General features: G+C 34.3%; 218 protein-coding genes, 3 tRNA genes, 3 rRNA genes and 1 pseudogene (1 of these 225 cut by a window edge). 149 read left to right on the forward strand and 76 right to left on the reverse strand.

Annotated features, from left to right (window positions below):
• Positions 1–360: 360 nt before the first annotated feature.
• The 11 genes from dnaA (at position 361) to STERM_RS00055 (ending at position 11,862) form a co-directional block, all read left to right on the forward strand.
• Positions 361–1,719: a chromosomal replication initiator protein DnaA gene (gene dnaA / locus STERM_RS00005; protein WP_012859489.1), complete on the forward strand. Its 1,359-nt coding sequence runs from the start codon at positions 361–363 to the stop codon at positions 1,717–1,719.
• Positions 1,720–1,804: 85 nt separating this feature from the next.
• Entirely contained in the window at positions 1,805–2,017 is a 213-nt protein-coding gene (gene yaaA, locus STERM_RS00010; protein WP_012859490.1) for a S4 domain-containing protein YaaA, read from the forward strand.
• Between the two features lies 1 nt (position 2,018).
• Positions 2,019–3,107 carry a DNA replication/repair protein RecF gene (gene recF, locus STERM_RS00015; protein ID WP_012859491.1) on the forward strand — a complete coding sequence of 363 codons (1,089 nt, stop codon included), beginning with the start codon at positions 2,019–2,021 and terminating at the stop codon, positions 3,105–3,107.
• On the forward strand, positions 3,100–3,960 hold the full coding sequence (locus STERM_RS00020; protein ID WP_012859492.1) for a DciA family protein: 861 nt from the start codon (positions 3,100–3,102) through the stop codon (positions 3,958–3,960). Before recF ends, STERM_RS00020 begins: the two co-directional genes overlap by 8 nt.
• 1 nt (position 3,961) lies before the next feature.
• Entirely contained in the window at positions 3,962–4,213 is a 252-nt protein-coding gene (remB, locus tag STERM_RS00025; RefSeq protein WP_012859493.1) for an extracellular matrix regulator RemB, read from the forward strand.
• 23 nt (positions 4,214–4,236) lie between these two features.
• Positions 4,237–4,917 (forward strand): ATP-binding protein, encoded by a 681-nt coding sequence (locus STERM_RS00030; RefSeq protein WP_012859494.1) that lies wholly within the window; start codon positions 4,237–4,239, stop codon positions 4,915–4,917.
• A 139-nt stretch (positions 4,918–5,056) separates the two neighbouring features.
• Positions 5,057–6,985: a DNA topoisomerase (ATP-hydrolyzing) subunit B gene (gyrB, locus tag STERM_RS00035; protein WP_012859495.1), complete on the forward strand. Its 1,929-nt coding sequence runs from the start codon at positions 5,057–5,059 to the stop codon at positions 6,983–6,985.
• Between the two features lie 14 nt (positions 6,986–6,999).
• Positions 7,000–9,459: a DNA gyrase subunit A gene (gene gyrA, locus STERM_RS00040; protein WP_012859496.1), complete on the forward strand. Its 2,460-nt coding sequence runs from the start codon at positions 7,000–7,002 to the stop codon at positions 9,457–9,459.
• A gap of 17 nt (positions 9,460–9,476) precedes the next feature.
• Complete coding sequence (locus tag STERM_RS00045) at positions 9,477–10,232, forward strand: hypothetical protein (protein ID WP_012859497.1); 756 nt, start codon at positions 9,477–9,479, stop codon at positions 10,230–10,232.
• A gap of 270 nt (positions 10,233–10,502) precedes the next feature.
• Positions 10,503–11,189, forward strand: a complete 687-nt coding sequence (locus tag STERM_RS00050) for a hypothetical protein (protein ID WP_012859498.1) — start codon at positions 10,503–10,505, stop codon at positions 11,187–11,189.
• Between the two features lie 208 nt (positions 11,190–11,397).
• Positions 11,398–11,862: a YfcE family phosphodiesterase gene (locus STERM_RS00055; protein WP_012859499.1), complete on the forward strand. Its 465-nt coding sequence runs from the start codon at positions 11,398–11,400 to the stop codon at positions 11,860–11,862.
• 337 nt (positions 11,863–12,199) lie between these two features.
• Here STERM_RS00055 and STERM_RS00060 read toward each other — a convergent pair whose 3' ends face one another.
• A complete protein-coding gene (locus tag STERM_RS00060; RefSeq protein WP_012859500.1) occupies positions 12,200–12,949 on the reverse strand; it encodes a DeoR/GlpR family DNA-binding transcription regulator in 750 nt (249 codons plus the stop codon).
• Positions 12,950–13,278: 329 nt separating this feature from the next.
• Here STERM_RS00060 and STERM_RS00065 point away from each other — a divergent pair, with 329 nt between their 5' ends.
• The 3 genes from STERM_RS00065 (at position 13,279) to STERM_RS00075 (ending at position 21,382) form a co-directional block, all read left to right on the forward strand.
• Positions 13,279–20,109: an autotransporter domain-containing protein gene (locus STERM_RS00065; RefSeq protein WP_012859501.1), complete on the forward strand. Its 6,831-nt coding sequence runs from the start codon at positions 13,279–13,281 to the stop codon at positions 20,107–20,109.
• A gap of 218 nt (positions 20,110–20,327) precedes the next feature.
• On the forward strand, positions 20,328–20,906 hold the full coding sequence (locus STERM_RS00070; RefSeq protein ID WP_012859502.1) for a hypothetical protein: 579 nt from the start codon (positions 20,328–20,330) through the stop codon (positions 20,904–20,906).
• Positions 20,907–20,983: 77 nt separating this feature from the next.
• The gene (locus tag STERM_RS00075) at positions 20,984–21,382 is read left to right on the forward strand and encodes a hypothetical protein (RefSeq protein ID WP_012859503.1); all 399 of its coding nucleotides are present in this window, start codon (positions 20,984–20,986) and stop codon (positions 21,380–21,382) included.
• 45 nt (positions 21,383–21,427) lie between these two features.
• Here STERM_RS00075 and STERM_RS00080 read toward each other — a convergent pair whose 3' ends face one another.
• From STERM_RS00080 to STERM_RS00190, 23 genes are all read right to left on the reverse strand, one after another.
• Positions 21,428–21,961, reverse strand: a complete 534-nt coding sequence (locus tag STERM_RS00080; RefSeq protein WP_012859504.1) for a metallophosphoesterase — start codon at positions 21,959–21,961, stop codon at positions 21,428–21,430.
• Positions 21,962–22,106: 145 nt separating this feature from the next.
• Positions 22,107–23,291: a M20 metallopeptidase family protein gene (locus STERM_RS00085; RefSeq protein ID WP_012859505.1), complete on the reverse strand. Its 1,185-nt coding sequence runs from the start codon at positions 23,289–23,291 to the stop codon at positions 22,107–22,109.
• A gap of 91 nt (positions 23,292–23,382) precedes the next feature.
• Positions 23,383–24,918 (reverse strand): AbgT family transporter, encoded by a 1,536-nt coding sequence (locus STERM_RS00090; protein WP_012859506.1) that lies wholly within the window; start codon positions 24,916–24,918, stop codon positions 23,383–23,385.
• A gap of 183 nt (positions 24,919–25,101) precedes the next feature.
• Entirely contained in the window at positions 25,102–26,586 is a 1,485-nt protein-coding gene (lysS, locus tag STERM_RS00095; RefSeq protein WP_012859507.1) for a lysine--tRNA ligase, read from the reverse strand.
• Positions 26,587–26,656: 70 nt separating this feature from the next.
• On the reverse strand, positions 26,657–27,025 hold the full coding sequence (locus tag STERM_RS00100) for a DUF1934 family protein (protein ID WP_012859508.1): 369 nt from the start codon (positions 27,023–27,025) through the stop codon (positions 26,657–26,659).
• A gap of 5 nt (positions 27,026–27,030) precedes the next feature.
• Positions 27,031–27,423, reverse strand: a complete 393-nt coding sequence (locus STERM_RS00105; RefSeq protein WP_012859509.1) for a hypothetical protein — start codon at positions 27,421–27,423, stop codon at positions 27,031–27,033.
• Positions 27,424–27,445: 22 nt separating this feature from the next.
• Positions 27,446–27,913, reverse strand: coding sequence for a 23S rRNA (pseudouridine(1915)-N(3))-methyltransferase RlmH (locus STERM_RS00110; RefSeq protein ID WP_012859510.1), 468 nt, complete (start codon positions 27,911–27,913; stop codon positions 27,446–27,448).
• A 66-nt stretch (positions 27,914–27,979) separates the two neighbouring features.
• A complete protein-coding gene (gene mutL, locus STERM_RS00115; RefSeq protein WP_012859511.1) occupies positions 27,980–29,845 on the reverse strand; it encodes a DNA mismatch repair endonuclease MutL in 1,866 nt (621 codons plus the stop codon).
• Entirely contained in the window at positions 29,838–30,521 is a 684-nt protein-coding gene (locus tag STERM_RS00120) for a dTMP kinase (protein WP_012859512.1), read from the reverse strand. The genes mutL and STERM_RS00120 overlap by 8 nt, the downstream gene beginning before the upstream one ends.
• A 111-nt stretch (positions 30,522–30,632) precedes the next feature.
• On the reverse strand, positions 30,633–33,161 hold the full coding sequence (locus STERM_RS00125; RefSeq protein WP_012859513.1) for a tetratricopeptide repeat protein: 2,529 nt from the start codon (positions 33,159–33,161) through the stop codon (positions 30,633–30,635).
• Between the two features lie 145 nt (positions 33,162–33,306).
• Positions 33,307–34,998: a dihydrolipoyl dehydrogenase gene (lpdA, locus tag STERM_RS00130; protein ID WP_012859514.1), complete on the reverse strand. Its 1,692-nt coding sequence runs from the start codon at positions 34,996–34,998 to the stop codon at positions 33,307–33,309.
• Between the two features lie 19 nt (positions 34,999–35,017).
• Entirely contained in the window at positions 35,018–36,346 is a 1,329-nt protein-coding gene (locus tag STERM_RS00135; RefSeq protein WP_012859515.1) for a dihydrolipoamide acetyltransferase family protein, read from the reverse strand.
• 39 nt (positions 36,347–36,385) lie between these two features.
• Positions 36,386–37,369, reverse strand: coding sequence for an alpha-ketoacid dehydrogenase subunit beta (locus STERM_RS00140; protein ID WP_012859516.1), 984 nt, complete (start codon positions 37,367–37,369; stop codon positions 36,386–36,388).
• 142 nt (positions 37,370–37,511) lie between these two features.
• A complete protein-coding gene (locus tag STERM_RS00145; RefSeq protein WP_012859517.1) occupies positions 37,512–38,474 on the reverse strand; it encodes a thiamine pyrophosphate-dependent dehydrogenase E1 component subunit alpha in 963 nt (320 codons plus the stop codon).
• Between the two features lie 16 nt (positions 38,475–38,490).
• Complete coding sequence (locus tag STERM_RS00150) at positions 38,491–38,964, reverse strand: hypothetical protein (RefSeq protein ID WP_012859518.1); 474 nt, start codon at positions 38,962–38,964, stop codon at positions 38,491–38,493.
• Positions 38,965–38,982: 18 nt separating this feature from the next.
• Positions 38,983–39,255 (reverse strand): PTS sugar transporter subunit IIB, encoded by a 273-nt coding sequence (locus tag STERM_RS00155; protein ID WP_012859519.1) that lies wholly within the window; start codon positions 39,253–39,255, stop codon positions 38,983–38,985.
• Positions 39,256–39,364: 109 nt separating this feature from the next.
• Positions 39,365–40,123: an SDR family NAD(P)-dependent oxidoreductase gene (locus STERM_RS00160; protein WP_012859520.1), complete on the reverse strand. Its 759-nt coding sequence runs from the start codon at positions 40,121–40,123 to the stop codon at positions 39,365–39,367.
• A gap of 363 nt (positions 40,124–40,486) precedes the next feature.
• Entirely contained in the window at positions 40,487–40,771 is a 285-nt protein-coding gene (locus STERM_RS00165) for a PTS sugar transporter subunit IIB (protein ID WP_012859521.1), read from the reverse strand.
• A gap of 21 nt (positions 40,772–40,792) precedes the next feature.
• Positions 40,793–42,157 carry a PTS galactitol transporter subunit IIC gene (locus tag STERM_RS00170; RefSeq protein ID WP_012859522.1) on the reverse strand — a complete coding sequence of 455 codons (1,365 nt, stop codon included), beginning with the start codon at positions 42,155–42,157 and terminating at the stop codon, positions 40,793–40,795.
• 19 nt (positions 42,158–42,176) lie between these two features.
• Positions 42,177–42,821, reverse strand: a complete 645-nt coding sequence (locus tag STERM_RS00175; protein ID WP_012859523.1) for an L-ribulose-5-phosphate 4-epimerase — start codon at positions 42,819–42,821, stop codon at positions 42,177–42,179.
• A 16-nt stretch (positions 42,822–42,837) separates the two neighbouring features.
• Positions 42,838–44,199, reverse strand: coding sequence for a PTS galactitol transporter subunit IIC (locus STERM_RS00180; RefSeq protein ID WP_012859524.1), 1,362 nt, complete (start codon positions 44,197–44,199; stop codon positions 42,838–42,840).
• Between the two features lie 238 nt (positions 44,200–44,437).
• Positions 44,438–44,890: a PTS sugar transporter subunit IIA gene (locus tag STERM_RS00185; protein ID WP_012859525.1), complete on the reverse strand. Its 453-nt coding sequence runs from the start codon at positions 44,888–44,890 to the stop codon at positions 44,438–44,440.
• A 4-nt stretch (positions 44,891–44,894) separates the two neighbouring features.
• The gene (locus STERM_RS00190) at positions 44,895–47,006 is read right to left on the reverse strand and encodes a BglG family transcription antiterminator (protein WP_012859526.1); all 2,112 of its coding nucleotides are present in this window, start codon (positions 47,004–47,006) and stop codon (positions 44,895–44,897) included.
• Between the two features lie 506 nt (positions 47,007–47,512).
• Here STERM_RS00190 and STERM_RS00195 point away from each other — a divergent pair.
• The 7 genes from STERM_RS00195 (at position 47,513) to STERM_RS00225 (ending at position 52,607) form a co-directional block, all read left to right on the forward strand.
• Positions 47,513–48,256 (forward strand): DeoR/GlpR family DNA-binding transcription regulator, encoded by a 744-nt coding sequence (locus STERM_RS00195; protein ID WP_012859527.1) that lies wholly within the window; start codon positions 47,513–47,515, stop codon positions 48,254–48,256.
• A gap of 18 nt (positions 48,257–48,274) precedes the next feature.
• On the forward strand, positions 48,275–48,913 hold the full coding sequence (locus tag STERM_RS00200; RefSeq protein ID WP_012859528.1) for an L-fuculose-phosphate aldolase: 639 nt from the start codon (positions 48,275–48,277) through the stop codon (positions 48,911–48,913).
• 12 nt (positions 48,914–48,925) lie between these two features.
• Positions 48,926–49,951, forward strand: coding sequence for a zinc-dependent alcohol dehydrogenase (locus STERM_RS00205; RefSeq protein ID WP_012859529.1), 1,026 nt, complete (start codon positions 48,926–48,928; stop codon positions 49,949–49,951).
• Positions 49,952–50,331: 380 nt separating this feature from the next.
• Positions 50,332–50,982, forward strand: coding sequence for a hypothetical protein (locus STERM_RS00210; protein ID WP_012859530.1), 651 nt, complete (start codon positions 50,332–50,334; stop codon positions 50,980–50,982).
• A gap of 140 nt (positions 50,983–51,122) precedes the next feature.
• Complete coding sequence (locus STERM_RS00215; RefSeq protein WP_012859531.1) at positions 51,123–51,767, forward strand: hypothetical protein; 645 nt, start codon at positions 51,123–51,125, stop codon at positions 51,765–51,767.
• A gap of 41 nt (positions 51,768–51,808) precedes the next feature.
• On the forward strand, positions 51,809–52,177 hold the full coding sequence (locus STERM_RS00220; RefSeq protein ID WP_012859532.1) for a RidA family protein: 369 nt from the start codon (positions 51,809–51,811) through the stop codon (positions 52,175–52,177).
• Between the two features lie 37 nt (positions 52,178–52,214).
• Entirely contained in the window at positions 52,215–52,607 is a 393-nt protein-coding gene (locus STERM_RS00225) for a hypothetical protein (protein WP_012859533.1), read from the forward strand.
• A gap of 67 nt (positions 52,608–52,674) precedes the next feature.
• Here the strand turns inward: STERM_RS00225 and STERM_RS00230 are convergent, their stop codons facing one another.
• From STERM_RS00230 to STERM_RS00270, 9 genes are all read right to left on the reverse strand, one after another.
• Complete coding sequence (locus tag STERM_RS00230; protein WP_012859534.1) at positions 52,675–53,064, reverse strand: VOC family protein; 390 nt, start codon at positions 53,062–53,064, stop codon at positions 52,675–52,677.
• Positions 53,065–53,140: 76 nt separating this feature from the next.
• Entirely contained in the window at positions 53,141–53,905 is a 765-nt protein-coding gene (locus STERM_RS00235) for a helix-turn-helix transcriptional regulator (protein ID WP_012859535.1), read from the reverse strand.
• 49 nt (positions 53,906–53,954) lie between these two features.
• Entirely contained in the window at positions 53,955–54,710 is a 756-nt protein-coding gene (locus tag STERM_RS00240) for a hypothetical protein (protein ID WP_012859536.1), read from the reverse strand.
• Positions 54,711–54,835: 125 nt separating this feature from the next.
• Complete coding sequence (locus STERM_RS20935) at positions 54,836–56,347, reverse strand: tetratricopeptide repeat protein (RefSeq protein ID WP_012859537.1); 1,512 nt, start codon at positions 56,345–56,347, stop codon at positions 54,836–54,838.
• Positions 56,348–56,362: 15 nt separating this feature from the next.
• A complete protein-coding gene (gene dxr / locus STERM_RS00250) occupies positions 56,363–57,511 on the reverse strand; it encodes a 1-deoxy-D-xylulose-5-phosphate reductoisomerase (RefSeq protein WP_012859538.1) in 1,149 nt (382 codons plus the stop codon).
• Positions 57,512–57,519: 8 nt separating this feature from the next.
• Complete coding sequence (locus tag STERM_RS00255; protein ID WP_012859539.1) at positions 57,520–58,440, reverse strand: phosphatidate cytidylyltransferase; 921 nt, start codon at positions 58,438–58,440, stop codon at positions 57,520–57,522.
• Positions 58,430–59,125, reverse strand: coding sequence for a polyprenyl diphosphate synthase (uppS, locus tag STERM_RS00260; protein ID WP_012859540.1), 696 nt, complete (start codon positions 59,123–59,125; stop codon positions 58,430–58,432). Before uppS ends, STERM_RS00255 begins: the two co-directional genes overlap by 11 nt.
• A 164-nt stretch (positions 59,126–59,289) precedes the next feature.
• The gene (locus STERM_RS00265) at positions 59,290–59,616 is read right to left on the reverse strand and encodes a DUF1904 family protein (RefSeq protein WP_012859541.1); all 327 of its coding nucleotides are present in this window, start codon (positions 59,614–59,616) and stop codon (positions 59,290–59,292) included.
• 170 nt (positions 59,617–59,786) lie between these two features.
• Positions 59,787–60,812: a YeiH family protein gene (locus STERM_RS00270; RefSeq protein WP_012859542.1), complete on the reverse strand. Its 1,026-nt coding sequence runs from the start codon at positions 60,810–60,812 to the stop codon at positions 59,787–59,789.
• A 272-nt stretch (positions 60,813–61,084) separates the two neighbouring features.
• On the opposite strand from STERM_RS00270, the gene STERM_RS00275 reads away from it, so the two are divergent.
• From STERM_RS00275 to STERM_RS00305, 9 genes are all read left to right on the forward strand, one after another.
• Positions 61,085–61,978, forward strand: a complete 894-nt coding sequence (locus tag STERM_RS00275; RefSeq protein WP_012859543.1) for a LysR family transcriptional regulator — start codon at positions 61,085–61,087, stop codon at positions 61,976–61,978.
• A 166-nt stretch (positions 61,979–62,144) separates the two neighbouring features.
• Positions 62,145–62,285, forward strand: coding sequence for a hypothetical protein (locus tag STERM_RS21965; protein ID WP_012859544.1), 141 nt, complete (start codon positions 62,145–62,147; stop codon positions 62,283–62,285).
• Between the two features lie 112 nt (positions 62,286–62,397).
• Entirely contained in the window at positions 62,398–62,814 is a 417-nt protein-coding gene (locus STERM_RS00280) for a sigma factor-like helix-turn-helix DNA-binding protein (RefSeq protein ID WP_012859545.1), read from the forward strand.
• Positions 62,815–62,918: 104 nt separating this feature from the next.
• Positions 62,919–64,232 (forward strand): hypothetical protein, encoded by a 1,314-nt coding sequence (locus tag STERM_RS00285; RefSeq protein ID WP_012859546.1) that lies wholly within the window; start codon positions 62,919–62,921, stop codon positions 64,230–64,232.
• A gap of 303 nt (positions 64,233–64,535) precedes the next feature.
• A complete protein-coding gene (locus STERM_RS00290) occupies positions 64,536–64,949 on the forward strand; it encodes a hypothetical protein (RefSeq protein WP_012859547.1) in 414 nt (137 codons plus the stop codon).
• A gap of 3 nt (positions 64,950–64,952) precedes the next feature.
• Entirely contained in the window at positions 64,953–65,882 is a 930-nt protein-coding gene (locus tag STERM_RS00295) for a phage tail tube protein (protein ID WP_012859548.1), read from the forward strand.
• Between the two features lie 137 nt (positions 65,883–66,019).
• Positions 66,020–66,505 carry a hypothetical protein gene (locus STERM_RS00300; protein ID WP_012859549.1) on the forward strand — a complete coding sequence of 162 codons (486 nt, stop codon included), beginning with the start codon at positions 66,020–66,022 and terminating at the stop codon, positions 66,503–66,505.
• 89 nt (positions 66,506–66,594) lie between these two features.
• Positions 66,595–66,762 carry a hypothetical protein gene (locus STERM_RS21970; protein ID WP_169305376.1) on the forward strand — a complete coding sequence of 56 codons (168 nt, stop codon included), beginning with the start codon at positions 66,595–66,597 and terminating at the stop codon, positions 66,760–66,762.
• Positions 66,763–66,874: 112 nt separating this feature from the next.
• Complete coding sequence (locus STERM_RS00305) at positions 66,875–72,079, forward strand: hypothetical protein (protein ID WP_012859550.1); 5,205 nt, start codon at positions 66,875–66,877, stop codon at positions 72,077–72,079.
• Between the two features lie 73 nt (positions 72,080–72,152).
• Here the strand turns inward: STERM_RS00305 and STERM_RS00310 are convergent, their stop codons facing one another.
• Positions 72,153–72,617 (reverse strand): hypothetical protein, encoded by a 465-nt coding sequence (locus STERM_RS00310; protein WP_012859551.1) that lies wholly within the window; start codon positions 72,615–72,617, stop codon positions 72,153–72,155.
• Between the two features lie 227 nt (positions 72,618–72,844).
• Between STERM_RS00310 and STERM_RS00315 the strand changes: the two genes are divergently transcribed.
• From STERM_RS00315 to STERM_RS22775, 12 genes and pseudogenes are all read left to right on the forward strand, one after another.
• Positions 72,845–75,136 (forward strand): hypothetical protein, encoded by a 2,292-nt coding sequence (locus tag STERM_RS00315; RefSeq protein ID WP_012859552.1) that lies wholly within the window; start codon positions 72,845–72,847, stop codon positions 75,134–75,136.
• Positions 75,120–75,443 (forward strand): hypothetical protein, encoded by a 324-nt coding sequence (locus STERM_RS00320; protein ID WP_012859553.1) that lies wholly within the window; start codon positions 75,120–75,122, stop codon positions 75,441–75,443. The genes STERM_RS00315 and STERM_RS00320 overlap by 17 nt, the downstream gene beginning before the upstream one ends.
• Positions 75,444–75,498: 55 nt before the next feature.
• Positions 75,499–76,134: a hypothetical protein gene (locus STERM_RS00325; RefSeq protein ID WP_012859554.1), complete on the forward strand. Its 636-nt coding sequence runs from the start codon at positions 75,499–75,501 to the stop codon at positions 76,132–76,134.
• A 4-nt stretch (positions 76,135–76,138) separates the two neighbouring features.
• A complete protein-coding gene (locus STERM_RS00330; protein ID WP_012859555.1) occupies positions 76,139–76,759 on the forward strand; it encodes a hypothetical protein in 621 nt (206 codons plus the stop codon).
• Position 76,760: 1 nt separating this feature from the next.
• Positions 76,761–77,159: a hypothetical protein gene (locus tag STERM_RS00335; protein WP_012859556.1), complete on the forward strand. Its 399-nt coding sequence runs from the start codon at positions 76,761–76,763 to the stop codon at positions 77,157–77,159.
• 21 nt (positions 77,160–77,180) lie between these two features.
• Positions 77,181–77,555: a hypothetical protein gene (locus STERM_RS00340; RefSeq protein ID WP_012859557.1), complete on the forward strand. Its 375-nt coding sequence runs from the start codon at positions 77,181–77,183 to the stop codon at positions 77,553–77,555.
• 371 nt (positions 77,556–77,926) lie between these two features.
• Positions 77,927–78,076, forward strand: a complete 150-nt coding sequence (locus STERM_RS21975; protein WP_012859558.1) for a hypothetical protein — start codon at positions 77,927–77,929, stop codon at positions 78,074–78,076.
• A 112-nt stretch (positions 78,077–78,188) separates the two neighbouring features.
• Positions 78,189–78,626 (forward strand): hypothetical protein, encoded by a 438-nt coding sequence (locus STERM_RS20940; protein WP_012859559.1) that lies wholly within the window; start codon positions 78,189–78,191, stop codon positions 78,624–78,626.
• Positions 78,627–78,636: 10 nt separating this feature from the next.
• The gene (locus STERM_RS00350) at positions 78,637–79,086 is read left to right on the forward strand and encodes a hypothetical protein (RefSeq protein ID WP_012859560.1); all 450 of its coding nucleotides are present in this window, start codon (positions 78,637–78,639) and stop codon (positions 79,084–79,086) included.
• Positions 79,087–79,704: 618 nt separating this feature from the next.
• A complete protein-coding gene (locus STERM_RS21980) occupies positions 79,705–79,875 on the forward strand; it encodes a hypothetical protein (protein ID WP_169305377.1) in 171 nt (56 codons plus the stop codon).
• On the forward strand, positions 79,835–80,101 hold the full coding sequence (locus tag STERM_RS21495) for a hypothetical protein (protein ID WP_081439575.1): 267 nt from the start codon (positions 79,835–79,837) through the stop codon (positions 80,099–80,101). The genes STERM_RS21980 and STERM_RS21495 overlap by 41 nt, the downstream gene beginning before the upstream one ends.
• A gap of 85 nt (positions 80,102–80,186) precedes the next feature.
• Positions 80,187–80,336: pseudogene (locus STERM_RS22775) on the forward strand (integrase core domain-containing protein); the annotation flags it as partial.
• A gap of 813 nt (positions 80,337–81,149) precedes the next feature.
• On the opposite strand, the gene STERM_RS00360 reads toward STERM_RS22775, so the two are convergent.
• The 9 genes from STERM_RS00360 to STERM_RS00400 all read right to left on the reverse strand — a co-directional run bounded on the left by STERM_RS00360 (position 81,150) and on the right by STERM_RS00400 (position 90,877).
• Complete coding sequence (locus tag STERM_RS00360; RefSeq protein WP_012859561.1) at positions 81,150–81,632, reverse strand: flavin reductase; 483 nt, start codon at positions 81,630–81,632, stop codon at positions 81,150–81,152.
• A 106-nt stretch (positions 81,633–81,738) separates the two neighbouring features.
• Complete coding sequence (frr, locus tag STERM_RS00365) at positions 81,739–82,296, reverse strand: ribosome recycling factor (RefSeq protein ID WP_012859562.1); 558 nt, start codon at positions 82,294–82,296, stop codon at positions 81,739–81,741.
• Between the two features lie 33 nt (positions 82,297–82,329).
• Positions 82,330–83,040: a UMP kinase gene (pyrH, locus tag STERM_RS00370; RefSeq protein WP_012859563.1), complete on the reverse strand. Its 711-nt coding sequence runs from the start codon at positions 83,038–83,040 to the stop codon at positions 82,330–82,332.
• Positions 83,041–83,091: 51 nt separating this feature from the next.
• On the reverse strand, positions 83,092–83,976 hold the full coding sequence (tsf, locus tag STERM_RS00375) for a translation elongation factor Ts (protein ID WP_012859564.1): 885 nt from the start codon (positions 83,974–83,976) through the stop codon (positions 83,092–83,094).
• A 47-nt stretch (positions 83,977–84,023) separates the two neighbouring features.
• Complete coding sequence (gene rpsB, locus STERM_RS00380) at positions 84,024–84,815, reverse strand: 30S ribosomal protein S2 (protein ID WP_012859565.1); 792 nt, start codon at positions 84,813–84,815, stop codon at positions 84,024–84,026.
• Between the two features lie 1,285 nt (positions 84,816–86,100).
• Positions 86,101–87,204, reverse strand: a complete 1,104-nt coding sequence (locus STERM_RS00385; RefSeq protein WP_012859566.1) for a YkvI family membrane protein — start codon at positions 87,202–87,204, stop codon at positions 86,101–86,103.
• Between the two features lie 247 nt (positions 87,205–87,451).
• Positions 87,452–88,537 (reverse strand): NAD/NADP-dependent octopine/nopaline dehydrogenase family protein, encoded by a 1,086-nt coding sequence (locus STERM_RS00390; RefSeq protein ID WP_012859567.1) that lies wholly within the window; start codon positions 88,535–88,537, stop codon positions 87,452–87,454.
• 198 nt (positions 88,538–88,735) lie between these two features.
• Positions 88,736–90,148 (reverse strand): sensor histidine kinase, encoded by a 1,413-nt coding sequence (locus tag STERM_RS00395; RefSeq protein ID WP_012859568.1) that lies wholly within the window; start codon positions 90,146–90,148, stop codon positions 88,736–88,738.
• A complete protein-coding gene (locus STERM_RS00400) occupies positions 90,149–90,877 on the reverse strand; it encodes a GAF and ANTAR domain-containing protein (protein WP_012859569.1) in 729 nt (242 codons plus the stop codon).
• 435 nt (positions 90,878–91,312) lie between these two features.
• Here STERM_RS00400 and STERM_RS20945 point away from each other — a divergent pair, with 435 nt between their 5' ends.
• Together STERM_RS20945 and STERM_RS20950 are read left to right on the forward strand one after the other, a co-directional pair.
• Positions 91,313–91,960, forward strand: coding sequence for a hypothetical protein (locus tag STERM_RS20945; RefSeq protein ID WP_012859570.1), 648 nt, complete (start codon positions 91,313–91,315; stop codon positions 91,958–91,960).
• Positions 91,961–92,056: 96 nt separating this feature from the next.
• Positions 92,057–92,998, forward strand: a complete 942-nt coding sequence (locus STERM_RS20950) for an AraC family transcriptional regulator (protein ID WP_012859571.1) — start codon at positions 92,057–92,059, stop codon at positions 92,996–92,998.
• Between the two features lie 598 nt (positions 92,999–93,596).
• On the opposite strand, the gene STERM_RS00420 is transcribed toward STERM_RS20950, so the two are convergent.
• On the reverse strand, positions 93,597–94,865 hold the full coding sequence (locus STERM_RS00420; protein ID WP_012859572.1) for a RidA family protein: 1,269 nt from the start codon (positions 94,863–94,865) through the stop codon (positions 93,597–93,599).
• A gap of 330 nt (positions 94,866–95,195) precedes the next feature.
• Between STERM_RS00420 and STERM_RS00425 the strand changes: the two genes are divergently transcribed.
• The gene (locus STERM_RS00425) at positions 95,196–95,909 is read left to right on the forward strand and encodes a hypothetical protein (RefSeq protein ID WP_012859573.1); all 714 of its coding nucleotides are present in this window, start codon (positions 95,196–95,198) and stop codon (positions 95,907–95,909) included.
• Between the two features lie 495 nt (positions 95,910–96,404).
• On the opposite strand, the gene STERM_RS00430 is transcribed toward STERM_RS00425, so the two are convergent.
• Entirely contained in the window at positions 96,405–97,082 is a 678-nt protein-coding gene (locus tag STERM_RS00430) for a YwaF family protein (RefSeq protein ID WP_012859574.1), read from the reverse strand.
• A 76-nt stretch (positions 97,083–97,158) separates the two neighbouring features.
• Between STERM_RS00430 and STERM_RS00435 the strand changes: the two genes are divergently transcribed.
• The 10 genes from STERM_RS00435 to STERM_RS00480 all read left to right on the forward strand — a co-directional run bounded on the left by STERM_RS00435 (position 97,159) and on the right by STERM_RS00480 (position 107,269).
• Positions 97,159–100,113: a DEAD/DEAH box helicase gene (locus STERM_RS00435; protein ID WP_012859575.1), complete on the forward strand. Its 2,955-nt coding sequence runs from the start codon at positions 97,159–97,161 to the stop codon at positions 100,111–100,113.
• 9 nt (positions 100,114–100,122) lie between these two features.
• Positions 100,123–101,043 carry a peptidylprolyl isomerase gene (locus STERM_RS00440; RefSeq protein ID WP_012859576.1) on the forward strand — a complete coding sequence of 307 codons (921 nt, stop codon included), beginning with the start codon at positions 100,123–100,125 and terminating at the stop codon, positions 101,041–101,043.
• A 322-nt stretch (positions 101,044–101,365) separates the two neighbouring features.
• Positions 101,366–102,703, forward strand: a complete 1,338-nt coding sequence (locus STERM_RS00445) for a hypothetical protein (protein WP_012859577.1) — start codon at positions 101,366–101,368, stop codon at positions 102,701–102,703.
• Between the two features lie 5 nt (positions 102,704–102,708).
• Positions 102,709–102,957 (forward strand): RNA-binding S4 domain-containing protein, encoded by a 249-nt coding sequence (locus tag STERM_RS00450; protein ID WP_012859578.1) that lies wholly within the window; start codon positions 102,709–102,711, stop codon positions 102,955–102,957.
• Complete coding sequence (ispE, locus tag STERM_RS00455; protein ID WP_012859579.1) at positions 102,954–103,811, forward strand: 4-(cytidine 5'-diphospho)-2-C-methyl-D-erythritol kinase; 858 nt, start codon at positions 102,954–102,956, stop codon at positions 103,809–103,811. Before STERM_RS00450 ends, ispE begins: the two co-directional genes overlap by 4 nt.
• A gap of 200 nt (positions 103,812–104,011) precedes the next feature.
• The gene (gene spoVG, locus STERM_RS00460; RefSeq protein WP_012859580.1) at positions 104,012–104,311 is read left to right on the forward strand and encodes a septation regulator SpoVG; all 300 of its coding nucleotides are present in this window, start codon (positions 104,012–104,014) and stop codon (positions 104,309–104,311) included.
• Between the two features lie 168 nt (positions 104,312–104,479).
• A complete protein-coding gene (locus STERM_RS00465; RefSeq protein ID WP_012859581.1) occupies positions 104,480–105,043 on the forward strand; it encodes a sugar O-acetyltransferase in 564 nt (187 codons plus the stop codon).
• An 83-nt stretch (positions 105,044–105,126) separates the two neighbouring features.
• Entirely contained in the window at positions 105,127–105,699 is a 573-nt protein-coding gene (pth, locus tag STERM_RS00470) for an aminoacyl-tRNA hydrolase (RefSeq protein WP_012859582.1), read from the forward strand.
• Positions 105,700–105,732: 33 nt separating this feature from the next.
• Complete coding sequence (locus tag STERM_RS00475; protein ID WP_012859583.1) at positions 105,733–106,422, forward strand: ABC transporter ATP-binding protein; 690 nt, start codon at positions 105,733–105,735, stop codon at positions 106,420–106,422.
• Complete coding sequence (locus STERM_RS00480; RefSeq protein ID WP_012859584.1) at positions 106,415–107,269, forward strand: hypothetical protein; 855 nt, start codon at positions 106,415–106,417, stop codon at positions 107,267–107,269. The genes STERM_RS00475 and STERM_RS00480 overlap by 8 nt, the downstream gene beginning before the upstream one ends.
• A gap of 139 nt (positions 107,270–107,408) precedes the next feature.
• Here STERM_RS00480 and STERM_RS21985 read toward each other — a convergent pair whose 3' ends face one another.
• Positions 107,409–107,585 carry a hypothetical protein gene (locus STERM_RS21985; protein ID WP_012859585.1) on the reverse strand — a complete coding sequence of 59 codons (177 nt, stop codon included), beginning with the start codon at positions 107,583–107,585 and terminating at the stop codon, positions 107,409–107,411.
• 873 nt (positions 107,586–108,458) lie between these two features.
• Here STERM_RS21985 and ilvD point away from each other — a divergent pair.
• From ilvD to ilvC, 15 genes are all read left to right on the forward strand, one after another.
• Positions 108,459–110,120: a dihydroxy-acid dehydratase gene (ilvD, locus tag STERM_RS00485; RefSeq protein WP_041310187.1), complete on the forward strand. Its 1,662-nt coding sequence runs from the start codon at positions 108,459–108,461 to the stop codon at positions 110,118–110,120.
• Between the two features lie 68 nt (positions 110,121–110,188).
• On the forward strand, positions 110,189–111,394 hold the full coding sequence (gene ilvA / locus STERM_RS00490; protein ID WP_012859588.1) for a threonine ammonia-lyase: 1,206 nt from the start codon (positions 110,189–110,191) through the stop codon (positions 111,392–111,394).
• 113 nt (positions 111,395–111,507) lie between these two features.
• Positions 111,508–111,993 carry an acetolactate synthase small subunit gene (gene ilvN / locus STERM_RS00495; RefSeq protein ID WP_012859589.1) on the forward strand — a complete coding sequence of 162 codons (486 nt, stop codon included), beginning with the start codon at positions 111,508–111,510 and terminating at the stop codon, positions 111,991–111,993.
• A gap of 60 nt (positions 111,994–112,053) precedes the next feature.
• Positions 112,054–113,760 carry a biosynthetic-type acetolactate synthase large subunit gene (gene ilvB / locus STERM_RS00500; RefSeq protein ID WP_012859590.1) on the forward strand — a complete coding sequence of 569 codons (1,707 nt, stop codon included), beginning with the start codon at positions 112,054–112,056 and terminating at the stop codon, positions 113,758–113,760.
• Positions 113,761–114,249 (forward strand): acetolactate synthase small subunit, encoded by a 489-nt coding sequence (gene ilvN, locus STERM_RS00505; protein WP_012859591.1) that lies wholly within the window; start codon positions 113,761–113,763, stop codon positions 114,247–114,249.
• Between the two features lie 23 nt (positions 114,250–114,272).
• Positions 114,273–115,790 (forward strand): 2-isopropylmalate synthase, encoded by a 1,518-nt coding sequence (locus STERM_RS00510; RefSeq protein WP_012859592.1) that lies wholly within the window; start codon positions 114,273–114,275, stop codon positions 115,788–115,790.
• Positions 115,783–117,372, forward strand: a complete 1,590-nt coding sequence (gene cimA, locus STERM_RS00515; RefSeq protein WP_012859593.1) for a citramalate synthase — start codon at positions 115,783–115,785, stop codon at positions 117,370–117,372. The genes STERM_RS00510 and cimA overlap by 8 nt, the downstream gene beginning before the upstream one ends.
• A 39-nt stretch (positions 117,373–117,411) precedes the next feature.
• Positions 117,412–118,254, forward strand: a complete 843-nt coding sequence (locus STERM_RS00520) for a metallophosphoesterase (protein WP_244407204.1) — start codon at positions 117,412–117,414, stop codon at positions 118,252–118,254.
• 103 nt (positions 118,255–118,357) lie between these two features.
• On the forward strand, positions 118,358–119,659 hold the full coding sequence (locus tag STERM_RS00525; RefSeq protein WP_211205127.1) for a 3-isopropylmalate dehydratase large subunit: 1,302 nt from the start codon (positions 118,358–118,360) through the stop codon (positions 119,657–119,659).
• A gap of 31 nt (positions 119,660–119,690) precedes the next feature.
• Positions 119,691–120,008: an SH3 domain-containing protein gene (locus STERM_RS00530; RefSeq protein WP_012859596.1), complete on the forward strand. Its 318-nt coding sequence runs from the start codon at positions 119,691–119,693 to the stop codon at positions 120,006–120,008.
• 239 nt (positions 120,009–120,247) lie between these two features.
• Positions 120,248–120,715 carry a DKNYY domain-containing protein gene (locus STERM_RS00535; RefSeq protein WP_012859597.1) on the forward strand — a complete coding sequence of 156 codons (468 nt, stop codon included), beginning with the start codon at positions 120,248–120,250 and terminating at the stop codon, positions 120,713–120,715.
• 120 nt (positions 120,716–120,835) lie between these two features.
• Positions 120,836–121,381, forward strand: coding sequence for a LeuD/DmdB family oxidoreductase small subunit (locus STERM_RS00540; protein WP_012859598.1), 546 nt, complete (start codon positions 120,836–120,838; stop codon positions 121,379–121,381).
• Between the two features lie 23 nt (positions 121,382–121,404).
• Complete coding sequence (leuB, locus tag STERM_RS00545; RefSeq protein WP_012859599.1) at positions 121,405–122,463, forward strand: 3-isopropylmalate dehydrogenase; 1,059 nt, start codon at positions 121,405–121,407, stop codon at positions 122,461–122,463.
• Between the two features lie 17 nt (positions 122,464–122,480).
• Complete coding sequence (locus STERM_RS00550; protein WP_012859600.1) at positions 122,481–123,671, forward strand: aminotransferase-like domain-containing protein; 1,191 nt, start codon at positions 122,481–122,483, stop codon at positions 123,669–123,671.
• 59 nt (positions 123,672–123,730) lie between these two features.
• Positions 123,731–124,810 carry a ketol-acid reductoisomerase gene (ilvC, locus tag STERM_RS00555; RefSeq protein WP_012859601.1) on the forward strand — a complete coding sequence of 360 codons (1,080 nt, stop codon included), beginning with the start codon at positions 123,731–123,733 and terminating at the stop codon, positions 124,808–124,810.
• Positions 124,811–125,225: 415 nt separating this feature from the next.
• On the opposite strand, the gene STERM_RS20955 is transcribed toward ilvC, so the two are convergent.
• Positions 125,226–125,885 (reverse strand): hypothetical protein, encoded by a 660-nt coding sequence (locus STERM_RS20955; protein ID WP_012859602.1) that lies wholly within the window; start codon positions 125,883–125,885, stop codon positions 125,226–125,228.
• Positions 125,886–126,064: 179 nt separating this feature from the next.
• On the opposite strand from STERM_RS20955, the gene STERM_RS00570 reads away from it, so the two are divergent.
• Positions 126,065–126,277, forward strand: coding sequence for an AbrB/MazE/SpoVT family DNA-binding domain-containing protein (locus tag STERM_RS00570; protein ID WP_012859603.1), 213 nt, complete (start codon positions 126,065–126,067; stop codon positions 126,275–126,277).
• 17 nt (positions 126,278–126,294) lie between these two features.
• The gene (locus STERM_RS00575; RefSeq protein ID WP_012859604.1) at positions 126,295–128,736 is read left to right on the forward strand and encodes an FAD-dependent oxidoreductase; all 2,442 of its coding nucleotides are present in this window, start codon (positions 126,295–126,297) and stop codon (positions 128,734–128,736) included.
• A gap of 78 nt (positions 128,737–128,814) precedes the next feature.
• Here STERM_RS00575 and STERM_RS00580 read toward each other — a convergent pair whose 3' ends face one another.
• The 15 genes from STERM_RS00580 to STERM_RS00650 form a co-directional block, all read right to left on the reverse strand.
• Entirely contained in the window at positions 128,815–129,285 is a 471-nt protein-coding gene (locus STERM_RS00580; protein ID WP_012859605.1) for a YbaK/EbsC family protein, read from the reverse strand.
• A 114-nt stretch (positions 129,286–129,399) separates the two neighbouring features.
• Positions 129,400–130,149 carry a sulfite exporter TauE/SafE family protein gene (locus tag STERM_RS00585; protein WP_012859606.1) on the reverse strand — a complete coding sequence of 250 codons (750 nt, stop codon included), beginning with the start codon at positions 130,147–130,149 and terminating at the stop codon, positions 129,400–129,402.
• Positions 130,150–130,188: 39 nt separating this feature from the next.
• Positions 130,189–131,565, reverse strand: a complete 1,377-nt coding sequence (locus STERM_RS00590; RefSeq protein ID WP_012859607.1) for an N-sulfoglucosamine sulfohydrolase — start codon at positions 131,563–131,565, stop codon at positions 130,189–130,191.
• Between the two features lie 46 nt (positions 131,566–131,611).
• A complete protein-coding gene (locus tag STERM_RS00595) occupies positions 131,612–131,896 on the reverse strand; it encodes a PTS sugar transporter subunit IIB (RefSeq protein WP_012859608.1) in 285 nt (94 codons plus the stop codon).
• A 19-nt stretch (positions 131,897–131,915) separates the two neighbouring features.
• Positions 131,916–133,331: a PTS ascorbate transporter subunit IIC gene (locus tag STERM_RS00600; RefSeq protein ID WP_012859609.1), complete on the reverse strand. Its 1,416-nt coding sequence runs from the start codon at positions 133,329–133,331 to the stop codon at positions 131,916–131,918.
• Between the two features lie 24 nt (positions 133,332–133,355).
• The gene (araD, locus tag STERM_RS00605) at positions 133,356–134,057 is read right to left on the reverse strand and encodes an L-ribulose-5-phosphate 4-epimerase (RefSeq protein WP_012859610.1); all 702 of its coding nucleotides are present in this window, start codon (positions 134,055–134,057) and stop codon (positions 133,356–133,358) included.
• Between the two features lies 1 nt (position 134,058).
• Positions 134,059–134,934, reverse strand: coding sequence for an L-ribulose-5-phosphate 3-epimerase (locus tag STERM_RS00610; RefSeq protein WP_012859611.1), 876 nt, complete (start codon positions 134,932–134,934; stop codon positions 134,059–134,061).
• A gap of 44 nt (positions 134,935–134,978) precedes the next feature.
• A complete protein-coding gene (locus STERM_RS00615) occupies positions 134,979–135,617 on the reverse strand; it encodes a 3-keto-L-gulonate-6-phosphate decarboxylase UlaD (RefSeq protein WP_012859612.1) in 639 nt (212 codons plus the stop codon).
• Positions 135,618–135,728: 111 nt separating this feature from the next.
• The gene (locus STERM_RS00620) at positions 135,729–136,169 is read right to left on the reverse strand and encodes a PTS sugar transporter subunit IIA (protein WP_012859613.1); all 441 of its coding nucleotides are present in this window, start codon (positions 136,167–136,169) and stop codon (positions 135,729–135,731) included.
• A 40-nt stretch (positions 136,170–136,209) separates the two neighbouring features.
• A complete protein-coding gene (locus STERM_RS00625; protein ID WP_012859614.1) occupies positions 136,210–136,668 on the reverse strand; it encodes a PTS sugar transporter subunit IIA in 459 nt (152 codons plus the stop codon).
• On the reverse strand, positions 136,661–138,166 hold the full coding sequence (locus STERM_RS00630; protein ID WP_012859615.1) for a sulfatase: 1,506 nt from the start codon (positions 138,164–138,166) through the stop codon (positions 136,661–136,663). Before STERM_RS00630 ends, STERM_RS00625 begins: the two co-directional genes overlap by 8 nt.
• Before the next feature lie 10 nt (positions 138,167–138,176).
• Complete coding sequence (locus tag STERM_RS00635; protein WP_012859616.1) at positions 138,177–138,497, reverse strand: PTS sugar transporter subunit IIB; 321 nt, start codon at positions 138,495–138,497, stop codon at positions 138,177–138,179.
• A gap of 92 nt (positions 138,498–138,589) precedes the next feature.
• On the reverse strand, positions 138,590–139,921 hold the full coding sequence (locus tag STERM_RS00640) for a PTS sugar transporter subunit IIC (protein WP_012859617.1): 1,332 nt from the start codon (positions 139,919–139,921) through the stop codon (positions 138,590–138,592).
• Between the two features lie 117 nt (positions 139,922–140,038).
• Entirely contained in the window at positions 140,039–141,103 is a 1,065-nt protein-coding gene (ulaG, locus tag STERM_RS00645; RefSeq protein ID WP_012859618.1) for an L-ascorbate 6-phosphate lactonase, read from the reverse strand.
• A 46-nt stretch (positions 141,104–141,149) separates the two neighbouring features.
• Positions 141,150–143,216 (reverse strand): BglG family transcription antiterminator, encoded by a 2,067-nt coding sequence (locus tag STERM_RS00650; RefSeq protein WP_012859619.1) that lies wholly within the window; start codon positions 143,214–143,216, stop codon positions 141,150–141,152.
• A 608-nt stretch (positions 143,217–143,824) separates the two neighbouring features.
• Here STERM_RS00650 and STERM_RS00655 point away from each other — a divergent pair.
• The gene (locus tag STERM_RS00655; RefSeq protein ID WP_012859620.1) at positions 143,825–146,557 is read left to right on the forward strand and encodes an autotransporter domain-containing protein; all 2,733 of its coding nucleotides are present in this window, start codon (positions 143,825–143,827) and stop codon (positions 146,555–146,557) included.
• A 158-nt stretch (positions 146,558–146,715) separates the two neighbouring features.
• Here STERM_RS00655 and STERM_RS00660 read toward each other — a convergent pair whose 3' ends face one another.
• Positions 146,716–147,222: a ClbS/DfsB family four-helix bundle protein gene (locus tag STERM_RS00660; protein WP_012859621.1), complete on the reverse strand. Its 507-nt coding sequence runs from the start codon at positions 147,220–147,222 to the stop codon at positions 146,716–146,718.
• An 804-nt stretch (positions 147,223–148,026) separates the two neighbouring features.
• On the opposite strand from STERM_RS00660, the gene STERM_RS00675 reads away from it, so the two are divergent.
• Positions 148,027–148,488, forward strand: a complete 462-nt coding sequence (locus STERM_RS00675) for a hypothetical protein (RefSeq protein ID WP_041309751.1) — start codon at positions 148,027–148,029, stop codon at positions 148,486–148,488.
• A gap of 168 nt (positions 148,489–148,656) precedes the next feature.
• On the opposite strand, the gene STERM_RS00680 is transcribed toward STERM_RS00675, so the two are convergent.
• Both STERM_RS00680 and STERM_RS00685 read right to left on the reverse strand, forming a co-directional pair.
• Positions 148,657–149,172, reverse strand: a complete 516-nt coding sequence (locus STERM_RS00680; RefSeq protein WP_012859624.1) for a hypothetical protein — start codon at positions 149,170–149,172, stop codon at positions 148,657–148,659.
• 12 nt (positions 149,173–149,184) lie between these two features.
• Positions 149,185–149,973: a Cof-type HAD-IIB family hydrolase gene (locus STERM_RS00685; protein WP_012859625.1), complete on the reverse strand. Its 789-nt coding sequence runs from the start codon at positions 149,971–149,973 to the stop codon at positions 149,185–149,187.
• Between the two features lie 296 nt (positions 149,974–150,269).
• Here STERM_RS00685 and ulaG (STERM_RS00690) point away from each other — a divergent pair, with 296 nt between their 5' ends.
• From ulaG (STERM_RS00690) to STERM_RS00855, 35 genes are all read left to right on the forward strand, one after another.
• Entirely contained in the window at positions 150,270–151,334 is a 1,065-nt protein-coding gene (ulaG, locus tag STERM_RS00690; protein ID WP_012859626.1) for an L-ascorbate 6-phosphate lactonase, read from the forward strand.
• Between the two features lie 79 nt (positions 151,335–151,413).
• Positions 151,414–152,838, forward strand: a complete 1,425-nt coding sequence (locus STERM_RS00695; protein WP_012859627.1) for a PTS ascorbate transporter subunit IIC — start codon at positions 151,414–151,416, stop codon at positions 152,836–152,838.
• 28 nt (positions 152,839–152,866) lie between these two features.
• A complete protein-coding gene (locus STERM_RS00700; RefSeq protein ID WP_012859628.1) occupies positions 152,867–153,145 on the forward strand; it encodes a PTS sugar transporter subunit IIB in 279 nt (92 codons plus the stop codon).
• A gap of 18 nt (positions 153,146–153,163) precedes the next feature.
• Positions 153,164–153,604, forward strand: a complete 441-nt coding sequence (locus STERM_RS00705; RefSeq protein ID WP_012859629.1) for a PTS sugar transporter subunit IIA — start codon at positions 153,164–153,166, stop codon at positions 153,602–153,604.
• Positions 153,605–153,715: 111 nt separating this feature from the next.
• Positions 153,716–154,354, forward strand: coding sequence for a 3-keto-L-gulonate-6-phosphate decarboxylase UlaD (locus STERM_RS00710; protein ID WP_012859612.1), 639 nt, complete (start codon positions 153,716–153,718; stop codon positions 154,352–154,354).
• A gap of 208 nt (positions 154,355–154,562) precedes the next feature.
• Entirely contained in the window at positions 154,563–155,438 is an 876-nt protein-coding gene (locus STERM_RS00715; protein ID WP_012859630.1) for an L-ribulose-5-phosphate 3-epimerase, read from the forward strand.
• 1 nt (position 155,439) lies between these two features.
• Positions 155,440–156,138, forward strand: a complete 699-nt coding sequence (gene araD / locus STERM_RS00720; RefSeq protein WP_012859631.1) for an L-ribulose-5-phosphate 4-epimerase — start codon at positions 155,440–155,442, stop codon at positions 156,136–156,138.
• A gap of 232 nt (positions 156,139–156,370) precedes the next feature.
• Positions 156,371–156,775 (forward strand): helix-turn-helix domain-containing protein, encoded by a 405-nt coding sequence (locus tag STERM_RS00725; RefSeq protein ID WP_012859632.1) that lies wholly within the window; start codon positions 156,371–156,373, stop codon positions 156,773–156,775.
• 146 nt (positions 156,776–156,921) lie between these two features.
• On the forward strand, positions 156,922–157,416 hold the full coding sequence (locus STERM_RS00730) for a KdsC family phosphatase (RefSeq protein WP_012859633.1): 495 nt from the start codon (positions 156,922–156,924) through the stop codon (positions 157,414–157,416).
• 9 nt (positions 157,417–157,425) lie between these two features.
• Positions 157,426–159,927: a DegV family protein gene (locus STERM_RS00735; protein ID WP_012859634.1), complete on the forward strand. Its 2,502-nt coding sequence runs from the start codon at positions 157,426–157,428 to the stop codon at positions 159,925–159,927.
• Between the two features lie 158 nt (positions 159,928–160,085).
• Positions 160,086–161,000, forward strand: a complete 915-nt coding sequence (locus STERM_RS00740) for a PTS sugar transporter subunit IIA (protein WP_012859635.1) — start codon at positions 160,086–160,088, stop codon at positions 160,998–161,000.
• A gap of 30 nt (positions 161,001–161,030) precedes the next feature.
• Positions 161,031–162,290 carry an ArsB/NhaD family transporter gene (locus STERM_RS00745; protein ID WP_012859636.1) on the forward strand — a complete coding sequence of 420 codons (1,260 nt, stop codon included), beginning with the start codon at positions 161,031–161,033 and terminating at the stop codon, positions 162,288–162,290.
• Between the two features lie 83 nt (positions 162,291–162,373).
• Positions 162,374–163,069, forward strand: coding sequence for a biotin--[acetyl-CoA-carboxylase] ligase (locus STERM_RS00750; protein ID WP_012859637.1), 696 nt, complete (start codon positions 162,374–162,376; stop codon positions 163,067–163,069).
• Positions 163,070–163,412: 343 nt separating this feature from the next.
• Positions 163,413–163,538, forward strand: a complete 126-nt coding sequence (locus STERM_RS22605) for a hypothetical protein (RefSeq protein ID WP_280109822.1) — start codon at positions 163,413–163,415, stop codon at positions 163,536–163,538.
• Positions 163,532–165,045 (forward strand): 16S ribosomal RNA (locus STERM_RS00755). Before STERM_RS22605 ends, STERM_RS00755 begins: the two co-directional genes overlap by 7 nt.
• A gap of 73 nt (positions 165,046–165,118) precedes the next feature.
• A tRNA-Ile gene (locus STERM_RS00760) sits at positions 165,119–165,195 on the forward strand.
• An 18-nt stretch (positions 165,196–165,213) separates the two neighbouring features.
• Positions 165,214–165,289: transfer RNA gene (locus tag STERM_RS00765), tRNA-Ala, on the forward strand.
• A gap of 79 nt (positions 165,290–165,368) precedes the next feature.
• A 23S ribosomal RNA gene (locus STERM_RS00770) occupies positions 165,369–168,294 on the forward strand.
• Between the two features lie 73 nt (positions 168,295–168,367).
• Positions 168,368–168,482, forward strand: a 5S ribosomal RNA gene (rrf, locus tag STERM_RS00775).
• The 16S, 23S and 5S rRNA genes sit together here with 3 tRNA genes alongside, the layout of an rRNA operon.
• Before the next feature lie 12 nt (positions 168,483–168,494).
• A tRNA-Asn gene (locus STERM_RS00780) sits at positions 168,495–168,571 on the forward strand.
• A 124-nt stretch (positions 168,572–168,695) separates the two neighbouring features.
• Positions 168,696–169,121: a hypothetical protein gene (locus tag STERM_RS00785; RefSeq protein ID WP_012859638.1), complete on the forward strand. Its 426-nt coding sequence runs from the start codon at positions 168,696–168,698 to the stop codon at positions 169,119–169,121.
• A gap of 9 nt (positions 169,122–169,130) precedes the next feature.
• Positions 169,131–169,673: a D-glycero-alpha-D-manno-heptose-1,7-bisphosphate 7-phosphatase gene (locus STERM_RS00790; RefSeq protein WP_012859639.1), complete on the forward strand. Its 543-nt coding sequence runs from the start codon at positions 169,131–169,133 to the stop codon at positions 169,671–169,673.
• A 250-nt stretch (positions 169,674–169,923) separates the two neighbouring features.
• Positions 169,924–171,231 (forward strand): UDP-N-acetylmuramoyl-tripeptide--D-alanyl-D-alanine ligase, encoded by a 1,308-nt coding sequence (locus STERM_RS00795; protein ID WP_012859640.1) that lies wholly within the window; start codon positions 169,924–169,926, stop codon positions 171,229–171,231.
• A gap of 4 nt (positions 171,232–171,235) precedes the next feature.
• On the forward strand, positions 171,236–172,324 hold the full coding sequence (mraY, locus tag STERM_RS00800) for a phospho-N-acetylmuramoyl-pentapeptide-transferase (RefSeq protein ID WP_012859641.1): 1,089 nt from the start codon (positions 171,236–171,238) through the stop codon (positions 172,322–172,324).
• A 16-nt stretch (positions 172,325–172,340) separates the two neighbouring features.
• Positions 172,341–173,678, forward strand: a complete 1,338-nt coding sequence (gene murD / locus STERM_RS00805; protein ID WP_012859642.1) for a UDP-N-acetylmuramoyl-L-alanine--D-glutamate ligase — start codon at positions 172,341–172,343, stop codon at positions 173,676–173,678.
• Positions 173,679–174,788 (forward strand): putative lipid II flippase FtsW, encoded by a 1,110-nt coding sequence (gene ftsW, locus STERM_RS00810; RefSeq protein WP_012859643.1) that lies wholly within the window; start codon positions 173,679–173,681, stop codon positions 174,786–174,788.
• Positions 174,781–175,848 carry an undecaprenyldiphospho-muramoylpentapeptide beta-N-acetylglucosaminyltransferase gene (gene murG / locus STERM_RS00815; RefSeq protein WP_012859644.1) on the forward strand — a complete coding sequence of 356 codons (1,068 nt, stop codon included), beginning with the start codon at positions 174,781–174,783 and terminating at the stop codon, positions 175,846–175,848. Before ftsW ends, murG begins: the two co-directional genes overlap by 8 nt.
• Positions 175,845–177,191, forward strand: coding sequence for a UDP-N-acetylmuramate--L-alanine ligase (murC, locus tag STERM_RS00820; protein WP_012859645.1), 1,347 nt, complete (start codon positions 175,845–175,847; stop codon positions 177,189–177,191). The genes murG and murC overlap by 4 nt, the downstream gene beginning before the upstream one ends.
• Before the next feature lie 84 nt (positions 177,192–177,275).
• Positions 177,276–178,127 carry a UDP-N-acetylmuramate dehydrogenase gene (gene murB, locus STERM_RS00825; RefSeq protein ID WP_012859646.1) on the forward strand — a complete coding sequence of 284 codons (852 nt, stop codon included), beginning with the start codon at positions 177,276–177,278 and terminating at the stop codon, positions 178,125–178,127.
• 135 nt (positions 178,128–178,262) lie between these two features.
• On the forward strand, positions 178,263–178,952 hold the full coding sequence (locus STERM_RS00830) for a cell division protein FtsQ/DivIB (protein WP_169305378.1): 690 nt from the start codon (positions 178,263–178,265) through the stop codon (positions 178,950–178,952).
• Entirely contained in the window at positions 178,933–180,042 is a 1,110-nt protein-coding gene (gene ftsZ / locus STERM_RS00835; RefSeq protein WP_012859648.1) for a cell division protein FtsZ, read from the forward strand. The genes STERM_RS00830 and ftsZ overlap by 20 nt, the downstream gene beginning before the upstream one ends.
• A 241-nt stretch (positions 180,043–180,283) precedes the next feature.
• Positions 180,284–180,568, forward strand: a complete 285-nt coding sequence (rpsF, locus tag STERM_RS00840; protein WP_012859649.1) for a 30S ribosomal protein S6 — start codon at positions 180,284–180,286, stop codon at positions 180,566–180,568.
• A 151-nt stretch (positions 180,569–180,719) separates the two neighbouring features.
• Positions 180,720–181,130 (forward strand): single-stranded DNA-binding protein, encoded by a 411-nt coding sequence (locus STERM_RS00845; RefSeq protein WP_012859650.1) that lies wholly within the window; start codon positions 180,720–180,722, stop codon positions 181,128–181,130.
• Between the two features lie 18 nt (positions 181,131–181,148).
• Positions 181,149–181,373 carry a 30S ribosomal protein S18 gene (gene rpsR / locus STERM_RS00850; RefSeq protein ID WP_012859651.1) on the forward strand — a complete coding sequence of 75 codons (225 nt, stop codon included), beginning with the start codon at positions 181,149–181,151 and terminating at the stop codon, positions 181,371–181,373.
• Positions 181,374–181,416: 43 nt separating this feature from the next.
• Positions 181,417–181,950, forward strand: a complete 534-nt coding sequence (locus tag STERM_RS00855) for a hypothetical protein (protein ID WP_012859652.1) — start codon at positions 181,417–181,419, stop codon at positions 181,948–181,950.
• A 97-nt stretch (positions 181,951–182,047) separates the two neighbouring features.
• Here the strand turns inward: STERM_RS00855 and epsC are convergent, their stop codons facing one another.
• Together epsC and cysK are read right to left on the reverse strand one after the other, a co-directional pair.
• Positions 182,048–182,575, reverse strand: coding sequence for a serine O-acetyltransferase EpsC (gene epsC, locus STERM_RS00860; protein ID WP_012859653.1), 528 nt, complete (start codon positions 182,573–182,575; stop codon positions 182,048–182,050).
• 13 nt (positions 182,576–182,588) lie between these two features.
• Positions 182,589–183,503, reverse strand: a complete 915-nt coding sequence (cysK, locus tag STERM_RS00865) for a cysteine synthase A (RefSeq protein ID WP_012859654.1) — start codon at positions 183,501–183,503, stop codon at positions 182,589–182,591.
• A gap of 235 nt (positions 183,504–183,738) precedes the next feature.
• Between cysK and STERM_RS00870 the strand changes: the two genes are divergently transcribed.
• The 16 genes from STERM_RS00870 to ylqF all read left to right on the forward strand — a co-directional run bounded on the left by STERM_RS00870 (position 183,739) and on the right by ylqF (position 199,786).
• Complete coding sequence (locus STERM_RS00870) at positions 183,739–184,353, forward strand: DUF445 domain-containing protein (RefSeq protein WP_012859655.1); 615 nt, start codon at positions 183,739–183,741, stop codon at positions 184,351–184,353.
• 10 nt (positions 184,354–184,363) lie between these two features.
• Entirely contained in the window at positions 184,364–185,383 is a 1,020-nt protein-coding gene (gene ruvB, locus STERM_RS00875) for a Holliday junction branch migration DNA helicase RuvB (RefSeq protein WP_012859656.1), read from the forward strand.
• Positions 185,384–185,835: 452 nt separating this feature from the next.
• Positions 185,836–186,546 carry an RsmE family RNA methyltransferase gene (locus STERM_RS00880; protein WP_012859657.1) on the forward strand — a complete coding sequence of 237 codons (711 nt, stop codon included), beginning with the start codon at positions 185,836–185,838 and terminating at the stop codon, positions 186,544–186,546.
• Positions 186,533–187,825 (forward strand): tRNA (N(6)-L-threonylcarbamoyladenosine(37)-C(2))-methylthiotransferase MtaB, encoded by a 1,293-nt coding sequence (mtaB, locus tag STERM_RS00885; protein ID WP_012859658.1) that lies wholly within the window; start codon positions 186,533–186,535, stop codon positions 187,823–187,825. The genes STERM_RS00880 and mtaB overlap by 14 nt, the downstream gene beginning before the upstream one ends.
• Positions 187,822–188,787: a LytR C-terminal domain-containing protein gene (locus STERM_RS00890; RefSeq protein WP_012859659.1), complete on the forward strand. Its 966-nt coding sequence runs from the start codon at positions 187,822–187,824 to the stop codon at positions 188,785–188,787. The genes mtaB and STERM_RS00890 overlap by 4 nt, the downstream gene beginning before the upstream one ends.
• A gap of 9 nt (positions 188,788–188,796) precedes the next feature.
• Positions 188,797–189,102, forward strand: a complete 306-nt coding sequence (gene rsfS, locus STERM_RS00895) for a ribosome silencing factor (protein ID WP_012859660.1) — start codon at positions 188,797–188,799, stop codon at positions 189,100–189,102.
• 9 nt (positions 189,103–189,111) lie between these two features.
• Positions 189,112–189,594: a hypothetical protein gene (locus tag STERM_RS00900; RefSeq protein WP_012859661.1), complete on the forward strand. Its 483-nt coding sequence runs from the start codon at positions 189,112–189,114 to the stop codon at positions 189,592–189,594.
• The gene (gene mrdA, locus STERM_RS00905; protein WP_041309754.1) at positions 189,569–191,347 is read left to right on the forward strand and encodes a penicillin-binding protein 2; all 1,779 of its coding nucleotides are present in this window, start codon (positions 189,569–189,571) and stop codon (positions 191,345–191,347) included. The genes STERM_RS00900 and mrdA overlap by 26 nt, the downstream gene beginning before the upstream one ends.
• Positions 191,348–191,368: 21 nt before the next feature.
• Positions 191,369–193,144, forward strand: a complete 1,776-nt coding sequence (locus STERM_RS00910) for a ribonuclease J (RefSeq protein WP_012859663.1) — start codon at positions 191,369–191,371, stop codon at positions 193,142–193,144.
• Complete coding sequence (locus tag STERM_RS00915) at positions 193,145–193,465, forward strand: YhbY family RNA-binding protein (RefSeq protein WP_012859664.1); 321 nt, start codon at positions 193,145–193,147, stop codon at positions 193,463–193,465.
• Complete coding sequence (locus STERM_RS00920) at positions 193,466–193,927, forward strand: divergent PAP2 family protein (protein WP_012859665.1); 462 nt, start codon at positions 193,466–193,468, stop codon at positions 193,925–193,927.
• Between the two features lie 14 nt (positions 193,928–193,941).
• Positions 193,942–195,747 (forward strand): 1-deoxy-D-xylulose-5-phosphate synthase, encoded by a 1,806-nt coding sequence (gene dxs, locus STERM_RS00925; RefSeq protein ID WP_012859666.1) that lies wholly within the window; start codon positions 193,942–193,944, stop codon positions 195,745–195,747.
• Positions 195,744–196,490: a TlyA family RNA methyltransferase gene (locus tag STERM_RS00930; RefSeq protein WP_012859667.1), complete on the forward strand. Its 747-nt coding sequence runs from the start codon at positions 195,744–195,746 to the stop codon at positions 196,488–196,490. The genes dxs and STERM_RS00930 overlap by 4 nt, the downstream gene beginning before the upstream one ends.
• A 430-nt stretch (positions 196,491–196,920) precedes the next feature.
• Positions 196,921–198,249 carry a S41 family peptidase gene (locus STERM_RS00935; protein ID WP_012859668.1) on the forward strand — a complete coding sequence of 443 codons (1,329 nt, stop codon included), beginning with the start codon at positions 196,921–196,923 and terminating at the stop codon, positions 198,247–198,249.
• 8 nt (positions 198,250–198,257) lie between these two features.
• Positions 198,258–198,932, forward strand: a complete 675-nt coding sequence (gene rsmI / locus STERM_RS00940) for a 16S rRNA (cytidine(1402)-2'-O)-methyltransferase (RefSeq protein WP_012859669.1) — start codon at positions 198,258–198,260, stop codon at positions 198,930–198,932.
• Positions 198,929–199,786, forward strand: coding sequence for a ribosome biogenesis GTPase YlqF (gene ylqF / locus STERM_RS00945; RefSeq protein ID WP_012859670.1), 858 nt, complete (start codon positions 198,929–198,931; stop codon positions 199,784–199,786). The genes rsmI and ylqF overlap by 4 nt, the downstream gene beginning before the upstream one ends.
• 208 nt (positions 199,787–199,994) lie before the next feature.
• Here ylqF and STERM_RS00950 read toward each other — a convergent pair whose 3' ends face one another.
• From STERM_RS00950 to ytvI, 3 genes are all read right to left on the reverse strand, one after another.
• Positions 199,995–200,864 carry a DUF368 domain-containing protein gene (locus STERM_RS00950; protein ID WP_012859671.1) on the reverse strand — a complete coding sequence of 290 codons (870 nt, stop codon included), beginning with the start codon at positions 200,862–200,864 and terminating at the stop codon, positions 199,995–199,997.
• Between the two features lie 74 nt (positions 200,865–200,938).
• Positions 200,939–203,635, reverse strand: a complete 2,697-nt coding sequence (locus tag STERM_RS00955) for a calcium-translocating P-type ATPase, SERCA-type (RefSeq protein ID WP_012859672.1) — start codon at positions 203,633–203,635, stop codon at positions 200,939–200,941.
• Positions 203,636–203,655: 20 nt separating this feature from the next.
• Positions 203,656–204,807 carry a sporulation integral membrane protein YtvI gene (ytvI, locus tag STERM_RS00960; RefSeq protein ID WP_012859673.1) on the reverse strand — a complete coding sequence of 384 codons (1,152 nt, stop codon included), beginning with the start codon at positions 204,805–204,807 and terminating at the stop codon, positions 203,656–203,658.
• 374 nt (positions 204,808–205,181) lie between these two features.
• On the opposite strand from ytvI, the gene STERM_RS00965 reads away from it, so the two are divergent.
• The 16 genes from STERM_RS00965 (at position 205,182) to STERM_RS01040 (ending at position 217,719) form a co-directional block, all read left to right on the forward strand.
• Positions 205,182–205,622, forward strand: a complete 441-nt coding sequence (locus tag STERM_RS00965) for a hypothetical protein (protein ID WP_012859674.1) — start codon at positions 205,182–205,184, stop codon at positions 205,620–205,622.
• Positions 205,623–205,776: 154 nt separating this feature from the next.
• Positions 205,777–207,138: a phosphoglucosamine mutase gene (gene glmM / locus STERM_RS00970; protein ID WP_012859675.1), complete on the forward strand. Its 1,362-nt coding sequence runs from the start codon at positions 205,777–205,779 to the stop codon at positions 207,136–207,138.
• A 33-nt stretch (positions 207,139–207,171) separates the two neighbouring features.
• On the forward strand, positions 207,172–208,029 hold the full coding sequence (locus tag STERM_RS00975; protein WP_012859676.1) for a hypothetical protein: 858 nt from the start codon (positions 207,172–207,174) through the stop codon (positions 208,027–208,029).
• A 249-nt stretch (positions 208,030–208,278) separates the two neighbouring features.
• On the forward strand, positions 208,279–208,464 hold the full coding sequence (locus STERM_RS00980; RefSeq protein WP_012859677.1) for a DUF4926 domain-containing protein: 186 nt from the start codon (positions 208,279–208,281) through the stop codon (positions 208,462–208,464).
• 32 nt (positions 208,465–208,496) lie between these two features.
• Positions 208,497–209,198, forward strand: a complete 702-nt coding sequence (locus tag STERM_RS00985) for a class I SAM-dependent DNA methyltransferase (protein WP_012859678.1) — start codon at positions 208,497–208,499, stop codon at positions 209,196–209,198.
• Positions 209,199–209,219: 21 nt separating this feature from the next.
• Positions 209,220–209,462 (forward strand): AtpZ/AtpI family protein, encoded by a 243-nt coding sequence (locus STERM_RS00990; protein WP_012859679.1) that lies wholly within the window; start codon positions 209,220–209,222, stop codon positions 209,460–209,462.
• 165 nt (positions 209,463–209,627) lie between these two features.
• Entirely contained in the window at positions 209,628–210,035 is a 408-nt protein-coding gene (locus STERM_RS00995) for an ATP synthase subunit I (RefSeq protein WP_012859680.1), read from the forward strand.
• On the forward strand, positions 210,032–210,937 hold the full coding sequence (atpB, locus tag STERM_RS01000; protein ID WP_012859681.1) for a F0F1 ATP synthase subunit A: 906 nt from the start codon (positions 210,032–210,034) through the stop codon (positions 210,935–210,937). Before STERM_RS00995 ends, atpB begins: the two co-directional genes overlap by 4 nt.
• A 154-nt stretch (positions 210,938–211,091) precedes the next feature.
• Positions 211,092–211,328 carry an ATP synthase F0 subunit C gene (gene atpE / locus STERM_RS01005; protein ID WP_012859682.1) on the forward strand — a complete coding sequence of 79 codons (237 nt, stop codon included), beginning with the start codon at positions 211,092–211,094 and terminating at the stop codon, positions 211,326–211,328.
• 30 nt (positions 211,329–211,358) lie between these two features.
• Complete coding sequence (gene atpF / locus STERM_RS01010; RefSeq protein ID WP_012859683.1) at positions 211,359–211,853, forward strand: F0F1 ATP synthase subunit B; 495 nt, start codon at positions 211,359–211,361, stop codon at positions 211,851–211,853.
• Positions 211,854–211,858: 5 nt separating this feature from the next.
• Positions 211,859–212,386 (forward strand): ATP synthase F1 subunit delta, encoded by a 528-nt coding sequence (gene atpH, locus STERM_RS01015; RefSeq protein ID WP_012859684.1) that lies wholly within the window; start codon positions 211,859–211,861, stop codon positions 212,384–212,386.
• Between the two features lie 16 nt (positions 212,387–212,402).
• Entirely contained in the window at positions 212,403–213,908 is a 1,506-nt protein-coding gene (gene atpA, locus STERM_RS01020) for a F0F1 ATP synthase subunit alpha (RefSeq protein ID WP_012859685.1), read from the forward strand.
• 13 nt (positions 213,909–213,921) lie between these two features.
• Positions 213,922–214,782, forward strand: a complete 861-nt coding sequence (atpG, locus tag STERM_RS01025) for an ATP synthase F1 subunit gamma (protein ID WP_012859686.1) — start codon at positions 213,922–213,924, stop codon at positions 214,780–214,782.
• A gap of 18 nt (positions 214,783–214,800) precedes the next feature.
• Complete coding sequence (gene atpD, locus STERM_RS01030) at positions 214,801–216,198, forward strand: F0F1 ATP synthase subunit beta (RefSeq protein ID WP_012859687.1); 1,398 nt, start codon at positions 214,801–214,803, stop codon at positions 216,196–216,198.
• 2 nt (positions 216,199–216,200) lie between these two features.
• Complete coding sequence (atpC, locus tag STERM_RS01035) at positions 216,201–216,605, forward strand: ATP synthase F1 subunit epsilon (RefSeq protein ID WP_012859688.1); 405 nt, start codon at positions 216,201–216,203, stop codon at positions 216,603–216,605.
• Between the two features lie 85 nt (positions 216,606–216,690).
• Positions 216,691–217,719, forward strand: coding sequence for a hypothetical protein (locus tag STERM_RS01040; protein WP_012859689.1), 1,029 nt, complete (start codon positions 216,691–216,693; stop codon positions 217,717–217,719).
• Between the two features lie 294 nt (positions 217,720–218,013).
• Here the strand turns inward: STERM_RS01040 and STERM_RS01045 are convergent, their stop codons facing one another.
• Entirely contained in the window at positions 218,014–218,553 is a 540-nt protein-coding gene (locus tag STERM_RS01045) for a hypothetical protein (protein ID WP_012859690.1), read from the reverse strand.
• 220 nt (positions 218,554–218,773) lie between these two features.
• Here STERM_RS01045 and STERM_RS20960 point away from each other — a divergent pair, with 220 nt between their 5' ends.
• Entirely contained in the window at positions 218,774–219,235 is a 462-nt protein-coding gene (locus tag STERM_RS20960; protein WP_012859691.1) for an META domain-containing protein, read from the forward strand.
• A 166-nt stretch (positions 219,236–219,401) separates the two neighbouring features.
• Here the strand turns inward: STERM_RS20960 and STERM_RS01055 are convergent, their stop codons facing one another.
• The 5 genes from STERM_RS01055 to coaE all read right to left on the reverse strand — a co-directional run bounded on the left by STERM_RS01055 (position 219,402) and on the right by coaE (position 223,831).
• On the reverse strand, positions 219,402–220,703 hold the full coding sequence (locus tag STERM_RS01055) for an MFS transporter (RefSeq protein WP_012859692.1): 1,302 nt from the start codon (positions 220,701–220,703) through the stop codon (positions 219,402–219,404).
• A 348-nt stretch (positions 220,704–221,051) separates the two neighbouring features.
• Complete coding sequence (locus tag STERM_RS01060; RefSeq protein WP_012859693.1) at positions 221,052–221,903, reverse strand: endonuclease/exonuclease/phosphatase family protein; 852 nt, start codon at positions 221,901–221,903, stop codon at positions 221,052–221,054.
• Positions 221,904–222,140: 237 nt separating this feature from the next.
• Positions 222,141–222,422, reverse strand: coding sequence for a GNAT family N-acetyltransferase (locus tag STERM_RS01065; protein WP_012859694.1), 282 nt, complete (start codon positions 222,420–222,422; stop codon positions 222,141–222,143).
• A 24-nt stretch (positions 222,423–222,446) separates the two neighbouring features.
• Complete coding sequence (locus STERM_RS01070; protein WP_012859695.1) at positions 222,447–223,235, reverse strand: LCP family protein; 789 nt, start codon at positions 223,233–223,235, stop codon at positions 222,447–222,449.
• Positions 223,232–223,831, reverse strand: coding sequence for a dephospho-CoA kinase (coaE, locus tag STERM_RS01075; RefSeq protein WP_012859696.1), 600 nt, complete (start codon positions 223,829–223,831; stop codon positions 223,232–223,234). Before coaE ends, STERM_RS01070 begins: the two co-directional genes overlap by 4 nt.
• Positions 223,832–224,276: 445 nt before the next feature.
• On the opposite strand from coaE, the gene STERM_RS01080 reads away from it, so the two are divergent.
• From STERM_RS01080 to STERM_RS01110, 7 genes are all read left to right on the forward strand, one after another.
• On the forward strand, positions 224,277–226,313 hold the full coding sequence (locus STERM_RS01080) for a BglG family transcription antiterminator (protein ID WP_012859697.1): 2,037 nt from the start codon (positions 224,277–224,279) through the stop codon (positions 226,311–226,313).
• A gap of 66 nt (positions 226,314–226,379) precedes the next feature.
• Positions 226,380–226,841 carry a PTS sugar transporter subunit IIA gene (locus STERM_RS01085; RefSeq protein WP_012859698.1) on the forward strand — a complete coding sequence of 154 codons (462 nt, stop codon included), beginning with the start codon at positions 226,380–226,382 and terminating at the stop codon, positions 226,839–226,841.
• Positions 226,842–226,843: 2 nt separating this feature from the next.
• Entirely contained in the window at positions 226,844–227,134 is a 291-nt protein-coding gene (locus STERM_RS01090) for a PTS sugar transporter subunit IIB (RefSeq protein WP_012859699.1), read from the forward strand.
• 12 nt (positions 227,135–227,146) lie between these two features.
• A complete protein-coding gene (locus tag STERM_RS01095) occupies positions 227,147–228,412 on the forward strand; it encodes a PTS galactitol transporter subunit IIC (RefSeq protein ID WP_012859700.1) in 1,266 nt (421 codons plus the stop codon).
• Positions 228,413–228,441: 29 nt separating this feature from the next.
• The gene (locus tag STERM_RS01100; protein ID WP_012859701.1) at positions 228,442–229,353 is read left to right on the forward strand and encodes a phosphotriesterase family protein; all 912 of its coding nucleotides are present in this window, start codon (positions 228,442–228,444) and stop codon (positions 229,351–229,353) included.
• A gap of 47 nt (positions 229,354–229,400) precedes the next feature.
• On the forward strand, positions 229,401–230,546 hold the full coding sequence (gene dgoD / locus STERM_RS01105; protein ID WP_012859702.1) for a galactonate dehydratase: 1,146 nt from the start codon (positions 229,401–229,403) through the stop codon (positions 230,544–230,546).
• A gap of 21 nt (positions 230,547–230,567) precedes the next feature.
• Positions 230,568–230,686, forward strand: the start of a protein-coding gene (locus STERM_RS01110) for a bifunctional 4-hydroxy-2-oxoglutarate aldolase/2-dehydro-3-deoxy-phosphogluconate aldolase (RefSeq protein WP_012859703.1). The gene runs 490 nt beyond the window's last position; 119 of the gene's 609 nt are visible here — the first part of the coding sequence; the start codon lies at positions 230,568–230,570; its stop codon lies off the right edge, out of view.

The following is a 230,686-nucleotide window of genomic DNA, read 5'->3' on the forward strand; positions in this document are numbered from 1 at the left end:
TATTATGTCGTGTGGATTTGTTGAAATGAAGATTTTTTAAGGGGTTCGAGGTATTTTTTTAGCGTGGTGGAAATGTGGAATTTTTTGGAAAGCGAAATTATCAAATTTTTTTCAACATCAAAATAAGAAAAAAATTTCGTATGTGGGAAAAGTTTTTTTTATCAGTAATTTGAACTATCTTATGTATTGTGGAAAACTACGTGAAAATGTGGAAAATTCATTTTTGATTATGAATATTATATGCTTTTTGTGGAAAACTCTGTTGAAAAGTGAATATCTACCGCCCTTGCGGAATTTTTTTATTTATGATATAGTTCAAATACTTAAAAATTATTTGTATTTAGAAGGAGTGCATTACAAATGGTTGATCCGATAGTTTTATGGGAGAAAATTATAAAAATTTTGAAATACCAGATTGATGAAGTGGAGTTTAATACATATATAAAACCTCTAAATGTACATGAGTATAAGGATAATACCCTTTATGTATGGGTGGAATCCACGTTTATGAAAGAGAAAGTAGAGCAAAGGTACAAGCTGAATATGATGGAGATAATCAATGATATACTTATGATGGAAGCATCGCAGAGAATCAATATTATATTTGAACTGAAGCAGGCAGCAGAGGAAAAATTTGAAAATTATATATCAGTAATGGATACTCAAAAAAAACTGATAAATAATCTGAATCAGAGATACAGATTTGAAAACTTCGTGGTAGGAAAAGGAAATGAACTGGCCAATGCAGCATGTATAGCAATATCGCAAAATCCGGGAATAGTGTATAATCCTTTATTAATATACGGAGGTTCAGGACTGGGAAAGACGCATCTGATGCATGCGGTGGGAAATGCCATTTTGGATAAGGATCCTAATAAAAAAGTACTTTACTGTACTTCTGAAAATTTTAATAATGAATTTATAAACTCGCTGAGAGCAGGTCAGTTTGCAAATGTACAGAATTTCAGGGATAAATTCAGAACACTGGATGTATTACTAATTGATGATATACAATTTTTTGAAAAAGTATTCGGACAGGGGACAGGGAGCGTAGAGGAAGAATTCTTCCACACATTTAATACTCTTCAGGAACTGGGAAAACAAATAATCATGTCAAGTGACAGACTTCCGAGGGAAATAAGAAATCTTTCCAAAAGAATAGAATCGAGATTTGACAGCGGACTGTCTGTAGATGTACAAAAGCCGGATTATGAAACAAGACTTGCAATACTGAAAAATATAGCAGATTCTAAAAGTGTAATAATATCAGATGAAGTTCTGGAATTCATATCAAGCTCTATAAGCTCCAATATAAGAGAGCTGGAAGGAGCACTTACAAGAGTAATTGCTAGATCTACGCTTTTACGAAAGGCTATAACGCTGCAGCTGGTACAGGAGGATCTTGCAGATCTTCTGAAAAAACAGCAGTCTAAAATAACTGCAAATAAGATAATTACCACAGTATCTGGATATTATTCAATTCCTCTTGATGAGATGAAAGGGAAGAAAAGACAGCAGGAAATAACGAATGCCAGACAAATAGCAATGTTTTTGCTCAAGGATCAGCTGGATCTGAATCTGACTACCATAGGGGGTCTGTTCGGAGGAAGAGATCACAGTACGGTAATAAGCAGTATAAGAAAGATAGAAACAAGAATGAAGGAAGAAATAGTATTTAAAAAAGAGATAGATAATATAAAGCAGAAAATAGTGGAGTAAAATAAGCAATTCTGACCTTTAAGTAAGAAAGTATAGGTTTAAAAAATATAAAACAATCTCATTAAGATGAAAAGTGGGGATAAAAATGAAAGAAGTGGAAATAAAAACAGAATTTATAAAACTGGATCAGCTTTTGAAATGGGCAGGAATGGTCGGTGACGGCGGAGAAGCCAGATACCACATTCTGGAAGGAAATGTTCGTGTAAACGGTGAAACAGAAAAAAGACGCGGGAAAAAAATCTATGAAAATGATATAATAGAACTTGACGGAGAAAAAATAAAAATAGTAAGAGGTTAGTATGAAACTTAAACAGTTAAGTTTGAATAACTTTAGGTGTCTGGAAAATAAAAAAATAGAATTTGATCCGGATTTTAATCTCATATACGGTAAAAATGGACAGGGGAAAACATCACTGATTGAAGCTGTCTATTTTTTGGCCACCGGAAAAAGTTTCAGAACCAAAAAGGTAAAAGAGCTGACTTCATATGATAAAATCAGAACTATTGTTTATGGAAGCTTTGAGTCAAAGCTGTCCGGAAAAACAATAGCAATTGATTTTAATAACGATAAAAAAGAATATTATGTAGATAAAAATAAGACAAAATACATAGATTACGTAGGAATACTAAACGTGATTTCCTTTATACCGGAAGATATAGAAATAATAATAGGAAATCCGTCAGTACGCCGGGGTTTTTTTAATTATGAAATTTCCCAGACTAAAAATATATATTTAAAAACACTGGTTGATTTTGAAAAAATACTGAAAACGAGAAATAAGCTTATAAAAGAAAGAAAAACGAACAAGGAACTCTATCATATATATAATGAAAAATTCATAGAGGAAGGGTCAAAAATAATTCTGATGAGAAAAGAGTACGTAAAAAATATATCCAGACTTTTGAATCTTAATTACAGAAAGCTTTTTGACGCTAATTCCGAACTAAGATTAAAATATGATTCTTTTATAGATAACATTGATAAAATGACACTGGAAGAAATAAAGGAAAAATTCAGGGAAGAGACAGTAAAAAAGCATGACAGGGAAAAAAGATACGGCTATACTCTTGTAGGGCCGCAGAAGGAAGATTTTGTCTTTGAACTGAACGGTAAAAATGCCAAGGCTTTTTCATCTCAGGGTGAGAAAAAATCGATTATCTTTTCACTGAAAATAGCGGAAATAGATATGCTGATAAAGGAAAAAAATGAAATTCCGGTATTTTTGATAGATGATATTTCTTCATATTTTGATGAAATCAGAAAAAACAGTATTTTAAACTATTTTAAAAATAAAAATATACAGTGTTTTATTACTTCAACAGAAAAACTGGATATAGAAGGAAAAAAAATATATATAGATAAAGGGAGAATACTGTCAGATGAATAAAAAGAAACTGAACAGAATAGGTGAGGTAAGCATAAGCAGAATTACCGAAAATGACAGATATATGATACACATTATAAGAAAAAATTGGAAAAAAATAGTCGGGGATGTTATAGCGGAATATTCTTTCCCATCTTTTTTTAGTAAGGGAAAGTTAACTGTAATTGTGGAAAATAACCTTATTATGAGTGAAATGAAGATGTACAGGGAAACTATACTGGAAAATGTAAACGAAGAGTTTCACGGTACTGCAGTAAGTGAAATTTATATAAAAGGCGGGAAGATACATAATAACAGGGATATTTATAATGAGCATAAAGAGACAGAGGAAACAGCAGAGATAACTGCCGAGGAAAAAGAGAAAATAGAGAGACTTTTTCCTGATGTTGAAAATAATGAACTTGCAGAAAGAATAAAAAATATTGCATTAAATTCCAAAATTAATGAAAAAATACTTTTGAAAAAAGGATACATAGAATGTGAAAGATGCGGCGATTTATTCTTAGGTGAAGAAGAAATGTGCATAAAGTGCAGAAATGAACTGGAAAATGAAAAAATGGGGAGAATAAAAAAGCTTATAGAAAAAAATCCTGTAATAAGCTACAGAGAGACAGAAAGAGAAATAGAAGAACTGACAGAGGGGGAATTCTATAAAGCCAGAGATCAGCTGGCGGAAGATCTTACTTTGTTTGTATCGGAGCTTATAGAGCAGAATAACCTGAAAGAAGCAGGAGAAACTGCCGAAAAATATGCCTTATACAGAACAGGATCAAGTGAAGTATATATAATAAATAAAGTAAAAGAAGAGCTTTTGAACAGGCTTACCAAATTTTTGAAGCTGAGGGGAAGGATATAATGTGTATATTTATATCGAAAATAATAATTTTATACCTCTGAAAGATATAATACTTATAATAGAACATTCTGATTTTGTGAAAGATAAAAAAAACAGAGACTATCTGAATAAATACAGAAAAAAAATAATCGATCTGAGCAGGAAAGAGCCTAGAACAATAATAATGACCAATGAATTCATATATATAAGCTCTTATACTAACAGAGCACTGAAGATGAGAGCAGAGGAAATGGAAAATCTGAAGAATCTGTAAGTGAATATACAGCCGGAGGAAAAATGAGTGAAATTTTTGATGCCAAGAGTATTGCTGTTCTTGGAATTATGGAAGGAATAAGAAAAAAGCCCGAGATGTTTATCGGCTCTGTGTCAGCTGAAGGGCTCTGCAATCTGGTATGGGAAATAATTGATAACTGTGTAAACGAAGCTTTAGAGGGATTTTGCAATACTATAAAGGTAAGACTGCTTAAAAATAATATAATAGAAGTATCTGATAACGGAAGAGGACTGCCTGTGGATTTTTACGAAAAAGCCGGTAAATCAAAGCTTGAGGTTATCTTAACGGGAAAATATATAAGAGGAGAATTAACAGGCGGTATTTACAAGCTTTCACGGAAAAAGTATAAGGGAGGTCTTGTTTCAGTTAACGGATTATCTGAAACTCTGGAGGCTGTAGTAATAAAAGACGGCAAAGTATGGTATCAGAAATATCATAAAGGAGTGCCGTCAGGAGATATAAAAAAGACAGGGGAGAAATCTGAATATATTCACGGGACTGTGATAAGATTCAGAGCTGACAGGGAAATTTTCGGGGAATTGGAATATGACTATGAAATTTTGCTTGCAAAATTAAAGGAAATCCGGGGAATAAAAGTAATTTTATGTGATGAAAGAAATGAAGCTGCCGGAAAAACAGAAAGTTTTTATTTTAACGGGGAAATTAGAGAGTTTCTTAAATGAAAATCTGAAAAAATAAAGAGTTTAAATATATTTAAGTTTTTACATATAAATATATCTAAAGACTTTAAAATCAATGGATTGATAAAAAGTCGTAAACATGATAAAATATAGAGTATGGAAATATAGAACGGAGGAAAAAATGAGCGATAATTATAACGCGGAGAGTATAACGGTCCTTGAGGGACTTGAGGCCGTTAGAAAAAGACCAGGAATGTACATTGGTTCCACATCGGCCAAGGGACTTCACCATTTAGTCTGGGAAGTAGTTGATAATAGTGTCGATGAGGCTTTGGCAGGATTTTGCGACACTATAAAAGTAAGAGTACTGGAAGATAATATAATAGAGGTAATCGATAACGGGAGAGGTATCCCGGTAGAAATGCACGAAAAAATGGGGAAGTCAACTCTTGAAGTAGTTTTAACAGTGCTGCATGCCGGAGGAAAATTTAATAATGATAACTATAAGGTTTCCGGAGGACTTCACGGGGTAGGGGTTTCAGTAGTTAATGCCCTTTCTGAAACCCTTGAGGCCATCATAACAAAAGACGGGAAAGTATGGTATCAAAAATATCACAGAGGAGTACCCGAAGAAGATATAAAGCAGATAGGCGAAGCGCCGGAAGATGCTCACGGAACTACAATAAGATTCAAAGCTGACGGTGAAATATTTGAAACGTTGGAATATGATTATGAAATTTTGCTTACAAGACTAAAGGAAATGGCTTATTTAAACAAAGGCTTAAGAATAATTCTAAGTGACGAGAGACAGAAAGATAAACCGAAAACAGACGATCTGCATTTCGAAGGGGGAATAAGAGACTTCCTTTCAGAGATAGCAGATGATGAAAGAGTGCTGGATGATATAATATACATGGATGATTCAGTGGAGCTGGACAACAAAAAAAGAGTAGAAGTGGAAATAGCCATGACATACACAATTTCACAAAGAGAAATGGTTTATTCATTCGTAAATAATATAAATACTCATGAGGGAGGAACACATGTAAGCGGCTACAGAACAGCACTTACAAGAGTTCTTAACGAGATTTCCAAGCAGATGGGACTGGTAAAGGATAAGGACGGTTCTTTTCAGGGATCTGATGTAAGAGAAGGTCTGGTGGCTATCTTAAGCATAAAAATTCCAGAACCGCAGTTCGAAGGACAGACAAAAACAAAGCTCGGAAACAGTGAAATAACAGGTGTAGTATCCGGAATAGTGGGAAGCTCGCTTAAGATGTATCTGGAGGATCATCCTAAAGAAGCTTCAAACATAATAGAAAAGATATTAATGTCGAAAAAGGCAAGAGAAGCTGCAAAAAAAGCAAGAGAGCTGGTACTAAGAAAGAGCTCGCTGGAAGTAGGCTCGCTTCCCGGAAAGCTGGCAGACTGTTCATCAAAAGATGCTTCAGAATGTGAAATATACATAGTCGAAGGAGATTCGGCAGGAGGTTCGGCAAAACAGGGAAGAGACAGAAGATTTCAGGCTATACTTCCTTTGAGAGGTAAAATATTAAACGTAGAAAAAGCAGGAATAGGAAGAGCTTTGGAAAATGCTGAAATAAGAGCAATGATTACTGCATTCGGAGCCGGATTCGGCGATGAAATGGATCTGGAAAAATTAAGATATCATAAGATAATAATCATGACTGATGCCGATGTGGACGGAGCACATATAAGAACACTGATGCTTACTTTCTTCTACAGACATCTGAGAGAGCTGATAAATGAGGGACACATATATATTGCACAGCCGCCGTTATATAAGGTACAGGCCGGAAAGCAGATACAGTATGTATATTCGGATGAGCAGCTGCAGAGTGTTACTAAAGTAATGGATCAGGAAAACAAAAGATACGGTATACAGAGATATAAGGGTCTTGGAGAGATGAATCCCGAACAGCTGTGGGAAACAACAATGGATCCTGAAGTAAGAACTCTGCTGAAAGTATCACTGGAGGATGCCACATACGCAGATAAAATGTTTAATGTACTGATGGGAGATAAAGTAGAGCCTAGAAGACAATTTATAGAAGAACATGCACAGTATGTAAGAAACTTAGATATCTAAAGAAGAGGTGGACAATGTCAATAAAAGAAACAGAAATTCTAGCGGAAAAGCCGATATATATAGAAGATGAGATAAAAGCGTCTTATCTGGATTATTCCATGAGTGTAATTGTAAGCCGGGCTCTTCCTGATGTAAGGGACGGTCTAAAGCCGGTCCACAGAAGGATTTTATTTGCAATGAACGAGCTTGGAATGACCTATGATAAGCCCTATAAAAAGTCAGCAAGAATCGTCGGGGAAGTTTTGGGTAAATATCACCCGCACGGAGATTCGGCAGTATACGGAGCAATGGTAAGACTGGCTCAGGAATTCAATACCAGATACCTTTTGATAAACGGTCACGGAAACTACGGTTCAATTGACGGTGACGGAGCCGCGGCAATGAGATATACAGAAGCAAGAATGGCAAAAATATCAAACGAGCTGCTGGAAGATATAGATAAAAATACTATTGATTTCAGAAAGAACTTTGATGAAAGTCTGGATGAACCGACAGTACTTCCTGCAAAACTTCCGAATTTGCTTCTTAACGGAGCTACGGGAATAGCAGTAGGTATGGCTACGAATATACCTCCTCATAATGCAGGAGAAGTATGTGACGGAATAGTGGCAATGATAGAAAATCCTGATATAACAATAGACGAACTGATAACATATATAACAGGACCTGATTTTCCTACAGGCGGAATTATAAACGGAAGAAGCGGAATAATAGAAGCTTATAAAACAGGAAGAGGAAAAGTAAGAGTAGCAGGAAAAATAAAAATAGAAGAAAGTAAAAACGGTAAGGAGTCAATTATAGTAAATGAGCTTCCTTATCAGGTAAATAAAGCAAGACTTATAGAAAGAATCGCAGAGTTAGTAAGAAATAAAAAGCTGACAGGAATATCCGATCTGAGAGATGAATCAGACAGAGACGGAATAAGAGTAGTAATAGAACTGAAAAGAGGCGAAGAAAGTGAATTAATACTAAACAGCCTCTACAAATATACTGATCTGCAGAATACTTTCGGTATAATATTTCTGGCTCTTGTTGATAATGCACCAAGAGTACTGAATCTGAAAGAAATACTTCAAAATTATCTGAAACACAGATATTCGGTAGTAACCAGAAGAACTAAGTTTGAGCTGGATAAGGCCGAAAAAAGAGCGCATATATTGGAAGGGTTTAAAATAGCTCTGGATAATATAGACGAAGTAATAAAAATAATCAGAGGATCACAGGACGGAAATGAAGCCAAGGATAAATTAATGGCAGGTTTTGCTTTTTCCGAAGTTCAGGCAAAAGCAATTCTTGATATGAGATTACAAAGGCTGACAGGTCTGGAACGTGGAAAAATAGAAGAAGAGTATAAAGAATTAATGTTATTAATAGAAGAATTAAAAGCTATTTTAAGTGATCCGGATAAAATTTATGCTATAATAAAAGAGGAAGTAAAGAAAATAAAAGAAGATTTTTCTGATCCTAGAAGAACTGAAATAAGAGACGCAAGGGTAGAAATAGGAATAGAGGATCTTATTAAGGATGAGGAAGTAGTAGTTACACTTACAGATAAAGGTTATGTAAAAAGAACTCCTATTGATGTGTACAGAGCACAAAAAAGAGGAGGAATCGGAGTAAGTGCTACAAATATCCTTGAGGACGATATAATAAAAGATATGTATATCGCTAAAAATCTGGATTCTTTACTGATTTTTACAACAAAAGGAAAAGTGCATGACATAAAAGTCTATGAAATACCTGAGGCAAGCAAGCAGGCAAGAGGAAGACTGATAAGCAATATTATAAAGCTTCAGGAAGACGAAATGGTCAGTACAATAATAAAAGTAAGAGAATTTGAAAAGGATAAGGATATATTCTTTGTGACAAGAAAAGGAGTTGTCAAGAAAACGAATCTTGAGCTTTTTGCCAGCATAAATAAAGCCGGTATAAAAGCTATAGGATTAAAAGATGACGACGAGCTGATTTTCGCAGGACTGACTTCCGGAACATTGAAAGATGAAATATTCCTTGCTACAAGAGAAGGTTTTGCTATAAGATTCTCTGAAAATGATGTAAGAAGTATGGGAAGAACAGCATCAGGAGTTAAGGGTATAACATTAAGACCTGAGGATGTAATAGTTGCCGGTGCGATAATTTATGCTTCAGAAGATCTGAGCGGAAAAACAATACTTACTATCAGTGAAGAAGGATACGGAAAAAGAACAAAGCTGGAAGAATACAGATTACAGTCACGTGGAGGAAAAGGAATAACAAACTTAAAGAAAAATACTAAAACAGGTAAAATATCCGATGTAAAAATAGTAGATGACAGTTCTGAAATTATGCTGATAACTTCTGAAGGAACATTAATAAGAACACAGGTAAATTCTATATCTATAATAGGAAGAGCAACATCAGGAGTCAGAATAATGAAAGTAAGAGAAAATGAAAAAGTAGCATCAACAGTAAAAATAACACCAGAAATCGAATAATAGAAGGAGTGATTCTTATGTTGAGAAAAGCATTGTTTATAGTAAGCAACGAGAATGAACTAAAGGCTATAAAAGAATTTTCGAGGGTATTTACTGAAAAATATAAAGATTTTGTTTTAGATGCCCTTTATGTAAAAGATATTTTGAAATATGAAATATTTCCGTCTACTATAGAAGGAATAGGAATTGACATAGGAAGCACTTATATAATCGAAGAATGGAAAGAGCTGGAAGAAAATAATTTCAAAACAATGAAAAGCCAGCTTAAAGATAGTTTCGCCAATATATTCGTGGAAGAAGGGGAAACTGTGGAGGTCTGTCTTGAAAAGCTGAAGGCCTACGATATATTAATACTGCTTAAAGGTGAAAATATAGGACCTTATTTGAAGGAAATTTTACGTGTACACTATAAGCCGATGATTATTCTGCCTGAGGCAGAAAGCTATAAGCTGGATAAGGTTTTATTGCTTGATGACGGCGGATATAAAGCAAATCGTACTTTGTTTAATTATTATAATAATTTCGGGGAATCAAAAGTGGATGTTTTAAGAGTAAATGTCGACGAAAAAGATGAACTGAAAGATAGATTCGGGGAAAACTATCATCTGATAGACAAAGAGGGAGATCCTTTGAAGATAATACTTGCAGAAGCAGAAAACTATGATATGATTCTCATGGGAACTTTGAAATTTGCTGTGATGGTAGAAAAAATAACCGGAAAATTCGGTGTAAGAATTATAGAAAAAATAAAAAAACCTATTTTTATAGGATAAATGAAGAAGAACCTGTCTAAAAAGACAGGTTCTTTCTATGTAATCAGATGAAAATAAATAAGAAGACAATTAGTTACTGTAATAGTATTTTTATTAAATTTTATGATATAATGTCTTTTAGATAATCTGAGTAAATAAAATTTTAGTTTGTTTTTCAGTGAAAATCGAAAAAAATTATTTAAAGCTGCTGTAAAATCATAATTGGAAATAATGATAACACAAAAATTAAATATCTCTAGCATAAAATTTAATCAATAAAAGGAGAAAAACATGATATTTTACACAAATAAAGGAAAAAACTTACTGGAAATATTTTCAATTGCTTTTTTCAGCTGGTGTATAGGGTTCTTGATATTTTTTGCAGGCGGTTTATTTTTATTGAATCGTATGGGGTATCTGGAAACTTTTGATGACTATAATAATAAAGTTTCAGTGTATGTAGATGAGAGAATCGAGAAGAAGGATCTGCCAGATTTCAGAGCTCCGGGGTATAAACAAGCCAGAGCTGAATATGATAAATATTTAAGAGAAATTCCGGGGAAAAAAATGGCATTAAGTAATGAATATAAAAGAGAAAACCCAAGAAAAACGATTGAAGTATGGCATCAAATTCTCTTAATAGGTATTCTGCCATTGGTATTTACTTTATTAGTCAGTAAAAAATATAACGGAAGTCTGATAAATAGCATAGAAATTTCTGGTGATACTGTTACTGTCGCTAAAAAGAACAAAAAAATAAAAAAATATGACATGAATAATTATTTTGTCCAATTGTTTACAACGACTGTGATTTCATGGAAGCATTTGTTTATTCCATATAAACTGTATCATGTAAATCTGCTGGATATAGCGGATAAAAAGAAATTAAAAGATACAATTTATTTATATAATTTCAACAGAAAAGATCTGGAAGAAATTTTGGAATTAATCGAAGGATATCAAAAAAGATATGTCTGATTATTTTACAAGATACCTGTATCAGATTTTTTAGAATAAAAAAAACAGCAGTCAGAGCAGCCTTCCATCTTTTATTGTTTCTTGTTAATTTAAAGCAAAAGAAAAAGATAATAATTTGTTTTTTTGACGTGTTATGGTAAAATTAGGGAAACAAGAAAGTATATTTAATAAAGTTATTTAATAATAAAACTCAGAAAGAAGAGGCGAAATGAAAGTACTAATTTGTTCTGACAGTCATAAGAGGCTGGATATATTTCAGAAGGTAATAGACAGAGAATTACCTGAAGTAGTGATATTTGCAGGAGATCACAGCACAGATGCATTAGATATGTCTTATGTATACTCCGGTATAAAATTTTTTATAGTAAGAGGAAATACAGATTATTTTGACAGGGATACATCAGATGAACTGGTAATAGAGCTGGAAAAAGAAAAGATACTTTTGGTACACGGTCATTTGTTCGGAGTAAAGTCATATATGAGTGAACTGGAAAAAGAAGCAGAGTCAGACGGTGTAAGCATGTGTATATTTGGTCATACCCATATTCCTTATTATAAGGAAAAGAATAAAATAAAATACATAAATCCAGGAGCAATGCAAAATGGAAATTATGCAATATGGGAAGGAAAAAAGATAGAATTAAGGAATGTTGTAAATAAATATAAAAACTAGCTGTTTCTTTTTGAGGCTGGCGGCTGAAGTATGGCTGTAATTATGTTTTTTATTATTAATGTGAATGTTTGTGATATGAAAGGAAGACAGTTATGAGAAGAAAATCCTGGAATATTCTGAGAGCAGCTTTAGTGAAAACTAAAAGAAACAGACGCAGAAATTTTAGATATAAACATTTTTCAAAAGATTAACAGAGAAACTAGTAATATAATGTAAATCAGAATTATCAGAAATGATATGAATATTTAAACAGAAACGAACCTGACAAAGTTTTTAAAGTAAATATCCGGTTTTTCGGAGTTACTTCAAATAACAGGTTCGTTTTTTGATATTTTTACTATTGAATAACTGCAACTTTTTGTTTGGTATATAGTTTTGCTATATTTGGATTTACGTTTTCTGTAATTAGATAAGTTAATGTATCAGCAGGACAAATTATCTGGTTGGAAACAGTCCCCAGCTTGTCAAGAGTAACTAATCCGATAATTTCAGTGGAAATAGATGCCATTTTTCTCTTTACAAGTGATTCTGATATCGTAGGTACACTTATTCCTATCTGATCATCAATATTATAAATTCCCATAATATAAGTATCTGCCCTTACATTACTCAGATATTCCACTGTATCAATTCCAAGATTAACCATTGATTGTTTATAAAGGGTTCCCCCTATCATAAGTACCTCTATCTGTTCATGATATGCGAGAGCCATGGCAATCGGAGGACTGTTGGTTATGACTGTTGCCTTGAAATTAATGGGAAGAGAATTAACCAAATGCAAATTTGTAGTTCCTCCGTCAATTAATATAACAGTATTTTCCTGAATATATGGAAGAGCTTTTCTTGCTAAATTTTCTTTAAGATTATTAGAAATTTTTAGTCTTTTTTCAAAATCTGTTACCGGAGGACCAATTCTAAGGGCACCGCTGTGTACTCTTCTGACAAGTTTTTTCTGATCCAGCTCTTTAAGATCTCTTCTTATAGTGTCTTCTGAAACTTGAAAAAGCTGGCTCAGGTCACTTGCAATTACTTTTTGTTTTTCATCCAGCAGTTCCAGTATTTTTTGCTGTCTCTCCTCTTTTAACATATAAAACTTCCTTTCTTAACCAATAATAGTTTAATTGTAGCATAAACATGCACGAAAAGAAATGATTTTCTATTAAAAAATGCGTAAAAATACTTTTTTATGCTGTTTTAAATTTGGTAATATAACAAAAATTGATATCTTATAAATAATAGTATACAATCTTTTCTAAAACACATGTTTTAAAAAGTTATAATTTTATAATAATTAATCATTCATTGTTGACAAATATAAACAGATATATTAAAATAAAAGCTACTTTAAAGATTCTAGAAAGGAGATATAAAAAGAACATTTGTTTATTAAAATAAAAAAAATTATTTAGGAGAATTATGAGAAAAAATAAAAAATTATTAGTAGGATTTTTAGCAGTAAATTCTATACTAAATGCGAGTACAGGCAGCAATGATAATGTGATTAAAAATGATAAGTTATTTAATAAAATGGTAAAAAATATAGAATCAGGAAAATCTAATGATGAAAATTATAAATTAATTGAGAAAATTTTGAATAAAAGGAATGCAGAACTGAAGGATTTATATCTGCAGAATGATTATGTGGTAAAACCTGAATATCTTGAATGGCAATGGTTTGCTACAGGATTTTATACAGAAAGAGGCCGTGGTGATAATACATCGGACAATGCACAGTATCGTTCGACAACAGAAGGATATTACAATGAAGACGGTGAATATATAGTAACAGAGGGAAAACCGTATATGCCTGTTCAGGGAGTAAAAACCATCAATCTGGGAATGAGCATTCCAGTTAAAGGGCTGAATTTAGGGGCAATTTCTATTAGTCCCGGAGAAGTAAAGCTTCCCAATATAGAAGAAGTAACTGTGAATATAACAGTACCAAGCACACCTACAGTGGGAAATGTAAATTTACCTGCATTTACACCAACAGCACCTGCTGTAAATACTCCTTCTATATTTACGCCGCCTGCACTGGATAAAGTATCTACAGGATTTGCACAGGGAGATCCTGTGGGATTCAGACCTCAGATAAATGTCATATTGGGAAATTCAAGTGCAGCACCTATAAGCGGTACAACGACAGTGACTTCACTGGGCACTTCACAGTTTTCCATAACAGGATCCGGTTTCACATGGAACGGATACAATGACAGTACAACAACATCCGGGACTGTCACTACAGGAACATATTCAATGAATACAAACAGTTATCCTTATACATTTTTAAATGTTCTGGCAGGATCATCTACACTCAGCGGAAACTGGATATATCGGAATCAGACTACAGGTGCTTCACCTAATACTGCCAGATTTGTCAGTGTAAACCATGCTTATGGTGCAAGACATCTGAATACGGAATTTCATCTTGCTGGAGACACTTCTATATATGGAAGAAATGACGGTCATATGACAGTAGGTATAGAATATCAGGCATATGATGCTTTAAGCGCGAAGGCAATTATAGATTCCGGAACGACTCTTACTCTTGAAAGCGGTAAAAATCTTTTTGGAATGACTTTAATGATAGAAAGCCCGTATTACAGGGATGATTTTACAAAAATACCTATAGATACAACTTGTGCTTCAGGGATATGCAGACCAATGGAAAATCTTCCTATATATTCTACAGCGGAAAATAGAGGAAAAATAGTAATAAACAGTCAAGAAAGTATAGGAATTGATTTTGCAAAATATACAGTTCCCTCATCAGACGGATCTAATCCAATGGCTATTTATGTGAAGCCGGGAAATATTGAGATAAACGGAAGTTCAAACTACGGGATAAGAGTCCCTAATATTTTTGACTACGGGAATCTGGGCGGAGCATATTCAAGAACAAGCCAGCTGGGTACAGTAGTATACAGCAGTAACGGGAAAGAACAAAATTACTTTAAAGAAACAATAATAGACGGCTCAGGCGGAATGGTAACTGTAGGCGGAAGCCAAAACGTGGGAATTTCTCTGTCAAAAAAGATAACAGGATCTACCCAGGTAGCAGGCGTTCAGGGATTAACAGCTTCAGATTCTGCTGATCTTATTGGAAATATAAGAAATTTAAATATAACAGTAAATGGAACTGAGGGAATAGGAATACTCAGAAATGCAAACTATGTGGAAAAAGATGATTCTACAGGTCTTCCGTTTGGAGATATAGTATTAAAAAATATAAATGTGGAAAGTCTGAGCTTTGGAACTGAAGCTGAAAAATCAGTACTTATCAGAAGTGACAGATCAAAGCTGATACTGGAAAAAGACCTTATTCTGACTTCGACACTTTCAGCGGGAAAATCGGATAATATAGTAATGCTTGCTAATAATTCAGCAACAGCAAACGCTTTAGATCCTTTGTATACTGCAAAAGCAGAAAATAGGGCAGAAATAAATATAGGAGCAGGACTGTATAAAACAACAGGACTTCTTTCTGCAAACGGAGGAGAAGCAACAAACAGCACTGCCGGTGAGATAATAGTAAATTCGGAAGAATCGCAGGGAATGGCAGTACTTGTTAATTCTAAGGGCTTTAACAGCGGAATTATAACTGTACTGGGGACAAAGTCCGTAGGTATAGCCAATATGGGAGAATTTACCATGACAGCTGGGGAAATAGATGCTTCAGGTGATCAGTCCGTAGGAGTTTACGGGGCTGACAATAATAATAAAACAAATATAAACGGCGGTACAGTAAAGGTATCAAACAACGGAATAGGTTTTTTTGCCGGAGATAATGCTACAATTAATATAAGCGGGGCTTCCCTTGAAGCAAATGACAAAGGACTTTTGTTTTATACATATAAAAATTCTTCTGCATTAACATCCTCAGGTCATATAAACATAACAGGAACGGTAAATGCCACGATAAATGCCGGAGGAACAGCTTTTTATCTGAAAGATGACCTTAGTCAGATAACTAACTTTATAAACAGTGTATTTACAGGAAGCGGTAAACTTAATCTGAATATGGCAAGCTCTGATTCAAGACTGTTTATTCTTGATTCACCGGCAAATGACATATATCTGAGCAGTTCTTCAAGCTCTGCAATAGAATCACTGATTCCGTCATCAAAGGTAAGCATCACGGGAACAGGATATAAGCCTTATGCAGTATTTAAGGGAACTCTTGTGGTAGACCAGAATGTAAATCTTGACGATACAAACGATGCATATAACAGACTGGATTTCATGTCATCAAAAACAATTATTAATCCGGGAATTATAATGTCAGGTACAGGAAATAATGTATCGGCAGTGGGACAGAGAAATTATACAGGAACAAGCGGAAGAAATGAAGTAATTGTTATAAATAACGGAACAATAAAACAAACTGGACAAAATGTAATAGGAATAGTAACAGACTATGGAAATATAACTAATGCAGGATTAATAAGCTCTACAGGTGATAATTCAATAGGAATATACGGAGCAAACGGAACAATAAGCAAAAATACCGGGAAAATAGAAATAGGAAATACCGGAATAGGAATATACGGAGGAAATCTGCTTACAGCTTCTGCTCCGGGGTATGGCGATCAGAAAATAGAAATAGAAAATGACAGTGAAATAAAATCGGCGGGAGCAACCGGGGGAATAGGAATATATGCAGATAATACAGCTCTGGCATTAGGAGATTCCACAGTAAAACTTGGTACAAATTCTGATATAAATATGGTATCGGCTGAAAACGGAGTGGGAGTATACGGTAAAACTACCACAGTCAGCGGCGGAGGTACAATATCTGTCGGGAAAAACGGAATAGGAATGCATCTTTTGGATAGTACAGCCGGATTAAGTAATATAACTATGAATTTATCAGGTGATAATGCTGTAGGATATAATATTGCCGGAACAAGTACTTTTACAGGAAGCGGGGTTTTCAACACAAACGGAAATAATACAGTATTATTTAATATGCAGAAAACAGCGCCAAGTACTGCATATATAGACTTCTCAGGCTTTAGTGTAAGCGGAACCGGGAATTATGTAGGCGGAAATATAGAAAATGCAGGTTTTTATTATAGTAATTCAGGAACAGTAAATGAAAAAAGTACAATAGCAGCCGGAAAAAATTCTGTAATATTATTTGATGCAGGAACTAACATAAATGCATCAGGAAGCAGTAATGTAATAGGAATAGCCGACGGAACATACAATGGCGGAATGCCTTTTTCATTCGCAGGTACGACAGCTGATAAAGAGCTTACAAACAGAGGAATAATATCAGCGGGTGATAAATCAGCAGTTCTTTATGCCAAAAATAATGCTGCAATGCTAAATGCCGGAACTGTTACTGTAGGAAAAGAGTCTGTAGGATTATATGGTGTAAGCGTTAATGATGTAGAAAACAAAGGAACAATTAATGTAGGAGAAAATTCAAAGGGAATCTACCTGAAAGACGGGGTACTTACAGGAGTATTGAATTCAGGAAAGATATTAAGCTCATCTGATACAGCAGTAGGGATAATTTCTGATTACAACGGCGGAAGTACGACTTTGATAAAAACAACTGATGAAATAAAACTAACAGGAGAAAATTCTGTAGGAATTTATACTACCGGAACCGGTATACAGAATGTAGAAAATATAGGACTTATAGAAATAGGAGCTTCTTCTGACAGAAATAATCCAGGAATGGCAATTTATAATACAGGTATAGGAAATACAGTTTTGAATACTGGGACAATTACAGCAGGAAATAATTCACTTGGAATTTACAGTAAAGGCGGAGCTGTAACTGAAAGCGGCAATCTTAATGTCGGAAACAGCGGTACGGGAATATATTCAGACGGAGGAAGTGTAATAATTAACAATCTCGGTTCTATGAATATAGGAGCAAATGCAGCAGTAGGAGTATATGGAGCAAATAATGCAAATATTCAGAATAACTTTGCCAATATAGGGATAGGAAACGGAAGCTACGGATTTATAGCTGAGAGCGGATCAAACGTTACCAATACAGCAGCTCAGATACTTGGGGAAAACTCCGTTCTTGTTTACGGAAACGGAGCAGGAAATATTATAAATACAGCAAGCGGAAATATTAGTGCAGCAGGTTCGGGAAATATAGTGTTTTATACAACAGGCGGCGGAACGGTAATAAATGACGGAAATATAACAGCTGATATAGGGAAAAGCAATATAGGAATTTATAATAACGGAGGAAGCATAACCAATACAGGAACTGTATCTGTCGGTGATACTGAACTTGCTTATGATTCATCAGGTAATGTGGATGTATTAAACAGCAGATATGCAGTGGGAATTTACGGAGAAGCATCAAAAGTAGAGAATCACGGAAACCTGAATATAGGAAATAATGCTGTAGGATTATATGTGAAGGATAACACTATAACAGCATTAAATTATGGGAATATATACGCAGGAACATCAGCAAGCCCTAAAAATGGAGCAATAGGAATCTTTTCAGAAGGCGGGGCAGGAGTAGAAAATCACGGAAATATTACTTTATATGGTAATGATGTAATAGGAATAGCCGGAAAAGGGTCTGCAAAAGTAACAAATCACGGAATAATAACAGTAGAGGGACAAGGGGCAACCGGAATTTACGGAACTCTTAATACAGTAGTTGATAATCAGGGAACTATAAATGTATCCGGAACGGACAGTGTAGGAATAATAGCACCTAAAGGAAAGATACTGAATAACGGAACGATAAACTTTATAAACGGTGCCAAGATGACAGCTATGGATAATGAATATGAAATACCTGAGCTAATCAATGCAGGGATAATAAAAGTAAACGGAAATTTTGAAAATGAAGGAATGAAAATATCGCTAAAGCCTGATTTGAACACACTACAGGAATCATCAGTAGCAGGAATAGATTTTGTAATGAACAGCGGAAGTATCTCAGCAGATACACTTACAATAACAGATACGGTAAAAATTCTTCCTGATTTTTCACAGGGAACAAATGCCAAGGTGTATAAACTGGAGAATGCTTTTATATCAAGCAATATAATATCTGTGACAGGAAAACTTCCTGTGGTAAGTAATTCACTGACTTGGGAAGCAACACCTTCGGTAAATTCAGACGGAAATATAGATATCTATATGTCAAAGATAGATTATCATGATTTTACCGACGGACTGTGGTATGATGATTTTGGAAAAGCTCTTGATGAAAATTATTATGGATCAGCAGGAGATGCCGGAAAAATCTATGACAAGCTGGATCTTATTGAAAACGAAAAAGATTTCAGGCATGTAATGGAAAGCCTTGCAGGGAATATTTATGCCAATATAAACCAGCGTGAGGAAGATATCGCAAGAAGCTTTGAAAATTCAATGACTTTAATGCAGAATTCCGATAATAACACAAAAGAAAATGTAAAGATAAATATAATTGCGGGGAAAGGAAGAACTAAAGAAGATACAGACGGGATTGTAAACTATGATTATACAACAACCGGAGTACTTGCCCTGCGTGAAGTAGAGAGAACTTACAAGCATACATTCGGATATTCCCTTGGATATCTGCACACAGGATTTGAATTTAAAGATGGAAACAGCAGTGAGGAATGGGTAGATACTGTGCAGATGGGAGTTCACAATAAGTATAAAGCAAACGGATGGAATCTGAGAAATGATCTTACAGGAAGAGTAAGTTTTCATAATATAGACAGAAATATAGACTGGCCTTCTCCTACAGGCAGATCAGAAATGAACGGAAGCTATGAGACATATAGTATAACAAGTGACAATATTTTCGGAAAAGAGCTTTCGGTAGGAAAAAATACAAGTATAGTACCATATGGAGCATTGCGTGCAATGTATGTAACAAGACCTGATTTTAGCGAGAGCGGGGAAGAATCACTAAAAGTAGAAGGTAACGATGCATGGAGTGTAAAACCAAGAGCCGGAGTAGAATTGAAGACAGCAGTACCTTTATCTGATTCGGGATGGCAGCTGAAAGGAGCTCTTGACATAGCATATGAATATGAGCTTGCGGATCTGAATGAAAGAGAATATGCAAAATTATCAGCGGTAGAAAATAATTATCATAAATTATCAAAACCGGAAGATGAAAAGGGAACATTAAGAACAAGAGCATCAGTGGGAGTAGAAGTAAAAGACAGATATGGAATATTCCTGACTGGAGAATACGGAGTAGGAAATAACAGCGAGGATGATTATAGAGCAGGGTTAACATTAAAAGCAGTATTTTAAAATAAAAAACTACACTTTATGAATAATAGTTTTTAGTTATTCAAGGTGTAGTTTTTATTATATTAATTAAGAGCTGCTGTAACTGTGTAAATAAATCAGCAGGCAGAAAAAAATTGACTGAAAGAAAAATAAAATATAATTCAAAGTATGAGAAAAGGGGAAACTAAGTATGAAGAACTAAAATTTATTATATATAAAATATCAGGAGGAATACCAGAATGAAAAAAGGATTAATTATATTAACATTGATATCATTGTTATCAGCAGGAGCTCTTGCACAGGGAGAAGAGTCATATTTTTACGGCGGGCGTCAAGAAAATGTCATGAAAAAGAATCTTGAAAAAAATCTAAATTTAACACAGGATCAAAAAGACAAGCTAAAAGTACTTAGAGAGGAAACAAAGGATAAGATAAAGGCTTTGAGCAGCGAGGATCAGACAAGAGAAGAATTTATCCAAAGTCTTCAGTCAATTAAAGATGATCAAAAATCAGAATTAAACGAAATTTTGACTCCGGCACAGCAAAAAATGGTAGAGTCAAAAGAAGCAGCAGTGCAGAAAAGAAGAGAAGATTTTGAGAAAAAGCTAAATCTTACAGATGAACAAAAATCAAAAATCAGCTCAATAAGAGAAGAATACTATCAAAAAATGAGAGCCCTGGATACAGAAGAATTAACAGAAGCACAGCATAAAAAAGAAATGGCAAAATTAGTAAAGGAAGAAATTCAGGCAAGAGATCAAGTGTTAACTGCACAGCAAAAAACTTTTTTAAAAAGTGAAAGAAATAAAATGAAATAATACGGATATTAAATTATTGATTTTTTATTTATAATAAGGTAAAATGTAAAAATCAATATAAAGGAGATTATATCTGTATGAGAAAAACAATTATATTACTTTTAGCATTAATGAGTTTCTTTAGTTTTTCAAAAAATTATGAAAAAGCCGAAGATAAAAAAGAGGGAGTATCGTCGATTTATCTGATATTAAAAGAAGGAAAAGGTAATTCTTATGATTTCTTTTTTGAATATGTGATAGATACCGGATCTTTACTGCCAAAATTACGTCAGGCTGCGGGAACGGCATATAAAAACGGGAATAAATATGTATGTAAGGACTTACGCGGAGAGCAGATAACTTTTGATATTCGCAAGGATCAGGTTGTTATATCAGGGTCTGATTATCTGGAAGGTGTTTATAATTATTTGTCTGAATCTGCAAAAGAAGATTATGAAACTGTAGAGTGGGCATTGGAAGAGGAAAAAGGCTATTAAAAATTTAATATAGAAAAAACAGCAAAAATAAGGGACTGAATTTATTTACTGCTGTTTTTTTATTATAGTTTCTATACTTACCGGAAAAAAGTTATTAACATCGACACCGACATTAAAAGCTTTATTTTCAAGAACAGAAAGACGTTTATTCTGTCCGGGATCTTTGCCGGAATTATGAACATGGCCGTAAAGATGTACAGAATCCTTGAAGAATCCGTCCCATTCAAGAATCGGATAATGAAAAAGAACAAATTTCATCTTTTTATAATTCAGTACAAAATAGTCCTTTACCCATTCAAAAGCACTCATATCAAAGTTTTCATCATTTAAAAATTTATCGTGATTGCCTCTTATCAAATACTTTTTTCCCTTCAGGGTATTTAGTATGGCATTAGCCTGACTGCCTGTCCCTTTGAAAAGAAAATCCCCGAGAATATAAATCTCATCCAGCTCTGTAATATAGGAATTCCAGTTTCTGATAAGGACTTTATTCATTTCATCAACATTTTTAAAAGGTCTGTCACACAGATTAATAATATTTGAATGAAAAAAATGGGTATCTGCTGTAAAATAGATCATATTTTTCCTCCTTTCAGTCTAAATTTAAAGATGTCACACATTATATCATAAGTTTTATTTTTTTCAAAAATTTAATTACAAAAGATAAAAAGAGATAATAACTATATGAGTTAATTATCTCTTTTATATATTTTATAAAATAAAATTATTTTGAATTTTCAAGAAAATCCAGCGCTGCCTGTGTAAGAATTTCCGAGGAAGTAACAGTATTTTTACTGTGGAATGCAAATTTCGGGTGATGATGTACAGGCGGATTTTCCATATCTTCAGCTACGCCGAGAAAGATAAACGCAGAAGGCACTTCCTGTGTAAAATAGGCAAAGTCTTCTCCACCCATTACAGGCTTTGCCATAATGTCCACATTTTCATTTCCAAGAATCTTTCCGGCAGCAGATATAAGAGTCTCTGTAGATTTCGCATCATTAACCAGACACGGGAAGCCGAAATGATAGTCAAATTCATATGCTCCGTTATAGATATCAGTTATTCCTTTTATTGTTTGTTCCATAAGTTCCGGCATTTTTCTTCTTACCTCTTCATTAAGGGTTCTTACAGTACCTGTTATTTCTACTTCATTCGGAATAACATTCTGTGCACTTCCTCCGTGAATAGAACAGCAAGAGATAACTGCAGGCTCAAGAGGGTCTACTTTTCTGCTGACTATAGTCTGCAGGGACAAAATGACCTCAGCAGCCATAACAACAGGGTCAATGAGCATATTTGGCATAGAAGCATGTCCGCCTTTACCTATAAGCTTGATTCTTATATTATCGGGTGCAGCCATCATGGGACCTTTCATTGTTAGTGCTTTTCCTTCGGGATAAGGTCCCCATACGTGAAGTCCGAATGCAGCATCTACTTTTGGATTTTCAAGTATTCCCGCATCAATCATGGGCTTTGCCCCGCCTTGATTTTCTTCGGCAGGCTGAAAAGCAAATTTGATATTCCCTGTTATTTCATCCTTTAATTCATTAAGAATAAGTGCAGCCCCGAGAAGTCCGGCAGCATGGCTGTCATGACCGCAGGCATGCATAACACCTTTTACTTTAGATTTATACGGGACATCAGATTCTTCCTCAATAGGAAGAGCGTCCATATCTCCTCTCAGAAGAACAGTTTTCCCTTCCTTTTTTCCTCTGACTATAGCTAAAATCCCGGTAACAGCAATGTCCTTCTGATATTCAATACCATGCTCCTCAAGGATTTCTATAATTTTTTTTGTTGTTTCGAATTCCTGAAATTCTATACCAGGATTGGCATGAAAATATTCCCTTGCTCCCATAATTACAGAAGAATATTTTTCTGCCAGTTTTTTTATACGATCTGTCATAATTTTTCACCTTTCTCTAAAAATAAAAGTTTTGATATTTCGGCTGGACTGTTCTAATATTGCCGATTTATTGAATAAATAAGCTAAAATATTAAAAACTGTAATGTATTCCTGCATCAGGTCCAAGCGGTATATTAAATATTATAAATAAAATCAGCAATAATGTCCAGACAATACCAAAAAATAAAGAATATGGAATCATGTTGGATATTAATGTTCCCAGTCCTGCCTTCTTGTCATATTTCCTTGCAACGGCAAGTAATATAGGAAAATAAGGAAATAAAGGACTTAACGGGTTAGTAACCGAATCACCTATTCTGTAGGCCATTTGTATTAATGCCGGATTATATCCCAAAAGCATGAACATAGGTACAAAAATAGGTGCCATTATTGCCCATTTAGCTGAAGCACTTCCTATAAATAAATTAATTACAGAAGATAATATAATAAATAAAATCATAAGCGGAATACCTGAAATACCAAGATTTTTTAATCCTTCAGCACCTTTTATGGAAAAAATAGATGCAAGATTGCTTTCATTGAAAAAAGCTAAAAACTGGGCTGAAGCAAAAGCCAGTACAATATAAAGCCCCATATCCGACATAGATTGCCCCATAAGGTGGACCAGATCCTTATCTGTTCTGATTTTTTTGACTATAATACCATAGACAACCCCTGGTATAAAAAATGCAAGTGTAACCAATAAAACAATACTTTTCATTAAAATCGAACTGGAAGAAGTAAGGCTTCCCGTTTCCGGATCTCTGAAAAATGCATTATCACCTATACATAACAGAATAACAATCACGGAAAAGATTCCAAGACTTATAAGGGAATACTTCAACGCCTTTTTTCTTGTATCTTCATCAAGAGCATCTTTTATCTTTTCATCATGATAATCATATTCTACACCCTCAAATCTCGGGGCAATAATTTTTTCAGTAACAAAAACTCCTGTAATAACAAGAACAAAGGTAGAAACGAATAAAAAATAAAAATTCATTGCAACAGTTCCTGTGTAGTTTTTATCAAGAATTTGTGCTGCAGGTATTGTAAAAGTAGCTGCAAGTACATCAGAAATACTGATAAATATATTTGCTGCAAAGCCTGCCGCTACACCGGCATAAGCTGCAAGCATACCTACAAGGGGATGTCTTTTCAGACTGATAAAAATAATTGCTGCAAGAGGAGGTAAAATAATAAAGCCGGCATCTCCTGCTGCATTAGCCAGAATACCTATAAAAAGTATACACGCTGTAACTAATGGTTTTGGTATTTTTACTGTGGTTACTTTTAGTAATTCTTCCATGAAACCTGTTTTTTCAGCAACTCCCGCACCAAACATAGTTACCAGAACCACGCCGAGCGGAGGAAAGCCCTGAAAATTCGAAATTATACTGGTAAAAATTTTTTGAAAACCAGTTTTGGTAAGTAAATCCACTGCCAGAAGAGTTTCTCCTGATTTTGGATGTATTGCAGAAATGCCTGTAGTTGCTACAAATTTTGATATAATTATCACTAAAATACAAAGGATAAATGATAATGTAACAGGGTCGGGCATTTTGTTTCCAACATTCTCAAAAAAATTTAAAAATCTTTCGAAAAAGTTTAATTTTTTTGTCTTCATAATTTCTCCATTCTATAAAATATCATAATAAACTATATCATTTTTTAATTGATTTTATAAATATAAATTTTTTATATAATTATATATGGGTCTAAATATATAATTTTTATTTATAATTAAATTAAAAAAATACAGCTGATAAATTGTAATATTCAGCCGTATTCTATATAGATATTTAAAAATTTATAATTCAAAATCTTCCTTTTTCAGTGCCGGAAATAAAAGTACATCTCTTATAGAAAAAGAATCAGTAAGCAGCATAGTAAGTCTGTCGATTCCTATTCCAAGACCACCTGCAGGCGGCATACCGTATTCCAGAGCTCTTATATAATCCAGATCTGTTTCATGAGCCTCGTCATCCCCGGCTTCTTTCATTTTTTCCTGAGCATCAAATCTTTCTTTTTGTTCTACAGGGTCATTTAATTCGGAAAATGCATTGGCATGCTCTCTTCCATATATAAACATTTCAAATCTGTCTACGAAATCAACAGAATCTTTTTTATTTTTTGAAAGAGGAGAAATCTCTTTAGGATATTCTGTAATAAAAGTAGGATTCATAAGCGTAGCTTCTACTTTTTCTTCAAACAGAAGATTTAAAAGACCGTATTTAGTATAGGCTTTGTCTTTTTCCAAAGGAATATTCATTGATTTTACCAGATTCAGAGCTTCTTCATCGCTGTTTATGCTGTCAAGATCAAATCCTGTGGCATCTTTTACGGCATCTTTCATTTTTATACGCTTCCAAGGTCTTGTAAAGTCTATTTCAGTGTCCTGATAAGTAAGCTTTGTAGTCCCGAATAATTCCTCCACAAGTGAAGAAACCAGCTCTTCAGTAAGATTCATTATATCCTCAAAATCAGCGTAAGCCTGATATAATTCCAGCATTGTAAATTCTGGATTATGCTTGATAGAAGTACCTTCGTTTCTAAAGCTTCTGTTTATTTCAAAAACTTTTTCAAATCCACCGACCAGCAGTCTTTTTAAATATAGTTCAGGAGCTATTCTCAAAAAGAAATCCATATCCAGTGCATTATGATGCGTAATAAAAGGCTTTGCATTGGCACCGCCGGCAATAGGGTGAAGCATAGGAGTTTCTACTTCCAGAAATCCTTTATTTTCAAGAAAATTTCTTATGAATCTAAGTATCTTGAATCTTGTAATAAAAGTTTCTTTTACGTCATTATTCATAACAAGATCAACATATCTCTGTCTGTATCTTGTTTCTACATCAGTCAGACCATGGAATTTTTCCGGAAGCGGTCTTATATTTTTAGATAAAACTTCAAATGAACTTGCTCTTAATGTAAGCTCTCCTGTCTGTGTTCTAAAAAGGGTACCTTCAATCCCGATAAAATCACCGACACCGAGTTTTTTATAAATCTCGTAGTTTTCCTCACCGACAGTATCTTTTTTTACGTAGTACTGGATTTTTCCCGAAAGATCCTGAATGTGTCCGAAACCGTTTTTCCCCATTCTTCTGAAAGCAACAATTCTTCCGGCAGTTTTAAAAGTCTTATCAGAAGTCTCATCAAACTTTAAAATATCTTCTATGTCGTCTTTTTTGTCAAACTTTCTCCCGTAAGGTTCAATACCAAGGGCTTTCAGCTCTTCTACTTTTTTCAGTTTTTCTCCGATAATTGATTTTTCATTGATTTGTTGTTCACTCATAATAATTATATCCTCTCTTTCAGTACTTTAGCTGATACGGATATTCATATTATTTAACAAATCTCCGTGATCAGGGTTCCAGTTCTATTATTTTCAGTTTTATGGTATTTATGACTTCATTTTCGTCTATAACATCGTATATAAGATAAATATTTTTTTCTGAAATATCTAAAAAATTTGTATTTAAAAAAAGATTCTTTTTAAATTCCTTAGTTAAGTATAAAAAATTTGTCATTTCTTTTGGCTTAAAAATCTGTTTTGTATTTATCTGGCCTTTTCTGTATATTTCTATATGATTTTCATAAAGAAATATTTTTGATTCTCCGTGATCATCGGAATAAGAGTATATTATTCCGTTATCTAAAAGGGTTTTCTGGGAGATAAAAGATTTTTCATATTTATTACCAAATTGGTCTTCACTTTTTATAAGCAGATACATAATTTTTAGTCTAAAAGATTTTCTATGAAATCTTCAAGATCTTCCTCACTTTCATCAAGGTCATCAACCTCATGAATATCGTCCGGCTCGGATTCGTCATACTCAAGATCTTCTTTAGTCGGCTTGTCATATTCCTCGAATTCTTCATTCCAAAACATATAATCCTTATCTGCGCCGTAATAATCTTCTTCCCAGATATTAAGTATATCTTCTTCCTCATCTTCAGCTAATACTATAATTTCGTCATCGTTAGAATCACATAAAAATGCTCTTTTTGTTCCTTCTTCATTCTCTGCAATAATGTATTCTTTGCCTTTTATAGTCAGATTAGCGATGCAGTTAAAATACTCGTTTACATCATCTATCATAACTTCAAAATCTTCACCAACAGAAAACATAAAAAAAATCCCTCCAGTTTGTTTATTTATGGTATTTAATATTGTTATTAATGGAAATCCATCTGTATATCTGTTCTATCAGGATTAACCTCATTAATTGGTGAGGAAAAGTCAATTTTGAAAATGAAAGCCTAAAGTCGGCTGCGTTCCTTACATCATTATTTACTCCGTTAGAGCCCCCGATTATAAAATTTACTTTACTGTTAAAATTAGAAATTTCCATTATTTTCTGCGCCATTGCAGGAGATGAAACAGCAATACCGTCTAAATCCAGCAAAATATTATAATAATTCTTACCCTCTATGGATTCCAGTATTCTTTTTGATTCGGTATTAACAGCGCTTTCTATTCCGCGATTCTCACTTTCCTCTTGAAGTTCTATAATACTAAAATTAGAAAATTTTTGCAACCTTTTCTTGAATTCAAGTATTCCGTCTTTTATATAACTGTCTTTAATTTTCCCGACAGCAGTTACATTAATCTTTAGCATATTTTTACCACATTGTCAAAAGAAAAATATATTTTTTTATAAAATAATATATTTTTAATTTTTTAATTATCCTTTCCTACCAAACATTTTATCCAGATCATCTTTTGGAATATTTATAATAATGGGTCTTCCGTGAGGGCATGTATATTTCCCTATTTCATGAAGTCTTCTTATGAAAGAGCTTATTTCATCAGGGTCTAATTTCTGTCCGGCTTTTATGGCACCCTTACACGACATGGAAATAATGATTCTTTCTCTGAGATCTTTTACTTCTATATCATTTTTCAAATCTGCAAGCAGATCCATAAATACATTCTTTATACTGTCTCTGAAATCAAAAGCAGGTACTGATCTTAGGATAATTTCATTTTCTCCGAATTCATCCACATCAAATCCAAAATCACGGAAAACTTCTATATTTTCCATAACAAGATTTTTATCAGGGGAAGTAAGTTCGATCTTCTGCGGTATAATCAGATTTTGAAAATCAAGCTTTTTACTGTAAAATTTTTCTTTAAGTTCTTCATAAAGAATTCTTTCATGTATAATATGCTGGTCATAAATTTCTAATTGATTTTTATTTTCTACTAAAATATACATATTAAAAATCTGACCGATTATTTTATAATCTTCCGGTTTTTTTATATTTTCTTCAGAAGATTTCTGTATACTTTCAGATACATTATTTTCCTTACTTTCTTCTTTATAAGAAGGGTAATCTGTTTTTATATTTTCTCTTATAAAATCAGAGTCTTCCGGCTCTGTTATAAGAGTTTCTATTGCCTTTTTCGGTCTTTCATCTATAATTCTTGTTTCTACATCTCTGTTATCCAAAGTTTCAAGACTAAAAAACTGTTTATTTTCACCCTTTAAAGTTTCATCAGAAAAAAGATTCTCTATTTTTTCAGGCTCTGCGGCACTTATATTTACATTTTGTTTCAGCAGATCAATATTGGGCTGCCATTCCCGTCTTTCCTCAAGATAGAAATAATCATCCATAGCACTTTTTATTTGTGTGTAAATAATTTTATCATTTGAAAATTTTACAATTTTTTTTGACGGATGAACATTTACATCTATTTCTTTGGGATCTGTATTAAGAAAAATAACTGCAAAAGGATATTTCCCCTTCATCAGCTTTGTATAATAACCATCAAGAACAGCCCTTTCTATTGTATTTGATTTTACATATCTTTTATTAACATAGGTAAAAATATAATCCTTTGAGCTTCGGAGAATTTCAACAGAACCAAGATAGCCGTGTTCAAATTTTTTCAGATTTTTCAGAACATTTTTTCCAAAAAGCTCCAGAATGGTATTTTCTATTCCTTTACCGCTAGTTTTTATGCTAGGCTTATCATCAAAAATCAGTGTAAAAGCAGTATCATAATTGACAAGTGCTTCTTTTAAGACAATATCCCTTATCTTATTATACTCGGTACTTTCTTTTCTCAGAAATTTTTTTCTTGCCGGTGTATTATAGAATAGATCCCTGATTTCTATTTCTGTTCCGTTATTCCTTGAAATTTCCTCTACATTTCTTATAGAGCCGGCATAAGCTGTTAATTTATAGCCGACATTTGATTCTTTTGTTTTCGTGGAAATTGTCATCTTGGAAACAGATGAAATAGAAGCAAGGGCTTCTCCTCGAAATCCATATGTCATAAGATTAAAAATATCATCTTTGGTTGATATTTTTGATGTAGCGTGTCTTTCTATGGAAAGCATCATATCATTCTTTTCCATACCTGATCCGTTATCCGAGATTTTCACATCTTTACCGCCGTTAAAAACTTCTATTTTTACAGAATCAGCACCTGCATCCAAAGAGTTTTCCAAAAGCTCTTTTATCATAGAAGCAGGATTTTCCACTACTTCGCCTGCTGCTATAATATTAGATACACTTTCATCGAGAATTTTTATTTTATTCATATAGAACTCCCTTTTCAGATAATTTTTTTATAATATCCTCATTTATCTCTTCTATATTTTTTAAAACACCGTCTGTTTCACATGAAACAATTGTCCAGCCGTATTGCTTTGCAAGATTTAATGCGTTGTAGTATGAATTTTTCAGATATTCGCTGTTTGTTTCGTGAATATCTTTTTTTTCTTCACCAGTAATTTTATTTTTTCTGTCACTCATTAATTTTTGACTGAGCTCAGGAGAAACATCCAGAAAAATGACAATATCGGGAGTCGGAAGACCGAGCTTATTCCACTCCAGATCAATCAGCCATTTAAGAAATATCTGCTTATCTTCTTCGTTTTCTATTTTTGAGGCCTGATGAACCATATTTGAAGTGGTATATCTGTCACTTAAGACAATTCCGCTGTTATTATAAAATTTTTCCCAGTCCTGCTTATATGATGCATATCTGTCAACTGCAAAAAATGTAGACGCAGCAAAGCTGTTAACATCATTTACATCTTTGCCGAATTCACCTGAAAGATACATTTTCAGAGGTTCAGATGCAGGACTTTCATAGTTTGGAAAAGATATCTTTTTTATATTAAAATTTCTTTCTTTTAGTTTTTTATATAATAAATTGGTTTGTGTTTCTTTTCCGCTTCCGTCGCTTCCCTCTATTATTATTAGTTTTCCCATATAGGTATCTCCTTTTATTTTGTAAGTTTTTAAATTAATAAATACATTTTAGCATACCTTAAAAAAGGTAAAAAGTCAAAAACAGAAAATTTTGACTTTTTTTGGGGAAATTTAACTATCTAGCCTTTCAGTTACAGAGTTTTCAAGAAGTTCGAGCATATAATCCGCATTTTTATTTCCCAGATTTTTAGCTTTCTGGAAATATTTTCTGGCAGTTTCAATGTCATTTTTATTCATAAAAATGTTTCCTAATCGTATAAATGCATCGCCAGATCCTAAAGCTGCTGCTTTTTCATAGTAGGTAATAGCTAGATTCATCTTATTTTGGTCTTCATAAAGAAGACCAAGATTAAACATAGCATTAATATCGCCATTTTCAATAGCAGATTTATAAAAGATAACTGCCTGATCATATTTTTTTTGAACATAAAACAAAACTCCCAATTCATTAAGTGCTTCCTCATTTCCGACACTTACTGCGACTTTAAAATACTTTTCTGCGAGATCATATTTTTCTTGATTTTTATAAATACGCCCCAAATTTTTAGAAGCATAAAAATCGTCTTTTTCAACAGCGAGCAGATAATATTTTTCTGCCAGTTCTAATTTTTCTTCATTTTCATAAAGAAGTCCTAAACTGTTTATAGCATCATCATCTTTACAGTCAATAGCTATTTTGAAATATTTTTCCGCAAGATCATATTTATTCTGCCGTTCATAAAAATTAGCTAAATTTCCGGGTGCATAAGCATCATTTTTTTCAACAGCAAGCAAATAATATTTTTCTGCCAGTTCTGGTTTGTTATTATTATTATATAAAATTCCCAGGTCATTATAAGCATCAAAATTTTTTCTTTCAATAGACATTTTGAGATATTTTTCTGCTGAAGCAAATTTATTTTGTCCTGCATAAAGAGTTCCCAAATTTCTGGGAGCATAAAAATCATCTTTTTCAATAGCCATTTTATAGTATTTTTCTGATAATTCATTTTTTTTCCAGTTTTCATAAAGCAGACCCAGATCATTTAGAGCATCGGTATTATCTCTTTCAATAGCCATTTTATAATATTTTTCTGATAATTCATATTTATTTTGATTTTTATATAAAGAAGCGAGATTTCTCATAGCATCATTATTGTTATAATCAATAGAGAGTAAATAATACTTTTCAGCCAATTCCGGGCGGTCGTTATTTTCATAAAGAATACCTAAAGTATTAATAGTATCATTATCTCCTTTTTCTATGGCAATTTTATAATATTTTTCTGCCGGTTCAAACTTATTTTGTGTTTCATAGAAATCCCCCAGATGTCTTGGTGCATAAAAATTTCCATTTTCAACAGCGAGTAAATAATATTTTTCAGCTAAATCCGGTTTATCCCATTCTTCGTAAAGAATAGCGAGGCTGCCATAAGCATAAGTGTAATTTTTTTCAATAGCAGTTTTATAATATTTTTCAGCTAAATCTAGTTTGCCCTGATCTTTATAAAGAGAAGCCAGCTCGCTAGCAGCATATTCATTATCCTGTTCAATAGCCAGCAGATAATATTTCTCGGCAAGATTAAGTTTTTTGTCTGACTCATACAGAAGAGCTAAAGAATAAGTGGCTTCATTATTTTTTCTCTCAGAACCAATTTTATAATATTTTTCAGCCAGATCTTTTTTACCCTGCTTTATGTAAAGATCTCCTAGATCATTTGGAGCAGATGAATTACCTTTATCACTGCTTAGTTTATAATATTTTTCAGCCAGATCCTGTTTATTTTCTCTTTTATAAAGAGAAGCAAGATTATAAAAAGAAGCGGCGCTGTCTTTTCCAGCGGAATTTTTATAAAAATTTTCGATTTTATCCTGTCTGCCCAGTTTTGCATATAGAGCAACCAAACGTTCTGAGGAATAGTCACTGCCTTTTTCAGTACCTGCAAGGTAGTATTTTTCAGCCAGATCATATTTATTTTGCAAAGCGTAAACATCGCCAAGAGCATGAAATGATAGAAGATCACCTTTTTCAGTAAGAGCTTTGAACTGCACCTCGGCTAGATCGTATCTTTGCTGTTTTAGATATAAATGTCCCAGTAATCTTGCAGCGACAACATCACCTGTGTTACTTCCAAGCAAAAAATACTTCTCACTTTGAACGAGATCATTTTTCTTTTGAAATAAAAAACCCAGATTAACATAAGCATCAAAATTTTTTCTGTCTGCAGCAATTTTATAATACTTCTCAGCAAGATTTAATTTGTTTTGTTCTTCATAAATGAGTCCTAAAAATCTTGGAGCAAGAAAATCACCAGTTTCTGTAGATAATAGAAAGTATTTTTCAGCCAGATCAGTTTTTTTATATTTTATATAAAAACCACCAATATTATTATAAATACTTCCAATTTCTAAATCAGCAGCAATTTTAAAATATTTTTCAGATAAATTGAAATCGTTATATATATCATCATAAATAAGTCCAAGATAGTATGCTGCCCAGAGAGAATTTTCCTCATCATAAGCTTTTTGAAGATAGATTTTTGCATTTTCATAATCTTTAATACTAATATATTCCAGTCCGGTTTCATAATTATTTTTTCCAAAAATAACATTACAAAAAAATAAAATAAAAATAACAACCAATAAATTTTTTCTTTTCATAAACCCTCCAAAATACAAATTTTTATGTAATAAGTATACTGTAGGTTAATTAAAAAGTCAAAAAATATTAAGGACAGCCAGATTAAATTAACTCTGACCGTCCTTCTTTTTATATATTAAAGGGCAAAAAGCATATTAAAATATTTTACATTTTTTTCTTCGGCAGATGAAGAGCCTTTCCAAGACAGTCAGCACATGCCTCCAGTATTGCTTCCGAGAATGTAGGGTGTGCATAGATCAGCTCTGAAGCTTCCTCTATTGTTATCTCCATTTCCATCAAGATTACTCCTGCACTTATCATCTCCGTCGCCTTACTCCCTATTACATGTACTCCCAGTATCTCTCCGTAATTATCATCACAGATTACCTTTACAAATCCTTCTTCCTCACTTGAAGCTATCGCTCTCCCGTTGGCTCCAAAGTTAAATCTTCCTGTTCTTATCTTTCCGTATTTCTTTAACGCTTCTTCTTCTGTCAGTCCCACTGATGCTATCTCTGGAAGAGTATACACACATTTCGGCGTATTATCCAGTCTTACCTCTTCTCTTCCTCCCAGTGCATTTCCTGCTGCCGTTTCTCCCATCTTAAAGGCTGAATGGGCTAACATCGATAATCCATTTATATCTCCTGCTGCATAAACTCCCGCTATACTTGTTTCCATATATTCATTTACTATAAGCCTTCCTCTGTCCTGCTTTATTTCCAATCCATCCACACAGCTTAGGTCTGCCTCTCTTCCTATTGAGAAAAGTACATAGTCGCTGCTTAAGCTCTCTCCGCTCTTTAATACTGTCTCTATCTCTTTTCCCTTATCCTTAAATCCTGTTACCTGTTTATCTGTCAGAAGCTTTATCCCTTTTTTCTTAAATATCTTTTCCAGCTCCTGTGATATCTCCTTATCATTGAAAGGTAAAAGGTTTGACATTGCTTCCACTATTGTTACTTCTGTTCCGTATCCTCTGAATATCTCCGCAAACTCACAGCCTATTACTCCTCCTCCGACTATAACCAGTCTTTCAGGTACTTTATTAAGGTCTAGTATCGTTGTACTTGTCAGTATCTTATCACTGTCTATTCCGGGTATATTCAGATATCTTGTTTTTGATCCTCCTGCAAGGATTATCTTCTTACCTTTCAGTACCTGTCCGTCTTCCAGTGTTACTTTCTTTCCTTCTCCAAGCTTTCCTGCTGTACTGTATACATCTACGCCGTAGCTTCTCAGCAAGCCTCCCACTCCCTGTGAAAGCTTCTTTGTTACCTTATTCTTAAATTCCACTGCCTTTGTCAGATCTGATATATTCTTTGTTACCTTTATATCCAGTCCTCTTGACTCTGCTTTTTCTGCTTCTTCCAATATTTCTATATTCTTTATATATGTTTTGGTAGGAATACAGCCTCTGTTCAGACATGTTCCTCCAAGCTCTCTTTTTTCTACTAAAGCTGTTTTGGCTCCAAGCTGGGATGCCTTGTTGGCTGATATATATCCTGCCGGTCCTCCGCCTATTACTATTACATCATATTCTTTTTCATCTGATGTCTTTGTTTCGGTCTTTACTTCCTCTTTCTTTTCTGCTTCTTTTACTTCGCTTACACTTTCTCCTTTTTCTCCAATATAGCCTATTACTGTAAATACCGGCAGTACTTCATTCTCAAATCTTACTTTCTTTAGAAGATAACCCGAGCTCTCGGCTTCTACCTCCATATTTACTTTATCTGTCAGTATTTCGACTATTGGTTCCCCTTCTTTTATGGCTTCTCCTTCTTCCTTCAGCCACTTTATTATAGTTCCTTCTTCCATTGACATTCCTGCTTTAGGCATTATTATTTCTACTGACATATTATTCCTTTCTATCCTATTATATTAACAGACTATAAGGGTCTTCTATTAATTTCTTTACATACTGCATAAACTCTGCTCCAAGTGCTCCGTCTATTACTCTGTGATCAAATGTTGCACTAAGGTAAATTACTTTCTTTACTGATATTTTTCCTGCTTTTGCCACAGGCTTTTCTTCTATTGTTCCTACTCCTATTATACAGCTGTTTGGCTGGTTTATTATCGGATTAAAGTAATGAACTCCATACATTCCAAGATTGCTTAATGTTATTGTACTTCCGCTCTGTTCTGCTGCTCCCAGTTTTCCTTCTCTTGCTTTTTTGATCAGATCTTTTCCTTCTGTAAGTATATTTCTTATTCCTTTATCTTCTGTATTCTTTACTACAGGCACCATTAATACCCCGTTCCCTGATACTGCAAAGCCTACATTTATCTCTTTATGACAAAGGATTCCTTTATCTGTTAATGATACATTTATATCCGGGTATTTTCTTACTCCTCTGCTTACTGCCAGAATAAGAAGATCATTTATTGTCAGCTTTTCTCCTGTTTCATCCATCAGCGGTGCGGCTATTTTATCTTTCAGTTTTAGTAATTTATTTACTCCTACTTCTATATTAAGTGTAAATGTCGGTGCTGAGAACTGACTTTCTGTCATTCTGTCCCCTATTACTTTTCTTATTCCTGAATATGGTTTCAGCTCTGCTTCTTTTGATATTATTTCCGGAGCTGCATTAAGAACAAGATCTCTTTTGAATATCTTTCCTTTTGCTCCTGTTCCGCTTATACCGTCCAGGTCTATTCCTTCCTGTCCTGCTATTTTTCTTGCAAGAGGAGTAGCCTTTACTGTACTTCCTGCTGCGAAGCTTTCCACATCTGCAAGCTGGACTCTTCCTTTCGGTCCTGAGCCTGGTATATCCCCGAGGTTCAGATTATTATCTCTTGCTTTCTTTCTTGCTGCTGGTGTTGCCCTGTTTAGTTTATCTGACTGCATAAGAGATTTATTAAAGAAGACAGAGTTTTCTTCTGTTTCCTTTTTGTCAGGTTTCTTTTCATCCTTGATTACTTCCGCTGTTTTGGCTTTTTCTTCTCTTTCACTTACGGTTTCACCTTTCTCACCTATATATCCTATTACTGTAAATACCGGCAGCACTTCATCTTCAAATCTTACTTTTTTTATCAGAAAACCTGAGCTTTCAGCCTCTACTTCCATATTAACCTTATCTGTTAATATTTCTACTATAGGCTCCCCTTCTTTTATTTCATCTCCTTCACTTTTCAGCCATTTTACTATTGTTCCTTCTTCCATTGACATTCCTGCCTTTGGCATTATTATCTCTACTGACATGTTTCCTCCTTCTTAGAAAGTTCTAAAAGCGGTTTTCTTTTATTTTCTGTTCATTGCCTTATATATTGCTTCTGTTATATCTTCCTTACTTGGTACTACATAGGCTTCCAGCTTAGGGTTATATGGTATAGGTGTATTTTTTCCCGAAAGTCTTATTATCTCTGAATCAAGATAATCAAATGCTTCGCTTTCCACTACTTCTGATACTATTTCCCCTGCATAGCTTCCTCTTTTTACCGCTTCATTAACTACTATAAGTCTTCCTGTTTTGATTACAGAATTCTTTATTGTTTCTATATCAAGAGGTACAAGTGTTCTCGGATCAATTACTTCTACATCTATTCCGTCTTTTGCTGCTTCTTCTGCTGCTTCAAGAACTCTCGGAAGCATTCTTCCATATGTAACTACAGTAACATCTTTACCGGTTCTTTTTATATCAGCAACACCTAAAGGGATAGTATATTCTTCCTCAGGTACTTCGCCTTTTGTTCTGTACAGAAGCTTCTGTTCCACGAAGATAACAGGATTATTATCTCTGATAGAACTTTTTAGAAGACCTTTTACATCATAAGGTGTAGAAGGTGCAACAACTTTCAGTCCCGGAATATGACAGAACCATGCTTCCAGACTTTGTGAATGCTGGGCGGCAGCTCCTGTACCTGATCCTGCAGGACATCTTAATACAAAGGGAACCTGTGCTTTACCGCCGAACATATATCTCATTTTAGCTGCCTGGTTAACAATGGCATCCATAGCAATAGTAGAAAAGTCCATAAACATAAGTTCTGCTATTGGTCTCATACCTGTAACTGCCGATCCAGCAGCAGCACCGGCAATAACTGCTTCAGATATCGGAGTATCTCTTACTCTCTCTTCACCGAATTCATCTATCATTCCTACAGATACACCAAAGGCTCCGCCGTATATACCTACATCTTCCCCTAACAGATATACATTTTCATCCCTTCTCATTTCTTCCGACATAGCTTCTCTGATTGCTTCTGCATATGTTATTTCTCTCATTTTTTTCCTCCTAGTGTTTTGTCTAACTTAATTTCAAAAAACATAGACCTCTTAATGTCAAAACACTTGTGCCCCAAGCTGACTCTCATATTTTAAAATACAGATAAGGCAGGGTGCTTGTGTTCTTGCTTACTTTTTATGCTTAATCAGCATATACATCAGTCAATGCTGTTTCCAATTCAGGATCAGGTGAATTATTAGCAAATTCCACTGCCTTTTCTATATCTGCCTTAGCCTGTTCCTCTATTGCAGTTAATTCCGCTTCTTTAAATATTTTTTCGCTTACAAGATACTTTTTCATTCTTTCTATAGGGTCCTTTGATTTCCAGTCCTCTATTTCTTCCTTTGTTCTGTATACATTGGCATCACTCTTTGAGTGACCGAGCCATCTGTAAGTTTTGCTTTCCACAAGTACAGGTCCGTTTCCTTCCCTTACATACTTAAATATTTCAAGCATTTTATCATAAAGTCCCACAGCATCATTTCCGTCAACTATATGTCCGGGAATACCGTAGCTTGATGCTCTGTCTGCGATATTCGTAATATTCATGTGTCTTTCCATTGACATAGACATACCGTAAAGATTGTTTTCGCAATAAAAGATAACAGGAAGCTTCCATATCGATGCCAGATTAAGAGCCTCATGAAAACTGCCTTCATTAGCAGCACCATCCCCAAAAAAGCAAAGTACAATTTTTCCTGTTTTTTTCATTTGCTGTGTTAATGCAGCACCTACCGAGAGACCATGTCCTCCACCCACTACACCGTTAGCTCCGAGATTTCCAGAATCAATATCGGCAATGTGCATAGAACCGCCTTTACCTTTACAGTAACCCGTAGCCTTACCAAGAAGCTCGGCCATCATTTTATTAAGGTCTACTCCTTTACCTATTACCTGACTGTGTCCTCTGTGTGTAGAAGTAATTAAGTCGCCGTCTTCAAGTGCCATGCAGGGAGCTACTCCCGAGGCTTCCTCACCCATAGAAAGGTGTGTAGTTCCGTGAACCATTCCTCTTGAAAAGAACCATGATACTTTTTGTTCAAAGGCTCTTGCCTCATTCATTCTTTTGTACATTTCTCTATAGATATCTTTTTTTTCTGACATTTTTTTATCTCCTTTTCTATCGATTTTCTTTCACTCTTCTGCTTCTATGGTTATATTTCAGCTGGTTAGGACAGATAAGTCTTTCCAGTTCCATAATATTCAGATATAAATTCTCGCTGTTCTCGTAAGACTTGGTATCCAGCCAGTATCTTCCCTTGAGCAGACTGTACTTATTTATTCGCAGATAAAGTCTTTTATTTGCAAGTTCTTTTGTCATCATATATTTCAAATCCTTTATTTCATAAACATCTTCCTTGTGATATCCCCTTAGAACGAGTTTATGACTGTCCAGCTCTATTTCCAGGGGCTTTACTCCTGCGATATAAATATTAAACAGTTCGTAGCATGAAGCCAGAATAATAAAGGTATATATATTTATATTGAAATTAAAAATATTTTTTATAACTGCATAAATCAGCAGAAAAACTATAAATATTGAGGTAAGTGTAACAGTAATAAAATATTTTTTCTTATTATATTTATATGTCATTTTTCCTCCAGACAATTTTTATAGGTGGCTCAGGATTTCATCACAGGTTTTATCCATTCCCATTTTTGTGATAAAGGCTGTTCCCATTATGATAGGAATATCTGTTTTGATATCACTGGGTCCGATTACTACCAAGACATCGGGATTTTCTTCCTCCAGCTTCATTTCATATATGTTTACTCCTTTTACCTCACACTCTACATTTTTATTTGCACAATAGTTCTTAATTGTTTCTACTGCAAATTTCATTTTGTTTACTGAAGTTCCTGTTGCTACAAGTATTTTTTTCATGAATTCCTCCTTAGATTATAATTGTGATAAATTACTAAACGAGACAAAAGTATTTCAGCGGGTGTTTTTTAACAGAAAGGTACTGATCTGCCAAAATACTGTTTTTTTATTACTGATATGTTCGGCCGCCATCCATTAGTATGATCTGACCGTGAATATATGTAGATTTCTCACTCGCGAGAAAACAAGCAAGATTGCCGATATCTTCAGGATATCCGATTCTTCTTATAGGAATCTGTTCGATTAATTCCTGTTTTGATTTTTCATCAGGATAAAGCTGGTCCAGAATGTGAGATGCAATAACTCTCGGCGCAATGGCATTTACATTTATTCCTGCTTTTCCGTATTCCTTTGCCAAGGCTCTCATAAGACCGTGCTGTCCTGATTTTGATGCTGTATAGTGTACACCGCCGCCTCCGCCTGTAAAAGCTGATCCTGAACTGATAAAGATAATACTTTTCCGGTCGTTTTCCTTTTTATCCAGCATAGAATCAATAAAAGCTTTTATAGTATAGAAAGAGCCTGACAGATTAATATCGATTACTTTTTTCCATTCTTCGTCAGAAACTTCTTTGAATGAATGCTTAAAGCTTATACCTGCATTTACAACCAAAACATCGGTATTTCCAAGTTCGCTGCTTATTTTTTTCTGTGCTTCTGCGAGAGATTCAGGGTTGGTAACGTCACTGTTTATATACAGACCTTTTACATTATGACTTTTTATTTCATTGAGAGTTTTTTCTCCTTCTGTATCATTGAGGTCTAAAATAGCTACATTAGCTCCTTCCTTTGCCATGCAGAGAGCGATTCCCTTTCCTATTCCGTTGGCACCGCCTGTTATTACACAGACTTTATCTTTTAATAACATTTGTCCTCCTACAATATACTTTTTCTATCTATAAAAAATGTTTGTTTTCAAATTTAATTTTTTTATCTGCAATCAGAGATAAATATATACTTTAATTTACTCTTCCCTTTATAAAATCTGCATTACCTCTTTTACAAAGAGAAGAAAAGAAAGGATTGCTGAAAAGGAAATATTAGTTACTCTGACTGCAGGATATTGATTTTAGGTCTTGACCCGTAAAATCTGGCAAAACCTAAATCTCTTTTTTTCTTTTATACGACTTTGGATAAAAGATTTTATTAAAACAGGAAACCGGAGTTCCTCTGAATTGATACCGGAAGATTTCCGGCTCCTGTTTTCAGCCCTGCAATATATTCAGTTTTGTTACTTATTCAGGATTTCTATGATCTTATCAAGATCTTTGTCAACACCTATTCCTGTCAGGAATGAAACTGCTACAATAACAGGAATATCTTTTTTGCTTGTGTAAGCAGTAGTAGTAACTATCAAATCTACATTATCAGTTTTGTAAGGTAGCTCAGCAACTTTACACTGCTGAATATCTACATCTACACCTCTTTCCTTTAATAAAGTACTCATCTTATTAACGACAACCGTTGAAGTGGCAATTCCTGTTCCGCATGCCACCATAATTTTCTTTTTGCCCATATTTCTTCCTCCTTAAAAATATTATTCTGTTTCATTTTCATATTGTTTCTTTATGTCATTTCTCGTCCAGTACCACATTCCTGCGTAAGCAACGAGAGCAACAATACCTGCTATAAACATAGGGGTATTTTTATAATCAATGAGCTTCAAAATAATCCACAGAGTAATGTGACAGCTCATATCAATACCTGAAATCATAGTAGCTCCTGCCGGGAACTCAAATCCTACCGCATGTCCCATTTGAGTAGTAAGCGGTCCAAGGTTCGTAGCCATGAAAAATACCATACACAAAGTAATTATAGAGTTTATAAGTCCTCTGAAGATATCTCCCCTTGAAGCTGCCACTGCCCAGATAACAGTAAAAGGTAATACTGCAAGATCCGCAAATGGAAGCATTCTGTTATATGGAAGTATTACTGAGAGAAATATAGTAATAGGAACCATAAGCAATGCAACAGTCATATTAGACGGATTACCAATTACCACTGCGGCATCCAGTCCGATATATACATCTTTTCCGGGAAATCTTTTAGAAATAAAATCCTTGGCACCTTCTGATATTGGTGTAAGACCTTCCATAAGAAGTGCAACCATTTTTGGCATCAGTACCATTACTGCACCCATCTGGATTCCCAGAGACAGAATGTCTGTAACAGTATATCTTCCCAGGATTCCTAAAAGTACTCCTAAAATAATTCCCAAAATTAACGGCTCTCCAAATATTCCTATTTTTTCTTTCAGCTTTTCTCCGTCAAGATTTATTTTGTTTATTCCGGGTATTTTATCCTCTACTTTATTTAGAGCATACATAATAGGTGCGAAATTGACTGTTTCCCCGTGCGGGAGTGATATACCCGGCAGTCCGAAGTGATGTTCTACCGCGGGAGCTGTCCAGTCTGCGAGTTTAAATATAATAGTAGCATTTATCAAGGTAAGAACAATTGCTAAAATTAAACTGTTAGTGGCATAATAAACCATTGCACCCGGAAATATCAAGTGCCAGTAGTTCCATAAGTCGACGTCCATAGTTTTAGTAATATTAAAATATAAAAGTATCATGTTAAGTATAAAAATAATTGGTATTAACAGTGCTGCAATTGGTGTAGCAAATGTTATTGCAGCTCCGATAGGCCATCCTACATCGATAATGTCAAAATTAAGTCCCAGTGATGTAACCAGTGCCTCAGCGGCTTTACCAAGTGATGATGTTAAAAGACCTATTACAAGGTTTACACCTACGAATCCAACACCGACAGTAACTCCGGCTCTAAAAGATTTTGCCAGTCCCTGTCCCAGAATTAATCCGAAAATAGTAAGAATGATAGGAAGCATAGTGGAAGGACCAAGTCCTAGAATAAAATCAACCAAACTTTGAATAATTCCCATATTTCTCTCCTTTTACAATTTATTTTTGGCCATAAACGTTTTTAAACAATTCATTGGCTCTTTTTATCTCTTCTTCGGGAAGCTCTTCCGGCTTACCTATTGTTCTGGTTAGATAGTAGACTTTTGCTGAATCTTCAAGCATAACTGCCGCAGTCAGTGCATGTGATACATTTTCACCATATGTGAAAACACCGTGGCTTTCCAGTAAAACTGCCTTTTGATCTCCTATTTTTTCAATGATGTGTTCCCCGAGCTCGTCAGAACCTACAGGAGCATACTTTGAAAGAGGAACTTTTCCTCCTACTTCATTTGCCATAGTAGTGGAAATAACAGGAATGTCTTCTTTTAATACTGCAAAACAGCTTGCAAATGTAGAGTGTGTATGTATAATTCCGTTAATATCTTTTTTAGCTCTGTATATCTGCAGGTGTGTTTTTAAGTCTGAGCTGGGTTTTCTTTTTCCTTCTATAATGTTTCCGTCAAGATCTGTTACTGTGATATCATCAGGAGTAAGAGTATCATACTCCATTCCGCTCGGAGTCATAACAATATATCCTGTTTCCAAATCCCGGCCGCTTACATTTCCGCCGGTAAGAGTTATTAATTTATACTCTTTTAGTTTTTTTCCTGCATCAATTACTTCCAGTTTCAATTTTTCCAGCATATCTCCTCCTCACTTTTTATTCTTCTGTATTCTCTGCAGATGCGTCCTTACGGTTTTCTTTTATAATTCTCTGTCTGTTATAAACAGCCATTCCTATTGCTATAACAGCAAGTATTGACACACCGATAAAAGGAATGCTCATTAATCTTGTAAACAGCCAGCTTAAAGGATTTGCCCCGTCACAGATACTTGAAATCATAGTTGCACCCGGAGGCATTGTGAAGTTAGCGTCTATAGCCATCTGTGTATGAAGCGGAGCCAGATTTGTAGCTATAAGAAGTCCGACAGCCATATTTATAAATCCTATTATAAATGTTCTGAATACGTTTCCTTTAGTGATAGGTATAAGCATAACCAGAGAAAATGGTATAACAGCCAGATCGGCAAAAGGAAGAACTCTGTTTCCAGGCAGTATAGCTGCAAGTATAATTGTAATAGGTACTAATACAAGAGATACTGAAAGTGTAGTAGGGTGTCCGATTCCAACTGCAGAATCAAGTCCGATATATATTTTTCCTCTGTTTTTGAATCTTTTGCTTACGAATTCCTGTGCGGAATCAGATATAGGTATTAATCCCTCCATAAGCATCGCAGCCATTTTAGGTATAAGTACAAGTACACCTCCAAGTGTGATACCTAATACAAGGATGCCTTTCAGGTTATATCCTGCGGCAATTCCGATTACAATTCCTATAACTGTACCGATAATAAGCGGTTCACCAAATACTCCGAATCTTTTTTGAAGAGTTTCAGTATCAATTTCTATTTTGTTTATTCCAGGAATAAGATCCAAAATTTTATTTACTACCAATGCTCCCGGAACAAAGGCTCCTGAAAATCCGTGAGGCAGTGAAATACCCGGAAGACCGATATATTTTTCTATTCCCGGTGCAGTAAGATCGGCTATTACCATTATGATTATCATATTTAGAACAGCAGCTATAATTCCGTACATAATACTTCCTGTAGCTCCTGTAACAAGTGCACCTGTAAATGCAAAGTGCCAAAAATCCCAAATATCTATATCCAGAGTTTGTGTAGTGTTAGTAAGGAGCATAACGATATTTACTACAAGTCCGATAGGAATAATAAGGGCTCCTACTCTTGAAGCAAATGCAATCGCAGCTGCAGCGGGCCATCCTACATCTATAACAGTAAGATTAAGACCAAGTCTGGTAACCATTTCCTGCGCTGCAGGACCAAGGCTTCCGCCCAATAAACCAATAACTAAATTCAAACCAATAAATCCTACACCGACAGTTAATCCGGCTCTTAAAGCTTTTCCAAATTTTGCTCCCAGAATGAGACCGAATATTGTGATAATAATCGGCATCATTACCTGAGGACCAAGATCAACGATATAGTTCAAAATTCCCATTTTGTAAACCTCCTAATTTTATATTTTGAAAAGATATATAAAGTGTTATTGATATAAAAGCAATACTAATGTTTACATATATTTTCAGTATTTTACCCGGTAAAAGTTCCGGTAAAAAATGAAATACCAATGTTTTAAGGATAAAAATGCAGTATTCTGTTTTGCTGCATATCCCGTTTTTCCCGGCAGAATGCTGAAAAGTTCACTCTGTTCCGCAAGGGATAAATAGTATATTATGCTAGCTTTCTAGGTGTTTTTTTACTATTTTTATAAGATTGTCTTTATCAGAAGCAAGCATTTTATAAAATTCTTCTTTGTCTCCAAAAAAACTTATTAATTTAGTAAGAACATCAATTTTGTCCTCTTTTTCACCGAAAGCAATTACACAGACTACCTCTACAGGAGTATCTTTGCTGTGATCTTCGGCACATTTGAAATCAACCTTCTTTTTTAGCGTGGCTATGGACAGAGTAGATTTTACAACATGTTCTACCTCGGTATGCGGCATGGCAATACTGTATTCACCAAAATCCAGTCCTGTGGGGTAAGCAGCTTCTCTTTCCAGAAGGCCGTCATAAAAGCTGGATTTTACATAGCCGTTTTTTTCAAGGTTATCTGATAAAAATCTTAATACTTCATTAGAGTTTTCGCATTCAAGATTTGAAAAAATTAAGTTATCATCAATTATCATAGTTTTATATCTTCCTTTCTATGTATTTTTTTATAGTTTTATGTATTTCCGCCTGATTATTTTTTCTTTCTAGCTCTGAAAAGAATTCGTCATTTTCTGCAAGTGTTACCAAATCATTTAATGTCTCTGATATTTCTTCTTTTGAAAGACATGATAATCCAAATATATACATTAACTTTTTATTATCCGGAAAAGTGACAGGATAATTTAATTTCAGGAAAGAAACTCCGGTTTTAAATACATCATTGTTATTTTCTGCGTGAAGCAGCATAAGTCTTTGGTTAAGCACCATAAAGGTACCGCATTCGTCTACCAGATTTTTCATACTTTGTATATAGCTTTCCTCTATACAGCCGTCCTCCAGCAGGATATTTCCTATAATCTTTACTACATTCCGCCAGTTTGTTTCTTTTTCCTTAATGACAATATTTTCTTTATTCAGATAATCCAAAAGATTTTTATTTCTCCTTTCTATAATTTTTTCTTTTCTATTGTCATATATTTGGCCGCTGAATTTTTGTGTGAGAATATCTCCTATTTTTTCAAGGTCGTCATTCTCGAATTCTTTTTCTATAACCTCCAGTATTTCTGTTACTCCGATTGTTCGTTTTTTTCTTTTAAACCCTTTATTTTCAAGAAGAATTTTATCTTTTTCAGAGAGAATCACGTTTACCTGAATTACTTCTTTTTCCACTTTTACAGTTTCAGGTATTTTTACAGTACTGATTATAAAATCAATATTTTTTAGATTGTAATCTTTTAGTCTGTAATATGGAATAAGATCGACAACATTTATATCAAAGGTATCCAAAAGCTCCTGAGCCAGAAGGCTTGAGCTCGCATAACCGCTTCCGCAGACAAAGAGAACATTACTGAATTCATTCACTTTTTCCTTTATTCTGTCAATGGCAAGCTTGAAGTGAACTGTAAACAGAGCGACTTCATCATCTTTTATTTTATGTCCTATGTATTTTTCCACATCAATAAGGGCATTTTTTACCGTAAAAAAAAGTTCCTGACAGTTTTCAAGTATTTCTTCAAAGCCTATATTGGGAAGGTAAATATCATTTTTTATACGGTAGATAGTAGGTTTTATGTGATTAAGAAGACCCTCGAACAGCAGTTTGTCTTTTGAAATGTCAACACTGCAGTTTTTGCTCACCTCACCGATAAGCTTTCTTACGAGAATTTCCACTTCAATCCAGTTTTCATAAAATGTATAACTGTAATTATAGGTATGACTCCCCAGAAAATACTCCGCCAGTTTCAGTATTTCTTCTTCGTTAAAATGAACATCATATTTTTTCTCTAAAATATCAATATTTTCTGTGAGTATTTTATATTCTTTTGTCCTTATTATATATGTGTTATAAAAATCGCTTTGTGTGATGATATTATTTTGGTTTATTCTTAGGATGGCTATGGAGAAATATATGATAAGCAATTCGAAGACTTCATTAGAGGTGTTTTCTACAAGTTTACTCTCGATATCTTTTAAATAATTTTTTAAAAAATTCTGGTCAATTTGTTTTATATAATTATTTAAAATGTCTTTTATCTGGTAATCTATAAATAAGTTCATCTTATTTGCAGTGTTCTCAAAATTAAATAGCTTATCCATGAATATTTTTATCATTTCTTTTCTTAGTGCTATTTCTGATGAATCTATGTAGAAACCTTTTATGTTGTTATACCTGAAACTGAGATCTTTGCTTTTTAGAAAGTCTTTTAATTTTTTTATGTCACTTTTTATTGTGAGCTCACTTACCTGGAATAATGAGGCCAGATTTATGATATTTAGTTTCCGGGATGTATTAAAGAGTATATAAATATAGATATATTCCACTCTTTCTATATCTAAATATTTATAATCCCTGGATTCAATTTTTTTTAAAAAATTACTTAAAGAAAATTTTTCATGCTGATATAGAATCCCCTTGGAGTTTTTATCTATAACAGGGAAATCATATTTTTTCAGATAATAGTTTAGATTTTCTATACTGTATCTTATAGTACGGAGACTCACTCCGAAGTCTTCGGCAAGATATTCCATGTCTATATTATCTGAATTGGTAAGTATATTCAAAATTTCGATTTCCCTCTTAGTAAGAGCCATATTGTCTCACCTCCTTCTTCTGTACTGCAGAGTGTTAAAATCCGACATCGTTAATTAATTAATGAACTGGACACGCTAACCTCTTCAATAGAAATGTACCACGAAAGTATAAATAGGCAAGGCTAATTATTTACCACAATTTATGAAAAATATTATACTTTATTTTAAAAAGTACGAATTATAGGCATTTTGAATGTTTTTCAAAAAGTTAATTTATTTTATTTTTTGCTCTTTTAATGGTTATTTTAGACCAGTGATAAGAATATTGCTTTTATTGACTTTAAAACTTTAAAATTTTTAATAAAAAAAGTTAGCAAAAATGATAAAACAAAAAAATTTTATTATGAAGATCAGTAAAACAGGGATAGAGAAATTAAAAGTCAAAAACTATACTGGCATAAAATTTTGCAAAATTCTTGACCAAAAGAAAAAATGTACTATAATAGAAATGAGCAAAAAAGAGTAATTTCGATCAAAATCAGGCAACAAAAGGAGGGATTTACAGAATGAAAGAAAAAAGAATAGACAGAATACTTCAGATGATAAAACTAAATAATGCAGTGGGTACAGGAGAACTTGCCAAGACATTAAATGTAGCGGAAAGTACAGTAAGGCGGGATCTTAACCAGCTTGAAAAAATAGGGCTGTTAAAAAAAGTCCATGGCGGAGCAGTAAAGCTTGAGAATCAGGTTATATTTGAAATGTCCTATTCAGAAAGAGAAGAGCTTAACTTAAAGCTGAAAGAACAGGTTGCCAAAAAAGCAGCAGGATACATAAATGACAATGATACAATTTTCATCGGACCGGGAACTACAACAGAGATGGTTCTAAAATATATAAAAACTAAAAATAATACAATTATCACCAATTCATTAAGTGCTTTTTCAAAATATTCCTCACTTCCGTATAAACTGATAATTGCTCCCGGTTATCTAAGAACAGAAACCAGTGCAGTAATAGGAACCTTTACAAATAATTTTCTAAAAAAAATAAATGTGGATATAGCCTTTTCAGGTGCAAACTGTATTAATGACAGCCAGCTTATGTCTTCAAATGAGGAAGAGGGGACAGCACAGGAAATAATACTTAATAATGCCAAAAAAAGATTCCTGCTTGTAGACAGCACAAAGTTTGAAACAAAATCATTTTTTACGTTCTATTCTGCGGAAAATCTTGATGCAATAATAACAGATAACGAAATAAACAGCAAAATAAAAAATAAGTATAAAAAATTTTGTAAAGTATTATAAATTAAAGGAGATGATGTTATGCTGATGGAAAATGAGAGAAAGCTCATTGTGGAATATGGAAAGCTCTTGGTAACAAAAGGACTTACTACTGGAACAGGAGGAAATATAAGTATTTTTGATAAGGAAAAAAAATATTTTGCAATAAGTCCGAGCGGAATAGATTATTTTGAAACAGAGCCTGAAGATGTGGTAATTATGGATTTGGACGGAAAAGTAGTGGAGGGGGAAAGAAAGCCTTCCAGTGAATGGATGATGCATTTGATTTTTTATAAAAAAAGAGATGATGTAGAAGCTGTGGTTCACACTCATTCGAGATTTTCTTCGACTATCTCATGCATGAGATGGGATATCCCTGCACTTCATTATTATGTGGCATTTGCAGGAAAAACAATTCCTTGTGCAAAATATGCATCATACGGTACACAGGAGCTTGCCGATAATGCTTTTGAGGGAATGGGAGAAGGAAAGGCGGCGCTTCTTGCCAATCATGGATTAATAACAATAGGACGCAGTGTAAAGGAAGCTTTTCTTGTGGCTGAAATGAGCGAGGAGATGGCGGAGTATTATTACAGAACAAAATCAATAGGAGAACCAGTTTTGCTGGATGAAGAAGAGATGGAAAGTATGCTTCTGAGATTCAAATCTTATGGACAATAAAGGAGGAAAATTATGAAAATAGCGTATTTTTACGGCCCCGAAGATGTAAGGATAGAAGAAACAGCTATACCGGAACCGGGTTATGGTGAAGTGGTAATAAAAAATAAAGTAGCATTAACATGCGGAACAGACCTGAAAACATATCTGAGAGGTCATCCGCTCTGGATTCCGCCGGCAGTTTTCGGACACGAAGCATCAGGAGTGGTATATAAGGTAGGAGAAGGAGTAGAAAAATTTAAGGTAGGAGACAGGGTAGTAGCACATAATTCTGCACCTTGTCATGAGTGTATTTACTGTAAGACACATCAGTATTCTATGTGCGAAAATAATCTTTTTAATTCAGGAGCTTTTGCAGAATATCAAAAAATTCCTGAAAGAATAGTAAGACAGAATATGTTCAAGCTCCCTGATACACTGGATTTTAAGAGTGCAGCTCTTACAGAGCCGTTTTCATGTGCGGTTTACGGTGTGGATGAATCAAATATAAAACAGGGGGACTATGTTGTAATAAACGGGGTAGGACCAATCGGGCTTATGTTTGTAAAGCTTGTGTATCTAAAAGGTGCACATATAATTGTTACAGATGCAAGCGATAAGAGACTGGAACTGGCAAAAAAATTGGGAGCAAAAGATATTATAAATATAAATGAAGTTTCTGATGTAGTAAAAGCTGTAAAGGACTGTACACCGCAGAGCAGAGGTGTAGATGTGGCAATAGAAGCAACAGGGCTTCCGAGAGTATGGGAAAATACTATTCTTATGGCAAGAAAAGGCGGTTTGGTAAATTTATTCGGAGGAACGAAAAAGGGAGAAACATTCACTATAGACTGCCAGCTTTTTCATTATTCACAGCTGACAATAAAGGGTGTTTTTCATACTACTCCCTATCATGTGGAAAGAGCCTTCAGACTCATTTGTGAAGGTGTAATAAGTGCAGATGACTTTGTAAATAATGAATATGATATAGATCATCTGGTAGATGCATTGGAGTCACACAGAACAGGAAATGTAATAAAAAATGCAATTATTTTCGAATAATGGAAATTAACAAAATAAAACTGTATTATGCAGAATAATCCTGTGTACTGTATCATTTTAACTAAAGATTGGCAGAATATTATACAGGTATAAAAATATTTATTATGTTTTTAGTAAATTTTTTAAAAACTTAGAAATTTTTTTAAATTATTCTGTTTTAATACAGTTTTTTTAATTCTGTCAAAGTATTGAAAAATAAGTGTTTTTTTGCAAAACAAATTTGAGTTTGCAGATGAAAAAAATATTTCAAATATTTATAATTAATTAAATAATTGTTTTAATAAAGACGATGTAAATTGATATAAAAAATAAAATTGACATAATGAGAATATTTTAGTAACATAAAGGTATATAAAATATAAATTTTTAATGGAGGAGATATGAAAAGATATTTATTAGCTATTATGTTAATTTTAGGATTAGTAATTTCTTGCGGCGGATCGAAAGACATTACATTACCTAATAAAAATGTGAAAATAGAGGGAGATGTTCTGACATTCAAAGGAAAGCCCTTTACAGGAAATATAAAGATGAATCTTGCAGATAAAATGGACGGATATGCAGGAGCGATGAGCTTCAAGGACGGACATCTTGACGGTTTAACAGATCTTAAAAATGATAAAGAAAACCAACAGGTAAAGTTTACAGTAGTAGACGGAAAATTTGACGGGGAACTTATCATGAAAGATGCTAAACAAAGAACTGACATTGTACTTGATATTAAAAACGGAGCTATTGTAAAATATTTGGCAGATGTTCAGGGAGCATACAAGTATGACCTTAGTTTTGTGGATAATCTTGCAAACGGAACAATGGAAGCTCAAGGACAGAAATTCGAATTTAAAGACGGTATAGCAAAAGGACCGCAAGGACAGGAATTAAAATTAACTCTGGATCCTGAATCAGGAGATCTGACAATGGAAGCGATGGTTAACGGAAAAGTTGCTGGAAAACAGACAATACCTAATGTTTTAACACCGCAGTATCTGGAAACATTTATATTCAGAGCAGTTACTATGACAAACAGATAATAAACAATCTGAAAATAGAATAACAGTATACAGACAATAACAGTCAGTATACTGTTTTTTTGTTAAAATAAGTTTGACAGAGCAAGAAAATACATGCTAGTATGATTATGTATATTATATAAAATTTGAATGGAGGAAATATGAAAAAATTTTTATTAGCAGTTATTTTTGTCTTTGGTTTTGCAGTTTCTTTTAGTATTGATATTACACTTCCGAATAAAGATGTAAAGATAGTAAAGGAAGTATTATTATACAAAGGAAGTCCGTTTACAGGTAATATTATAATGAATACGGAGGATCAGAAGGACGGATATATCGGCGGAATAAGTCTGAAAAACGGACATTTGGATGGTTTGAGCGAGCTTAAAAATGACAGACAGGGTCAGCATATGAGATTTACAGTAGTCGGAGGAAAATTTGACGGAGAGCTTATAATGAATGATCCCAGTCAGAATACCTATATTATGCTCGATATTAATAAAGGCGCTATTGTAAAATATCTTGCAGACATTCAGGGAGTATATAAGTATGACCTTAATTTCGTAAATAATCTTGCGAATGGTTCAATGGAAGCACAGGGTCAGATATTTACATTTAAAAATGGGATAGCAAAGGGTCCGCAGGGTCAGGAATTGAAGCTGACACTGAATCCGGCTACCGGAGACTTGGAAATGGAAGCGTTTGTTAACGGGAAAGCAGCCGGAAAACAGACAATACCTAATGTTTTGACACCACAGTATTTAGAATCGTTTTTATTTCAGTCAATTACAGATACAAACAATTAAATAAATAAAAAAATCCATATAAAAAACGGAAGGAGGACAATATGATAAAAAGAATGCCTACAAACTGCGGAGATAAGACTTGTCCGTCATGTGTAATAGCAGGAGATTTTATTTTTCTGGCTCATCATGCGGGGGGAAATAATGAAAAAGGCGTAGAGGAACAGATGAAATCGTGTCTGGAAAGTATGAAAAAAACTCTTGAATCTGCCGGTGCAAAAATGAATGACATGGTTCAGATAAATCTGCATCTGAGATTTATAGAGGACTTTGACAAAGCAAGAAAAGTATTTAATGAATATTTTGATGAGGAAAATTTTCCTGCAAGAATGACAACAACTACAGATTTCATGGATAAAGGCTGTCTGTGTATGTTAGATGGGACAGCTTACAAGCCGGGAGCCGGAAAATAAATGAAAAAATTAAATATAAAACAGGAGGTTAATGATAATGGCAAAACTTATAGTAAAAAGAGAGAAGAGCTTTCTTAGCTCTGCAAGAAAATTTAAAGTAATTCTGGATGGAGAGATTATAGGCTATGTTGGTAACGGAGAGGAAGCAGGATTTGATGCAGCGGAAGGGGAACATATAATCCAGGTCGGAATAAGCATGATAAACGGAATCAGTAGAAAATTAAAAATAAATATTACTCAGGATGAAGCATTGATGGTAGTAAAGCCAAATCCGGTTATGTGGGTAATTTTAATTCTTGCGGTGATCGTGGGAGCAAATCTCGGAATAGGTCTTTCAAGAGGATATTTTTCTCTTCCGCTTCTTATAGTTTTGATCATTTTGATGGGAGTAAGTACGGTTTTTGCAGTTGGTTTGAAGCAGGTAAAATGATAATAAAAGAAAAAAACAGAACACACTTCAAATTACAGCTGTTCTGTTTTTTTATTGTAAAAATTTTCTACTCTGAAGATTCTGAAAAAACAAGAATAAATCCGTCAGGGTCTTTTATGGCAAATTCATCGGCGCCATAAAAAGTCTTGTGCATTTCATGTGAAACATCCATATGAGAACAAATTTTATTATAGAATTCCTGAATATCAGAAATTTTTATATAAAAAGTAAGAGCTCCTCCTGAATTTTGTGAATTTAACTCAGGATATTCCTGCTTTATACTTTCTTCTTTTTGAAACATTACAAAAAAACCGTCTTTTTCTACCATTCCCCAATCAGGCTCCCCGCTCTCAGGTACAGTCTGTACAAGGGAAAAACCAAGAATATTACAGTAGAATTCAATACTTTTGTTTACGTTTTTTACCATTAAATTTGGTGAAAATGATGCTATTTTCATATATTTACCTCCCGAAAAAACTTATATATTACAAATCATATCATAATAAAAATAAAAATAATTGTAAAAAAGCGAACTATTTCCAGTTTTTTGGAGAAGAACCCGTATACCTTATAAAATCTTTTATCATATGGGAGGAATCATAATAACCGTTATTTACAGCAATTTCTGTAAGGCTTTTATCCGAGCTGAGGATTTCTTTTTTAGTTTTTATAAATCTTTCTATATTAATAAATTCTTTCATATTAATGCCAATCTCTTTTTTAAACTTTATTTCCAGATACCTTTGTGAAATACCTATAATTTTGTGTAATTCATTAACAGAAGGATTTTCGGAATTATAAATATTTTGAAGAGCAGAAGATACATCCAGATCAATATCATTACTGCGGGAATTTAGGTGTTCAATAAAAATTTTTTCAAAAAATCCAATAATATCCTTATATTCTGCCAGTAAAAAAATATTTCTGAATTTTTGATGACAGGAATCAGAAATAACTGAATTCAGATCAATAATATCATTCTTTATATTATGAAATCCAAAGTTCAAAAAACGGTTAAGACCAAGGGGCTTGAACCGTACACCAAAAAGTCTGCTGTCCTTTTCCATAGAATGACTCTTAAAGCTCGTCATCATGCCTGTAATTATAATGTCGTTATTATTGACTATACTTTTGGAATTACTTTTTGAGTGAAAGCAATTACCAAAATTAAAAATAATATCCATTGAGCAATCAGGAAGAACCTGAGATTCGCCGTATATGGAAGAGTTGTCCAAAAACCAGTAAGAATCAATTATATGTCCTAAATTTTTTCCTGGGAGAAATTCTTTATAATTCATATTTTTTCCTTCTTTTCAAATATTAACTAAAACTAAACAGAATATGGTACTAGACTGTCCATATGCTTGAACTTAATATAACAGGCAGCTTTTCGTACCAGCCTCTCTTTTCACCGGATTTTTCCAGAATAAGAAAAGGAACTATTGTATTCGAATAATCTTTGAAATAATCTTTCGGGGCGGCATTTATAAGACTTCCTGCCCAAATATAAGAGTCACTTGTTCCGGCTATGGATTCCGGAACATCAAGAATGTGGTTTCCTGTAGCTGCTTTGCTTTCCAGAGCTTTCAGCTTTTTATAAAAAGCTTTCTCCTCAGGAGTCTCTGTAATTCCGCCCATAATTTTCTGAAGTTTTTCATCCATAGATCTGTAATAATTTATATCCAGCCTTTTTGCATTATCAGCTGTATAAAAAAAAGCAGAGGGAATGGAAAAGCTGTCATTCAGATAACGTTCATTTGCAGTTACCATTACAGCAAGGGAAAGCTTTCCTCCAGTAATTCTTTCCTGATACTTTTTCTTTATATTTTTTCCGAAAATTTTCATCAAAATAAAGCCGAATACTGCAATTCCAAAAGAAATAAAGGCCGCTTTAAATAATGACTCTGAATTTTCTGTAGTTATTGCATTCCAGAGAAGAAAACAGCCGAAAAAGAAGCCAAAAATCATAAGCAGGATGGAAATAATCCCGACAGGGGTTTTATTAAATCCTGAATGATTTTTTAGTTCAGCTTTCCAGCTGTTGTTTTTATCCATATTTAGAATTTTTTTGTAATATTTTTCCATAAATAATTGGTTTTTCATTATTTCACCTTTCAAAATTAAAATAAACTGCTTCAAAATGAATATATAAAGCGGTAAAACTATGCATAAGCTACCACACTGATATATTAGAAAACTTTCATTTTGAAACAGTAAAAAATTATTTATTACATGCTGTCCAGCATTAATTTTGCATCTTTGTCCCCATTTGCAGAGGCTTGTTTTAAATATTTTACAGCTGTGTCTTTTTTCCCCTGATCATAATATAAGATTCCAAGGTGATAAAGTGCACCGTTATTTTTTCCCTTTTCCAGAGCAGTCAAAAGATATTTTTCTGTATTTTCCTTATCACCAAGCTGTCCGTAAATAATTCCCAGATCCAGAGCCGCACTGTAATAACCATTATCCACTGCGTTTTTCAAATATTTTACGGCCATATCTTTATTTCCCTGCTCATAATAGAGCAGTCCGAGATTGTTCATAGCTTTTAACGAAACATCGTTATTCCCCGGAGCGAGTTCTATGGCTTTCAAATAATTTTTCTCGGCTTCGGTTTTATTTTTCCCCATATCATATGAAAGTGCAAGATTATAGTACAGCTCAGGGTTTCTAGAATTTTGTGCAAGGTTTTCGAGATATTTCTGAGCCTGTTCATAATTTTCCTGAGACTGGTAAAGCATAGCAATATTATAGACCGCATTTTTCTCACCAAGTGAAAGAGCTTCATTATAATACTGCTCGGCAAGTTTGTAATTCTTCTGTCGTTCATAGATATTTCCAATAAGATTTGCTGTTTTTCCTGTTTTATTTTTGCTGTAAAGCTGCAGGAAGTATTTTTGTGCATCATTATATTTATTCTGTGACATATATAAAAGTCCAAGATTATACATAGCGTCAGTATCACCGGCTTTTTCCGCTGCCTGTTTATAATATTTTTCTGCATTTTGATAATTTCCTGAGATATCATTCAGAAGTCCTAGTTTATAAAGTATTTTCGGATCATAATTTCTGTTATAGGTTTTTTCATAATATTTTAGGGAATCATTTATTTTGTTTTGCTTTTCATATAAAATAGCCAGATTATACATGGCATTTATATTACTGTTATTAACATCGGCAGCTTTTTTATAATAATATTCTGCAGAATCAAAATTACCTGCATCATCATAAAGAAGCCCCAGATTATATGCAGCATCGATGTCACCTTTATCTGCTGCCATTTTGAAATATTTTATCGCATCATTTTTTTTGCTGCTGCTGTTATAAAGAACTGCCAGATTATACATAGCGTCTATATTATTGTCTTTAGTAACAGACTGAAGATAGTATCTTTCCGAGAGATCTTTTTTATTAAGCTTTGAATATACATATCCCAGCTTATAAGCAGCCTTTGAAAGACCGGCATCATAAGCCATTTTAAAATATTTCTCAGCCTCTGTATAATTATTTTTATCCTCATATAAAATTCCCAGATTATACATAGCATCAACATCACTTTTTAATTTCAGCGAAGCTTTGTAGTATTGTTCAGCCTGATCAAGCTGACCGTTCTTTTGATATTTTAGAGCAGTATTAAACAGCTCTTCTGCTGATTCTTCGGAAAAAGCAGCAGTAAAAAGTAAAGATAAAACTATAAGTATTCTTATAGTAAAAAAATTCCGATATATTTTATTTTTCATAGAAAATCACCACTATTATTCATATAAATTATAAATTTTATTTTTTATTTCTCTGTCTACATCCATAATAACATCAAGATCCAGAGATTTAACCGATTTATGTGTATTTAGTTCATCTTCTATAATTTTGTAGATATCAGTATAATTGATTTTTCTGTTCATAAACAGGTCTACAGCAGCTTCGTTTGCGGCATTATATACAATAGGATAAGATTCTCCCTGTTTTCCCGCATCATATGCCAGCTTAAGACCTTTGAAAACTTCAAAATCGGCTTTTTCAAAAGTAATATTATTGAACTTCATAAAATCAAAGTTCCCAAGCAGTTTGTTCTCCACTCTTTCGGGATAGGTAAAGGCGTAAAGAATAGGAGTTTTCATGTCAGGCTCTCCCATCTGTGCAATAACGGATTTATCCCTGAATTCTACCATAGAATGGATAATACTCTGCGGATGTATTATAACATCAATTTTATCATAATCAACCAAAAAAAGATGATGGGCTTCTATTACTTCCAGTCCCTTATTAACAAGAGTGGAAGAATCAATAGTAATCTTGGCACCCATGCTCCAGTTTGGATGTTTTAACGCCTGTTCCAGAGTGACATTTTCAAGGAATTTTTTATCGGCACCTCTGAATGGTCCTCCTGAAGCAGTAAGAATAATTCTTTCTATTTCATTATGGCTGCCTGCTTTTAATGACTGAAAAACAGCACTGTGTTCACTGTCCACGGGAATAATTTCCGAGTTATATTTTTTTAGAAGATCACGTATAAGATAACCTCCTGCAACCATAGTTTCTTTATTTGCCAGAGCTATTCTTTTTTCTTTTTTTATAGCTTCCACAGTAGCCGGAAGTCCTATGGATCCGCTTACCGCAGTTAATAAAATATCAGTTTCATCAAGCTGTCCTATATTTTTCAATCCTTCACAACCCATAAAAATCTCTATATTCGGAAATTCTCTTTTTATACTGTCATATCCTTCCTGTGTTCCCACAGATACATATTTTGGTTTGAATTCCCTGATGTTTTCTGCCAGTGCCTGCCAGTTTTTGTCCGCTGAAAGAGCAGTAATATTAAATTTGTCACGATTTTCACGTATTATTGAAAGGGCATTTTTACCAATGCTTCCAGTAGCCCCCAGTATTGAAATGTTTGTTTGCATGTCTTCCCCTAACTAATAAAATATTTTACGAAATAATATACTACAGGGAGCACAAACAGGGCACTGTCAAAACGGTCAAGAAAACCGCCGTGTCCCAGAAGTAAAGTCCCAGAATCTTTTATTTCAAATTCTCTTTTTATTTTCGACTCCACCAGATCACCCAGCTCTGCAAAAAAGGCTATTATTAATGCCAGAAGAAGAGCCTCGGTTTTAGTGAAGGAAATATTGCTGTGTACGCTGCATTCACTGAAAATATGTATGTTTTTACAAAAAAATTCAGCAAAAAAAGAAAAAATAACATCAAACTTTAAAGCGACAATAAAAGCTCCTATAAAGCCTCCGATAGCCCCTTCAAAAGATTTTTTCGGACTTATCTCAGGTGCGAGCCTTCTTTTTATAATTTTACCGCCAATGGAAATTCCTACCAGATATGCAGCTATATCGCAGGTCCAGATAAGAATAAACGTCATGAGGACAAGAGCCCTGCCGTTTGAAAATTCACTTTTTATCAGTAAAATATATGAAAAAAAGTATGAAATATAAATGATACCGAATAAAGTATAAGAAATCTCCGCCATAGCACCATTTATTTTTACTTTTAAAATCTGCCTTGTGGCAATAAGCATAAGTGCAAAGACAACAAAACCGCCTATATCAAATCTTGCGATAATATCTCCGCTAAATCCCATAAAATTATAAGAAAATAAAACCTTATCCTTCATATACACAAGAACAGGCAGAAGTAAGGATAAAAACAATCCTATTCTGCTTGCCACTTCAAATCCTTTATCTTTCAGCATTTTATAAAATTCATATACAGACATGCCTATAATGACCTCAGTAAAAATCAAAAATGTAAAATCGCCTTTAAGAAAGATCAGAATAAGCAATGGGACAAAAATAACAATAACCAAAGCTCTACTTAGCATCTACTCCTCCAAAACGTCTTTCTCTATTATTAAACCATTCAATGGCTTTTTCATATTCATTTTTATCAAAATCAGGCCAGTAAGTATTGGTAATATAAAATTCAGAGTATGCGATTTCCCATAAAAGAAAATTGCTTATTCTGAATTCCCCGCTGGTTCTGATAACCAATTCAGGATCGGGAATATCAGGCTGATAAAGATAATTTTGAAATTCATCTTCGGTAATGGAAGTTCTGCCTTCTGCCAAAAGCTTGTTAATACCGTCTGTGATCTCTTTTCTGCCGCCGTAGTTAAAGGCAATGTTAAAAGTAAGGGTATTACAGTCAGAAAGATAATCCTCTGTTTCTTTTATTTTTTTTAACAGTTTTTTGCTGACACCTTCTTCTGTACCGGATACAACTAGTCTTATATCCTGTTCTTTCAGTTCATCCTTTTTGTTATCCAGATATTTTGAAAAAAGATTCATAAGTGCAGAGACCTCGGTCTTGGGTCTTTTCCAGTTTTCAGTGGAAAAAGCATAAACAGTAAGATACTTTACACCAAATGAAACACTTTGTCTTAAAACAAACTCCAGAGTATCAGCTCCTCTTTTATGACCTTCCACTCTGGCAAGTCCTCGTGATTTGGCCCATCTTCCATTTCCATCCATAATAATTGCAATATGTTCGGGTATTTTTCTATCCATAAAAAAACCTTTCAAGTCGTTATTTCCTATTTTACCATATATACAGAGTTTTTTCTAATTTAATTTGTAAAAAATAAAAATGAGAAAAGCCGGAGTCAAAAGATATTTTTTAATAACTCCGGTCAGTGCAGTCTCTTAGTTAATCAAAAATAAAAAGAGATTCATTAAAAATGAACCCCGTCTTCATAATACATATTTTCTATCAAAGGATTAAATACAATAGTAACTATTTTATCCGTTATTTTTTTCCATCTTTCGGTAAACAGAGCAGCAATCTTGTCTCTAGCCTCAGAATCCCTGTCAAACCATAAAACCTCAATAAAAACAAGGCCGTCATCTTCTTTGCCGTCAAAAAAGAAAGTAGTTTCCACATATTCAAATGTAAACCAGTCAGCAGGACATTCTGCAATAATTCCTAATTCATCTGCAAGACCTGCAGTAAAATCTCTGACTTTTTCTTTTTCTGCTCCTCTAACTCTTATGTGTGGCATGTTTTTTACTCCTTTTGTTTTTATTTGAATTTTATCATGCTACAGGGTTTAAATCAATAGGCAAAAAGGATTATTTTATGCACGGAATTTAGATTTTTTGGGTAAAACACAATATATCCAGAATATGGAAAGTGTCACATACAAGATATAGTATTTTAGAAAGAAAAAAATTATATCTGTCCCAAAAACATCTGAACCCAAAAGGAAACAACTACTACAAGCAACGATATAATAAAGCCGTGAAGCATAGGCTTAAAGCCTGAATGCGAGACTTCGGCAAAGTTAGTTCTGAGTCCGATAGCACCAAGAGCCATTACCATAAGATATTTACTGATCTGTGATATTACAGAGCTTACATTTTCAGGAACTATACCTGTACTTTTTATTCCGACCATAACTAAAAATAACAGAATAAAAAACGGAAAAATATTCTTTAATGAAATATTTTCTTTCTTTTTTTTCTCTGATTCTGAAACAGACTTTCTAGATTCTACATGTCTGTTTATAAGAGAAAATATTAATACTGCAGGAATAATGGAAAGAGTACGGGTAAGCTTTACAATAACCGCAAAACCGCCGGCAGCATCAGAAAAGGCATATCCGGCTGCAACAACAGACGAGGTGTCATTTACTGCAGTTCCAGCCCACAGTCCGTATCCGATATCTGACATTCCAAAGTATCTCCCTGCAATGGGAAATAAAATAACCATAAAAATATCAAAAATAAATGTAGCTGAAATAGCATAAGCAATATCCTTTATATCTGCATCTATGGCAGGAGCAATGGCAGCTATGGCTGACCCGCCGCAGATTCCCGTTCCTGCGGAAATAAGTCCTGAAAGTTTCCAGTTCATGCCAAAAATCTTTCCAAGAAGCCATCCGCCGCCAAAAGCAGTAAATAATGTAAAAACCATAACAATAAGAGAATATTTTCCTACCTGCAGTACCTGTGAAAAGCTGAGAGTAAGCCCCATTAATATAATAGAAAATCTTAATATTTGTTTTGAAACAAAGTTTATTCCGGGCTTAAAAAAACCGAATTCCGATATATACGGATTTAGAATCATCCCCGCAAGCAGGGCAAAAACACTTCCGCTTATAAGATGGTAGGGAATAAAGCTGCTCAGAAGTATGCCGATATATGCAAGTATAAAAGTCAGTACTATACCTGAAGTATATTTTTTTATTGATTTCATTTTTTCGTCTCCTTGTATGTTTAGTGTTGTCTTCTGTTAATTTTTGCCAGACAGAAACAGTTAGTTTTATTGTCTGCACAGCTGATTATAAATCAGATATTATAATGTAGATTTTCTAAATATAGAGAAAATCCGCCCCCGGTACTGTGAAGAGCTGATGTACTGGAATTTACCAGCCGAGGGGGACATTATTGATAATAACATTTTTTTATGATAAGATAAAATTATAAATTATTATAAATATATAAATTAATATTATAAAAGGAGAAAATATGCTGGATTTTAGACATGAAACATTTCTTGCACTATGCAGGATAAAAAATTATACCAAAACAGCAGAGTTTTTACATATGACACAGCCGGCAGTGACACAGCACATAAAATTTTTGGAAAACTATTATAATGTAAAGCTTTTTAATTATGAAAGAAAAAATCTTTCTCTTACACGGGAAGGTGAGCTTCTGTATGATTATGCAACGACTATGAGTGCAGATAATAAGAGAATTAAAGATATTCTTGCCGAAAAAGATACGGAAAGTATTTCATTATCCTTTGGTACGACACTTACCGTGGGGGAGTATGTAATGCCGGGTATATTGGAAAACATGCTGGAGAAGTACCCCGGAATCCGTATTACAATGTCCGTTAATAATACTAAAGTTTTATTGGAAAAATTAAAAAGCGGAGAGATAAATTTTGTGATTCTTGAAGGTTCCTTTGAAAAAACAAAATACGATTCTGTGTTGTTCTCCAAAGAGGAATTTATAGCAGTCTGTTCACCTGATTCCGAGCTGAAGAATAAGCAGGTTACGCTTAAAGAAATATTGGAGGAGAGAATAATACTGCGTGAAAACGGGTCGGGAACACGGGATATTTTTGAGCATATATTGTACAGACATAATCTTAGTATCGAAAGCTTTAAAAGAAAATGTGAAGCAGGGAATATAAGTGTAATAAAGGAGTTGGTAAAAAAGAATTTCGGGATAACTTTTTTATATAAAGCTGCTGTGGAAAAAGAGCTTGCCGAAAACCAGCTGGGCAGAATAAATATAGCCGGATTTTCTGAGAAATACGAATTTAATTTTGTATTTTTAAAGGATAGTATTTACAAAAAGGATTATTTGGTGTGGTATAATCTTATGAAAAGTTTTGGGGGAAAAAATTAAATAAAATTATTTTCATAAAATTTTATTGACAAAAAGCAATGAATTTGATAAGATATTTTTGAGAATAAAAAAATTTATTGCATATTTTAAATTTTAAGACTGTGTTTTTGATAAAAAGCAATAAAAATTTTAAGGAAATGATTATATTTAAAAAGTGGGGATGATAATGATAAAAACTAAAATGAGATGTAAAGCCTGCGGGAAATTATACATGGAAATAAAAGTGGAAGGAAAAGCAATATGTGATTTTAAATGTAAAAGATGTAAAACACAGAATGTACAGGTAATTACAGAAAAATTCAATTGAATAAAATCAGCATCCCAAGCGGATCTTTTGTATAGAAATATACATTAGATCCGCTTTTTATTTAAATTTTTCAGCAGTAAAGATAAAAATTAAAAATTGACAGGAGTAATAAATGAAAAAGCAATATAAAGAGTATAAAGTAATTGATAAAGATTTATCTGGATTTTTACTCTATGATGAAAAAATATCTGATAGTTTTTATGAGATTGAGATAGAAGCTATTGAAGATATATGTGATTTGAAAATCAGTGATTTGAAAAAAATTGTGTGTGAAAAAATAGAGGACGGGAACTTCATTGATTTTATAGAAAGGTTATGCAGAAACAGACTTTTGAGTATTGTTCCCATGCTTGTATTAGATAAGAGAGAGTTTTTTGTTTACGATTTATTTTATAAAGAGAAAGAAACTCAAAGTGAAATAGGAAAAAAATTAGGAATAACACGACAATCTGTAAATAAAATAGTAAAAAAAATAAATATGAAGTTTGAGAATGCAAGCGGCAATATAATAGAACATTATTATAAATAAGGGAGTATATAACAAAGTAAAGTTTTTTGTTGACAGAATTCTATATTATAAACAGAAAGAAAAAAATAGATTTTATCTATTAAAAATATTATTAAGGAGGAAAAATGGGAGTAATAAAAGACAGTATAAACAAAGGATTTACAGTTGGTGATGTAACAACAACAGATTTTGATGATGAAGCTAAAATAAAAGTAAAAGAATATTACGAGTTGGATAAGCTTGAAAGAAAAAAAATGTTGGAATTAGCTGGAAATGTTGATTTAGAGCTTGCTAAAAGAGATATAAAAATAGGAATATTGGAAGAAAAAATTGAAAATGTTGGTGAAAATAATGGAGGTTCTTCGGAAACTGAAATGAAAACCTATTACCCGCCATCAGAGAATAGTTATTATTTATTGTACAGGAAGTTAATAACTAAAGCAGAGCTTGATGAAAAATGCAAATTAACAATGGATAAATATAATAATATGTCAATCTATGAAAAAAGTAATTTTGATTATACTTTAGGTGACCAGTTTGGATATGAGCTGCCTGTAACACTAGAAAAAATAGAAAAATTTATAAATGGAAAACCAATAGGTGAAGCGCAAAAAAATCTGATGTATATATGTAAAAATTTTGCAGAATGTATAGATCTAAATACAGATTTAAATCTAGAGTTTTATAAAACGAGCTTTAGTAATGAATATATAAATGAAAGCTGGTCATATTATAAATTATTTCTTCCAAAACTAAAAATTTATATAAGTACTGGCGGTGAACTTATATTCTCCGAAAATGAAGCTTTTGGAGTATGGAAAGTTTCAGATAAAAAAGGAGGCATAGTTTATGAGGGTTCTTCAGGATGTCCTGTTATTATTGGATACATTGCATTTGAAAATGGAGATTATGAAATAACAATAAGTCTTAATTCAAATTATAAAAGCCATTATTTGTTGAAGACAAATGTTGAAGCAGAAGAGATAAGTTCTTTACCAAATATGCGTAAAAATCTTAAACTGCAAACAGAAATCATTTCCACATCAATCTCTTACAATTCAGTATGGGGTTATACTCCAATAAATATAGGACGTTATTTGTCATCAATACCGCTTGAAAAGATTCAGGCTTTTAGTATAGATAATACTGTCGGAACACAGGTGAATGAAGTGAATATAAGACTTTGCTTAAAAGAAGATATAACAATAACAGCAGACAGCTTTTCAGATAAAAAATTTGAGATATTTAAAAATCTAAGTTTTTCAAATATAAACGAAGTTTTAGATATAGAATTAATAGGAAATAACAATGAAATTGTGAAAGGAATGTTAACACGTTTAAACTTATCAATAATAGTACCAAAAGGAGAAAGTCTAACATTAAAAAAAGGAACTACATATAAATACAGAAAATCATATATAAATACTTTTAAATTATAAAGAAAAAATAAATACAAGATGACATAAAAAAGTAAAATGTTATGCTACAGAGGGTAAATTACTGTGGAAAATAAGGATATGAAGTTTGGTGTAAATAAAAAGGCTGTCAAATTTCTATATAGTGAGGACAAAAAATTATAGCTTTTCTAAAGTGTAAACTTTTAGGTTAACGAATTACTATAAGGTGAGGAAAGCTTACACTGATATACGGCCGTATATTAAATCTATTTATATAAATAGTAATAAAAAATTTTTTCTCAAAAAAATGCATGCATATAAACCAAAAAAAGGGATTTTAAAATTATGATATTGGAATTATTTAAAGAAAAAATTGAAAAAGCAGACTCTAGAATTCCATGTGTAATTGATTTTTTAAAGAATTACGAGTATTCTTCTTCAGATTTTGGGATGTTTTTTCTAGAGCCTGAAACTTTAAAGAGTCAGAGTATAAATTTAAAACATGATAAAACTCATGAAAGAACATTAAAACTATTGTATATTGCACCGGTTGATGTTTCCTGGGCACCGGAATTTGATATAAAATATCAGATTACATTTTTGGAAAATTTGATGAAACAATTGTCAAAAGATGAGGATATATTAAAAGAAATAAAGAATTTGGATTATGTATATGCTTTAAAACCAAGAGAAACTAGTGAAAATTCTTATATGAAAGAAATAATATTCGAAATAATAATAACTATAAAGGAGAAATAAAATATGAATATTGAAGTATTAGCAGCACTACAGACAGCAAAGGGAACAGCAAAAACAGATACAATGGCAAAATTATCAGCAACAGATTATGGTGTTTTACCATCTGTAGATAAAAAAGTATCAGAAGCTTTAGGATCAGGAAGATGGGTAAGAGACGGATTTGTATCAAAGATATCAGTAGCCGGGGATGTTCCGGTAGAATTAACAATGGATCAGTTAGAAATACTACTTGCAGGTGCAGGATTTGAGGGAAAGGTAACAGGGACAGATTATGTTATGACTTCAGGAGCAAGTATTGACAAGTACTTGACAATAGGAGTAAATGATCTTGACAGTGATATGTTTGAGTATTCAAAAGACTGTCAGATATCAAGTCTTGCTTTAAATGTACAATTAGAAGCATTTATAAAAGGAACTGCAAATATAATAGGAATGGATCATATAACAGAAAATACAAAATTTTCTGGAACAGCAACAGCAGTGAGAGATGAATCATTAATTTGTCTTGGATCAAAAATTACAGAAAAAACTAATGATATTACATCACAAATAGAATCATTAGACCTGACAATAGACAATAAATTAGAAGGAAAAGGAGCATTAAATTCTGTTTACTATAAGTCAATAAAGCAGTCAGACAGAGGAAGTGTTACACTTGGATTGACATTCAATGAATTTAATAAAGCAAGCTATATGGATGCTCAGGATCTATTGCTGGCTAACGGAGAATTCAAAGTGGAGACTGAATTTGCAGAATTACAGGATCCAACAAAAAAAGTAGTATTTGAATTCCCTAAATGTAAAATTTCAAAAAATGAAAGAACAGATCTAGCAGGTGCAGGCGGAATGAGTAAAGAGCTGGAAGCTTTCTATGATGAAACAATAAAATCACCTGTAAAAATAACATTTAAAAACTATACAAGTGTGCTTTAATTAGCTATTTCAGAATTTAATCATTTCATAAATATTGCTTTTCGGATAACATTTCTGTTTAACAGGAAGAATGAGGCTCCAAACCTCTTCTTCTCTGTTTAAAAAAAATTTTTAGAATTCATAAGGAGGATTATAAATTGTCTAAAGATATAAAAGAAACAATACATAAGGATATAAAAAAGGAAATCAAAGAAGAAAATATAAAAGCTGAAAAAATAATAGAAGACCAGACTGAAGAATCAGAGACAGTAAGGGATAAATCTGCAACTAAGGTATTAACTTACGGTGCTGACGGGGATTTTATTGTGGTTGAACTGGTGGCCACTTTCAGAAACCTCTATAATTATTTAAATAAACCACGTCATAAGTATAGATATCATAATCAGGGGAGTATAACAGAAAGAATATCTATTTTTTATGAATTGGAAGAAAGCCATGATTTTGAATTGCTCTATAATCAGACACTCAAAATCACTTTAGATAATAAAGAAGCAGACAAAACAATAGATAATTTTGTAACTTTTCTAAACAGACAGGGAATAATATTCAAAAAAGCACTTGAAGAATTGTTAGAGGAAAATTCGGTGGGTTTGGAATCACAAATGAGGAATCTGTACGTATAAAATATTACAGAGCAGCTTCTATATTTGTAAATGGCCAGAAAACACCTGACAGAGCATTACAGGAAGTTATTATTGATTTAAATAATTATTTGAGATATTTTAGGTTTGACGGAATGTCTGGAAGATATATCCTTACGTTTCTTCCATTTTCAAAATCTTATGACGAACATCCTTACTGGCTTATAGAAAAACTGGAATTTATAGAAGAGGTTATTAATAAAGCTATTTATGAGAAGAATAACAGGAAGAAGAGATAATATAAAAAGCTTCTTGTTTAAAAGCCACCAAAGAAATTTCTGGTGGTTTTATTAATTATGAATAATTATTGAATTATGAGGTGTAATTAATAAAAATATAGAGGAGGAAGATATGGCTACATTTAAGGAAGTAAAAGGAAGCTATAATAAAGGGTTAGGATATATAAAAAAAGGAGAAAAATATGCTCTCAAAGGAGATGAATTACAAAAACTTGAGTATAAATTAGAGAAGAGGTATGGAGAATTTACTGCTCAAATGATAAAGTGGAGTGAAGAAAAAAGCAAAGAATTGAATCGTCCATATACAGAGATTTTAGAATATTCATTGGTATACGCAAATTATTTAGATATGAAAGGATATGATCCAAAAGAAATTAAAGAACTTATAAAAAATCAGACAGAGCTTAAAATTAAAATCATAAATGATAAAGGTTATAATCCAACTGATGTTGATGGTCTTATAAAAGGTCTCTATGATCAAAAAATTGAATCATTAAATTTTTTTGGTATTGATGAAAAAGAATTTCAAAAAATGCTGAAAAAGGATGGTATTATAGAAGTTAATTTAAACATAACAAGTGATTTAAATGAAAAATATAATACTTTTTCAAATAAAACAAGTCTGACCAATGAAAATCAAATTTTGGATAGTAGAATAAATAGAGAACTAAGACCATATTTAGATGGATTTAACGAAATTTATGTTCCACTTAAGAGTTGGATAAACTCTGGGATAAGTAGTGCGGAGTTGAATAATGAAATTTCACGTATAGAAGAAAATATAAAAAATATATATCCGTACATATCGAAACTTAAAGATGATGTAATAGAGTTTGATTCTTTCAAGCAACAAGAGGATTCAAATCCAGATTTAGCAATGATATCAAATAAAAAATACCAAGAAATAATAATAAAATATCCATTTCTTGAAAATAAACTTTTGAATAACTCAGATAGTTCAGGATTATGGGTAAAAAACTGGGCAAATTTAGAAAGTACATTAAAAGAAGCTGCAGAGCAGTCTTTAAAAGACAAATGGTATGATACTAATTTATTAAAAATAGGGAAAGAACGGGATTATATATTAAATGCAACCGAAAGAAACAGAGAAACACGTTCAAAAAATTTTCATAAATTGTATCAATATCCAATAGAAGATATTATAAAAGATTCAGATGTAATTTTAGCAGCAAGAGATTATAATGATTTAGAACGAACAGAAAAAGAATATAATAAACCAAAAGAATTAAAAAAAATAATTGATGTTCTAATAAAAAATGAAACATTTAAAAGAAAATTTGGGTCTTACAATGAATGGGATGGAAACCCATTAAAACAGTATGAAAATGAACTTCTTAATACAATAGCTGAAGATGTTGCAATTTTCGTAAAAAATCAAGACAGTGATAATTATGAAATTAGTAGAATAATGGAAAAAACAGATGATGAATTGAGAACTTTGAAAAATGGATATGAGAACTATAATCCTCTTTCTGAATATGGAAAATATATTAAAGAAGAGTTTTCACCAAAGTTTTCAGAACAAATGAATATATTAAAAGAAAGACTTGCATCAGCAGTTAAACCAGTAGAAGAATTCGATTCAAATATGAAAGTTAAATTTGATACACTAATGAAAGATGATGTGATACGTCAAGATTTGGAGAATTATAAAAAAAGTCAAAAAATTTCAGATTATGAGAAATTGAAAAAAGATTTAAATCAACGGTATGGATTAGCGGATCCAAAAGGTGGTGGACCCATGCCCGCTGCCTATTTATATGATGTTTATGATAAAAATTTTGATCAGATTCAAACGGCGATTAAAAATATCACAGAATATGCCGGACAAAGTATTCAGAAAAATTCAACTATGCATATAAAGGCATTTGAAAGTTCTGTTAAAACATCATCAGAACAACGTTATAAAATGGAAGAAAGAAAAGTAAATGGAAAAACTTACTATATTCCGGTTAAAAAAAATGATATTCCGATGAGTGAAGCAGAAAAGAATTTAATGAAACTTACTCAAAGTTACAACAATGTACAAAGAGGGATGGGAAAAAATCCAGCAGCACCTATACAAAAAACGGCAACTCAAACAGTAAAAGTACAAAGGAAAGTTCAGCAGCCACAACGAACAGTAACTTATAGAGAACCAACAAAATGGGAAGTAATGTCAAAAGAATTGAAAAAAGCGGTAAAAGATCTGGAATCAAAAGCTGGCAAAATGGGAGATGTTATTCTTAAGACAAGTGATAAACTTGCAAAACTGGAATTAGAAAAACTGCATAACTTTTCAGATGTAATGGGAATGTCAGAAAGCGATGTCTTATTTAGTGAGATAGGAATTTTGGAAAAACAGAGACAAATAGCTTTAGAAGTAGGAAAAAAAGAAAAAGTGGAGTCTTTAACAGCGGAAATAAAAGAGAAAAAGAAAAAGGCTGAGAATGCGAAGTTTTATGATGATATAAATGGATCATATGAGCAGAAAACTAATCAGTTAAATTTTAAACCGTCGGATGAGCAGTATGATGACTTCAAGGAAAAATTCGCAGGTTATTATGATGGTAAGATGGAAAATTTAACAAGATTGCTGGTAAATGGTCTTATAACAAAAAACCAGTTTGAAAAGAATTCATTAGATTTAATAGAAGAGAAGATCCAAAGACTGATTGAGATGAAGAAGTATGATGAAGCAGTAAAATTAACAATTGAGAAATATCAGGCAGAATATACTAAGATACAGGAAGATGCTCAAAAAGATTTGATAAATATTAGGGAAAAAGGAGAAGTATTTGGATACAGGAAATCAGAGATTATTAATCAAGAGTTGGAGAGAGAAAAGAAATTAAGATCAGATTCATATGAAAAGAATAAGCAAACAGAAGAAATCCTAAATAAAGAGCTAGAAAATTTAAATGAGAAATTGGAAAAAGCTATAAAAAATAATGATAAAAATGAAATGAAAAGAATAAGAGAAGAAATAGATGATAAAAAAAAGGAAAAAGAAGAATTAGGTACAGAAGAAAAAGCGAAAAAAGATAATGAAAAAATTTCAAAGAAAGAATTAGAATACAATACAGCTAAAATTTTAGAAGCTCTTAGTGACGGGATAAGAGATATTTTTAAGAATATAAATCCAAAAGATTTCAGAGGAAGTCTTGCAAATAATATTGACTCTCTCTTTGAGAAACAATTTAATGTCTTGTTAGATGAAAAGAATCCATACAATAGCTATAAATCTGTAATTGAAGAAAAAATGAAAGAAGCTTTTGAGGGATATCAAGTAACTGGAGATTATGTATTAGACCAATCTGAATACAATAAAAGATTTGAAGAATTTTTAGACAGGCTAATTGGCACAGGTAATGAGGGGCTTATTAATTTAGCAGGTTCTATGAAAATGGAAAGAGTAAAAACAAGTTTAGATGATTTGGCTTCTACTTTAAGCCGTGCGGGAAGTGTATTGAAAGATGATTTTTTGACAAATTTATCTGTTACAGCAGAATCTCTTTCAGGTCTGACAAGTATATTCCAGAATACAAATTTAGCCGGACCAATAGGGGAAAAGATAGGTGGTTTAGGGAACTTTTTATCGCCGTTTACTTCAGTAGTAGGAACAGTTTTTGGAACAGTAAATGCCGGAGTTTCTTTGTTTCGTTCGTTTGGTATAGGAAGTAATAAAAATAAGAAACATAATGAAGAAGAAAAAAGAAAAGCTAATGAATGGTATGAAAATAAATCAAAAGAAAATGAGAATTTATTTAGTGAAATAAATACACTTACTAATTCTATACAAAACCTTACAACCAAGTTAATTCAAAATATAGCTTCTGATACCTCAGATAAGAATATTGCAAAGCAAAAAAGTTATTACAATACATTAATTGGAAAAACAGGAGATCTTTATGAAGGTCAAATAACTGCAACAGGACATTCAAGTAAAAAGAAAGGTCTTTTTGGTGGAAAAAAGAATTCTCACGCTACTTTAAGTCAGGGATTTGATGAATATTTTGGAAGTGTATGGAAAAATACAGCAAGAGATTCAGGAAGTTTGCAAAGTTTTTATGATACTTACCTTCAAAACTTCGATTTGAATACTTTAAAGAGAAAGTTAGGAAAAAGTAAGCTTGATAATAATAACATAGAAGAAGTGAAACTAAGTTTTTTACGTTTTATTGAAGATGTAAGAGTAATGGAGCAGTATTCTTTAAATTTGCCTAAAAATGGGATACTTGAAAGTTTTGAAGGAGTGGAAGTAGCTGATTTATTTGAACTCAGAAATGAATATCAAAAACAGCTTGAGGATATTTATAAAGGGATGGGAAAAGATCCTGAAAAATATAGAGATGAGATATTAAGCACGGTAAATTCATTAATACAAAATGATCAGGTGATAGTAAGTGCTTTTCAGGATGTTAAATCAAGAACAATAGAACAATTAAGCAGCGGAAATGACGTGATTTTAGGTCTTGCAACAGGAATGGAAAGTTATTTTAGTAAATTGGAAAGTAATTTTTCAAAAGTATTTTATGATATGAAGTTTCAGGGATTTGAAGAGAAATTTTCTAATAAATTTGAAAATTTGACAAATAACCTTGCAGATTTTAGATTATCAGGGAGAAAAGACTTTGATAATTTTCTAAATGAGAATCTTAATTTCTGGGATTTATTTACTGATTTAAAAAATACTGAGTATATAGAAAACGATATGAAACACATAATTGATACTTTAAAAAATCAAGCCCAAGCCTCAGGGTTAAGTGATGAAGTGATAAATGCAATGTTTCCGGATGAGAAAATAAATGAAAAGACAGAGAAAATAAAAAATGTATTAGAAAACTCAATAAGAAAAGCTCTGGAAACAAATTCATTTGAACAGTTTTCGATGAGCTTAGGAGAGAGTATTTATAATAATGTAAAGGATAGTCTGGTTAAAGCATTTTATGAAAGTCAGTCGTTTCAGACACTTGCAGATAAATATTTCCTGACTGAAGATTATAAAAATGCACTTGACGGAGCGGGAAGTTTTAAAGATGCTTACAGCATAATACAACAGAAGTTAAATGAAGTAGAGTTAAAATTACAGTCAGAAGGAATGGATTTTAGGGGAACAAATGCAGTAGATGGTAATTATTATGGAATGTCCGGAAAACAAGAGTATAAGACTTCAGGAATACTTGATAATTCAAAAGGAGTAGAATTCGCAGTAACATTAAATAATTATGGTTTTATGTCAAATTCAGAATTTATGAATACTTTAAAAAAGGAAATGAAAGAATTCTTGTATGAATCAGGTAAAGAAGAAGTTTAAATAATCAAAGAAATTAAAATAAGAAAACTTCCTGAAGTCACTATTTGTAATTCAGGAAGTTTTTAGTTATAGTTTATTTAGGGAAAGAGTAATTGAAATCTTCAATATAAAATGTAACTTTGTCAGGATAAATTTGAATAAGGAATGCTTCACTTTCAGGAAAGCCTGTTAGTGAAATTATGTCATTCGATTTTTTTTCTTCATCTAGGTTATAAGCCTTTTTGTATCTATCAATTAAATATCTTTTATCGTATCTCATAGTATAAGTTTGTGCTCTCCATCCTGAAAATTGTTTATTTTTATTAAAATAAAAAACAAGATCATACATTTCAACATCTAAAAACTTAATATTTTCAAAATTAACCTGAGTATAATCATCAAATTCATAAACAGCATATTCTTTAAGTTTATAAGTTTCCATGAGATATTTCTTAGCTTCTTCTCTGGAAGCCCCCCACTTAAGATCGCCAAACCCCCCAATAGTATTAGAAAAACTAATTGTACATAGGAATATTAATAACAAAAGTATTTTTTTCATTCTCTAAGCTCCTTTTTTTATATATGATAACCTATTTCATACTAAAAGTAAAACTAAAAATAAAATTAGCCTAACTGACAACTTTCAGGTTGACTTTTTACTATATTATGAAGAGAACTGTTTAAAAGTTAAAAGAGTCTGTAAAAGAAAGGAGAAGTTGTGATAAAAATCTAAGATTGGAATAAATTAAAAACAGTAAAAAATATCTATGAAAAGGAGGTCATGTAATGGTAGACGAGGAATATATAAAGTGTAGCTATCAAGAGGAAAATAACATAAAACATAAGATTACATTTTTTAATATAACTAAAAATATTGATATCACTGATTATGTTGAAAATGAAACCTTGAATATTAACAAATTCATAACCAATGAAAGTAATAGTATATCCCCTAATTCTGTTAGTCTTGAATTAAAATTTCCTGATTTTGAAGATATAGATGAAAAGATAATTACTTTCTTTGATGAAAGTGATAAATATTTTAGTGAACTTGAAGGATATTTTGATGAAAATATTTCAGAAAAGATAAAAAATATAGTTGAAAAAGACGATGAAGTAGTAATATATGATATCTTTAATAACACAAAACTTGAACTATTTACAGGGATAGTAAAAAACCCTGTAGTAAGGCAGGAACATCTGTATAAGATTCTGACTGTAGAAATCAAGGATAAGACTGTATTAGGATATTATAAAAGATTTGAAAAAGATGAGGTTTACCAGGGACATTATTTCTATAATTCAAGCGATAAAGAACACTCCCTTTTATATAATCTGGCCAAAAGAATAGGGTTTGATGAAGATAAAATAGAGATAGAAGAGATAAAATATTCTATAGGGGACTATATAAGGGTACCGGTTGCAAAATTTGAGAAAGAGAAAAAAATAATGGAAGAACTGGCTGAACTTGTAAAAGCAGCGGTAGGTTCTGTATATGTAACAGGAGACGGCACATTGAAAATAACAAGCCTTATAAATCAAAAAGATACCCGGAAACTTGACTATGAATTAAAGAAAGGGAATGTACTAAGTTATCTTGAGGAATGGATTGATGAAAAAGAAAATAATAAAGTGGAGGTGACTTTTTCAGAGAATAAAACGGAGCCGAGGCAGGCAGTTTTTATACTGGCAGGTCAGAACATGGATTATGAAAGAGACGATGCAAAGATAAAAGTTCCTGCAAATACAACTGAAAATGATATTTATTGGAAAATAGAGTATATGACAGAGTATGTGAATAATCTTGAAACAACGCCGGAAGTAGTCGCCTATAAGGCAAATTCAGACGGAACAAAGACTTATGTGAGCTATAATGAATATGATGTTGAACTGACAAATACAGAAGGAAAAGTAAAGTTTTTAAATTCAGACGGAACAGATATATTTATCGAAAAATTTAAAATCTATGGGGAGCCTATAAAATTATACGAGAATAATACAGTCTCGTATACTGAAAAAGTCCTTGAGGATCATGAAGTAGAGCTTTATACATATGAGAACAAATATGTTCAGGAGCTAAGACATGCACAGGAAGTAGCCAAATATCTTTACTATATAAACTGTCGAGAACAAAAACACTATAAACTCATAGTAAATGCAGCACCATTTCTGGAGCTTGAAGATGTTGTAAATTTAAAATTTGAAGACAGGGATAAAAAAATACAATTAATTAATATTTCCCAGACAGGAAGCCAGACAGAAATAGAAGCTGTTGATTTTAATATCTATCAGCCTGCAGCAGAACACTTTGAAACTGAAAAAAGTAATCTTTTTGATAAAGATTATTTAAACAATGGATATGTAGAATATGGAAATATAAAGTATCCGACAGATAAACCGCCAGCTCCGATAGGGGTAACACCTGAGCATCAGTTCCTGGGATTTGGAGTAAGATGGCAGGCTTTAGAAAGAACAGATATAAAAGAATACGTAATATATGTAAAATCATTGGGAAGTAACGGGCTTCCTGACGGCAGGCTGGACACTAAATTTGGATGCGGTAATGCGACATATAAGATAGTGACAGCTGAACCGGGATCTTATGAGGTAAAAGTAGCAGCAATATCACAGGCAGGAATAGAAGGGGATCTTTCCACAGCAGTAGTTGCAAATTCTATAAAAGTAGACGGGACAGCTTTGAATGTAGATGGTGACAGTATTATTGTGGACACATCAAACCATAGTCTTGTTTTAGGAAAAGTATATGCCAAAAATATTACATCAAATTCAATATTGTCAAATATGATTGCTGCCAATCAGATAGATGCCAACCATGTAAAAGCGAATACAATAACAACAGATAAAATACTATTTGGTGCAGGAGATGCAATACAAAAAGGGCCTGGTGGAGGAATAGTAATAAAAACTCTTGACGGGAATAATTTAAGCGTAGTAGGAATGACAAATATATATGGAACAAGTGGATTAACAGTATATAACAATTTAAGTGACGAATCATCAACACATAAAACTGTTATTCAGGGCGGTCAAATAATTTTTTATGAGCGGTCTCCCTGACGGTAGATTTGTTATTGTACGCCGGGGAAGGCTCCTTGGGAAAAGCTTATATCCGGAATATATAGAAGACAGAGGAACAGCTTCTTTTACAAAGGCTTTTAGCTGCAGAACTCTTTCTACCTCTTTTTATATAAGTATTTCTCCGGTTCATATACAGTCTACATATCCTGCCACATCAGTAATTACACCAACACGCTGGGAAGCGAACAGAACTCCTAATGTATTTCAGTTTTGGGCAGAAGCTGTAAACTGCTGTGGATGGTTTAATTGGGAAGTATATGAAATTCCTGATTCAAAAAAGCTATAAATTTTTTAGTGTTAAGTATTAAAAAAATAAGATAAAAATACTGGAAAGGGAAAAAATGTCTTGGAGAAAAGTAAATGTTTTAAAGAAAGCTAAAGTTTTTGAAGTGAAAACAGATACTCCATTTAATTTGGCAAATTATACCGGCGGCTGTTTCTGGGGAGAAACAGTTATTGATTTGGGAATAAGTTCTGTAGAAATGGGATTTAATACAATAGGTTTAAAAACAGAGCTGATTCCATTAGGAGGAAACTGGTACAAAGGAGAGATATACAGAGTTCCTTTGATTATTGGAAATAACTATAATGAATATACATATAGTACTGCAAATGAAAATGGAAAGGGAGAACGGATTGTAGGAGATACAAGAAATTTTGGACCTAATTTTGGCGGGGTTAGGTATGTTGTAAAAACAGAAGGCTGTAATCCGGAAACACAAATAATACTAAGATTTAGAATATCGACACACAGAAATAATATTGTGAATTATACAGGAGCATTTACTGGGAATGTTACTACAACACCAATTGAATATAAAACTCCGCCAACATTAATAGCAGATACTTTTACATGTGCTTCTTTTGAAGTAAAAAATTCATATCAAGGGTATGTGAGCTTTTTTATACAGAATTTTGTAGCAGATTCTGTTCAAAAAGTAGACGGGACACTAAATGTCTTAGCATTGGAGGTTTAGTATTATGGGAAATTGGTATCCGGTGAGAACAATGAAAAAAGTTATTTCAAATACTGGAAATAGTGGAGATATAATAGATTTAAGAGGGTTTTCTGATGGAATACCATGGAAAAATCCACAAATTTTTTTAAGTTTATTTGGTTATTTTCCAGATACAAATATGAATAAATATTATACTCAGGTAACAGCTTTAGGGAATGACAGATTTAAACTGGAATGTTATGCTGCGGGTTATACTTATGATACGGCAATATATCCGGGAGATAGGATGTCGTCAACTATTCTTTACGGAGAAACACATATTTATCAGGGACCGTATTATGGAGTATCTATGGAATATGTTGCAGATAGCAGTTTGGGAACAATAGGGCAAACATGCTATGAAAGCGAAAATGCTTTTAAAAGTGTATATACCGGAGTAATGGAGGGCGGACTTTCAAATATTCATGTGGCAACATATACAGCTAACTTTTTTTCTGAAACTCAAAGAAACGGCTTAATTAAAGTAGTTAATACAGGCCTTACATACGGAGGAAGATTCAGGAATATAGCAGTTATAACAACACCAACAAAGCTTCAGTCGGGAATTCCGATTTCCTGGGTTGCAGTGGAAGGAGATTTATAAAATGGAAAATGAAAAAATTTCAGAATCTATATCTATTGATAATCTAATTCTGAAAAAATCTTCTGAAAAAGAAATACCTACAGAAGAATGGAAATATATAACAGAATTAAATTTAGAATATATTGATGTGTTATCTGAAATAGCTTATAGAATTTATGATGATAAAATGTTTTTTAAAGGAAAAATAAAGTATAAAAAAATAGAAGATAATGATGATGTATTGTGTGAACTGAAATTATTCAGAACAGAACCTGTGAATTTAGATGTTTCAGCAGTAAATACAAATTATGGTGAAATTTTTAGCATAAATCGTGATGGCTATATTATAGATAAGACATATTTGAAAAATTATAACGATGAAAGAGAAATAAATCTTGATTCATTCTGTCTGAATATATAATTACCAGGAAAGGAGAAAATTATGAAAACTGTAACTATTAATAACAATTGGGTAAAAATAAGCGATTTAATAGAAAAAGACTCTGTTATTTTAGTAAGTGATGGCTCAGAGATAAATATAACAGATAATACAGATACTGATACAGTTAAATTTTCAAAATATAAAAAGCTGGAAAATTTTAAAACATGGAAAAAAAGTAAATTATGGATAAGATCAGGAGGTTTAAATTCAACACTAGATATATTTGAATTAAAAACAGAAGCTATTACCAATCCAGAATTGGGAGGAGGATTTCCTTCTGGAGAGACCAGTTATGAAAATATAGGTGAAATTGAAAAAGACATTATAAAAATTAATGATAAAATTAATATTTTCAAAATAGACATAGAAGAATAATTGGATTTAAAATTTAAGAAAATACTTTAGAAAAAAGGAAGAAGAGGATTTATATTTAGTGTAATTAATCTAGCAATATTTGTTATTATTTTATTGTTTATGTTTCTACTGTTTAAATATAAAAAATTAGAAACTATAGCAATTTTAGCAACACTTAAAGCGGAAGGAATAAGTATGATGTCAGGCTCAAAAAAAACTTGAATATGCTGTCGAATGGATTTATAATCAAAAATTATTTAGAGATACTTTTTTATCATTAATTCCAAAAAATTTTACAAAATAGTTTATTAATATGGTATTTAATCATCAAAAATTTTTGATAGAAAAAGAAGGTAATAGTAATAAAATTTAAAATATATAGGGAGATTAATATGGATATTGCAAAATTAACAGATTTTGGAATTATAGGTATTGTACTCAGCTATTTTATCTGGAAAGATATGAAAACTTTTGAAACATTTAAAGAATTAAAGGAGTTGAATATCCGTATTGAAAAATTAGAAGATGATAATAAACAATGAAACGAACTTATGAAGTATTAAAAGTGTTGTTTTTCATGGATTTTAAAGTTTTAATAAAAAAATGCAGATAAAATCATAAAAACTGATATAAAATAAAAGGAGGAGAAATGGAATGGCAGTAAAAAAAGGTACTTTAAAAAGAGAAAATGAAGCAGGAACCTATGATGAAATAAATTTAAAGACATCAGCAAATCAGGTAAAAATGACAGATGGGACAACAGTACAGGACTTTCTTGATAGTTTATCATCAGCTGGAGGTTCAAATGTAAAAATAGTGTCTGATATACAAGCAAGAGATGCATTAATTTCAGAAAAGGGGCAAATAGTATATGTAGAGGATGCTACAGGTGATAGTACAGTAACAAAAGGAAGCTTAGCTTATATTTATGACGGAATTAATTGGAGAAAAGTAGCAGAAGTTGAAACTCAGGGTGATGTATTCGAATGGGCAAATATTTTGAATAAGCCTGATATTGTGGATATCAAAGTATCAACAATAGAGCCGGTCGGACAGATAGACGGAGATATTTGGATAGAAGAGATTGTGTAGGTGATTAAATATGGCAAATGTGAAATTAAAAAGGAAAAAGACAAATGGATATGAACAGCTTTATCCACAGACTCTAGCAAAAAATGTAATAACAGGGACAGGTAATGTAGATACAGATATACTGCAACTGAGACAGAGAATAAACGGTCTGGAATACTTAAAACCACCTGTTATTATAGAAGTATTAGCAAAAGATTTTAGTGGAGATTATCAATATTATGATGCATATGGTTGGGAAGCGACTAAATTCTACAATACAGAAGCAAATTTAAAGATTGTATTTAATTCAACAAATCAGGCTAAATATATAGTAATAGATGCAACAGATGACATGGGGATGACCATGAATCATGAAATACATGCAGGACTTTATAACAATGAATTTGAAAAGAATGAAATAGAGCCTGGCAAAATATATGATCTTTTATATTATAATTATCAATATTATTTAATTTATTAGATTAAATCAAAGATCAAAATTATGTAAATAAAAAAAATAATGTATAAAAAAATACCTTTTCTATAAATAAAGTTAGAAAAGGTATATTAAATTTAAAACACAAGCGTGGTTATCGGAAGTTAATTTTCATTAGAATAGAGTTTAAATTTTTGGTCTGATTACAGGATAAATTTTTCTGTAGAAAACAAAGTTTTTCAACTGGTGTTACACTAAAGACTTGGACAAAAATAGCTTGCTGATGTAAGATAAAAAATTAAGGAGCTGAGTCCAAAATGAGAGAACAAAAGAATTATCACCTGAATATCTTGTTCCTACACAAAGTATAGGAGTTTGGAAAAAAGGATCAAAAAAAATAGAAACATAAAAAGGGAAAGACATAACATACGAAGAATTACTGGAATTAAAAAAAAGTAAAAGATCTGGAACGTGATAATGATATCTTAAAAAAGGTTTAGCCATATTTGCCCAGTTACAAGAAAAAGAATAATTCGTTCACTAGATATCAGGAAAATAAATATAAAAAGAAACTGTGAGCTATTAGGGGTAGGGAAAAGCAGCTATTACATATATAAAAATAAAAAAGAGAGTAAGAGGAGTAAAAAGAGAAGAGAAGATGTAATGAGGATAAGGAAGACATTTGAATCAAGCAAGAGAAGATACGGAGCTCCTAAAATAAAGAAAAAGCTGGAATACAGAGGGATAATGATAGGATTAAACAGGGGTAAGCAGATTAATGAGGGAAGAAGGAATGAAAAGTATAATATTGAAGAAATACAGAGCCTTGAATAAAGTGGAGGAAGTGGGAGGATTGAGTAATAAATTAAATCAGGATTTTAAAAGTGAAAAATATGGAGAAAAAATATCAGGAGATATAACGTATATAAAAACAAAGGACAGAGGTTGGTGCTATTTATCAAGTTACATGGATTTATACAATAATGAGATATTAGCATGGAATTTTAGTCCGAGTATGAATGTAGAGCTGGTATTATCGACATACCTAAAAAGCATTTGAAAGCATAGTGCATACAGATAGAGGAAGTCAGTACACGAGTAGAGAAATGAGGGAAAAACTAAGAGAATAATCCTATAGCAAAAAAGAAAATTCATATGATAATGCGTGTATAGAATCATTTCATGCTACTTTAAAAAAGGAATTAATATATAACATAGAAGAAAAATCCAATGAAGAAATGAGAGGATTACTATTTGAATCCATAGAAAGCTGGTATAACAATGAGAGAATATAAAAAAGACTGAGATATTTATCGCCAACAGAATATTTAAAAAAATCTTCATAATAAACAACTAAAAGTAAATTATTTTTGTCCAATTTATTGACTTAATACCAATAAAAGAGATAACGAAAAAGTGGACAGGCAAGGTTTGAAACTGGGGACAAATAGTATCACATCTATCAATCTATTTTGAGGGCAGAATATAAAAACAGAGATAAAAATCCCTGTATCTATTAATTTTATTAAATTTTCTAGAGTTCACACAGAAATTGGGACACTCTCGCTTGGAATTTATAGAGGGGAAGATCACAAAGATTACTAGTTATTTCAAGCACTCTTTAAGGATTGAATTCTGTATTGTACAGGACTCAGTCCTTTTATTTTCTTACTTATTATAGTAATTTATATATTTCTCATATTAGGATTTATTTATTCTTTATTCATAATCAATACTGTAACATACAGACTTGTTTGTTACTTCAGCTAATTGTATCAGAATTATTGATAATAATACCTAAATAAATATATTATTGATATAAAATAAAGTTTTTCAATATCTTAGAAAGAAAGCAGGGGTATGTTTAAACTATATATTAAACAGAAATTTTTTTCTTTCTTAGGCCGGGTTTTTGTCTAAAAAGCATTGACTAGTGGCTTATCCAGCGTAATTATTCTTTACAGGCTGAAACCCGTGAAATTATGAAGCTCAAAAAAAGTCCTTCATAGGGTGAGAATTATGAGAAGATGATAATCTGTAAGCAATATAAAAAAGAACTATATCAAAGAATGAATTCTGATATAATTCCTTATTTTAGTATAATAAATTTATAAAGACCCGAGAATTCTTCCCATGAATGATCCATCATTGTGAAGAAGGTCTCTTGAGATATTTTTTGATTTTATATTTGATATAATTATTATGTAATTTTGATCTTCGTGTGAACTGAGAACTTCACACTCTATAGAAACTTTACAAATATCCATAAGCGGGGCATTTATTGTATCAGATTTTGTGTATAAAAAATTCTGTGAATAAAATCTGTTTACATCAAAGCTGCTGTCAGGACTGCTGTTTTCAAATTCACGAAGCAGTTCTTTTTCAGGAATATTAACACAAAAACTATTGGAAAATTTTATGGATTCCGCAGCACTGGAAGTCTTAGCTAAGCCCAGTACAAGCATGTTTCCGAGGACAAAAACCGAATTACTGACAAGACAGCCGGGTTCATTATTTTTGTCATAAAAACTTAATAAAACAGTGGGAAATCCATAATATAATTTTTCATATTCAGCATTTATATTTTCCATATTACCTCCACTTTATAAAAAAATCAAATCCCGTATCTTGTCTAAAGCAGGGATTTGATGTTAGTGCAGTGTCTTATTTATAAAGATGAACCTGACACTATACTGTTTATACTGTAGTAAGTTCTTTTTCTTTTTTATCCAAAGCTTCGTCAACAAGTTTTGTAAATTTATCAGTTAGTTTTTGAACACTGTCTTCTCCTGATTTTAAATCATCTTCAGTTATTTCACTGTCTTTTTCTGATTTTCTCAGTTTGTTATTTACATCTTTTCTGATATTTCTGATAGCAACCTTACCTTCTTCAGCTTCTTTTCTTACCATTTTTACATATTCTTTTCTTCTTTCTTCAGTTAACTCAGGAACGGATAGTCTTATGATTCTTCCGTCATTCGAAGGATTAAGCCCCAGATTAGCCTGCTGTATAGCTTTTTCTATAGCAGGAATTAATGATTTATCCCATGGATCAATAGTCAGAAGTCTTGCTTCAGGAGCTGATAATGTACCAATCTGTGATAAAGGACTCGGAGCCCCGTATGCATCTACAGTGATACCGTCTAACATAGAAACATTGGCTCTTCCAGCTCTTATACTGGCAAATTTGTCCTTTGTACTCTCCACGGCTTTTTCCATTTTGGTTTCAGTTTCTTTTAAAAAAGTGTCTACCATTATAATTTCACCTTTCATATTAATATAAATTATTTAATTTTTTACAATTGTTCCGATTTCTTCGCCGTTTACCATTCTTTTAACATTACCGTCTTCCAGAATATTAAAGACTATAACAGGAAGATCGTTCTCCCTGCAGAGTGATAAAGCAGCGGCATCCATTACTTTGAGATTTTTTGTCAGAGTTTCGTCAAAACTGATATTATCATATTTTACGGCATCTGCAAATTTTTGCGGATCTTTATCATAAACACCGTTTACTTTAGTTCCCTTTGCCAGAATATCAGCACCAATTTCCAGAGCTCTTAATGCACCGCCTGAATCTGTGGTAAAATAAGGATTCCCCGTTCCGCCGGCAAGAATGATAATTCTTCCTTTTTCCAAGTGTCTTATTGCTCTTCTTCTTATGTATGGTTCTGCAATTTCCGGCATTTGCACAGCAGTGAGAACCCTTGTGGGAACACCCATTTTTTCTATTGAATTCTGTAATGCTATGGCATTCATAATTGTGGCAAGAATACCGAGTGTATCTCCGGTAGCTCTGTCGAATCCCTGCTCCTGTCCGGCTATGCCTCTGAAAATATTTCCTCCGCCTATAACAATAGCCAGCTCAACGCCAAGATCGTGAACTTCTTTCAGCTGTCTTGCAAAATTATCAAGAACATCGCTTGAAATACCGAATTTTTGATTGCCGGCAAGTGCTTCTCCGCTTAACTTTAATAATATCCTTTTATATTTTAACATAAAACCTCCTAAATATCTCAAAAAAATAAGGGTAAGAATTTACCCCTATTTTTAATTTCCTGCTATTTGTGCTGCAACTTCAGCTGCAAAGTCAACGTCACCTTTTTCAATACCTTCTCCCACTTTGAATCTTGTAAATCCATTGATAGTTAGAGGTTTGATGAAGTCTTCTATAGACACGCTGTCGTCTCTCACATATTTTTGCTTAACCAGAGTATTTTCTTCATAGAATTTTCTCATTTTTCCTTCTAAGATTTTTTCTATTATATTAGCCGGTTTTCCTTCTTCTTCTAATTGCTTTTTAGTTATTTCCTTTTCTCTTTCAAGATCATCTGTAGTAACCTGATCAGGTGACAGATATCCAGGATCCATAGCTGCTATATGCATAGCAACACCTTTTGCTTTTTCTATATTTTCAGGAGTAGCTTCTCCGTTCATTTCCAGTAATACTCCTATTTTTCCCCCAAGGTGGATATATGTTTCTACAAAACCTTCAGTTTTTACTGCCGTAAGTCTTCTAAGGTTCATATTTTCCCCTATTTTTGCAATCAGTTCGTTAATTACTTCATCTATTGATTTTCCTTCTAATTGAACGGCTCTTAATTCATCTTCACTTGAAACATCATGAGTTAGCGATAATTCTACAAGTTTTTCTCCAAAACTTTTGAATTCATCATTTTTAGCAACAAAGTCTGTTTCGGAATTAAATTCAAGCACAACACCTTTTTTTCTGTCAGAAGATACTGCACCGAAAACTAATCCTTCTGCTGCAACTCTTCCAGATTTCTTAGCGGCTTTGGCAATTCCTTTTTCTCTTAACCAGTCAATTGCTTTTTCTATATCTCCGTTGTTTTCTTCCAGAGCTTTTTTGCAGTCAAGCATTCCTGCTCCTGTTCTTTCTCTTAATTCTTTAATTAAAGCTGTGGTTACTGCCATTTTTTACTCCTCCGTTTTCTTTAAGATTATAATTCCTATTTATTATATTATTCAGTCGCTTCTTTAATACCTTCAGCCATAGTTTCTACAGCGATTTCATCTTCATTAACCGGCATATCTCCAGATGCTGCAGCGTTAGCTTCTGCTGCTTCCTGTCCGTTATTTCCTTCTATTATAGCATTAGCCATAATTTCTGAGAATAATTTTACAGATCTGATAGCATCGTCATTTGCAGGTATTTTATATGTTACAAGATCAGGATCCACATTTGTATCGATTAATGCTACTACAGGAATTCCAAGCTTTTTAGCTTCTTCAAGGGCAAGAAATTCTTTTTTGATATCAACAACGAAAAGTGCTGCAGGAACTTTGTTCATTTCCTTTATTCCACCTAAGTTTTTAGATAATTTTGCCATTTCTTTTCTTAAAAGTCCTGCTTCTTTTTTAGTGTATGATTCGTCAAGCATACCGTTCTGATCCATCTCTTCAAGATCTTTTAGTCTTTGTACTCTTGTTTTGATAGTGTTAAGGTTAGTTAACAGTCCACCAAGCCATCTGTTATTTACATAAAATCCTCCGGCTCTTACAGCTTCTTCTCTTATAGCTTCCTGTGCCTGTTTTTTAGTTCCTACGAAAAGTACTTTTCCACCTTGTGATGTAATGTCTCTTATAAAGTTATAAGCTTTTTCTGTAGAATCTAAAGTCTGGTGTAAATCCAGAATATGGATACCGTTTCTTTCTGTAAAGATATAAGGTTTCATTTTTGGGTTCCATCTCTTTGCCTGGTGCCCGAAGTGAGCTCCTACTTCTAATAATTGTTTCATTGAAACTACTGCCATTTTGTTCCTCCTAAATTTTTTTGGTTTTTGTCATCCATTTTCCTGATTCGGACAAACCTGATATTTCAGGCACCCTATCCAAACCCAGCAGGAAAATGTGATAATCATCAGAATATTTTATCATTCACGGAGGATTTTGTCAATGAAATAGTGTAAATAAAATGCAGAGCAGAATGTAGTTATACAGTTGAAAACACATACATTAAAAAAACAAATTAAAAAAGCCGTCGGCATGAACCGACGGCAGGGGGTTATGAAGAAAAATATTCTTTTATTGGTATGTAGTAATTATAAAAAAATATACTTAGAAATTTCTTATTTAAAACTTTTTATAGCCTTAGAATATTTATCTAAAGATTAGTTATTTCTTTTAGAGGTACATTATTAAAGGGATTGACTATAGATTTTTTTTAGATTTTAAATTAGTTAAGTTAATAAAAAAACCGCCGGTTATAAAACCGACGGCAAGGGGGTTATGAAGAAAAATATTCTTTTTATTGGTATGTGTTAATTATAGGAAATACAGCTTAGAATACTCTTTTTTAGAACTTAGATTTATATTTCAGATGAAAAAAATCCAAGGAAACTAAAATAAAAATGCCGGATACATAGATATTTAACCGCTCCTGTTGAATATAAAAAAATGTCAAAGAATTTGTATAACATAAATGTTTTTTAAAATTTTTAAAAGTTCCTGAAATCTTGGGATGATGAAATAAAAAAAGCCGCCGATGTTAAGTCGGCGGCAAAGGGGGTTATGAAGAAAAATATTCTTTTTATTGGTATGTGTTAATTATACGTAATACAACTTAGAATATTCTTTTTTGATACTTAGTTTTATATTTCATATTTGTCATTTTTTTATATAATAATTCCATATAAACATGGAAAATAAATAATTACGGCAGAATGGCGAAAATAGAAATAAAATCAGAATGTTTAATAATAAAGATTTATATTATAAAAAAATATAATTTTTTTTGTTTTAATATTAAATAATATCATCAAAAATAATATGTATACTTATCAATCGGAATTTTAAAAAAATAAAAGCCGTCGGTGTGAAGCCGACGGCAAGGGGGTTATGAAGAAAAATATTCTTTTATTGGTATGTGTTAATTATACGCAAAACATCTTAGAATATTCTTAATTGATTCTTTTTATAATCTTAGAAAAAACAATTAAATAAAATTAAATGTTTTAAATTTTCAAGAGATTTTTATTTTTTATGTTTAAATTAATAAATTTAGACATTTTATTATAATAAAATTCTTTATTTAATATATTAAGATACTTTTTTGATCTCGACTGACGGGACTTCCTTTTTCTTTAGCTGTGTTTTGAGGATACAAAGCATTAAAATAATACCGAAGTAGCCGGAAATCGGATAAAGAGAATTTACCAGGGCTGAGAAAGAAAATTGTCCGCCGATAAATGCTATAATAGTTAAAATTAATGCAAGAATTTTGAATTTTTTGTCTTTCTCATCGGAAACAAGCCTGTTACAGCTGAGCCAGAGCATAGGAACAGCTGTAGTATAAATTCCGGCGAATAAAATAACAGAAAATAGGATGCCTATTGCCGGAAACATCTTATCAGCAATAAAAAGTGAAGGTACATCTTTATTATATAAATCCCCTATACTTGCCATAAGTCCGTAGGCCATAACCATAACAGCCGCGGCAAATGCAAATCCCCCTATAAAACCGCCGGTTTTTGCTTCTTTTTTGCTTCCGGCTTCTTTTCCCAGCTGAGCCAGAAATGGAGCCAGCATAATACATCCCATGGCAGGAAATATTATTCCGGAAATCAGCCAGTTTGAAGCAGCTTTGGTTACCTTTATAGAAGCCATTGTTTCATTAGCTTTGGCAAGACCTGACGGATTCATTACAATATTTCCTATTCCTACAATAACAGCAAAAATAATAATAGCAGGACCGATTTTTGATACGATGCTGACCAGTCCGTCCAGACCTAAAATGACTGTGCCAAGAGCCAGAACAGCCATAATAATTCTTCCTGTCTGCGGATTCAAACCATAGTATTCATTGAGTGTAGCACCGGCACCGGCGATCATAACAGAGAATACCAGAAACAGAAAAATCGGAGTAAAAATTTCAAAAAATTTACCAAGATATCTGCCGCAGTAATAGGTAAAAATTTTATTTGCAGAATCAAGCTGCAGTCTTCGCCCGTCTTCCATAATAACCGAGCTGAACCAGATATATAAAAGCAGTGTAATTATAACAGCACCAAAACAGCCGGCAGGACCATAGGCAGTAAAAAACTGCATGGCTTCCTGACCGGATGCAAAGCCGGAACCAATCAGATATGCTACAATTGCCCCGGCAAAGGTGAAAACTTTACTCCAGCGGAATAACTCATTCATTAAAATACCTCCAGGATTTATAAAAAACTTTTTCCGGTAAAACCGGTATTTGAGAGAAGAATATTTTTGTAAAAAAGAGTCAGGGAAAAATAAATATTATTAAGAAGTTTCTATTTATGTTTTCCCGGCTCTGAAATAATCTGTACTTTTTAGTACAGGAAAATGCAATTTTTGATTTGAATATTATCTGTTATATGAATATAAATTAAGCAGTATTTTCATAAAATACTCAGTTTTAGTGAGAAAACTATTTTTTTCCGGTTTTTACATATTTTTTTATGCTTTCCAGATCCATGCCTTCAAGCCCGAGATCCTTTACAGTAGAGCCTCTTTCTCTCCAGTCGGTTTCGTGTATTATATTATAAAGACTGATTACTGCATCAATAGTAGGTGTGGGAATACCTATGGCCTTCCCCAGACTGCTCCATGGAACCAGACCGAAAGGGGCATCTTCAGTAAGATAACGGTTATTTATATCATTTGGTCCTGAAATAGGAGTAAGTGAAATAGCTCCGTGTGTAGCCCTGTAAAGCTCTTCCCATGTGTAGCCTTCGTTTAGACCGCTGAAATCCTCGATAGGAGTAAGGTGATAACCAAGCTGTTTTCCTACGGCTTTTCTTTCATTATCCAGAACAATATCTATTTTCGCAGCTGAAGGTGTAAATCCGTGCTCATACAGATAGAAGTCCACATGCGGTGATTCTATATTACTTATATTTAAAAGGCACGGACCTGAATGCAGTGCGGGATTCACAATTCCCAAGCCGCATTCCAGAACATCAGTGTAAATTTTTTCAAAAGGAAACAAATCTTCCCTCAGCATATCAATAAGCTCTGCTCCTTTTTCAGCCGGCAGGAATGCAATATTTATTTTGTTTCTTCCAAAAAGAGTTACTTTACACGGTGAAGTCAGTCTTGCATCATAAGGCAGATTATTGGCATCGGCAATAACCGGACAGCTGTCGCTGCCAAGTATATTTTTGAATATTAATGCGGCAAATGCACCGGGAAAAACTACAATAATCTGATTCTCGACTACATTTCCTTTTAAAAGTTCCGCATAGCCTTTATGGGCAAAGGCAGGGGTTACCACAAGAATATAGTCAGCTCCGTCTACGGCTTTTTTGATGTCATCTGTGACCATATCTACTTTGACTTTTTCTTTCATTATACCAGAAACTTCTATAGTCTGTGTATTAAATAACTGTGTAACATTCTCCTTAAATTCCGGCATTTCATACATACGAACTTCATGTCCTTTTACTTTCATATCGACAGCCATCATATGACTTCCGTTTCCTCCGCCTAAAATTGCGATTTTTTTCTTTTTCATACGGGTCTCTCCTTTATTTATAATATTTTAACCGTGTTTATGACGGTTTAAAGAATTCCAAAAATAATTTTTTGTTATTTTTCAAACATTCATAGTTTTCTTTTTCAAAAATAAAAAAGGCAGAATAAAATGCCATATCCTGATTAGGGGATATGAGCGGCTATTCTGCCTTTTTTAAAATACTCTGTTGTATTTTAGCTATTTAATTTTAATGCTGAATTCTGTGACAGTTCCGGATTTACTGGAATGAATCCGGATTTTTCCGTTAAGTTTATCTTTTACAATGGCTTTTACTATATTCAGTCCAAGTGATTCAAAATTAGTCTTTTGTTGAAAACCGTCTCCGTCATCGGTAATTGTAAATATTGCAAAAACTTCTTCATTGGAAATTCTAATATTGATATTACCTGACTTTTTGGTGCGGAAGCCGTGCTCCAGTGAATTGCTGAGCAGTTCATTTATTACAAGCATAACACTTGATGCGGTATCGGCATTTACCAGAACAGTATCACCGGTTGTGGCAATTTTTATATTTCTGGTGTCTGAGGAAGAGTAATTCAGTATAGCAGAGCTTAGCTTCTGTATAAGCTGTTTTATATCAATATCCTCGAATCCCTGTTCTGCAAGTATCTCATGAACAGCTGCAATACTGTCAATATACGAAACATTTTCGTTCAGGATCTTTTTCATATTAGAATCGTCGATCCGGCGTGCCTGCATGGAAAGTATACTGGCTATGGTCTGAAGATTATTTTTTACACGGTGGTGGATTTCTTTTACTGCCACTGACTTCAGAATAAGCTCTTTTTCTTTGTTTCTCATTTCTGAAATATCGGTAATGATCATTACAGTACAGTTATTTCCGGCAATATTAAGGCATACATATCTTATTTTTAAGGTAAAATCACCGATTGATATTTCGTTCTCAAAGCCGTTTCTGTCTTCGTTCAGCTGACAATAGTGGTTTTTATTAAGAATAAGATTTTTCATATGAATTTTTTGAATATTTTCAATATAACCAAGATTTTTATACAGTGTTCTTGCCTCGGGATTAGCGTACACAACCTGTCCGTTATGATCAAAAATAATTACAGACTGATTAATATGCTCTGTCAGTATTTCAGGGTTATTTTTCAGATATTCCAGATTATCACGGAGTTTTTTCTGAGTCTGCTCCAGAAGCTTTATCTGCTTATTCTTATTTACCTGCTTGGTAACATCATGCTCGCTTACAAGCACACCAATAATTTTTCCTGTGGAATTAGGAATAGGAGCAACAGTTTCATAAACGGATTTTTTGTCCTGTGTAAAGGCTTTCAGCTTTTTTGAAGTAATTCCTGTTTTTAAAGTTCTGATAACAGCCGGTTCGGTTTCCCTGCCTACAATAACTCCCAATACTGAATTTTTAAACAATGTAGGACTGTCAACAGGTCTTTGCTGGTAAACAACAACAGCATAATCACTGTTAGGGATAAGGCAGTCTATAAAAAGATCGGTATCTGTGAATTCTGCAAAGACAGAGAGCTTTTTAGCGTAATCTTCAAGCTCGGCAATATCACTGTCATCAAGGTCTGTATATTTTTTACATAATTCCCTCAGAATAAAAAACACCTACTTTCCTGCATTATTTAATATTTCAGCTGCCGCTTCAGAGAGTGAAAGTTTCTTTTCGCTGCTTAGCCGTTTTATGCGCAGATAGGCGGCCTGTTCTGATAGTTCATACTTTTTCATCAGGTAAACCTTGGCTTTTTCGGTAAAAGCCTTTGCAGAATCCTGACTCAGGATAGATTCGGCAATTTTTGCCATGGAGCATCTTTTGTCCATACTCAGCTTTCTCAGTTTTTCATAAGCTTCCTTTTCGGAAATATCTGAGGAAGATGCCAGTAAATATTTGGCTCTTTCTATTATTTTAGCATTTTTGGTATCTTCTTCCATTTTAGTCATTTTATTTTTCATACTTCTGATTTCAAGACTTTTGGCAAGAGCCATCTCTACTGCGGGTATAAGAACTTTTTCCCTTACGGGCTTTATCAGATAATTCATAACACCGGCATGTTTTGCCTTTTTGAAAAATTCCTTGTCATTATAAGCAGAAACAAGAATAACACAGTCTGAAAGTCCCTCGGAAAGAATAACTTCAGCAGCACTGAGACCGTCGAATACAGACATCTTTATATCCATGATAACAAGATCAGGCTTTTCACGCCTGCATAATTCCACTGCATCAAAGCCGTCGGCTGCTTCCCCGGCAACGAAGTAGCCGTTTAATGTGAGTATTTCTCTGAAATCCATGCGGATTACAGGCTCATCATCAACTATAACTATGCGGTTTTTCCCCATAACAATCTCCTTTATTGGTTTTTGGATAAAAAAATAGCGTGCCAATCACAGCATGATAAAAAAATCATACTTTCCAGCAAGCTATTTCGACTGCTAAAACAGACTCTATTGTCTGTTTATTATATAAAGTTAATAAAAAAAACATATTTAGGCATAATTTATGATCCAAATAAGCCTTAAGTACTATTTAGTATTTTGATTATACCCTGATTTAAGATTTAGTCAATAGGTTGCGGAAAAAAATATTTTGAATAATAATATTTTTCCCCTGATTAAAAAGGATTTCACATAAATGAAAATTAATGTTATTATTAACCGGATAAGTATGAAATAACATAAAATTTATGAAGGAAAGTAAATAGAGCTGAGAGATTATATTTCTTGCCGGCTTTTATTTTTCTGCTGAAGATTAATAAAAAAATAATGGAGGAAAATATGAAATTATACAGACCTGTGGGCTTACAGGAATTAGAAAAAATACTTAACTTTGGGTCGGAAAAATTTCCGGACAGACAGGTATGGCAGCCTATACTGTATATTGTGGAGAACTATGGCTATGCCGAGCAAATATCAACAATGTGGAATCTGAAAGATGAAAATTCCGGCTTTTCAGGATATATACTGGAATTTACAATATCTGATGATTATATGAAGAATTACGATATAAAGCAGGTAGGAGATAAAACACATCTGGAATATTGGATACCTGCGGAGGATACAAAAAAGTTCAATAACAGCCTCACAAGTAAAATAAAAATTATAAATGCTTTTTACGGGGAAAAATACAGGGGTCTTCCGTTTGACGGAACGGTTTTGGAAGGCAGGGAACCTGATAAGCAAATCAGAGAACTGGCTTTACTAATGGAAAATTCTTATGAAAAATTTGAAGAGACAGTAAAGAAATGTAAAATTCAGATATTGCCGAATCTGATATACTGGCTGAGAATGATTTCTGATCTCGCCGGTGCAGGTAAAAAAGAAAAAGAGAAAGTGATATATGAAATTGAAAAGGTTTTGTCACAAACCTATGAAGATTATAACGATATTGTCATAGATATAAAAAGCTGGAAAAGCGGCAGATAACATGAAAAATCTTCTGCTGTTTCATATATGTACCTGATATGCACAGCAAAATATTTTAAGATTCTATATAATTAATATGCAGAGGAGGTGAAGATATTGGATAATACAAAAAGGGTAAATATGGTTCTTGATTATATTGAACAGCAGCTTTGTCATGAACTGGACGAGGAAGCTGTATCAAGGATAGCATGCTGTTCTTTTCAGCAGTTTTTACGTATATTTTCATATATGACCGGAATATCACTGCATGAATATATACGCAGACGAAAGCTGTCAGCTGCAGCAGAGGAGCTTGTCAAAAACCGGCGGAATATTCTGGATACAGCTGTCAGCTATGGGTATGATACGCATTCAGGATTTTCACGGGCATTTAAAATGCACCATAATGCGACTCCCACGGAAATAATTGAAGGAATCAAAGAACCGCAGTTATTTGAACGTTTGTTTTTTCTGAGTCCGTCTTCTGCTGAAAATAAAACATACAGGATAGAAAAAGGAGATTTGAAAATGGCAAAGCTTACAAATATTGGATTTAAATCATTTGGTCCGTACAGATTAATAGGACGTGCCGTGGATACAAAGCTGATGAGCAATGATATTGCCATGCTGTGGGGGAAATTTTTTGCAGACGGGAGTTTTCATTCTCTGCTGGATTTATGCAGAAATAAGGAGAATCTTACCGAATTGCCGGATGGTGTAGCAGGAATTATGCATAATTTCGGAGAGGGCGGCAGTATAAGATATCTGGCAGGGATAATATTTTCGTCAGCAGCGGAAGTTCCGGAAGGATTTGACAGCTTTGAGCTTCCGGCGGGAATAATTGCCGAGTCACAGATAACAGGCGAAGAATATGAAATATATTCACAGGGACACGAGCTTACTGTATCAGCAATAGAAAGCAGCGGGTATATCATTGACCGGGAAAATTTTTATCAGTGTGAAGCATATACTGACGAACGTTTTTCGAATCCGAAGAAAGACGGAGAAACTATTCTGACCTTAGATTACTATATTCCTGTTTTGGAAAAGAAGAAATAAGTTTTTGTATCTCTTAAATTTAGGGAAAAGAATATAAAAAGATAACTACGTCAGGTATTTTATATCAGACGTTTTTTTATGCCGGATTTTAGAGGTATTGCAGTTTCACGTGAAACTGCGGCAATAGAGAGTGGATAAACAAAGCGGAAGAAAAATGCTGCAGAAATAAAAAAGCCGCCGATGTGAAGTCGGCGGCAAAGGGGGTTATGAAGAAAAATATTCTTTATTGGTATGTTTAAATTATAATAAACTATACTTAGAAATATCTTATCTGGAACTTTTCTTGTTCTTAGAGATTACAGATTTTATGGGATAAATTTAAAGGACAGGTTATACTAAATTTGAAAAGAATAGAAATATTCAGTGATTATGGGAAGCAGATTCAATAACCAGATTATTGGTTAAGCCCTTGATATCTCAGGAATAACGGGGTCTGAAAAAGCTGTCCGAATTTTAGCTGCTGTTCTGGTATATTTAATTATAATAAATTAAAATGAAGACTATCAAAAGCTCTTATAAAGCACTTTCCTTTAAAACGAGCAGTCATATAGTCTTCATCTTTTTTTGTTTACATTAATATATAAATTTTTTTATAATACTACTTTATTGGCGGTGTTCCTTCTGCGTTTCCTAAAATTGCATCAATTTGAATTAAAGCATTTTTTTGTAAAGCTGATACACCGACTATTCTTCTTGCAGGAGTACCGTTTGGATAGAATTTTGCATAAATTTCATTTACAGCTTCTATATCCTCAATGTTTTTAAGGAATATATTTATTTTTACTGTATCTTCCAGAACATGATCGACACTTTCTACAATTGCCTTGATATTTTTTAAACACTGCTCTGTCTGCTCTTTGATTCCGCCTGCTACTATTTCATTAGTTTTGGGATCAACAGGCAGCTGAGCTGAGATATTGTTATAATGAGAAAAAGCAACTGTTTGTGTAGATAAAGAACATTTTGGCGCATTTTCTGTATTATTTGCCTCTATAATGAGTCCGTGTCTGTCTTCAATAGCCTGTGGAGGCGTACCGTCTCCGTGTGATACCACTGCTTCGATTTGTACTAAAGCTCCCATAGGCAGATCCGAAACTGCGACTACTGTTCTTGCAGGTACATAAGCTACAGCTCTGGCAATTGATGAATCCGGAAAGAAAGTAGAATAAACTTCATTTACAGCTTCAAGGTCTGAAAAATCTTTAAGGAATACTGTAATTTTTACGATATCATCAAAAGGAACATCGATACTTTCTAAAATTGCCTTAATATTCTTTAAACACTGTCTCGCCTGCTCGGTAATGCCTCCAATTACCAGTCTGCCAGTTTTTGGATCAATAGGCAGCTGAGCTGAAATATTATTATAATGAGAAAAAGCAACTGTTTGTGTAGAGAGAGAACTCATTGGTGCATTTTCTGTGTTATTTGTAAGTTTTATAAGGTCTCCTGCCTGCGGTGCACCCGGAATTGTACCTTCACCGTTTGAAACAAGTGCTTCAATCTGCACTAAAGCATTCATAGGTAAGGCATCAACCGCTACTATTGTCTGTGTAGGCAGATAGCTTGAAAAAAATGTTTTATAAACCTCGTTTACAGCGTCAACATCCTTGATATTTTTAACAAATACAGTGATTCTAACAATATCATTCATAACATGGTCAATGCTGTCAACAATTGCCTCGATATTTTTAAAGCATTGTTCTGCCTGCTCTTTGATTCCGCCTGCTACTAATTTACCAGATTTCGGGTCAACAGGTAGTTGGGCTGAAAGGTTGTTATAGTGAGAAAAAGCAACTGTTTGTGAATATAGAGAATTTATTGGTGCTTTTTCCGTGTTTCTTGCTAATACTGCGTTATTATTACTCATAATATTACTCCTCTTTTCTTTCAAATATTGGTTTTTGTCAGCATTTCCACATAGAAACTGCTATAGTGACATGACTACTTTCAGTCTACAGTAATAATATACACTAAGTATTATTTAATATATAATATCACTACTTCGATAAATTATAATTCATTAAATGAAAAAAATCAATAAAAATATAAAATATTAAAAAAATTACTGATGTAGTTTCCGGATAAAAATTAATTTATGACTGTTCACGACATTTTTTCTCCCATATTCAAAACAAAGAAATTTCTGATCTAAATATGATAAAATAATACTATAAAAATATATTCTAAGGTGAGAAAAATGCTGAAAATATTTAGAAATGCGGATATCTCAAAAAGATATACGGAAATTTCTTTGAAAGGCAATGAAAAATATGGTGATATTATAAAGCTGGAAGGATTTGAAAACATAGTGTCAGACGGTTACTACGGCGGAGCACAGGAATGGTACAGACAGAACAGAGAAGCAAGGGCATGGGATGAGAAAAGGGCGGAAAAAGCTTCAGACAGCGGCTGTGGTTTTGTATCTGTCGCTAATTGTTTTGCATATTACATTTATAAAAATAACAAAGAAGCTTTTTCAAATTCAAAAGAAGATTTTCTTAGATTGATGACAGATATTTATGATTTTAAAGGAAGGATTTTTCTGAAATTCGGTCTTTTTGAATCAGGGCTGCGGAAAGCTGCACGAAATTTTTCTAAGCATACAGGTTATAGCGTAAAATTTCAAAAAGCTTTATTTTTTGAAAACAAAGCGGAATTTTTAAAGGAAAGTCTTAGGAATAAAAGACCTGCTGTACTTTTGTTCGGATGGGGAAAGGGGCTTCCCTTTACGGAACACTGGGTGACAGTGACGGAGATTACTGAGATAAAAGATATTGAAAATAACAGGATTTCTGATCATATAATTTCAGTTTCCAGCTGGGGAAAAAAGTATTATTTCAGATTGTCGGAAACAGAAAAATGGCTCTTGAACACTCCGGTAAGTCTGATTTTTCAAAAAAACAGTAAATAAAAAGCCGTCGGTATAAAACCGACGGCAAAAGGGGGTTATGAAGAAAAATATTCTTTATTGGTATGTGTTAATTATAGGAAGAATGTATTAGAATAAACTTATTTTTTGTATATAAAAATGTTTTATGAGAATAAACTGAAAAAATCAGGATATTTTTATAAATATCAGGAAGTATTTTTTCGAATAAAACAGTAAATAAAAAGCCGTCAGTATGAGAACCGACGGCAAGGGGGTTATGAAGAAAAATATTCTTTTTATTGGTATGTGTTAATTATAGTTATATATGATTAGAATAATCTTTTTTTCTTCTTATTTTTTTATTTATTACAAAACAAAATTATAAGCATTATTTATCAAAATACTTCTCTGAACTGATTCGGAAAGCTTATGATTACTATACTGCAATAGATAATTCAGAGAAGCAGGAATTAGCTTTGCAGGATAAAATTATATTTTTTGCATTTTTAATGTCGAAAAAAAATAAAAATATTTTAATTATCCCCTTTTATTTTTTCTAAAAGGGATGTATAATAAAATGATTATCAAAATAAAAGCGGTTATAAGTATTCCAATATAAAGACTAAATGGTTTTATAAAATCAAGAAAAGGAACGATGTATACTTTTAAGAACATAAAATTCGTTCCAAATTTGTTGTTATATAAATATGAAGTCAGAAAGAGAATAAGTACCGTAATAATAGAAACCGTCATTCCACTGAATGTCGGCTTTGATTTTAACCATATAAAACCGTACAGCATAGCAATTACTACAGTAGCATGACTAACCATAAACAGCACAAAAAACAGCTGATGATAATAAGTATTAACGCCGGGAAGTATCAGGGCCATAACGGCACCGAAACTAAAAAAATAAGTAATATTAAACAGGATATTACTTTTTGTAATAAGATAAAGACCGCATATTATCATTGTAAAATTGCAGAAATGCAGCGGCAGCGATTCGGGCAGTGTAAAGTGCTCATATTTTATTCTGTATATAGTTTCAAAAATTTTCAAAAATAAAATAAGATAACCAAGTACAGTACCAAATTTATTTACATTTATTTTTGTATATTTTGGAAATCCGAGAATTATAAGTCCCAAAACTAAACAAAGAATAAGGTTTATAATATGTTCATAATTGTAATACGAAAAAGAATATGCTGGATTCATAATTTGTATACCTCCGATTAAGTTATAGACTATTATATAGCGAAAATAAAAAAAAAGAAAGTTTTAGAGGAAAAAAATGAAAGATTTAGATATAGAATTAAATAAGAATAAACTCTATAGAGGAAGCATCCCTTCATTTTTATCAGATGGTAAAAATAAGAAAATAATATATATTTCCACATCTAACCGTAATCTGGAAAATTATCATTACTCTCTTGATAAAGATTACAAAGGAAACCTGAATTTATTTGAAAATATATCCAGCAATGCTGAAGATATGGTAGGGATAAACATAAACCTGCTGAATATTCTGAAAAACGATAAAGAATATCTGATGCTGGTAAATCTGCAGATAGCGTTAAGTTCGTTTTTTGAGGATATCAGGAAAGAGGAATTTCAGGTGGGAAAAACATACAGCATAAAGGAGATATCTGATTTTCTCACAGAAAATAACTATGATTATAATTATATGCTGGAAAAAAAGGGCGAGTGGAGCAAAAGAGGAGATATAGTGGATATCTTCCCGCCAAGCTATGAAAATCCTGTAAGAATGGAATTTTTTGATGATGAGCTGGAAAGCATAAGATTTTTTGATATAGATACCCAAAAGTCAATATCAAAAACAGATAGAATAGAAATATACTCTAATATCCCCCAAGAGGGGCGTTTTGAGTTTATAGAGCTGCTTGATGAAATAAAGGCCGAAGATGTACTTGTGTATCTTGAAAATGACGAGCTGATAGAATACAAGATAGAGGAGTACATTTTGCTGAACAGGGACAATGAAGATCAAATAAGAAAAAGATATACGAATCTTCTGGAAAAAGGTGAAATCATAAATCTGATGAATTTTTCCCATGAACAGCTAAAGACTTTTCAGGATAAAGATAAGCTTATAAAGCTTTCCGAAAAAGCAGATGTGGAAATTCACACATTAAATACGAAAAAATTAAAGGAAGTATATAAAGGAACAAAGATAAAGGTCGTGGAAGAAGAGCTTCTGGAAGGGTATATTGCAGACGGAAAATTTGTTCTTACAGAAAGAGAGCTTGACGGAGTAGTAGTACAAAAAAAAGTAAATACTAAAAAACAGATAAAATATAAGGATCTGAACCAGATAAGAGAAGATGATTATGTAATACATGAACAGTACGGAGTAGGGAAGTACAAAGGGATAGAACAGATGAACAACAGGGATTATCTGAAAATCAAGTATGCAGACGAGGATATACTATTTATACCTATAGAGCATCTGGACAGACTGGAAAAATATATTTCCTACGGGGAAGAGCCAAAGGTATATAAGCTGGGAACCAAAGGATTCAAGTATAAGAAAAAGAAGCTGGAAGAAGAAATAAGGGCATTTGCAGAAGAGCTGGTAAAGATTCAGGCAATAAGAGCTTCGAATCAGGGATTTGTGTATTCCAAAGATACAGTCTGGCAGGAGGAATTCGAAGAGGAGTTTCCTTTTGTGGAAACCGAGGATCAGAAACGGGCAATAGAAGATGTAAAAAATGATATGGAATCAGATAAGATAATGGACAGGGTTATATGCGGGGATGTAGGCTACGGAAAGACAGAAGTGGCTATGAGAGCTGCTTTTAAGGCAATCGTAGACGGTAAACAGGTAGCCCTGCTTACACCTACTACTATTCTTGCCGAACAGCATTATGAAAGATTTAAACAAAGATTTTCAAAATATCCCATGACAATAGAAAATTTATCAAGACTGAGTGATACAAAAAAAGTAAGAGAAATTCTGCATAAACTGGAAACGGGAGTTCTTGACATGGTTATAGGAACTCACAGAATACTTAGTGAAGATGTGAAATTCAAAAACCTTAACTTATTGATAATAGATGAAGAGCAGAAATTTGGGGTAAAATCTAAGGAAAAACTAAAGAAAAAAAGAGAAAAAATTGATATACTAACATTAACAGCTACACCTATTCCAAGAACACTGAATCTGACTTTACTCGGAATAAGGGATATTTCGGTAATAGAAACCCCGCCGGTAAACAGGGTTCCTATAGAAACAATAATAGAAGAGCAGGGTCTGGATATAAAAAGAGCGGTGCTAAAAGAGCTGGCAAGAGACGGACAGATTTTTTACATTTATAATAATGTAAAATTCATGGAAGATAAAATGAAAGAGCTGAAAAGCCAGCTTCCTGAATTCGTAAAAATAGATTATATACACGGTCAGCTTCCTCCGAAACTGATAAAGGAAAGAATAAAGAAGTTTGAAAACGGGGAATATGACATACTTATGGCTACTACAATCATAGAAAACGGTATAGATATCTCAAATGTAAATACTATTTTTATAGAAAATTTTGACAAGCTCGGGCTGTCTCAGGTATATCAGCTGCGCGGAAGAGTGGGAAGAAGCAACAGACAAAGTTACTGTTATCTTATAAAAAGTTTGATTTCTACGAAAAAAAGTAAAAAGAGAGAGGAAACTTTTGATAATATAGAAGACGCTACAGCAAGCGGAATGCAGCTGTCACTGGAAGATCTGAAGATAAGGGGTGCGGGTGAAATACTCGGTGAAAAACAGCACGGAACGATAGAAACCTTTGGATACGATCTTTATGTAAAAATGCTGAGAAAGGAGATAGAAATTCAAAAAGGAACTTATGTAGAAGCAGCACCTGATGTTAATATAGAGCTGAAAGACAAGGGATTCATTCCTGACAGCTATATAGAAGCGGATGAGAAGCTGAATATATATAAGAGGTTTATCATGCTTAACAATGAAAAGGATCTTGCCGGTCTTCTTGATGAAGTAAAGGACAGATTCGGAAAATTCCCTGAAGATTTTGAGCGTTTCGTGGATTATATGAGACTTAAGATATTTGCTCAAAATAATAACATAAAAAAACTCAGAGAAAAAGACAATATGATAGAAATAGAATTTTCAAAAAATATTTCACAAGAGCACATAAATGTGCTATTATTGGAAGATAGTAAATTAAACAGAAAAACATTAAAAATAAACAAAAATAAATTATTAAAAAAAATAACATAGGAGGAAACAATGAAAAAAGCACTAGCAGGATTATTAATATTACTAGGATTGGTGTCTTGTACGGGGGATAGCAATAGACTGACTACAGGAGAAGTAGTTTTTGAATCAAAGGATAAAAAAGTAAAAGTATTTAAAGAAGAAGTGGATTTTGTTATAAATCAGAGCATGGATCCTGAAATGCTGGATCAGGTACCAAAGGAACAGCTTGATGCTCAGAAAAAAGCTATAATAAAACAGCTTGCTTTCTATAAATCTATAGCTTTATCACCTGAAGCTGCTAAGCTAAAAGCAACTAAGGATTACAAAATGGCACTCGGGTTACAGGAAGATACTTTACTGACTGGATTATTCCTGAAAGATAAAGTAAAAGACATAAAAGTAACTGACGAAGAAACTAAAAAATTCTATGATGATAATAAATCTGCATTTACAAGACAGGATAATATAGCTGACCTTCAGTTGATCTACTTGCCATACAGAAGTGACGACGAAAAAGCACAGGCAGACAGAGTTCTTGCAGAAGCTAAGCAAAACAAGGATAAATTCGGAGATCTTGCTAAGCAGTACTCAGCTGATAAGACATCAGGAGCAAACGGAGGAGTTACAGGACCGCTTCCACTGGATAAATTAGGAGCAGATTTTGCACCGATCAAGGATGCTGCTATAAACGGAGCAGTTAATGAAGTAGCACCGAATCTTGTAATATTAGGCGGAGATACTGCTGTTATCGTAAAAGTAAACAAAAAAGAATTAAAAGGTGAAGTAGTAAAATATGAGGATGTTCAAAAGAACATTGCATTCCAGCTAAAACAGAAGAAAATAGCAGAAGAACAGGCTAAAATAGAAAAAGAAATAGTGGATAAATATGATTTGAATTCTATAGATCAGTTAAAATTAGAAGAAAAAGCAGCAGATAAAGACAAAAAATAAATACAATGAAATAGAAAAGAAAAGGGGCTGGGCAAAGTAATTTTTGATTGGCCCCGCTCTAATACATTGGCAAATCTGGTTTATCAGATCATACAGATGTACTGGAGTACTTGTGCTTTGGAATCCGGGTCTGTCAGTACTGTACAGTATTGATGCCGGATAATAATTTTAGCAGTCGAATTATTAGATTATGTTAATATTCTGATCTGTTTATACTTATAATAATTTGAATCAGAAGCGAGTACAAGTGTTTTGGCATGACGGTTATTGGTTATTTTAAAATATAAGTTGGACAAAATACTGGAAAAGTGGTGGTGTAAGAATGAAAATATTAAAATATCTGCTGATATTGATTTTATTTTTGATAGTTGTTACGATAGGTGTATTGTTTTTTTCTGGAAAAATTATAGAATCAAAATTAAATACAAAAGAAACACAGATAGAAAATTTTAAGTTTTCTCTCGGGAAGCGTGAAATAACATTTGATAATATTTCCATAAACGGGAATAAAATGGGACCGGGACGTGCAACAATAAGTCTCAAAAGATTTTTTGGAAATATGTTTGATAAGGAAATATATCTTAATGAAGTAGAGTTTAGCAATGTTGATTTTAACACATTGTTTGCTGCTCCTGATGAAAATATTGATAAGTTTATAAGTAAGATACAGGTGCCGGCCGAGAAGACAGAGGCCGGGGCAGCGGATAATATATCAGAGGAAATTTCCAGTCTCGAATCAGGTACAAATGATGTGCTGAATTTTGATTTTATTACACAGATGGAAGATTTGGAAAAGCTGAAAAGAGAATTTTCAGATACACAGGATTTGGATACAAAGATAGCAAAATTAAAAGAAATTTCTGAGAAATCCGAAAAGATAAAAAAAGATATTACGGATAAAAAAATATTGATCAATGAGAAAATCGCGGAATTGGACAGTGAGAATATAAAAGCACTAAATACATATACAGACCAGCTTGAAGAGCTGAACAATACAATAAAAGCCGGAAATGTAGATAATATTAAGAAAATAACATTTATAGACAGAGGAAGAGATATAGTTCAAGATTTGAATATTTCCCTGAAAACGGCTAAGGTAGCGGAAGATTTTTATAAAAGTAATATATCAGCAAAAAAAGTTATTTTGATATCTGCGGATCAGAGAATGGAGATATTTAATACAGGACCTGATTTAGGAAGCACTACAGCAGACTATAAAAGTAAAGATGCGGCTTATAAGATCACTAAAGCCGAAAACTCCGAGCTCTACAAAATAGCCGTAACAAGAGATAAATTATCAGAGGAAATTCTTTACGAAAATGATAAAATAACAGCTGATATAAAATATACAAAAATAAATTTTCTTCCTGATGTTTCAGATATTGTAATTGAGACGAAATTATCATATAATAATGATATATTAAATATTGCCTCAAATAATTCCGTGACAGATGAACAGGAAAATTTTATAAAAGAGAGTATAGAAAAGATAAAGCAGGAAAGACTGGCAGCATTAAGCGAAAAATATAACACGGAAAATACAAGAATAAATGACATACTGGATCAGCTTAATGAAAAGGAAAAGGAACTGGATGCCCAGATTTCCAAGTTAAAGGTATTAACAACTTCATCTAATATAATTAATACGTTAGGAGAATAAAGGAAATGAGACTTGATAAGTTTCTTAAGGTAACGAGAATAATCAAAAGAAGAACTATCGCAAAAGAACTTGCTGATAATGGAAATATCCAGATAAACAACGAGGAAAAAAAATCATCTTACAGTGTCAAGGCAGGAGATGTACTTGATATAAAATATTTTAACAAAAATATAAAAATAAGAGTAAAAGAAGTGCCCAGCGAAAATCTGAGAAAAGAAGATATAGAAAATTACATCGAGGTGCTTTCATCATGATATATTCGAACTGTAAGATCAATCTGGGATTGAATATCCTGAAAAAAAGAGAAGACGGGTATCATGAACTGGATATGGTAATGATGCCTGTGGATTTTAACGATGTGTTGAAATATGAAGATTACGGGGAAAAAGGCGACCTGATACTGGAAGTCAGTGATACAAGAATACCGATAGATGAAAAAAATATAGTGAGAAAAGCATATAATCTGTATTTTGATAACTCTAACACCCCGAGACAAAAAATAAAAGTATTTTTGGATAAAAAAATACCGCATGAAGCCGGACTCGGCGGAGGCAGCTCCAATGCAGCTTTTATACTCAGAAAGCTGAATGACAAGTATAAGCTGTATACTAATGAAGAGTTGGAAAAAATAGCTCTAAAGGTAGGAGCAGACGTACCGTTTTTTATAAGAAATAAAAGTGCAAGGGTAACAGGGATCGGCGAAAAAATAGAAGAGATAGAAAATAATCTGTCATCAGAAATACTTCTTATAAAACCGCAGCAGGGGATGTCAACAGGGCAGGTCTACAGTTATTACAAAGATAATAAAAAAGATCTGAAAATGGCGGATATTATGAGTATAGTAAAGGCTCTGAAAGAAAATAACCTGACTCAGCTTTTAAAAAATATAGAAAATTCACTGGAACAGCTTATCTTTAAAAAAGACAGCAGCTTCAGAGATTTGAAAAATGAATTGGAAGATGCTTTGGCCAAAAAGATATTTTTATCAGGAAGCGGAAGCTGCTTTTTTGCATTTTGCGAAAACGGAAATTTTGATACAAGTAAACTTGATAAAAAAAATGTTTTTTATCAAAAAACGAACAGGCTAGTGCAAAATTATGGAAAATAAACTATTGTTTAAAAATTATAGCTGATCCCTCTGGAATATGCTGTTAACAAATTTCTTCTATTTTTTATTTATTTATAATTTAATAACTTAAAATTATTTTACAATAAAAAAAGGGTAAAAAAAGGTTGATTTTTGAAAAATATAAGGTATACTATATGGAAGTAAAACTTCAAATACAACTAGAGAAGGGGTGCTGTAGCATGAAAATAACAGACATCAGATTAAGATTAGGAAGAGGCGCAGAGGATGGGGGAAAACTGAAAGCGTACGTAGATGTAACTTTTGATGAGAGTTTCGTAATTCATGGACTGAAAATTATAGAAGGACAGAACGGACTGTTTGTGGCTATGCCATCAAGAAGAATGCCAAATGGTGAATTCAAGGATATTGCCCATCCAATAACTCCGGAATTAAGAAATGAACTAACAGATTTCATAATTAAGAAATTTGAGGAAGAAAAAGTAAATCTTGAAGCGGCTGCGGCTACAACAGCAGAATAATCTAAAAATCCTAAAAGTCTAAAAAGAGTCTCTCTTTATTAATGAACATCATGTTTGTTTAAAGAGAGTTTTTTATTTATTATATGGTTAATTATCTGGTGTAGCGACCTGTTTAAAATTTTACAATTAGCTGCAGATACAAAAAATATTAGAAGAGGAAGTGTTCAAATGACTGAGAAAGAGAAACGACTGCTGGGACTGCCCCATTATTTATTTAAAGAGCCGGAAATATCCGAAGAAATAACAAGAACTAAAGAGCTCTGTTATGAATATAACCAGCTGAGACCGAGCGATAAAGAAGGACAGGAAGAAATGCTGGTAAGAATTTTTCAGAAGGAGTTTAAAAATATAAAGATATGGGCCCCGTTTCAATGCTTTCACGGGAAAAATATTACATTGGGAAAAAATTTTTTTGCAAATCATAATTTTATAGTGATAGATATGTGTGAAGTAATAATAGGCGATGATGTTATGATAGGACCAAACGTAACGATAACTACAGCCAGTCATCCGAAAAGTCCGCGTCAGAGAAAGGAAAATATAGAATTCGGAGCAAAAGTGATAATAGAGGACGGAGTGTGGATATCATCAGGTGTTACGATATGTCCCGGTGTAACAATAGGGAAAAATTCTATAATAGGTGCAGGAAGTATAGTAACAAAAAGCATTCCGGCAAATGTAGTAGCCTATGGAACTCCGTGCAGAGTGACTGAAAAAATTAAGGAAAAATAGAAAAAAATCTTGCTGTTTCTTATAAAAAATATTAGAATATCATTGGCAGATATACAAAGAGTAAAATTTACAAGGAGAAAAAAATGAAACTAATAGTAGGCTTGGGAAATCCCGGTGAAAATTATAAAATGACGAGACATAATGCGGGGTTTATCTACGTGGACGAATACCTGAAGGAAAACGGATTTAGAAGCAGGGATTATAAAAATAAGTTTAAAGGCGAAATAGCAGAGCTGAACAAACTGGGAAAAAAGGCACTGTTCCTGAAGCCGCTTACATTTATGAACCTAAGCGGGGAATCAGTGAGAGAAGCCGTAAACTTTTATAAACTTGACCCTGCTCATGATTTATTTGTGATATATGATGATATGGATCTGGAACTAGGACGTATCAAAATAAGAAAAAACGGAAGACCCGGCGGACATAACGGTATAAAGTCAATAATAAGCCATGTAGGGCCTGAATTTATCAGAATAAAGTGTGGAATCGGGCGTCCCGGAGGAAGAACAGATGTGGTAAATTATGTTCTGGGAAAGCTTACCGATGAGGAGAAAGAAGTATTAAAGGAGAACAGAGAAAGAATAAACAGCTTAATAGATGATATTATCGACGGAAAAGATGCAGATCAGCTTATGGCTGTTTATAATCAAAAATGAGAAAAAGTACATTAGCATAGGAGGTAACAGCAAGTGATAGAATTGGTAAACATAGAAAAGCGTTTTGGGAACAAAAGGGTGCTGAGAAATATTAACCTGAACCTGCAGGAGGGGAAGGTATACGGCTTATTTGGACCTAACGGTGTAGGGAAAACAACACTTCTGAAAATTATGGCAGGATATAATAAAAAAACATCAGGAGAATATAAGATAAACGGATTAGATTTTACTTATGAAAATAAGGATCATATAACATTTATTTCTGACAAGGAAATCTTTTACGGCTGGATGAAGATAAAAGATGCTGTGAAATATTATAAGGATTTTTTTACAGATTTTGATGAGGAGAAATGTCTGCGGCTGGTAAAAATGATGAAGCTCGAGGCAGATGATAAGATAAATGTGCTTTCCAAAGGAATGAAGGCACGTCTTAAAGTAGCTCTGGCAATAAGCAGAAATGCAAAGCTTTATCTTTTGGACGAACCGCTTGGGGGACTGGATCCCGTATCAAGAAAAATAATTCTGGATACAATAAAAACATTGATGAATCAGAACGGAATATTAATTATAACAAGTCATCTTGTGAATGATGTGGCAGATATAATAGACCATGTTTTATTTATTTCTGAGGGAGAAATAATACTGGATACTGAAAAATCAAAACTGGATCTGGAAAATTATAAATTAGAAGACTACTATGTAAAGGAGTACTTAAATGTTTAAAAAATTAATGAAATATGAATTGAGAAAAGGTATTATTCCTTATATAATTATTATGGTAAGTCTGATAGTGGCTTTTATTATAATAGCAGTGCAGTGTTCTTTTATAGATTTCGATTCATTTAACAGTCGCAGTGAAAACCAGTTTGTTATTCTTATGATGGGTATTTTTCTCGTTGTAGGAATGGCCTATATACTTATGATAGTAGGCGGAGTATTTAATTTTGTACAGGGGATAATGTATCTTGCCGATGAATTTTTCAGGGAAAAAGGATATCTGACTTTTTCTACGCCTAATTCGTCATATAAAATAATAGCTTCAAAGCTTCTGGCATATTTTATAAGAAATTTTGTATATTTTATGGTAATTCTGGTTTCGGTATTAGGAGTTTTATCTATAGTTTTCAGAGAAAATAATGAATTTTTTATGATAATGGAGTTTATCAGAAAAAATCCTTTGCTGATAATTTTGGTATTGATTTATGCTATTTTAGGGCAGTTAATTCATATGATATTTATATATTTTATAATGACGCTGAATGTAACAGTTATCGACTTTAAACATAAAATTCTTTCATCGTTTCTGATGTATTTCGGAGTTACGATTTTTCTGCGTATAATATACTTTTTTTTACAGCTTTACATACAGTTTAATATTAATACAACAGGATTTTTGATTTTTTACAAATCAATAAGCATGAATGTTCCTGTGTATATGCCGGAATACGCCGGAGGAAATTATGAGTTTATTCCTTTGCCGGTTTTCCCTGTTTTGATTATTTTTCTGGGAGTATTTTTTGTATTATATTTTTCAGTCTGCAAGCTGATAGATAAAGGGGTAAATATTTAAGAACTTTTTTGAATATAATTATAAAAAGACAATCAATGATCGGTTGTCTTTTTTTTGTTATTTAAAGAATAAAGGTACCATAATTAACAATTGTATATTTTTTTGATTTAATAAGGTATTCTGTCAGTAGAGAAAATCTTTAAAATAATTTATAAATTAACTTGTTGAAAAGTAATTTTAGGTGCCCATCAAAATCCATATCTGTATCAGCATCAAATTCCGGGCTTTCGCCCCCTATTCCAATAAGCGTCAGTATAACCTGAATCACTAAAATAACAGTGGAAAATATACCGGTATAAAAGAGTAAATTAGTCATTATTGCACCCCCGTTCAAAAAATTTATTTTAAAGCTGTAAATTACTGTTAATAATAAAAAAATTTATATCCTTCGATTATGTCAGAGGTGAAGTGTATAATTTTCAGAATAACAAAATCATTGAAAATCAGTATCGAATAAATTTTTTTATGCTTAAAATAATACAGGAAAATCAAATAATTTTGAAAGTAAATTATTAATTTTCTTCCATATAAACTTATTGTATTTTGTTAATATCTGACGAACATATAATTTAACTGAAAATCAATTGTAATTATAGGCTTAAAATGAAGATTTGTCAAGCCAATGTTAGATTTTATTTGCTTTTGAAGCAGATGGTTTTAAGAAAAATTTTTACATAATAAAATATTCATATAGTTTTCTTTTTTTCTGCTGACAGATAAAATATTCAGTGCTGTATAACAAAAATAGATGCAGATACTACACTGTAAAAGAAAAACATATACCATACTTATGGAAAAAATATAAAAACTATATTTTACTTAATAGATGATATTTGATAATATAAATGTATAATAAAAGATAAAGGAGATTACAAAATATGGAATTATTAGTATTATCAGTCATATTACTGGTTGTCATTATAGAACTCATTGGACTCAGCATTAATAAAGAAGCACTTTTTAATTTCTATAATACGTTTCCATCGTGTGAAGATTATTCTGATAATTTTGCATATGGAGCCGGTAATAATAAACTATAATACTAACGGTAAATGTCCTTTATGTATTTAGGCCATAATAGTTTTGTAGGTGATATTTTATAAATATTTATTTTAATTATAGAGATTAGAGGGTGATTCTAAAGATTTTTTAGAATCATTTTTTTTTACAAATTTATTGAGAGGTGAAGATAATGAGAAGTGATAATTTGAAAAAGGGAGACAGAAGAGCACCGCACAGATCCCTGCTTAAGGGATTAGGTTTTGTAAATGAGGAAATGGACAAGCCTATTATAGGAATTGCCAATTCATTTAATGAGATAATACCGGGACATGTCCATCTGCAGACTCTTGTACAGTCTGTAAAAGACGGTATAAGAATGGCAGGAGGAGTTCCTATGGAATTTAATACGATAGGAATCTGCGACGGGCTGGCAATGAATCACATAGGAATGAAATATTCGCTGGTAACAAGACAGATAGTGGCTGATTCGATAGAAGCTACTGCGATGGCAACACCATTTGATGCTATAGTTTTTATACCAAACTGTGATAAGGTAGTTCCCGGAATGCTTATGGCAGCAGCAAGACTGAATATACCAAGTATATTTATAAGCGGAGGAGCAATGCTCGCAGGTGTCTATAAAGGGAAAAAAATAGGATTAAGCAATGTTTTTGAATATGTTGGGCAGTTTGAATCAGGGAAAATGACTGCAAAAGAACTGAATATGGTAGAAGATATGGCGTGTCCTACATGCGGGTCATGTTCGGGAATGTACACTGCAAATACAATGAACTGTCTGACTGAAGCTCTGGGAATGGGACTGCCCGGGAACGGAACTGTGCCTGCGGTATTTTCGGAAAGACTCAGACTTGCTAAAAAAGCAGGAATGCAGATACTGGAAATACTAAAAGCTGATCTGAAACCAAAAGATATAATGACAAAGGAAGCATTTGTAAATGCAGTGGCAGTGGATATGGCACTCGGAGGATCTACAAATACAGCACTTCATCTGCCGGCAGTAGCACATGATGCAGGAGTAAAACTTACTATAGATGATTTTAACGAAATTGCGGCGAGAGTACCTCAGCTGTGTAAGCTGTCACCTTCAGGAGAGTATTTCATAGAGGATTTATACAGAGCAGGCGGAGTTACTGCGGTAATGAGAAGACTGCTTGAAAACGGAGAGCTGGATGGAACTCAGAAAACAGTTGCACTGAAAACACAGGAAGAGCTGTGTAAGGAAGCATATATAAATGACGAGGATGTAATAAAGCCGTGGGATAAGCCGGCGTATGCAGGCGGAGGACTGGCAGTGCTGAAAGGAAATCTTGCCGAGCTGGGATCAGTGGTAAAAGCCGGGGCAGTGGCAGATGAAATGCAGGTACATTCAGGACCGGCAAAGGTGTATAATTCTGAAGAGGAGGCCGTGGACGGAATTCTCGGCGGAAAAGTAAAAAGCGGAGATGTAGTGGTAATAAGATATGAAGGACCTAAAGGCGGACCGGGAATGAGAGAAATGCTTACTCCGACATCTGTAATAGCAGGTATGGGACTGGATAAAGAAGTAGCACTTCTTACTGACGGAAGATTTTCAGGGGCGACAAGAGGAGCTTCAATAGGGCATGTGTGTCCTGAGGCAGCAGTAGGAGGAACTATAGCAGTAGTAAGAGACGGGGATATTATAGAAATAGATATACCAAACAGAACTCTGAATGTAAAACTAAGCGACGAGGAAATTGCAGCCAGAAAAGCCGAGCTGAAACCATATGAGCCTGAAGTAACAGGATATCTGAAAAAATATGCACTGCATGTAGGATCGGCAGTTAACGGAGCAATAGAAGAATATTAAACTGCACCAGAAGAATTTTAAAGATTATTTTTGAAATATAAAAGACAGATACTTTCAAAGGAGAGAAAATGCTAACATTATGTGACTTTGTGGAAGCAAAGGAAAGATTATCAAATGTACTGGTAAAAACCAAGCTTATATACAGTTCCACATTTTCAAAGGAATTCGGGAACACAGTTTATATAAAGCCGGAAAACCTTCAGAGAACCGGATCATTCAAAATCAGGGGAGCATATAACAAAATATTTATGCTTTCCGAGGAAGAAAAGAAAAAAGGACTTATAGCCTCATCAGCGGGAAATCATGCTCAGGGAGTGGCATTTGCCGCACAAAAGCTGGGCGTCAAGGCAACTATAGTTATGCCGAAGCATACCCCCCTCATAAAAGTCGAGGCAACTGCAAGATTCGGTGCAGAAGTGGTTCTGCACGGTGAAGTTTATGATGAAGCATATGAGAAGGCAAAGGAGCTTCAGGAAGAAAAAGGATATATTTTTGTACATCCTTTTGATGATGATGCTGTGATTGCGGGTCAGGGAACAATTGCGCTGGAAATCTTGAAAGAGCTTCCCGATGTGGATATAATAATGGTTCCTCTTGGAGGCGGAGGACTGATATCCGGAATAGCAGCAGCGGCAAAACTAAAAAATCCGGAGATAAAAATAATAGGTGTAGAGCCTGAAGGGGCAGCCAGTGCCATAAAGTCACTAAATGAAGGTAAGGTAACAGAGCTTTCGGAGTCATATACAATAGCAGACGGAGCAGCAGTAAAAAGAATAGGAGATACTACTTTTGAATATATAAAAAAATATGTTGATGAAATAATAACGGTTTCTGATTATGAACTAATGGAATCATTTCTGATACTGGTAGAAAAGCACAAGCTGATAGCTGAAAATGCCGGGATTTTATCTCTGGCCGGACTGAGAAAGATAAAAGAAAAAGATAAGAAGATAGTTTCTGTATTAAGCGGAGGGAATATCGACGTTTTGACAATTTCTTCAATGATAAGCAAGGGACTTATTTCAAGAGGGAGAATATTTAGTTTTTCTGTTCAGCTTCCGGATAAGCCGGGACAGCTTCAGATGGTGTCGGATATACTGACAAGGCTAAATGCCAATGTAATAAAACTGGATCATAATCAGTTCAAAAATCTTGACAGATTTCACGAAGTGGAGCTTCAGGTAACTGTAGAAACTAACGGAGAAGAACATATACAGAAAATAATAAAAGAATTTAAGAATTTTGGCTATGAAATTCTGAGAATAAATATATAAATAAACAGAGTCGGCAAAATTGTCAATGCCTGAGGATCTATCACTGCAGAAAAGGAGCTTCTTTGCAAAAAGCAGGCAGTGGTCGAATGACAGGAAAATCGGGAGTGATTCAAATGAAAAAGTATGAAATTTTAATAATAGCGAAGAATACTGACGGAATAATAGCAAGAATAATGTCGCTTTTTAACAGAAGAGGATATCATGCCCTGAAAATGACAGCGGGAGTAACTAACAAACTGGGATATACAAGACTTACACTTACGGTGGAAGGTGATGATAAAATACTTGATCAGATACAAAAACAGGTATATAAAATAACTGATGTGGTAAAGGTAAAGATATTTCCTAAGGAAAATGTCATAAGAAGAGAGCTTATGCTTTTGAAAGTAAAGGCAAATATAGAAACAAGGGCTCAGATAGTACAGATTGCCGAGATCTACAGAGGTGAAGTGGTAGATGTTTCTCCTGACTCGGTAACAATGGAGCTTACCGGGGACAGTCAAAAATTAGGAGGATTCGTAGATATAATGGAAAGCTACGGTGTTCTGGAAATAGCAAGAACAGGTGTTCTGGCTATGAGCAGGGGAGAAAAACTGTAACTTTGGGAATGAAATATTCCGAAAAATATAAAATCTGTAATAAATAAAGGGTGATAAAAGATGGAAGATAAGATGATAAGCGGGGCCAGAATAATACTGGAATGCCTCAGCAGACTAGGAGTAAAAAATATATTTGGATATCCCGGCGGAAGCGTGATTCCTATTTATGATGAATTATACAGTTTTAAGGGTCTTAATCATTATTTTTCAAGACATGAACAGGGAGCGGCACATGAAGCTGACGGGTATGCAAGGGTTTCTGGAGAAGTAGGTGTGTGTCTTGCCACTTCAGGACCGGGAGCTACCAATTTGGTAACAGGAATAATGACTGCACATATGGACTCTATACCTCTTCTCGCCATTACAGGACAGGTAGTAAGCAACCTTTTGGGAAAAGATGCATTTCAGGAAAGTGACATAGTGGGGATAACAGTACCTATTACAAAAAACAATTATCTGGTTCAGAATATAAAGGATCTGCCGCATATGATGAAGGAGGCCCATTATATAGCAAGAACCGGAAGACCGGGACCTGTACTCATAGATGTGCCCAAAGATATACAGCTGGCAAAGATTCCTTTTGCAGAATTTGAAAAACTGTATAATCAGGAAATAGAGCTGGAAGGATATGAACCTACATATCACGGGCATCCTATGCAGATCAAAAAAGCCGTAAAAGAAATACAAAATGCAAAAAAGCCGTTAATTATAGCAGGAGCCGGAATATTAAGGGCAAATGCAAGTGATGAGCTGAAAGAACTGGCTGAAAAAATGGATATACCTGTGACTATGACTCTTCTGGGTCTCGGAGCTTTTCCTTCAAGCAATGAATTATCGCTGGGAATGCTCGGGATGCACGGAACAGTTTATGCAAACTACGCTACTGCAGAAGCTGATCTGATAATAGCGGCAGGAATCAGATTTGACGATAGAATTACAGGAAATCCTGATAAATTTTGTAAAAATGCAAAAATAATACATATTGATATAGATCCTGCGGAGATAGGAAAGAATAAAAAGCCGGATATACCAATAGTAGGAGATTTGAAAAATATACTGACGGAAATAAACGGAAAGCTGAAAGATAAAAATAACAAGGAATGGCATGAAAAAATAAAGGAATGGAAAGAAGAATACCCGCTGATTTACAAAAAACAGGATGAATCAAAGCTGTGTCCTCAGGAGGTTCTGGAAAAGATAAACAGCATAGTAAAAGGAGAAGCAATAATAGTAACCGATGTAGGTCAGCATCAGATGTGGGCGGCACAGTATCTCGACTATGAAAAGCCGAACACAATATGTACTTCCGGGGGAGCCGGAACAATGGGATTCGGACTGCCGGCAGCAATCGGGGCACAGGTGGCAAAGCCGAAAGAGAAAGTAATAACAATAGTAGGCGACGGCGGAGTACAGATGAATATTCAGGAGCTGATGGTAGTAAAGCAGTATAACCTTCCTGTCAAAATAGTAATTTTGAATAACTCTTATCTGGGAATGGTAAGACAGTGGCAGGAAATGTTTAATGAAAAAAGATACTCTTTTGTAGATCTTGAACATAACCCTGATTTTGTAAAGCTGGGTGAAGCCTATGGAATAAAATCAGTAGAGCTGTCAAAGCCGGAAGATCTTGTTCAGATGGAAGAGCTTTTGAATACAGACGGGCCTGTTCTGATAAACTGTATAGTTGAAAAAGAAGAGAATGTCTTTCCGATGATCCCCTCAGGAACAAGTGTTGATCAGATGGTAGGGAAAAAGGGGGAGATTTAGATGACTAGAAGACATGAAATTTTGATAATAGCCAAAAATAAAAACGGGATAGTATCAAGAATAATGTCGCTTTTTAACAGAAGAGGTTATCAGGTTCAGAAAATGACAGCAGGTGTTACAAATAAAGAAGGATATGCAAGACTGACCCTTACTGTGGAAGGTGATGACAAAACACTTGATCAGATACAAAAACAGGTATATAAAATAATAGATGTAGTAAAAGTAAAGGTATTTCCCGAAGAGGGCGTTATCAGAAGGGAGCTTATGCTTCTGAAGGTAAAGGCAAATCATGAAACAAGAGCACAGATAGTACAGATAGCTGAGATTTACAGAGGAAAGGTGCTGGATGTTTCGCCGACATCGCTTACTATAGAATTAACAGGAGATGTACAAAAATTAAGAGGATTTATAGATATTCTGGATAACTACGGTATACTTGAAATAGCAAAAACAGGAGTATTGGCAATGAGCCGCGGGGAAAAAATGTAAGATACCAACAAAGGAGGAAGTTAATGACTAGAAAAATAAAGATATTTGATACCACATTAAGAGACGGGGAGCAGACACCCAGAGTAAATCTGAATTCGCAGGAGAAGCTGAGAATAGCAAAACAGCTGGAATCATTAGGGGTAGATATAATAGAAGCAGGATTTGCCATTTCATCTCCGGGAGATTTTGAAGCTGTAAGCACAATAGCTGAGCATGTAAAGGATTCTACAATAGCCAGTCTGGCAAGAGCTGTAAAGAAAGATATAGAAACAGCAGCAAGAGCATTAGAAAAGGCAAATAAAAAGAGAATACATATTTTTCTTGCTACTTCACCGTTACACAGAGAATATAAACTGAAAATGGGCAAGGAAGAAATTCTGGAAAAGATATATGAAGCAGTAAAATACGGAAAAACATTAATGGACGATATACAGTTCTCGGCAGAGGATGCTATGAGAACAGAGCCTGAATATCTTGCAGAAGCATATAATGCTGCTATAGCGGCAGGGGCTACTACAATAAATGTTCCGGATACTGTGGGATACAGAACTCCTACGGAAATTTTTGAGAGAATAACGTATTTAAGGGAAAATGTAAAAGGAATAGACGGAGTGGATATTTCTACACATTGCCATAATGATCTGGGACTTGCTGTGGCAAATTCAATAGCAGCAGTAGAAGCAGGTGCAACACAGATAGAGTGTACTATAAACGGTCTTGGAGAAAGAGCGGGAAATACATCTCTTGAAGAAGTGGTTATGATTCTTGCTACAAGAAAAGATAAATATGAAAATCTTACTACAAGAATAGATACAAGACAAATCTATCCTACAAGTAAGATGGTCAGTCTTCTTACAGGTGTAGCAACACAGCCTAACAAAGCAATAGTGGGAGCAAATGCATTTTCTCATGAGTCTGGAATTCATCAGCACGGGGTGCTGGCTAATCCTGAAACATATGAGATAATAACTCCGGAGAGTGTAGGAAGAGATACAAACAGCCTTGTACTTGGTAAATTATCAGGAAAACATGCTTTTGTTGATAAAATGGAAAAGCTTGGATTTTCTATGGATAATGAAAAAATAGATGAATTATTTGCAGAGTTTAAAAAGCTTGCAGATAAGAAAAAATATATTCTTGATGAAGATATTATATCTCTTGTAACTGGTGACGCTGGTAAATTCGAGGGAAGAGTAAAGCTGGAAAGTTTCGAGATTACAAGAAGAGAAGGAAAACCAAAAGCAGAGGTTACTATTACCATAGATAATAAAGAACAAACTATGACAGCAATAGGTGACGGACCGGTAGATGCCGCATATCATGCAATAAATAACATGCTTGGGAATAGTTATGACGTGGCTGAATACAAACTGGATTCCATCACAGGCGATACAGATGCACAGGCTCAGGTAGTAGTGATAATAGAGAAAAACGGCGAAAGACATATGGGAAGAGGACAAAGCACGGATATAGTGGAAGCCAGTATCATAGCGTATATAAATGCCGTAAATCGGCTCTATAAAGGAGAAGAAAATGATTAAAGTTGAAGTCTTTGATACAACTTTAAGAGATGGTGCACAGGCGCGGGGAATATCATTTTCAGTAAAGGATAAAATAGCTGTAACTCAGGCTCTTGATGCTTTCGGAATAGACTATATCGAGGCCGGGAATCCCGGTTCCAATCCAAAGGATCTGGAGTTTTTTGAACTCGTCAAATCTGTGGAGCTGAAGCATTCAAAGCTTGTAGCCTTTGGCAGTACAAGAAGAAAGGACGTGGCTCCCGAGGAGGATCAGAATCTTATTTCACTGCTGCAGGCAGGAACGGAATATGTTTCCATATTCGGAAAAAGCTGGGATTTTCATGTTACGGATATTATAAAAACAACACTTGAAAATAATCTGGAAATGATAAAGGATACACTGTTATTTTTAAAATCAAAAGGAAAGAAAGTTATATTTGATGCAGAGCATTTTTTTGACGGGTATAAAAATAATCCGGAATATGCATTAGAGGCTCTAAAAGCTGCAAAAGACGGCGGAGCAGAGATACTTACCCTTTGTGATACAAACGGGGGATGCTTTCCTGAAGAAATTTCAAGAATAACAAAAGAAGTAAAAGAAAAACTTGGTGATATAAAAATAGGAATTCATGCACATAATGATATGGGCTTCGGAGTGGCGAATTCTATAGCAGCAGTGGAAGCAGGAGCCCTGCAGGTACAGGGGACATTTCTCGGATACGGCGAAAGATGCGGAAATGCTAATTTATCTACAATAATAGCTAATTTGCAGCTGAAAAAAGATTATGAACTTGTTCCACGTGAAAAGCTGGGTCTTCTTACAAGCACTGCAAGAATAATAGCAGAGATTTCAAATATAACAATAGAAGATTCCATGCCTTATATAGGGAAAAATGCTTTTGCACATAAGGGTGGGATGCATATAGACGGTGTCTCCAAAGCCTCACACTCTTTTGAACATATAAATCCCGAGCTGGTCGGAAATGAAAGAGAGTTTCTTCTTTCGGAGGTATCAGGAAGGTCAACTATTCTTGAGGAAATCAGGAGAGTGGATAAGGATATACAGAGAGATTCGGAAGCTACAGCTGGAATTATAGAAAGACTTAAGGAGCTGGAATATCAAGGCTATCAATTTGAAGGGGCAAAGGCTACATTTGAGCTTGTCATAAGAAAGTATCTGGGTAAATATAAACCGTTTTTTGATCTGGTGTATTTTGATGTAAAGGGTAACTATATCGGGAAAAAATATTATTCCACAGCTGTGGTAAAAGTAAAGGTAAAGGATCAGATAGAGCTTACTGTTGCTGAGGGCGACGGGCCTGTAAATGCGCTTGACCAGGCACTTAGAATAGCTCTTGAGAGATTTTATCCCGAATTGAAAGAGATGCATCTGATTGATTACAAGGTTAGGGTATTGAAGGGTGAGGAAAATGCTACAGCTTCAAAAGTAAGGGTTCTTATAGAATCGGCTGATGCCAAAAATTCATGGACAACTATAGGAGTTTCTACTGACATAATAGAAGCCAGCTGGATAGCTCTTGTAGATTCCATAGAGTACAAGCTGATACAGGAAACGCTGAAAAGGCTCGAGGATTTTGGATAAAAATTATAGAAAGGCTGAATTCCTATGCTTACAAAAATGATGAAAACAACATTCCTGATATTTATAGCTGCTTTAACAGTAATTATTCTCTGTTATTTTTATGCATGTTATGAGTTTGGAAATATAAAGATAAAAGAAATAGAGATAGCTTCAGCAGATATTCCCGAGAGCTTTGACGGTATGAGAATCATGTATGCTGCAGATTTTCAGTTCGATGCAAGAAACAGCTTTAATAAAAAGGCTCTTAACAAAGCAATTGATATCATGAATAATACTGATAAGGATATAATTCTGCTGGGCGGTGATTATACTAACTGGGAAGGAAAAGTAATTCCGTTTTTTACTGAATTTCAAAAAGTGAAAAAACCTGAATACGGAATATATTCGGTAACAGGTAATCACGATTATTCCAACCATACACTGGTATTGGAAATGATTGAAAAAACTGGAATAAAAAATCTTGATAATGAAAAAACCGAAATAGAGAAAAACGGTCAGAAAATTATTATTGCCGGTGTGGAGGATTTATGGTTTGGAAACCCTGATGCAAAAATGGTTTTGGAAGATGCAGATAAAAAAGATTTTGTGATATTCCTTTCGCATAATCCTGATTATTTTGAAGAAATGGCTTCTAGTGAAAAAGAGAAGGCAGATATAACACTTTCAGGACATATTCATGCGGGACAGGCGAGTTTTTTCGGGTTGTTCTCTCCGTTTACCGGTTCTGTAACAAGATACGGGGAAAAATACAGATATGGAATGAAAAACTTTGATAACCATAAAATATACATAACATCAGGACTCGGGGGCAGTGTTTTTGGTCAGTATGTCAGATTTTTCGCACAGCCTGAAATAGTAATAGTGAAATTAAAAAAAATATAATAAAAAAAGTTAATATGAAACTCAAATATGATATACTAAATATATAAGCGAAAAATTATTATAAATGTAATTAAAAGATAAAGAGGAGGAACCATTAGTGGGAATGACAATTGTAGAAAAGATTTTAGCCAAAAAATCCGGAAAGGATGAGGTCAAGCCCGGGGAGAATATCTGGGTAAATGTGGATGTTTTAATGACACATGATGTAACAGGACCGGGAAGTATGGCAATTTTTAAGAAAAATTTTGGTGAAAATGCAAAGGTTTGGAACAATGAAAAAATAGTACTTGTACCAGATCATTATATTTTTACTAAAAATGAACATGCTATGAGAAATATAGAGTATGTAAACCAGTTTGCGGTAGAACAGGAATTAAAGTATTTTTATCCGCCGTTTACTAATAAATACAAAGGAGTATGCCATACTGCACTTGCGCAGGAAGGACATACAAGACCGGGAGAGGTTCTTTTCGGAACAGATTCGCATACTTGTACAGCAGGAGCCTTCGGGGAATTCGCCACAGGAATAGGAAATACAGATGCGGCTTTTATTCTCGGGACAGGAAAACTCTGGGTGAAGGTGCCGGAAACTATGAGATTTACATTTGAAGGAAAGTTTCCTGAATATGTAATGGGAAAAGATGTAGTGCTGAAAGTAATAGGCGACATCGGCTTTGACGGTGCTACATATAAGTGCATGCAGTTTGACGGGGATGCAATTCACGGATTTAACATGGAAGAAAGAATGACAATCTGTAATATGGCAATTGAAGCAGGAGGAAAATGCGGAATTATAGAGCCTGACGAAATAACTGTGGAATATGTTACGGAAAAAACTGATAAGCCTTTTGAATTGATTTATTCAGATAAAGACGCTGATTATTCGGCAGAATATAAATATAATGCCAATGAAATGGAGCCTATAGTGGCTAAGCCTTTTAATCCAGGAAATACAGACCTTGCGAAAAACCTTGGTGATGTAAAGCTGGACAGAGCATACATAGGTTCTTGTACAGGAGGAAAAACTACGGATTTCGTGGCAGCGGCAAAAATACTAAAGGGAAGAAAGGTAGCTATAGAAACATTTATAGTTCCGTCTACCGTAAAAGTAGAGGAAGCTCTTTCAAAGATAATAATAGACGGGGAAACTTGCATGGAGATATTTGAAAAAGCAGGATGCAAAATAGGACCGCCTTCATGTGCAGCTTGTCTTGGAGGACCTGTAGATACTTTCGGAAGAACACATGCAAATGAAGTGGTAATATCTACTACAAACAGAAACTTCCCGGGAAGAATGGGATCTATGGATTCACAGGTTTATCTGGCATCACCTTATACTGCGGCAGCTTCAGCAGTAACAGGGCACATTACTGATCCGAGAGAATTCTTAGGTTGGGAAAAATAAAGAAAAATCATTTGATCAGGGAGGATTGCCGGTGAAGGTAAAAGTAAATAAAAAACATGTGTCAGAAGGTAATTTTCCTTTATTTAAGGCAGGAAGCACTATTTTGCTAAAAGATGAATGCAATGAATTTTTTGCATGGTATAGCTGTGAAATAGAAGGTTACAGTACTTATATACATGAGGATTACTTTGAAAACGGGAAACTCACTGCTGATTATAATCCTACAGAGCTGGATGCAGAATCCGGGGATATTCTGGAGGTACTGCTGATAAAAAATAACTGGCTTTACTGCAGAACACAAAATGAATCTTACGGCTGGATTCCCGGCGATAATGTAAAAACAATTTAAGAAAGTATCTTAGATGATTCCGGCTGGTTTTACAAGGGATAAAATATATATTATGAACCGCTGAAAATAATGATTGAAATTCTAATGACGAACATAGAAAAAAGTAGTATACTATAAAGGTACAAAAGTGAAAAAAGAATATGTGGGTTTGAAGATGTGATTTTGGAATATTTATTGCTTTGAAAGATAATATAATGTTTGTAACAAATTTATATAAATAAAATATTATGGAGGAAGTGATGACTATGAAAAAGGTAATCTTAACACTGTTTATATGTCTGTCAGCTATATTTTATGCAGCATGTAACGTAGAACCAACAGATTATTTTAAGAATGCATTTGGGGAAGACACGACAGACTCTATGTTTTTTGTGGAATTAAGACAGTACAATGAAAGAAATATCATGTTCATTAAGGACGGGAAATTATATATCAGAGGAAAAGAATTTACTGGTATTGATCCTACGAAATTTAATTCTTTGGATTACGGCTATTATGCAATTGATAATGCTGTTTACTATCTGGATAAGAAATTAATGGACTACAGCGGTAAAATTGATAATTTAAGAACTTATGAAGTACACAATACTAAAATCGACAATAAGAATCCTGACTGTAAAGGTGAAGATATCGGAATGAACGATTTTTATCTAAAAGTATTAAATGGAAGAGTACTTTATAAAAACGGAAATGCACTGGGTAAATAAGTAAATAATTGATAAAATCTTTCCGGGCTTATCATAATGAAAGGATATTATTCCCGGATTTGTGATAAGCGGGGAAGAGAAAGAAAGATAAAATTAATAAAATATGGAACGGAGGAAGAAATGGAGAAAGTAATAAAAGGAAAAGTATACGTATTAGGTGATAATATTGATACAGACCAGATTATTCCGGCAATGCATCTGGTATATAAAATTGATGATCCTGAGGAAGTAAAATTATACGGGAAGTATGCCATGTCAGGACTGCCTGCTGATATAGCAGGAGATAAGCCGTTTATAAAAGATGGTGAATATACTTCCGAGTATGTTGTTATGGTAGCAGGTAAAAATTTCGGCTGCGGATCGTCAAGAGAGCATGCACCTTTAGCTTTGGAAAAAGCAGGAATAAAAGCAGTAGTAGCAGAAGATTATGCAAGAATTTTTTATAGAAATTCTGTTGACGGAGGATTTTTAGTTCCGTTTGAAACACCTGCTTCAATAAAAGAAAGCTTTGCTACTGATGATGAAGTGGAAATAGACGTGGAAAAAGGAACGATAACTAATATTACAAAGGGACAGACTTTCGAGCTTAGAAGTCTGGGAGATGTAAAAGATATCATCGAAGCCGGCGGTTTATTTAATTATGCGAAAAATAATAAAAATATCTAATTATAATCAGGAAAGGAGAAGAAATGGACTTTAAAATAGCTGTTTTAAAAGGTGACGGAATTGGTCCGGAGATAGTAAATGAGGCGATAAAAGTCTTGGATAAAATAGGTGAAAAGTTTGGACATAAATTTAATTATGAACAGGGATATCTGGGAGGGGAATCAATTGATAAATTCGGTAAGCCTCTGACAGATGAAACTGTAGAATTATGTAAAAACAGTGATGCTGTACTCTTAGGTGCAGTAGGAGGGCCTAAATGGGACGTTATCGATCCGGCTATAAGACCGGAAAAAGGTCTTTTAGGGATAAGAAAAGCTCTTGAGCTTTATACTAACCTGAGACCGGCTATTTTATACAATGCATTAAAGGATGCAAGCCCTTTAAAGCCTGAAATAATCGGAGACGGTCTGGATATGATGGTAATAAGAGAGCTTACAGGAGGACTTTACTTCGGTAAGAAAGAGCTTACAAAGGATTATGCATACGACACTATGTATTATACAAGAGGAGAAATAGAGAGAATAGTAAAAAAAGGTTTTGAAATAGCAAGACTAAGATCAAAAAAACTGACAAGCGTAGAAAAGGCAAATGTATTAGACAGTTCAAAATTATGGAAAGAAGTAGCAATAGAGATGGGGAAAGATTATCCAGATGTGGAACTAATCCATATGTATGCTGATAATGCAGCGATGCAGCTAGTTATAAATCCAAGACAATTCGATACAATAGTAACTGAGAATACTTTTGGAGATATACTTTCCGATGAGGCAAGTATGCTGACTGGATCGATAGGAATGCTGCCTTCTGCAAGCCTGGGAGACGGAAAAGTGGGATTATATGAGCCTATACATGGATCAGCTCCAGATATAGCCGGGAAAGGAATTGCCAATCCTATAGCAACTATACTGTCAGTGGCAATGATGCTTAGATACTCATTTAACTTAACAGAAGAGGCAGATACAATAGAGAAAGCCGTAGAAGCAGTTCTGAATGAAGGCTACAGAACAGGAGACATATATAGTGAAGGAACTAAAAAAGTAGGAACTGTGGAAATGGGAGAATTAATAAAAGAAAGATTATAAGAAAGAAGGCGTAAAGAATGAATCTGAGATTCGCAGACAGAATGAACAATGCGCAAAAATCATTCATAAGAGAGATCCTGAAAGTAGTGGGGAATCCCGAGATAATATCGTTTGCCGGAGGTCTTCCGAATCCTATTTCATTTCCCATAAAAAAGATACAGGAAGCAACAGACAAGATACTGGAAGAAGATGGGGAAAATATTCTTCAGTACAGCACTACAGAAGGGTATCTTCCGCTCAGGGAATATATATCAGAAAGATATTTGAAAAATTCAGGTGTAGTAGTACCTCCTGATGAAATACTTATAACAAACGGATCACAGCAGGGTCTGGATCTTATAGGAAAAGTATTTCTGAATAAAGGCGACTGCATGCTTATGGAGGAGCCGGGATATCTCGGGGCAATACAGGCATTTTCAATGTTTGAGCCTGAGTTTAAGACAGTTCTCATGAACCATGACGGAGTAGATACTGAAAAATTGAAAGAAAGCATAGAAAAATATAATCCGAAATTATTTTATGCAGTACCGAATTTTCAAAATCCGTCAGGTATTACATATTCTGAGGAAAACAGAAAACAGATAGCTGGTTTTATGAAAGGCTCTGATACGATACTCATAGAAGATGATCCTTACGGAGAATTAAGATTTATGGGCAGCAGAGTTCCGTCAATGAAAAAATATATGAATGATAATGTTATTCTGCTCGGTTCTTTTTCCAAGATAGTTTCTCCGGGAATGAGACTGGGATGGATACATGCCGGTCATGAAATTATGGAAAAACTAATAATTGCCAAGCAGGGAGCAGATTTGCACAGTAATTATTTTTCACAGAGAGTTGTTTATGAATATCTGAAAGAAAATAATATAGAAGTGCATATAGAAAAAATCACTGATCTCTACAAAAAACAAAGAGACTGTATGGTTAATTCAATAGAAAAGTATTTTCCAAAAGAAGTACAGACTACAAAGCCAGAAGGCGGAATGTTTATATGGGTAACACTTCCTGAAAAATATTCTTCAATGGATTTGTTTAATATAGCAATAAAGAAAAAAGTAGCCTTTGTACCGGGAGATCCGTTTTATACGGGTAAAGAAGGGGTGAATGCTTTCAGGCTAAATTATACAAACAGTACTGAGGATAAGATAGAGGAAGGTATAAAAATACTGGCAGAGGGAATAAAAGAGCTTTTGTCGGAAAAAAATTAGCAAACACAGGATAGTCCATAGTCAGGATATCCATAAATAAATATATGGAGGTAAAAGTAATGTCAAAAGAAATACTAGGGAAAACGGTTTATTATGATGAAGATTGTAATTTAGACCTGTTAAAGGGGAAGAAAATAACAGTAGTAGGTTACGGGTCACAGGGACATGCCCACTCTTTAAACCTTAAAGACAGCGGAATGGACGTGACAATAGGACTTAGAAAAGAGTCAAAGTCATGGGCTGATGCTGAAAAAGCCGGATTTGTAGTAAAGGAAACTGCTGATGCTGTGAAAGATGCTGATGTAGTTATGATTCTTACTCCGGATGAATCACAGGCCGATACTTATGAAAAGGAAGTAGCGCCTTATTTGAAAGACGGAGCTTATTTAGGTTTTGGACACGGGTTTAATATTCATTATAAAAAACTGGTTCCTAAAGATACTGTAAATGTTTTCATGGTAGCACCAAAAGGACCGGGACACTTAGTAAGAAGAACATTTAAAGAAGGAAGCGGAGTACCTTGTCTTGTAGCTGTATATCAGGATCCAAGCGGAGATACAAGAGAAGTAGCTTTAGCATGGGCTTCTGGTGTAGGCGGAGGAAGATCAGGAATTATTGAAACTTCGTTTAAACAGGAAACAGAAACTGATTTATTTGGTGAACAGGCAGTATTATGCGGAGGAGTTACAGAATTAATCAAAACTGGATTTGAAGTTCTTGTAGAAGCAGGATATGATCCTATAAATGCTTATTTTGAATGTCTGCATGAAATGAAGCTGATCGTAGACTTATTATATGAAGGCGGATTTGGAAAAATGAGACACTCTATCTCTAATACAGCAGAATTCGGAGATTATTTGATTGGTCCGAAAATAATAACAGATGATACAAAAAAAGTAATGAGAGAAGTTCTTACAGCTATTCAGTCAGGAAAATTTGCTGATACTTTCGTAGACGACTACAAAGCAGGAGCACCTTTCCTAAAACAGAAAAGAGAAGAAGCTGCAGAGCATGCCATAGAAAAAGTAGGGGCAGAATTAAGAACTCTTATGTCTTGGATAGATAACAAGGAAGAAGTAGAAGTAACTGTAAATATAAAAGGAATTTTAGAGCAGCAGAAAGAAAAAGTGACAAAATAGTAACTATATAAAGGTCGTATCTTAGGATACGGCTTTTTTAGTGATATTTTTATGGTATTGTAAATCAAGGAAAGAAACAAAAAAATAAAGATAAACATTATAAAAAAGACCTGTATTCAGTATTTATGTCTAGATACAGCTCAGTTTTTACTGATAATTTGATTTTTACTCTGCATAAAAAGTCGGCTTATTATTTCCTCAATAGTGTAAACAAGATGTCGTGTATACTTGTGAAATTACTGGAACTCTGATCCTGATCTTAGGGAATTACAGCTCTGCTTTTCCGGACTGTCTGTTCCAGAATGTAGTATTTTAACAGTTAGTTTTCCAGTGAAACCTGTATTAGTTTAGAAGCAAAGATAATCTATCAGAGTTTTCTCACAAGTAAGAAAAATAAAAATGTGGAAAATAATTTTTATATTTTAATATCTTCTTTTTCCAGATCACTAATAAAGTGTATTTTACTATCAAATTTTAATAACCAGCGAACGTGTAAAAAAATATCAGTGGTATTTCTTGTGCAGACACCTGAGACTATCAGATCATCTCTCATTCCGCCGGTATTTTCATCCTGCATGTAGCCGATTACTTTAAGACCTTCACGCAAAAGAACAGGATTTCCCCAAAAATCAGATTTAACACTATTTTGTGACAGCAGCACACAGTCATCAGATATAATTTCATTAAAATCGACATATAAACAGGGATATTTTGAGGTAAAGGCATATGAATCTATTTTATAATCAGGCAGCTCGCCTTTTCTTTTCAGACGCTTTTCTCTTTTAGTCAGTTTTTCTTCTTTTTCCTGAAATTCTTTAGGAAGCCATACAGGCTGAAACCCTGATACACATAAAGCTATTTGTTCTGTATCCGAAATAATTATTGAATGCTGTAAATCATCCCACCCTTCTGCATCATAAGCTACTTCCCAGATTGGTTCGTCACTGTAAAGAGAAGGTGAAGGAGAGAATCGTATAAATTGAAATTTATACTCAGGGAATCCTTTATGTAATTTATATTTTTTTATATATTCTTCGGCTAAGTTAATAACAGATTTCTCGTCCAGTTTAGGCAATCATATATCCTCCCTTGTATAATAATTCAGATTATATCATATAAATTTTATAATTTGCGAAAGATATAAAAATAATTTTCAAATGAATTATTTTCAAATTAACTTGCTTTTTTATAAAATATGATTTATCATATAAATATGAAATAAATGAAAAATATGAAAAATCAAAAGGAGAAAAAATGAAATATAAAAATAAAGAATATGAATGCAGTACAGCTAAACTGGGAGAAAGAGGACAGATAGTGATTCCGAAGGCTATACGTGAAGAGCTCGGTTTGAAGCAGGGGGATAATTTAATTCTTCTGGGGAATAAAGAAGAAGGTATAAGAATTATCAATGCAAACAGTCTTGAGGAATTGGCGGAAATCGTATTAAAGGAAAAAAATAACTAAAGTGCAGGTGATGAAAAATGAAAATAATAATTATCGGCGGTGTCGCAGGTGGGATGAGCGCAGCAGCAAGGCTGAGACGACTGGATGAAAAATCTGATATTATTGTGATTGAAAAGTCAGGGTATGTCAGTTTTGCCAATTGCGGTCTTCCATACTATATCGGCGGTGTAATAAAAGAAAAAGACAGCCTGCTTCTGGAAACCCCTTCTACACTGAAAGAGAAATTTAATCTGGATGTCAGGGTAAAATCAGAGGCTGTATCTATAAACAGAGAAAAAAAAGAGATAAAAATAAAAAATATTGAAACTAATGACGAATATACTGAATCATATGACAAGCTTTTGATTTCTACAGGAGCAAAGCCGTTCGTACCGGATATAAAAGGTTTGGAGGAGGCCGGGTATCTGACACTCAGAAATATAGAAGATATGGAAAAAATAAGCAGCTGTATTGATTCTGATGGTTATAAAAATGCAGTTATTATAGGCGGAGGATTTATTGGTCTGGAAACAGCCGAAAATCTGAAACATAAAAATATAAATGTCACAATCATAGAGAAGGCTGATCAGGTTATGGCACCGCTGGACCCCGAAATGGCATCATTTATACACGGGGAAATAAAAAGAAGAAATATTGCCTTATATCTAAACAGTGATATTACTGAGATAAGTAATTCAGGGAAGAAAAAAATCATAAAGCTTAAATCGGGCGAAGTAGTGGAAACTGATATAATAATAGCTTCCATAGGGGTAGTTCCCGACTCGGAGCTTGCCAAAAATGCAGGACTAAAAATGAGTTCCAAGGGTGCTGTGGAAGTAGATGAGTATCTGAAAACCAGTGACAGTGATATTTATGCAGCAGGGGATGTGATAGAAATAAGAAATGCGATAACCGGACAAAAAGCATTGGTTCCTTTAGCCGGTCCGGCAAATAAACAGGGAAGAACTGCTGCAGACAATATTCTCGGAAGAGAAGAAAAATATACAGGAACAATTGGAACATCGATTATGAAGTTTTTTAATATGACTGCAGCTTCGACAGGTATAAATGAGAAATATCTGAAAAAACAGGACATTAATTATAAGTCTTTATTTATAATTAAGGCAGATCATGCGGGATATTATCCCGGAGCTTCCGATATTTACTTTAAGATATTGTTTGAGCCTGAGACAGGTAAGATTTTCGGGGCTCAGGCTGTGGGAGAAAAAGGTGCGGATAAAAAAATAGATATTATAGCAACGGCAATATTGGGAAATATCTCTGTTTACAAACTGAAAGATTTGGAAACTGCTTATGCACCGCCGTTTAATTCAGCGAAGGACATTATAAATTATGCTTCATATATGGCAGAAAATATAAAAAGAGACGGTCTGGAAACTGTCAGCTGGAATGAAACGGATAAAATCGGGTTAATAGATGTCCGGACTGAAGACGAATATAATATAGATCATATTCAGGGCGCAGTAAATATGCCGTTAAATACTTTAAGAGAAAATATGGGGAAACTGGATAAAAATAAAGAATATATTGTATACTGTAAGGTGGGACAGAGAGGATATAATGCACAAAGAATATTGGTAAATAACGGTTATAAGGTCAAAAACCTGAACGGCGGTTTTAGTATTTATAAATCAGCTTTGATGCCTCAGGATAACAGAATAAAATTTGAAAATGACATAAAAAATGATAAGCATAGGAGTATATCAGGTTTGAATTCGGCAGATAAAAAAATACTGGATGTCACTGGACTGCAGTGTCCCGGTCCGATTATAAAAATAAAAAATAAAATTTCAGAATTAAAAACCGGAGAGGTACTGGAGGTCAAAGCGACAGACCCGGGATTTGAAAATGATATTAAAGTGTGGACAAGACAGACAGGAAATACGTTATTGAACATAGAAAATACAGACGGGGAAATTCTGGCAGAGATAAAAAAAGGAGAAAGTTTTTTACTGTCAAAAAAGCCGGATGAGGAAGCAGTCAAGGAAAACAGTACATCCTTGGTTATATTCAGCGGAGATTTTGATAAAGTTTTTGCGGCCTTGGTAATAGCAAACGGGGCTTTGGCAATGGGAAACAGTGTATCAATTTTCTTTACTTTCTGGGGATTGAATGTTTTGAGAAAAAGCAATTATAAGACAAGGTCAAAAAAAGGAATAATAGAGAAATGTTTTGGAATAATGATGCCGAAAGGAGTCAGTAAATTAAAATTATCGAATATGAATTTTTTTGGACTGGGACGAAAAATGATAAATAAAGTGATGAAAACTAAAAACATAGAATCTCTTGAATCTTTACTGGAACAGTATATAGAAAACGGAGGAAAAATAACGGCCTGTACAATGTCTATGGATGTAATGGGAATAAAAAAGGATGAATTAATAGAAAATATCGAATATGGCGGAGTGGCAACCTATATGGAAAATGCAAACAAGGCAAATCATAATTTATTTATATAATTTTATAAAAATAAACAGGATAAATAATAATATTTTAAATCGCCGGATAGTTATATAACTTCCCCGGCGATTTTTTCTTTATTCTTTATTTTTACACACATCAATCCACTTTTCTGCATCCGAATATCTGAATAATTCGTCACATGTAAGTTCTATTGCGCTGTTACTGCTGCCGCAGGCAGGAAAAACAGTATCAAAGCGTTTTAAAGAAATATCCAGATAAACAGGAATATTCTCAGATACTGCAAAAGGGCAGACACCACCCGCAGCATGTCCTGTCAGGGATAAAACTTCTTCAGCAGAAGGCATTTTTGCTTTTATTTCAAATACTGACTTGAATTTCGGGTTATCTATTTTAACATCTCCGGATGTTACAATAAGAATACAGCTGTTATCTTTTTTGAAAGCAAGAGTTTTTGCTATTCTTGCAGGAATTACATTCAGAGCCTGTGCTGCCAGTTCCACCGTTGCACTGGAGGTATCGAATTCCATAATTTTTTCTTCCATATTAAATTTTTTGAAAAATTCCTTTACCGGTTCTATTGCCATTGATTGCTCCTATCCCAGTGTGGTTATTATTTAACTGAAAATGAATCAGATATTGCACTGTTATTTTTCATTATTATAACATCGGAGTACTGAAATTGCTACAGTTTAATTGATCTATTTTATAAATGCAAGGTATCGGGTAATTACAATATAAGTCTGAACTGTTAATATCAAAAGAACAGAGATTATAAAAATTAGTGCAATTTTTTTTTCATTGATTTTTCTGTTCAGATGGCTTCCTATATAACCGCCGAGTATAGCTGCAGGAATCATATAAACAGCCAGTGAAAAGTCTGTATAACCGTTTAGTGTGTATTTGGTCAGTGAACTTATCGTAGTTAAAAATGTGATAAAGATACTGTCTACAGAGGCTTCTTTGATATCAAGCCCGAAAAAAATGATCAGTGTGCTGACCTGAAACGGGCCTCCGCCTATACCAAAAAATCCTGACAGTCCCCCGGTAATAATTCCTATGAAAAATTGCGGAAATGGATTTTTAATATTCATTTTCGGAATTTTATTCCTGTAAACTACAGAAAGTAAAACAAGTATCAGCATAAATATATATGTCCTGTCTATAAAGCTTTCACTGACAAATTTTAAGAGAGTCCCTCCTAAAAATCCTCCGATTATACTGCCTGCTGCCAGAATCAGAATTTTTTTAATTTTTATATGTACTTTTTTTCTTATATAGGTTATAAGAGTAACAGATGACATGGAAAGAACTACTATTGAAGATGTAAATGATGCAAGACTTTTTGCAGCTCCCATACCTGCAAGCGCCGGTCTTATAATTAATCCGCCGCCTATTCCCACTATAGAGCCTATTATTGTAGAAAATAAACCTATTAAAAAAAATATCATAAAATTTTCTCCTATTAATTTACAGTATTTCCGGACAAATCAAAGCTGCTCATAATCCTCCGGATTTTTACTGCTTGGTTCATGACTGGTCTTTTTGTTGATTTTCCAGTTTTTAGATATTTTGATACCATCTGAAAGAAGAGGATCTTTTGTTTCTTCCTGCCATTTTAAAAGCCTTTTTCTCAAATCTTCCAGAATACCCTTATATTCATGATTATTTATAAGGTTTTTTCTCTCGCCGGGATCATTATAGAGATCGTACAGAGCCTCGCTGTATTTTTCCTGAGAAAGAAGATCATTTTCAAGAAGCAGTTTTTTTGTTTCTGAAACATCAATATTTGATACATTTATTTTCAGGTATTCTTCGTCGTAATATTTTATATACTTATAATTTTCTGTTCTTATACATCTTACAGGTTCATAGGAGGTATGAAAATTTATTTCTCCGTAAATTTCATCTCTGTGTTTATCACTTTTTCCCGTAAAAAATTCTGAAAAAGATTTACCCTGAAGTCTTTCCGGTTTTTCTAAGCCTGTAAGATCACATAAAGTAGCAAATATATCTACCTGTGAAACTAAAGTATCCGTGACACTGCCATTTTTAGGTGATGCAGGAACTCTCATTATTAATGCCACTTCCAGTCCGCTGTCAAAAAGAGTACATTTAGCATACGGATATGGAATACCATGGTCAGTAGTAAAAATAATAATAGTATTTTCGTAGAGATTATTATCCCTGAGGGCTTTTATTATAAGCCCGAAACATTTATCCGCATAATAAGCAGAGGTCAGAAATTTTGCATGTTCATTTCGTGTTTCTTCAAAATCCGGAACCGGATAAGGAGCTTTTACAAAATTTTCATTTATAATCTCCTTATTTATTTCCGGGAATTTTCTGTGTGTGGAAAACATGCCGAAGGAAAGAAAGAAATTCTGATTACTGCCGTTTTCTTTTATCCATTCTGAGACATTTTCGGCATTGGCTGTATCCCATAAATAATAATCTTCCTGATATTCATAATTATTCTCGGATGTTATATCAAAATCATAGCCGATTGCTGCCGCCCCTCCTTTATGATCAGAATAAGAGCCGTATTCATGCTGTATACCGCATAAAACGGTTTTATACAGATTTTTCTTCAGGTGGCTGACTAAATGCCAGCTGTAATCTTTCAGTGCAAATCCCCTGTTTGCCAGCCCAAGCATTCCGTTGGAATGCGGATACATTCCTGTAAGAAGTCCGGATCTGCTTGGAGAGCATGTAGGACTGGTACAAAATGCTTTTTTAAAAACAACAGCCTCTTTAGCAAAGTTTTCTATATTTTCTGTAGGGGAATCATAGCCGTAAGGACTAAATACTGTTCCGCTGTCATGTGTGTGAATATATACGATGTTATAATTTCTTACATTATCCATAAGTCTGCCTCCGTGTTATTTTAGTGCTGTGCCGTGTAAGTAAATACTATGCCAGATTCAGGCTGACTTTTAATTTTTCTTCGATCTCTTCTTCGGAAAGCAGATTTTTCAGACCTATTAACTTTTTATCGTCACTAACATTGAAGTTATTTTTCAGTCCTTCTGCCACAAAAATAATATCATAGTTATTAACCATTGATTTTGCCTGTCCTACACTCATATGATCAATACTTGATTCGATTTTTAATTTATCCAGTACCTTTTTTATTTTCATTTTTATTATCTGGCTGGAACCCATACCGGCACCACAAGCCGCTAATACTTTCAGCATAATTTTTCCTCCTGAATTTTTATTTTATAAAATATGAATCTTTGTTTCTTATATATTGTAACTGCGGAATAATAAGCATTAGAATTACTACTAAGATAACCCCTGTTAGCTGTAAATTATTTATAAAAAGTCCCAATACAGGCCATACTGTATCCCAATCCAGATTTCCTGTCCATCCGCCGTACTGAGTCAGATTGAAAATATAAACAGCTGCAAGTGAGCCAAATACCTGAATCATACCTGAAACCACAGGAATTATTGTAGCTGCCCTTATTCCGCCTTTTTTATCGGCATATACTGCCAGTGTGGCATTATCGAAAAACAAAGGAACAAATCCCGGTATAAGCATAATCGGAGATTTGAATATAATCAGTCCCAGTATTGCAATAAGCTGTCCTACGGCTCCGAATATAAAACCATATAAAATAGCATTTGGTGATGAAAATCCGAAAGTGACAGCACAGTCAACAGCAGGAATAGAGCCTTTCAGAAGCTTTTCCGAAATACCTACAAATGATTCTACAAGTTCAGCAACAAACATTCTTACGCCTGTCATTAATATGACAATATTAACGGAAAATACCAGAGACTTCTCCAGAATGTATGTGAAGAATGTAATTCCCCCGTCGAATGCTTTAGGATCAAGTTCTTTTAGAAGAGGTTCCCCGATAAACAGCATAACAGCTCCGAAAAATATAATCATTAAAAGCCCTGTAGCAATAATATTGTCATTCAATACAGCGAGCCATCCCGGAAGTTTTACATTTTCCACTGTCTTTTCTTTATTTCCGATCTTATGTGCTATTTTATCTGTTACCCAGATACCGAACATCTGCTGGTGTCCCACGGCAAAATCTGAATTTCCCGTAAGATTTCTGGTAGCTTCCACAGTTAGATTGGCAAAAACAGCCCAGTAAGTACCTACCAGCAGTCCTACAAGAATAGCACCGTAAATATTTCGAAATCCGGGCATTACGGCAAAAATAATCCATGTTACCATTGTTGCCTGTTTAACCATAATATGTCCTGTGATAAAAACAGTTCTTACTTTTGTAAATTTTTTCAGAAGTACCAATAAAATATTCCATACGAATCCTACCAAAAGAGACATCATAGTCCAGCTGGTAGTGATACTGATACTTTCAAGAGCCTGTGTTGCAGCATTAAAGCCGAAGTTAGAATCGATTACAACAGCACTGATCTGATATTTCTGCGATAAACCCTTTAGAATCGGGTCAAAATTTTTCACAAGACCAGAAGAACCGACATTTAGAATCATAAAGCCTATTGCTGCTTTGATAAAGCCGCCAAGCGCATCATATATTTTACGCCCGATTGCAAGATAACCTATAAATACAATAAGACCAATAAAGAACTGTGGTTTTGCAATTATATTCGTAAATAACAGGTTAAATATTTTTAATATAATTTCCATATTTTCTCCTCTATTTTTATTTAGTTACTTTTTCCCCTGTCCGTAATAGGCATTAGCCCCGTGTTTTCTTAAGAAATGCTTATCCAGAAGCTCCTGCTGCATACTCTTCGTGTTTTCATTAAACATCTCCATACTTGCTGCCATTCTTCCTATCTCTTCCAGTACCACCGAATTATGCACTGCTTCCTCCGGACTCTTTCCCCATGTAAACGGTCCGTGGCTGTTTACCAGTACTCCCGGTACATATAAGGGATTCAGATTTCTTTCTCTGTATGTTTCCACTATTACACGACCCGTTTCCTTCTCATATTCTCCTTCTATCTCTTCCGCTGTCATCTTTCTTGTACACGGAATCGGTCCGTAAAAATAATCTGCATGGGTTGTTCCGTAAGCTTTTATGTCTCTGCCGCTCTGTGACCATATTGTCGCCCATGTGGAATGTGTATGAACTATTCCTCCTACCTCTTCAAAGGCTTTGTACAGCTCTATATGAGTCGCTGTATCTGACGAAGGATTCAGGCTTCCTTCCACTACTCTGCCGTCCATATCCACTACTACCATATCAGAAGCCTTCATTACATCATATTCCACTCCGCTCGGCTTTATTACTATCAGTCCTTTTTCCCTGTCTATTCCGCTTACATTCCCCCATGTATAAAGTATCAGTCCCTTTTCAGGAAGCTCCATATTTGCCTTATATACTCTTTCTTTTAATTCTTCCAGCATATTAGATAAATCCTCCTTCCTTCATTCTTGAAATCATCCAGTCCCTTACTTTCTTTATATCTTCCAGAGGGGTTTCACTACTTTCATTCCACATTTCCACCAGAAAAGGCCCTTTAAATTCTGCCTTTTTCAATGTTTCAAATGTTTTTACAAAGTTTACGTCACCTGTTCCGAATTCCAGTTCCCTGAATATTCCTCCGAATGTATCTGTTACTTTTTTTGCTTCCTTAAGGTGTACTGCTATTATCTGCTGTGACTTTATCCCTTTTTCAAGCTCATTATATACCTCGTCATGTGTCCATGCAGTAAGATTCCCAAGGTCAGGATACAGCTTCAGCCATGGTGAATCTACTTCTTTGGCTATTTCCATATATTTTGTTACTGAATTAAGAAAGGTATTTTCCATATTTTCTATTGCCAGCGTAATACATGCTTTGGAAGCCCATTCAGAAGCTTTCTTTAGATTTTGTATAAAAAGTTCCCTTGTTTTATCACTTCTTTCTTCATAGTAAACATCATAACCGGTTACCTGAATAATTCTGATACCGAGTTTATCGGATATCTCAATAGCTTTTTTCATTAAGTCCATGGATTTTTCTCTTGTAGCAGTATCAATACTACCCATTGGAAATCTTTTCTGACCGCTGAAGGTCATGGAAGGGATTCTGAAATCTTTATCAATGAGAAGATTTTTCATATTTTTTATTTCCTCATTATTCCAGTCAAGTCTGGCAAGTCTTTCATCGGATTCATCAACGGAAATCTCAATGAAGTCATAACCGGCCTGTTTTGCAATATCAATTTTAGTGCTCCACGATTCTTTTTTTGGAAGAGCTTTTTCGTATATTCCCATTACCAGTTTGTCAAATTTGTTCATCTTTCTCCTCTCTCAGTAAAATAGAGCATATTTATGTTAAGATATTAATCCCAGTATTTATCAATCTCTTCTTTAAATTCTCTTGCTGCCTGTGCAGGGTCTGATGCTTCCCTTATTCCTCTTCCTGCTATAAATGTATAAACATCTATTCCCTTGAACAGCTTTAATGTTTCCTTTTCAAGTCCTCCTGTTACCGATACCTTAAAGCCCATCTCCACTAGCTTTCTTATCTTATTCAGATCTTTTTCTCCCCATGTTTCTCCTGCCAGAAGTGCATCTCTGCTCTGATGATATACTGCCTGTGATAATCCCGCTTCCTTCCACTGCTTCGCATGCTCAAATGTCCAGTCTCCGTAAAGCTCTACCTGTAAGTCCTTTACTTCTTTCAGTGCTGCCTTCATTGTAGGAATAGTAGCGGAGCATATTACTGTCATCCAGTCTGCTCCTGCATCAGCACAGTTTTTAGCTACTGTTCCCCCGGCATCAGCACATTTAGTATCAGCAAGAATTATTTTATTAGGATAAAGTGCTCTGAGACATCTTACTGCTTCCATTCCTTCTGCAAGGCAGAGTATAGTGCCCGCTTCGATAATATCAACTTCATGCCCTACCTGTGAAATTGATCTTATTGCGTCACTCAGTGTATTATTATCAAGGGCTATTTGTAATAATGGTTTTGCCATATTTTCCTCCCGTTACTTTTTTAGGTATTTTATATCTGAAACCCCTCAAACCATTCCTCTATATCTGTATTCTTCATAACCAAAAACCCGCCCCTTTTAAAAACGCTGTATTTATTTCAAAAGTCCTATGATTTCATCAGTGCTTTCCGCTTTTCGTATTTTCTCAAATGCCGCCTCATCATCAAAAAGCATTACGATCTGCGGTATAGATTCATTGGAATGTACTTCGGAGCTTGTTGCCGAGAAGCCCAGAAGAATATCCACATCCTGGCCGTCAGGAAAAACAACAGGTTTTTCCAGTGTAATAAAACTGAAACCATCTTTCAGAACACCTTTTTCAGGTCTTTCATGCGGCATAGCCAGTCCCGGAGCCAGTATATAATATGGTCCGAGTTCATGTGTTCTTTCTATTACAGAATCTATATATTCCTCTTTAATGACTCCTTTTTCCAGCAGCGGTCTAAAGGTAATTCTTACAGCATCTTCCCAAGTTTCGGCTTTTTGTTTTACTTTTATGGAATCATTTTTGACAAGGTATTCCAGTAATGTCATTTTTCCTCCTCTGTATTACGTATAAGTATGTAAGTATATTTTACAAATCAAAATTATTTATTATTTTTTCTATTTCTTCTATTGTATCGGCATTTCTCATCTGATTTTTTATTGTATCGTCAGATCCGATTTTTACAATACTTTCCAGTATCGCCAGAAGCTCTTCGTGTTCTCCCGCATTTGCTATACAGAAGATAAGAAAAACAGGATCATTATATTCATTTCCAAAATTAACAGGTTTGGAAAGGGTCAGGAGACTAACACCGGTTTTCAGTGCCCCGTTCTCTTTGGATGTATGCGGCATAGCGATATTAGGTGCGATAACTATATATGAGCCTAATTCTCTGTATGCTTCCACCATAGCCTGCACGTAAGAATCTGTGACCATATTATTCCTAAAAAGAAGTTCGCCGCCGATTCTGATAATTTCCTCGGGATTTTCGCTTGAGATATTTAATTTTATAAGCTTATCTTCTGCCATATTTTTTAGATTATACATTTTTCTTCTCCTTAGGCATATTTAGTCCGAGTCTTGTATATTGATCCTTTGGCGACTCGTGAAATTCCATATTTTTAATCAGTTTTTCCGTAAGGTTCTGTTCCAGAGCTTTATCTTTTACAGGGTAAAGCTGTTTCGGATCATTATTGATATCGAATATTAAAGTACCATATTTATATATTTTATATTTATCTTCCGCACGAAATTTTAATACCGGAACATTCTTGGAATAATTTACCGGCTCTGAAAGCTCGGCATCTTTTATTTCATCAACACTAAAAAGCTTATTCATATGCATAGGCATAAGTGTATAATTATAGAGCGGTTTGTTTTCTTTGAATGCAGGTGCTCTCATATAGGTATAATTTCCGTCATACATATTTACATGTCCTCCGTGAACTCCGTAAATACATTCCTTGCGGACAGGAACATCGGTTTCTATAGTCTCTTTCAGAGATTTTCCTTTCATTGTTTCCGGAATGGCAACATCAAAGTAATCAAGCAATGTCGGGGCCCAGTCTATCATCTGCACAATAGCATTTCTTCTTTCATTTTTCTTTTTTGACCTTGGGTCCCATATAAATAAAGGTGTATTTGCTATTTCATTATAATACGGCATAAGATTTTTTCCCCACCATCCGTGCTCTCCGAGAAGAAAACCATGGTCTGTTCCCACGATCAGCATAGTATCTTCCCACATATTGTGTTTATCCATTAAATCAAGAATCATTCCCAGATTTTTATCACACATGGAAACCAGAGCAGCATATTTTTTTCTTATATGTTCCACAGCTTCCGGAGATTCTTTGACCTCACCTCTGGGCCAGTCAAATTCAGGTCCGCTGTAAGTATCTTTGTACTGTTCCAGATATTTGTCTTTTACAAAAAACGGTTCATGGGGATCGAATGTTTCTATATGCAGAAGCCAGTTATTATAGGAGCTGTTTTTTTCTATAAATTCACAGCTAAGAGAAAAAACTTTACTTTGGGGCTGTTTTTCCTCTGTATCCATATATTTTCTGTTAATCCTGTCATATCTCCATAAGGAAGAAACTTTTCCGCTGCCGCTGTGCGGTTCGGGAATGCTTAAAAATTCTTTATCTTCTTTGTATTCTGCTTCACCTTTCCAGTGGTCCCCTTCCTGTCCCCTGATCATTTCATATGAGGAAAATCTGTTATGGAAAGTGGCACCGCCGTCTTCCCAGTAATGAAAATGGTCTGTTATCATATGAGTATAAACTCCGGCTTTTTTCAGAATTTCCGGCATTGAATCATCGAAAGGCTCCAAAGGTCCCCATTCTCTGTGGAGAAAATTATGTCTTCCGGTATGAAGTTCTCTTCTTGCAGGCATACAGGGCATACTCCCTACATAACTTCTGTCAAAAGTAAGTGTTTTTTCATCCAGTCTTTTGAAATTAGGGGCATTAACCCAGTCATTACCGTAATTCGGAAGAAAATGCCTGTTCAGACTGTCAAAAAATATGATTATTGCTTTCATTTTTGTCTCCTTATCCTTTTAAAGCTGTGGGAAAGCTTTCTTTTACTGTATTATATATGTCATTCCCCATTTTTTCCCCGTCTACTAAATTAGCTATTTTTATCATTTTTACTTCTTTGTTTGAAGGAAGAACAATTCCTTCGGCAAGCTTTTCAGATACAGCTATGATATCTGCCCAGTCAAAATAACTGTTTACTTCTCCCACAGATGTAACTTTAGTATCAGAATTTATTTTAAATTTTTTCATGGCAGCTTCTGCTGTCATTTTCATTATAAGACTGCTTCCTGCACCGTAACCACAGACAAACAGAATATTAACCGTATCTTTCATATAAAAAACCTCCTAAAAATTATACAGCAGCAATTTGCTGTATTTTATACTTCCGTTTCATAGAGTTCTGTTTAACCGAAATAAGTATGACATTATCCGGCAAAAGGCCCCAGTGAAAATATCTTGGCAATCATTCTTAACAGCTCTGTTATAGCAGGCCATACAGTACTCCAGTCAAACATTCCGGCCCATCCTATACCGTCTTCCAGTCCGCTGATTTTCAGCATCCATACAGTACCGAAAACATGGATAAGTCCCAGAAGTACTCCCGATATTGCTACAGCACGCCAGCCTCCGTATTTATTTGCTACCACGCCTATAGGACCGCCGTCAAAGAATAGCGGAACAAATCCTGTAAGAACCATATACGGTACTTTGAAAATCATAAGAATTCCCATTCCGATAATAGTACCCAAGGTACAGAAGAGGAAGCCCAGAGTAGCTGCATTTGGCGAATAAGCAAGAATAGCTGCCACATCAACGCCGGGAACGGCATTTGGAATAAGCTTTTCCTGTATCCCCTTGAATGAAGCCGAAAGTTCGCCGATAAACATTCTCACTCCTGTAAGAATCAGTACCATATACATTGAAAAATTAATTCCCGACATAAGTATGTAAATAAACCAGTTAGAGTCGCCGGCCAGTTTTTGTACACCGCTTATTCCCAGAGTCATCATAAAGCAGCCTATAAAGATAGTCATAATAATAGCCACTGAAACGACATTATTATTAAAAATAGAAAGCCATCCGGGAAGATTCATTTTTTCTGCATCATGTTCTTCAGGATCACCGAAGAATCCTGCTATTTTTGAGAAAAACCACATACCCACCATTTGATTGTGTGCAATAGTGAAGCCTGCATTATTGGTTATTTTATTGGACGATTTTATTGCCAGGTTCGTGGAAAAAGCCCAGTATACCCCGAGTAAAACTCCTGAGATCAAAACTGTAGCAGCCGAACCAAAGGCAAAATAATATACTACCAGCCATAAAACAGCCTGTGAGTGTGCGAATCCTGTGTGTCCTGTAAGAAAAATCCCGTGCATTTTAGTGTATTTCCCAAAATAAACAAGAAGAACATTGACCATAAAAGCAACTAAAAATACATAGCCGATGAGTCCGAACCTGCTTCCGAGTCCTTCCTGCGTAGCTGCCCTCATTGCATAAGGATCCATAAGATATCCTTTTATTCCATAAGCTTTGTTAACAGCATCAGTAATTGGTTTAAAATATTTAGTCATCTGGCTTCCGCCGAACATAATCAGGTTTAATCCCACCATTGCAGTGATTGTTCCTGTAATGGTTTTACTTTTTGTTTCTTTTCTCAGTATATATCCCAGAGCTACAAGAAAACCTATAAGCATAATAGGATTGCCCAAAAAATCATTTACCAAAAAATTAAACAAAATTTTTAAAATATTCATTCTAACCTCCAAAATTCATAATCAAGATTTTTTAAGAACTGCTCTGTATTTTTTGTCTGTAATTAATCATATGAAAAACTCTCCGATACTGTCTGAGCTAATCAAGCGAATACGACATTACAGCATAGACTTGAAAGGCAAATCAGGTTCTATAGTAAAGCAGTCCTCAAATCCTCTTTCAAAGTGAAACTCAAGTTTGTCCTTGTCATTCGGAAATATGAATTTCCCCCCTACCTGCCAGATATACGGTTTAAATTCATACTTTAACCTGTCCTTCTTCATCTTCCAAAGCATCATTATTTCATAAGGGTCTGCCTGAAAGTTCGACCAGATATCATGGTGAAACGGTATTACTACCTGTGTCTTTAATGATTCCCCCATTCTCAGTATATCCACAGATGTCATCTTATCTGTCATTCCTCTCGGATTTTCTCCGTATGATCCTAATGCCACATCTACTTTATGTTCGTTTCCGTGCTTTGCATAATAGTTCGAATAATGTGAATCCCCGCTGTGATAAAGATTTCCTCCCGGTGTTTTTACCAGATAGTTTACTGCCAGCCTGTCCATGTCCTGAGGCATCTTATCCTTCAGGATTACTCCTTCAGGAGCTGTTACAAGCTCTGTTCTGTCAAATGATTCCAATACTACTAGCTCTATATCTTTTATCTTTACTGTATCTCCGGGTTTTACTGCCTTACATCTTTCTGCCGGTACTCCCCAGCTTATCCATAAATCCACACATGCCTGCGGTCCTATGAACGGTACACTCGGATCACAGTTTTTCAGTACTGCCGCTGCCACATTAGGATCTATATGGTCTGCATGGTCATGTGTTGCAAGTACCGCATCCAGTTCTTTTATTGCAAACGGATCAAGAACGAAAACAGAAGTTCTTAGATTGGGCTGTAATTTTACCCCTCCTACCATTCTCTGCATCTGATGCTGTTTTTTCATTAATTTATTTTTTTTTGTTCTTTTCCCTGTACCGCACCAAAAGTCAATAACAATATTGGTATTCCCTTCACTCTTAACCCAGATACCTGTACATCCAAGCCACCACATAGCAAAGGTTCCTTTTTCTACAGCTTCCTCTTCAATCTCCTCATTCAGCCATGTTCCCCATTCTGGAAATGTGTTCAATATCCATGATTCTCTTGTTATTTCTTCTACTTTGCTCATTAGTATATCTCCTTAATATATTTATTTTAATCACGGCCGTGATATTTTAACGATTTAAATATTTTATTATTTCCTGCTTTGTCTTAAGCGACAGTATTTTATCCTTTAAATTTTTACGTTTTATGATATCGAAAATTTCGTTTAAAAGCTTTGAATGAAACTTTTTCCCACGTGTGGCAAAAGGAATAAAAATATTAACCATTTCACCATCGTCAAACTTGACTGCTTCTTTTAGAACAAGCAGCGCAGCACCATCCTTGATTACGTTTTTTCCTATTGATCCGTGGGGAATTGCGATCCCGTCAGCTACTACTATATATGAACCGAATTTTTCCACGAGCTCTTTCATTTCCTGTATATAATCCTTGGTAACATAATTTTGTTTTATCAGAAGTTCACCTGAAACCTTTATTGCATCAGACCAGCTCTCAAGTCTGTCAAGAATTTCTATATTATTTTCATTAATTAAATTATTAAAATTTTCCGGCTTTATTTCTGAATCATCAATAATTTTATGGCTGAAATTCTCTCTTATCCCTGCGATCAGCTCTTTTTTATCCTTTGTATTGAGATTTATATTTTTTTCAATAACATTCATTAGCTTTGCAAGAGAAATTTTATTGTCATTTTTCAAAATATTATATTTTTCAATCTCCTCGATATCCTCTTTTTTTAAAAGAGGACTGATTTTTATAACAGGGATTCCGTAATTATTTTTTATATTGATGGTAGTAAATATAAGCTCAATATTATTGTAGTTTTTCAGAGCCTCCTCCAACTGATGATAAGGAAGGACATCGATAATATCAAGATTATAATGCTCCTTCAGATTTTGTTCCAGAAGCCGTGAACTGCCGTATCCAAGACCGCAGACGAGAATAACCCTTTTGGGATAAACATATGTATTACGCTCTATTGATGCCTTAAAATGATAAGCAAGAAGTGCCAGCTCTTCTTCGGTAAATTCTATGTTCAGAGCTTTCTCCATATCATTTACGGCATTTTTTACGATTTCCAGTGTGGGATCCTGATTGATTATTAATTCACGGAATGCTGTATTTTCAAGCTTTATCTTTTTGTTAATTCTGTATAGGGTAGGCTTGATATGGTACAAAAGACAATTAAACAAGGTTTTGTCTCCGGAAATGTCTATTTCCAGATACTTATTAAAATTGGCTATCAGACTCTGAACCAAAAATTCCACATTTATCCAGTTATTGACCAGAGAAATATCAAAATTGCATAAACTTATCCCCAAAATATAATCTGTTATTTCAGTAATTCTGTGTTTTGAAAATTTTATGCCTATCAATCCGGAAAATTCTTTTGAGGTATTTTTGATTATTTCATATTCTTTTGTACTTTCCAGAAAAAAATTATTGATACTGTCATAATCACTCTGTTTTGAAATACTGTTATTCTTATCATTTACAAAAAAGCAAAGAATAAGTGAATATAATATTTCATAAGAATTATTTGAAAAATTCAGAGAAAGCTTTTTCTCCAGCTCACGAATAAAATTATTTATCTGCTGTCCGGATTTTTCAGGAATATTTTTTTGGAAAAGCTCATAAATAATTTTGTCAAAATTAGATAAATAAAGCTCTTTTATGTATATGGAAATAAATTTTGAAAAAGTTTCCAGTTTGAAGCTTCTGAGATGTTTTCTGCTTCCGCTGATATAGAAGCCTTTGTTCTGTCTGTATTTAATATTGAAATTTACGGCTTTAATTTCATTTTTCAAAATTTCAAAATCACTTTTGATGGTAGTTCTTGAAACTTTTAGATAATCAGCAGCTTTTGTAAGATTGATATCTCTTGAAAAACAGAAAAGCAGCTTTAAAATTTCGGTTCTTTCCTTTTGATTCAGAATGTAGGAATTATTCAGCGAAGAATTTATTCCGGTAAGCTCCTGATCAGTATTAAAAAAAAGATTTCCGTTTTTTATCTGTATTTCTTCCAGTTTGTTCTTTTGCAGAAACAGATTAATTTTGTCGATATTGTACCTGATGCTCCTTTCGGATATCTGAAATATCTCCGCCAGTTCTTTATATTTGGAGGACGGCTTTTTTATTAAATATTTTAAAATATTCATTTCTCTTTGATTTAGCATTTTTATCACCACTAAAATCTTACCATCATTTTTTGATAAATCAATTTACAAAGTGTTGCAAAAAAAATTGCAATAAAAATATTTTTTATATTCAAAAAGCTCAAAAAATATAGCGGAATAAAGGCGGGGAGGAAAAAGAACCGCAAAGAAAAAATACTTATTTCTCATGGAAAAAGTGTATCCTTTATGAAAAATTATTTTTCTTATTTGTATAAAAATAAGTATGTAAATTAACGCGAAAGTTAATTTTTAAAAAATGAAATTATTATAAATTATTTAAATATCTGCTGTAAACATAACGAATTACAGGATAAAGATATCAATGATTGCTGAAAATAGACAAGCAGTATAATACATTTTATGAAGGCCTCCAGGACGTATTATTACTGCAGGTATCATTTTTAAATAAAATTATTTATATAATTATTTTAAAAGTAATGTTCAAATAGATATTTTAATAAAATTATGTTATAATAGATTAAAAAATATGTAATTTAAATACTTGGCTTTATAACATCAGTATTAATTATATTAATGTAAAAATAAGTTTCTTTTTGTTTGATAACCGGTAATTAGAATCAAAAAACTAATTTTATCAGGAGGTAACTATGAAAAGAATATTGTTATTACCATTAATACTAACCAGTATATTAAGTTGCGGCAGTTCTGGAGGCGGCGGAGGTTCCGGAGGTGGAGGCAGCGGGGCAACAGCGACACCTGTGGCTCCTTCTATTCCGTTCAATCCCGGTGACCCTCATAATGTTCAGGAAACCAGATCTGAAGGGTATGACGGGGCAGGTGTAACCGTAGGAATTATTGACACAAGGTTTAATGTCACTAATGCAGAATTTAAGGACAGCAGCGGAAATTCACGGCTGAGTGAGGATGCTTCTTTTGTCGGAGTGAATAATATTCACGGGAGTCTTGTAGCGGAAGTTATAGGAGGGAAAACCATAGGTATGGCACCTGATGTAAAAATGTACGGAGCAGCAGCAGGCGCTGTATGCAGTGACGGGACTAACAGATGTATAAGTCCTAAAGTACGGATGTACGAGGATTTATATAACAGCGGCGTAAGAATATTTAACCAGTCCTTCGGAATAGATTCATTATCAGTTACAGATGCGAAAAAAACTGATTTTCCATTATCAGATCCTGTTATTAATTTTTATGCCGAAAAGGCAGGAACAGATAGTTTATTTATATGGGCAAACGGAAATGCAGGAAAAGATCAGCCGCAGATAGAATCAGGACTTCCTTATCTTTATCCCGAACTGCAAAAAGGCTGGATAGCGGTAACAGCCGTGGATTCCCAAACTGGAGAAATAAGCAGTTATGCCAACAAATGCGGTGTTGCACAAAACTGGTGTATAGCGGCTGTAGGAGACTATACTTTTCACGTAAGTAATGTAACAGGAGAAGGAACATCATTTGCATCACCGGCAGTAACAGGGGCAGCAGCTCTTGTACAGCAGAAATATCCTTGGATGAACGGAGATCTGATAAGACAGAGTATTTTGTCCACAGCTACCGATGTAGGAGCAGCAGGAGTAGATGCAGTATACGGCTGGGGTCTGCTGAATGCCTCAAAGGCAGCAAACGGACCTGCGTTATTTGATAAAAGGCTGGCACTTGGCGATTATGTGAATGTTTCTTTTGATAACTATACATCTACATTTTCCAATAATATCAGCGGAGATGCTGGTTTGACAAAGAGCGGAAGCGGAACATTAATCCTAAGCGGAAATAATACTTATACAGGTAAAAATATAGTAAACGGCGGTATACTGAAAGTAAACGGACAGGTACTCTCACAGGTAGATATTCAGTCAAACGGAACCCTTTTGGTAGACGGGGGAATAATACAAAATAATGTACTTAATCACGGGGGAACCATGATAAATGAAGGAAACGGAACTACTATACACGGGATTTATATGGCCAGCAGTGAAGCGGTGACAGAACACGCAATGGGAGCAGAATTTAAAGTTCACGGCAGAGTAATCTTAAATAATTCAAAATTATATATAAAGACACCAGGAGCCGGACATAATATTTATAAATATATAAATTCTTCAGAAGGAATAAGCGGAAGAGTACTCAGTGCTTCTGAAGGAATAGAAAGTACCTTTGGTTCTGTTGTTGTTCCTGTACTGCTGAATTCAGAAATAACACAGGATTCCAATAATATAGATCTGAAGATTACAAGAAAGAATGTAGCTGAATTCAGCGCAGCAGAATATAATTCAGATTCTACACGAAATAATTCATCGGAAAATCTGGAAAAGGTATTTCAGGTTTTGGATAACAGTGAAGCCAATGAGCTTTTCAGAGTACAGGCAGCACTTATTCAGCAGTCATCTTCACATACATTTGCAGTGACTCTGGACAGTATTTCAGGACAGATTTATGCATCGGCACAGGCTCTTACATTTCAGCAGATGCAGGCTGTGAATAAAGATTTGTCGAACAGGCTTTCGATGGCAGGCTATAATAAGGACAATACCGGAGTATGGTTTAATGCACTTGGAGGAGCCGGACAGCTCTATGAATCGGGCTATGCAAAGGCGGACACTCATTTTTACGGCGGACAGCTGGGAGTGGATAAAAATATAACAGATAATATCATATTAGGGGCAGCAGCGGCATTTACAGAAGCAAAAGCAGATTTTGACAGATATGCCGGAAAGGCAAAAAGTCAGAATGTAGGAATTTCACTATATGGAAAATATACCTTTGCGGGAGATAATATGTATATGCTCGGAAGAGTGGGAGCAGCATATATAACAAGTGATGTGGACAGAGATGTAGTGATTGGAAATTATGCGGAAAAGCTTTCTGCTGATCATGATGATTATGCTTTTTCTGGATATGGAGAACTCGGGTATAAATTTATGGTAACAGAAAATATAGGTCTGACACCATTTGCAGGATTAATGTATGAAAGCGTAAGAAGAGGAAGTTTCTCGGAAGATGACAGTCTTTTTGGATTAAAGGCAGACAGCAAAACTTACAATCAGAGTTCAGGACTGGTGGGTGTGAAAGCAGAAACTACTTTTAACTGGATGGCTGGAAAAACAACACTTCAAAGTTATTTGACATGGCAGGGAGCTTTTAATGATGAAGATCTGAGCTTTGATGCTGCTTATACAGGAATGCCGGATCAAAAATTCAAGGTAGAAGGAATAGGACTGGCAGATAATACAACCTGGTTTGGAATAGGTGCACTTACTGAAATAACTGCGGTGTGGTCATGGTATGCCAATTATGATATGCAGATAGAAAAATCAAGAATAATGAATAATGTATTTTCTGTCGGGGCAAGATACAGTTTCCACTAGGAAATTATGAATTATGGGAAAATATATAAAGCTTAGACAGTGAAAAAAATATTGAAAACCTCTGGATATTTAGAAAACTAAATAATCAGAGGTATTTTTATTCTTAATGAATGTGTAGAATAAAAAAACAGGGATATAATCCCTGTAAATAACAAATTTTATTTAAGGCTTTTAGTAAATTTTTGAATTTTTTTATATGCCCAGTCATAATGACTGGAAGTACTGGAAATAAAGTATGAACCCAGAGAAGTAGTTTTAGTCCACGGATAAAGCTTTTTTGTAAAGAGCTCATCATTGGTATGGCTTTTTATAAGAGCTTCAATTTCATTATGACTGTCATTCAGTTTTTTCTTAACATCTTCCAGATTTACATTCTGATACTTTTCCCAGATAACAGCATTTAAGTCCGGAAGAGTTTTCCATGTGAAACCCTCGGCGGGAATAACAGGTTTTTCTCCTTTCATTCCTGCTGTATACCATTTTATCATCATAAGGTGCCATTCGTGAAGATGTCCCAAAACATCCCTTATATTTTTATCTCTGTCCTCAAATGGAAATTTCATTTTCTGTTCTTCTTCTGAAAGAGAGTTTACTAACTCTGTTAATTTAAGGTAATTTTTATTGCTTAAAGCAAGAAGTTCATCCTTTGTGGCTGGTCTGGCCATAATATCACACTCCGTTCCTTTATTTTTATTATACCTTGGAGAATATGACATTATTATGTCATATTATTCAGAAAAAATATTTTTCAACTTGACTATTGTTTAATATTTTGTTATTATGATTTTTATAATAAATTATTAAATATTGAGGTGGTTAAATTGAAAGATAGCTCAAAAAAAATAGATATTTTTGAAATGCTGAATAAAAGTGTAAAATTGATTATTATTTTTTCTTGTAAATTCTTGAAGTTGGTTTTGATTTTTTATTTATTATTTTTTAAAATAATCCCGTTTGCTGTTGATATAATTATCTTTAGATATCATGATCAATATACTGCAGATAATGTGATTATTATTTTTATTTGGATGATGCTTTTATATATTATCAGAATTCCCAAACTTTTTTAGTCTTTTTTTATAAAAATATAAATTAATTATGCAAATAAGATAAAGTATAAAAAGTATATATATATCTTTGAACATCATATCAGGAGTTTCACTGTAACCTGTTCCGCATTTGCTAAAGTGTGTTATAAGGGTTCTGTCATTTAATAAAGAACAGTAACCATGAAAATATATAATCCGAATTTTGGTTTTCAAAAGGAAATAAGCTATAAAAATAGATATAACTGGCAGGATTATGTTAAGAATATTTTTTATAAATTTTGACATATTTAGTCCTCCTATAAATAATTGAAACGGGGTGTTTTTATAAGTATAACATATATTTCGCGACGTGGCGAATCTATAAATTTTGAAGTAATTAAAGTAAATATAGGAAAACAGCATTATAATTTACCTGTTAGAATGGAAAATCAAGGGGCTGGTCACAGAGTTTCAAGAATTTCAGTATTAATGAATTGCAGATCTGTTTCTGACATAGTATATTCTTATTTACAACCAACACATAATAAAATTTTTCAAAGACTGACAAACATCTACTATAGTAAATTTAATGAGGAATTTGCACCGGGATGGTTAAAATTATATCATGAAACCTGCGGACATATGAATTTATATATCGAGAATCTTCTTGCTGAAGAAACAGCGGTAACACATGGAATTAGATTTTTCAGATGGATGAACAGAGAAGAAATGCTGAGAAGCTCAGAAATAGCAGATGTTGGTTTTGAAGATAACAATTCTGCATATTTTAATTCAACATCTGTAGTGGTTGGAGGCAGAAGAGAAAAATATTACAGAATGTCAAGCAGAGCTAATTTAAGAAATTTTGCTGGGATAGATTATGATATAGAAATAAATATTTAAAAATTGACATAACTTGAAAATTTTTTAAAAATAATAATTAAATAACCCTGACAGCTTTGGATATATTATCCGGAGATTTTGTCAGGGTTATCTTAAAAATATAATTGTATTTGTTATTTTATTATTTCAAGAAAATATTCATTAAAAAAATACAGCTGAAATTAGTTTTTAAGGAAAATCCAATCCTTCGGTAATAACAGTAAAAATCCCGGATACTTTTTCTCCGAATCTGTTATCCAGATCATTCCACCAAGACTTAGGCAGTATAAGAAAAACATGTGTATCTGAATAAAAAGAGGAATCAAACAGACGTATTTCATAATCACTGCTGATAATTTCATTAAAACTGCGAATTGTTATGTATCTGTCAGCACCTGAAAAACTGAGCCTGATATCAAAGCTGCTTCCATCATACATGACTTTCAGACCCTTATCCGTCTCTTCCGCACTGACATTTTTTTCAGGAATATATTCGCTGAAATATTTTATAATATCACTGTCATATTCACGCCAGTCAACCACGACGCCGAAAAGATAAGAAAAAATAATATCCGGCGGTAGATCCTTTTCCAGACTGTGACGGTTCATTTCTTCCTTATATTTTTCAAAAAATAAATCGAGAGCCTCCTGTTCTGGTTCAAAAAGTAATACACACTCATTGAAATCTGGCTTATTAATTTTCATAAAATTCTCCTCCTACAGTTTTAAAAAATCCTCCAAAAATAAAGCAACACCATTTTCCGTATTTTTCGGAGCAATGTAATTAACCTTTGATTTTACCTCATCATTTGCATTTTCCATAGCAACGCCGTATTTTACCGAAAAAAGCATTTCAAGATCATTTTCGGCATCACCGAATGCTATTACCTCGTCAGGCTGAAAGCCGTATTTCTCAAGAAGAAATTTTACTGCGTTTCCTTTGGAAACATCCGGGTTCATTATTTCAAGAAAAGTAGGACTGGAAAGACCCTTGTATATTTTGTTTTTATATTTTTCTATGACATATGAATCTACGATCTTTGTAGTTTCTGCATCATTTATAAACATCATTTTGTTAAAATCAAGCTTCGGCATATTGTCAAAATTGATTATATTTTCCTGCAGCTGTGACTTTGCACCGTAAGCCTTTGCAGTGTCGTTATAGTCTTCAAGATACCATTTTTCATTGCTGAAACCATGATAATACAAATTATTTTTTCTTCCGTAATCAATTAATTCACGTGCGACAGAGTCGTCAAGAGTGAGCTCAAAGATTTTACCCCCGTCTGAATTATGAATTACAGCACCGTTATAGTTTACTATTTCAGTATCAAGCTCCAGATGATCATAAAATCTCTTCATTGCAAGAAAGCTTCTTCCTGTGGCTATAAAAAATTTTATTCCCGCCTTTTTTAATTTTTCAATCATTTCTTTTGTTTCTTCAGAAACAGTACCGTTTTCATTAAGAAGAGTACCGTCAAGATCACTAAATACAGCTTTTATCATGGAATATACCCCGTTTCTCCTAAAAATTATTGTTATTACAGTATATCACATATTTATAAAAAAAATTTTAAGAACTATAAAAAAATAATTTGTTTTTGTCCTTTGTTTTCAATGTTTCTATAAGATTAGACCAAAATAAAAAAATATTTTTTTAAACTTACCTATTGACTATTTTAAAAATCAAGGTATTATATTGTTATCAATTAGTTAACAAAAAAGAAAAATGTTTTTTTTTACCTAACGTGTTTACAAATAACTAACATAATTTACAAATAATGAATTTTAGGAGGGAAACAATGAGCAAAGTAGAAGAAATAACAAGAGAATCATGGATATTAAACACATTTCCAGAATGGGGAACATGGCTGAATGAGGAGATTGAAGAGGAAGCTGTGGAAAAAGGAACCTTTGCTATGTGGTGGCTTGGATGTACAGGTATCTGGGTTAAGAGTGAAGGGAATACCAATATTGTTATTGACTTTTGGTGCGGTACAGGGAAAAGAACAAAAAAAAATAAATTAATGAAAAAACAGCATCAGATGCAGAGAATGGTAGGAGGGTTAAAATTACAGCCCAATCTAAGAACTTCTGTTTTCGTGCTTGATCCGTTTGCAATAAAAGAACTGGATGCGGTACTTGCAACACATGACCATGCAGATCATATAGATCCTAATGTGGCAGCGGCAGTACTGAAAAACTGTGATCCGAGTGTACCGTTTATAGGACCGCAGGCATGTGTGGATTTATGGATAAGCTGGGGAGTACCTGCAGAAAGATGTAAGGCAGTAAAACCCGGAGATACAGTAAAGATAAAAGATATAGAGCTAGTAGTATTGGAATCATTTGACAGAACAGAGCTTGTAACAGCTCCGGAAGGAGTAATCCTGAAGGATAAGATGCCGCAGGACATGGACAGGCTGGCAGTAAACTATCTGGTAAAAACACCGGGAGGAAATCTTTACCACAGCGGGGATTCACATTATTCGAACTATTATGCAAAGCACGGAAACGAACATAAAGTAGATGTGGCATTAGGGTCATACGGAGAAAATCCGAGAGGAATGACAGATAAGATGACATCTGTGGATATACTGAGAATGGGGGAATCATTAAAGACACAGGTAGTAATACCGTTTCACCATGATATCTGGTCGAACTTTCAGGCAGACCCTTATGAAATAATGATGCTTTGGAAGATGAAGAAGGACAGGTTAAAGTATGAATTTAAACCGTATATCTGGCAGGTAGGAGGTAAATTCATATTTCCGAATGACAAGGACAAACTTGAGTTTCACTTTGAAAGAGGATTTGAGGACTGCTTTACTATAGAACCTGATTTGCCTTTCAAGTCTATGCTGTAAGAACAAAATTTTCTGCTAAAAATATGATGTAAAAGATAAGGTTTATAAAATTTAAAAATAATTATGAGGTGGAAAAAATATGGGATATTTAGAATTAGTTTGGCAAATCTTTGTGGATAATATACTTGGAAAACCGGAGTTTTTTATTGGTATCATAGTTTTTATCGGGTATTTGCTATTGAAAAAACCTGTTTATGAAGCATTTGCCGGGTTCATAAAAGGAACTGTAGGATATATGATACTGAATGTTGGGTCCGGAGGACTTGTAACGACATTCAGACCTATACTTGCAGGATTAAACGGAAGATTCGGACTGAATGCGGCAGTAATAGATCCTTATTTCGGATTAAACGCTGTAAACACAGCACTTGAATCAATAGGACTGGCCAGTTCGTGGACGATGATATCTCTTCTTATAGGCTTTGTGCTGAATATAGTACTTGTTTTGTTCAGACCGGTTACGAAGATACGTACATTGTTTATAACAGGACATATAATGGTTCAGCAGGCAACAACGGCGACATGGATCATATTCTATGCTTTCCCGCAATATAGAAACGGGATAGGGGCAGTATTAATAGGAGTATTCGTAGGAGTGTACTGGGCAGTAGCGTCGAACCTTACAGTGGGTGCTACACAAAGACTGACTGACAATGCAGGATTTGCAATTGGTCATCAGCAGATGTTCGCAGTATGGTTTGCAGATAAGGTAGCGGCAAAAATCGGAAATCCAAAAAAGAGACTTGATGATATAAATCTTCCTAACTGGCTGTCTATATTTCATGACAATATAATAGCAACAGGGACATTAATGCTGATTTTCTTCGGATCTATAATGATACTGCTTGGAGAGCCTTACTTAAGAGAAATAGATAAAACATTTGTAGCAAGCATGGCTTTTCCTACATATATAATTTCAAAATCATTAATGTTCTCTGTATATCTTGCAATATTAATGATGGGTGTACGTATGTTCGTAGCAGAACTGACAGCATCGTTCCAGGGGATATCAAGCAGAATTCTCCCGGGTGTTTTGCCGGCTGTAGACTGTGCGGCAGTATATGGTTTTGGTTCACCTAATGCAGTATTATTCGGTTTTGTGTGCGGAGCCATCGGTCAGTTTGTGACTATAGCAGGATTACTGATATTTAAGTCGCCTATATTGATAATAACAGGATTCGTTCCGGTATTCTTTGATAATGCCACAATAGCAGTTTTTGCCGATAAACGAGGAGGAGCAAGGGCAGCAGCAATATTGTCTTTTGCTTCGGGGATACTTCAGGTTCTCGGGGGAGCACTGGCAATTATTATATTTGGTCTTGCAGGCTTCGGAGGATGGCATGGGAATATTGACCAGAGTACTGTATGGGTAATTCAGGGTCTGGTAATAAACAAGCTTCATCTGGTAGGGTATATAATAGTAATAGCATCTATGCTTGCTATACCATGGATTCAGTTCAAAAGATCAAGCAGTCCGGAAAGCTATAATGAAAATTTGGAATAATAAAATAATAGAAAAGAGTTGATTAGGTATGATGAAAGTTTTGGCAGTATGCGGTAATGGTATGGGAACAAGCATGATTATGAAAATGAAAGTAGGAAATGTCCTGAAAAGGTTAAATATCCCTGCACAGGTAGATTCATGCAGTATGGGTGAAGCCAAATCGGCAATAGGAAATTATGATTTGATACTGGCATCTGTCCATATTGCAAAAGAGCTGGACTCGGCAAAGGCAAAAATTATAGGACTTTTAAATCTGCTGGATGAAAAGGAACTGGAAGAAAAGCTTAAGGAAGCTGGAATTGCTTAAGAGTAAAGGAGAGTAGATATGACATTATTGGAATCTTTAATAGAAAATAATTCTATATTATTGAAACAAAAGGCAGAGACATGGGAAGAGGCAGTAAATAAATGTATAAAGCCTTTAGTAGATGCCGGTGCCGTGGAACAAAGATATCTGGATGCAATCATAAAAAAGACAAATGAACTGGGACCGTTTTATATTCTTGCACCGGGACTGGCAATGCCGCATGACAGACCTGAAAGCGGAGTAATAAAGGATAGTTTTAGTTTCGTCACACTGGAAAAACCTGTTGTGTTTCCTGACGGTCAGGAAGTGGACATATTGATAGGACTAGCAGCGACAAGCTCGGATATACATAATGAGGAAGCTATTCCTCAAATAGTAATGCTTTTTGATGATGAGGCGGCATTTGAGAAAATACGAAAAGCGGAAAGCACTGATGAAATCATAGGACTTTTGAAATAAATACAGCGTTTTTAAAAGGGGCGGGTTTTTGGTTATGAAGAATACAGATATAGAGGAATGGTTTGAGGGGTTTCAGATATAAAATACCTAAAAAAGTAACGGGAGGAAAATATGGCAAAACCATTATTACAAATAGCCCTTGATAATAATACACTGAGTGACGCAATAAGATCAATTTCACAGGTAGGGCATGAAGTTGATATTATCGAAGCGGGCACTATACTCTGCCTTGCAGAAGGAATGGAAGCAGTAAGATGTCTCAGAGCACTTTATCCTAATAAAATAATTCTTGCTGATACTAAATGTGCTGATGCCGGGGGAACAGTAGCTAAAAACTGTGCTGATGCAGGAGCAGACTGGATGACAGTAATATGCTCCGCTACTATTCCTACAATGAAGGCAGCACTGAAAGAAGTAAAGGACTTACAGGTAGAGCTTTACGGAGACTGGACATTTGAGCATGCGAAGCAGTGGAAGGAAGCGGGATTATCACAGGCAGTATATCATCAGAGCAGAGATGCACTTCTGGCAGGAGAAACATGGGGAGAAAAAGATCTGAATAAGATAAGAAAGCTAGTGGAGATGGGCTTTAAGGTATCGGTAACAGGAGGACTTGAAAAGGAAACATTAAAGCTGTTCAAGGGAATAGATGTTTATACATTTATAGCAGGAAGAGGAATAAGGGAAGCATCAGACCCTGCACAGGCAGCAAGAGAATTTAAAGAAGAGATTGATAAATACTGGGATTAATAACAGCAGCGGAAAGAGAAAAGATTATCCTTTAACAGGGGTGTTTATAAAAAAGATTAGGAGTACTCAATAAGCAAAGATAATATCAAATAACATTTATATCTGTTTTTATAAATATTTTTTCATAAAAAGAATATATCCGGGAAAATTTTCCTGAGTTTTTCCGGAAGTTCTCTTCCGGATTTTTGTTTTTACAGAGAGGAGAAAGATGAACAAATTTGACAAACTGGTAATGGGAATATACGAAAAAGCTCTTCCAAAAAAAGAATCGTGGAGCACTAAAATTGATATTGCAAAACAGGCCGGTTATGACTTCATTGAGATTTCCGTTGATGAATCCGATGAAAGACTTGCCAGACTTGACTGGAGTAATGAGGAAATAAAAAATATGAAAAATCTTCTCATTGATAAAGATTTCAGAATCCCTTCCATGACCTTCAGCGGTCAGAAAAGATTTCCAATGGGTAGTATTGATACTGCTACAAGAGAAAAATCCATGGACTTAATGAAAAAAGCTATTGAGATATCCGATAAACTCGGTATCAGAATTATTCAGGTAACCGGTTATGATGTTTACTATGAAGAAAGAAGTGATAAAACAAGGGAACTCTTTATACAAAATCTAAAGAAAGCTTCTGAATGGGCTTCCAAAGCATGTATTACGCTGGCAATAGAAAATATGGAAAATACCTTTCTTAATTCAGTAACAAAATATATGGAAATAGCCAAAGAAGTAGATTCACCATGGCTGAAGCTGTATCCTGACCTTGGGAATCTCACTGCATGGACACATGACGAGGTATATAATGAGCTTGAAAAAGGGATAAAGTCACAGCAGATAATAGCAGTACATCTTAAGGAAGCAAAAAAAGTAACAGATACATTCGGAGGAATATTCAGGGAACTGGAATTCGGAACAGGTAACGTAAACTTTGTAAAAACATTTGAAACATTGAAAAAGGCAGAATTTAAAGGGCCTTTTCTGGTGGAAATGTGGAATGAAAGTAGTGAAACCCCTCTGGAAGATATAAAGAAAGTAAGGGACTGGATGATTTCAAGAATGAAGGAAGGAGGATTTATCTAATATGCTGGAAGAATTAAAAGAAAGAGTATATAAGGCAAATATGGAGCTTCCTGAAAAGGGACTGATACTTTATACATGGGGGAATGTAAGCGGAATAGACAGGGAAAAAGGACTGATAGTAATAAAGCCGAGCGGAGTGGAATATGATGTAATGAAGGCTTCTGATATGGTAGTAGTGGATATGGACGGCAGAGTAGTGGAAGGAAGCCTGAATCCTTCGTCAGATACAGCGACTCATATAGAGCTGTACAAAGCCTTTGAAGAGGTAGGAGGAATAGTTCATACACATTCCACATGGGCGACAATATGGTCACAGAGCGGCAGAGACATAAAAGCTTACGGAACAACCCATGCAGATTATTTTTACGGACCGATTCCGTGTACAAGAAAGATGACAGCGGAAGAGATAGAAGGAGAATATGAGAAGGAAACGGGTCGTGTAATAGTGGAAACATACAGAGAAAGAAATCTGAATCCCTTATATGTACCGGGAGTACTGGTAAACAGCCACGGACCGTTTACATGGGGAAAGAGTCCGGAGGAAGCAGTGCATAATTCGGTGGTACTGGAAGAGATAGGAAGAATGGCAGCAAGTATGGAGATGTTTAATGAAAACACGAAGAGTATGCAGCAGGAGCTTCTGGATAAGCATTTCTTAAGAAAACACGGGGCTAATGCCTATTACGGACAAAAAAAATAAATACGGAATATAATCTGTCTTGAAGCAGAAGTTTTTAATATAAGAAAAATACAGTAAATTTACAGGAAAAAGTATATACGAATTCTGGTTTATTATATGAAAATATTTTGATTTTGAGACAGATATTTTTTTAATATATAAAACTACACAAAAGTAAAGCATAATTTGTAAAATGTGGGATTATGTGGTATTATAAAAGAAATGACGTGAATTTTAAGTAGAGGTTAAAATAATGGATAAAATAGACCTAAGGACAAATCCAAATTTGATTATAGTATTAGGTGAATACATAAGAAGCAAGAGAGTGGAAAAGGGAATAGGGTTAAGGGAAATGGCTGAACATCTGAGTATAAGTCCGGCATATTTATCAAATTTAGAATCTGGCAAGCATCCAATGATAAATCCTCTCCTTTTGAAAAAAATTTCCAGAAAGTTAAATATTGATCATTTAAAATTATTTAAAATGATCGGATATACGGACAAAGATACGGAAGAGCTGAAAAAAGAGATCACTTCAGAGCTTCTTGATGAGATAGATGATGTAGAAATAGGAAAAATACTGGGAAAATTAATGGAAATGTCTCCCGATGAGCTTCAGCTGGTAAAACAATACATAGAATTTATATCGAAAAAATAAGCGTTTCACAGGCTAGTGATGAAAATCATTAGCTTTTTTGTGTTATTTGATGTAAAATAATGATATCCAAAAAAATTACCATTTGTTTTGGACTTTACTTTTTTACATATAATTTGTAAAATATAAATGTTTATTGGAGAAGATTTATGATAAAATTGATAATTCTGGACGTGGACGGGACTCTTACCAAAGGCGGAATACTTATAGGCAACAGCGGGGAAGAGTTTAAGGAGTTTAACGTAAAAGACGGATACATGATTGCAAGTGCCAGAAAAAAGTGCGGAAAGATTTTTGCTATTATAACAGGAAGGAATTCAAAGATAGTAAGCATCAGAGCCAAAGAACTGGGAATCACGCATCTTTATCAGGGAATTGATGACAAAATAGTGGTATATGAGCAGCTGAAAAAGGAGCTGAATATTACTGATGAGGAAACAGCGTATATAGGCGATGATCTGAATGATTTTGAAGTGATGAAAAGGGTAGGACTTGTAGGAGCACCGGCGGATGCCTGCAGAGAGATATTGGAAACAGCTGATTTTGTTTCTTCTAAAAATGGAGGAGAAGGAGCTGTCAGGGAGTTTTTAGAATATATATTAAAAAAAGAAAATTCTTGGAATAAAATAGTTCAAAGTAATTAGGAGGAATGAATGAGAATTAGATATATTGATGCAAAACGTTTGAGGATGCTTTTGATCGCAGGAAGCAAATGGCTGGTAATGCATGAGGAAGTTCTGAATGAACTGAACGTGTACCCGGTTCCTGACGGAGATACAGGAAGCAATATGTCCATGACAATCAGTTCAGTAGAAAAAGAACTGACAAAGGTAGATGAAAAAAGCAGCATGAATGAGGTAAGCGAAGCTGTGGAAGAAGCAATCCTTATGGGTGCAAGAGGGAATTCCGGGACAATTTTGTCTCAGATAATCACTGGTTTTCTAAAGGGAATCGGGGATAAAGACAGATTATATGCCGCTGATGTGGTAACAGCACTGGAATCAGCAAAGGAAGTAGCGTATAAAGCTGTAAATCAGCCTGTGGAAGGAACGATACTTACAGTAATAAGAAAAGTAGCAGAATCTGCAAGAGAATATGTAAAAACAAGTGACGACCTTGTAGGTCTTTTGGAAAATATAAAAGATACAGCGCAGGAAGCTGTGGAACAAACACCGGAAGAGCTGCCGAAGCTTAAAGAAGCAGGAGTGGTAGATGCCGGAGCAAAAGGACTGTTTTATATGCTTGAAGGTTTTTATATGCTTATAACACAGGCGGATCTTATAGAGGAAATAGAACCTACAGAAGTCAAAAATGCTGATTTTTCTTCAACAATTGCAAATATAGACCATGATCCGGACAGTATAAAGTTTCAGTACTGTACAGAATTTATAATAGGAAGTTCAAGTTTTGATACAGATAAATTCAAGGCAGAAATCCTTGAACTGGGAGATTCGGCTGTTTTTGCACAGAGCTCCAAAAAATTCAAGGTTCATGTTCATACGAACAATCCCGGGCAGGCTTTGGAGCTTGCACTAAAAAACGGTGATCTGGAAAAAGTAAAAATAGAAAATATGAAGCTTCAGCATGAAAATTTATACGTAAAACAGCCTGACGAAGAAGGAGCAAAGATATTTGTCAGTGATAAAGTAACGTTATCTGAAAAAGGACATATTATAGTAGCAGATACGGAAAATCTTAAAAATGAGTTTCTTAAAAACGGTGCCGATGTGGTAATTCTCGGCGGGCAGAGTAAAAATCCAAGTGTGCAGGACATACTGAATGCACTGGAAAAACTTGATAAGAAAATAATTTATATTTATCCTAACAATAAAAATATAATCTCTACTGCAAAACTGGCCTGTGGAAAATCAGATAAAAATGCTGTTGTAATGGAAACAAGAACAATGCTTGAAGGAAATTTTTATATAAAAGACAGAAATGATGAAATAGAAAAATTAATGGAAGAGGAAAAAAGAAATGTTTCCATTGAAGTGACAAAAGCTGTAAGAGATACAAAGGTAGATGATCTGGAAATAAAACAGGGAAATTATATTGCCCTTATAAACGGTAAGATAAAATATGCCGAAAATGATTTGAAAACACTGGTTTCAAATGTACTGGACCAGAATATCACTAAAGATACAATGACAATAACAGTAGCAGAAGGCAGTGAAAAAGATGAGCAGTGCAAAAAGCTTATAGAAGAGAAATCAGCGAGGCTTTATAAAACATTTATAAACGGAAATCAGGAAAATTACTATTATTACATATATCTGGAAAATAAAAATCCTAATATGCCTGAAATAGCAATATTGACAGATTCTACATCGGATCTTGTGCCGGAAGAGGTCATGAATCTCCCTATCAGCATAGTTCCTCTGAAGGTAGAGTTTGATGGAAATTTATATAAGGATATATTTGAAATTTCAAGAACACAGGTTTGGGAAGAAATACTGAAAACAAATACAGGATTGAAAACTTCACAGCCTGCACCGCAGGATTTTCTGAAAGCGTATAAGAGATTATTTGAAAAGGGATATAAAAAAATACTTTCAATACATATTTCCTCAAAATTAAGCGGAACTTCACAATCTGCACAAGTAGCTAAAAATCTGCTTGAAGAAAAGGATAATATAGAGATTTTGGACAGCCTTACTACAACATCGGCACTGGGACATCTTGTAACAGAAGCTGCGAAAAAGTCTTTGAAAAGAGAATCAGCCCAGAGTATTGTAAGCTGGGTAGAAAATACCAGATCAAAAGCAAGATTTCTGATTGCATTAAATGACCTGAAGTTTTTGGAAAAGGGCGGAAGAATAGGAAAAGCTACAAGCTATATTGGTTCTGCACTGCACTTAAAACCGATAATAGGCGTGAGAAACGGAGAAGTAATTCCTGAAAAGAAAGTAATCGGTGAAATGGGTGTTATGAACTACATAAGAAAGACCATAAAACAGGAGACAGAAAATCAAAGTGTATATTTATATGTGGTCTGGGCAGGTGTGGCAAGAAGTCTTGATGTGGCAGATAAAATAGCAAAGGAATATGAGAAAAATCCTAAGGTAACGGTAGTAAATATTAAATTAGTAGGACCGGTTATAGGATCGCATGTAGGTTCAGGTTTCGGGATAATCACTTATCCTAAATTGAGCTGATACAGATAATTGGATTTATTATAAACTAAATAGTAGATATAAAGCAGTATATGGCGTAAGAACCATATACTCTTTCATTAACAGAAGTGCCTGCAGTTTATTTTACAGAATATAAATGTAAAATCCTTGCTTGCAGGTGCCGGGAAAGTGGGAAAAACATGAGAATTTCTAATTTTATTTCAAAGGAATTGGTATTTTTAAATACAGAGTCTGAAAATGTAGAAGAATTAATAAATAATATTTTAGACAAGGCAGCTGAAGTTGACGAAGAAGTTAGGAATAATTTAGATAAGGCAAAAAAAGCTGTTTTGAAAAGGGAAGATGAAACCTCTACTGCTCTGGGACATGGTATTGTCCTGCCTCATGGAAGAATAGACGGGTATGATGATACGACTGTTATATCAGGAACGCTGAAAAAACCTATGAAAGCAATAGTAAGAAATAAGGAAGAAAGCATAGAGCTGTTTTTCATTATTCTTTCGGGGCTGACTAAAAACAGAACTGTATTAAAACTAATGTCTTTGGTATCTTATCTGGGGCATCAGAATGAGTTTCTGGAAAAGGTAAAGGGTGTAAAAAGTGAAGATGAGTTCATAGAACTGATACAGGAATATGAAAATGATATAAAACAAACAGTAACTTCCGAGGATCTTATGGATACGACTGTGAGGCCGGTAAGTCTGAGCGAGCCGCTGGAATCTGTAGCTGCACGTTTTATAAGAGAAAATAAAACAGGTCTGCCTGTAGTGGACGGCACAGGATGTTTTGTCGGAGAAATAACAGAAAGAGAGCTCATAGAATTCGGGATGCCTAAATATGCTTCACTGGTATCAGGACTCAGCTTTATGACAGTAGGCGAACCTTTTGAAGAATATTTTTTGAATGCGGGAAAAGTAACTGTCAGAGAATTATATAGAAAAAGTAAAAATTTAGTTGATAAACAGGCATCTATTATGGAAATATGCTTTAATATGATAACAGAAGGAAGAACTAGGCTTTACGTAGTGGAAAATGATAAGTATTTTGGAATGATAGAAAGACGTGACATAATTAAAAAGTTTTTACATATTTAATGAAGGTTTTGGTGATTAGGAATGTCGCATATGTTGGTAGCAATAATTATATTTTGTTTGGCATATATATTAATTATTTTTGAGAAATTCCCTATATCTGTTTTGGCGATGTTAGGGGCAATAGTAATGGTAATGACGGGAGTTTTGGGGGCGGAAGAGGCTTTTAGAGCAATAGATCTGAATGTAATATTTCTTTTGGTAGGTATGATGATTATGGTATCAATACTTGCAGAAACGGGACTTTTTGAATGGATAGCCATTAAAGCAACCCAGCTGGTAAAGGGAGAACCTATACCGTTATTAGTATTGCTGATGCTGGCAACGGCAGTATTTTCAGCGTTTTTGGATAATGTTACCACGATTCTGCTTATAGTTCCGGTAACTATAGTTATGCTGGAAAATCTGAAGCTGGATACAAAACCGTTTATTATCGGGGAAATACTGGCATCAAATATAGGCGGAACGGCGACTTTGATAGGTGACCCGCCTAATATACTAATAGGGAGTGAAGCTGGATTTTCATTTAACGACTTTATTATAAACCTTGGACCTGTAATTATAATTAATCTGATAGTTACAATATTTCTGCTTTACTTTTTTTACTGCAGAAAACTGAAAGTTTCAAGAGAACTGAAAGCACATATAATGGAATTAAGTCCTGACAGGGCATTAAAAGATAAAAAGCTTATGTATCAATCACTGGTTATACTTCTTTTGGTAATAGCCGGATTTGTATCACATGAGATTACACATATAGAGCCTTCTATAATTGCACTTGCAGGAGCAATGGCTCTGATACTTGTCAGTAAAAAAGAACCTGAGGAAATATTTGAAAAAGTAGAATGGCCTACATTGTTTTTCTTTATGGGTCTGTTTATTATGGTGGAAGGTCTTGTGGAAGTGGGAGTAATACAAATGCTTGCAGAAGCTACATTATCTCTTACAAAAGGAGATTTTCAAAAAACTGCTTTATTTATAGGTATATTGTCCAGTTCAGTTTCACCAATCATTGATAACATACCATATACGACAACAATGCTTCCTCTGATAAAAAATCTGGAAACTGCATTTCCAAATGTGGATGCACTCTGGTGGAGTCTTGCACTCGGGGCATGTCTTGGAGGAAATGCTACATTAATAGGAGCTTCTGCTAATGTGGTCGCAGCCAATATAAGTAAAAAGAACGGAAAAGTAATATCATTTATAGAATATCTAAAATATGGCCTTCCATTAACTTTTGTGACAATAGTCATAGCAATGATATATCTGAATTTCAGATATTTGAGATAAATTTTCGGAATAAATGTGGAAAAGTAAGGAGGGATACCCCTCTTTATTTTTTTTGTATAAATATATGTAAGGGAGAAATTATTATGAGAATAGAGCATTTAGAATTAACAGATTCCACAAATGAAGTATTAAAGAGAAAAAGGCATAAGCAGGAATATGATATAGTGTATGCGGATAACCAGACAGCCAGTAAAGGAAGACGCGGAAATAAATGGATTTCAGACAAGGGTGCGGCTTTATTTTCCTTTCTTGTAAAAGATAATGATTATGGGGAGAAGACTTCATTACTCGTTGGTTATGCTGTCTACAAAATATTAGACGGGATATTGGAATCCGATAAATTAACGTTTAAGTGGCCTAATGACATACATTATAACGGAAGAAAAATATCTGGCATATTGATCGAAAAATGTGAGGATTTTCTAATAGTCGGAATAGGAATAAATGTAAATAATACAGATTTTGGAGTATATGGTGAAACAGCGTTGTCTCTAAAGCTGATAACCGGAAAAGAATATGATGTAAAAAATATAATAGTAAAAACAGTGGAGGAAACAAAACAGAGACTGGAAAAAATAGCGGAAGAATGGGAGGCCGTAATAGATTTTCTAAACGAAAAACATTCACTTAATAATAAGCTGGTTGAAAATAATCAAAAAGAACAGTATGAGGTAATAAAGATAAATTATGACGGAAGTTTAAAAGTAAAAAAAGATGGTGAGAAAAATTATACAGATATATATTCTGATGAAATAAAAGGGATAAAAATAAAGAATTAATGCGGCATCCTTTTTGCGGCAGGCTGTCTTCGCTTATTGCCGGAATGGGTTTTGCTGGCAGATTGTATTTATATCTTACAGAATGATAAAATCTTCGGTATTGTTTATCAAAAATAAATGAGATGCTGCACTGATTTTCAGATCTGAAAAATCATATAAATATAATCAGGATTTTCAAGATACAAAAATTTTTCAAATAATTTATAGTATCAGCTGTAAAAAATCTATATTGCAAATCATAAATTTCGAAAAAATTGTCTAAAAAAAACCCTTGAAAATAAAGGGTTTGAGAAGACAGTCGAAAAAAACATAAAAAAATTGAAAAAAAGCGTTGACAAAGTCAATGAGATTTGATAATATATTCCTTGTCAACGACAAAGATTCGCTGGCAAAAAGGACAATGAAAATAGAAGAAGAAGCAAACGCCAAGAAAGAAAAGATTAAGGTAGTGGAAATAAATATTGAATGAAGAGTTTGATCCTGGCTCAGGATGAACGCTGACAGAATGCTTAACACATGCAAGTCGATGAGAAGACTCCCTTCGGGGAGAGGGTATCATGGCGGACGGGTGAGTAACGCGTAAAGAACTTGCCATATGGACAGGGATAACCGATGGAAACGACGGATAAGACCTGATATAATGAATTAATGGCATCATTGATTCATGAAAAGCAATGCCATATGAGAGCTTTGCGTCCTATTAGCTAGTTGGTAGTGTAACGGACAACCAAGGCGATGATAGGTAGCCGGCCTGAGAGGGTGGACGGCCACAAGGGGACTGAGATACGGCCCTTACTCTTACGGGAGGCAGCAGTGGGGAATATTGGACAATGGAGGTAACTCTGATCCAGCAATTCTGTGTGCACGACGAAGGTCTTCGGATTGTAAAGTGCTTTAAGTTGGGAAGAAAAAAATGACGGTACCAACAGAATAAGCGACGGCTAAATACGTGCCAGCAGCCGCGGTAATACGTATGTCGCAAGCGTTATCCGGAATTATTGGGCATAAAGGGCATCTAGGCGGGGTTTCAAGTCGACGGTGAAAACTAGTGGCTCAACCATTAGCTTGCCGACGAAACTGAAATTCTAGAGTATTGGAAAGGTGGGCGGAACTACATGAGTAGAGGTGAAATTCGTAGATATATGTAGGAATGCCGATGACGAAGGTAGCTCACTGGACAAAAACTGACGCTGAAGTGCGAAAGCTAGGGGAGCAAACAGGATTAGATACCCTGGTAGTCCTAGCTGTAAACGATGTTCACTGGGTGTGGGCGAGTAGATCGTCTGTGCCGAAGCAAATGCGATAAGTGAACCGCCTGGGGAGTACGGCCGCAAGGCTGAAACTCAAAGGAATTGACGGGGACCCGCACAAGCGGTGGAGCATGTGGTTTAATTCGACGCAACGCGAGGAACCTTACCAGATCTTGACATCTCCGGAATTAGGTAGAGATACTTAAGTGCCTTCGGGAACCGGAAGACAGGTGGTGCATGGCTGTCGACAGCTCGTGTCGTGAGATGTTGGGTTAAGTCCCGCAACGAGCGCAACCCCTATCGTTAGTTACTAACATTAAGTTGAGGACTTTAGCGAGACTGCCTGCGAAGAGCAGGAGGAAGGTGGGGATGACGTCAAGTCATCATGCCCCTTATGATCTGGGCTACACACGTGCTACAATGGACAGTACAAAGAGAAGCAAAATGGTGACATGGAGCAAATCAAGAAATCTGTTCTCAGTTCGGATTGAAGTCTGCAACTCGACTTCATGAAGTTGGAATCGCTAGTAATCGCGGATCAGCAATGCCGCGGTGAATACGTTCTCGGGTCTTGTACACACCGCCCGTCACACCACGAGAGTTTGTTGCACCTGAAATTGCTGGCCTAACCCGTAAGGGAAGGAAGTACTGAAGGTGTGGTAAGCGATTGGGGTGAAGTCGTAACAAGGTATCCGTACCGGAAGGTGCGGATGGATCACCTCCTTTCTAAGGAGAAATAAGATGGCAGCTTCTTCTTTTATTTTGATTGTTTTTTATAGACAATTGAAAAAAATGATATGGGCGTGTAGCTCAGGTGGTTAGAGCACTGTGCTGATAACGCAGGGGTCACTGGTTCGAGTCCAGTCATGCCCACCATATCGAAAATGTTTTTTTGGGGATATAGCTCAGATGGGAGAGCGCTGCCCTTGCAAGGCAGAGGTCAGCGGTTCGACTCCGCTTATCTCCACCAAAAGTATAAAAAAGTAATAATTGGACAATGAGAAATGAATAGTAGGTAGAAAGAAAGAAAGTAAAAAAGAGGTTATCGAAAGAAAAGCGCTAAGGGCACACGGAGGATGCCTAGGCAACAAGAGCCGATGAAGGACGTGATAAGCTGCGAAAAGCTTAGGGGAGCTGCAAAGAAGCTTTGATCCTAAGATGTCCGAATGGGAGAACCTAAATACCTGGAGGGTATTTACGAAAGAGGTAAGCGGGTGAACTGAAACATCTAAGTAACCCGAGGAAGAGAAAGTAAAAACGATTCTCTGAGTAGCGGCGAGCGAAAGGGGAAGAGCCTAAACCACATAAGTGTATAAGCGAGCAGCGTTGCTTGTGTGGGGTAGTGGGAGTTTAATGACGGATAGCTCTGAAGTCAATATATACGAAATAGAATTAGAATGTATCTGGGAAGGTAAACCATAGAAGGTGAAAGTCCTGTATGAGTAATATTGAGTGTATATATTAAATATCCCGAGTAGCATCGAGCACGAGGAATTCGGTGTGAATCAGCGAGGACCATATCTCGTAAGGCTAAATACTCTTGTTGACCGATAGAGGAGAGTACCGTGAGGGAAAGGTGAAAAGAACCCTGTGTAAGGGAGTGAAATAGAACCTGAAACCGTGTGCTTACAAACGGTAGGAGCCCTTCGGGGTGACTGCGTGGATTTTGGTTAATCATCCTGCGAGTTATGATATGTGGCAAGGTTAAGGAAGCGGAGCCGAAGGGAAACCGAGTCTTAATAGGGCGATAGTCGCATGTTATAGACGCGAAACCTAGTGATCTAGGCCTGTCCAGGTTGAAGCTAAGGTAAGACTTAGTGGAGGACCGAACTCACCATCGTTGAAATGCTGGGAGATGAGATAGGTTTAGGGGTGAAAAGCCAATCGAACTAGGAGATAGCTCGTTCTCTCCGAAATGCATTTAGGTGCAGCCTTAACAAAGAACTATGGGGGTAGAGCACTGTATGGCCTAGGGGGCGTATAGCTTACTGAAGTCAAGCAAACTGCGAATACTATAGTTTAATTGTTAGGAGTGAGTCTGTGGGTGACAAGGTCCGCAGACGAGAGGGAAACAGCCCAGACCACCAGCTAAGGTCCCTAATTATGTCTAAGTGGGGAAGGAGGTGGACATTCAGAAACAACCAGGAGGTTGGCTTAGAAGCAGCCATACCTTTAAAGAGTGCGTAATAGCTCACTGGTCGAGAGTGTCTGCGCCGAAGATGTAACGGGGCTAAGACATAAACCGAAGCTGTGGAAACTAACGTAAGTTAGTTTGGTAGGAGAGCGTTCTGTAGGCCGAAGAAGGTGTGCTGTAAGGCATGCTGGAGGTATCAGAAGTGAGAATGCAGGAATGAGTAGCGAGAAAGAGGGTGAGAATCCCTCTGGCCGGAAGTCCAAGGTTTCCAAAGGAAGGTTTGTCCGCTTTGGGGGAGTCGGGACCTAAGTTGAGGCTGAAAAGCGTAGGCGAATGGAAAATAGGTTAATATTCCTATACCACTGTTATTTGTTTGAGAGATGGAGTGACGCAGAAAGGTATGTAAGCATACTGACGGAATAGTATGTCGAAGAGAGTAGCATGATTAGGTAGGTAAATCCGCCTGATTAAATGTGAGACTTGATAGGGAGCTTCTAAGGAAGCGAAGTTACAAATCCTATGCTGCCGAGAAAAACTTCTATTTAGAATAATAGTGCCCGTACTGTAAACCGACACAGGTGGACTGTGTGAGAAACATAAGGCCGACAAGATAACTCTAGCTAAGGAACTCTGCAAAATGGCCCCGTAACTTCGGGAGAAGGGGTACCTATGTTATGTGAAGGAAGAAACGTCCGGAGCAGAAGTAGGTCGCAGTGAAGAGTCCCAAGCAACTGTTTACCAAAAACACAGGTCTATGCTAAGCTGAAAGGCGACGTATATGGGCTGACACCTGCCCAGTGCTGGAAGGTTAAGAGGAGGATTGAGAGATTCGAATTGAAGCCCCAGTGAACGGCGGCCGTAACTATAACGGTCCTAAGGTAGCGAAATTCCTTGTCGGGTAAGTTCCGACCTGCACGAATGGTGAAATGATTTGGGAGCTGTCTTGGCTGGAGACTTGGTGAAGTTGTAATGGCGGTGAAGATACCGACTACCTGCAGTAGGACGGAAAGACCCCGTGGAGCTTTACTGTAGCTTGGCATTGGGTTTTGGCAATGTGTGTATAGGATAGTTGGGAGACGTTGAATTTATGGCGCTAGCTGTAAAGGAGTCACTGGTGGAATACCAACCATATATTGTCGGAATTCTAATCATGGGTTTGTAACCTGTGAGACAGTGCTAGGTGGGCAGTTTGACTGGGGCGGTCGCCTCCTAAAGAGTAACGGAGGCGTTCAAAGGTTCCCTCAGGTTGGATGGAAATCAACCGAAGAGTGCAAAGGCATAAGGGAGCTTGACTGCGAGACTGACGGGTCGAGCAGGCGCGAAAGCGGGACTTAGTGATCCGGCGGTACCGAATGGAAGGGCCGTCGCTCAACGGATAAAAGCTACCCCGGGGATAACAGGCTGATACTTCCCAAGAGTCCATATCGACGGAAGTGTTTGGCACCTCGATGTCGGCTCGTCTCATCCTGGGGCTGGAGAAGGTCCCAAGGGTTGGGCTGTTCGCCCATTAAAGAGGCACGCGAGCTGGGTTCAGAACGTCGTGAGACAGTTCGGTCCCTATCCACTGCAGGCGTAAGAATATTGAGAAGATCTGTCCTTAGTACGAGAGGACCGGGATGGACAAACCTCTGATGAATCAGTTGTCACGCCAGTGGCACAGCTGGGTAGTCACGTTTGGAAGGGATAATCGCTGAAAGCATCTAAGTGAGAAGCCCACTTCAAGATGAGTATTCTACCTTTATGGTTAAGTCACCTTCGAGACTAGGAGGTTGATAGGCTGGAGGTGTAAGTATAGTGATATATTTAGCTGACCAGTACTAATATGACGAAGCTTTTTAAAAAATATATACCGTTTTTACTGATGGATATCTATCCTACTATTTATTTCTCATTGTCTTTTTAAGACAATCCTTGCTTGGTGAACATAGCGACAGAGGTACACCCAGATACATTTCGAACCTGGTAGTTAAGCCTGTTTGCGCCGACAATACTTAGATTTACTTCTAGGGAATATAGGTCTTCGCCAAGCTTTTAATTATTTGTCTCTGTAGCTCAGCTGGTTAGAGCATTTGACTGTTAATCAAAGGGTCGCAGGTTCGAGTCCTGCCAGGGACGCCACTTTTTTTCCTATTGTTTAATAGGATTTTTTTTTTGCTTTTTTTCTTAACATATTTTAGGTTTCCTGATATAATTATGTTAGAGGTAAATATTAATACTACTAAATGTATCGGAGGTGACTGTAATGAAAGAGATATCTAAATTATTTAAAAATGTTGATAAATTAGTTTTTATGTCATCAAGTATGGGGAATTCAGAAATGGACTGGAATTACAGCGGAACAGGGAAAACATCAGTTATCTGTGAAGATAATAAAATATTTTTTTTAGACAGAATTACCATAGATGACAGACTCAGCTACGAAGATAAAAAGATGTGGATTCTTAATGATAATGATGTATTAGAATTCTGGCATTATAGAAATAATGAATATGAAAAGATATTTACTTTTTCAAAATGGGAGCCTAATACTCTTATTGCCGGAGAATATATATGCGGTGACGACGTATATATGGGCAGAGTAGAAGCGGATAATTCCGATATTATTTTTATAATAGAGATAAAAAGCAAAAAAAAGAATGAACTCATAAAGTACAAATATTTTAAATAAGGAGTTATGATGAATAAATATATTTTACTGGATAGAGACGGTACTATAAATATCGAAAAGGATTATCTTTATAAAATAGAAGATTTTGAATATGAATATGGTGTTATAGAAGCACTTGAAATTTTTCAGAAAAAAGGCTACAAGCTTGCAGTAATTACTAACCAGTCAGGTATTGGAAGGGGTTATTACAGTGAGGAGGATTTTCTAAAGCTGACTTCTTTTGTGGAAAATGATCTGAAAAAAAAGGGTATTATTATAGAAAAAACTTATTATTGTCCTCATCATACAGACGGTAAGGGAAATTATAAAACAGAATGTGAATGCAGAAAGCCGGGGACACTTTTGTTTGAAAAGGCGGTAAAAGAATTAGATATAGATACCCGGAATACTTATATGCTCGGGGATAAGGCCAGTGATCTGATTCCCGCAGATAAGCTAGGAATAAAGCCTGTTTTTCTGCGTACAGGACACGGACGTGAAGAATCACTTAAAGGACTGGATTTTGACTTCTTAAGTTTTGATAATATTCTGGATTTTGCTAAAACTTTGTAGTTTTTCATTTTACTATTTTATTCTTTACATTTTTTAATTTAATAATTACATAAAAAAATATTGTTTTTCAATTATGAAAATCAATATTTTTGGTTTAGATAATATTTTTTTTTGATATAAAAATGCAGACATTTTTACAGATGAAAAAAAATTACGTATACAGACTTGAAAGTCTGATTTTTTTATTGATAAATTATATATTAAGTGGTATAATTATTTAATTATGCACTAAAAATGGAGTTATTAAATTATGAAAAAAAATTATATCTTTAAAATGACACTTGAAGAATTTGGAATTTCTAATTTTTTAGATATTCTGGAGATAAATAATGTTTTAATTAATTCGGGTGAAGTACGGGAAAATGATGTGTTTATAGCTATCAGAGGCGGTAACAGCTATATTCAGGAAGCAGCAGAAAAAGGAGCATATGTTATATATGACGATAAGACGAAAAAAACACCCTATCCAAAAGCATTTTTAGTAAACGACAGTATTAAATTTTTACAAAAATTTGCTGAAAATTGGAGAAATATATTAGATTTAAAAATAATTGGAATTACAGGAAGTAATGGAAAAACAACAGTAAAAGATATTATATACCAGCTGTTGTCTACTAAGTATAAAGGAAAAAAAACTGAAGGCAATTTAAACAACCATATAGGATTGCCTGTTTCTTTGTTACGTGCTGAAAATTCTGATGATTTTTTAGTTTTGGAGATGGGGATGAGCGGTTTTGGCGAAATAGACCTGCTTGCTGCCATTGCTAAGCCTGATTATGGAATTATTACGAATATAGGTGACTCACACCTTGAGTTTTTAGGAAGCCGGGAAAATGTTTTTAAAGCTAAAAGTGAGATCATAAAACATGTGAAAGCTAAAATGTTTTTAAATGGAGATGATCCTTTTTTAGGTGATCTTCCTGGAATAAAAGTTTCGGCCGACGGCAAAAGCACTGCTGATTACAGAGCAAAAAATATAAATTTGAGCGGCGATGGTACAAAATTTGACCTGAATGAAGGACTTACTCTCGAAACTAATCTTATAGGCGAGCATAATATTCTAAATCTTTTATTTGGTATAGCTATATCAGAAGAATTTGGAATTAAGACTGAAGATCTTGCTGATGAATTTAAAAATATAAAACTTACAGCAATGAGATTTCAAAAAATAGAAAATGGTAATATTATATATATTAATGACGCGTACAATGCCAGCCCTATTTCAATGGAAAAAGCCATTCTTACATTTTCGGATATCTATAATGACAGGTATAAAGTAGTTATATTAGGCGATATGCTGGAGCTTGGCGAGAAGGATGCGGAATTTCACGAGGAACTGGAAAAAATACTGAGAAATACAAAGCAAAATGAAATATTGTTATATGGTTCCTTGATGAAAAATCTTTATGAAAAAATCAAAGATATGAATGTTTTTCATTTTGATGAAAAATCTTTTATCAGGGAAAAGCTCAGAGGACATAATTCCGAAAAGCTTGCAGTCCTGCTGAAAGGGTCTAGGGGAATGAGATTAGAAGAAATTATAGAGGAAGGAAATTAATAAAATGCTGTATTTATTACATCAATTATTTTTTGAGGATTTGAAAATCCTGAGAATATTTAAATCTATCACAATAAGGGCTTCGATATCCTTTTTTCTGGCACTGCTCTTTGTTTTGATACTTGGAAAACCTTTTATAGCATGGCTGAAGAAGAAAAAATACGGAGATACAGTCAGAGAAGAGGGGCCGCAATCTCATTTTTCAAAATCAGGGACACCGACAATGGGAGGACTTCTTATCATAGGGGCTATTTTATTTGCTACTGCGATTTGCGGGAATTTCTCAAATAAATTTATTGTCTTTTTATTTTTTATAACTATTTTGTTCAGCACAATAGGGTTTTACGATGATTATCTAAAGCTCACAAAACATAAAAAAGGACTTTCAAGTAAGAAGAAAATATTAGGACAGCTTATTATAACAATACTGACATTTATTTTTATATATAAATACGGACTTATCAGTCCAAGAGTAGATTTTTCAATAGTAAATCCAATTATAAAAAATTCATATTTTTATATTACGCCTGCATTATTTTTTGTCTTTATGGCAGTGGTAATAATAGGGTCTTCTAATGCGGTTAATCTTACCGACGGACTTGACGGACTTGTAACAGGACCTATTATCATTGTATGTGCTACTCTGGCAATAATAACATATCTTACAGGACATATAGAATATGCAGACTATCTGAATCTTTTTTATGTAAAGGATGCCGGGGAAATGCTGGTATATCTAGTGTCAATTATAGGGGCATCAATAGGGTTTTTATGGTATAATTTTTATCCGGCACAGGTATTTATGGGAGACACAGGATCGCTTACGCTGGGAGGAGTTCTCGGAATAGTGGTAATCTTCATAAAACAGGAGCTTTTGCTTCCTGTGGCAGGATTTATATTTATAGTAGAAGCTTTATCAGTAATGATACAGGTATGGCATTATAAAAAGTTTGGAAAACGTGTATTCAGAATGGCGCCGATACATCATCATTTTGAGCTTCTGGGAATTCCTGAAACCAAGGTTACCATAAGGTTTTGGATAATTTCGATATTGATGGCTTTACTGACTTTTTTGATTTTAAAATTAAGATAATAAGGAATGATTAGTGATGAAAAATGCAATAGTATTCGGAGCGGGACTAAGCGGGCACGGGGCTAAGGAATTACTTGAAAAAAAGGGATATAATGTTTTTCTTATAGATGATAAAACCGGTATAAAAAGCGAAGAAGGAATTAAGATAATTGACGAGCAGAAGATAGAATTTATTGTAAAAAGTCCGGGAATACCATGGGACGCGGAGCTTCTGGAAAAGGCAGACAGCTTAAGGATAAGCGTGATATCAGAGATAGATCTGGCATACAGGTATATGGATAAAAAAACTAAAATAATTTCGATTACAGGAACAAACGGAAAAACAACTACTGCTACAAAAATATACGAGCTTTTGAAGGAAGCCGGATTTGATGCTGAACTTGCGGGGAATGCAGGATTTTCTTTTGCAAAACTGGTTAGTGACGGAAAAGAGCCTGATTATGTTGTTCTGGAATTAAGCAGCTACCAGCTCGAAAATGATCCCGAAGTACATTCGCACATAGCAGGAATAATAAATTTGACGCCGGATCATTTGACAAGGTATAATTCACTTGACGATTATTATAAAACAAAATTTAATATATTCGATCATCAGAATGAAAATGACTATGCATTGATAAATCTTGACGATAAAGAAATACTGAGAATTATCTCGGAAAATAAAGACATAGATGATAAAATAAAAGCAAAAAGGATTTTTCTGAGCGGAGAAAAAAAAGCAGATGTATTCCAAAAGGACGGGATGATTAATGTGACAGATCATAATTCACAGCTGATTCCTCTTATGAAAACCTCGGAATTGTCCTTAAAGGGAAAACATAACCTTGAGAATATACTGTTTATTATTTCTGTGGGAATGATTCTTAATGTAGATATAGAAGTAATGAAGTCATTCCTGTCTTCTACAAAACCTCTGGAGCACAGACTGGAAAATTTCTTTGAAAAAGGGAAAACGGTTTTTATTAATGATTCCAAAGGAACGAATTCTGAGTCGACAATTAAGGCAATAGAAGCATTCGGAAAATCAACGGTACTAATTTGCGGAGGATATGATAAACAGGCCTCTAATAAGGAGTTAATCGATAAGATAGCAGAAAAAGTGGAGTTTGTATATTTAATCGGGCAAACTTCGGATATTCTTGAAAAAGAACTGAAAGATCAAAAGTATACACAGTATAAAAATCTTAAGACATTGGAAAATGTTTTGAATGATATAAAAGATAATTTAGATTTTTCGAAAGAACAGGTAGTTTTGTTCTCTCCGGCGACTTCCAGTTTTGACCAGTTTAAAAATTTTGAGGACAGAGGAAGAATTTTTAAAGAGCTTACAAATCAAATTATAGGAGATAGATAATTGAAAGAGAAAAGAACCTTGTCAATTACGTTTATAATATCAATAATGATTTTAATAGTAATTGGAATTGCTATGATGTTTAGCGTCAGTTTTACATCAGGACTGCACGAGTACAGGAATTATTACTACTTTATAATAAGACAGCTGATATGGATAACTGCAGGGGGATTCTTCATGATTGTGGCTTCCAGAATAAATTATAAGAGATATAAAAAAATAAGAGGACTGTTTTTTATTGGCGGTTTTGCACTTCTTGTTCTGGTCTTAATTATAGGTAAAGAAGTAAACGGTGCCAAAAGATGGCTTGTTTTAGGACCTATAGTGATACAGCCTTCGGAAGTGGCGAAAATTGCTTTTATTATTTATTTATCCGGAGCACTGGAATATTATAAGGATAAAAAATACAAAAGTCTTGAAATACTTATAGCTGCGGTCGTACCGTTGTTTATATTTATAGTTTTAATTTTTATGGAAAAATCGTTTAGTTCGGCGGTAATATTATTTGTAATAGGATTTTCCATGATTTTTGTTTCAAAAGTAAAAATAGAACAGCTTATTGTATTCTTTTTCGGTTTTATGGCATTAGGAGCTTTTGGTATAATGCATTCTGAGTACAGAAGAAGAAGAATATTCAACTATCTTACAGGCTTTAATAAAGACGGAAATGATGTGGGATATCAGGCAAGACAGTCACTTATAGCCATAGGGAGCGGAAGAGTAATAGGAAGACACTATGGAAACGGACTTCAAAAGTATTTTTATCTTCCTGAGAGACATACAGATTATATTTTTTCCACTTATGCGGAAGAATTCGGCTTTATAGGATGTTTTGTTTTAATAGGAATATATTTCTTTATTTTATTAATAATGATAATGACAATAAATAAGACGAAGGATTATTTCGGCAAGTATCTGGTATTTGGTATAATGGTACTTTTTATAACGCAGGCTTTGGCAAATATGTTTGTAGTTACCGGAGTTATTCCGTCAACAGGGATTACTCTGCCGCTGATAAGCTATGGAGGAAGCTCCACTATAGTAATTATGGCAGCTTTGGGTATAGTAATTAATGTAATTAATAATATAGACGAGGTAAATGAAGATGAATAAAAAGGAAAAAGTGGTTTTGACAACGGGGGGAACAGGAGGACATATATATCCCGCCCTTGCGATAGCCAAAAAGCTAAAAGACAAAAATATAGACGTATTATTTATTGGTACGTCACATAGAATGGAAAAAACAATAGTTCCGAATGAAGGCTATAGATTTATCGGATTGGATATAGTACCGTTAAAATCTGTATCGGCAGTATTCAAAATATTAAAGGGGACTCTGAGGTCTATCAGAATTCTTCGAAGAGAAAAAGCAACCAAAGTAATAGGATTCGGTAATTATATATCAATTCCCGTGATTCTGGCTGCAAAATTTTTGAGGATCCCGTACTATCTTCAGGAACAGAACAGTATTATGGGGCTGGCCAATAAAAAATTCTATAAGGGGTCCAAAAAAGTTTTTCTTGCTTTTAGAAATACTTTAAATTCTATTCCCGGAAAATACAGGGAAAAATTTATAGTAACAGGGAATCCTTTGAGAGAAGAATTTTATCATAAGGAAAAAGCAAAGGAAAGAGAAAAGCTGGGGATTACTGAGGAAGAGAAAGTATTGTTTATAATAGGCGGAAGTTTGGGAGCCAAAAATATAAATGAAGCAGTATTAAAAAAATGGGATAAAATACAGGAGATGAAAAATCTGAGATTATTCTGGGGTACAGGAAAAGATTTGTTTGAGGAAGTAATTTCCAAAATAACTGATTATGGAAGTGCCGTAGTTCTTCCTTATTTTGATAATGCAGCGGACATTATGAGTGCGGCAGATATGGTTCTGTGCCGTGCAGGGGCATCTACTGTTTCTGAACTGATACAGCTGGAGAAGCCTTCGATAGTGATACCTTACGACTTTGTCGGGCAGAAAGAAAATGCAGAGGAAATAGAATTTGTAAACGGAACTAAAATTTTTGAAAATAAAAATGTAAGTGATGCGATAGATGAGGCGTTATTGGAAATAAAACAGCCTGATATACTGGATTTTATGAGTGAAAATCTAAAAACCCTGAAAAAAGGAAATGCTGTATGTTCTATTGTTAAACACATAGACTTGGAGGAGAAATGAGCGAAGGAGTAAAAACAATCTTTTTTAGCGGAATCAACGGAATAGGAATGAGTGGTCTCGCTAAAATAATGGTAACTAAAGGATATAATGTATATGGTTCGGATATAGCAGAAAAACCAGTTTCAAAGCAGTTAAGAGATATGGGAGTAGGGATGTTCATAGGACAGGAGGCTAAAAACCTCGAAGGGAAAAATATAGATCTCTTTATATATTCCAGTGCGATTAAGGAAAATAATCCTGAATATAAATATGCAGTAAATAATAACATAAAAAAAATAAAAAGAGGAGAATTGCTGGCACTGTTAATGAATGATTCAAAAGGAATTGCAGTAGCAGGAACACACGGAAAGACGACTACAAGCTCTATGCTCGGGATAACAATGCTTGAAAAGGATCCCTGCATAGTAGTGGGAGGGATAATACCCGAAATAGGAAGTAACAGTAAGGTAGGAAATTCCGAATATTTTATAGCTGAAGCAGATGAAAGTGATAATTCGTTTTTATATCTGACTCCGTCATACTCAATAGTGACAAATGTGGAGGCAGATCATCTGGAAAATCACGGCTCTTATGAAAATATAAAAAAATCTTTTGAGGAATTCATTGACAAGACCAGTGATATTGTAGTTTTAAATAAAGACTGTCATGAAATAAAAAAATTAAATTTGAAAAATAAAAATATTATATGGTATAGTATAAACGATGAGAGTGCAGATATTTATGCAGCAAATATAGAATATAAAAACAGGGAATCGCATTATGAAGTAGTGAAAAACGGGGAAAGTCTGGGAAAATTCAGACTTAGCATTCCCGGAGAACACAATATTTCTAATTCACTGGGAGTAATATATCTTGCACATGAATTTTTATGTGATATGGATAAAGTAAAAGAATATCTGTATAATTTTAGGGGAGCAAACAGAAGATACCAGATACTTTATGATAAATCTATAAAGATAATAGATGATTATGCTCATCACCCCACAGAAATAACTGCTACCATTAATGCTGCAAAAAAAATAGAAACTGGTAAAATTACAGTTGTTTTTCAGCCGCACAGATACAGCAGAACAAATTTTTTTCTAAATGAATTTGCCGAAAGTCTGAAACTTGCCGATGAAGTATATCTTCTTCCTATTTACAGTGCTGAAGAGGAAAATATATATAATATAAGTTCCGAGAAGCTTGCTGAGCTTATAGGCGGTAACACAAGAGTTTACAGTGAAGAAGAAATATCAGATCGTGTATTGAATGACAACAGCAGTGAAAATGTTTATTTGTTTATGGGAGCAGGAAGTATCTCCAGAATTGCAAATACTATAAAAAATAAACTGCCACTCTGATCATACAGAGAGAAGAGCTTTGACATCAGCATTTATCAGTAAAAATATAAGCCAGACAAAACACTAAATAGAGGGATAGAAATTATGAAAATATTAGCGAATGTAGAAATGAAAAATTATTCAAATATGAAAATAGGCGGAAAAGCGAAAGAATTAATTTTTATAGAAAAAGAAGAAGAATTAAAAGAAGTTTTGAAAACTAGAGATAAGGTTTTTTTAATAGGGAACGGGACAAATACACTGATAAGCGATAAGGATCTGGATATAAGCTTTATATCGCTAAAAGAATTTAATTACATGAAGGTAATTGAAAAAAATGAAAATTATGATATAGTATGTATAGGTTCTGGGGCAAATCTTGATGATTTGATTGACTTTATGGAAGCAAATGATTATGCAGGACTTGAAAATATAACAGGCATTCCAGGCTCGGTAGGCGGACTTGTGAATATGAACGGCGGAGCTTACGGTACAGAAATTTTTGACTGCATAGATAAAATAAAAATATGTGATCTTGACGGAAATATAAAAGTATTTGAAAAAAGCGAGCTGAATTATAATTACAGAACAACTGACATAAAAGAAAATAAATGGATCGTAGTAGAAGTGTACTTTAAATTTTCAAAAGGCTTTGATAAGGAATGCTCACAGGATAAAAAAGATAAAAGAGAAGAAAGACACCCGCTGGAACTGCCGAATCTCGGAAGTACATTCAAAAATCCTGATCAGAACTTTGCCGCACAGTTAATCTCGGACGCGGGTTTGAAAGAATACAGAGTAGGAAATGCAATGGTTTCACCAAAACATCCTAATTTTATAGTAAATCTGGGTGAAGCAGGCTTTGAAGATGTAATGGGTGTAATAGAGCATGTTAAGGAAATTATAAAAGAAAAAAATAATATTGATTTACAAACAGAGATAATAATAGTAAAATAAAATTGTTGACATTCTCGCTAATTTGTTATATAAAAAAACAAGTTTGAAAAATATAAAAAATTAGTGTATAATTCTTTTAACAATAATGAGGTTGATTAGATGCTCAAATTTTTGAAATTTTTAGTATTTCTGTTAATGCTTACGATATTAATAAAAGGTTTATTCATATTTGCAAGTAAAGATTTTTTTAAAGTAGTAAATGTAAAGGTAGAGGGAGATAACGAACTTATAAAATTTGATATTACTGAGAAAATTTTACAGATAAAAGACAATACAAATTTAGTCTACATTAATACTAAAAAAATGGAAAAATATCTTAGTGAAGATGTTAGAGTAAAAAGTGTAAAAATAAAAAAAGTTTATCCAAGCGAACTGATAGTTAGAATAGAAGGAAATAAACCTTATTCTTATTTGAGGCAGAAAAATAATTTTTATGTAATAAACAGCGACGGAGAGATATTTGCAAATATAAATGAAATTACAGATAAAAATTTACCTGTTATAAATGCTGAAAATAAAGAAGATTTAGAAACAATTTTACAAGTACTGTCAAAAATAAAAAATGAAGGTTTTTTCAGTAATATTTCAGAGGTAAGAAAAGTAAAAAGCGATTATGAAATTTTATTAAATGACGGAACCTTAATTAAGACTACCATTGTAGTTGATACTGCAAAGTATGATAACTGCTTTAAATTGTATAAGAGCTTAATTAATGAAAATAAGAAAGTAGAATACATAGATTTGAGGTTTAAGGATATTAATTTAAAAGAAAAAGATTTATTGCAAACAAATTTGGAGGGAAAAAATGGAAGAGATCCTAAATAGAGCCACAATTAAAGTAATTGGTGTTGGCGGAGCTGGCGGAAATGCTATAAATGATATGATAGAAACTGGAATCCACGGTGTGGAATTTATAGCTGCAAACACAGATTCTCAGGACTTAGAAGACTCAAAAGCGGGAATGAAGATACATCTTGGTGACAGAGCTACAAAAGGTCTGGGAGCAGGTGCCGATCCTGAAAGAGGAAGAGAAGCGGCATTAGAATCTAAAGAAAAAATCAGGCAGGTTTTGGAAGAAACAGACATGCTGTTCATAACAGCCGGAATGGGCGGAGGAACTGGTACAGGTGCTGCTCCTATTATTGCCGAAGTGGCAAGAGAGCTGGAAATTCTGACAGTAGCTATAGTAACAAAGCCTTTTGCTTTTGAAGGACCTCAAAGAAAGAAAAATGCAGATATGGGTATTGAAAATCTGAGAAAATATGTGGATACAATGATTGCCATTCCTAATGACAAATTATTTGAGCTGCCTAATTTAAATATAACACTTATGAACGCTTTTAAAGAGGCTAATAATGTATTAAAAGCCGGTGTAAGAGGTATATCGGAACTGATAACAAAACAGGGATTTGTAAACCTGGATTTTGCTGATATCAGAGCAACAATGAAAGACTCAGGAGTAGCTATGCTTGGTTTCGGGGAATCAGAAGGCGAAGACAGAGCAAGAGCAGCTACAGAACAGGCATTAAACAGTCCGTTACTGGAAAAATCTATCGAAGGTGCGAGAAAGATACTATTAAATATCACAGGCGGATATGATTTAGGATTAAATGAAGTACAGCAGATTTCGAGCCTGATAAGAGAAACAGCCGGAGAAGCAAATGCAAATCTTATTTTTGGTACTGTACTGGATGACAGTGTAAGAGGATTAAAAATTTCAATAGTAGCTACAGATTTTATAGACAAAAACTACGATAATCTCGGAGAAATTTTTAATAATATCAAAAAAGAAGAGGAAGAAGAAGTAAAGAATACAGCTGCAGCAGCAGCCAAAAAAGAGGAAGCAGACGGAAAATTATTTAATAATGATTCGGGATTCATACTTCCGCAGTTTTTAAAGAAAAAAGAAGATTAATTTTTTATATAAAGGGTCTGTTGTAATGGCAGATCTTTTTTCAGTATAAAAAAATACGGTTAAATATAAACTTAGAGGTATTATTAAGAAAGAAAATCTAAAAATATAAATGAATAAATTCAACATAAAAAAATTTAAAATAAATTTATTCCTTGAAAAAAAGCATAAATTTTGATAGAATAAGATACCCTGCTTTGTTAAACATAACAAGGCTAAAAAACCACAGGGAAGGAGAGAAACTATGAGAAATTACGAGATCATGTTCATCGTGTCAACTCAGTTAACAGAAGAAGAGAAGCAAACAGGAATTAAGTTTGTGGAAGATACATTAAAAGCTTCAGGAGCAGATTCTGTTAAAACAGAGATTTGGGGAGACAGAAAATTAGCGTATCCTATCAATAAAAAAGATAACGGATATTATGTTCTGACTACATTCCAAATGGACGGGACTAGACTGACTGAAGTAGAAGGTAAGTTGAATATCAACGAAAGCCTTATGAAGTATATGATAGTCAAAAATGACTAGTGTTTTTGTAAAGTATTAATTCAATTTATGAATAAATATTAGTGTCAGAACACTTGTACCAAAGCTGTTTATTCTAAATATAAACATATTACGGTACTAATGGGAGTTAAAAGGTTAATTGGGTAAAAATTTATTCTAAGGGGGAATTCGTATGAATTTAGTAACTTTAATAGGAAGATTGACAAGAGATCCTGAATTGAAATATTCTCAGTCAGGAAAAGCTTTTTGTAAATTTTCTATAGCTGTAACAAGAGAATTTAACAGAGACGAAGCAGATTTTATAAACTGTGTTGCCTGGGATAAAAGGGCAGAAACTATAGCTGAATATCTGAGAAAAGGTAGAAGAATCGCTCTGCAGGGAAGATTAAGCGTAAGAAGCTATGAGCAGAATGGTGAAACTAAATGGATGACAGAGGTTATAGTAGATAAATTTGATTTTATTGACACAGCAGCAGCATCTGGCGGTTCGTCATATGAAGATAAAAAATCATCAAATGAGCCTGGCTTCAGCAATGAAGTAGTCAGTGAAGATACAATCGATGATGATGATTTTCCATTTTAATTAGGAGGTGAAAGTAAAATGGCAGAATTCAAAAGAAGAAAAAGAAGACCAAAAGTAAAATTCAAGGTAGAAGATATTAATTATAAAAATGTAGAATTATTAAAAAATTTCATGAATGATAAAGGGAAGATTTCTCCTGCAAGAGTGACAGGATTAGATGCTAAAATTCAAAGAAAAATAGCAGCAGCTATAAAGAGATCAAGACAAATAGCATTATTGCCTTATACAAAAATAGAGAGATAAGATGACACCTGTCATCTTATTTTAAATTTAGGAGGTATAAAAAATGAAAAAATTTTTTATTATGTTGTTAATGCTATTATTTGTGTTTAGTTGTGGCAAAGAAAAACAACCTGAAAAAGTAGAAGCAAAAGAGACAGTACAGGAAAATCTGTTTAAAAACATAGATGTAGATAAGCTTTCTAGAAGACTCGAGAAGAAAATAGAGGTTAACGGAATGAAGGTAGACAGCTTTGAAGACTTGAATTCTGACGGTAAAGTTTTTTATTATTCCACAATTAATGGAAATAAAAATGAAATAATAACAATTAATTATGAAAATCTTACTCCAACAGCAATAGTAGGGAAAGTAACAGGTAAAGATGAAAGCAATATGGAGACATTCAGAAAACTATCTCTGTCTGTAATTATGGCTTCAGATACGAAGCTGACAGATGAAGATGCCCAGATAATATATGAAGAGCTTCTGAATAAACTGGAAAATGCAACTTCATCAACAGTTGTTACAAAAAATAATTTGACATACGGAATAGAAGTGATATTTGGAACAGAAGATGAATTGATAATTTATGCAAAATAAACCATAAAAAAACAACAGGACTAATCAGCCGTGTTGTTTTTTTATTCACTGTAAAAACAGAGAAATTTTCAAACTGTAATTTTTATTTTAAAAATTTTTATGAATCGGAGCTGCTTTTGGTGATTATTTTACCCGGGACTCCTACAGCAACAGAGTCTTTCGGAATATCTTTCAGTATGACTGAATTCGCCCCGATTTTGGAATTATCACCAATAGTTATGTTACCCAGAACTTTTGCACCTGCACCGATTATAACATTATTTCCTATAGTCGGATGTCTTTTTCCTTTGTCAAGTGAAACACCTCCCAGAGTAACCCCGTGATAAATAGTAACATTCTCACCAATAATGGAAGTTTCACCGATAACAATACCCATACCGTGATCCATAAACAGATGTTTTTCTATCTGGGCACCAGGATGTATTTCTATCCCTGTAAAGAATCTGGAAATTTGTGAAATTAATCTTGCTAAAAAAATAATTTTTTTCTTGTATAAGAAATGTGAAATTTTATGATGAATTACGGCATGTATTGATGGGTAAAGCAAAAAGACCTGTAATTTATTATTTGCCGCCGGATCTTTATCCAATATGTTCTGCAATTCGCCGTTTAACCATTTAAAAATCGAAAATCACCCCCTATTTGTAAATATTCAGCGACAGGTACTTTTCTCCTGTATCGGATGCTATGGTAAGTACTTTTTTTCCTTTTTCCATATTCTTGGCAATTTCATATGCTGCAGCTACATTGGCACCTGTAGAAACACCTAGAAATAAACCGCATTTTCTTGCTATCAGTTTAACGAATTCAAAGGCCTTATTATCTGAAACAGGTATTATTCTGTCAATTACTTTCATATCGAGTGTATCGGGAATAAAACCCGCACCTAAACCTTGAATTTGATGTTTTCCCGGTTTTTCTCCGGAAATAACCGCTGATGTTAGAGGCTCTACAGCTACAACCTGTATGTCAAGCGAATGCTCTTTTAATCTTCGTCCTACACCACTTAAAGTCCCTCCTGAACCTACACCTGCTATGAAGACATCTACATCTGGAAGATCTCTTAATATTTCTTCGCCCGTAGTTTCATAGTGTGCTTCGACATTTGCCGGATTGCTGAATTGTTCAGGCATAAAATAATTCTTGTTTTTACTCGCTAGAGATTCCGCCTTTTCTATGGCACCCTTCATACCGCGTGCACCGTCAGTAAGAATCAGTTCTGCATTGAGGGCTTTTAGAATATTACGCCGCTCTATGCTCATAGTGTCAGGCATGACAATAATAGTTTTATATCCTTTCAAAGAACCGATAAAAGCAAGAGAAATTCCCATGTTTCCGCTGGTAGGCTCAATAATGGTACTTCCAGGCTTTAGTTTACCTTCTTTCTCAGCCTTTTCTATAATCCCCAGTGCAGCTCTGTCCTTTACACTTCCTCCGGGATTAAAGTTTTCTAATTTGAGATATACATCTGCATGAGAATCTGTATCAAAAATGTTATTGATTTTTACAATCGGAGTATTTCCGATAATGTCCAAAAGATTTTCATATAACATATGACACACCTCCTTTTTTTATATTATACAGTAAAGCGCTACCGTATGCCGTTAGTTTAGCATTAAATAAAATCTCTGTCAATATAATGGTTGTATAAATTTTGTATATGCATGTTTATGTAGGTTTTTCCTATATAAAAGATTTTATCAAAGCCCGTAAACATTTAATTATCTTGAAAAACAAGAAATATTATGTTAGAATAATAAAATAATACTCGTATTTGGAGGAATTTTTTTGGACAGAATAGCGGAATTTTTATTAATGGTCGGAGTAGGTGCACTAATTGGATGGTTTACTAATTATCTGGCAATAAGACTTTTGTTTAGACCATATAATGAAATTAATTTAGTAATTTTTAAGCTACAAGGTTTAATTCCAAAGAGAAGACATGAAATAGCAGTTAATATAGCCGAAGTTATAGAAACAGAATTGATTTCTATAAGGGAAATCGGCGATAAATTAGATACAAGCTCATTTGAATATGATGATCTGGATGATTTTTTAGACAGACTGGTAAAGGAAAAAATAAAAGCCGAATTATTGGAAAAAAATCCTTTCCTGAAAATGTTTATGAATGATGGAATATTAAACAAAATGAGAGATTATATAAAAAAATTAATTTTAGATAATAAAGAGGAATTATTCCAGTTACTTTTGAAATCAATAGAAAAAAATGTAGATCTGAAAGGTCACATAATAGAAAAAATGGATAATTTTTCCCTTAGGGAAATAGAGGATATTATTATCAAAATTTCAAAGAAAGAGCTGAAGCATATAGAAATACTCGGAGGAATACTTGGGGGCATTATAGCAGTATTTCAGTATTTAATAATAACTATAATTCGGTAAGGAGATATAAATGGAAGATATTGACAGAATTCTCACTGATAAGGAATTATCAGAAGATAATGTTCAAAAATCTCTTAGACCAAGAACCTTTAATGAATATATTGGACAGAAACTGCTGAAAGAAAAAATGAGCATTTTTATCAGAGCTGCTCAGAGCAGAAATGAAGCTATGGATCATATTTTATTATATGGTCCTCCCGGATTGGGAAAAACCACTTTGGCAGGTGTTATTGCCAATGAAATGGGAGTAAACCTGAAGATTACCACGGGGCCGGTTTTGGAAAAAGCCGGTGATCTTGCTGCAATACTCACTTCTCTTGAAGAAAATGATATATTATTCATAGATGAAATTCACAGACTGAATACTTCGGTGGAAGAAATTCTTTATCCCGCAATGGAAGACGGGGAGCTGGATATACTAATAGGAAAAGGACCGTCAGCGCGAAGTATCAGAATAGAACTCCCAAAATTTACTCTTATAGGTGCTACTACAAAAGCAGGACAGCTTAGTACTCCTTTGAGAGACAGATTTGGAGTAACACATAAGATGGAATATTATAATATCGAAGAATTAAAGGAAATTCTGGTCCGGGGAATAGCTATCCTCGGAATTAAGGCAGAAGAAAACGGGATTGAAGAGATAGCAATGAGAAGCAGAGGAACACCAAGAATAGCCAACAGACTTCTGAAAAGAGCAAGAGATTATGCTGAAATCAAGGGCACAGGCGTTCTGAATCAAAAGAGTGTAAAAGGTGTTCTGGATTTACTCGGAATAGATGAAAAAGGACTTGATGAACTGGACAGAAGTATTTTGAAGTCGATAATAGTAAATTATGACGGGGGTCCTGTAGGAATAGAAACACTATCTCTTCTTCTTGGCGAAGATAAGAGAACTATTGAGGAGGTTTATGAGCCGTATTTGGTAAAAATAGGGTTTATTAAGCGAACACAGAGGGGCAGGGTAGTAACAAACCGCGGCTATGTTCATTTAGGTTTGGAAGAGAGAACTGATCAGACTAAATTATTCTAAGATTTTTGCTGTAAAATATTTATGAATAAGTTATTGAAGTAGAGCATAAATATTTTAAGGAAAAATGTTTGAGTTCAAATTTTTAAAAATCTTAAACAATATAGAATAATTTATTCTCATTTTATATTGGAAAATAAAGAAAAATCAAAGAAATGACTGTTATAATATCATAGAAAAATCGAATAAATCGTATTCGGAAAACATTTATTACATTATCATTTCTGCAATATAAAATTAGTAACCTGATTTTACAATAAAACTAACCTGAATAAAGCAGATACTTCGGCCTCAATAATATTGAAGTTTCAAATTTCGAAACAATAACGGCCGCGAACTAAAATTTTATACTGATATAATATTTTGCAAAGTCAGAATTCGACAGAAAGCTGATGTGAACTGCACAAGTGATATTGTGATCTGTGAATGTAAAGTTTATATAAAAAGGAGAAATTTTGCTTACAATAATTATTCGCAATGAAGATTTTATATCAGAAAGCAATGTGGAGATAACAGAGAAGAATGACATAAACCATGTAAAGAATGTTTACAGATATAAAACAGGAGATACAATCAGACTTATAGACGGAAAATTTGAGTATAAAGCAGTAATAGCAGAAATAGGAAACAAAAGAATACTTCTTCGTGTAACCGAGAAGCATGAAGATAGTTACTCGCTCAGGGTAGAACTGGATATAGCTCTGGGAATTTTGAAAAATGATAAAATGAATATGGCTCTTCAAAAGCTCACAGAAATAGGAATAAATAAGATAATTCCTTTGAAGACTGACAGAGTCGTAGTAAAGCTTTCGGATTCCAAGGAAAAATGGAATACAGTAACAGAAGAAGCATTAAAACAATGCCGTGGTGTGAAAATACCCGAAATAGAAAGGATTTTGACACTGAAGGATATAGAGTTTTCTGCCTATGACAAGGTTTTGTTTGCATATGAGAACAGTTCCGAAAATAAACCGGTTTTTACAATTCTTTCTGGTGAAGAAAAAAGAATACTTTATCTGATAGGTCCGGAAGGCGGTTTTACAGAAGAGGAAACTAAGTATATCAGGGAACAGGGAGCTTTGGAAATAAGTCTCGGAAAAAGAATATACAGGGCGGAAACAGCGGCTATAGTCATGGGAGGTATATTAGCAGATGTCTATAAGTAAAAAAGTCGCATTTTATACATTAGGCTGTAAAGTAAACCAGTATGAAACAGAAATCATAAAGAAAGATTTTCTGGAAAATGGTTATAATGAAGTAGAATTCGAGGACAGGGCGGATGTTTATGTTATAAATACCTGTACAGTTACCAGTATAGCGGATAAAAAAAATAAGAAGATGCTCAGAAGAGCAAAAAAAATAAATCCTGACTCGGTGGTAATTGCAACAGGCTGCTATGCACAGACAAACGTAGAAGATTTGAAGGAAATAAAAGAAGTCGACTATATAATCGGAAATGTAAAAAAGGAAGAAGTGTACAAGATCTTCAGCAAAAAGTTATCTAATTATCAGGTAGATAATATTTTTGATCAGAAAGAGTACTCTTCCCAAAAATATGCTGTTTCAAGAGATAAAGCACGGGCATTTGTAAAGATACAGGACGGATGTACCAAGTTCTGTTCTTACTGTAAAATTCCTTATGCAAGGGGAATGAGCAGATCAAGACAGCCGGAAAGTGTCCTTGAAGAGATAAAATTTCTCGGGGAAGCAGGGTATAAGGAAATAGTGGTAACAGGTATAAATCTGAGCGAATATGGTTCAGATTTTGGTGAAAATATTAATTTTGACTATATTCTGGAAAAAATTCTGAAAATAGAAGAAATAGACAGAGTAAGAGTAAGCTCGGTGTATCCTGATACATTAAGCGAAAAATTTATTTCACTTTTAAAGGAAAATAAAAAATTAATGCCTCATCTGCATGTCTCTATACAGAGTCTGGATGATAAAATATTAAAATTAATGAAACGAAATTACAGGGCGGAATTCGTAGTGGAGCTTCTGAAAAAAGTACAGGAAGAAGTACCGGATTCTGCAATAACTGCAGATATAATCACGGGTTTTCCCCAGGAAGAAGAAGAGAATTTTTGGAATACATTTGAAAATATGAAAAAAATAAACTTTTCCGACTTCCATATTTTTCCGTATTCAGACAGGGAAAAAACAGCGGCAGCAGCATTTACGGGAAAAATAGAACCAGAAGTAAAAAAAGAACGGGTAAAAATTCTGGAAAAATTAAAAAAGAGCAAAATAAAAGAATTCAGGGAAAAATTTTTGGATACAGTCCAGAAAGTTTATATCGAAGAAATAAAAGCGGGAAAAGCTTACGGTTATACAGAAAATTATTTAAGAGTAGAGGTAAATTCAGTAAGTCATAAAGTTGCTGATATTGTAGAAGTGAAAATAATGTCATCAGCTGGTGATTTATTAAAAGGAGAAGTTATATGAAAAAGATAATATTAATTTTAGTAAGTTTATTTATGATTTTTGGATGTATAGAGTATGAAAGCAAGGATGTAGCGGATAAAAACAGAATTTTTAAGAGTGATAATAATTTTTACGTTTATTATAACGGGAAGTTTATAGAAATTCCAAAGGGTACATATATAGCAAATGATAAAAAAATAGAAAACTATTACATAAAAAAAATAGTTAATAAATCAGAATTACTAAATGATCTGAATAAGTATTTTCCTGACAAAATAGAATACGTAACAAAAGGGGAAAAGCCGAAGGAATCAATAAAGCTTCCGGTAATTACTTCAGACGGGAAAACCTATATTGACAGTGTAAAGCTGGAAAAGCTTCTTGTAGAGCTTCCTACACGTGTAGCACAGAATGATAAGGAAAATATTGTTGCCGAAGAGAAGCCTGTTTCACTTGAAGGGAAAAAAATAGAAATACTTAATGCAAACGGAATCGACGGCTTTGCCTCAAGTCTCGGAGATGCATTAATGGCGAAATTCAAGATAGTGTATAATGCAGAGAATTATACTCAGGAAGAAAATTATTCATATATTATAAATAATAAACTTGATGATAATGCTGCAAATGAACTTTTAAGCTCTTTGAGCATAAAGTACATAAAAAAAATGAAACCGGGACAGATAAAGCCTGATGCTGATCTGGTAATAATAACCGGGAAAGATACAGAAACAGGATTTAAGACAGAAATAATGTCAGCAGCGGAAAATTCGGCAATTACAGAAAAATTAAAGGCATATACGCCTGTTTTTACCAAAGCAGACAAGTATAAAGATATAGATCTGAAAAAATTAACAGGAATACAGATAAATTATAATCCTGAAGATTATTATACGGCGTATAAGCTGGGAAAACTGCTGAACACTACCAATCTGGTAGAAGATGCTTCACTGAAAGACAGTATTATAATTTTAACAAAAGACTAGGAGAATAGAATGGAAAATTCAGTAAAAAAAGCTATTGAAATAATAGAGAGCAAAAAGGGAGATAACATAAAAGTGTACGATGTACAGGGAAAAAGTCCCTTTATGGATTATGTAGTAGTATGTGACGGAAGTTCAAGCGTAAAAATGGAAGCTATAGCAACTGAACTAAAAAAAGAAATATCTACATATAAATCTATGGAAGGAGCCGGTGAGAGTCAGTGGATATTAATTGACTTCGGGGATTTCATAGTAAATATTTTTAACGGGGAAAAAAGAGAGTATTATAATATTGACGAACTTTATCAAAGTAGTTAAGAGGGAATTATGAGAAAGATTTTTTATGCGATTGTATATTTTTTGATTTTTATTGAACCGTTAACTGGCGGGCATATAAAGACATTTATTTCACTGCCTTTTGCAATGGCATTTTTGGTGTTTTTGGAGCAGACAAAAAAGGAAGAACAAGGTATTCATTATGTACTTATAGTTTTGATTCTGACTCTGGGAGGCGGAATGTTTTTCTGGAAGTCGGCAATATTTTTGATATTATATTATCTGATTGATATTTTGGGAAGAAAGCTGCCTTTGGAATATTTACTGAAAGATTTTGTTATGGTGTTCATAGTTAATCTTGTATTTTTGATATTAATTAATCTTAAAAATGTGGCATTCATGGATTTTATATCATTAAGTTGTATTGCCGTAATTGGTATTCAAACAGTATATTCTTTAATTTACTTATTAATTTTAAAAAAATCGGAAGGATTAATGATAGATAAATATGAGAAGACAAATGGATATAGATGACGAAGGGAGAAGTATAGCTTTTCTTGTGATAGTCGGATTTATTTCGATGGTTTTGATAGGTCGTCTGGTATATTTACAGATAATACAAAACGATCTTTTTAAACAAAAAGCACAAAGAAATAGTCTGAAATCCAAGGTAATGAAAGCAAGCCGGGGATTAATACTGGACAGAGACGGTAAGGTACTTACAAGAAATAATGTAGGTTATCAGGTTGTATACATACTGGGGAAAAAGCGGGAAGCAAATCCTGATGATGTTCTTCTGATTTCGGAACTGACTGGGATGAGTGTTACCGACCTTAAGAAACGTATAAAAAATCAACCCAGAGCAGGGTATGAAAATGAAGTAATAGCAGTGGAAGATCTGGATAAAGATATTGCCCTTAGAATGGCCGAAAAGATAACGGACAGCGAAAGAATAGAGGTAAGGGAATATAATAAAAGATTTTATCCGGAAGATATGCTTGCTTCACATATAATAGGTTATATGAAGCCTATTGATGATAAAGAGTGGGAAGTCCTGAAAAGTGACGAATCATACAACAGAAATGATTATATAGGAAAAAGAGGTGTGGAGAAACAATACGATAAAGTATTAAAAGGAATAGACGGGGAAGAAATAGTAGAGGTAGATGCCCACAGAAACGTAAAATCAATACGTGACAGAAATGACAGTGTGGCAGGAAAAAATATCTATCTTTCGATAGATTTAGATTTACAAAGATATATGACAGAACAGTTTAAAAATGACAAGGGTGCCTTTATTGCCATGGAAGCTAAAACAGGAAAAATAATAGTGGCAGTAAGCAATCCGGAATATAGTCTGAACTTTATGTCATCAAGATTTTCATCAGAAGAGTGGGATAAATTAATTAATGATCCTAATAAGCCTCTGAATAATAAATTTTCAGGTTCTGCGTATCCGCCGGGATCTACTTTTAAAGTGGTCACAGGGATGGCAATACTTGAAGCAGGAATAAGTCCGCAGCAGACAATGTATTCGACAGGTTCCTTTCAGATAGGAAGAACGATTTTCAGAGATTCACACAGAGGCGGACATGGAACAACAAATTTTTATAAAGCAATAAGAGAGTCAGTAAATACATATTTTTACACATTTTCGAGAGAAGTGGGAATAGAAAAGGTTGCAAAAACAGCAACGGACTTCGGTTTGGGCGAAAGAGCCGGGATAGATATTCCCGGTGAAGAAAAAGGAGTAGTCCCTACACCGGAATGGAAAATGAAAAGATTTAACCAAAAATGGCTTCCGGGTGATCTGGTGAATATGTCCATAGGTCAGGGATATGTTCTAACCACGCCGCTGCAGGTACTGATGGTATATCAGGGAATAGCCAATAAAGGAGTAATGTATAAACCAACTGTTGTAGATAAATTTGTATCTTTTGATGGAAAAGTAGAAAACAAGGAACCTGAGGTGCTTAGAAAGCTTCCTTTTAAGCCTGAGAATATTGAAATTATGAGAGAAGCTCTGAAAGAACCTGTGAATAAACCAGGCGGAACTGCAAGAATACTTTATTTTCCAAATATTCCTGTTTCAGCTAAAACAGGAACGGCACAAAATACCGGATTTAAAGATCACCATTCATGGCTGGCGGGATATTTCCCTTCAGATAATCCTGAAATCGTATTTATATCACTTGTAGAAGGTGGAGGATACGGAGGAGTGGCATCCGGAGATTTGGTCAGAAAATTTATAATAAAGTATAATGAAAAATACAATATAGCACAATAAAAGTAAAGAGTTGGAGGAAACATGAAATTTAATTACGTGGAAGGTAAGAAAGGCGATAAAGCCGAAAAAGAAGAAAAAACAGAAAAAATAGAGAAAAATACTAAAAAAGGTGCTGCTTCAGAAAAGCAGGCCAAAGAAGAAAAAGTGTATATAATACCTCTGGGAGGAATGGAGGAAGTAGGAAAGAACATGACTGCATTTCAGTATAAAGATGAAATAGTAATAGTGGATGCAGGGCTGACATTCCCAGAAGACGAACATTTGGGAATAGATGTAATTATTCCGGATTTCACATATCTGGAAAATAACAAAGACAAGATAAAATCATTATTGTTAACACACGGGCATGAGGATCATATAGGAGCCATACCATACCTGTTTCAGAAACTGGGAAGTACAGACATAACTATTTACGGCGGAAAGCTTACTTTGGAACTGGCTAAGGCCAAGTTTGAAAAAAAGGATGCAGTAATACCGAAAATGAAAGTAGTAAAAGGAAGAACAAAATTAAAGCTTTCAAAGTATTTTTCCGTGGAATTCATAAGTGTTACGCACAGTATAGCGGACTGCTACGCAATCTGCATAAAGACACCGGCAGGAATAATAGTACACTCGGGAGATTTTAAGGTAGATTTGACACCGGTAGACGGGGAAGGATTTGATTTTGCACGTTTAGCACAGTTAGGTGAAGAAGGTGTGGATCTTTTACTTTCAGATAGTACCAATGCAGCTATTCCAGGGTTTACACCATCTGAAAAAAGTGTTGGTGAAAGTCTGAGGGAAGAATTCGGAAAAGCTAAGGGAAGAATTATAATAGCAGCTTTTGCATCACATATACACAGATTGCAGCAGATAGTGGATATAGCTCAGATATATAACAGAAAAATAGCAATTGACGGAAGAAGTATGGTAAAAGTATTTGATATCGCATCAAGACTTGGTTATCTGAAATTTCCTAAAAATATGATAGTAGACCTTCATAAGTCAGATAAGCTGCCGCCTGAAAAGGCTATTATACTGTGTACGGGAACACAGGGAGAACCTTTAGCGGCACTGTCAAGAATCGCTAATGGGACACATAAATATATTTCCCTGAGAGAAGGGGATACTGTAATAATATCAGCTACACCTATACCAGGAAATGAAAAGGCTGTTTATAAAAATATAAACCATCTGCTGAAAAAGAATGCAAATGTTGTATTTGAAAAAGTAGTAGGAATACACGTTTCGGGACATGGATGTCAGGAAGAGCAGAAGATAATGCTGAGTCTGGTAAAGCCTAAGTTTTTTATGCCCGTTCACGGTGAGTATATGATGCTGAAAAAACATAAAGAACTTGCTGTAGCAACAGGAGTAGAGTCTGATAATGTTATATTAGCGGAAAACGGAAATAAAATAGAGCTTACAAAATCACACTGCAGGGTAGCAGGAAAAGTACAAAGCGGAATGACACTGATAGACGGTTTCGGAATCGGAGATGTAGGAAATATAGTCTTAAAAGACAGACAGAATCTAGCGGATGACGGAATAGTAATAATAACAGTTTCACAATATAAAAACGGAAAATTCAATAAACAGATAGAGCTGGTAACAAGAGGGTTCATATATAACAGAGAATCAGAAAATCTTATTCTTGAAACCAAGGAACTTATAAAGCTGGAATTGGAAAGCATAGAGACAAAAGAGATAAAAGAAATAAGTAAAGTTAAGCAATTGCTGAAAAGCAAAGTGGGAGAATTTTTATATAAAAAGACAAACAGAGAACCGATAATTCTGCCGATAATAATGGAGGTTTAGATGAAATTAAGCAGTAAACAGAGAGCGCTTTTAAAGAAGATGGCACATGATCTGGAGCCAGTGGTAAGAATCGGTAAAGGTGAGGTAGACGGTGATCTTTTGGAGAGTATCAGCAATGTAATAAATAAGAGAGAACTAATAAAGGTAAAAGTACTTCAAAATTCTGAATTAGATAATATGAAGGATTTAGGATTTGAGCTGGCTGAAAAAACTTCCAGTGTATTTGTGGATAAAATCGGAAAAGTAATAATATTATTTAAACCTAAAAAGGAAAACGGAGTGATAACACAGGAAATTTTGAAAAAAAGGAAGGGTAAATAAATGTCTACGGGGATTATTTTTGGAAATAGAATATTGGATGTAGCAGTAATAGCCTGTTTTGCAGCACAGTTTTACAAGGTATTCTCCCCCCTTTTTAAGGGAAGAGGCGCAAGCTGGGTCAGACTTTTTCAGACAGGGGGGATGCCCAGTTCACATGCGTCAACTGTGGTTGCGCTGGCTACTTCCCTGGCTCTTCTAAAAGGGATGAGATCAGTGGAATTTGCTATATCAATGGTTTTTTCCAGCATAGTACTTTATGATGCAACAGGGATAAGGAGAGCAGCGGGAGAACATGCAAAGGCTCTGAACAGACTGGTAAAGAGTATAGAGCATAAAGATGATTTCGAGAAAATAGAAGCTAATTTTAAAGAGTTTTTGGGACATACACCTCTGGAGGTATTCTGGGGCTGTGTCTTGGGACTTATTATCGGAATTGCATTTAGAGGATATCTTTTAGGATAAAGGATGAACAACATATGGAAGATTTGAAAAAAATGAGCTTAAAAGAGCTGGAAGATTTATGCGGGGACATAAGAAGCGAGATTATAGAGGTTGTATGTAAAAACGGGGGACATCTGGGTCCTAATCTCGGAGTGGTGGAATTAAGTACAGCACTTCATTATGTATATAATTCACCTGTGGACAAGATAGTCTGGGATGTGGGTCATCAGTCATATGTACATAAGATGCTTACAGGCAGAAGGGACAGATTTCATACAATAAGAAAAAGAGGCGGGCTGGGTCCGTTTACTGATCCGAATGAAAGTATACATGATCAGTTTATAAGCGGTCATGCAGGAAGCGCTTTATCTGTATCGGCTGGGCTGGCAGCTGCCAATCCTGATAAAAACGTAGCAGTCGTTATAGGAGATGCTTCTTTTGCGAACGGGACTACTCTTGAGGCCTTGAATGACATAAATGGTAAATTAAAAAATCTGACAATCATAATAAACGATAATGAGATGTCAATAGGAGAAAATGTAGGAGCTATATCCGGAATACTGAATAAGGTAATAAACAGCAGTTTTTATCTGAAATTACGTAAGGATCTGCGATATGTACTAAGCAGATATAATTTAACCAAACCTATTGTAAAACCGACTGAAAGAGTGGAACAGTCATTAAGATCAATTGTTACTCCAGGCGGATTTTTTAATATACTGGGTTATGACTATATAGGACCTATAGACGGGCATAATCTGGAAAAGCTGATAAAAATTTTAGAAGAAAATTCTAAAGAAAGAACAAGAGTTATACACATAAAAACAAAAAAAGGAATGGGATATGATCCGGCAGAAGCAGATCCCGAAAGCTTTCACGGAATAGGACCTTTTGATAAAAATACCGGGGAAACAATAGGGAAATCACAGATATATTCTGATGTATTCGGAGCAAAAATGGAAGAAATTTTTGCTGCTGATGAAAAGACAGTTGCTTTAAGCTCTGGAATGATAAAAGGCACAGGCTTGAAAAATGTATGGAAAAAATATCCTGAAAGAGTTCATGATACAGGTATGACAGAGGGGCATACAGTGACTTTTGCCGCGGCACTTGCCAAAGAAGGATTAAAGCCTTATGTAGCAATATATTCTACATTTCTGCAGAGAGCATATTCACATCTTATACATGATGTGGCGATATTAAAGCTGCCTGTAAGATTTATTCTTGACAGGGCGGGAGTAGTTGCCGATGACGGAAAGACACATCAGGGGATATTTGATATAGCGTATCTGCTTACAATACCTGATATTGATATAGCAGCACCTACATCAAAGGAAGAGTTTAGCAAAATACTTGATATGTCTCTGGATATAAAAAAACCTCTTGCGGTACGTATACCGAAGGATACTCCTTTAGACTATGAATTTCCTGCTTATGAATATGGCAAGTGGAATAAAGTCAGTGACGGAAGCCGGTATATGATAATAGCATGCGGTGCTATGTTTGCTGAGATAATGAAAATAAAGGATAAGCTTGATGAGAAAATAGATGCTGCAATAGTCAGTGCAGCCTGGATAAGACCATTTGACAAGGAGTTCATAAATAGAGAATTTCCTAAATATGAAAAAGTACTGATTTTGGAAGATGGTATTGAAAAAAGCGGTTTTGGTACGGAAATACTGGAATATGTCAATGATTCGGATATTGATACCAAGATTATAAGAAAAGGAATAAGACAGATGTTTCTGCCACACGGAAAGAGATCTGAATTATTGAATGACGAAAATCTTACAGGAGAATCGCTGCTTGAAGATATATTAACAAAGGTGTTGGGAAAATGAAAAGAAGATTAGATGTGTTTCTCGTGGAGGAAGGCTATTTTGACAGCAGGGAAAAGGCAAAAAGGGAAATAATGCTCGGAAATGTAATTATAAACGAGCAGGCCGTCACTAAAGCGGGGACAATGATTAAAGATAATCAGGAGCTGAATATAAGAATCAAGGAAAAGCTGAAATATGTAAGCAGAGGCGGTTTGAAGCTGGAAAGAGCACTGGAATACTGGAATCTTGATTTTAATAATAAAAAAATTCTGGATATAGGAGCTTCGACAGGCGGTTTTACAGACTGTGCCCTGCAAAACGGTGCAGATTTTGTATTTGGAGTGGATGTCGGGAAAAATCAGCTTGACTGGAAGCTGCGAAATGATAAAAGAGTAAAGTCTCTTGAGGAAATGCATATAAAAAATCTTTCTCCTGATGATATTAATAATGAAAAAACAGATTATATCGTGATAGATGTTTCATTTATATCACTTACATCTGTTTTTAGATATTTTAAACAATTCCTGAAAGAGGATGGAAAAGTCATAGCATTGATAAAGCCTCAGTTTGAAGTGGGAAAAGATAAAATAGGGAAAAACGGGATAGTTAAAGAAGAAGAATACCGCAGTGAAGCAATAAAAAGTGTGGTAAAGGAAGCTTCGGAATGCGGATTTAAAATAATAGAGGTAATAGAGTCTCCGATTACCGGAACAAAAGGAAATATAGAATATCTGTCTTTATTTGAGATGATAGCTTCATCATGAAGATTTTTCCGGACAGATACTAGTGATGCTGCCTGTATTGAAGAACCTCGGTATCTGCGGTAAAAATTAATCAAAAAGCAAATGAATATCATCGTTTTGTTTCGTTTATACTTTGACAGCGGGACAGATTAATAAGGTACAGGTATTTTTAATATATTGTTTATCGGTAATTTCAAATCATAAACAAAGACAAAATACTGGTAATTAAGTCAAAAAAATGCTATAGTTTTATAATCAGGAGTTTTTTATATTAATTTATATCTGAAAACATCTTAACAGAAAATAAGCCATATAAAAAATAATTTTGATGGATAATTTCCGCACTTAATTATAAAAGAGTTTATGATTAAATTGCTTAAATGAGGACAGGTACCTTGAAAAATAACTGACAGGGGACTGGGATTATATTACAAATAAAGGAGAAAATCATATGAAAAATAAAAAATATGTGTTATTGACTGCGATAATGGCTATATTATTGAGTCTTCCAATTTTGTGCAGTACAACAGCAGCTAAAAAAACTGACACCAAAACTGATAATACGACTCAACAGCAGACAGCAGTTTCAGAACCTGCAGGTTATTTTAAGGATTCGGGAAACCTGAACAAACTCACTAATATGATAAATATTATACAGCAAAAATTCGTAGGGAAGAAAAATCCGACAAAACAGGAGCTTTATGAATATGCGATGACCGGGTTGGTAAACGGACTGGATGATCCGTATTCTGAATATCTTACAAAAAAAGATCTGGAAAGTTTTACTGAGGATCTTGACGGTGAATACGTAGGAGTAGGAATGTCGATTGATAAGAAAAAAGATGCACCGCTTGTAGTGGTATCACCATTTGTAGGAAGTCCGGCAGCCAAGGCAGGGATGAAAATCGGAGATAAGGTAACAAAAGTAGATAAAACAGATATTATACCGTTAAATGCCACAGAAACAGTAAACCTTTTAAAAGGTAAGCAGGGAACAAAGGTAGATGTGGAAGTAGTAAGAGAAGGAGTAAAAAATCCTTTTACGGTTACAATAATAAGAGATACAATAAAGCTTGAGATGGTTGAGAGCAAAATGCTTCCGGATCAGATAGGATATGTAAGTCTTCTGAAATTCGGAAACCATACAGGTGCCGAATTGAAAAAGCACATAGAACAGCTTCAGGCACAGGGAATGAAAGGTCTTATACTTGATTTGAGATCAAATCCGGGAGGATCTTTGAAAGAAGCACAGGATATAAGTTCATTATTTTTAACACAGGATCTTGTGGTATATTTAAAATATAAAAACGGACAGGAAACAAGATATAACAGAACAATGCCTAGTTTAGGGAATTTCCCTTTGATAATCCTTGTAAACGGAGGAAGTGCGTCAGCTTCTGAAATAGTTACGGGAGCAATAAAAGATTATAAAAGAGGTACTATTATAGGGCAGAAAACTTTTGGTAAGGGAATAGTGCAGGAGGTAATACCTTTAGAAGGCGGAGATGCGATAAAGCTGACAGTAGCACAATATTTTACGCCAAACGGAAACTATATACATGAAAAAGGAATAGAGCCTGATATAAAAGTAGATATGGAAGAAGTACTTTCGATAAAAGGCTATGCTAATGACAGTGAAGAAGCAAGAGAGAACAGAATGAAAGAAATAAGAACATATCTTGAAAAGGAAAAAGGAAAAGAAGAAACTGACAAGATAATATCAGCGGGAGATGTACAGTTAAAAAGAGCAACAGAAGAGATGGAGAAAAAAATAAAATAGGAGAAAAAATGCTGTATATAGTGGGGACACCTATTGGGAATATGGAAGATATCACATACAGGGCGGTAAAAACCCTTAAAAGCGCGGATTATATCTTCTCGGAGGATACGAGGGTAAGCAGAAAGCTGCTGGCTCATTATGAAATAGAAAATACCCTTTATCAGTATCATGAGCATAATAAGAGTCATCAGATAGAAAATATAATAAATCTTCTGAAAGACGGAAAGAATATTGCGCTGATAACAGATGCCGGAACACCTTGTATTTCAGATCCGGGTTATGAACTGGTAGATATTGCGCATCAGAATGATATAAAAGTAGTTACAATACCAGGTGCTTCATCTGTGATCGCCGGTGCGAGCATTTCGGGACTGAATCTCAGAAGAATGGCTTATGAAGGCTTCCTTCCGAAGAAAAAAGGAAGACAGACTTTGTTTAATAAGCTGAAGGAAGAAGAAAGAACCATTATAATACTGGAATCTCCTAACAGAATATTAAGAACACTGAAAGATATAAATGAGTACCTTGGCAACAGATATGTAGTCATAACCAGAGAGCTCACAAAAATATATGAAGAGGTTATCAGAGGCAATGTAACGGATTTAATAGAGAAAATAGAAAAAAAGCCTTTGAAAGGGGAAATAGTTTTACTTATAAAATCAAAGAAAGAGGAAGAGGAATGAGTATAAATTGGTACCCCGGTCATATGAAAAAAACAAAGGAGACTATTGCAGAGAATCTGAAAATAGTAGATCTGGTAATAGAGGTACTGGATGCAAGAATACCGCTTTCAAGTAAGAATCCTGACATTTCCAAACTTGCTAAGAATAAGAAGAGACTTACAGTATTGAATAAAGTGGATCTGGCAGATGAAAGAGAAGTGGAAAACTGGAAAGAATATTTTATAAGAAATGATATTTCGGACTATGTTTTGGCAATTAGTGCTGAAAAGGGAACTAATTTAAACGAGCTGAAAAGAATAGTAGATGAAATATATATCGAAAAGCTGGAAAAGGCCAAAAAAAAAGGGCTTAGAAAAACAGAAGTAAGAGCACTTATAGCAGGAATTCCCAATGTGGGTAAGTCAAAGCTGATAAATAAGTTCGCAGGAAAGACTAAGGCAAGAGTGGGAGATAAGCCCGGCTTTACCAGAGGAAAGCAATGGGTGAAGGCAAGTGAAAAGCTGGAGCTTCTGGATACTCCCGGAGTTTTATGGCCGAAGTTTGATGATCCAGAGGTAGGATACAGTCTGGCAATTACAGGCTCTATTAAGGATGATATACTTCCAATAGAAGAAGTAGTGTCAGTATTTATAGACAGAATGAGAAAAACAGGGAAGCTGGACCAGCTGGTGAAGGCATATAATCTGGAAACGGATATTGAAAATAAAGAAAATCATGAAATACTTGATATTCTTGAGGAAAGACTTGGAATAATAAAAAAGGAAGAAACAAATTATAATAAAGTTTCCCGGTTTCTGCTGAGAGATTACAGAAGCGGAAAGTTAGGAAAATTTTCTTTGGAAACAACACAGTAAATAATATAACTGTCGTAGAGATATGACAGTTTTTTTTATTTTCTTAAATTTACGGCTGTTTTATGAAAAAATAATATCGTTTCACGTGAAAAAACTTTTGTATTTTTAAGATGTGATATATTGAACTCTTCATATTAATGATGAATTGTATAATTAGCTGCACCTCTAAAAAATAAAAAAACAGCTTCAAAATAAAGCTGCTGTAAAATTATCCGGCGTACTTGGCATTGAATTTCAGCGACACGGCAAGTCCGGCTAAAAATAAAATAATTCCTGTAATGTAAACAGATAAACTACCTGAATAACCCGGAATTAATTCCGGAACAGAACCCAGCATAAAACCTAAAACTGCATAATAAGTGAGGCTGTATGATTTTTTGAACAGAAAATCCATTAGTTTTGAGAAAAAAAATACTCCTGCCCCAAGTCCGGCACAGAGCGGGATCAAAATCAAAATATTGTTAACAATTTCGCTGTGCATGGATTTTGACACAAAAGGAAATAAGAAAATATACTTTATATCCGCAACTATATTCAGGAAAAATCCATACGCCCCTATAAGCATCAGAAGAACTGTTCCGCTTATTCCGGGAATTACCAAAGAACCTGCCATGATAAAGCCTATAATGAATATGTACATAAAGCTTTTAAAATTCAGATAAAAATTCACGGACTCGATTTCTATACTGCTGCTTCCTGATAAGGAAAAGAATACAGAGATCATAAATGCAATCAAAAAAGGCACAAGACAGAGAGCTGAAAAGCCGTTTTTATTAGCATGTCTGAATAGCCCGGGAATAGTCCCGAGAAAAAGTCCGCATAATGAGAGCATTGTAGGTATTTCATAATATGTAAAAAGAAATTTTTGAATATTACTGAATAAAACTATTCCTATACAGGCACCAAAGCCTATAACAGCGAGAAAAACAAGGTTTTTCTTGGGATCTTTAAAAAAGCTGCTTACAGAATGTATGAGTTTTTCATAAACACCGAATATAACAGCCAGAGAACCGCCGCTTATCCCCGGAAGTATAGCACCTATACCGATGATTATCCCCTTTGCGAAATTAGAAAACATTTTGATGAACCTCCGTTAAACTTATATTTTTATAGTAAAATTTTAAAAAAAGAAGGGGACAAAGTCCCCCTGTTTTAATTTTCATCTTTAAATGAATTTATTTTGAAGAGCTTTAATATTTCTACAATCAATACAGGCATGATTGACAGAACTACAACTATCATAATGTCTCTTCCCGATAGAGTGACAACATTGAATATATCCTGTAAAAAAGGAATGAATAATACTGCAATCATAAGTATAAATGAACATAATACCGCATAAACAAGATACATATTATTAAATATTCCTGATTTAAATATAGAATTTGTTTTTGATCTTATATTAAATACATGTACAAGCTGAGAAAGACTCAGAACTGCAAATGCCATAGTCTGACCAAGGATGGTATTAGAAGGATCCTCATGTATTCCTATTCTGTAGGCTATAAGTGTAAGAATACCGATCATGGCACCCTGATAGCCTATTCTGTATATCATACCTTTGGTAAAGATACCAGTATTAGCAGGGACAGGAGATCTTTTCATAATATTTTCCTCAGCAGGATCAAAGCTCAGTGCAAGTGCTGGGAGACTGTCCGTGATAAGATTAACCCATAAAATATGAATAGGAATTAACGGCTCTACCCAGTTTACCAAAGTAGCAAAGAATAATACAATAATTTCCCCTATATTGCTGGAAATAAGGAATTGGATAGCTTTTAGAATATTATCATAGATTCTTCTTCCTTCTTCTACAGCAGAAATAATAGTAGCAAAGTTATCGTCTGTAAGAATAATGTCAGCGGCTTCTTTAGATACATCAGTCCCGACTATTCCCATGGCAGCACCTATATCAGCAGTTTTAAGTGCAGGAGCATCATTAACACCATCTCCTGTCATTGCAACTATGTCGCCGTGTTTTTGCCAGGCTTTGACTATTCTTACTTTGTGTTCAGGGGAAACTCTGGCATATACGGAAATATGCTTTACTCTGTTTTCGAGTTCCTGATCTGTCATTTTTTCCACATCAGCACCTGTAATTGCTTCATCGTCATTTTCCAAAATACCGAGAGCAGTAGCAATGGCAGAAGCAGTTATTTTATGGTCGCCTGTTATCATAACGGTTTTTATGCCGGCAGTTTTACATTTTTCAATTGCTGATTTTACTTCCGGTCTTGGAGGATCTATCATTCCTACCATACCGACGTATATAAGTTCAGTTTCGGCATTATCTGCAGATTCGCTGTTTGTATCTTTATATGCTGTTCCCAGTACTCGGAGAGCATTTTCAGCCATACTGGTATTGGCTTTCAGGATTTCGGCAGTATCCTTTTCTGTCAATTCTCTGACTTCGTTATTTATAAGGATTCTGTTACATCTTTTCAGAAGCTCGTCAACGGCACCTTTGGTATAAACTTTTATTGTATTGGTTTTTGAATCTTTATTAACTGTAGACATAAGTTTTCTTTCAGAATCAAAAGGAATTTCATCAACTCTTATTTCAGTACTTTCAAGCTCGTCTTTATCAAGCTCAAATTTTAATCCCAGATCTACCAGTGCAGTTTCTGTGGGGTCACCGGTAATTTTTGTTTTTTCTTCCTCAATAATAATCTTGGAGTCATTGCATAGGACGATCGAAGTAATAAGGAGTTTCAGCTCATTAGTAAGTGAACTGATATTTTCTACATCAACAGTATTATTATTAAAATATATTTTTTCAACAGTCATTTTATTTTGTGTAAGAGTACCTGTTTTATCAGAACACACTACAGTAGTACTTCCAAGTGTCTCCACACAAGGGAGTCTCTTTACGATGGCATGTTTGGTAACCATTCTCTGAACACCGATAGCCAGAACTATAGTGGCTATAGCCGGAAGTCCTTCAGGGATTGCAGCAACAGCGAGACTCACTGCAGAAAGAAACAGGTGCATAGGTTCTTTTCCATAACTGCTTCCTATTATAAACATGAGAACACAAATTACTATAGCAGCAATTCCAAGCATTTTCCCCAGCTTATCGAGTCTTTTCTGCAGGGGAGTCTGCGTAACTTCTGTAGAATCCAGTATTGCTGCAATTTTTCCTACTTCTGTATTCATTCCTGTTTCTGCTACTATGCCTTTTCCGCGTCCGTAAGAAACAAGACTGGCCGAAAAAGCCAGATTGTCTCTGTCACCAAGGGGAATATCAGTTTCCTCTATGACAGAGGTTATTTTTTCTACAGGAACTGATTCACCTGTTAATGAAGCTTCTTCTATTTTCAAATTGGCAGCTTCAAAAAGTCTCAGATCGGCAGGAATATAATCACCGGTATCCAGTATTACTATATCTCCGGGAACAAGCTCTTTACCGGGAAGCATGAGAATCTGTCCGTCCCTGAGTACTTTGGAAACAGGGGAGCTTAGTTTTTTTAACGCTTCCAGAGATTTTTCGGCTTTATTTTCCTGAAGGACGCCAATAACGGCGTTAACTATAACTATTAATAATATAATGAAGGAATCACTTATTTTTTCCAGAAAATCCAAAACAGATATCACAGGTTCCTTGCTTTCAAGAATTCCTACAACTCCTGATATAACTGCGGCAAGTATCAGAATAATAATCATCGTATCTTTAAACTGAGCCAGAAATTTTTGAAGAAAAGTTTTTTTCTTCCCCTGCTTCAGCTCATTATATCCGTATGTTTCTACTCTTTCGGCAGCCTGGGCTTCTGTAAGCCCGTCTGTAAGATTTGTATCAAGAAGATTTACCGTATCTTCCACAGAAAGATTGTACCAGTTCTTTTTTTCCATGTTTTATATTCCTTTCTATATTATGTATTTGTATTATTATTTTCAGTTTCAGTATCAATTTTTTCTTTTTTACCAAACATACCTTTGAAAAAACCTCTTTCCAGTTCTTCATGAAACACGTTTTTCAATATAATAACAACAGCAGGTCCCATTATGATACCGATAAATCCTGCAAGTTTTAATCCTGTATACATCGATAACAGAGTTATCAGAGGATGAACTCCTATATTCTGGCTGTATAATTTCGGTTCCAGCAGCTGTCTTACCGCAGTAACAATTACATATAAAATGAGTAAGGCAACAGCCATTTTAAAATCCTTTACAATCAGTGAAACTACTATCCACGGAATCATGAATGCTCCGGCACCAAGAATAGGAAGTGCATCTATTGCACATATAATAATGGCAAATGTAAGGGGATATTGTACATTCAGACCCATGAAATGAAAAAGATTCAGTCCTATAAGCAATTCAAAAAAGCAAATAGTAATAAGCATAGCCTGAGCTTTCAGATAACCGCCTACCACAGACAGAAGATCATTTTTCAGGGTATATATTTTATTCAGCCATGAAGCAGGCAATTGTTTTTCCACAAACAGGATTATGTTCTGCTTATCAAGACTCATAAAAACAGTAGCTATAACAGTGACAAAAAAGTATATCACTACATTAGGCAGTGAAGTAATAAATGACAGGATATTATTAAGAATAACACTTATTTTTGATGTTGCCATGGAAATAATATCGCTTACCGAGCCTTTTAGCTGGTTTAATATCTGTTCTGGTATTCTGTCCAGAATTATAGTTCCCCTGTTCATAAAATTCATGAAATTATCTATCCAAAGCCTTATTTCCTGAGCATAGGTACTAATATTAAATGAAAGGCTGTATATCTCCAGAATCAGTTTTGTAACAATCAGGGATATAAGACCGACTACAGTGGCAAATACAATCATGAGAGCGATTGCCGTACTTATTTTTTTTGGTAGTTTTACTTTGGAATTTAAAAATTTTGCTATTTTGGTAACTATCATTGAAAATAAAACAGCAAGTACAAAGGGGGACAGAAATACGGCAATTTTGAATGCTATAAATATCAGCAAAAAAACCAGCAGTATCCGTCCGAAAAATAATGCTTTTTTAAATAATGCACTTTTATAATAATTATACATATATTTATTACTCCTTTTTGATGGAATTTTGTAAAAAAAATGTGTATAGTATCTGGCCTATACACAAAGCTATTAATTAAGGGCCTGCCAGAAAAGGCATATTGACACAAAAAGTGCATAGAATTCCCTTTTGTTTTATGACTGATAATACCATTTATTTCGCATAAAGTCAACTGAATAACAGCTTTAGGGTCATGGAATATTCTGTTTAAATTTTACAGGGAATAAATTTTTTTGAAAGCAGAAATACAGGAATTTTTTTATTTTACAGTTTTTACAACGGATAAAAAATAATTGCATTGTTTTTCTGTATAAAAATTTATGTTTATGTTAAAATAGAACAAAGGTTTAAGAATATAAAAGAGAGGGGAAAAATGGATTACAAAAAACTTTCCCGTGAAGAAAGGGACAGACTTCTTAAAAGTGAACTGACTTCGGAGAAAATAAAATTTATGGAGAAGTATAAGCTTTTCAGTACAGGGGATTTGAGATGGTATACTGATAAAAATAATACACCTGAAAGAATATATTTCAGTCATAAATTTTTGAAAAATAACGGGATAATGGAAATTTTATTCAGGAAGTATCAGTTTTGCTTTGCAAAGTTAAAATATTTCAGGGAAAATATAGAAAAATATGAAGCTTTTAAATATGACCCTAAAGAGGGCTTTGTAAAAACAGAGATGTGGGATGCAGAATTTTTTAAGCATAAAAAAAGCGGGAGATTTATTGATCTGAGATATCTTCAGCAGATTACAGAACTGAATATTTTTCTGTCATTTGTGAGCTGGCTGGAGGATGAAAGCAACGGATAAAAAAGATTTACCGGAGAAACATTGAAATTACAGGAAGCAGGTTATACAGAAGCCTGTATTTCAAAATATAAAATAATACTAATTTTACGCTTGAAAATATGCTTTAATGGTGTTATTATAACCTGTAGAGATATATTATGAATTTGGAGGGAATATGGCTAGAAAATACTTTGGAACAGATGGAATGAGAGGAGAAGCGAATAAGGATCTTACTATAGATCTGGTTACGAATCTTGGATTAGCTTTAGGGTATTATTTGAAGAAAAATAATAATAAGACAACAAAACCAAAAATTATATTAGGAACAGATACAAGAATATCAGGATATATGATCAGGTCTGCCCTGGCTTCGGGATTGACATCAATGGGGATTCATATTGATTTTGTGGGAGTACTGCCTACACCGGGTGTTTCATACCTTACAAGACATCTTGGAGCAGATGCGGGAATAATGATTTCAGCTTCACATAATCCGGTAAAAGATAACGGGATAAAGATTTTCAGTAAAAACGGCTATAAACTTCCTGACGAGGTAGAAGAAGAGATAGAAGGATATATGGAAAACAGGGAAGAAATGTTAAAGCATCAGGTTTCCGGCGATGATCTGGGAAGATTCAAATATGTGGAAGATGATATGAGAGAATATCTTAATTTCCTTACATCAACGCTAAAAACAGATTTTAGGGGAATGAAAATAGTAGTAGATACTGCAAACGGAGCTGCATACAGAGTTGCACCGAAAATTTTTCACAGATTAAAAGCTGATGTTACTGTTATAAACAATATACCTAACGGAAAAAATATAAATGTAAACTGCGGGTCTACACATCCGGAATTGCTTCAGGAAGTGGTAAAGGTATATAATGCCGATCTTGGACTTGCTTATGACGGGGATGCGGACAGATTAATCGCTGTGGATGACAAAGGAAATATAGTTGACGGAGACTTAATAATATCTGTTATTGCGAAAAACTTTCAGAACAAAGGTATACTAAACTCTAATAAAATAGTAACAACGGTGCAGAGCAATATGGGATTCGAGAAGAACCTTGATAAAAACGGTATCGGACTTATAAGAGCCAATGTAGGAGACAGATATGTCCTTGAAAAAATGAAGGAACACGGTCTGAATCTGGGCGGTGAGCAGTCAGGGCATATAATTATGCTTGATTATAATACTACAGGTGACGGAGTTCTTTCTTCAATACAGCTCGTAGCTGCAATAAAAGAAAGCGGGAAGAAACTCAGCGAGCTTGTGGAGGATATTAAGTTATGGCCTCAAAAGCTTGTAAATACTGTAGTTTCTAAAGAAAAAAAACAGACATGGACTGAAAATAAAGAGCTTATAGATTTTATAAAGCAAAAAGAAAAAGAGATCGAAGGAAAAGGAAGAATACTTGTGAGAGCTTCCGGAACAGAGCCTTTAATAAGGGTAATGGTAGAAGGAGAAACACAGGAAACTGTGGATACTTATATTGAAGCACTTGTAGGTAAAGTAAAAGAACTGTTATTATAAAAAAATAAAAGATTTTTGATTTAGGGAGGAAATATGAGTAGTAGGCTAAGAGGATTACAATCAGGGGTTTTAAGAATAATTCTTTTGTTTTTATGGCTTGCAGTGGTTTTATTTATCATAGGTTTATTGGGGAATGTATTTAATCTGACTGTTATGAATAACGAGCTTTGGACAATTTTTGGCATAATTCTGGGAATATTGGTAGTATTAGGTTTTCTGCATGTAGTGATAAGCTTAAATATAATTTCCAATGCTATAGCTGCGTATTCGGGATACGGCGAACCGGAATACAGAAGAGTGGACTACAAAAAAATATTTATGGCTTCGGGGATACTTATTGTATTAGTTCTCGGAGTACAGTCCATAGTAAAGATTCAGGTAGAAAAGAAAAATCTTGAAGTACTCAAGCAGCAGGCTACAGATATAGGCAGTTCTGCGATAACAGCAAAAATTGTAACACAGATAGATGAGGATGCCCAGATGAGAGATCTTTATTTTTCAAGAGACCTGCTGCTGCTGACTATGAAAGAAAATTCACTGACTCTGCTTATACCTAAAATCAGAGACGGGAATAAAGTATTTTATCAGGTTACACCTTGGGATTATGACTCAAGAGATGAAAGAAAAATTTCAGAAGCACTGGAAAGACCTTATATACCTGATAAAAGTGTAAAAGAAAAATTTGATAAAATGTTAAAGGACAGAAAAAGCTTTGAAGTAAAATCCGGCGGAAACATGACAATATTTTATCCTGTGGAAAAGAACGGAGAATTAAAGTCGATTTTGATTATTAATTCCAAGAGTGACATTAATTATGAATTTCTGAAAGAAAGAAGTGCTTCGGCTTCTGAACCTGCGGTAAATACACCGGAGAAAAAGACGGAGAAATAAAAATTATCATATAATAAAAAAGGAGTTTTATAAATACTTTACTTTATGAATAACTCCTTTTTTTGTTATTAAATATACAGTGTACAGATAAGGAAAATTTCACAAAACAAACACCTGAAATAATTTAATTTTATCTTGAAAATATAGACTATTGGTGCTATCATAACTGTATGGCGGCATTATCCCGTTACCTTTGTAACCTGAAACAAACATGCTGCATATTCAAAAAAATAATACAGGAGTAAAAATATGGAGACTGGAAACAAGGTAAGGTATACCGGTGAGGACAATGAAGTAACAATGCTGAAAAAGAATGACACAGGAACAATACTTTTATCACACGGTGACGGATATTTTGAGGTGGAATTCCTTGATGAAGAAGGAATAGTGAAAGTATTGGAAACATTAAGCGAAGAAGTTTTGGAAAAAATTTAGAATTAAAGCAATAATTATTTGAGAGGTGTAAATTGCATAGAGAATTTGCAAATATTTATGACGTTTTTATGGAGAGCGTTGATTATGAAAACTGGTATATGTATCTCAGAAAATATATAAAAAATCCGGGAACAGTTCTTGATCTGGGCTGCGGGACTGGTGAGTTTCTGGTGAAATTTTTGAAAGACGGCTTTACCTGCATCGGAGTGGATATCTCTGAGGTCATGCTGGAAATTGCCAGAGACAAAACAAAAGAATCGTCTGATATTGAATTATATCAGGGGGACATCAGAAAATTCAGGACTGAAAAACCGGCAGAGTATATTGTCTGTAATTTTGATACAGTGAACTATTTTGATAAATTCAGCGATCTTGAGGATTTTCTGGACTGCTCATATGAAAATCTGACAGAAGACGGAATTTTGATATTCGATGTAGTAACGGAAGAAATATTTGATGAAATGTTTGAAAACGGGGTATTTCTGGATGAAAAAGAAAATTACCTTACCATATGGCGTTATGATAAAGAAGGAGAAAACTATATTATAAACATAAAACTATTTATCAGGGAAAAAGAGAACCTGTTCAGAAATTATGAAGAAGTACATGTAAAAACTATATTTGATCTTGAGGAAATTGCAAATAAAGCTCTTGAAACCGGATTTGACATAGTGGATATAAGAAATGACGAGGAATTCGGAGAAAACAGATTTTTCTTTATATTAAAAAAATAATTTGATTACGGGGAATTTAAAATGAAAGATAATGAAAAAGCAAAAAAACATAAAGAAAGACAGAGAACATTGAAATATATGTCTGTGGGAATGAATATGATTTATACACTGTGTACCCCCATGGTATTAATGGGCTGTCTGTACTATTTTGTAATAGAAAAAAAATTCGGACGACAGCCGGTGGTATTTATAATTATGATAGGTCTTGGATTAATATCAGGGTACTATAGTTTTTATAAACTTGTTAAAGAAATTGGAAAATAAACCCTTGACTTGTTGGTCAATAGGGTATATACTAATGTACATCGACAGCAAAATAAATAGTTTTTATTTTCCAAAGCTCAAAACAAAAGTAGAAGCACAGGCCTGTAGAACTCAAATTTTATAAGCATCCGGCGGAAAATAAAACCTTGAATTGGGAGTCAATTAATGTTAGAATATTTTAGTAAAGATATAATAAAAATGCTGAAAATAGCAATAGTTATTACAGTAATAGTTTTACTTGCAGGAGTAATCCTGCAGATAAAGGCACTGTATTTCGCCTGTTTTTTAGGCTGTCTGGTGTCAGTTTTCAACATAATATCTTTATACAGAGACTGTCAGAGAATAATGTATTTCCCTGACAAAATTAAAACAAAAGTATACTCCCAGTTTTTTCGAAGGTTTGTTATTTATGGGATAGTGTTATTCATAGTAGGTTATATAACACAGAAGTATAAATTCGGGAAACTGGAGCTGAATATGCTGTTTTGCGGTCTAGGACTGCTGAACTTTAAAATATCACTGTATCTTAGTGTGATGTTTAAAAGTAAGAAAATAGGAGACGATACGGTATGAAAAAAATGATGAGAGTAGTAGGAATTTTATTAGCAGCTATGCTGGTGATAAACCTTATACTATGGGGTTTACAGTATATACTGCCGATAAGGTATGTAACACCTCCGCTTATAGAGGGACCTAAAGTATTCTGGTCACTGACAATCGGCGGACTGGTATTCAACATAAACCAGACGATAGTAACAACATGGATTGTAATGGCGATTCTGATTACTGTACTGGCAATAGGAACAAGGAATTTAAGCGTGGAAAATCCTGGCAGGTTTCAGGTAGTTTTGGAAATGCTGTATTCATTTATTGAAAATATGTTTCTTGCTAACTTCGGTAAATATAAGAAGACATTTGTGTCCTTTATCACAGCATTGTTTTCATTTATATTTTTATGTAATCTGATTTCGTTTTTTCTTCCGTTTATACCGCTTGTTGAAAAGCTTCCTGGCGGAGGATACAGTATATCGCCGTTTTTGAGAAGCCCGACTGCTGATATGAATACAACAGTGGGACTGGCGTTACTGGTAGTAGTGATATTCCTGTCCTGTGCAATAAAAACAGAGGGAGTAACAGGATATCTGAAAGGTCTTGCATCACCGACACCGGTGCTTCTGGTAATTAATATTATCGGAGAGATTGCAAAACCGATTAATACGTCTATGCGGCTTTTTGGTAACATGTTTGCTGGAATAATAATAATGGGACTGCTTTACGGATTAACAATAAACGTGGCCGGTCACTTGTTTGCATTTGCCCCCGGCTGGGTGGCGTTTTTACATCTTTACTTTGATCTTTTCACGGGAACAATACAGAGTTTTGTATTCGTGGTACTGTCTTCGGTTTATATATCCGAAACACTGAGTGATAAGGATGACGAAGAGGAAGTTCCGCTTGTGGCGGCAGCACATTAATTTTAAACAGATACAGATTTTAAGTTACAGGACATTTACAGGGGTTGTTTGGAATTATAAAATCTTTTTTACAGAAAAAATTCTGGTTTATAGTTATTCAAAATAAATATAAAAAACAAATATGAAAATGAAAATATTACAGGAGGTAATTAAAATGGCAGATTTAATGCAGGCAGCAGCTTTATTAGGTGCAGGAGTAGCAATGATAGGTGGAATCGGAGCTGGAGTAGGGCAAGGATTTGCAACAGGGAAGGCAGTTGAAGCAGTATCAAGACAGCCGGAAGCTAAACAGGATATATTACAGGTTTTATTTATAGGGTGTGCGATCGCCGAATCAACAGGAATTTATTCATTAGTTATAGCGTTCCTTTTAATATTCATGAAAGGATAAAAAAATTCAGAAAGTTCGAGGTGACTCTATATGGAAAACGGATCAAATTTAATCACATTAGATCTTTCGATGCTTCTTCAAATTATAAACTTTCTGATCTTAGTTTATGTATTCTGGAGGTTATTTGGAAAAAAAATAGGACCGATTTTGGATGAGAGAAAGAAAATAGTTACCAGTAAATTGTTAGAAGCAGAGGAAGAAAGAACCAATGCCAGAAAAGCAACTGCTGAAGCTAGTGAATTAAAAAGAGAAGCAAAAAAAAGAGCTAATGAAATACTTATCAGAGCTGAAATATCAGCAGATGAGCGAAAAGAAAGAATAATAAAAGAAGCTAATCAGAGCAGAGAAAAAATGCTTACAACAGCTGAAATAGATATAGAAAAAATGAAACAGAATGCATCTAAGGAACTGCAGAAAGAGGTTTCCAGTCTGGCAGTTACGCTGGCTGAAAAGATACTTAAAGAAAACATAGATAAAGACGGAGATAAGATAATAAATAATTTTATTGAAGAAGTAGGAGAGTAACTATTATGTATGAGGCAGATATAGCAAAACGATATGCTGAAGCAGTATATGGGGTTGCTAAAGAAAAAGATAAAGTAAAAGAAATATATGATATGCTGAATTCTCTTATGGAACTATATATAAACGATTCGGAATTTAGAAATTTCATGTTGCATCCGCTGATAGAGAATAGTGAAAAGAAAGATTTTCTGGGTAAAATTTTTACAGACGCAGATGATATTACAATGAACATAATTGATTATCTTGTGGATAAAGACAGAATAGAGATAATAAGATATATTGTTTCCGAATATCTAAAGCTTTATTATCTGGAAAATAACGAAGTAGAGGTCACTGGTATTTTCAGCAAAGAATTAAGTGAAGAACAGTTTGACCTGCTTAAAAGTAAATTAGAAAAAAAAGTGGGAAAAAAAATAATTTTGAAAATAGAAGTAAACAAGGATATTATTGGCGGTGGAATAGTGAAAATGGGAGATCAAATAATTGATGGCTCAATAAAACGTCAAATAGAAAATATAAAAAATACTTTCTAGAATGGAGGTGCTTTCTTTGAAAATTAGGCCAGAAGAGGTTAGCAAGATCATAAAAACAGAAATAGAAAATTACAAAACATCATTAGATATAGCAAGTGTAGGAACAGTGGTAGAAGTAGGAGATGGTATAGCAAGAGTATATGGACTTCAGAATGCCATGCAGGGAGAACTCCTTGAATTCCCCAATAATGTAATGGGAATGGTTCTTAACTTAGAAGAAAACAACGTGGGAGCTGTTCTCCTTGGTGATTTTTCACTTATAAAAGAAGGAGATACAGTAAGATCAACCGGGAAAATTACTCAGGTTCCTGCAGGAGAAGCTATGCTCGGAAGAGTAGTAGATCCTTTAGGGAATCCTATCGACGGTAAAGGACCGATAGAAGCCTCGAGATTTATGGAACTTGAAAGAAAAGCTTATGGAATAATAGATAGACAGCCGGTTACAGAACCGCTGCAGACAGGAATAAAGGCAATAGATGGAATGATACCGATAGGTAAAGGACAGAGAGAATTAATAATAGGTGACAGACAGACAGGTAAAACTGCAGTTGCTGTAGATGCCATTGTTAACCAAAAGGGAAATGACGTTTATTGTATATATGTAGCAATAGGACAAAAAAGATCAACAGTAGCAGGATTACATCAAAAGCTTATAGACAGCGGTGCTATGGAATATACAACAATAGTTGCTGCAACAGCATCAGAATCAGCTTCGCTTCAGTACCTTGCACCTTATGCAGGAGTATCAATGGCGGAATACTTTATGGAGCAGGGAAAACACGTTCTGATAGTATATGATGATTTATCAAAGCATGCCGTAGCATACAGAGAGATGTCGCTGTTATTAAAAAGACCGCCGGGAAGGGAAGCTTATCCCGGAGATATATTCTATCTTCACTCAAGACTTCTTGAGAGAGCGGCTAAACTGAGTGATGAACTGGGAGCGGGTTCGATTACGGCTCTTCCGATAGTAGAAACTCAGGCAGGAGACGTATCTGCATATATACCTACAAATATTATATCAATAACAGACGGACAAATTTTCCTTGAATCAGACTTATTTAATGCTGGTTTCAGACCTGCGATAAATGCAGGGATATCAGTATCAAGGGTTGGAGGTTCCGCACAGATAAAAGCTATGAAACAGGTAGCGTCACAGGTAAAACTGGAGCTTGCACAATATACTGAATTACTGGCTTTTGCACAGTTCGGATCTGATCTGGATAAAGCAACAAGAGACCAGCTAAACAGAGGGGCAAAAATCATGGAGGTTCTTAAGCAGCCTCAGTATGATCCATACCCTGTAGAAGAACAGGTAGTTTCATTCTTTGCGGTTACAGGAGGATACCTTGATGCAGTAGAAAAAGAGAATGTTACGACTTTTGAAAAAGAATTATTAAAGAGTATGAGAAATAATACAGACATATTAGTAAGAATTAAAGAAAAGAAAGCTCTTGATGACGGGCTGAAAAAGGAACTGGCAGATTTCATCAAAAATTTTAAAGATAACTTTGAACAGTAAGTAGGTGTTTTTTATGTCAGCAAATATGAAAGAAATAAAAGGTAGAATAGAGAGCATAAAGAGTACCAGCCAGATTACAAATGCAATGAATGTAGTATCTTCTACAAAGTTTAAGAAATTTCAGACTTTGACACTAAGCACAAGAAAATATTCAGAAGCAATAGAAGAAACTCTGGGAAATGTGGCTGGCAGCCTGAAGTCTGTACATCATGTCCTTTTTGACGGAAAAAGAGAAGTAAAAAGAATAGGTGTAATAATGATGACTTCAGACAGAGGACTCTGCGGAAGTTTTAACAGCAATACCTTTAAAGAACTGGAAAAGTTAGTGGCAAGCTACGGGGAAAAAGGGGTAAAAGTTTCCGTGATAGCTGTGGGGAGAAAGTCAAGAGACTATTGTAAAAGAAGAGGAATAAATGTAGATGCAGAGTATATACAGCTGATTCCCGAGACTATGTTTGAAAAAGCAAAAGGAATAAGTGAAAATATAGCGGAATTCTATTTGAGCGATATATATGACGAAGTACATATTATTTATTCCAAATTCATCTCTGCCATACAGTACGAATTAAAGGTGGAAAGACTGCTTCCTTTAGAAAGAAGAGAAGCAAAGACTAATAAGGAATACATATTTGAACCTTCAATAGAAGATGTTTTAAGAAGTTTACTTCCTAAAAGCTTAAATATAAAAATATACCAGTCATTACTGGAAAATACAGCAAGTGAACATTCAGCGAGAATGACGGCAATGCAGAGTGCAAGTGATAATGCCAAGGATATACTGGACGAATTGACATTAGATTATAACAGAGTGAGACAGTCGATTATTACACAGGAGCTTACTGAAATAATTGGCGGATCAAATGCCTTAAAATAGTAGATAGGAGGGCAAGGCGTGGAAAATAAAGGAACTTTATTACAGATAATAGGACCGGTAATTGATGCAAGATTTGAGGAGAAACTTCCTGCAATATACAATGCGTTAATTATAAAATTTGAAGACGGAAGACAGCTGGTTGCAGAAGTTCAGCAGCATTTGGGAAACAATGTTGTAAGAGCAGTTGCCATGGACGGAACAGACGGATTAAAAAGAGGACTGGAAGTAATAGATACAGGGAATCCTATAAAAGTACCGGTAGGAAGAGAAACACTGGGAAGAATATTTAATGTTCTTGGTGAAGTAGTGGATAAAGGACCGGCGGTAAAAACTGAGGAATACCATTCTATTCACAGAGAAGCTCCAAGTTTCGAAGAACAGGGAACAGGAACAGAAATTTTGGAAACAGGAATAAAAGTAGTAGATCTGCTTGCTCCTTATCTAAAGGGTGGAAAAATAGGTCTATTCGGAGGAGCCGGAGTAGGTAAAACAGTATTAATTCAGGAACTGATTAATAATATAGCAAAGGGTCACGGAGGACTTTCGGTATTTGCCGGGGTCGGGGAAAGAACCAGAGAAGGAAGAGACCTTTATAATGAAATGAAGGAAAGCGGTGTTATAGATAAAACAGCTTTGATATACGGACAAATGAACGAACCGCCGGGTGCAAGACTGAGAGTAGGTCTTACAGCACTTACAATGGCAGAATATTTCAGAGACCGTGAAGGTCAGGACGTATTATTGTTTATAGATAATATATTCAGATTTACACAGGCAGGATCAGAAGTTTCGGCGTTATTGGGAAGAATGCCTTCTGCGGTTGGATATCAGCCGAACCTTGCAACTGAAATGGGTACACTTCAGGAGAGAATAACTTCTACTAAAAAAGGATCAATAACATCAGTTCAGGCGGTATACGTACCGGCGGATGACTTTACAGATCCGGCACCGGCTACTACATTCTCGCATTTGGATGCTACTACAGTATTATCAAGAAGTATTTCATCACTTGGAATCTATCCTGCGGTAGATCCTCTTGAGTCGACTTCAAGAATTCTTGAGCCGGAAATAGTAGGAGTAGAGCACTATAATACTGCAAGGGAAGTACAGAGATTACTTCAAAGATATAAAGAATTACAAGATATAATTGCTATCTTAGGGATGGATGAATTATCTGATGAAGATAAATTAACAGTAAACAGAGCAAGAAAAATACAGAGATTTTTCTCGCAGCCGTTCCATGTAGCAGAACAATTTACAGGTCTGGAAGGAAAATACGTACCTTTGAAGGAAACAATCAGAGGATTTAAGGAAATACTGGAAGGAAAACATGATAGTTTACCGGAACAGGCATTTTTATTCGTAGGAAGTATTGAGGAAGCAGAGGCTAAGGCAAGAGAAGTGGCAGGTGAGTAATTATGGCAAAGTCTTTTAATATAGAAGCTATAACACCATCGGGAGTGACTTTTTCTACGACTGCCGAATTTTTAAAACTAAGAACTGTAAACGGAGATATAGGAATAATGGCTGATCATATGCCTTTGGTTACTGAACTGAGCTATGGTGAAATGATAGTAAAGCAGGAAAAAGGCGAGGAAGTTCGTTACTATATTGACGGCGGCTTTATGGAAGTCAATAAAGAGAGGGTTCTTATCCTTGGTGATGAAATAATAGAATCAAGTCAGATTGATATAGAAAGAGCACAAAGGGAAAAGGAAGTCGAAGAATCGAAATTATCTAAGCTGAAAGAGGAAGAAGATATAGCCAGAGCTAATAAGAAGATTCAGGAAAACCTTATGAAAATAAAAATAGGAAGCAGATAAATAAAGTATCTATAAAATTTGATTTTATAGATATTTTTGCTTTTTGGGGGAAGATCGTGGAATATATCAAGAGGAGGTTTTGCTTTTGGGACAGAGGGCGGTTTTAATAATAGCAGAGAATGAAAAGTATGAGATTTATTACGATCATTGGTGTGCAAACACTCTGGACTCTTATCTTTTTTGGGGACCGGAGGAAGCTGTTTCATTTATAAGAAAACATGATCCTGAAAAGGGATACTGGCTGAATGATGTATGGTGTGAAGGCGCCGTACTGGTGGATCTGGATAAGAAGAAATTATTATTTTTCGGAGGAGAAGATATTATATATGAGATACCCTTAAGAAGGGTTTATCTGGAACTTTTAGCAGAAATGTGGAAAGGTTATGAAATAAAGTGGGCTTACCACGGAATTACTGATCTGGCCAGATATGCAGGATATGATTGGAAAAGTCTGATGGACAAATCGAAAAGAGAAGAGTGTGAGATAATAAATTCTTTTGACAGTGACAGCGGAGGCTTTTATATTACCGGGGTGTTTAGTATTACTGACAAAAATAATATCAGAAAAGTTTTTCCGCTTTACTCATATGATAATCGCCTGATTTTCTGTGATAATGAGAAAATTATTGAATATGTGAATAAATTAGGAGACAGATCTAAAGTTTTTGAGGAAGAAAGACATAAAGACTATACTTTTCCAAGCTATGGAATGCATATTGATATGACAAGCAAAACATCATTTTTCTGGGAATCTGATACAACAAATGCTGATTATTATGATAATCTGGAAAATTTATGGGATGGCTGGGAAATTCAATATTTTTATGATGATTATCAAAAACATGCTGTATTAATAGAAAATGAGCATATTTTTCCAGAGATTGATCACAGAAAATGTGTTGACAGAATCAGAAATATTGTCTGCGGGGAAAATAATAATCCTGCAGATACAGTAAAGGATATTGTTGACGCCTTGAAAAATTTAGGGAAAGAAAAAATAGAGATAAATCCTGCTGTGTATGCCGCTGATTCTTTTGATATGCCGAAAGACAGCAGAGTGGATATTTTTGAAAAAATTTCAGCGGAGTATCTCAAAAAAATCAGGAAAAAATAAAAAGAAGCATGATATTGCTGAGATAAAACAGATTTCTCTATTATTATAAAAAGAGGAATATTAAATAAATATACTGAATTTAGTATACTCTTTCATATTTGTGCATTGTTACAAAGAAGAATAATTAAATTTATGTATACAGGAATTTATTTCAAGATGTACGAGGGATTTAAGAATCTACATAATCCTAAATTATCGAAATTAAAATATACAGGGATGAAAATTCCTGTTTTTTTATTTATATTTAAAATATATTGGGAACTAAGCGGCTAAGTGATAGTATTATCAATTTTATTATTCAAAATATTTATAGCCCAATTTTTCCATAAAATCAACTAGCTGCCAGTCTTCATATCCAAATTCATCATTTTCATAAGCCGTACCCTCATCCATTAGTTCATCTGTCCAAAAAATTAAATAATTTTCTATACTGTCTTTGTTTATATTGAAATATTGGGCAACAATATCACTGTTCCCTTTATATGCTTCAATTTCACTTTCATCAATATCATCAAAATAATCAGGCAGCGGATTAAATTTATCAATCTCCTGACCGTTATCAAACAGATTGTATCCCCAATAGTCACCGTCATATATGTATAATGACATTACTGCATCGTTTGTTTTGGAAGAGGCATACTTAAAGAATTGAGCATTCCCTTCAAAATTACTGTCTGCATTTAATAATATCACTGTATCCCCGTTTTGTTCATCCAGCTGACATTCATCAGGTGAAATATCACTTGTTCTGTCTTTTGCCCAAGCATCTAAAATTTTTTTTGCTTTAATTTTATCGCAGTTCTTAAGAATTCCTAAATCTAAAAAAAGTCCCATTTTATATACCTCCCAAGTATAATATACAGTTTTTGCAGCCTGTATACCAAGCGATTTTCATGTTATTAATATAGTAAGTTTAGCATATTCAACTGTTAAAAGTAAGCATATAAAGTAAAATAGGTTATTTTACCATAAAAAATATGGAAATATAAAGGAATTTCAAAGTAATGTTTGGTAGAATGGCTATACTAATTGATAGATAAGAGGAGATGTTAAAATGAAAAAGTTTTTTTTGGCTGCAATTTCTGTTTTTTTTCTGTTCAGCTGCAGTAATACTACAACATTACAGAATAATGGCGCTACAGGAACAGGAACTACTGTTAAACAAAAAGACATAGCTGATACATCATGGAAGCTTACAGCAATTTCGGGTGAAAAAATAACGCCAAAAATGATGAACGGACAAGAGGTAGGAGTAATAACTCTTGATATAACAGCTGATAAAATAAGCGGAAGTGCAGGAGTAAACAGATATTTCGGGACTTATACACTAAATGGCAAGAATATTACGTTAAGCGGAATGGGAAGTACAAGAATGATGGGGCCTCAGGATTTGATGGAAAAAGAATCTAAATATCTGTCAGCGCTTGGCAATGTAACAGGTTTCGAATTCAAGGATAATAATACTCTGGTATTAAAAGCAGGAGCAGATACACTGACTTTTACTAAAGTAAAATAAAAAAATATATATAAAAAATCAATCGTTTCGGCGGTTGATTTTTTTATGCAAAAAGAACCTGAGCCTCAGGTTCTTTAAATCTTTCACAGTTTTTTTCAAACTGCTTTATTTATATTTCAATATTTTTATTTTAATACAATTTCTGTATGATTAGCGATGAAAAATATCAGTTTTTTTCTAAGCTCCAAATATGTTTATCTGCACGAAAGGGCAGGCAAGATAGCATACCGAAAACACCAATTATAAAAAACAACATTGCAGCTCCGGAGCCTTTTTCTGCCCCGAATAAAGAAACCCAGAGATTTCCTTCTGCTTGTGCCGACATAAACGGCTCGAATACATAATCAACTAAAAATCCGCCGCATAGATATCCAAGAGGAATTGTAAAAAATTGGAGTGTATTCCTTGCGGAGTAAACACGTCCCTGCATTTCAATCGGAATTTTCATACGAAAAAGGACATCCATATTTGCACTCATAAAAGGGATAAATATCCAGCCGAGAAAGGCACCTATACTCCATATAAGCGTGCTGTTTCCAAAAGCAAGAATAAAATTTTCCGTACTCATTGAAAAAAGCAGGGAATTACATATTACCCGAACTCTGCTTTTCGGCGATGGTAAGACAGTAACTAAAATACTGCCGCTCATTGTTGCAATCCCGGTACATGCGTTAACAATACCAAGCGCCATTTCCCCGCCATTGGCACGAGATAGTATCATAGCCGGTAATGCTGCATTAAAGATGGAGGCAGTAAAGTTTATTACGGCTAAAAAAAGAATTAGATTAAGAATTCCGCGGTTATTTTTGAGATAATACAGACCGCTTTTGGCAGACTGCCATACAGTTTCTTTTTTTATAATACTGTGTTTCTTTACTTTAGGGATTTTTATAAAAAACAGCAATGATACGAATGCCAGTGAAAATGTAATTAAGTCTGCTAAAATTACAACCTTAATACTTGTAAAAGAAAGTAAAGCTGTAGCCGCTACAGGTGTTAATATAGTAACCAGCGAGTTAGAAAAGGATCTCATACCGCTGACCTTCTGATAATGTTTTTTTGGTGTTAATAAACTTACAGCTACATCTGATGCAGGTTGCTGGACTGTATTCATTAGTCCGTTCAATGTATTAATCAGGTAAAGATGCCAGATTTGCAGATTATCAGTCATTAACAGAATGAGCAGCAAAATACTGCAAAGTGCCGCAAAACTGTCACTGACCAGCATTGTTATTTTTTTGTTCCATCTGTCACTAAGAGCTCCGGCAAAAATGCTTAATAAAACATAAGGTGCATAAGAGCAGATTGCTAAAAGTGCAGTAGTCAATGCAGAGCCTTGCTGTTGATATGACCAGATTACCACTGCGAAATTGGTCATTGCACTGCCAAGTGAAGATAGTGCTTGTGTAATCCATAAAATAATGAATGAATGAAGTTCTAAAATAGTTGTCTTAATATTTTTTATCATGGTTTTGCTCCTTTAATAGAATTTGAAAAAATTATTTTAAAGTGCAAAATCCAAGGGACGAATAAATTTCACTCCATGCAGTTTCGTCCGGTTTAGACCTTGCACGGAGCTTTATCAATACAGAGTTTCATTATTTATCTCCTTTAATATTTTTGTTAATCGCAGCATTTGCAACAAATAAAACGATTTACAACTAATCTTACTATAGAATGAATATGAAATCAACCTTTTACTAATTTATGAATCTTCAAATATGATATTGCTGATTTTATATGGAAATAGTCAGCAAAAGGCTGTATTGCAGAAAAGTTTATTTTTCTCAAGCAGCCTTTTATAATATTTTTGATTTTACTGTTCCAGTAATTTTAAATCAACAATAACCGGTATATGGTCACTGACCGTTTTCCAGTCTGTATCTTTTTCAGTTCCTGTATTAGGTACATATACTTTTTCTACTTTCCAGACCTGTGCATTATTTAGAAAGATCTGATCAATAGCTACTTCAGGATTAACAGCAGGCCATGTTCTGTGATCAGTTTTTCCATCAAATACTGTAGTCCAGTATCTTTCCATTTCTCTGCCGATTACTGAATTCAGCGTATCATTAAAATCACCGGCAAGTATCTTTATTCCTCTCATATCAAGAGTAACCTCATTAATAGTTCTTACCTGCTGTAATCTGATATTAGGGTCTTCATGCCAGTCTAAGTGAGTATTTATAAAGGTTACAGGCACTTCAAATCCCGGTACATCTACTTTAGTTACCAAAGCAATTCTTGGTTCTTCTTCTTTCTTGGTATCAGTATTAGTATACGGAAGCTTGATAATTTCATTGCTTACAATGGGATGCTTTGATAATACGGCTATTCCGTATTCTCCGCCCTGAAAATCAATAGTTTTGCCATATACATAATTATACCCTGTTAATTCCGAAAGAACCTTGATTTGATCAGTTCTACCGCTTCTTTCAGTATTTCTGTCCACTTCCTGAATAGCAATAATATCGGGATTGATTTTCTTGATGGTTTCGGCGGTCAGCTTTAAATCTACTTTAAAATTATTGGCTCCTGCAGCAATATTATATGTTGCGACTCTGATTTTCGGATTGGAATTTGTTATAACTTTGTTGTATAATACTTTTTCTTCTCCATAAATAAAACATGATAAAATTAAAATTAATGAAATAAATAATTTTTTCATATAAATACCTCCTGATATTTTATTTTATATACTTAAAATTATAGTATCAAAAGTAATAAGAAAGCTAAAAATATTTATAATAGCAGATATGACAGTATGTTCTTGAAAAGAAAGCTTAATTTATAAGTATTCTAGCACAGAGTGAAAGAATTGTACAGCATATGTCTTAGAATCTGATAATCTTCTGTTTGGATAGTGTAATATAAAAAGGCGGAGAAAATTCCGCCTTCATTTATCTTACTTATCGATATTTACGTCATCAAATTCAGGGGACTCAAATTTTTTAACTACATATGAGCATACCGGCTTGATCTTAAATTTATTTTCTCTTGCATAAATAACTGCTGTATTTAGCAGCTTTCCGGCAATTCCCTGATTTCTGAGCTTGTCTGAAACATAAGTGTGGTCAAAAATTAAAATATCTCCGTTTTTCTTATATGTCAATTCAGCCAGAGTCTCCTTTTCATCATCGTCAAATATGAAAAAGCCCTTATTTTCAAGATGTTTTATTCTAGTCATATAAACTCTCCGCCTTTCTGTTTTTTATATCCATACTTTAAATTCTTTTTTTATTTTTTTCAGGGAATTCTGATCAGGTATAAAATACCATACACCTTTCATCATTTTTCCGTCACCTTCCAGCTCGAATGTTTCATAATTGCTTCCGTGAATTGCTATGGCAGGAAGCATTGATATAAATCTGAGCGGGTTAAAGCGTATTTCCATGTGTTCTTTACAATAGGCCAAAATACTGGGTATTTTTGAGAAACCTGAAGGGGAAATTACTTTTGCCTGTAATCCTGAGAAAATTTGTTTTTGTCTGTCGCCTCTTTTATAATCACTGTCTGTTTTTCTGTGTCTTGCATATGCTAAAGCACGCTCTCCTTCGATATTGTATGCTTTTCCTTTTACAAAACTCTGTCCGTCCTGTGTAAAAGTATGGTTTGATATTATATCAACCCCGCCTACAAGAGTAGTTATATTAATAACATCCTCGAATCTAAGCAGTACATGATACTGAATCTTTGTGTTAAGCATGTTCTCAAGTGCTCTTACACTACATGCAGAACCTCCGAAAGCAAGTGCATGTGTAATTTTGTCTGTTTTTCCGTTTTTCTCACAGTCTATCGGTGTATATGAATCTCTCGGGATAGAAACTATTTTTATTTTAGCAAGAAGCGGATTAACGTTAATAAGCATAATAGAATCAGAACGCGATCCTTTCAGAGGCTGCCACGGACGTGCATCACTTCCGAGTATAACTATATTGAAAGGTTTTAGAAACCATAAAACTACTAAAGCTAAAATGATAGAAATTATAAATTTTTTCATATGTTTTCTCCTGTATAATTTAGATTATTTAAAAATTCCAAAACTTTTCTTCTTAACTCCGATAAATTTCCGTTATTTTCGATAATATAATCGCTTTTTTTTCTTTTCTCATCAAGGGACATCTGGGAGTTTATTATGTTTTCAGCATCAGTTCTGTTTGTGTTATCCCGCTTTATAATACGTTCTGTCTGTTTTTCCCTGCTGGCAGCAACAAGCAGAATCTTATCCGCGAGATATTCCAGATTTACCTCAAATAACAGAGGAATTACCACTACAATAAGCTTTTTCTTCATATCCTTCAATTCTTTGATTTTTTCCTTTGATATTTTGATTATGGCGGGGTGCATAATGCTGTCAAGCCTATCTACTTTTTCCCTGCTGTCAAATACCGCATTGCGTAATTTTTTTCTGTCTATACCGCCATTGTTCAGAATATCAGTACCAAATTCTTTGGTCAGCATTTCTATGATTTCCGGGAGTTTTATCACTTCTCTGGAAATAATATCCATGTCTATAATATCAAAGCCCATTTCCTGGAGTATATTACTTACGGCTGTCTTACCTGTAGCAATACCTCCGGTTATTCCTAAGACCATATCGTGCTCCTTTCTCAGAGTACCTACATTTTATAATTTTTTCATGTTTAATGCAATATAAAAAAGAGAAAGATTTGCTGACAATTTTATAAAAGATATATATACTGATGAAATTGTAAAATAATTGTTTTCATATGATATAATAAGTTAAATTAAGTATAATAAATTATCATTTTTTGAAAATAAACTTATATGTGCTTATCATAAATATTAATGTTCAACATAATAATTAATATTTACCGCTGTCAAAACCAACCATATTTTCATTTTATAGATTGATCACAAAATTTTTTTCAGAAACAGCATTTATAAATATTTATACGTATTTATAAATTATCAGACAAATTTTACATTTCTTAAAGTGAAAGAATTTTCAAAATTTTTTTTGAAAAGTTGAAAATTGATGACAGATACTTTTCAGGATATTATTTAGTAGGTGATATAGATGTATATTAATAATCGATTATTAGAAATTGTTGACTTTCTTAAAGAAAACAAAGATACCACCATAAGGGAAACAGCAGAACATCTGAACATTCTTGAACAGGCTGTGAGGTATGAAATAAATAAGCTGGACTTCATACTTGAGCTTAATAATATGCCGCTTCTCGTAAAAAATAAAAACGGAGGGCTGGGTATAGAAGATTCTCTTGATTTAGAAAGGCTCAGGGGGATTTTAGACGGGATGAATAAGGATTCAAAGGAGGAGAGACAGAGCTTTTTAAAAGCAAAATTATTTTTTGAGAAAAAGATAAATATAACAAAGTTATCTAAAAGTCTGGGTGTAAGCAGAACAACCGTAAAAAGTGATATTCTGGAATTTGCCCGGGAAATGGAAAAATATGATTTACAGCTTGAAAATAATCAGCTGCACGGAGATGAAGGCAAGATAAGAAATCTGATTTTCAGGGAATTTTTCAGAGAGATAAGTGAGCTTTATTATCAGGATTTTTCAAATGATAAAAAAATACCTGCAGAAAATATTTTTTTTGAATATCTTACAGAAGCAGATATAAAGGCGGTAAAAAAATTCATAAGGGAAATATCAAGAGATCTGAAAAACAAAGATAATAATTTTTATGAATACTTCTTTTCCTATATGGTGATTTCATATTTAAGAATAAAGCAGAAAAAAACAATTACAAATGTGGAAAATAAAAAATTTCTTCAAAGTATAGAAGAATATAAAATGATATCAAAGGATATCGGACCGCTGGAAGAAAGTCTCGGAGTAAAATACGGGAAAAATGAAAAGATGATTCTGGCAGATTATATGCTGGGATTTCATTCATATGCATATAATACTCTTATCTTTGATAAATGGCTGGAAATAGAGCTTTTAGTAAAAGAGCTTATAAAAAATGTGAGCAGCCGGACAAATACGGATATTTTATCTGATGACGAGCTTCTGGAGGGACTGCTGAATCACATAAAACCAGCGATATACAGAATGAAAAACAGTATTTTTACAGAGGAAGATATTTATTTTGATGAAGTGAAGGAATATAAGGAACTGCTGGAAATAGTGGGAGAATCGTTAAAACCATTGGCGGAGCTCATAGGAAGCGGTTTTTCAAATTCTGAAAAAGCATTATTTACTTTGCATTTTCTGGCTTCTATTGAAAGAAACACAAAGAAAACTGTTAAGAATATACTGTTAATATGCAGCGGGGGTTATGGAACATCAAGACTTGTTGCCGACAGAATGGAGAAGGAGTATGAAGTAAAAGTTATTGATGTAATATCATATTTTGAGCTTTTTGATACAAATATCGAAAATGTAGATATTATTATAAGTACCATTAAAACGAAAGAAAGAGATTTTAACGGCATACCTGTTGTTACAGTTTCACCGTTTTTTACAATGAATGACCAGAAGATACTCAGCAGTTATAATCTAGTAAAAAGACAGGTAAATGAAACAGAAATAATAGAGATACTTGATATCATAAATAAGAATATTGATAATGAAATAAAACTGAAAAATGAATTATCAAAGGTGGTATTTCTGGATAAGAAAAAGAATGAAGACAGAGGACTTCAGGATTTTATTACAAAAGAGGAAGTTTCTATACTTGACAGCGTAAAGGATTGGCAGGAATCTATAAAAACAGCCGGAAATCTGCTTTTAAAAAATAAAAAAATTACAGAAAAATATATAGATGAAATTATACATATAACAGAAACTTTCGGGGCACACTTTGTCTTTCAGAATGAGGTAGCAATACCGCATGGAGATGCCAGTAAAAATGTAAATATTTCATCAGTGAGTATACTGAAATTACGGAAGGCTGTGCTGTTTCCCGGTGAGAAAAAAGTGTCACTCATCTTCTTTATTTCAGCCAAGAGAAAGAAAGACCATGTAAAAAGTATTGAGGATATAATAAAATTAATGAAAAATACGGAATTTATAGAAAAAACAAATACCGTAAAAAATACGGAAGAGTTTCTTGAGCTTATAAAATTATATTTGATGCCTTGAACTCATAGTATATCAGAATACGGTCAAAAAAGATTTTGAGAAATAAAACTAAAAAAGGAGTTGGAAATGCTGAATAATTTTCTGGATAACAGATGTATAGAGCTGAAGAGTAATTATGACAGCTATGAGGACTTAATAACCAATGTAAGCAGAGAACTGTTAAAATACGGTTATGTAAAGGAAAGCTTTCTTGAAAATATTCTAGGGAGGGAAAAACAGTATCCCACGGGGTTTGAGCTGGGAGGGAAATATAATATAGCAATCCCGCATACAGATATGGAAAATGTTTTGAAGCCTGTTATTTATATAGTCGTTTTGGATAGACCTGTAATGTTTAAAAGTGCTGAAGACGGCAAGTCAGATATCAGCGTGGATATTGTTTTCGTAATATCGCTTAATGAAAAGGATAAACATATAGTAGTTCTGGAAGAATTGATGAAGATATTTTCAAAAAATGATCTGATAGAAAAAATAAAAAATTCTGAGGATAAAGATGAATTAATACGTTTAATATATGAGGAGGAATAAAAATGAAAAAGATTTTGGTTTGCTGCGGTTCATCAATGGTGACAAGTACTGTTGCACTGAATAATATTAAAGAGGCCTGTCAGAAAGCAGGAATAGATGCTTCATTCGGGCAGTGCAAATTTGCTGAGGTACCGTTTCAGATAAAAACGTTTAATCCTGATGTAATAGTGCCTACAGGTCCGCTGGATGAAAGCTCTGCCGGAGGAATACCCGTGGTAAAGGGAATATCGTTTGTAACTGGTGTGGGAATAGATAAAACAATAGCGGAAATATTAGATATATTAAAGAGTTAGGGAGTGTTGTGTATGGAAATGGTAATAAAGGGGCTGCAGTTCATAGCATCACTGGGGCCGATGGTAATGATGCCGATAATTATATTTGTAATAGGATTAATATTCAGATTAAAAATAAGTACGTTATTTAGATCTTCAATACTTGTGGGAGTGGGTTTTGCCGGGGTAAATATGGCGGTAGGATTTTTTATATCAGGTGTATCGGAGCCTATACAGAAAATGGTAGGTTTTTGGGGATTAAGAACAGATATAATGGATGTAGGATGGCCGGCGAGAGCTGCGGCTACATGGTCTTTTCCCATGGCTGCAGTAGTAATTCTTGCAGTTTTGGGAGTAAATGTATTAATGCTTGTAATTAAGAAAACAAGATGTGTAATGGTGGATTTCTGGAGTTATAACCACTTTATATTTACGGCAGCTCTTGTATGGTACAGTACTCATAACGCAATTCTTGCAATAACAGGTGCGGTTTTAACTGCTGTTATTACATTTAAGCTTGCAGACTGGACAGCACCGCTTGCAGAAAGCTATTTCGGACTTCCGGGTGTATCTTTCCCTACGTCGAATTCTGTTAACTTCGCACCTATAGCATGGTTAATGGAGAAAATTTATAACAAAATACCGGGATTCAGAGATCTGAACGCTAATCCCGAACACATACAGAAAAGATTCGGAGTATTTGGGGAACCGCTTTTTATGGGGATTGTTCTTGGTTCTTTGATAGGTATTCTTGCAAAAGAGAGTGTCGGAAATATCATGATAATAGCAATGACAACTGCTTCTGCAATGATACTTGTTCCTAAAATGATGCAGGTAATAATGGAAGGACTTATGCCTTTTGCAAACGGGATAAGGGAGATACTGAACAATAAGTTTCAGGGAAATAATTTTACAATTGGTATAGATGCAGCACTTACAATAGCTAATCCTTCTGTAATAGCAGTGGGGATATTAATGGTTCCCACAACGTTGATAATGGCGACTGTACTTCCCGGAAACAGACTTCTTCCGCTTCCGGATATAGCTTATATGTCAATGTGGGTAGCAGCATGGCCCGTAGCATTTCATAAAGGAAACATAATAAGAGGATACATAACAACGGTTATTTGTACTGCTTTAATGCTGCTTGTAGCTACGAATATGGCATATATTCATACACAGCTTGCAATTGCCGGAGGATTTGAAATTCCAGCCGGTACGCTTATTTCTACAGAGGATGCGGGAACACACCTTCTGAGCTGGGTATTATGGAAGCTGTCGTTATTGTTCAAATTCTAATGCAGAAAAATACATAGAAAGGTGATTTTATGAAAAGTGTAAGAACAGTCTGCGGAAAAATTTCCGGTGATAGTATGGGATACACATTAGCACACGAACACTTGATAGTTTCACCGGAGCTTTCTGATAAAAAATATGATGACTACAGACTTCTGGATATAAATTTAATGTGTATGGAAGTGGAAAAATTCAAACAAAAATCAGGGAAAACCATAGTGGAGATGACCCCGTTGAATTACGGGAGAGATCCATTGAAATACAGAGAAATAGCCATACGGGAAAATATAAATATAATCTGCTGTACAGGCTTTCATAAAGAGGAATTTTTACCGGAGCTGGCTTTTAAGCTGACTGAAACTGACCTTATAAATATGCTTTTGGAGGAAATAAACAATGGGATGGACGGTACTGATATCTGTCCCGGAGTTATAAAATGCGGAACCAGTTATAATAATATTACAGAAACAGAAGTAAAGATAATAAAAGCAGCGGCTAAGGTACATATACTAACGGGAATTCCGGTAAGTACACATTGTGATAAAGGAACAATGATGCTGGAACAGGGAGAACTTTTAGTAAAAAACGGAGTAAAGCCTGAAAATATACTGCTGGGACATACAGATGTCCAGAAAGATTTAAATATACAGCTGGAAGCTTTGAAAAGAGGATTTAATATTTTAACAGATCATGTAGGGCGTGAACTTGATAATATTGATGAAGACAGGATAAGAAAAATAGAAATAATGATCAGGGAAGGGTTTGGAGGTCAGTTATTTCTTTCAGGTGATATGGGTAAAAAAGACTATGTCACAGCCTATGGAGGCAGGCCGGGACTTGATTATATATTGGGAGTATTTAAGGATAAGTTTGTCAGGGAAATAGGCAGGGAATATTTTGATAAGATCACGATAGACAATCCAAAAAGATTTTTCAGCTTTTGAACTAAATATAAAATTTTATAAACTGCAAGAAATGAGAGGAGCCGAAGATGAAAATATCATCATTTAAGATATATGAAGTGAAGCCCAGATGGATTTTTATAAAAATAATAACTGATGAAGGAATAGAAGGCTGGGGTGAAATGATTTCGGGAACTAAAACCGAAACTGTTACAGCATGTGCCAATGAGATGTGTAAAAAATTATTAGGACGTGATCCTTTTGATATAGAAGCATTATGGCAGGAATTATACAGATCGTTTTTCAGAGGCGGGCCTGTGAATATGACCGTAATTTCAGGAATAGAAACAGCATTATGGGATATAAAAGGAAAGTATTATAATATGCCTGTTTATGAGTTTTTGGGCGGAAAAGTCAGGGATAAACTGAAAGTATACTCATGGATCGGAGGGGACAGACCAAATAATGTAGCCGAGGAGGCGAAGCAGCGTTTTGATCAGGGATTTACAGCAGTGAAAATGAATGCTACAGAGGAGCTTCACTATATAGATTCATATGAAAAAGTAGATCAGGTACTGGAAAGAATGAATTCAATAAAGGAACTGCTTGGTAATAAAATACAGGTAGGTATTGATTTTCACGGAAGAGTTCATAAACCTATGGCAAAAATACTTATCAAGGAGCTGGAGCCTTTCAGACCGATGTTTATAGAAGAGCCGGTGCTTCCCGAGAACTGGGATGCAATAATTGATACAGCTAAAAATTCTCCCATACCAATAGCTACAGGAGAAAGATTAAGTACAAGATGGGAATTCAAAAGATTGTTTAACAACAATTCCGTGGATATAATCCAGCCGGATGTAGCTCTTGCCGGAGGAATACTGGAAACAAGAAAAATAGCTGCAGCAGCGGAAATGTATGATATAGCAGTAGCACCTCATGCACCTTACGGTCCTGTAGCTCTTGCAGCTACATTACAGCTTGATATGTGTACGCCTAACGTTTTTATACAGGAGCAGAGTCTTGGGATTCACTATAATAAAGGGTTTGATCTGATAGATTTTGTAAAGAACAAAGAGATATTCATGTTTAAGGATGGTTATCTGGATGTACCCGAAAAACCGGGGCTGGGAATAGAAATTGATGAAGAGCTTGTAAAGAAAGTGTCAGCAGAAGGACTCGTCTGGACTAATCCAAAATGGAAAAACTATGACGGAACTATAGCTGAATGGTAGTAGTTAAAGGCAGGAGGAAAAATGAATAAGTCAAAAATAACCGGGATTTTGAGAAATGTAAAAAAAGAGGATGTCCTAAAAGTAGGGGAAATACTGATAAAACACAATATCAAGGATTTTGAGGTAACATATAATACAAA

This window comes from Sebaldella termitidis ATCC 33386, from assembly GCF_000024405.1.
GTDB lineage: Bacteria > Fusobacteriota > Fusobacteriia > Fusobacteriales > Leptotrichiaceae > Sebaldella > Sebaldella termitidis.

Excerpts from the sequence above, each read along its gene's own strand:
- STERM_RS00125 (WP_012859513.1), bottom strand. The coding sequence starts at position 33,161 with ATGAAAAGAAAAAATTTATTGGTTGTTATTTTTATTTTATTTTTTTGT.
- pyrH (WP_012859563.1), bottom strand. The coding sequence starts at position 83,040 with ATGTTAAAATATAAAAGGATATTATTAAAGTTAAGCGGAGAAGCACTT.
- STERM_RS21985 (WP_012859585.1), bottom strand. The coding sequence starts at position 107,585 with ATGACTAATTTACTCTTTTATACCGGTATATTTTCCACTGTTATTTTA.
- STERM_RS00610 (WP_012859611.1), bottom strand. The coding sequence starts at position 134,934 with ATGAACAAATTTGACAAACTGGTAATGGGAATATACGAAAAAGCTCTT.
- ilvN (WP_012859589.1), top strand. The coding sequence starts at position 111,508 with ATGAAAAAGTATGAAATTTTAATAATAGCGAAGAATACTGACGGAATA.
- STERM_RS00740 (WP_012859635.1), top strand. The coding sequence starts at position 160,086 with ATGAGAATTTCTAATTTTATTTCAAAGGAATTGGTATTTTTAAATACA.
- STERM_RS00590 (WP_012859607.1), bottom strand. The coding sequence starts at position 131,565 with ATGGATAATGTAAGAAATTATAACATCGTATATATTCACACACATGAC.
- STERM_RS00080 (WP_012859504.1), bottom strand. The coding sequence starts at position 21,961 with ATGATCTATTTTACAGCAGATACCCATTTTTTTCATTCAAATATTATT.
- coaE (WP_012859696.1), bottom strand. The coding sequence starts at position 223,831 with ATGGTCTTAGGAATAACCGGAGGTATTGCTACAGGTAAGACAGCCGTA.
- STERM_RS00100 (WP_012859508.1), bottom strand. The coding sequence starts at position 27,025 with ATGTATCTGCTTATAAAAAGTGAAGACCAATTTGGTAATAAATATGAA.
- rpsR (WP_012859651.1), top strand. The coding sequence starts at position 181,149 with ATGGCAGAATTCAAAAGAAGAAAAAGAAGACCAAAAGTAAAATTCAAG.
- STERM_RS00280 (WP_012859545.1), top strand. The coding sequence starts at position 62,398 with ATGAAAAAGCAATATAAAGAGTATAAAGTAATTGATAAAGATTTATCT.
- leuB (WP_012859599.1), top strand. The coding sequence starts at position 121,405 with ATGGACTTTAAAATAGCTGTTTTAAAAGGTGACGGAATTGGTCCGGAG.
- dxr (WP_012859538.1), bottom strand. The coding sequence starts at position 57,511 with ATGCAAACAAACATTTCAATACTGGGGGCTACTGGAAGCATTGGTAAA.
- STERM_RS00915 (WP_012859664.1), top strand. The coding sequence starts at position 193,145 with ATGAAATTAAGCAGTAAACAGAGAGCGCTTTTAAAGAAGATGGCACAT.
- STERM_RS00240 (WP_012859536.1), bottom strand. The coding sequence starts at position 54,710 with ATGAAAAACCAATTATTTATGGAAAAATATTACAAAAAAATTCTAAAT.
- STERM_RS00745 (WP_012859636.1), top strand. The coding sequence starts at position 161,031 with ATGTTGGTAGCAATAATTATATTTTGTTTGGCATATATATTAATTATT.
- dgoD (WP_012859702.1), top strand. The coding sequence starts at position 229,401 with ATGAAAATATCATCATTTAAGATATATGAAGTGAAGCCCAGATGGATT.
- atpE (WP_012859682.1), top strand. The coding sequence starts at position 211,092 with ATGGCAGATTTAATGCAGGCAGCAGCTTTATTAGGTGCAGGAGTAGCA.
- STERM_RS21495 (WP_081439575.1), top strand. The coding sequence starts at position 79,835 with ATGAAAAGTATAATATTGAAGAAATACAGAGCCTTGAATAAAGTGGAG.
- STERM_RS00360 (WP_012859561.1), bottom strand. The coding sequence starts at position 81,632 with ATGGAAAATATAAATGCTGAATATGAAAAATTATATTATGGATTTCCC.
- tsf (WP_012859564.1), bottom strand. The coding sequence starts at position 83,976 with ATGGCAGTAACCACAGCTTTAATTAAAGAATTAAGAGAAAGAACAGGA.
- STERM_RS00165 (WP_012859521.1), bottom strand. The coding sequence starts at position 40,771 with ATGGGCAAAAAGAAAATTATGGTGGCATGCGGAACAGGAATTGCCACT.
- rpsB (WP_012859565.1), bottom strand. The coding sequence starts at position 84,815 with ATGGCAGTAGTTTCAATGAAACAATTATTAGAAGTAGGAGCTCACTTC.
- ftsZ (WP_012859648.1), top strand. The coding sequence starts at position 178,933 with ATGGAAGAGATCCTAAATAGAGCCACAATTAAAGTAATTGGTGTTGGC.
- ulaG (WP_012859626.1), top strand. The coding sequence starts at position 150,270 with ATGAGCAAAGTAGAAGAAATAACAAGAGAATCATGGATATTAAACACA.
- rpsF (WP_012859649.1), top strand. The coding sequence starts at position 180,284 with ATGAGAAATTACGAGATCATGTTCATCGTGTCAACTCAGTTAACAGAA.
- STERM_RS00640 (WP_012859617.1), bottom strand. The coding sequence starts at position 139,921 with ATGAATATTTTAAAAATTTTGTTTAATTTTTTGGTAAATGATTTTTTG.
- STERM_RS00170 (WP_012859522.1), bottom strand. The coding sequence starts at position 42,157 with ATGGGAATTATTCAAAGTTTGGTTGATTTTATTCTAGGACTTGGTCCT.
- STERM_RS00235 (WP_012859535.1), bottom strand. The coding sequence starts at position 53,905 with ATGAATTATAAAGAATTTCTCCCAGGAAAAAATTTAGGACATATAATT.
- STERM_RS00350 (WP_012859560.1), top strand. The coding sequence starts at position 78,637 with ATGGCAAATGTGAAATTAAAAAGGAAAAAGACAAATGGATATGAACAG.
- STERM_RS21980 (WP_169305377.1), top strand. The coding sequence starts at position 79,705 with ATGAGGATAAGGAAGACATTTGAATCAAGCAAGAGAAGATACGGAGCT.
- STERM_RS22605 (WP_280109822.1), top strand. The coding sequence starts at position 163,413 with ATGAGATTTGATAATATATTCCTTGTCAACGACAAAGATTCGCTGGCA.
- mraY (WP_012859641.1), top strand. The coding sequence starts at position 171,236 with ATGCTGTATTTATTACATCAATTATTTTTTGAGGATTTGAAAATCCTG.
- ilvB (WP_012859590.1), top strand. The coding sequence starts at position 112,054 with ATGGAAGATAAGATGATAAGCGGGGCCAGAATAATACTGGAATGCCTC.
- murG (WP_012859644.1), top strand. The coding sequence starts at position 174,781 with ATGAATAAAAAGGAAAAAGTGGTTTTGACAACGGGGGGAACAGGAGGA.
- STERM_RS01060 (WP_012859693.1), bottom strand. The coding sequence starts at position 221,903 with ATGAAAAAATTATTTATTTCATTAATTTTAATTTTATCATGTTTTATT.
- STERM_RS00255 (WP_012859539.1), bottom strand. The coding sequence starts at position 58,440 with ATGCTAAGTAGAGCTTTGGTTATTGTTATTTTTGTCCCATTGCTTATT.
- STERM_RS00400 (WP_012859569.1), bottom strand. The coding sequence starts at position 90,877 with ATGGGGAAAAACCGCATAGTTATAGTTGATGATGAGCCTGTAATCCGC.
- STERM_RS20960 (WP_012859691.1), top strand. The coding sequence starts at position 218,774 with ATGAAAAAGTTTTTTTTGGCTGCAATTTCTGTTTTTTTTCTGTTCAGC.
- murB (WP_012859646.1), top strand. The coding sequence starts at position 177,276 with ATGAAAATATTAGCGAATGTAGAAATGAAAAATTATTCAAATATGAAA.
- STERM_RS00315 (WP_012859552.1), top strand. The coding sequence starts at position 72,845 with ATGGTAGACGAGGAATATATAAAGTGTAGCTATCAAGAGGAAAATAAC.
- STERM_RS00595 (WP_012859608.1), bottom strand. The coding sequence starts at position 131,896 with ATGCTGAAAGTATTAGCGGCTTGTGGTGCCGGTATGGGTTCCAGCCAG.
- STERM_RS00440 (WP_012859576.1), top strand. The coding sequence starts at position 100,123 with ATGAAAAAAGCACTAGCAGGATTATTAATATTACTAGGATTGGTGTCT.
- STERM_RS00705 (WP_012859629.1), top strand. The coding sequence starts at position 153,164 with ATGACATTATTGGAATCTTTAATAGAAAATAATTCTATATTATTGAAA.
- STERM_RS00790 (WP_012859639.1), top strand. The coding sequence starts at position 169,131 with ATGAATAAATATATTTTACTGGATAGAGACGGTACTATAAATATCGAA.
- STERM_RS00630 (WP_012859615.1), bottom strand. The coding sequence starts at position 138,166 with ATGAAAGCAATAATCATATTTTTTGACAGTCTGAACAGGCATTTTCTT.
- STERM_RS00045 (WP_012859497.1), top strand. The coding sequence starts at position 9,477 with ATGTTGAGAAAAGCATTGTTTATAGTAAGCAACGAGAATGAACTAAAG.
- STERM_RS00160 (WP_012859520.1), bottom strand. The coding sequence starts at position 40,123 with ATGTTATTAAAAGATAAAGTCTGTGTAATAACAGGCGGTGCCAACGGA.
- STERM_RS00845 (WP_012859650.1), top strand. The coding sequence starts at position 180,720 with ATGAATTTAGTAACTTTAATAGGAAGATTGACAAGAGATCCTGAATTG.
- STERM_RS00695 (WP_012859627.1), top strand. The coding sequence starts at position 151,414 with ATGGGATATTTAGAATTAGTTTGGCAAATCTTTGTGGATAATATACTT.
- STERM_RS00750 (WP_012859637.1), top strand. The coding sequence starts at position 162,374 with ATGAGAATAGAGCATTTAGAATTAACAGATTCCACAAATGAAGTATTA.
- STERM_RS00830 (WP_169305378.1), top strand. The coding sequence starts at position 178,263 with ATGCTTACGATATTAATAAAAGGTTTATTCATATTTGCAAGTAAAGAT.
- STERM_RS01090 (WP_012859699.1), top strand. The coding sequence starts at position 226,844 with ATGAAAAAGATTTTGGTTTGCTGCGGTTCATCAATGGTGACAAGTACT.
- mtaB (WP_012859658.1), top strand. The coding sequence starts at position 186,533 with ATGTCTATAAGTAAAAAAGTCGCATTTTATACATTAGGCTGTAAAGTA.
- STERM_RS00425 (WP_012859573.1), top strand. The coding sequence starts at position 95,196 with ATGCTGAAAATATTTAGAAATGCGGATATCTCAAAAAGATATACGGAA.
- ylqF (WP_012859670.1), top strand. The coding sequence starts at position 198,929 with ATGAGTATAAATTGGTACCCCGGTCATATGAAAAAAACAAAGGAGACT.
- ispE (WP_012859579.1), top strand. The coding sequence starts at position 102,954 with ATGATATATTCGAACTGTAAGATCAATCTGGGATTGAATATCCTGAAA.
- STERM_RS00070 (WP_012859502.1), top strand. The coding sequence starts at position 20,328 with ATGAAAAAAGGATTAATTATATTAACATTGATATCATTGTTATCAGCA.
- STERM_RS00195 (WP_012859527.1), top strand. The coding sequence starts at position 47,513 with ATGAAAGAAAAAAGAATAGACAGAATACTTCAGATGATAAAACTAAAT.
- STERM_RS00465 (WP_012859581.1), top strand. The coding sequence starts at position 104,480 with ATGACTGAGAAAGAGAAACGACTGCTGGGACTGCCCCATTATTTATTT.
- STERM_RS21975 (WP_012859558.1), top strand. The coding sequence starts at position 77,927 with ATGGATATTGCAAAATTAACAGATTTTGGAATTATAGGTATTGTACTC.
- rsfS (WP_012859660.1), top strand. The coding sequence starts at position 188,797 with ATGGAAAATTCAGTAAAAAAAGCTATTGAAATAATAGAGAGCAAAAAG.
- STERM_RS00795 (WP_012859640.1), top strand. The coding sequence starts at position 169,924 with ATGAAAAAAAATTATATCTTTAAAATGACACTTGAAGAATTTGGAATT.
- STERM_RS00210 (WP_012859530.1), top strand. The coding sequence starts at position 50,332 with ATGAAAAGATATTTATTAGCTATTATGTTAATTTTAGGATTAGTAATT.
- ytvI (WP_012859673.1), bottom strand. The coding sequence starts at position 204,807 with ATGTATAATTATTATAAAAGTGCATTATTTAAAAAAGCATTATTTTTC.
- STERM_RS00910 (WP_012859663.1), top strand. The coding sequence starts at position 191,369 with ATGAAATTTAATTACGTGGAAGGTAAGAAAGGCGATAAAGCCGAAAAA.
- STERM_RS00155 (WP_012859519.1), bottom strand. The coding sequence starts at position 39,255 with ATGAAAAAAATACTTGTAGCAACAGGAACTTCAGTAAACAAAATGAAA.
- STERM_RS00270 (WP_012859542.1), bottom strand. The coding sequence starts at position 60,812 with ATGAAATCAATAAAAAAATATACTTCAGGTATAGTACTGACTTTTATA.
- cysK (WP_012859654.1), bottom strand. The coding sequence starts at position 183,503 with ATGTTATATGAAAATCTTTTGGACATTATCGGAAATACTCCGATTGTA.
- STERM_RS00655 (WP_012859620.1), top strand. The coding sequence starts at position 143,825 with ATGAAAAGAATATTGTTATTACCATTAATACTAACCAGTATATTAAGT.
- STERM_RS00230 (WP_012859534.1), bottom strand. The coding sequence starts at position 53,064 with ATGAAAATAGCATCATTTTCACCAAATTTAATGGTAAAAAACGTAAAC.
- mrdA (WP_041309754.1), top strand. The coding sequence starts at position 189,569 with ATGAGAAGACAAATGGATATAGATGACGAAGGGAGAAGTATAGCTTTT.
- STERM_RS00140 (WP_012859516.1), bottom strand. The coding sequence starts at position 37,369 with ATGAGAGAAATAACATATGCAGAAGCAATCAGAGAAGCTATGTCGGAA.
- STERM_RS01045 (WP_012859690.1), bottom strand. The coding sequence starts at position 218,553 with ATGGGACTTTTTTTAGATTTAGGAATTCTTAAGAACTGCGATAAAATT.
- STERM_RS00935 (WP_012859668.1), top strand. The coding sequence starts at position 196,921 with ATGAAAAATAAAAAATATGTGTTATTGACTGCGATAATGGCTATATTA.
- murD (WP_012859642.1), top strand. The coding sequence starts at position 172,341 with ATGAAAAATGCAATAGTATTCGGAGCGGGACTAAGCGGGCACGGGGCT.
- STERM_RS01055 (WP_012859692.1), bottom strand. The coding sequence starts at position 220,703 with ATGATAAAAAATATTAAGACAACTATTTTAGAACTTCATTCATTCATT.
- STERM_RS00855 (WP_012859652.1), top strand. The coding sequence starts at position 181,417 with ATGAAAAAATTTTTTATTATGTTGTTAATGCTATTATTTGTGTTTAGT.
- STERM_RS01065 (WP_012859694.1), bottom strand. The coding sequence starts at position 222,422 with ATGACTAGAATAAAACATCTTGAAAATAAGGGCTTTTTCATATTTGAC.
- gyrA (WP_012859496.1), top strand. The coding sequence starts at position 7,000 with ATGTCAATAAAAGAAACAGAAATTCTAGCGGAAAAGCCGATATATATA.
- STERM_RS00325 (WP_012859554.1), top strand. The coding sequence starts at position 75,499 with ATGTCTTGGAGAAAAGTAAATGTTTTAAAGAAAGCTAAAGTTTTTGAA.
- STERM_RS00535 (WP_012859597.1), top strand. The coding sequence starts at position 120,248 with ATGACTATGAAAAAGGTAATCTTAACACTGTTTATATGTCTGTCAGCT.
- ruvB (WP_012859656.1), top strand. The coding sequence starts at position 184,364 with ATGGAAGATATTGACAGAATTCTCACTGATAAGGAATTATCAGAAGAT.
- STERM_RS00900 (WP_012859661.1), top strand. The coding sequence starts at position 189,112 with ATGAGAAAGATTTTTTATGCGATTGTATATTTTTTGATTTTTATTGAA.
- araD (WP_012859610.1), bottom strand. The coding sequence starts at position 134,057 with ATGCTGGAAGAATTAAAAGAAAGAGTATATAAGGCAAATATGGAGCTT.
- STERM_RS00575 (WP_012859604.1), top strand. The coding sequence starts at position 126,295 with ATGAAAATAATAATTATCGGCGGTGTCGCAGGTGGGATGAGCGCAGCA.
- ilvN (WP_012859591.1), top strand. The coding sequence starts at position 113,761 with ATGACTAGAAGACATGAAATTTTGATAATAGCCAAAAATAAAAACGGG.
- STERM_RS00685 (WP_012859625.1), bottom strand. The coding sequence starts at position 149,973 with ATGATAAAAGCTGTATTTAGTGATCTTGACGGTACTCTTCTTAATGAA.
- STERM_RS00550 (WP_012859600.1), top strand. The coding sequence starts at position 122,481 with ATGAATCTGAGATTCGCAGACAGAATGAACAATGCGCAAAAATCATTC.
- STERM_RS00660 (WP_012859621.1), bottom strand. The coding sequence starts at position 147,222 with ATGGCCAGACCAGCCACAAAGGATGAACTTCTTGCTTTAAGCAATAAA.
- STERM_RS20935 (WP_012859537.1), bottom strand. The coding sequence starts at position 56,347 with ATGAAAAATAAAATATATCGGAATTTTTTTACTATAAGAATACTTATA.
- STERM_RS00950 (WP_012859671.1), bottom strand. The coding sequence starts at position 200,864 with ATGTTTTCTAATTTCGCAAAGGGGATAATCATCGGTATAGGTGCTATA.
- STERM_RS00715 (WP_012859630.1), top strand. The coding sequence starts at position 154,563 with ATGAACAAATTTGACAAACTGGTAATGGGAATATACGAAAAAGCTCTT.
- STERM_RS00510 (WP_012859592.1), top strand. The coding sequence starts at position 114,273 with ATGACTAGAAAAATAAAGATATTTGATACCACATTAAGAGACGGGGAG.
- STERM_RS00955 (WP_012859672.1), bottom strand. The coding sequence starts at position 203,635 with ATGGAAAAAAAGAACTGGTACAATCTTTCTGTGGAAGATACGGTAAAT.
- cimA (WP_012859593.1), top strand. The coding sequence starts at position 115,783 with ATGATTAAAGTTGAAGTCTTTGATACAACTTTAAGAGATGGTGCACAG.
- STERM_RS00700 (WP_012859628.1), top strand. The coding sequence starts at position 152,867 with ATGATGAAAGTTTTGGCAGTATGCGGTAATGGTATGGGAACAAGCATG.
- STERM_RS00615 (WP_012859612.1), bottom strand. The coding sequence starts at position 135,617 with ATGGCAAAACCATTATTACAAATAGCCCTTGATAATAATACACTGAGT.
- dnaA (WP_012859489.1), top strand. The coding sequence starts at position 361 with ATGGTTGATCCGATAGTTTTATGGGAGAAAATTATAAAAATTTTGAAA.
- STERM_RS00055 (WP_012859499.1), top strand. The coding sequence starts at position 11,398 with ATGAAAGTACTAATTTGTTCTGACAGTCATAAGAGGCTGGATATATTT.
- STERM_RS00420 (WP_012859572.1), bottom strand. The coding sequence starts at position 94,865 with ATGAGTAATAATAACGCAGTATTAGCAAGAAACACGGAAAAAGCACCA.
- STERM_RS00890 (WP_012859659.1), top strand. The coding sequence starts at position 187,822 with ATGAAAAAGATAATATTAATTTTAGTAAGTTTATTTATGATTTTTGGA.
- STERM_RS01070 (WP_012859695.1), bottom strand. The coding sequence starts at position 223,235 with ATGAAAAAATTTATAATTTCTATCATTTTAGCTTTAGTAGTTTTATGG.
- recF (WP_012859491.1), top strand. The coding sequence starts at position 2,019 with ATGAAACTTAAACAGTTAAGTTTGAATAACTTTAGGTGTCTGGAAAAT.
- pth (WP_012859582.1), top strand. The coding sequence starts at position 105,127 with ATGAAACTAATAGTAGGCTTGGGAAATCCCGGTGAAAATTATAAAATG.
- STERM_RS00110 (WP_012859510.1), bottom strand. The coding sequence starts at position 27,913 with ATGCTAAAGATTAATGTAACTGCTGTCGGGAAAATTAAAGACAGTTAT.
- STERM_RS00065 (WP_012859501.1), top strand. The coding sequence starts at position 13,279 with ATGAGAAAAAATAAAAAATTATTAGTAGGATTTTTAGCAGTAAATTCT.
- STERM_RS00135 (WP_012859515.1), bottom strand. The coding sequence starts at position 36,346 with ATGTCAGTAGAGATAATAATGCCAAAGGCAGGAATGTCAATGGAAGAA.
- STERM_RS00090 (WP_012859506.1), bottom strand. The coding sequence starts at position 24,918 with ATGAAGACAAAAAAATTAAACTTTTTCGAAAGATTTTTAAATTTTTTT.
- STERM_RS00075 (WP_012859503.1), top strand. The coding sequence starts at position 20,984 with ATGAGAAAAACAATTATATTACTTTTAGCATTAATGAGTTTCTTTAGT.
- rsmI (WP_012859669.1), top strand. The coding sequence starts at position 198,258 with ATGCTGTATATAGTGGGGACACCTATTGGGAATATGGAAGATATCACA.
- STERM_RS00570 (WP_012859603.1), top strand. The coding sequence starts at position 126,065 with ATGAAATATAAAAATAAAGAATATGAATGCAGTACAGCTAAACTGGGA.
- gyrB (WP_012859495.1), top strand. The coding sequence starts at position 5,057 with ATGAGCGATAATTATAACGCGGAGAGTATAACGGTCCTTGAGGGACTT.
- STERM_RS00965 (WP_012859674.1), top strand. The coding sequence starts at position 205,182 with ATGGATTACAAAAAACTTTCCCGTGAAGAAAGGGACAGACTTCTTAAA.
- STERM_RS01085 (WP_012859698.1), top strand. The coding sequence starts at position 226,380 with ATGCTGAATAATTTTCTGGATAACAGATGTATAGAGCTGAAGAGTAAT.
- STERM_RS00020 (WP_012859492.1), top strand. The coding sequence starts at position 3,100 with ATGAATAAAAAGAAACTGAACAGAATAGGTGAGGTAAGCATAAGCAGA.
- STERM_RS00980 (WP_012859677.1), top strand. The coding sequence starts at position 208,279 with ATGGAGACTGGAAACAAGGTAAGGTATACCGGTGAGGACAATGAAGTA.
- STERM_RS01080 (WP_012859697.1), top strand. The coding sequence starts at position 224,277 with ATGTATATTAATAATCGATTATTAGAAATTGTTGACTTTCTTAAAGAA.
- STERM_RS00710 (WP_012859612.1), top strand. The coding sequence starts at position 153,716 with ATGGCAAAACCATTATTACAAATAGCCCTTGATAATAATACACTGAGT.
- STERM_RS00305 (WP_012859550.1), top strand. The coding sequence starts at position 66,875 with ATGGCTACATTTAAGGAAGTAAAAGGAAGCTATAATAAAGGGTTAGGA.
- STERM_RS00735 (WP_012859634.1), top strand. The coding sequence starts at position 157,426 with ATGAGAATTAGATATATTGATGCAAAACGTTTGAGGATGCTTTTGATC.
- STERM_RS00340 (WP_012859557.1), top strand. The coding sequence starts at position 77,181 with ATGAAAACTGTAACTATTAATAACAATTGGGTAAAAATAAGCGATTTA.
- STERM_RS00175 (WP_012859523.1), bottom strand. The coding sequence starts at position 42,821 with ATGCTGGAAAAATTGAAACTGGAAGTAATTGATGCAGGAAAAAAACTA.
- STERM_RS00625 (WP_012859614.1), bottom strand. The coding sequence starts at position 136,668 with ATGTATAATCTAAAAAATATGGCAGAAGATAAGCTTATAAAATTAAAT.
- STERM_RS00275 (WP_012859543.1), top strand. The coding sequence starts at position 61,085 with ATGCTGGATTTTAGACATGAAACATTTCTTGCACTATGCAGGATAAAA.
- ilvA (WP_012859588.1), top strand. The coding sequence starts at position 110,189 with ATGCTAACATTATGTGACTTTGTGGAAGCAAAGGAAAGATTATCAAAT.
- araD (WP_012859631.1), top strand. The coding sequence starts at position 155,440 with ATGCTGGAAGAATTAAAAGAAAGAGTATATAAGGCAAATATGGAGCTT.
- STERM_RS00730 (WP_012859633.1), top strand. The coding sequence starts at position 156,922 with ATGATAAAATTGATAATTCTGGACGTGGACGGGACTCTTACCAAAGGC.
- STERM_RS00185 (WP_012859525.1), bottom strand. The coding sequence starts at position 44,890 with ATGATAATTGATGATAACTTAATTTTTTCAAATCTTGAATGCGAAAAC.
- STERM_RS00975 (WP_012859676.1), top strand. The coding sequence starts at position 207,172 with ATGAGTAGTAGGCTAAGAGGATTACAATCAGGGGTTTTAAGAATAATT.
- STERM_RS00920 (WP_012859665.1), top strand. The coding sequence starts at position 193,466 with ATGTCTACGGGGATTATTTTTGGAAATAGAATATTGGATGTAGCAGTA.
- STERM_RS00525 (WP_211205127.1), top strand. The coding sequence starts at position 118,358 with ATGACAATTGTAGAAAAGATTTTAGCCAAAAAATCCGGAAAGGATGAG.
- STERM_RS00265 (WP_012859541.1), bottom strand. The coding sequence starts at position 59,616 with ATGCCACACATAAGAGTTAGAGGAGCAGAAAAAGAAAAAGTCAGAGAT.
- STERM_RS00580 (WP_012859605.1), bottom strand. The coding sequence starts at position 129,285 with ATGGCAATAGAACCGGTAAAGGAATTTTTCAAAAAATTTAATATGGAA.
- STERM_RS00120 (WP_012859512.1), bottom strand. The coding sequence starts at position 30,521 with ATGGGAAAACTAATAATAATAGAGGGAAGCGACGGAAGCGGAAAAGAA.
- STERM_RS00030 (WP_012859494.1), top strand. The coding sequence starts at position 4,237 with ATGAGTGAAATTTTTGATGCCAAGAGTATTGCTGTTCTTGGAATTATG.
- STERM_RS00585 (WP_012859606.1), bottom strand. The coding sequence starts at position 130,149 with ATGATATTTTTTTTAATAGGTTTATTTTCTACAATAATAGGCTCTATA.
- STERM_RS00635 (WP_012859616.1), bottom strand. The coding sequence starts at position 138,497 with ATGAAAGATACGGTTAATATTCTGTTTGTCTGTGGTTACGGTGCAGGA.
- STERM_RS20945 (WP_012859570.1), top strand. The coding sequence starts at position 91,313 with ATGAAATTATACAGACCTGTGGGCTTACAGGAATTAGAAAAAATACTT.
- STERM_RS00225 (WP_012859533.1), top strand. The coding sequence starts at position 52,215 with ATGGCAAAACTTATAGTAAAAAGAGAGAAGAGCTTTCTTAGCTCTGCA.
- STERM_RS01095 (WP_012859700.1), top strand. The coding sequence starts at position 227,147 with ATGGAAATGGTAATAAAGGGGCTGCAGTTCATAGCATCACTGGGGCCG.
- STERM_RS00310 (WP_012859551.1), bottom strand. The coding sequence starts at position 72,617 with ATGAAAAAAATACTTTTGTTATTAATATTCCTATGTACAATTAGTTTT.
- uppS (WP_012859540.1), bottom strand. The coding sequence starts at position 59,125 with ATGGATAGAAAAATACCCGAACATATTGCAATTATTATGGATGGAAAT.
- STERM_RS00540 (WP_012859598.1), top strand. The coding sequence starts at position 120,836 with ATGGAGAAAGTAATAAAAGGAAAAGTATACGTATTAGGTGATAATATT.
- spoVG (WP_012859580.1), top strand. The coding sequence starts at position 104,012 with ATGAAAATAACAGACATCAGATTAAGATTAGGAAGAGGCGCAGAGGAT.
- STERM_RS00220 (WP_012859532.1), top strand. The coding sequence starts at position 51,809 with ATGATAAAAAGAATGCCTACAAACTGCGGAGATAAGACTTGTCCGTCA.
- murC (WP_012859645.1), top strand. The coding sequence starts at position 175,845 with ATGAGCGAAGGAGTAAAAACAATCTTTTTTAGCGGAATCAACGGAATA.
- STERM_RS00060 (WP_012859500.1), bottom strand. The coding sequence starts at position 12,949 with ATGTTAAAAGAGGAGAGACAGCAAAAAATACTGGAACTGCTGGATGAA.
- ulaG (WP_012859618.1), bottom strand. The coding sequence starts at position 141,103 with ATGAGCAAAGTAGAAGAAATAACAAGAGAATCATGGATATTGAACACA.
- glmM (WP_012859675.1), top strand. The coding sequence starts at position 205,777 with ATGGCTAGAAAATACTTTGGAACAGATGGAATGAGAGGAGAAGCGAAT.
- mutL (WP_012859511.1), bottom strand. The coding sequence starts at position 29,845 with ATGAATAAAATAAAAATTCTCGATGAAAGTGTATCTAATATTATAGCA.
- STERM_RS00930 (WP_012859667.1), top strand. The coding sequence starts at position 195,744 with ATGAAAAGAAGATTAGATGTGTTTCTCGTGGAGGAAGGCTATTTTGAC.
- STERM_RS01100 (WP_012859701.1), top strand. The coding sequence starts at position 228,442 with ATGAAAAGTGTAAGAACAGTCTGCGGAAAAATTTCCGGTGATAGTATG.
- STERM_RS00480 (WP_012859584.1), top strand. The coding sequence starts at position 106,415 with ATGTTTAAAAAATTAATGAAATATGAATTGAGAAAAGGTATTATTCCT.
- STERM_RS00330 (WP_012859555.1), top strand. The coding sequence starts at position 76,139 with ATGGGAAATTGGTATCCGGTGAGAACAATGAAAAAAGTTATTTCAAAT.
- STERM_RS21965 (WP_012859544.1), top strand. The coding sequence starts at position 62,145 with ATGATAAAAACTAAAATGAGATGTAAAGCCTGCGGGAAATTATACATG.
- STERM_RS00450 (WP_012859578.1), top strand. The coding sequence starts at position 102,709 with ATGAGACTTGATAAGTTTCTTAAGGTAACGAGAATAATCAAAAGAAGA.
- atpG (WP_012859686.1), top strand. The coding sequence starts at position 213,922 with ATGTCAGCAAATATGAAAGAAATAAAAGGTAGAATAGAGAGCATAAAG.
- STERM_RS00725 (WP_012859632.1), top strand. The coding sequence starts at position 156,371 with ATGGATAAAATAGACCTAAGGACAAATCCAAATTTGATTATAGTATTA.
- STERM_RS00390 (WP_012859567.1), bottom strand. The coding sequence starts at position 88,537 with ATGAAAAAGAAAAAAATCGCAATTTTAGGCGGAGGAAACGGAAGTCAT.
- STERM_RS00190 (WP_012859526.1), bottom strand. The coding sequence starts at position 47,006 with ATGGCTCTTACTAAGAGGGAAATCGAAATTTTGAATATACTTACCAAT.
- STERM_RS00520 (WP_244407204.1), top strand. The coding sequence starts at position 117,412 with ATGAAAACAACATTCCTGATATTTATAGCTGCTTTAACAGTAATTATT.
- STERM_RS00675 (WP_041309751.1), top strand. The coding sequence starts at position 148,027 with ATGGAAAATCAAGGGGCTGGTCACAGAGTTTCAAGAATTTCAGTATTA.
- STERM_RS20940 (WP_012859559.1), top strand. The coding sequence starts at position 78,189 with ATGGCAGTAAAAAAAGGTACTTTAAAAAGAGAAAATGAAGCAGGAACC.
- STERM_RS00285 (WP_012859546.1), top strand. The coding sequence starts at position 62,919 with ATGGGAGTAATAAAAGACAGTATAAACAAAGGATTTACAGTTGGTGAT.
- STERM_RS00990 (WP_012859679.1), top strand. The coding sequence starts at position 209,220 with ATGAAAGATAATGAAAAAGCAAAAAAACATAAAGAAAGACAGAGAACA.
- STERM_RS00205 (WP_012859529.1), top strand. The coding sequence starts at position 48,926 with ATGAAAATAGCGTATTTTTACGGCCCCGAAGATGTAAGGATAGAAGAA.
- STERM_RS00320 (WP_012859553.1), top strand. The coding sequence starts at position 75,120 with ATGAGCGGTCTCCCTGACGGTAGATTTGTTATTGTACGCCGGGGAAGG.
- STERM_RS00435 (WP_012859575.1), top strand. The coding sequence starts at position 97,159 with ATGAAAGATTTAGATATAGAATTAAATAAGAATAAACTCTATAGAGGA.
- STERM_RS00180 (WP_012859524.1), bottom strand. The coding sequence starts at position 44,199 with ATGGGAATTTTGAACTATATCGTTGATCTTGGTCCTCAGGTAATGATG.
- atpC (WP_012859688.1), top strand. The coding sequence starts at position 216,201 with ATGGCAAAGTCTTTTAATATAGAAGCTATAACACCATCGGGAGTGACT.
- STERM_RS00385 (WP_012859566.1), bottom strand. The coding sequence starts at position 87,204 with ATGAATGAGTTATTCCGCTGGAGTAAAGTTTTCACCTTTGCCGGGGCA.
- STERM_RS00995 (WP_012859680.1), top strand. The coding sequence starts at position 209,628 with ATGTTAGAATATTTTAGTAAAGATATAATAAAAATGCTGAAAATAGCA.
- STERM_RS00600 (WP_012859609.1), bottom strand. The coding sequence starts at position 133,331 with ATGGAAATTATATTAAAAATATTTAACCTGTTATTTACGAATATAATT.
- yaaA (WP_012859490.1), top strand. The coding sequence starts at position 1,805 with ATGAAAGAAGTGGAAATAAAAACAGAATTTATAAAACTGGATCAGCTT.
- STERM_RS00785 (WP_012859638.1), top strand. The coding sequence starts at position 168,696 with ATGAAAGAGATATCTAAATTATTTAAAAATGTTGATAAATTAGTTTTT.
- STERM_RS00105 (WP_012859509.1), bottom strand. The coding sequence starts at position 27,423 with ATGTTTTCTGTTGGTGAAGATTTTGAAGTTATGATAGATGATGTAAAC.
- STERM_RS00290 (WP_012859547.1), top strand. The coding sequence starts at position 64,536 with ATGATATTGGAATTATTTAAAGAAAAAATTGAAAAAGCAGACTCTAGA.
- STERM_RS00295 (WP_012859548.1), top strand. The coding sequence starts at position 64,953 with ATGAATATTGAAGTATTAGCAGCACTACAGACAGCAAAGGGAACAGCA.
- frr (WP_012859562.1), bottom strand. The coding sequence starts at position 82,296 with ATGGTAGACACTTTTTTAAAAGAAACTGAAACCAAAATGGAAAAAGCC.
- STERM_RS00215 (WP_012859531.1), top strand. The coding sequence starts at position 51,123 with ATGAAAAAATTTTTATTAGCAGTTATTTTTGTCTTTGGTTTTGCAGTT.
- STERM_RS00200 (WP_012859528.1), top strand. The coding sequence starts at position 48,275 with ATGCTGATGGAAAATGAGAGAAAGCTCATTGTGGAATATGGAAAGCTC.
- STERM_RS00335 (WP_012859556.1), top strand. The coding sequence starts at position 76,761 with ATGGAAAATGAAAAAATTTCAGAATCTATATCTATTGATAATCTAATT.
- lysS (WP_012859507.1), bottom strand. The coding sequence starts at position 26,586 with ATGAGTGAACAACAAATCAATGAAAAATCAATTATCGGAGAAAAACTG.
- atpF (WP_012859683.1), top strand. The coding sequence starts at position 211,359 with ATGGAAAACGGATCAAATTTAATCACATTAGATCTTTCGATGCTTCTT.
- STERM_RS00085 (WP_012859505.1), bottom strand. The coding sequence starts at position 23,291 with ATGACAGATCGTATAAAAAAACTGGCAGAAAAATATTCTTCTGTAATT.
- atpH (WP_012859684.1), top strand. The coding sequence starts at position 211,859 with ATGTATGAGGCAGATATAGCAAAACGATATGCTGAAGCAGTATATGGG.
- STERM_RS00620 (WP_012859613.1), bottom strand. The coding sequence starts at position 136,169 with ATGACATTACTGGAATACCTTGTCAAAAATGATTCCATAAAAGTAAAA.
- ilvC (WP_012859601.1), top strand. The coding sequence starts at position 123,731 with ATGTCAAAAGAAATACTAGGGAAAACGGTTTATTATGATGAAGATTGT.
- dxs (WP_012859666.1), top strand. The coding sequence starts at position 193,942 with ATGGAAGATTTGAAAAAAATGAGCTTAAAAGAGCTGGAAGATTTATGC.
- STERM_RS00680 (WP_012859624.1), bottom strand. The coding sequence starts at position 149,172 with ATGAAAATTAATAAGCCAGATTTCAATGAGTGTGTATTACTTTTTGAA.
- STERM_RS00430 (WP_012859574.1), bottom strand. The coding sequence starts at position 97,082 with ATGAATCCAGCATATTCTTTTTCGTATTACAATTATGAACATATTATA.
- STERM_RS00650 (WP_012859619.1), bottom strand. The coding sequence starts at position 143,216 with ATGCTAAATCAAAGAGAAATGAATATTTTAAAATATTTAATAAAAAAG.
- STERM_RS00145 (WP_012859517.1), bottom strand. The coding sequence starts at position 38,474 with ATGTCAGAAAAAAAAGATATCTATAGAGAAATGTACAAAAGAATGAAT.
- STERM_RS00050 (WP_012859498.1), top strand. The coding sequence starts at position 10,503 with ATGATATTTTACACAAATAAAGGAAAAAACTTACTGGAAATATTTTCA.
- lpdA (WP_012859514.1), bottom strand. The coding sequence starts at position 34,998 with ATGTCAGTAGAAATAATAATGCCTAAAGCAGGAATGTCAATGGAAGAA.
- STERM_RS00150 (WP_012859518.1), bottom strand. The coding sequence starts at position 38,964 with ATGACATATAAATATAATAAGAAAAAATATTTTATTACTGTTACACTT.
- STERM_RS00445 (WP_012859577.1), top strand. The coding sequence starts at position 101,366 with ATGAAAATATTAAAATATCTGCTGATATTGATTTTATTTTTGATAGTT.
- atpB (WP_012859681.1), top strand. The coding sequence starts at position 210,032 with ATGAAAAAAATGATGAGAGTAGTAGGAATTTTATTAGCAGCTATGCTG.